The 230,686-nt window shown below is 36.8% G+C and carries 196 protein-coding genes, 16 tRNA genes, 3 rRNA genes and 2 riboswitches (2 of these 217 only partly in view); of the genes, 181 read left to right on the top strand and 34 right to left on the bottom strand.

Annotated features, from left to right (window positions below; all coding sequences use genetic code 11):
- From ACM26V_RS12920 to ACM26V_RS12810, 23 genes are all read left to right on the top strand, one after another.
- Positions 1-42, top strand: partial view of a DUF2553 family protein gene (locus ACM26V_RS12920; protein ID WP_416147119.1) — the 3' portion only. It extends 279 nt beyond the left edge of the window; only the last 42 of its 321 coding nucleotides appear in the window; its start codon lies off the left edge, out of view; it ends in the stop codon at positions 40-42.
- A 145-nt stretch (positions 43-187) separates the two neighbouring features.
- A complete protein-coding gene (locus tag ACM26V_RS12915) occupies positions 188-475 on the top strand; it encodes a hypothetical protein (RefSeq protein ID WP_416147118.1) in 288 nt (95 codons plus the stop codon).
- An 83-nt stretch (positions 476-558) separates the two neighbouring features.
- Entirely contained in the window at positions 559-825 is a 267-nt protein-coding gene (locus ACM26V_RS12910; RefSeq protein WP_416147117.1) for a hypothetical protein, read from the top strand.
- A gap of 62 nt (positions 826-887) precedes the next feature.
- Complete coding sequence (locus ACM26V_RS12905; protein ID WP_416147116.1) at positions 888-2,168, top strand: MFS transporter; 1,281 nt, start codon at positions 888-890, stop codon at positions 2,166-2,168.
- A gap of 97 nt (positions 2,169-2,265) precedes the next feature.
- Positions 2,266-2,601 (top strand): SCP2 sterol-binding domain-containing protein, encoded by a 336-nt coding sequence (locus ACM26V_RS12900; RefSeq protein ID WP_416147115.1) that lies wholly within the window; start codon positions 2,266-2,268, stop codon positions 2,599-2,601.
- Between the two features lie 81 nt (positions 2,602-2,682).
- Positions 2,683-2,796, top strand: a riboswitch (SAM riboswitch).
- Positions 2,797-3,043: 247 nt separating this feature from the next.
- Complete coding sequence (locus ACM26V_RS12895) at positions 3,044-4,069, top strand: methionine ABC transporter ATP-binding protein (RefSeq protein WP_416147114.1); 1,026 nt, start codon at positions 3,044-3,046, stop codon at positions 4,067-4,069.
- A gap of 52 nt (positions 4,070-4,121) precedes the next feature.
- The gene (locus ACM26V_RS12890) at positions 4,122-4,751 is read left to right on the top strand and encodes a methionine ABC transporter permease (protein WP_416151877.1); all 630 of its coding nucleotides are present in this window, start codon (positions 4,122-4,124) and stop codon (positions 4,749-4,751) included.
- A 33-nt stretch (positions 4,752-4,784) separates the two neighbouring features.
- Complete coding sequence (locus ACM26V_RS12885; RefSeq protein ID WP_416147113.1) at positions 4,785-5,714, top strand: MetQ/NlpA family ABC transporter substrate-binding protein; 930 nt, start codon at positions 4,785-4,787, stop codon at positions 5,712-5,714.
- A gap of 391 nt (positions 5,715-6,105) precedes the next feature.
- Entirely contained in the window at positions 6,106-6,483 is a 378-nt protein-coding gene (locus tag ACM26V_RS12880) for a carboxymuconolactone decarboxylase family protein (protein WP_416147112.1), read from the top strand.
- 326 nt (positions 6,484-6,809) lie between these two features.
- Positions 6,810-6,938, top strand: coding sequence for a hypothetical protein (locus ACM26V_RS12875; protein WP_416147111.1), 129 nt, complete (start codon positions 6,810-6,812; stop codon positions 6,936-6,938).
- A 628-nt stretch (positions 6,939-7,566) separates the two neighbouring features.
- Positions 7,567-8,349 carry a Fe-S cluster assembly ATPase SufC gene (gene sufC / locus ACM26V_RS12870; RefSeq protein WP_416147110.1) on the top strand — a complete coding sequence of 261 codons (783 nt, stop codon included), beginning with the start codon at positions 7,567-7,569 and terminating at the stop codon, positions 8,347-8,349.
- Between the two features lie 28 nt (positions 8,350-8,377).
- Entirely contained in the window at positions 8,378-9,685 is a 1,308-nt protein-coding gene (sufD, locus tag ACM26V_RS12865; RefSeq protein ID WP_416147109.1) for a Fe-S cluster assembly protein SufD, read from the top strand.
- Positions 9,685-10,908: a cysteine desulfurase gene (locus tag ACM26V_RS12860; protein WP_416147108.1), complete on the top strand. Its 1,224-nt coding sequence runs from the start codon at positions 9,685-9,687 to the stop codon at positions 10,906-10,908. Before sufD ends, ACM26V_RS12860 begins: the two co-directional genes overlap by 1 nt.
- Positions 10,895-11,347, top strand: coding sequence for a Fe-S cluster assembly sulfur transfer protein SufU (gene sufU, locus ACM26V_RS12855; RefSeq protein WP_416147107.1), 453 nt, complete (start codon positions 10,895-10,897; stop codon positions 11,345-11,347). Before ACM26V_RS12860 ends, sufU begins: the two co-directional genes overlap by 14 nt.
- Before the next feature lie 208 nt (positions 11,348-11,555).
- Complete coding sequence (sufB, locus tag ACM26V_RS12850) at positions 11,556-12,953, top strand: Fe-S cluster assembly protein SufB (protein WP_416147106.1); 1,398 nt, start codon at positions 11,556-11,558, stop codon at positions 12,951-12,953.
- A 335-nt stretch (positions 12,954-13,288) separates the two neighbouring features.
- Positions 13,289-14,113 carry a sulfite exporter TauE/SafE family protein gene (locus ACM26V_RS12845; protein WP_416147105.1) on the top strand — a complete coding sequence of 275 codons (825 nt, stop codon included), beginning with the start codon at positions 13,289-13,291 and terminating at the stop codon, positions 14,111-14,113.
- Between the two features lie 42 nt (positions 14,114-14,155).
- Complete coding sequence (locus ACM26V_RS12840) at positions 14,156-15,565, top strand: bifunctional metallophosphatase/5'-nucleotidase (protein ID WP_416147104.1); 1,410 nt, start codon at positions 14,156-14,158, stop codon at positions 15,563-15,565.
- A gap of 32 nt (positions 15,566-15,597) precedes the next feature.
- Positions 15,598-16,701: an HD-GYP domain-containing protein gene (locus ACM26V_RS12835; RefSeq protein WP_416147103.1), complete on the top strand. Its 1,104-nt coding sequence runs from the start codon at positions 15,598-15,600 to the stop codon at positions 16,699-16,701.
- Positions 16,702-16,735: 34 nt separating this feature from the next.
- Positions 16,736-17,530, top strand: coding sequence for a thymidylate synthase (locus tag ACM26V_RS12830; protein WP_416147102.1), 795 nt, complete (start codon positions 16,736-16,738; stop codon positions 17,528-17,530).
- On the top strand, positions 17,527-18,009 hold the full coding sequence (locus ACM26V_RS12825) for a dihydrofolate reductase (RefSeq protein WP_416147101.1): 483 nt from the start codon (positions 17,527-17,529) through the stop codon (positions 18,007-18,009). Before ACM26V_RS12830 ends, ACM26V_RS12825 begins: the two co-directional genes overlap by 4 nt.
- A 94-nt stretch (positions 18,010-18,103) precedes the next feature.
- Positions 18,104-18,934, top strand: coding sequence for a sporulation protein YunB (gene yunB / locus ACM26V_RS12820; protein ID WP_416147100.1), 831 nt, complete (start codon positions 18,104-18,106; stop codon positions 18,932-18,934).
- Positions 18,935-19,024: 90 nt separating this feature from the next.
- Positions 19,025-19,205, top strand: a riboswitch (Lysine riboswitch).
- Between the two features lie 263 nt (positions 19,206-19,468).
- A complete protein-coding gene (locus ACM26V_RS12815) occupies positions 19,469-21,037 on the top strand; it encodes a Na+/H+ antiporter NhaC family protein (RefSeq protein ID WP_416147099.1) in 1,569 nt (522 codons plus the stop codon).
- A gap of 124 nt (positions 21,038-21,161) precedes the next feature.
- Complete coding sequence (locus ACM26V_RS12810; RefSeq protein WP_416147098.1) at positions 21,162-22,511, top strand: sodium-dependent transporter; 1,350 nt, start codon at positions 21,162-21,164, stop codon at positions 22,509-22,511.
- A 70-nt stretch (positions 22,512-22,581) separates the two neighbouring features.
- On the opposite strand, the gene ACM26V_RS12805 is transcribed toward ACM26V_RS12810, so the two are convergent.
- Positions 22,582-23,598: a M23 family metallopeptidase gene (locus ACM26V_RS12805; protein ID WP_416151876.1), complete on the bottom strand. Its 1,017-nt coding sequence runs from the start codon at positions 23,596-23,598 to the stop codon at positions 22,582-22,584.
- Between the two features lie 170 nt (positions 23,599-23,768).
- Between ACM26V_RS12805 and lipA the strand changes: the two genes are divergently transcribed.
- A complete protein-coding gene (gene lipA / locus ACM26V_RS12800; protein WP_416147097.1) occupies positions 23,769-24,665 on the top strand; it encodes a lipoyl synthase in 897 nt (298 codons plus the stop codon).
- Positions 24,666-24,743: 78 nt separating this feature from the next.
- On the opposite strand, the gene ACM26V_RS12795 is transcribed toward lipA, so the two are convergent.
- A complete protein-coding gene (locus tag ACM26V_RS12795; protein ID WP_416147096.1) occupies positions 24,744-25,370 on the bottom strand; it encodes a YhcN/YlaJ family sporulation lipoprotein in 627 nt (208 codons plus the stop codon).
- Positions 25,371-25,511: 141 nt separating this feature from the next.
- On the opposite strand from ACM26V_RS12795, the gene ACM26V_RS12790 reads away from it, so the two are divergent.
- Complete coding sequence (locus ACM26V_RS12790; RefSeq protein WP_416147095.1) at positions 25,512-25,811, top strand: YutD family protein; 300 nt, start codon at positions 25,512-25,514, stop codon at positions 25,809-25,811.
- A 287-nt stretch (positions 25,812-26,098) separates the two neighbouring features.
- On the opposite strand, the gene ACM26V_RS12785 is transcribed toward ACM26V_RS12790, so the two are convergent.
- Positions 26,099-26,365, bottom strand: a complete 267-nt coding sequence (locus ACM26V_RS12785; RefSeq protein WP_416147094.1) for a DUF3055 domain-containing protein — start codon at positions 26,363-26,365, stop codon at positions 26,099-26,101.
- A gap of 23 nt (positions 26,366-26,388) precedes the next feature.
- Positions 26,389-27,366, bottom strand: coding sequence for a class II fructose-bisphosphatase (gene glpX, locus ACM26V_RS12780; protein WP_416147093.1), 978 nt, complete (start codon positions 27,364-27,366; stop codon positions 26,389-26,391).
- Between the two features lie 180 nt (positions 27,367-27,546).
- Here glpX and ACM26V_RS12775 point away from each other — a divergent pair, with 180 nt between their 5' ends.
- From ACM26V_RS12775 to ACM26V_RS12765, 3 genes are all read left to right on the top strand, one after another.
- A complete protein-coding gene (locus ACM26V_RS12775) occupies positions 27,547-27,993 on the top strand; it encodes a DUF86 domain-containing protein (protein WP_416147092.1) in 447 nt (148 codons plus the stop codon).
- A gap of 135 nt (positions 27,994-28,128) precedes the next feature.
- Positions 28,129-28,767, top strand: coding sequence for a helix-turn-helix transcriptional regulator (locus tag ACM26V_RS12770; RefSeq protein WP_416147091.1), 639 nt, complete (start codon positions 28,129-28,131; stop codon positions 28,765-28,767).
- Between the two features lie 79 nt (positions 28,768-28,846).
- The gene (locus tag ACM26V_RS12765) at positions 28,847-29,611 is read left to right on the top strand and encodes a TIGR01457 family HAD-type hydrolase (RefSeq protein WP_416151875.1); all 765 of its coding nucleotides are present in this window, start codon (positions 28,847-28,849) and stop codon (positions 29,609-29,611) included.
- A 43-nt stretch (positions 29,612-29,654) separates the two neighbouring features.
- On the opposite strand, the gene ACM26V_RS12760 is transcribed toward ACM26V_RS12765, so the two are convergent.
- Positions 29,655-30,143: a phosphatidylglycerophosphatase A gene (locus ACM26V_RS12760; RefSeq protein ID WP_416147090.1), complete on the bottom strand. Its 489-nt coding sequence runs from the start codon at positions 30,141-30,143 to the stop codon at positions 29,655-29,657.
- A 134-nt stretch (positions 30,144-30,277) separates the two neighbouring features.
- On the opposite strand from ACM26V_RS12760, the gene yutH reads away from it, so the two are divergent.
- On the top strand, positions 30,278-31,321 hold the full coding sequence (yutH, locus tag ACM26V_RS12755; protein ID WP_416147089.1) for a spore coat putative kinase YutH: 1,044 nt from the start codon (positions 30,278-30,280) through the stop codon (positions 31,319-31,321).
- Positions 31,322-31,401: 80 nt separating this feature from the next.
- Positions 31,402-32,382, top strand: coding sequence for a 2-hydroxyacid dehydrogenase (locus ACM26V_RS12750; RefSeq protein ID WP_416147088.1), 981 nt, complete (start codon positions 31,402-31,404; stop codon positions 32,380-32,382).
- A 58-nt stretch (positions 32,383-32,440) separates the two neighbouring features.
- Here the strand turns inward: ACM26V_RS12750 and ACM26V_RS12745 are convergent, their stop codons facing one another.
- The gene (locus ACM26V_RS12745) at positions 32,441-32,677 is read right to left on the bottom strand and encodes a NifU family protein (protein WP_416147087.1); all 237 of its coding nucleotides are present in this window, start codon (positions 32,675-32,677) and stop codon (positions 32,441-32,443) included.
- A gap of 270 nt (positions 32,678-32,947) precedes the next feature.
- Between ACM26V_RS12745 and ACM26V_RS12740 the strand changes: the two genes are divergently transcribed.
- Positions 32,948-33,265, top strand: coding sequence for a DUF1462 family protein (locus ACM26V_RS12740; protein ID WP_416147086.1), 318 nt, complete (start codon positions 32,948-32,950; stop codon positions 33,263-33,265).
- 141 nt (positions 33,266-33,406) lie between these two features.
- Here ACM26V_RS12740 and ACM26V_RS12735 read toward each other — a convergent pair whose 3' ends face one another.
- Positions 33,407-34,477 carry an NAD(P)/FAD-dependent oxidoreductase gene (locus ACM26V_RS12735; RefSeq protein WP_416147085.1) on the bottom strand — a complete coding sequence of 357 codons (1,071 nt, stop codon included), beginning with the start codon at positions 34,475-34,477 and terminating at the stop codon, positions 33,407-33,409.
- A 247-nt stretch (positions 34,478-34,724) separates the two neighbouring features.
- On the opposite strand from ACM26V_RS12735, the gene ACM26V_RS12730 reads away from it, so the two are divergent.
- Both ACM26V_RS12730 and ACM26V_RS12725 read left to right on the top strand, forming a co-directional pair.
- Positions 34,725-34,961, top strand: a complete 237-nt coding sequence (locus tag ACM26V_RS12730) for a YuzB family protein (RefSeq protein WP_416147084.1) — start codon at positions 34,725-34,727, stop codon at positions 34,959-34,961.
- A 129-nt stretch (positions 34,962-35,090) separates the two neighbouring features.
- Entirely contained in the window at positions 35,091-35,327 is a 237-nt protein-coding gene (locus ACM26V_RS12725) for a hypothetical protein (RefSeq protein WP_416147083.1), read from the top strand.
- Positions 35,328-35,385: 58 nt separating this feature from the next.
- On the opposite strand, the gene mqnE is transcribed toward ACM26V_RS12725, so the two are convergent.
- Complete coding sequence (gene mqnE, locus ACM26V_RS12720; RefSeq protein WP_416147082.1) at positions 35,386-36,480, bottom strand: aminofutalosine synthase MqnE; 1,095 nt, start codon at positions 36,478-36,480, stop codon at positions 35,386-35,388.
- A gap of 320 nt (positions 36,481-36,800) precedes the next feature.
- On the opposite strand from mqnE, the gene ACM26V_RS12715 reads away from it, so the two are divergent.
- On the top strand, positions 36,801-37,109 hold the full coding sequence (locus ACM26V_RS12715; RefSeq protein WP_416151874.1) for a HesB/IscA family protein: 309 nt from the start codon (positions 36,801-36,803) through the stop codon (positions 37,107-37,109).
- A gap of 510 nt (positions 37,110-37,619) precedes the next feature.
- Here the strand turns inward: ACM26V_RS12715 and ACM26V_RS12710 are convergent.
- Complete coding sequence (locus ACM26V_RS12710; RefSeq protein ID WP_416147081.1) at positions 37,620-38,615, bottom strand: NAD(P)/FAD-dependent oxidoreductase; 996 nt, start codon at positions 38,613-38,615, stop codon at positions 37,620-37,622.
- A 461-nt stretch (positions 38,616-39,076) separates the two neighbouring features.
- Between ACM26V_RS12710 and ACM26V_RS12705 the strand changes: the two genes are divergently transcribed.
- The 3 genes from ACM26V_RS12705 to ACM26V_RS12695 all read left to right on the top strand — a co-directional run bounded on the left by ACM26V_RS12705 (position 39,077) and on the right by ACM26V_RS12695 (position 41,686).
- A complete protein-coding gene (locus ACM26V_RS12705) occupies positions 39,077-40,285 on the top strand; it encodes an NAD(P)/FAD-dependent oxidoreductase (RefSeq protein ID WP_416147080.1) in 1,209 nt (402 codons plus the stop codon).
- Between the two features lie 285 nt (positions 40,286-40,570).
- Entirely contained in the window at positions 40,571-40,891 is a 321-nt protein-coding gene (locus ACM26V_RS12700; RefSeq protein ID WP_416147079.1) for a YuiB family protein, read from the top strand.
- A 108-nt stretch (positions 40,892-40,999) separates the two neighbouring features.
- Positions 41,000-41,686 carry a 3D domain-containing protein gene (locus tag ACM26V_RS12695; RefSeq protein ID WP_416147078.1) on the top strand — a complete coding sequence of 229 codons (687 nt, stop codon included), beginning with the start codon at positions 41,000-41,002 and terminating at the stop codon, positions 41,684-41,686.
- Positions 41,687-41,838: 152 nt separating this feature from the next.
- Here the strand turns inward: ACM26V_RS12695 and ACM26V_RS12690 are convergent, their stop codons facing one another.
- Positions 41,839-42,315, bottom strand: coding sequence for a divergent PAP2 family protein (locus ACM26V_RS12690; protein ID WP_416147077.1), 477 nt, complete (start codon positions 42,313-42,315; stop codon positions 41,839-41,841).
- 341 nt (positions 42,316-42,656) lie between these two features.
- On the opposite strand from ACM26V_RS12690, the gene ACM26V_RS12685 reads away from it, so the two are divergent.
- The 6 genes from ACM26V_RS12685 (at position 42,657) to ACM26V_RS12660 (ending at position 49,943) form a co-directional block, all read left to right on the top strand.
- Complete coding sequence (locus tag ACM26V_RS12685; RefSeq protein ID WP_416147076.1) at positions 42,657-43,898, top strand: hypothetical protein; 1,242 nt, start codon at positions 42,657-42,659, stop codon at positions 43,896-43,898.
- Positions 43,899-44,498: 600 nt separating this feature from the next.
- Positions 44,499-45,023 carry a TRAP transporter small permease gene (locus ACM26V_RS12680; protein ID WP_416147075.1) on the top strand — a complete coding sequence of 175 codons (525 nt, stop codon included), beginning with the start codon at positions 44,499-44,501 and terminating at the stop codon, positions 45,021-45,023.
- 24 nt (positions 45,024-45,047) lie between these two features.
- Complete coding sequence (locus ACM26V_RS12675) at positions 45,048-46,316, top strand: TRAP transporter large permease (protein WP_416147074.1); 1,269 nt, start codon at positions 45,048-45,050, stop codon at positions 46,314-46,316.
- Between the two features lie 60 nt (positions 46,317-46,376).
- Positions 46,377-47,531 (top strand): TRAP transporter substrate-binding protein DctP, encoded by a 1,155-nt coding sequence (dctP, locus tag ACM26V_RS12670; protein ID WP_416147073.1) that lies wholly within the window; start codon positions 46,377-46,379, stop codon positions 47,529-47,531.
- Positions 47,532-47,770: 239 nt separating this feature from the next.
- The gene (locus ACM26V_RS12665) at positions 47,771-49,114 is read left to right on the top strand and encodes a Na+/H+ antiporter family protein (RefSeq protein ID WP_416147072.1); all 1,344 of its coding nucleotides are present in this window, start codon (positions 47,771-47,773) and stop codon (positions 49,112-49,114) included.
- A 172-nt stretch (positions 49,115-49,286) separates the two neighbouring features.
- Positions 49,287-49,943 (top strand): hypothetical protein, encoded by a 657-nt coding sequence (locus ACM26V_RS12660; RefSeq protein ID WP_416147071.1) that lies wholly within the window; start codon positions 49,287-49,289, stop codon positions 49,941-49,943.
- Between the two features lie 359 nt (positions 49,944-50,302).
- Here ACM26V_RS12660 and ACM26V_RS12655 read toward each other — a convergent pair whose 3' ends face one another.
- A complete protein-coding gene (locus tag ACM26V_RS12655; protein WP_416147070.1) occupies positions 50,303-50,902 on the bottom strand; it encodes a biotin transporter BioY in 600 nt (199 codons plus the stop codon).
- Between the two features lie 296 nt (positions 50,903-51,198).
- Here ACM26V_RS12655 and ACM26V_RS12650 point away from each other — a divergent pair, with 296 nt between their 5' ends.
- The 20 genes from ACM26V_RS12650 (at position 51,199) to ACM26V_RS12555 (ending at position 61,098) form a co-directional block, all read left to right on the top strand.
- Complete coding sequence (locus ACM26V_RS12650) at positions 51,199-52,080, top strand: hypothetical protein (protein ID WP_416147069.1); 882 nt, start codon at positions 51,199-51,201, stop codon at positions 52,078-52,080.
- Positions 52,081-52,740: 660 nt separating this feature from the next.
- A 16S ribosomal RNA gene (locus ACM26V_RS12645) occupies positions 52,741-54,307 on the top strand.
- A gap of 283 nt (positions 54,308-54,590) precedes the next feature.
- Positions 54,591-57,547, top strand: a 23S ribosomal RNA gene (locus ACM26V_RS12640).
- An 81-nt stretch (positions 57,548-57,628) separates the two neighbouring features.
- Positions 57,629-57,745, top strand: a 5S ribosomal RNA gene (rrf, locus tag ACM26V_RS12635).
- Together the 16S, 23S and 5S rRNA genes with 15 tRNA genes alongside form the textbook arrangement of a ribosomal RNA operon.
- A 10-nt stretch (positions 57,746-57,755) precedes the next feature.
- Positions 57,756-57,831, top strand: a tRNA-Ala gene (locus ACM26V_RS12630).
- A 34-nt stretch (positions 57,832-57,865) separates the two neighbouring features.
- Positions 57,866-57,942: transfer RNA gene (locus ACM26V_RS12625), tRNA-Met, on the top strand.
- A gap of 10 nt (positions 57,943-57,952) precedes the next feature.
- Positions 57,953-58,045: transfer RNA gene (locus tag ACM26V_RS12620), tRNA-Ser, on the top strand.
- Positions 58,046-58,056: 11 nt separating this feature from the next.
- A tRNA-Asp gene (locus tag ACM26V_RS12615) sits at positions 58,057-58,132 on the top strand.
- A gap of 143 nt (positions 58,133-58,275) precedes the next feature.
- A tRNA-Tyr gene (locus tag ACM26V_RS12610) sits at positions 58,276-58,359 on the top strand.
- 5 nt (positions 58,360-58,364) lie between these two features.
- Positions 58,365-58,438 (top strand) — tRNA-Trp (locus ACM26V_RS12605).
- Positions 58,439-58,450: 12 nt separating this feature from the next.
- Positions 58,451-58,526, top strand: a tRNA-His gene (locus ACM26V_RS12600).
- Positions 58,527-58,540: 14 nt separating this feature from the next.
- A tRNA-Gln gene (locus ACM26V_RS12595) sits at positions 58,541-58,615 on the top strand.
- A gap of 6 nt (positions 58,616-58,621) precedes the next feature.
- A tRNA-Gly gene (locus tag ACM26V_RS12590) sits at positions 58,622-58,696 on the top strand.
- 61 nt (positions 58,697-58,757) lie between these two features.
- Positions 58,758-58,831: transfer RNA gene (locus ACM26V_RS12585), tRNA-Gly, on the top strand.
- Between the two features lie 18 nt (positions 58,832-58,849).
- Positions 58,850-58,926 (top strand) — tRNA-Ile (locus tag ACM26V_RS12580).
- Between the two features lie 3 nt (positions 58,927-58,929).
- Positions 58,930-59,004 (top strand) — tRNA-Asn (locus ACM26V_RS12575).
- A 4-nt stretch (positions 59,005-59,008) separates the two neighbouring features.
- Positions 59,009-59,099: transfer RNA gene (locus ACM26V_RS12570), tRNA-Ser, on the top strand.
- Positions 59,100-59,109: 10 nt separating this feature from the next.
- Positions 59,110-59,184, top strand: a tRNA-Glu gene (locus ACM26V_RS12565).
- A gap of 80 nt (positions 59,185-59,264) precedes the next feature.
- Positions 59,265-59,340 (top strand) — tRNA-Lys (locus ACM26V_RS12560).
- Positions 59,341-59,652: 312 nt separating this feature from the next.
- On the top strand, positions 59,653-61,098 hold the full coding sequence (locus ACM26V_RS12555; RefSeq protein ID WP_416151749.1) for an NADP-dependent glyceraldehyde-3-phosphate dehydrogenase: 1,446 nt from the start codon (positions 59,653-59,655) through the stop codon (positions 61,096-61,098).
- A 77-nt stretch (positions 61,099-61,175) separates the two neighbouring features.
- Here the strand turns inward: ACM26V_RS12555 and ACM26V_RS12550 are convergent, their stop codons facing one another.
- Entirely contained in the window at positions 61,176-62,033 is an 858-nt protein-coding gene (locus ACM26V_RS12550) for a DUF6612 family protein (RefSeq protein WP_416151748.1), read from the bottom strand.
- 256 nt (positions 62,034-62,289) lie between these two features.
- Between ACM26V_RS12550 and ACM26V_RS12545 the strand changes: the two genes are divergently transcribed.
- From ACM26V_RS12545 to ACM26V_RS12505, 9 genes are all read left to right on the top strand, one after another.
- Positions 62,290-62,853, top strand: a complete 564-nt coding sequence (locus tag ACM26V_RS12545; RefSeq protein ID WP_416151747.1) for a helix-turn-helix domain-containing protein — start codon at positions 62,290-62,292, stop codon at positions 62,851-62,853.
- Complete coding sequence (locus tag ACM26V_RS12540; RefSeq protein WP_416151746.1) at positions 62,846-63,058, top strand: PLD nuclease N-terminal domain-containing protein; 213 nt, start codon at positions 62,846-62,848, stop codon at positions 63,056-63,058. The genes ACM26V_RS12545 and ACM26V_RS12540 overlap by 8 nt, the downstream gene beginning before the upstream one ends.
- The gene (locus ACM26V_RS12535; RefSeq protein WP_416151745.1) at positions 63,055-63,957 is read left to right on the top strand and encodes an ATP-binding cassette domain-containing protein; all 903 of its coding nucleotides are present in this window, start codon (positions 63,055-63,057) and stop codon (positions 63,955-63,957) included. The genes ACM26V_RS12540 and ACM26V_RS12535 overlap by 4 nt, the downstream gene beginning before the upstream one ends.
- Entirely contained in the window at positions 63,954-64,745 is a 792-nt protein-coding gene (locus tag ACM26V_RS12530) for an ABC transporter permease (RefSeq protein ID WP_416151744.1), read from the top strand. The genes ACM26V_RS12535 and ACM26V_RS12530 overlap by 4 nt, the downstream gene beginning before the upstream one ends.
- A gap of 361 nt (positions 64,746-65,106) precedes the next feature.
- Positions 65,107-65,454 carry a hypothetical protein gene (locus ACM26V_RS12525; protein WP_416151743.1) on the top strand — a complete coding sequence of 116 codons (348 nt, stop codon included), beginning with the start codon at positions 65,107-65,109 and terminating at the stop codon, positions 65,452-65,454.
- A 929-nt stretch (positions 65,455-66,383) separates the two neighbouring features.
- The gene (locus ACM26V_RS12520) at positions 66,384-67,214 is read left to right on the top strand and encodes an electron transfer flavoprotein subunit beta/FixA family protein (RefSeq protein ID WP_416151742.1); all 831 of its coding nucleotides are present in this window, start codon (positions 66,384-66,386) and stop codon (positions 67,212-67,214) included.
- Positions 67,211-68,248 (top strand): electron transfer flavoprotein subunit alpha/FixB family protein, encoded by a 1,038-nt coding sequence (locus ACM26V_RS12515; protein WP_416151741.1) that lies wholly within the window; start codon positions 67,211-67,213, stop codon positions 68,246-68,248. Before ACM26V_RS12520 ends, ACM26V_RS12515 begins: the two co-directional genes overlap by 4 nt.
- Complete coding sequence (locus ACM26V_RS12510) at positions 68,241-69,536, top strand: FAD-dependent oxidoreductase (protein WP_416151740.1); 1,296 nt, start codon at positions 68,241-68,243, stop codon at positions 69,534-69,536. Before ACM26V_RS12515 ends, ACM26V_RS12510 begins: the two co-directional genes overlap by 8 nt.
- 1 nt (position 69,537) lies before the next feature.
- The gene (locus ACM26V_RS12505; RefSeq protein ID WP_416151739.1) at positions 69,538-69,819 is read left to right on the top strand and encodes a ferredoxin family protein; all 282 of its coding nucleotides are present in this window, start codon (positions 69,538-69,540) and stop codon (positions 69,817-69,819) included.
- Between the two features lie 426 nt (positions 69,820-70,245).
- Here the strand turns inward: ACM26V_RS12505 and ACM26V_RS12500 are convergent, their stop codons facing one another.
- A complete protein-coding gene (locus ACM26V_RS12500; protein ID WP_416151738.1) occupies positions 70,246-70,830 on the bottom strand; it encodes an isochorismatase family cysteine hydrolase in 585 nt (194 codons plus the stop codon).
- A gap of 200 nt (positions 70,831-71,030) precedes the next feature.
- Here ACM26V_RS12500 and ACM26V_RS12495 point away from each other — a divergent pair, with 200 nt between their 5' ends.
- The 3 genes from ACM26V_RS12495 to yugI all read left to right on the top strand — a co-directional run bounded on the left by ACM26V_RS12495 (position 71,031) and on the right by yugI (position 74,081).
- A complete protein-coding gene (locus tag ACM26V_RS12495; protein WP_416151737.1) occupies positions 71,031-71,528 on the top strand; it encodes an Lrp/AsnC family transcriptional regulator in 498 nt (165 codons plus the stop codon).
- Positions 71,525-72,703 carry an aminotransferase gene (locus ACM26V_RS12490; RefSeq protein ID WP_416151736.1) on the top strand — a complete coding sequence of 393 codons (1,179 nt, stop codon included), beginning with the start codon at positions 71,525-71,527 and terminating at the stop codon, positions 72,701-72,703. The genes ACM26V_RS12495 and ACM26V_RS12490 overlap by 4 nt, the downstream gene beginning before the upstream one ends.
- Before the next feature lie 940 nt (positions 72,704-73,643).
- Positions 73,644-74,081 (top strand): S1 domain-containing post-transcriptional regulator GSP13, encoded by a 438-nt coding sequence (gene yugI, locus ACM26V_RS12485; protein WP_416151735.1) that lies wholly within the window; start codon positions 73,644-73,646, stop codon positions 74,079-74,081.
- A 180-nt stretch (positions 74,082-74,261) separates the two neighbouring features.
- Here the strand turns inward: yugI and ACM26V_RS12480 are convergent, their stop codons facing one another.
- On the bottom strand, positions 74,262-74,489 hold the full coding sequence (locus ACM26V_RS12480) for a DUF378 domain-containing protein (RefSeq protein ID WP_416151734.1): 228 nt from the start codon (positions 74,487-74,489) through the stop codon (positions 74,262-74,264).
- 191 nt (positions 74,490-74,680) lie between these two features.
- Between ACM26V_RS12480 and ACM26V_RS12475 the strand changes: the two genes are divergently transcribed.
- The 3 genes from ACM26V_RS12475 (at position 74,681) to ACM26V_RS12465 (ending at position 78,111) form a co-directional block, all read left to right on the top strand.
- Positions 74,681-75,847: an iron-containing alcohol dehydrogenase gene (locus ACM26V_RS12475; RefSeq protein ID WP_416151733.1), complete on the top strand. Its 1,167-nt coding sequence runs from the start codon at positions 74,681-74,683 to the stop codon at positions 75,845-75,847.
- Between the two features lie 217 nt (positions 75,848-76,064).
- On the top strand, positions 76,065-77,423 hold the full coding sequence (locus ACM26V_RS12470; protein ID WP_416151732.1) for a glucose-6-phosphate isomerase: 1,359 nt from the start codon (positions 76,065-76,067) through the stop codon (positions 77,421-77,423).
- Between the two features lie 262 nt (positions 77,424-77,685).
- Positions 77,686-78,111, top strand: a complete 426-nt coding sequence (locus tag ACM26V_RS12465) for a YugN-like family protein (RefSeq protein ID WP_416151731.1) — start codon at positions 77,686-77,688, stop codon at positions 78,109-78,111.
- A 2-nt stretch (positions 78,112-78,113) separates the two neighbouring features.
- Here the strand turns inward: ACM26V_RS12465 and ACM26V_RS12460 are convergent, their stop codons facing one another.
- Positions 78,114-79,115, bottom strand: a complete 1,002-nt coding sequence (locus tag ACM26V_RS12460; RefSeq protein WP_416151730.1) for a potassium channel family protein — start codon at positions 79,113-79,115, stop codon at positions 78,114-78,116.
- A 139-nt stretch (positions 79,116-79,254) separates the two neighbouring features.
- Between ACM26V_RS12460 and ACM26V_RS12455 the strand changes: the two genes are divergently transcribed.
- The 4 genes from ACM26V_RS12455 (at position 79,255) to ACM26V_RS12440 (ending at position 82,213) form a co-directional block, all read left to right on the top strand.
- Positions 79,255-79,413: a hypothetical protein gene (locus ACM26V_RS12455; protein WP_416151729.1), complete on the top strand. Its 159-nt coding sequence runs from the start codon at positions 79,255-79,257 to the stop codon at positions 79,411-79,413.
- A gap of 97 nt (positions 79,414-79,510) precedes the next feature.
- Positions 79,511-79,586: transfer RNA gene (locus ACM26V_RS12450), tRNA-Ala, on the top strand.
- Positions 79,587-80,422: 836 nt separating this feature from the next.
- Positions 80,423-81,100 (top strand): hypothetical protein, encoded by a 678-nt coding sequence (locus ACM26V_RS12445; RefSeq protein ID WP_416151728.1) that lies wholly within the window; start codon positions 80,423-80,425, stop codon positions 81,098-81,100.
- Positions 81,101-81,382: 282 nt separating this feature from the next.
- Complete coding sequence (locus ACM26V_RS12440) at positions 81,383-82,213, top strand: protein-glutamine gamma-glutamyltransferase (protein WP_416151727.1); 831 nt, start codon at positions 81,383-81,385, stop codon at positions 82,211-82,213.
- A 215-nt stretch (positions 82,214-82,428) separates the two neighbouring features.
- Here the strand turns inward: ACM26V_RS12440 and ACM26V_RS12435 are convergent, their stop codons facing one another.
- Entirely contained in the window at positions 82,429-83,868 is a 1,440-nt protein-coding gene (locus ACM26V_RS12435; protein ID WP_416151726.1) for a L,D-transpeptidase family protein, read from the bottom strand.
- Between the two features lie 629 nt (positions 83,869-84,497).
- Positions 84,498-85,349, bottom strand: a complete 852-nt coding sequence (locus ACM26V_RS12430) for a hypothetical protein (protein WP_416151725.1) — start codon at positions 85,347-85,349, stop codon at positions 84,498-84,500.
- A 208-nt stretch (positions 85,350-85,557) separates the two neighbouring features.
- On the opposite strand from ACM26V_RS12430, the gene ACM26V_RS12425 reads away from it, so the two are divergent.
- The 8 genes from ACM26V_RS12425 (at position 85,558) to ACM26V_RS12390 (ending at position 96,248) form a co-directional block, all read left to right on the top strand.
- The gene (locus tag ACM26V_RS12425) at positions 85,558-86,172 is read left to right on the top strand and encodes a YesL family protein (protein WP_416151724.1); all 615 of its coding nucleotides are present in this window, start codon (positions 85,558-85,560) and stop codon (positions 86,170-86,172) included.
- A gap of 249 nt (positions 86,173-86,421) precedes the next feature.
- Positions 86,422-87,384 (top strand): LacI family DNA-binding transcriptional regulator, encoded by a 963-nt coding sequence (locus ACM26V_RS12420; RefSeq protein ID WP_416151723.1) that lies wholly within the window; start codon positions 86,422-86,424, stop codon positions 87,382-87,384.
- A gap of 511 nt (positions 87,385-87,895) precedes the next feature.
- Positions 87,896-88,864 carry an ABC transporter permease gene (locus ACM26V_RS12415; RefSeq protein WP_416151722.1) on the top strand — a complete coding sequence of 323 codons (969 nt, stop codon included), beginning with the start codon at positions 87,896-87,898 and terminating at the stop codon, positions 88,862-88,864.
- An 18-nt stretch (positions 88,865-88,882) separates the two neighbouring features.
- Entirely contained in the window at positions 88,883-89,794 is a 912-nt protein-coding gene (locus ACM26V_RS12410) for a carbohydrate ABC transporter permease (protein WP_416151721.1), read from the top strand.
- A 24-nt stretch (positions 89,795-89,818) separates the two neighbouring features.
- Positions 89,819-91,420, top strand: coding sequence for an extracellular solute-binding protein (locus ACM26V_RS12405; protein WP_416151720.1), 1,602 nt, complete (start codon positions 89,819-89,821; stop codon positions 91,418-91,420).
- Between the two features lie 15 nt (positions 91,421-91,435).
- Complete coding sequence (locus ACM26V_RS12400) at positions 91,436-92,893, top strand: glycoside hydrolase family 32 protein (RefSeq protein ID WP_416151719.1); 1,458 nt, start codon at positions 91,436-91,438, stop codon at positions 92,891-92,893.
- 152 nt (positions 92,894-93,045) lie between these two features.
- Positions 93,046-94,002, top strand: a complete 957-nt coding sequence (locus tag ACM26V_RS12395) for a carbohydrate kinase family protein (protein ID WP_416151718.1) — start codon at positions 93,046-93,048, stop codon at positions 94,000-94,002.
- Positions 93,999-96,248 carry a GH32 C-terminal domain-containing protein gene (locus ACM26V_RS12390; RefSeq protein WP_416151717.1) on the top strand — a complete coding sequence of 750 codons (2,250 nt, stop codon included), beginning with the start codon at positions 93,999-94,001 and terminating at the stop codon, positions 96,246-96,248. The genes ACM26V_RS12395 and ACM26V_RS12390 overlap by 4 nt, the downstream gene beginning before the upstream one ends.
- A gap of 434 nt (positions 96,249-96,682) precedes the next feature.
- On the opposite strand, the gene ACM26V_RS12385 is transcribed toward ACM26V_RS12390, so the two are convergent.
- Positions 96,683-97,318 carry a YesL family protein gene (locus tag ACM26V_RS12385; protein WP_416151716.1) on the bottom strand — a complete coding sequence of 212 codons (636 nt, stop codon included), beginning with the start codon at positions 97,316-97,318 and terminating at the stop codon, positions 96,683-96,685.
- A 499-nt stretch (positions 97,319-97,817) separates the two neighbouring features.
- Between ACM26V_RS12385 and ACM26V_RS12380 the strand changes: the two genes are divergently transcribed.
- From ACM26V_RS12380 to ACM26V_RS12330, 11 genes are all read left to right on the top strand, one after another.
- Entirely contained in the window at positions 97,818-98,774 is a 957-nt protein-coding gene (locus ACM26V_RS12380; protein ID WP_416151873.1) for a carbohydrate ABC transporter permease, read from the top strand.
- Positions 98,775-98,793: 19 nt separating this feature from the next.
- Positions 98,794-99,627, top strand: coding sequence for a carbohydrate ABC transporter permease (locus tag ACM26V_RS12375; RefSeq protein ID WP_416151715.1), 834 nt, complete (start codon positions 98,794-98,796; stop codon positions 99,625-99,627).
- Between the two features lie 73 nt (positions 99,628-99,700).
- On the top strand, positions 99,701-101,041 hold the full coding sequence (locus ACM26V_RS12370) for an ABC transporter substrate-binding protein (RefSeq protein WP_416151714.1): 1,341 nt from the start codon (positions 99,701-99,703) through the stop codon (positions 101,039-101,041).
- 107 nt (positions 101,042-101,148) lie between these two features.
- Positions 101,149-102,930, top strand: a complete 1,782-nt coding sequence (locus ACM26V_RS12365) for a sensor histidine kinase (RefSeq protein ID WP_416151872.1) — start codon at positions 101,149-101,151, stop codon at positions 102,928-102,930.
- Between the two features lie 6 nt (positions 102,931-102,936).
- Positions 102,937-104,556 (top strand): response regulator, encoded by a 1,620-nt coding sequence (locus ACM26V_RS12360; protein ID WP_416151713.1) that lies wholly within the window; start codon positions 102,937-102,939, stop codon positions 104,554-104,556.
- Positions 104,557-104,595: 39 nt separating this feature from the next.
- Positions 104,596-106,389: a beta-glucuronidase gene (uidA, locus tag ACM26V_RS12355; protein WP_416151712.1), complete on the top strand. Its 1,794-nt coding sequence runs from the start codon at positions 104,596-104,598 to the stop codon at positions 106,387-106,389.
- A 45-nt stretch (positions 106,390-106,434) separates the two neighbouring features.
- Positions 106,435-108,738: a glycoside hydrolase family 3 C-terminal domain-containing protein gene (locus ACM26V_RS12350; protein ID WP_416151711.1), complete on the top strand. Its 2,304-nt coding sequence runs from the start codon at positions 106,435-106,437 to the stop codon at positions 108,736-108,738.
- Positions 108,739-109,563: 825 nt separating this feature from the next.
- The gene (locus ACM26V_RS12345; RefSeq protein WP_416151710.1) at positions 109,564-110,931 is read left to right on the top strand and encodes a transposase; all 1,368 of its coding nucleotides are present in this window, start codon (positions 109,564-109,566) and stop codon (positions 110,929-110,931) included.
- Positions 110,932-111,888: 957 nt separating this feature from the next.
- The gene (locus ACM26V_RS12340; protein ID WP_416151709.1) at positions 111,889-112,467 is read left to right on the top strand and encodes a TetR/AcrR family transcriptional regulator; all 579 of its coding nucleotides are present in this window, start codon (positions 111,889-111,891) and stop codon (positions 112,465-112,467) included.
- Between the two features lie 111 nt (positions 112,468-112,578).
- A complete protein-coding gene (locus ACM26V_RS12335; protein WP_416151708.1) occupies positions 112,579-113,328 on the top strand; it encodes an SDR family NAD(P)-dependent oxidoreductase in 750 nt (249 codons plus the stop codon).
- A 146-nt stretch (positions 113,329-113,474) separates the two neighbouring features.
- Positions 113,475-114,665 (top strand): MFS transporter, encoded by a 1,191-nt coding sequence (locus ACM26V_RS12330; RefSeq protein ID WP_416151871.1) that lies wholly within the window; start codon positions 113,475-113,477, stop codon positions 114,663-114,665.
- A gap of 138 nt (positions 114,666-114,803) precedes the next feature.
- Here ACM26V_RS12330 and ACM26V_RS12325 read toward each other — a convergent pair whose 3' ends face one another.
- Both ACM26V_RS12325 and ACM26V_RS12320 read right to left on the bottom strand, forming a co-directional pair.
- Complete coding sequence (locus tag ACM26V_RS12325; protein ID WP_416151707.1) at positions 114,804-115,358, bottom strand: methylated-DNA--[protein]-cysteine S-methyltransferase; 555 nt, start codon at positions 115,356-115,358, stop codon at positions 114,804-114,806.
- A 1-nt stretch (position 115,359) separates the two neighbouring features.
- Positions 115,360-115,935 (bottom strand): bifunctional transcriptional activator/DNA repair enzyme AdaA, encoded by a 576-nt coding sequence (locus ACM26V_RS12320; protein WP_416151706.1) that lies wholly within the window; start codon positions 115,933-115,935, stop codon positions 115,360-115,362.
- A gap of 358 nt (positions 115,936-116,293) precedes the next feature.
- Here ACM26V_RS12320 and ACM26V_RS12315 point away from each other — a divergent pair, with 358 nt between their 5' ends.
- A complete protein-coding gene (locus ACM26V_RS12315) occupies positions 116,294-117,274 on the top strand; it encodes a M23 family metallopeptidase (RefSeq protein WP_416151705.1) in 981 nt (326 codons plus the stop codon).
- A gap of 393 nt (positions 117,275-117,667) precedes the next feature.
- On the opposite strand, the gene ACM26V_RS12310 is transcribed toward ACM26V_RS12315, so the two are convergent.
- On the bottom strand, positions 117,668-118,174 hold the full coding sequence (locus ACM26V_RS12310) for a CBO0543 family protein (protein ID WP_416151704.1): 507 nt from the start codon (positions 118,172-118,174) through the stop codon (positions 117,668-117,670).
- Positions 118,175-118,496: 322 nt separating this feature from the next.
- Between ACM26V_RS12310 and ACM26V_RS12305 the strand changes: the two genes are divergently transcribed.
- From ACM26V_RS12305 to ACM26V_RS12265, 9 genes are all read left to right on the top strand, one after another.
- Entirely contained in the window at positions 118,497-121,406 is a 2,910-nt protein-coding gene (locus tag ACM26V_RS12305; RefSeq protein WP_416151703.1) for a glycosyl hydrolase 115 family protein, read from the top strand.
- A gap of 178 nt (positions 121,407-121,584) precedes the next feature.
- Positions 121,585-121,833, top strand: a complete 249-nt coding sequence (locus tag ACM26V_RS12300; protein ID WP_416151870.1) for a hypothetical protein — start codon at positions 121,585-121,587, stop codon at positions 121,831-121,833.
- A 331-nt stretch (positions 121,834-122,164) separates the two neighbouring features.
- Complete coding sequence (locus ACM26V_RS12295; protein ID WP_416151702.1) at positions 122,165-124,150, top strand: beta-galactosidase; 1,986 nt, start codon at positions 122,165-122,167, stop codon at positions 124,148-124,150.
- A 15-nt stretch (positions 124,151-124,165) separates the two neighbouring features.
- Positions 124,166-125,248, top strand: a complete 1,083-nt coding sequence (locus ACM26V_RS12290) for a glycoside hydrolase family 88/105 protein (RefSeq protein WP_416151701.1) — start codon at positions 124,166-124,168, stop codon at positions 125,246-125,248.
- 163 nt (positions 125,249-125,411) lie between these two features.
- On the top strand, positions 125,412-126,800 hold the full coding sequence (uxaC, locus tag ACM26V_RS12285) for a glucuronate isomerase (RefSeq protein ID WP_416151700.1): 1,389 nt from the start codon (positions 125,412-125,414) through the stop codon (positions 126,798-126,800).
- 47 nt (positions 126,801-126,847) lie between these two features.
- Positions 126,848-127,879: a mannonate dehydratase gene (gene uxuA, locus ACM26V_RS12280; protein ID WP_416151699.1), complete on the top strand. Its 1,032-nt coding sequence runs from the start codon at positions 126,848-126,850 to the stop codon at positions 127,877-127,879.
- A gap of 15 nt (positions 127,880-127,894) precedes the next feature.
- Positions 127,895-128,746, top strand: coding sequence for an SDR family oxidoreductase (locus ACM26V_RS12275; RefSeq protein WP_416151698.1), 852 nt, complete (start codon positions 127,895-127,897; stop codon positions 128,744-128,746).
- A 13-nt stretch (positions 128,747-128,759) separates the two neighbouring features.
- Positions 128,760-129,386, top strand: a complete 627-nt coding sequence (locus ACM26V_RS12270) for a bifunctional 2-keto-4-hydroxyglutarate aldolase/2-keto-3-deoxy-6-phosphogluconate aldolase (RefSeq protein WP_416151697.1) — start codon at positions 128,760-128,762, stop codon at positions 129,384-129,386.
- 4 nt (positions 129,387-129,390) lie between these two features.
- Entirely contained in the window at positions 129,391-130,395 is a 1,005-nt protein-coding gene (locus ACM26V_RS12265) for a sugar kinase (RefSeq protein WP_416151696.1), read from the top strand.
- A 55-nt stretch (positions 130,396-130,450) separates the two neighbouring features.
- Here ACM26V_RS12265 and ACM26V_RS12260 read toward each other — a convergent pair whose 3' ends face one another.
- Positions 130,451-131,590 (bottom strand): ROK family protein, encoded by a 1,140-nt coding sequence (locus tag ACM26V_RS12260; protein WP_416151695.1) that lies wholly within the window; start codon positions 131,588-131,590, stop codon positions 130,451-130,453.
- Between the two features lie 237 nt (positions 131,591-131,827).
- Here ACM26V_RS12260 and ACM26V_RS12255 point away from each other — a divergent pair, with 237 nt between their 5' ends.
- The 5 genes from ACM26V_RS12255 (at position 131,828) to ACM26V_RS12235 (ending at position 137,192) form a co-directional block, all read left to right on the top strand.
- Complete coding sequence (locus tag ACM26V_RS12255) at positions 131,828-132,676, top strand: AraC family transcriptional regulator (protein ID WP_416151694.1); 849 nt, start codon at positions 131,828-131,830, stop codon at positions 132,674-132,676.
- Between the two features lie 305 nt (positions 132,677-132,981).
- Entirely contained in the window at positions 132,982-134,139 is a 1,158-nt protein-coding gene (locus ACM26V_RS12250; protein WP_416151693.1) for a Gfo/Idh/MocA family protein, read from the top strand.
- Positions 134,140-134,204: 65 nt separating this feature from the next.
- Complete coding sequence (locus ACM26V_RS12245) at positions 134,205-135,212, top strand: Gfo/Idh/MocA family protein (protein WP_416151692.1); 1,008 nt, start codon at positions 134,205-134,207, stop codon at positions 135,210-135,212.
- Entirely contained in the window at positions 135,212-136,072 is an 861-nt protein-coding gene (locus tag ACM26V_RS12240; protein WP_416151691.1) for a sugar phosphate isomerase/epimerase family protein, read from the top strand. The genes ACM26V_RS12245 and ACM26V_RS12240 overlap by 1 nt, the downstream gene beginning before the upstream one ends.
- Before the next feature lie 52 nt (positions 136,073-136,124).
- Positions 136,125-137,192 carry a Gfo/Idh/MocA family protein gene (locus ACM26V_RS12235; protein WP_416151690.1) on the top strand — a complete coding sequence of 356 codons (1,068 nt, stop codon included), beginning with the start codon at positions 136,125-136,127 and terminating at the stop codon, positions 137,190-137,192.
- 61 nt (positions 137,193-137,253) lie between these two features.
- Here ACM26V_RS12235 and ACM26V_RS12230 read toward each other — a convergent pair whose 3' ends face one another.
- The 4 genes from ACM26V_RS12230 to ACM26V_RS12215 all read right to left on the bottom strand — a co-directional run bounded on the left by ACM26V_RS12230 (position 137,254) and on the right by ACM26V_RS12215 (position 140,587).
- On the bottom strand, positions 137,254-137,940 hold the full coding sequence (locus ACM26V_RS12230; RefSeq protein WP_416151689.1) for an ABC transporter permease: 687 nt from the start codon (positions 137,938-137,940) through the stop codon (positions 137,254-137,256).
- Complete coding sequence (locus tag ACM26V_RS12225) at positions 137,933-138,859, bottom strand: ABC transporter ATP-binding protein (protein WP_416151688.1); 927 nt, start codon at positions 138,857-138,859, stop codon at positions 137,933-137,935. The genes ACM26V_RS12230 and ACM26V_RS12225 overlap by 8 nt, the downstream gene beginning before the upstream one ends.
- Positions 138,860-138,959: 100 nt before the next feature.
- On the bottom strand, positions 138,960-139,889 hold the full coding sequence (locus ACM26V_RS12220) for a sensor histidine kinase (RefSeq protein ID WP_416151687.1): 930 nt from the start codon (positions 139,887-139,889) through the stop codon (positions 138,960-138,962).
- A complete protein-coding gene (locus ACM26V_RS12215; RefSeq protein WP_416151686.1) occupies positions 139,886-140,587 on the bottom strand; it encodes a winged helix-turn-helix domain-containing protein in 702 nt (233 codons plus the stop codon). The genes ACM26V_RS12220 and ACM26V_RS12215 overlap by 4 nt, the downstream gene beginning before the upstream one ends.
- Positions 140,588-140,979: 392 nt before the next feature.
- Here ACM26V_RS12215 and licT point away from each other — a divergent pair, with 392 nt between their 5' ends.
- The 19 genes from licT (at position 140,980) to ric (ending at position 164,954) form a co-directional block, all read left to right on the top strand.
- Positions 140,980-141,834: a BglG family transcription antiterminator LicT gene (licT, locus tag ACM26V_RS12210; protein WP_416151685.1), complete on the top strand. Its 855-nt coding sequence runs from the start codon at positions 140,980-140,982 to the stop codon at positions 141,832-141,834.
- Between the two features lie 257 nt (positions 141,835-142,091).
- Positions 142,092-144,005: a beta-glucoside-specific PTS transporter subunit IIABC gene (locus ACM26V_RS12205; RefSeq protein ID WP_416151684.1), complete on the top strand. Its 1,914-nt coding sequence runs from the start codon at positions 142,092-142,094 to the stop codon at positions 144,003-144,005.
- 126 nt (positions 144,006-144,131) lie between these two features.
- Entirely contained in the window at positions 144,132-145,574 is a 1,443-nt protein-coding gene (locus ACM26V_RS12200) for a glycoside hydrolase family 1 protein (protein WP_416151683.1), read from the top strand.
- A gap of 345 nt (positions 145,575-145,919) precedes the next feature.
- Complete coding sequence (locus ACM26V_RS12195; protein ID WP_416151682.1) at positions 145,920-146,216, top strand: WXG100 family type VII secretion target; 297 nt, start codon at positions 145,920-145,922, stop codon at positions 146,214-146,216.
- 168 nt (positions 146,217-146,384) lie between these two features.
- Entirely contained in the window at positions 146,385-149,786 is a 3,402-nt protein-coding gene (gene esaA / locus ACM26V_RS12190) for a type VII secretion protein EsaA (RefSeq protein WP_416151681.1), read from the top strand.
- A 46-nt stretch (positions 149,787-149,832) separates the two neighbouring features.
- Positions 149,833-150,264 carry a type VII secretion protein EssA gene (gene essA, locus ACM26V_RS12185; RefSeq protein ID WP_416151680.1) on the top strand — a complete coding sequence of 144 codons (432 nt, stop codon included), beginning with the start codon at positions 149,833-149,835 and terminating at the stop codon, positions 150,262-150,264.
- A gap of 12 nt (positions 150,265-150,276) precedes the next feature.
- On the top strand, positions 150,277-150,534 hold the full coding sequence (locus ACM26V_RS12180) for an EsaB/YukD family protein (protein ID WP_416151679.1): 258 nt from the start codon (positions 150,277-150,279) through the stop codon (positions 150,532-150,534).
- 30 nt (positions 150,535-150,564) lie between these two features.
- Positions 150,565-151,857, top strand: coding sequence for a type VII secretion protein EssB (gene essB / locus ACM26V_RS12175; protein WP_416151678.1), 1,293 nt, complete (start codon positions 150,565-150,567; stop codon positions 151,855-151,857).
- Positions 151,858-151,982: 125 nt separating this feature from the next.
- On the top strand, positions 151,983-156,398 hold the full coding sequence (essC, locus tag ACM26V_RS12170) for a type VII secretion protein EssC (protein WP_416151677.1): 4,416 nt from the start codon (positions 151,983-151,985) through the stop codon (positions 156,396-156,398).
- 11 nt (positions 156,399-156,409) lie between these two features.
- Positions 156,410-156,829: a YwqH-like family protein gene (locus tag ACM26V_RS12165; RefSeq protein ID WP_416151676.1), complete on the top strand. Its 420-nt coding sequence runs from the start codon at positions 156,410-156,412 to the stop codon at positions 156,827-156,829.
- Positions 156,830-157,129 (top strand): TIGR04197 family type VII secretion effector, encoded by a 300-nt coding sequence (locus ACM26V_RS12160; RefSeq protein ID WP_416151675.1) that lies wholly within the window; start codon positions 156,830-156,832, stop codon positions 157,127-157,129.
- 47 nt (positions 157,130-157,176) lie between these two features.
- A complete protein-coding gene (locus ACM26V_RS12155) occupies positions 157,177-158,586 on the top strand; it encodes a T7SS effector LXG polymorphic toxin (protein WP_416151674.1) in 1,410 nt (469 codons plus the stop codon).
- A gap of 17 nt (positions 158,587-158,603) precedes the next feature.
- Complete coding sequence (locus ACM26V_RS12150) at positions 158,604-159,407, top strand: hypothetical protein (protein WP_416151673.1); 804 nt, start codon at positions 158,604-158,606, stop codon at positions 159,405-159,407.
- Positions 159,408-159,517: 110 nt separating this feature from the next.
- A complete protein-coding gene (locus tag ACM26V_RS12145; protein WP_416151672.1) occupies positions 159,518-160,315 on the top strand; it encodes a hypothetical protein in 798 nt (265 codons plus the stop codon).
- 33 nt (positions 160,316-160,348) lie between these two features.
- A complete protein-coding gene (locus ACM26V_RS12140) occupies positions 160,349-160,807 on the top strand; it encodes a hypothetical protein (protein WP_416151671.1) in 459 nt (152 codons plus the stop codon).
- Positions 160,804-161,244: a DUF5085 family protein gene (locus ACM26V_RS12135; protein WP_416151670.1), complete on the top strand. Its 441-nt coding sequence runs from the start codon at positions 160,804-160,806 to the stop codon at positions 161,242-161,244. The genes ACM26V_RS12140 and ACM26V_RS12135 overlap by 4 nt, the downstream gene beginning before the upstream one ends.
- A gap of 30 nt (positions 161,245-161,274) precedes the next feature.
- On the top strand, positions 161,275-161,940 hold the full coding sequence (locus ACM26V_RS12130; RefSeq protein WP_416151669.1) for a hypothetical protein: 666 nt from the start codon (positions 161,275-161,277) through the stop codon (positions 161,938-161,940).
- Between the two features lie 606 nt (positions 161,941-162,546).
- Positions 162,547-163,416: a collagen-like protein gene (locus tag ACM26V_RS12125; protein ID WP_416151668.1), complete on the top strand. Its 870-nt coding sequence runs from the start codon at positions 162,547-162,549 to the stop codon at positions 163,414-163,416.
- A gap of 830 nt (positions 163,417-164,246) precedes the next feature.
- Positions 164,247-164,954 (top strand): iron-sulfur cluster repair di-iron protein, encoded by a 708-nt coding sequence (ric, locus tag ACM26V_RS12120; RefSeq protein ID WP_416151667.1) that lies wholly within the window; start codon positions 164,247-164,249, stop codon positions 164,952-164,954.
- Between the two features lie 117 nt (positions 164,955-165,071).
- On the opposite strand, the gene ACM26V_RS12115 is transcribed toward ric, so the two are convergent.
- Positions 165,072-165,641 carry a TetR/AcrR family transcriptional regulator gene (locus tag ACM26V_RS12115; RefSeq protein WP_416151666.1) on the bottom strand — a complete coding sequence of 190 codons (570 nt, stop codon included), beginning with the start codon at positions 165,639-165,641 and terminating at the stop codon, positions 165,072-165,074.
- 351 nt (positions 165,642-165,992) lie between these two features.
- On the opposite strand from ACM26V_RS12115, the gene ACM26V_RS12110 reads away from it, so the two are divergent.
- The 3 genes from ACM26V_RS12110 to ACM26V_RS12100 all read left to right on the top strand — a co-directional run bounded on the left by ACM26V_RS12110 (position 165,993) and on the right by ACM26V_RS12100 (position 173,156).
- Complete coding sequence (locus ACM26V_RS12110) at positions 165,993-168,053, top strand: efflux RND transporter permease subunit (protein WP_416151665.1); 2,061 nt, start codon at positions 165,993-165,995, stop codon at positions 168,051-168,053.
- Positions 168,054-168,089: 36 nt separating this feature from the next.
- Positions 168,090-169,913 carry a YhgE/Pip domain-containing protein gene (locus tag ACM26V_RS12105; protein WP_416151664.1) on the top strand — a complete coding sequence of 608 codons (1,824 nt, stop codon included), beginning with the start codon at positions 168,090-168,092 and terminating at the stop codon, positions 169,911-169,913.
- Between the two features lie 435 nt (positions 169,914-170,348).
- The gene (locus ACM26V_RS12100; RefSeq protein WP_416151663.1) at positions 170,349-173,156 is read left to right on the top strand and encodes a glycoside hydrolase family 2 protein; all 2,808 of its coding nucleotides are present in this window, start codon (positions 170,349-170,351) and stop codon (positions 173,154-173,156) included.
- A gap of 152 nt (positions 173,157-173,308) precedes the next feature.
- Here ACM26V_RS12100 and ACM26V_RS12095 read toward each other — a convergent pair whose 3' ends face one another.
- The gene (locus tag ACM26V_RS12095; RefSeq protein WP_416151662.1) at positions 173,309-174,190 is read right to left on the bottom strand and encodes a helix-turn-helix domain-containing protein; all 882 of its coding nucleotides are present in this window, start codon (positions 174,188-174,190) and stop codon (positions 173,309-173,311) included.
- Positions 174,191-174,380: 190 nt separating this feature from the next.
- On the opposite strand from ACM26V_RS12095, the gene ACM26V_RS12090 reads away from it, so the two are divergent.
- The 10 genes from ACM26V_RS12090 (at position 174,381) to ACM26V_RS12045 (ending at position 185,869) form a co-directional block, all read left to right on the top strand.
- Complete coding sequence (locus ACM26V_RS12090; RefSeq protein ID WP_416151661.1) at positions 174,381-177,725, top strand: DUF5107 domain-containing protein; 3,345 nt, start codon at positions 174,381-174,383, stop codon at positions 177,723-177,725.
- A complete protein-coding gene (locus ACM26V_RS12085; protein ID WP_416151660.1) occupies positions 177,722-180,067 on the top strand; it encodes a beta-galactosidase in 2,346 nt (781 codons plus the stop codon). The genes ACM26V_RS12090 and ACM26V_RS12085 overlap by 4 nt, the downstream gene beginning before the upstream one ends.
- A 186-nt stretch (positions 180,068-180,253) precedes the next feature.
- The gene (locus tag ACM26V_RS12080; protein ID WP_416151869.1) at positions 180,254-181,942 is read left to right on the top strand and encodes a SulP family inorganic anion transporter; all 1,689 of its coding nucleotides are present in this window, start codon (positions 180,254-180,256) and stop codon (positions 181,940-181,942) included.
- A 15-nt stretch (positions 181,943-181,957) separates the two neighbouring features.
- Complete coding sequence (locus tag ACM26V_RS12075; RefSeq protein WP_416151659.1) at positions 181,958-182,515, top strand: carbonic anhydrase; 558 nt, start codon at positions 181,958-181,960, stop codon at positions 182,513-182,515.
- Positions 182,516-182,576: 61 nt separating this feature from the next.
- A complete protein-coding gene (locus tag ACM26V_RS12070; RefSeq protein ID WP_416151658.1) occupies positions 182,577-182,837 on the top strand; it encodes a metal-sensitive transcriptional regulator in 261 nt (86 codons plus the stop codon).
- A 162-nt stretch (positions 182,838-182,999) separates the two neighbouring features.
- Complete coding sequence (locus ACM26V_RS12065) at positions 183,000-183,227, top strand: sulfurtransferase TusA family protein (protein WP_416151657.1); 228 nt, start codon at positions 183,000-183,002, stop codon at positions 183,225-183,227.
- Between the two features lie 66 nt (positions 183,228-183,293).
- Complete coding sequence (locus tag ACM26V_RS12060) at positions 183,294-183,770, top strand: DsrE/DsrF/DrsH-like family protein (protein ID WP_416151656.1); 477 nt, start codon at positions 183,294-183,296, stop codon at positions 183,768-183,770.
- A 65-nt stretch (positions 183,771-183,835) separates the two neighbouring features.
- Positions 183,836-184,384 carry a sulfurtransferase TusA family protein gene (locus ACM26V_RS12055; RefSeq protein WP_416151655.1) on the top strand — a complete coding sequence of 183 codons (549 nt, stop codon included), beginning with the start codon at positions 183,836-183,838 and terminating at the stop codon, positions 184,382-184,384.
- Positions 184,385-184,478: 94 nt separating this feature from the next.
- Positions 184,479-185,606: an MBL fold metallo-hydrolase gene (locus ACM26V_RS12050; protein ID WP_416151654.1), complete on the top strand. Its 1,128-nt coding sequence runs from the start codon at positions 184,479-184,481 to the stop codon at positions 185,604-185,606.
- Between the two features lie 35 nt (positions 185,607-185,641).
- Entirely contained in the window at positions 185,642-185,869 is a 228-nt protein-coding gene (locus ACM26V_RS12045) for a sulfurtransferase TusA family protein (protein ID WP_416151653.1), read from the top strand.
- 616 nt (positions 185,870-186,485) lie between these two features.
- Here ACM26V_RS12045 and ACM26V_RS12040 read toward each other — a convergent pair.
- Positions 186,486-186,800 (bottom strand): hypothetical protein, encoded by a 315-nt coding sequence (locus ACM26V_RS12040; RefSeq protein WP_416151652.1) that lies wholly within the window; start codon positions 186,798-186,800, stop codon positions 186,486-186,488.
- A 49-nt stretch (positions 186,801-186,849) separates the two neighbouring features.
- A complete protein-coding gene (locus ACM26V_RS12035; protein WP_416151651.1) occupies positions 186,850-187,605 on the bottom strand; it encodes a DeoR/GlpR family DNA-binding transcription regulator in 756 nt (251 codons plus the stop codon).
- 243 nt (positions 187,606-187,848) lie between these two features.
- On the opposite strand from ACM26V_RS12035, the gene rhaD reads away from it, so the two are divergent.
- Complete coding sequence (gene rhaD, locus ACM26V_RS12030; protein WP_416151650.1) at positions 187,849-188,685, top strand: rhamnulose-1-phosphate aldolase; 837 nt, start codon at positions 187,849-187,851, stop codon at positions 188,683-188,685.
- A 172-nt stretch (positions 188,686-188,857) separates the two neighbouring features.
- Positions 188,858-189,997 (top strand): iron-containing alcohol dehydrogenase, encoded by a 1,140-nt coding sequence (locus tag ACM26V_RS12025; protein WP_416151868.1) that lies wholly within the window; start codon positions 188,858-188,860, stop codon positions 189,995-189,997.
- 90 nt (positions 189,998-190,087) lie between these two features.
- Here the strand turns inward: ACM26V_RS12025 and ACM26V_RS12020 are convergent, their stop codons facing one another.
- The gene (locus ACM26V_RS12020) at positions 190,088-191,728 is read right to left on the bottom strand and encodes an extracellular solute-binding protein (RefSeq protein ID WP_416151649.1); all 1,641 of its coding nucleotides are present in this window, start codon (positions 191,726-191,728) and stop codon (positions 190,088-190,090) included.
- Positions 191,729-192,090: 362 nt separating this feature from the next.
- Between ACM26V_RS12020 and ACM26V_RS12015 the strand changes: the two genes are divergently transcribed.
- From ACM26V_RS12015 to ACM26V_RS12005, 3 genes are all read left to right on the top strand, one after another.
- Complete coding sequence (locus tag ACM26V_RS12015) at positions 192,091-192,279, top strand: CPBP family intramembrane glutamic endopeptidase (RefSeq protein ID WP_416151648.1); 189 nt, start codon at positions 192,091-192,093, stop codon at positions 192,277-192,279.
- A 19-nt stretch (positions 192,280-192,298) separates the two neighbouring features.
- Positions 192,299-192,466 carry a hypothetical protein gene (locus ACM26V_RS12010; RefSeq protein ID WP_416151647.1) on the top strand — a complete coding sequence of 56 codons (168 nt, stop codon included), beginning with the start codon at positions 192,299-192,301 and terminating at the stop codon, positions 192,464-192,466.
- 344 nt (positions 192,467-192,810) lie between these two features.
- Positions 192,811-193,980, top strand: coding sequence for a TraB/GumN family protein (locus ACM26V_RS12005; RefSeq protein ID WP_416151646.1), 1,170 nt, complete (start codon positions 192,811-192,813; stop codon positions 193,978-193,980).
- 234 nt (positions 193,981-194,214) lie between these two features.
- Here ACM26V_RS12005 and ACM26V_RS12000 read toward each other — a convergent pair whose 3' ends face one another.
- Positions 194,215-194,508, bottom strand: a complete 294-nt coding sequence (locus ACM26V_RS12000; protein WP_416151645.1) for a hypothetical protein — start codon at positions 194,506-194,508, stop codon at positions 194,215-194,217.
- A 314-nt stretch (positions 194,509-194,822) separates the two neighbouring features.
- Between ACM26V_RS12000 and ACM26V_RS11995 the strand changes: the two genes are divergently transcribed.
- The 3 genes from ACM26V_RS11995 to ACM26V_RS11985 all read left to right on the top strand — a co-directional run bounded on the left by ACM26V_RS11995 (position 194,823) and on the right by ACM26V_RS11985 (position 196,113).
- On the top strand, positions 194,823-195,404 hold the full coding sequence (locus ACM26V_RS11995) for a class D sortase (RefSeq protein WP_416151644.1): 582 nt from the start codon (positions 194,823-194,825) through the stop codon (positions 195,402-195,404).
- Positions 195,405-195,588: 184 nt separating this feature from the next.
- Positions 195,589-195,792, top strand: a complete 204-nt coding sequence (locus tag ACM26V_RS11990; RefSeq protein ID WP_416151643.1) for a hypothetical protein — start codon at positions 195,589-195,591, stop codon at positions 195,790-195,792.
- A gap of 9 nt (positions 195,793-195,801) precedes the next feature.
- The gene (locus ACM26V_RS11985) at positions 195,802-196,113 is read left to right on the top strand and encodes a redoxin domain-containing protein (RefSeq protein WP_416151867.1); all 312 of its coding nucleotides are present in this window, start codon (positions 195,802-195,804) and stop codon (positions 196,111-196,113) included.
- Positions 196,114-196,233: 120 nt separating this feature from the next.
- Here ACM26V_RS11985 and ACM26V_RS11980 read toward each other — a convergent pair whose 3' ends face one another.
- The gene (locus tag ACM26V_RS11980; protein ID WP_416151642.1) at positions 196,234-197,145 is read right to left on the bottom strand and encodes a phosphatase PAP2 family protein; all 912 of its coding nucleotides are present in this window, start codon (positions 197,143-197,145) and stop codon (positions 196,234-196,236) included.
- Between the two features lie 237 nt (positions 197,146-197,382).
- On the opposite strand from ACM26V_RS11980, the gene ACM26V_RS11975 reads away from it, so the two are divergent.
- From ACM26V_RS11975 to ACM26V_RS11955, 5 genes are all read left to right on the top strand, one after another.
- On the top strand, positions 197,383-197,745 hold the full coding sequence (locus tag ACM26V_RS11975; RefSeq protein ID WP_416151641.1) for a hypothetical protein: 363 nt from the start codon (positions 197,383-197,385) through the stop codon (positions 197,743-197,745).
- Between the two features lie 215 nt (positions 197,746-197,960).
- Positions 197,961-198,332, top strand: coding sequence for a sensory rhodopsin transducer (locus tag ACM26V_RS11970; RefSeq protein WP_416151640.1), 372 nt, complete (start codon positions 197,961-197,963; stop codon positions 198,330-198,332).
- A 26-nt stretch (positions 198,333-198,358) separates the two neighbouring features.
- Positions 198,359-199,765: a rhamnulokinase gene (gene rhaB, locus ACM26V_RS11965; RefSeq protein ID WP_416151639.1), complete on the top strand. Its 1,407-nt coding sequence runs from the start codon at positions 198,359-198,361 to the stop codon at positions 199,763-199,765.
- Between the two features lie 5 nt (positions 199,766-199,770).
- Positions 199,771-201,033, top strand: a complete 1,263-nt coding sequence (gene rhaA / locus ACM26V_RS11960; protein WP_416151638.1) for an L-rhamnose isomerase — start codon at positions 199,771-199,773, stop codon at positions 201,031-201,033.
- Positions 201,034-201,134: 101 nt separating this feature from the next.
- Complete coding sequence (locus ACM26V_RS11955; RefSeq protein ID WP_416151637.1) at positions 201,135-202,148, top strand: alpha/beta hydrolase family protein; 1,014 nt, start codon at positions 201,135-201,137, stop codon at positions 202,146-202,148.
- Between the two features lie 88 nt (positions 202,149-202,236).
- On the opposite strand, the gene ACM26V_RS11950 is transcribed toward ACM26V_RS11955, so the two are convergent.
- Entirely contained in the window at positions 202,237-203,886 is a 1,650-nt protein-coding gene (locus ACM26V_RS11950; protein ID WP_416151636.1) for a hypothetical protein, read from the bottom strand.
- A gap of 370 nt (positions 203,887-204,256) precedes the next feature.
- Here ACM26V_RS11950 and ACM26V_RS11945 point away from each other — a divergent pair, with 370 nt between their 5' ends.
- From ACM26V_RS11945 to yjfF, 20 genes are all read left to right on the top strand, one after another.
- On the top strand, positions 204,257-206,347 hold the full coding sequence (locus ACM26V_RS11945) for a glycosyl hydrolase 115 family protein (protein WP_416151635.1): 2,091 nt from the start codon (positions 204,257-204,259) through the stop codon (positions 206,345-206,347).
- 221 nt (positions 206,348-206,568) lie between these two features.
- The gene (locus ACM26V_RS11940) at positions 206,569-207,390 is read left to right on the top strand and encodes a sugar phosphate isomerase/epimerase family protein (RefSeq protein WP_416151634.1); all 822 of its coding nucleotides are present in this window, start codon (positions 206,569-206,571) and stop codon (positions 207,388-207,390) included.
- A gap of 41 nt (positions 207,391-207,431) precedes the next feature.
- Entirely contained in the window at positions 207,432-207,971 is a 540-nt protein-coding gene (locus ACM26V_RS11935; RefSeq protein WP_416151633.1) for a hypothetical protein, read from the top strand.
- A 5-nt stretch (positions 207,972-207,976) separates the two neighbouring features.
- On the top strand, positions 207,977-209,002 hold the full coding sequence (locus ACM26V_RS11930) for a glycoside hydrolase family 88 protein (RefSeq protein WP_416151632.1): 1,026 nt from the start codon (positions 207,977-207,979) through the stop codon (positions 209,000-209,002).
- Positions 209,003-209,253: 251 nt separating this feature from the next.
- The gene (locus ACM26V_RS11925) at positions 209,254-210,426 is read left to right on the top strand and encodes an oligogalacturonate lyase family protein (protein WP_416151631.1); all 1,173 of its coding nucleotides are present in this window, start codon (positions 209,254-209,256) and stop codon (positions 210,424-210,426) included.
- 47 nt (positions 210,427-210,473) lie between these two features.
- Positions 210,474-211,121, top strand: a complete 648-nt coding sequence (locus ACM26V_RS11920; RefSeq protein WP_416151630.1) for a YesL family protein — start codon at positions 210,474-210,476, stop codon at positions 211,119-211,121.
- A 347-nt stretch (positions 211,122-211,468) separates the two neighbouring features.
- Positions 211,469-213,043, top strand: a complete 1,575-nt coding sequence (locus tag ACM26V_RS11915; RefSeq protein WP_416151629.1) for an extracellular solute-binding protein — start codon at positions 211,469-211,471, stop codon at positions 213,041-213,043.
- Positions 213,044-213,116: 73 nt separating this feature from the next.
- Positions 213,117-214,076, top strand: a complete 960-nt coding sequence (locus ACM26V_RS11910; RefSeq protein ID WP_416151628.1) for an ABC transporter permease — start codon at positions 213,117-213,119, stop codon at positions 214,074-214,076.
- Positions 214,077-214,102: 26 nt separating this feature from the next.
- The gene (locus ACM26V_RS11905) at positions 214,103-214,978 is read left to right on the top strand and encodes a carbohydrate ABC transporter permease (RefSeq protein ID WP_416151627.1); all 876 of its coding nucleotides are present in this window, start codon (positions 214,103-214,105) and stop codon (positions 214,976-214,978) included.
- A gap of 378 nt (positions 214,979-215,356) precedes the next feature.
- Positions 215,357-217,690 (top strand): helix-turn-helix domain-containing protein, encoded by a 2,334-nt coding sequence (locus tag ACM26V_RS11900; protein ID WP_416151626.1) that lies wholly within the window; start codon positions 215,357-215,359, stop codon positions 217,688-217,690.
- 8 nt (positions 217,691-217,698) lie between these two features.
- On the top strand, positions 217,699-220,119 hold the full coding sequence (locus tag ACM26V_RS11895) for a glycosylhydrolase-like jelly roll fold domain-containing protein (RefSeq protein WP_416151625.1): 2,421 nt from the start codon (positions 217,699-217,701) through the stop codon (positions 220,117-220,119).
- A gap of 115 nt (positions 220,120-220,234) precedes the next feature.
- A complete protein-coding gene (locus ACM26V_RS11890) occupies positions 220,235-220,777 on the top strand; it encodes a hypothetical protein (RefSeq protein WP_416151624.1) in 543 nt (180 codons plus the stop codon).
- Positions 220,778-220,953: 176 nt separating this feature from the next.
- Positions 220,954-221,886, top strand: coding sequence for a bile acid:sodium symporter family protein (locus ACM26V_RS11885; protein WP_416151623.1), 933 nt, complete (start codon positions 220,954-220,956; stop codon positions 221,884-221,886).
- A gap of 223 nt (positions 221,887-222,109) precedes the next feature.
- Positions 222,110-223,852 (top strand): sensor histidine kinase, encoded by a 1,743-nt coding sequence (locus ACM26V_RS11880; RefSeq protein WP_416151622.1) that lies wholly within the window; start codon positions 222,110-222,112, stop codon positions 223,850-223,852.
- 4 nt (positions 223,853-223,856) lie between these two features.
- Complete coding sequence (locus ACM26V_RS11875; protein ID WP_416151621.1) at positions 223,857-225,395, top strand: response regulator transcription factor; 1,539 nt, start codon at positions 223,857-223,859, stop codon at positions 225,393-225,395.
- 21 nt (positions 225,396-225,416) lie between these two features.
- Complete coding sequence (locus tag ACM26V_RS11870; protein ID WP_416151620.1) at positions 225,417-226,409, top strand: sugar ABC transporter substrate-binding protein; 993 nt, start codon at positions 225,417-225,419, stop codon at positions 226,407-226,409.
- 374 nt (positions 226,410-226,783) lie between these two features.
- Entirely contained in the window at positions 226,784-227,872 is a 1,089-nt protein-coding gene (locus ACM26V_RS11865; RefSeq protein ID WP_416151619.1) for an ABC transporter substrate-binding protein, read from the top strand.
- Positions 227,873-227,975: 103 nt separating this feature from the next.
- A complete protein-coding gene (locus ACM26V_RS11860; RefSeq protein ID WP_416151618.1) occupies positions 227,976-229,496 on the top strand; it encodes a sugar ABC transporter ATP-binding protein in 1,521 nt (506 codons plus the stop codon).
- Positions 229,493-230,530 carry an ABC transporter permease gene (locus ACM26V_RS11855; protein WP_416151617.1) on the top strand — a complete coding sequence of 346 codons (1,038 nt, stop codon included), beginning with the start codon at positions 229,493-229,495 and terminating at the stop codon, positions 230,528-230,530. The genes ACM26V_RS11860 and ACM26V_RS11855 overlap by 4 nt, the downstream gene beginning before the upstream one ends.
- Positions 230,517-230,686 carry the 5' portion of a galactofuranose ABC transporter, permease protein YjfF gene (yjfF, locus tag ACM26V_RS11850; protein WP_416151616.1) on the top strand. The gene runs 844 nt beyond the window's last position, so only the first 170 of its 1,014 coding nucleotides appear in the window; it begins with the start codon at positions 230,517-230,519; its stop codon lies off the right edge, out of view. Before ACM26V_RS11855 ends, yjfF begins: the two co-directional genes overlap by 14 nt.

The following is a 230,686-nucleotide window of genomic DNA, read 5'->3' as shown; positions in this document are numbered from 1 at the left end:
CCAAAATCCTATGTAGAAGAGACTGATATGGGTTGGAGCTAATCCACTATGGATAAAAAAGGTTGCTCATAAATTGAGTAGCCTTTTTTTGCATGGCTCGCCAAAGTGTCACAAGAAGAAGCGAGTTGTGCCCCATGGCGAGTGGAATTTGAAGGGAAGTGTCACAAGAGAGAGCGAGTTGTGCCCCATGGCGAGTGGAATTGGAAGAGAAGGGTCACAAGAAGGTGCGGCTTGTGCCCCATGGCGAGCAGAATTGGAAGGGAAGTGTCACAAGAGAGAGCGAGTTGTGCCCCATGCCGAGAAGAATTTGAAGGGAAGTGTCACAAGAGAGAGCGAGTTGTGCCCCATGGCGAGTGGAATTGGAAGAGAAGGGTCACAAGAAGGTGCGGCTTGTGCCCCATGGCGAGCAGAATTTGAAGTGAAGTGTCACAAGAGAGAGCGAGTTGTGCCCCATGGCGAGCAGAATTGGAAGTGAAGTGTCACAAGAGAGAGCGAGTTGTGCCCCATGCCGAGAAGAATTTGAAGGGAAGTGTCACAAGAGAGAGCGAGTTGTGCCCCATGGCGAGTGGAATTGGAAGAGAAGGGTCACAAGAAGGTGCGGCTTGTGCCCCATGGCGAGCAGAATTTGAAGGGAAGTGTCACAAGAGAGAGCGAGTTGTGCCCCATGCCGAGAAGAATTGGAAAGAAAGGGTCACAACAAGAAAAGCGGCTTTCTCTAATGCACCTCCCCGAAACTTAGCTGCTGAAATTCTCAATCAGATAAAATCAACTCTTTTCAAATGGTATTCAATGACTTATTATTTAGAGAGGCGAAATACTATTTAATTTTCAGAGCCGATTTGCTGTGAAATATTGTCTTGAATGAGAAAGAAGAATGGGGAGAGAAAATGGCAAGTATACTAGGCGATTGGAAAGAACAATTCCGCTATTATAATAGAAATGTTCGGTTATTTTTAATAAGTTCCATGCTCGTTCACATTGGCATGGGGATTTTTATGATTATTTATAACTATTATATACGTGAACTTGGTTATGATGATCAGATGAATGGGTCTGTGATTGCGATGCAATCAGCAGCAACAGCTTTATTACTTTTGCCGGCAGGGATTTTAAGTGATCGCATCGGTCGCAAAAAATTAATCGTCGTTGGGGCAGTTTTTACTGCAATCAGCTTGTTACTTAGGGCAACATTGTCGATAGATATTTTGCTTCTTTCGGGTGCTTTTATGACAGGAATGTTTATGGCACTTATCCAAGTTTGTTCGATTCCTTTGCTAGCTGAAAACTCTACGGAAAAACAACGCGTTCATTTGTTTAGTTTTAATTTTGCAATTATTATGCTTGCAAACGTGGTTGGGAATACACTTGGTGGAACACTGAGTGATTTTTTTAACGTTATTATAGGGCTGTCAAGTCTTTCGAGCATAAGAATCACTTTAATTATTGGTGTTGCTTTCTTCTTCGCATCTTTGATTCCAATGATAAAAATTCGCGAAGAAAAAAAACTAACTAGTAAAACAGTACAAGAACGTTCTTTCAAAAAACTGTTCAAGATACATCGAACAGGATTGAAAATTATCCTCTTATTTGCTGTTGCCCAAATTATTATTGGATTTGGTTCTGGACTAGTCATCCCTTATTTAAATTTATATTTTGTCGATAGATTTGAGGTGTCACATACACTTGTAGGACTTATTTTATCTTCTGGACAGGCGATGACCGCTGTTGCATTAATGATCGGGCCCGCTGTTGTCCGAAAAGTCGGCGAGGTAAGAGCTGTAGTGATACTTCAGTTATTATCGATTCCATTTTTATTAATTACTGCATTTACAGAAACACTTTGGATTGCTGTTATTGGGTTTTTATTTAGACAAGCCCTTATGAATGCCGGAAACCCAATCCAAATGTCATTAATGATGAAGAGTGTTGACGATTCGATGAAAGGCTTAGCAAACTCGGTTGGGCAAGCGGTTTTTCAGCTCGGTTGGGCAGTTATGGGGCCAATTTCTACGACGATCGTGATGGTACATGGCTCGTATTCTGGTTATGCAATTGTGTTTTCAATTACAGCTAGTTTATATGTGATTGCAACAGTATATTTCTACCTAGTTTTTAGCAAGCCAATCGCTCATAAACAAAAAAATAAGCAAGAATCTCGAATAATATAAAGGAAAAAGACCTAGTTGTGGAGAACTAATTTAGAATAGAGATTCACGTTTACGAACGTTAGTTTTTTAAATGACGAACCAACTAGGGGCGAAATGTATGCGAACATTACTTGATTCTGTGATGAAAGAAATGAAGCGATCAGAACATATGGAAACTTTATTATTAAAACACCATATTCAACTATGCATTACTTCTGGAAGTGAATCCTGGTATATTGTATTTGATGGGCAAGTACCGCACTTCATATCGGCAAATGAAGAAGCGTGTGATGTAGTGATTGAAGGAGATGACGAAGCATTAACACAATTACTGCGCGGAGAAGATTTTTTATTGGCAATGAAACGACGTGGCGACCTTAATGTAACAGGCTCATTGAAATATTTGCTCTGGATCGAATCACTCTTTTATTTATCAAATTCAAATCGAAGATAACTGAATTCATTCTTGTGTTGACAAGATGAGTGGACAGTGATAACATCCATATCAGACTTTAAAAATTCTATTATATGAATTCTCTTATCAAGAGAGGTGGAGGGATTGGCCCTATGAAACCCGGCAACCATCAATTTCTTAAAAATGGAAGGTGCTAAATCCAACAAAACAGGAAACTGTTTTGAAAGATGAGAAGAAAGATTTCAGCGATGAATGAACCTTTCTGCTTTTCTTTCGGGAGTAGATAGGTTTTTTTTCTGTGCTTAGATCGAAGCATAAAGTGATTACTTATTGATTTAACTATTGTTAAGTCTCTTACTCTGTGTATTAACTATACTAAACAGGTTGGTTTACTTGATTTATAGATGTGAATTGAATATGCTTTTTAATAGCATTGTAGTTTATTGCTATTTGTAGAGCGACAAGAAAGCGAGTGATAGCAGTGATTAAATTATCAAAACTCGCCAAAACATTTCAGTTAAAAGATGGAAATGTAACAGCGGTAGATAACGTTAATTTAACGATTGAAAAAGGTGAAATTTACGGAATCATCGGTTACAGTGGTGCTGGAAAAAGTACGTTGATTCGGTTATTAAATATGCTTGAGACGCCTACATCTGGTGAAGTGACAGTAGCGGGGAAAAATATGAATAACCTCTCTAAAAAAGAGTTACGCTACGCCCGGCAAGAAATTGGGATGATTTTCCAACACTTTAACTTACTATGGTCAAGAACGGTTGCAGAAAATATTGCTTTTCCGTTGGAAGTCAAAGGGGTTGCAAAAGCGAATAGAAAGAAGCGAGTAGAAGAATTAATTAAACTTGTTGGCTTAGAGGGGCGCGGAGGTTCTTATCCTTCACAGTTAAGTGGTGGCCAAAAGCAAAGAGTAGGGATAGCACGTGCGCTTGCTAATGATCCGAAAGTTCTCCTTTGTGATGAAGCGACATCTGCGCTTGATCCTAAAACGACTGATTCGATATTAGATTTACTTGTTGACATTAACCAAAAGTTAGATTTAACGATCGTATTAATAACGCACGAAATGCACGTCATCCGAAAAATTTGTCATCAAGTTGCGGTGATGGATGGTGGCCGAATTGTTGAGGCCGGGCTTGTATTGGATGTTTTTAAACAGCCGAAAGAAAATATGACGAAGGAATTTGTCAAACAAGTAACCGAACCGGAAGAAACAGAAGAAGCGGTTCGGCATTTGTTAGCAAATGAAGGCATTGGGCAAATTTTACAACTTACATTTGTTGGTGGGGAAACAAACAAGCCACTCATGACAGATGTTGTCCGTAAATTTGACGTCTCGATCAGTATTCTGCAAGGGAAAATTTCTCAAACGAGAACCGGTCCATATGGATCCTTGTTTATTAGTGTAACGGGAGACAATCACTTAATAGATGACGTGATTTCGTTTATCCGTGAGCAACAAGTGGAAGTCGAGGTGGTTCACGGTGGCTAATATTTTATTATTAACAAATAATTGGTTATTACCAAATGTTAATTGGGACAATATGAAAGTAGCAACAGAAGAAACGATTTATATGTCACTTATTGCATTACTTTTTACGTTTGTTATCGGTATTTTCCTTGGTTTAATATTATTTTTAACCGACCGAGGGCAACTGTGGCAAAATAAAGTGATTCATGGAATTACTGCTGCCTATGTTAATATTTTTCGTTCTATACCATTTATTATTTTAATTGTTCTTCTCATACCTTTTACACGATCATTAGTAGGAACGATGCTTGGTCCTACGGCAGCCTTACCAGCTTTGATCATTGGTGCTGCTCCATTTTATGCAAGGATGGTAGAAATTGCATTAAGAGAGATTGATAAAGGAGTCGTTGAGGCGGCCAAGTCGATGGGGGCAAATAATGGGCAAATTATTTTCAAAGTTTTATTACCAGAATCAATGCCTGCACTTGTATCAGGAATTACAGTAACAGCGATTGCTTTAGTTAGTTACACAGCGATGGCTGGTGTTATTGGTGCAGGTGGATTAGGTGATCTAGCCTTCCGCGATGGATTTCAGAGAGGCAATCCTGATATCACATTGGTAGCAACAATTGTTGTACTCATAATCGTTTTTATTTTACAGTATATTGGCGATTATTTGACAAATAAATTAGATAAGCGATAACCGCTTAAAAAAAATCAAGGGGGAAACATCATCATGAAGAAATACTTACAAAGTTTAAGTGTCGTAGCATTATCAGTAGGACTCCTCGCAGCATGTGGCGAAGGGGAAAGTAATAACGAAGAAAATTCAGCAGGTGCCAATAATAACAATGAAGAAGCATCTAATAATGCAGGTAATGAGAACGAAGAAGCATCAAATAACAACGAAGCTAACGAAAGTGTCGAGCTTGAAAGCTTAGTTGTAGGAGCTTCAAATGTTCCTCATGCGGAAATTCTTGAGTTCGCTTCACCGCTTTTAGAAGAAGAAGGAATTGCATTAGAAGTCGTACCTTTCAACGATTACGTACTACCTAACGAAGCTTTAGCAGAAGGTGAGTTGGACGCTAACTATTTCCAACACATCCCTTACTTAGAGTCGCAAATTGCAGAACATGATTATGATTTTGTTAATGCAGGTGGGATTCACATTGAACCGATTGGTGTTTACTCTCAAGACTATGCAACTTTAGATGAATTACCAGATGGTGCGGAAATTATCATGAGTAGTGCCGTATCAGATCACGGTCGGATCTTGATGATGCTTGAGGAAGAAGGCTTAATCACATTAGCTGAAGGTGTAGGCATTGAAGCTGAAATTAGTGACATTGTTGAAAATCCACGTGATCTTCAGTTTCAAGGAAATGTAGAAGCAGCGCTGCTTACACAAGCATATGATGTTGGTGAAGGTGATGCGGTATTGATTAACTCGAACTATGCGTTGGATGCTGGTTTAAATCCATTAGAGGATGCAATTGCAACAGAATCAGCAGATCTGGATAACCCTTATGTGAATGTAATTGCTGTAAACAGTGGTGACGAAGATGACGAAAGAATTCTAACACTACTTGATGTATTGCGTTCAGAAGAAGTCCTAGATTTCATTATTGAAGAGTATGACAATGCGGTTGTTCCAGTAACTGAATAATAGCAAATGGATTGAATTTGGCAGTACCTCTAAACAGAGGTGCTGCTTTTTCTTTTGGCTTTTTTAGATACTGATTGGAGTTGAACAAGTGGTGGATATGGAGAGTAGGGAGCAAAACCGCTTAATTACGAGCTGAAGAAGGATATGGGGAGAGAATTTGGGAGTGAAAAGGCGTAATTGGAACCGAACAATTGTGGAAGTGAGAAGATAGGAAGCAAAACAGCCGTAATTCGATCCGAACAATTCAAAATGCTAAAGAGTACGGATCACAAACGACAATTCCCCAGCAAAATATTCTTAAGAATCTTAAATGTTTTTAAACCTCTTTACATAGATATGGATTTTCTAGCCAAAATAACATTATTACATTGATTGAAGGAGTGGAACGAGAATGGAAGAGCAGCATTATGAAGAGTCATCATCAATTCAGGGAGCATTGCTTCATTATAAAGAAGGTATGGGAAGATTTGCCGAACAAATGCCTGACATAGCCCACAAGTATCATGAGTTTTCGGAGGCTTGTTTCCAAGAAGGGAGTCTTTCTAAAAAAGAAAAACAGTTGATTGCATTAGCAATTAGTTTGAATGCACAAGATGAATATTGCATGATTTATCATGTGAAAGGGTGCTTAGATCAAGGAGCATCCAAAGAAGAAATTTTAGAAGCGGTCGCCGTTACAGGTGCGTTTGGCGGCGGCGCGGCGCTTAGCCAAGCGGTCACATTAATTGAAGATAGTATTACAGAATTTACGGAAGGTTTTCTGTCATAATAAGGTTAATTGTGATGATTTCGCTTCGTATTATAAAAACAAGAGTAATTGCTAGTAATGCAGAAGGATTCTATTAAAAATAGTGGTGAGGTTTCTTGACACAATCACATGGGACTGTGTCAGATAATATCACAACAAATGAAGATTGGTTCAAAACATTCAGAATGCTACAATAAATCTTGTTAATAACGATTGCCCAAACAAAGTTGAATTGTAAAAAAAGTTTAATTAATGCTTTGGTCATGAGCAATCCAAAAAACGAGAAGGGAATGTGATTTATTATCAATCAGATTCATACGAAACACACAGGTGAGATGGAAAAAGCGATGTACCAATCATATGGAATCGGGTATGTAGAGTATAACCTTACATTAGACAATCGCCTTAAAGTAGAAGAAGAAAGAGAAAAAGATTACCGCAAGAGTTTAGCCATTGTGGAAGAACTGCAAAAGTAATCGTATCGAAAAAAATGGGAATACTCCCTACCAATATTTTTATAAAAAACGAGTTGGTATGATTTCATACTAGCTCGTTTTTTATACTTTAAAAATGTTTAACTTCGCTAAAGGGTTAAAGTATAAGAAAAACTAAGGCTTTCGCCGTGAAGGACTTGGCGATAAGTCTTAGTTTTTCTAGTGAGGTTGAGTCCTAGCTCATCACAATATATAATAGTTTTGATTAAGTAAACAAGAAGGCATATTCCTATTGTAATTAAGATTCATTCTCAATTAGATACCGGAAATTTACACCTATTGAGAAAATTATAGTTACTTAAGTGCCGATCAATGAAGTGACAGACATCTGATAAACTAGAAATAAAGTAGAATTTCTATAATATGAGAAGAGTAATCAGTTAGTTTTTTTATGATTTTCTTATGTGTTTGTTGGATTTGATGCATAGAATCAAGCTGTTTGGAGATTATTAGGGGAATGATAAAAAAGAATTATGTATATTCCTTGAACTGTTTTTGGATTTGATATAAGATTGTAATGAGAATAAATTGAGAATGTGGTGGATCTATGTATTCATTATATTGCCATGCTCTAAATCAAGTTTTGAAAAAATAAATGGAGGTATGTAACATGACGAAACCAAATTTAACAGTCAAAGATCTTCATGTATCAATTGAAGAGAAGGAAATCCTGAAAGGTTTTGGGATTGAAGTGAACGGTGGAGAAATCCACGCAATTATGGGACCAAACGGAACAGGTAAGTCCACGTTAGCGTCTGCGCTTATGGGACATCCTAAATATGAAGTAACGAAAGGTGAAGCGACGCTCGGGGGCAAGAACCTTTTTGATATGGAGGTAGATGAGCGAGCACTTGCAGGACTATTCCTTGCGATGCAATATCCAAGTGAGGTTTCTGGTGTAACAAACTCTGATTTCATCCGCTCAGCGATGAACGCTGGACGTGAAGAAGGAGACGAAGTTTCACTTATGAAATTTATTCGCCAAATAGATGAAAAAATGGGTACTTTAGAAATTGATGAGTCATTTCAACATCGTTATTTGAACGAAGGATTTTCTGGTGGGGAAAAGAAGCGCAATGAAATTCTCCAACTTCTTATGCTTAAGCCTAAAATCGCGATTCTTGATGAAATTGACTCTGGTTTAGATATTGATGCATTACAAGTTGTAGCTAAAGGGATAAATGAACTCCGCAGCGATGACTTTGGCTGTATGATCATTACTCACTATCAGCGTTTATTGAATTATGTGAAACCTGATTTCGTACATGTAATGATGCAAGGCCGGATTGTGAAATCTGGTGGACCTGAATTAGCTCAGAAACTTGAGGAAAATGGTTATGAGTGGATCAAAGACGAACTAGGCATCGAAGACGAAACTGTAGGTCAAGAATAGATTCGGTTTAAAGAGGAGGAATGAAGATATGACGACGGAAATTACGTTTCCAGTAAATCAGCAACAAGTAACAGACTTCTCTAAAGACCGACAAGAGCCACAATGGTTCACTGATCTACGTCTCTCGTCTTTAGAGAAAGCCTTTAATTTAGAATTGCCAAAAGCAGATAAAACAAAAATTAATAAATGGAACTTTACATCATTTGATTTTGATGCAAAAACAGATGAAGCAGGAAGTTACTCAGATCTTTCTGAAAGTGTGAAAACTCTCATTAGTGACGAAGAAAACATTCGAAACTTAATTGTGCAAAAAAATGGTGTAACTACATTTCAGTCAATGCAAACGACTTTGGTTGATAAAGGTATTATCTTTACTGATTTAAAAACAGCGTTAGTTGAGCATGAAGAATTGGTGAAAAAATACTTTATGCAAGATGCTATATCTGTAAATGAACACCGTTTGTCAGCATTGCATGCTGCATTGGTCAATGGTGGAACATTCCTATATGTTCCTAAAGACGTTGAAGTGGAAGTACCCCTTCAAGCTGTATATTCTCATGAAGGCAATTTTGGATTGTTTAATCACGTACTTATTGTCGCGGAAGACAACAGTTCAGTGACTTATGTGGAGAACAATCTTTCTGAAGGATCAAATGATGAATCTGTAGCAAATATTGTTGCTGAAGTTTATGTTGGAAACGGTGCGAAAGTAAGATTTGGTGCCGTTGATAACTTTGCAGATACAGTGACAACGTATGTGAATCGACGAGGGCAAGTGTACGGTCGAGATGCTACGATTAATTGGGCGCTTGGTCAAATGAACGATGGGAATACCGTTTCTGAAAACACAACGTACCTCGTTGGACAAGGCTCTTTCGGAGATACGAAAACTGTATCTGTCGGGCGTGGGAAACAAATACAAAACTTTACAACGAACCTTGTTCATATCGGGAAGCATACCGATGGAAATATTTTAAAGCATGGTGTGATGAAAGATTCTGCTACATCAATTTTTAATGGTATTTCAAAAATCGAGCATGGAGCAACAAAATCAAATAGTGAGCAAACAGAGCGTATTCTTATGCTTAGTGAAAAATCGCGTGGAGATGCTAACCCGGTTTTGCTTATTGATGAAGACGATGTGACAGCTGGGCACGCTGCTTCAGTTGGAAAAATTGATCCAGTGCAAATGTTTTATCTAATGAGTCGGGGGCTTGCTAGAAAAGAAGCAGAGCGTCTAATTATTCACGGATTCCTTGCTCCAGTTGTTAACGAACTGCCAATTGAGTCTGTAAAAGAACAATTGCATGACGTGATTGAAAGGAAAGTATACTAATGAATGTGGAAACTGTCCGAAAAATGTTCCCGATTTTAGATCAGGAAGTCAATGGGCATCCACTCGTTTACCTTGATAGTGCAGCAACTTCGCAAAAGCCAAATCAAGTCATTGAAGCAGTGGAAGACTATTATAAAAGATATAATTCCAATGTTCACCGGGGTGTTCATACACTAGGTTCGATGGCCACAGATGGTTATGAAGGTGCGAGGGAAAAGGTTCGTAAGTTCATTAATGCGAAGAGTATGCAAGAGATTGTGTTTACTCGTGGCACGACAACTTCAATTAACCTTGTCGCGTCGAGTTATGGCAAAGCGAATCTTGGTCCAGATGATGAAATTGTCATTACACCAATGGAGCATCATAGTAATATTATTCCATGGCAACAGGTTGCTAAGGAAACAGGAGCAACACTTAAATACATTCCACTGCAAAAAGATGGGACGATTGCTTTAAGTGATGTGGAAGAAACCGTCACGGATAATACGAAAATTGTCTCTGTGATGCAAGTTTCAAATGTGCTTGGAACAATTAACCCGATCAAGAAAATTACTGAAATTGCTCATAAGCATGATGCAGTGATGGTCGTAGATGGTGCACAAGCTGTTCCACATATGAAAGTAGATGTGCAAGATCTTGATGCAGATTTTTATGCTTTTTCTGGTCATAAAATGTGTGGTCCTACCGGAATTGGTGTTTTATACGGGAAGAAGAAACTATTGAAAAAGATGGAACCTGTTGAGTTTGGTGGCGAAATGATTGATTTTGTCGACCTTTACGACTCGACTTGGAAAGAACTTCCTTGGAAATTTGAGGGGGGCACACCGATCATTGCTGGGGCTATTGGTTTAGGCGCGGCGATTGATTTCTTGGAAGAGATTGGCTTAGAAAATATTGAAAAACATGAACAGAAACTTGTAGCTTATGCCATGTCTCAACTCAAGGACATTGATGGAGTTACCATGTTTGGCCCTAGTCCTGAGGAGAGAGCCGGCGTATTGACTTTTAATTGTGACGATGTTCATCCCCACGATGTGGCGACGGTGTTAGATGCAGAAGGTGTTGCTGTAAGGGCGGGGCACCATTGTGCACAACCTTTAATGAAATGGTTAGAAGTGAATGCGACTGCTAGGGCAAGTTTTTACCTCTATAATACAGAAGAAGATGTCGATGCTTTTGTTAAAGCATTAATAAAAACAAAGGAGTATTTTGGAGATGTCTAATTTAGACACATTGTACCGTCAAGTCATTATGGATCATTACAAAAACCCTCGTAATCGTGGTGAACTTGAGGGGGATACGTTGAAAATTAATATGAATAATCCTACATGTGGCGATCGCATCCAACTGCAAATGAATGTAGAAGATGGAAAAATTGCGGACGCAAAATTTGTTGGTGAAGGTTGTTCGATTAGTTTATCTTCCGCTTCCATGATGACCATGGCAGTGAAAGGCCTCTCTGTGGAAGAAGCATTAAAAATGTCAGGAATGTTTTCCGATATGATGCTCGGAAAAGATGTAGATACCGAGGAATTTGACCTTGAAGATATTGAAGCTCTAAAAGGAGTCGCTAAATTTCCGGCTAGGATAAAGTGTGCAACGCTTGCCTGGAAGGCGATGGAGCAAGGCCTAGGCAAAGAAGAGGACGAAGATTCTGAATAAATACTGACATATCCTTGGTTTTTACTACCGAAGTGTTGTAAACTAAAGGTGTATCCTTCTATATAAGTAGGATAGGGAATCATATCCCACAGGACGTTAATCGTTCTAAAAGCATTGTCACTTGTTGTTGTCAATCATTCGTAATCACTTACTATATGTTAATAGAAATAGCTATAGTGCTATTTAAGAATTAAAAGGAGGGTTTCACATGGCGAAAAAAATGCCAGAAATCAGTGAATATCAATATGGCTTTCATGATAAAGACGTATCGATTTTCCGTTCTGCAAAAGGACTAACTCGCGAAATTGTTGAGGAAATATCTCGTATGAAAGATGAGCCTCAATGGATGCTTGATTTTCGTTTGAAGTCGTTGGAGCAGTTTTATAAAATGCCAATGCCACAATGGGGAGGAAATTTGGCTGAGTTAAATTTCGATGAGATCACGTACTACGTGAAACCATCTGAAAACACAGAGCGTTCATGGGATGAAGTTCCAGAAGAAATTAAAAACACATTTGATAAATTAGGTATTCCAGAAGCAGAGCAAAAATATCTTGCTGGTGTTTCTGCGCAATATGAATCAGAAGTGGTTTACCATAATATGCAGGAAGACTTAGAAGATTTAGGTGTCATCTTCAAAGATACAGATACTGCATTAAAAGAAAATGAAGATATTTTCAGAAAAAACTTTGGAACAGTTATTCCTCCATCTGACAACAAATTTTCAGCGTTAAACTCAGCTGTTTGGTCTGGTGGATCATTCATCTACGTTCCTAAAGGAGTTAAAACGGAACAGCCATTACAAGCATACTTCCGAATCAACTCTGAAAATATGGGGCAATTTGAGCGCACGTTAATCATTGCAGATGAAGATAGTTCAGTACACTATGTAGAAGGTTGTACAGCTCCAGTGTATACAACGAATTCTTTACACAGTGCTGTTGTTGAAATCATTGTTAAGAAAAATGCATACTGTCGTTATACAACGATCCAAAACTGGGCGCCAAACGTGTTTAATCTTGTAACAAAGCGTGCTGTTGCTCAAGAAAATGCAGTGATGGAATGGGTAGATGGAAACATTGGTTCTAAACTTACGATGAAGTACCCTGCTGTTGTTATGACTGGAAGAGGAGCTCGAGGTAGCGTTCTTTCGATTGCTATTGCAGGAAAAGGACAACACCAAGATGCTGGAGCTAAAATGCACCACTTAGCACCTGACTGTTCGTCTTCAATCGTATCAAAATCTATTTCTAAGCAAGGTGGAAAAGTAACGTATCGCGGTATTTCCCACTTTGGACGTAAATCACAAGGTTCAAAAGCAAATATTGAATGTGATACGTTGATTATGGATAATGAATCCACGTCGGATACAATTCCATACAATGAAATATTAAACAATGATATTACATTAGAGCATGAAGCAACGGTTTCAAAAGTTTCGGAAGAGCAACTTTTCTACTTGATGAGTCGTGGTATTTCTGAACAAGAAGCAACAGAAATGATCGTCATGGGCTTTATCGAGCCATTTACAAAAGAACTTCCAATGGAGTACGCGGTAGAAATGAACCGTCTAATCTCGTTCGAAATGGAAGGTAGTATTGGTTAATAGGATTATTATTAAAGCGAATCCGGCAATGTCGGATTCGCTTTTCCTGTGTCACCTTAAATTCCCATACTTTGGTCATAATAACTATTTAATTAGTAACAAATGAGTTTGATTCTTAAGTTTCGTTGCTCCCTACTCGACAATTGTAATTATTTGATGAATAATAAAGAGAGTTATTTATGACTTCTGTGATAACTTGCAAAAGGATCACTTTAGTGGGAAATGTGTAGAGAGAATTAAGTGTTTTTTTACATGTGTTGAAATGTACGGATGAATTCCGTAAAATTAAAAAGTAGTAGTAAGTTAATTGAATGAATTGGAAAGCAGGCTTTAAAATGGAATGGATCGTATTAGCTATACTTGGTCTAATAGCAGCAATATTAGGGAGTATTATGGGTCTCGGCGGAGGCATTATTATTGTGCCTGCTTTAATGATTTTAAGTGAATATTCACCAATTTTAGGTGGAATTACACCACAAATAGCCGTAGGAACATCGCTATTGGTAATGATTTTTACTGGTTTATCATCAACATTAGCTTACATAAAGCAAAAAAAAGTCGATATACAAAGTGGATGGATTTTTTTCATTGGAAGTGGGCCGGGTGCCTTGTTCGGAGTATGGTTAAATAAAGATATGAATGTGGACGTATTTTTGGTTGCATTTGGTGTATTCATTGTAATTATTTCATTTATTTTAATGATTCGAAACCGTATTCCACCACTTAAACGAAGACCAAAAGGAATTGAACGGTCTCATACAAATGAGTTAGGAGAAACGATTCAATATGGTTATCAACCAATTGTAGCGGTGACAATTGCTTTTTTTGTAGGAATGTTTTCAGGGTTATTTGGCATTGGTGGAGGGTCTTTAATGGTCCCTGCAATGGTACTACTCTTCGCATTTCCGCCTCACTTAGCAGTAGCAACATCGATGTTTCTTGTTTTTCTCTCTGCAACGGTCAGCTCTATTTCGCACGTCAGTATAGGAAATGTTGATTGGTATTATGCTTTAGCGCTTATTCCAGGTGCTTGGTTAGGTGGTCAACTAGGTGCTGCAATAAATCGTCGTTTAACAAGCAATGCTGTTGTGTTTATGCTAAGAGTATTCTTGATTATTATTGGAATTAGACTAATTTATCAGGGAGTATCCACGTTATAAATCCGAACAAAGTTAATCAATTAAACGGAAGGATGTTTACCATTGGCTAAAGAAACACTGCGGATACTTCATACAAATGATTTACATAGTTCTCTCGAGCAATGGCCAGCAGTGACAGCCCTCCTGAAAAAGCAGCGTTTAGAAGCTGACTCTCTTAACCAGGAAGTATTGTTATTTGATATTGGCGACCACTGCGATAGAGTGCATCCAATGACTGAAGCGTTGTTAGGAAAAGGGAATGTTAAACTTTTAAATGAAATGAACTATGATGCTGTTACAATAGGGAACAATGAAGGAATCACATTCTCTAAAGACCAACTCAATGAATTATATAAAGAAGCGAGATTCTCTGTTTTGTTAAGTAATTTAAAACATAGAGATGGTAGTGATCCGTCATGGGCGACTTCTTCTAAGGTCTATACAATGTCATCAGGCTTAAAGGTTGGTGTTACAGGGGTTACGATTCCATATCATTTCTTTTATGAGCCGCTCGGATGGAATGTAACAGATCCTTTTATTGAGTTGGAAAAAACGATGAGTGAACTCCGGTCACAAGTAGACTTTATTATTTGTTTATCCCATTTAGGCATGAGCGAAGATGAAAAAATGGCCAAGATGATTCCGAGCATTGACTTGATCCTAGGTGCTCATACTCACCATGTTCTAGAAAATGGGGAAAAGATCAATAATACTTGGATTAATCAGTCTGGAAGATCAGGTGCTTTCATTGGTGATGTTAGCATAAGTTATCAACAAAAAGACGACAACTTTATTGTACAAGTAGATAAGATTTCATCCCGCAAAGTTGATTCAACTGTTCGAGATGAAGAGACAGAAAATAAGTTAAACGCGTTAATATTTGAAGGAAATAATAAACTAACTAATCAAGTTACTGTTTTAGACTCTGACCTAGTTGTCGATTGGTACAATCCAAGCCCATTTGCATCTCTCGTCTCAGAAGGGTTGCGTGAGTGGTGCGATGCGGATATTTCTATGGTGAATGCCGGAGTGCTGTTAAGAAGCTTAGAAAGAGGTCCAGTGACACTCAAAGACTTGCATGAGATTTGTCCACACCCGATTAATCCATGTACTGTGATGATTTCTGGTGAACGTCTATTAGAGACGATTCGTCAGTCAGAGCAAAAAAGGATGATCGATTTTGCTTTGAAGGGATTTGGGTTTCGAGGGAAAGTGTTAGGGAAAATGGTTTATGATCAAGTAGAAGTGATTGGAACGTCGCAATATATTAATGAAAAAAATGTATTGGTCAATGGAATTCCATTAAGAAGAGACAAGGAATATAAGTTAGCTACTCTCGATATGTTCACTCTGGGGCGTTTATACCCAACGATTAGTTCGATTCCCGATATTACGTATTATATGCCCGAGTTTTTAAGAGATATCATAGCTTGGAAATTAACCAAATTCCAAAGAAACGATGTAAATCTATGATAGATGGTTGTATAGAAAGGGAAGGGATTTGATTGAAGTTAAAGTCGATAGATTCAGTAGATAACCAGGACCGTTTAGCAAAAGCCATTTACAACGATTTAGGTCAACCACTATTAAACAGCGGTGTTGAGTTGTCAGATAACATGCGGGAAAGGTTAAAAAATAAAGGTATCTCTTACGTATATGTGGAGGATCCTTTAACGGATGATATTTATGTGGAGGACACGATAAATGCAAAGACTCGGGCAAAATCACTGAAAACGATACAAGAAAATTTCAATACGATTTCCGATCAAATGGCCCTAGGGAAATCTATTGATATAGATAAATTATCACCTGCTTTCTCACATGTAGTCAAAGATATTTTAACAGAAATTGAATCGAATAAAGAAGCGGTATCGATGCTTTCTGAAGTAATATCTTTTGACAGCTATGTGTTTCATCATTCCTTAAATGTGACTGTGTATTCTTTAGCGTTAGGCCAGAAAATGGGCTTAAACAATTCTGAACTTCATGATCTCGGATTAGGCGCAATGCTACATGATTTAGGCAAGATGGGCGTGCCATTAGAAGTACTCAATAAATCGGAAAAATTAACGGATGAAGAATTTGACCTCATTAAAAACCATGCTTCCGTTGGATTTGAGATGCTGCGAAAGTCTCATACACTGTCGCTTTTAACGGCTCATTGTGCTTTTCAACACCACGAGCGACTAGATGGTTCCGGATATCCTAGACAGTTAGCTGGTGCTGATATTCATTATTACGCGAAAATCATTGGTGTTGCTGATGTATTTGATGCAGTTACCTCGAATCGGATTTATCGTAAAGCGATGCTTCCGCATGAAGGGCTAGAGTTATTATACAGTGGTTCCGGTACTCTTTTTGAAAAAGAACTGGTTGATGCTTTTGCAAAAACAGTCGCTATTTATCCAATTGGTTTGCAAGTAAAGCTTAGTAACGGCAAAGAAGGAATTGTCGCAAAAGTTAATTCGGATTTACCATCAAGACCGATTATCCGTATAATAAATGATGAAGATAAACAAAGTATCCAAGAAGATTTGGATCTATCGGATGAATTGAATGTTACAATTGTTGGATGTGAAACGGTGATAGATCAGTACAAGAATTACTGATAAGTAGTCAGTAAACATTAAATGAGGTGTAGTAATGAAGGCGTATTTAGAATTATGTAACCATATTTTACAAAATGGAACAAAAAAGGAAGATCGCACGGGAACGGGGACGATCAGTACATTTGGTTACCAAATGAGATTTGATTTATCGAAAGGATTTCCTGTATTGACGACGAAGAAATTAGCACTTCGCGCGATCATCCATGAACTGTTGTGGTTTATTAAAGGTGAGACAAATATTGCTTATTTAAAAGAACATAACGTTAGAATCTGGAATGAATGGGCAGATGAAAATGGTGATTTAGGACCAATATATGGAGAACAATGGCGTTCATGGCCAACTCCAAATGGAGAAACGATTGATCAACTCGGATCGATCATTGAGCAAATAAAGACAAATCCGGATTCACGAAGATTGATTGTCAATGCTTGGAATGTAGCTGATTTGGACAAGATGGCACTCTCACCTTGTCACTGTTTGTTTCAGTTTTACGTAGCAGATGGAAAACTATCGTGTCAGCTTTATCAGCGTAGTGCAGATACATTTTTAGGTGTTCCGTTCAATATAGCATCTTACTCGTTGTTAACGATGATGATCGCGCAAGAGTGTGGATTAGAAGTAGGCGATTTTGTGCATACATTAGGAGATGCGCATATATACCTCAATCACGTAGACCAAGTGAATCTTCAGTTAACGAGAGAACCCCGATCGCTACCAAAAATGAAATTAAATCCTAATCGGAAAAAAATTGAAGACTTCACGATTGATGATTTTGAATTAATTGACTACAATCCTCATCCTCATATTAAAGGTGAGGTGTCGGTATGATTTCGATGATTGCTGCCTTTGCAGAGGGTAGAGTGATTGGGAAAAACGGTGATATGCCATGGCACTTACCGGCAGAATTACAATATTTCAAGAAAATCACGACGGGTCATCCAATCCTCATGGGGCGGAAAACGTTCGAGTCGATTGGGCGCCCGTTACCGAAACGACGAAATATTGTTTTGACAAGAGATCGAGATTTTTCAGTGGAAGGTGTAGAAATTATTCACGAGTTGTCTGATGTTGATCAATTGATGAAAGAGCGAGATGAATTTTTTGTCATCGGTGGGACGACACTTTATGAACAACTTCTTCCTAAAGCAGAAAGATTGTACATAACAAAAATTCATCAATTCTTTGAAGGAGATACTTTCTTTCCTGAAATTAGTGAAAAAGATTGGGAAATCGTATCTGAAGAACAAGGAATTGTTGATGAGAAAAATCAGTATTCGCATACGTTTCTTATCTATGAAAGAATATAAAAATAGAAAAAATTCTTCAGGAGACAATCTTGGAGAATTTTTTAGTACAATCTTTGTTTCTCCTTGCATATGAATGTGGGGAGGGGGAATCAAAATGAAAGTATTTCGCACCACGCGGCCTAGCCGTAAGAAAAAAGGACCTCTTCCTTTTCGTTATGTATTAATGATTTCGTTTATCATTTTCATTATCTTAACAGTCCAGGGGCTGATCATCGTAGAAAAAGGTATCAGACCGACATTGATGGCGATCGCAACTACTGAGACGCAAAGAATTGGTACATTAGCTATCAATGATGCGATATCTCGTCATATCCTTGAGGATACGGAATTGGAGAATCTTGTCGAATTTGATCGAGATGAAGACGGGAAGGTCATGTCTGTTCAATACAATCAAGTTATATATAATCGGGTGTTACAAGAGACTACGAAACGTGTGCAGAATTATTTAAATGATATTGAACATGGACGAGTGAAGGATCTTCGTATTCCGAATGAAGTCGATGTCCATAGCGAAGGAGCGACATTTTCTGAAGATGGAATTATTCATATGATTCCTTTAGGTCAAGCGACTAACAACGCACTACTCGCACACTTAGGACCTCGAGTTCCTGTTCGTTTATCAGCGATTGGAGATGTGCAGCCGCAACTGAAGGAGAACATTGTATCTGTTGGAATTAATAATACGTACATGAGTATCTCGATAGAAATTGAAGTCGATGTTAAGGTTGTTATTCCATTTGCGACAAATACGGAAGTGGTAAAAACATCGATTCCTGTAGCAATGGTATGGATACCTGGAGAAGTTCCAGATTTTTATAGTGGACCGGGTGGTGAAGGTGGAATGACGCCAGCTGTCATCCAAAGACCAGAAGAAGAAGTTAGTGAAGATTTCGATATGGAAACTGACAGAAATATAAGCAATTAGATCCAAAAATAAAACAGTTGAAAAGAAAAGAATCTTTTGATATGATAAGTTTCGGATTTGTAATTAAATAAAGAGTAAATACCTCATTTACGGTGAGGTAGAGGCGCAAAATGCAGAAGTAGGAAACGAGAGTTTGGACGACGATGACCGTTTCTGAAAGGGAGTTTTGCCGAAGTTATTATGTTCTGTCCGGGATATAATAGCTGGGGTTACATTAAATAAATGTAACACTGTCACTAAAGGGAAACCTTAGTGGAGTACTACTTCAGTTGATGGGGAATCGACATCTTGACTTCATTATGAAGCGGCAAGGGAAATTTCCTTTGTCGTTTTTTGATGGTTAGGAAACGAAAGATTTTTGAGTGGTGGATAAGTTTTGGGTATCATAGTCATAAAAGAGACTATGGACACGTTGCGAAATTTGTCGGAAATTGTTATGTGTCAGAAGGATTGAATTATATATCGAATTGGCTGTCTATTTGTAGCAATGTAACGATTATCTGTAGGAATTAATTTATTTTTAGGAGGATCCAAATGGAGGAACATGGTATTTTAACATTATTACCACCGGTTTTAGCGCTTGTAATGGTGATTATCACCAAACGAGTATTGTTATCTCTTGGGATAGGAATTGTTGTTGGAGCATTGATGATAAACCAATCAGAAGAGTTATTTCTTAATGAAACAATATCGCAAATTTTCACTATTGTTGCAGGTATTTTTATTTCTGAGGGTGGAGTAAATACTTGGGAATTTTACATTATTTTGTTTTTATTAATCCTTGGTATGATTGCAGCACTTATTACGGTGACAGGAGGTAGTAGAGCTTTTGGCGAATGGGCATTGACAAAAGTCAAATCGCGAATAGCTGCTCAGTTTGTTGCAGGGTTCCTAGGGATCATTATCTTCATTGATGATTACTTTAACAGTCTGACCGTTGGGAATGTTAGTCGTCCCTTCACAGATAGGCATAAAATCTCAAGAGCAAAGCTAGCATATGTTGTCGATTCAACAGCTGCACCAATTTGTGTTATTTCTCCAGTTTCAAGCTGGGGGGCATACATTATTACGATTATTGGTGGAATCTTAGTTACCCATGGGGTTACTCAATATGAAGCCCTTCAAGCCTTTTTGTTCATTGCGCCGATGAATTTTTATGCGATCTTTGCAATCTTGCTCGTTTTTGCAGTAGCATATTTTAAGTTGGATATAGGTCTGATGAGAACGCATGAGGAACGAGCTCAGAATACGGGTGAACTTGTAGATAAGGAAAAGGGGCCAGTTCCAGGTGATAGCGAAGATGCAATCCCTATGGCGGATGGTAAAGTGGCCGATTTAATTTGGCCGATCGTTACACTTATCATTGCAACAGTCCTGTTTATGGTGGTTACAGGTATTCAGGGAACAGAGGAAGGCCAACGATCATTACTAGCTACGTTTGAAAATACTGATGTTGCTGCAGCATTGTTGTATGGGGGATTAATCAGTTTAGTAATGACGATTGCCATTTCATTATTACGAAAACTTCCAATGAAACATCTAGGACTTGGATTATGGGCAGGTGTAAAATCGATGCTTCCTGCCATCTATATTTTATTATTCGCTTGGACAATCATTGAAATCATTGGTGATCTAGGAACGGGTGAATACTTGGCCTCATTGGTTGATGAGCATATACAATTAGGGTTCCTTCCTGCTTTACTGTTCCTTATTGCTGGTTTTATGGCATTTAGCACAGGTACGTCATGGGGGACGTTTGCAATCATGCTTCCGATTGCAGGGGAAATTGCAGCGATAACGGATATTACGCTTATTCTACCAGTATTGGCTGCTGTACTTGCCGGTGCGATATTTGGAGATCATTGCTCACCTATATCTGATACGACGATCTTATCCTCAGCAGGTGCAGGTAGTCATCATATAGATCATGTGCTGACACAACTACCCTATGCACTAATTGTTGGGGTGATAGCAACAATTTCGTTTTTAGCATTAGGTTTCTCTGGAAGTGTTTGGATTGGATTATTAGCTGGGGCTGTGACGTTTGCAATAACAATTCTTATCCTAAAAACAGTCATTGTGAGATTATATCAAGCAGCTTAGCAAATAAGAATAATTGGGACACTTATATAATATATACCGAAACTCTTTGACAATTGTCAGACAATTATAATAAGATGGCAAAGAGCGAATAAATATTAAAATATGAAAGAGAGGAGTTATGACTATGAATAATGGACGGGAACAATGGGCCACGAGAATGGGCTTTATTTTAGCCGCAGTTGGTTCAGCGGTAGGTTTAGGAAATATCTGGCGTTTTTCGTATGTAACAGGCGATAGCGGTGGAGCGGCCTTTTTATTAATTTATGTATTATGTATTTTTCTTGTTGGACTTCCGGTATTGCTAGCTGAATTCTCAATTGGTCGACGAGGGCAGTCGGATGTGGTAGGCTCGTTTAACAACATAGCCCCAGGAAAACCTTGGGTAATCGGTGGCGTACTAGGTGTTGTGACATCATTCTTGATTTTATCTTTCTATGGAGTTATTGCAGGTTGGGTCGGTTACTTCCTGTTTAGTTACTTAACCGGTGCCGCTGGAGCGGTGGGGCAAGGTGGATATGAAGATTTCTTCGTAGACTTTATCGGAGGAGCAGGAGGACCTGTTTTCTGGCAATTCCTTTTCATGGCAATCGTTATTGGCATCGTATTTTTCGGTGTTAAAAAAGGAATTGAGCTTTCTAACCGTATTTTTATGCCTTTATTAGCATTAATTTTAATTATATTGGCTGGTTATAGTTTAACACTTGACGGTGCTGGAGAAGGATTAAGATTCTTATTTACTCCAGATTGGAGTGCTTTTGGAGATCCAAATGTTTATTCGGCCGCGATTGGTCAAGCATTTTTCACTCTTTCATTAGGTATGGGTGCGATGATTACGTACGCAAGTTATTTACCGAAAGATACGAAACTTCCAACTGCTGCCGGTGGAGTTGTAGTACTTGATACGTTATTTGCGATTATTGCAGGTATTATGATTTTCCCAGCTGTGTTTACGTTTGGGCTAGACCCTGCGAGTGGGCCAGGTTTAATCTTTATCACGTTGCCTGAAGTATTTGCTCAAATGGGAGCTGGAGGAACATTTTTTGCAATACTATTCTTCTTCCTTGTAGCAATTGCCGCTTTATCTTCTGCGATCTCACTCTTGGAAGTAAGTGTTTCTTATGTGATGCGCAAGATGAATTGGAATCGTAAACTAACAACAATCGTAGCAGGTGTTGTCGTTACGTTGGTTGGTATTCCATCCGCATTAAGCCAAGGTGGACCTTTATCGATGACTTTTCTTGGGGAGCCATTCCTTGATTTCATTGATATGATCACGGATCAATACACGCTTCCCCTAGGTGGATTTATTGTTGCCTTATTCGTTGGATGGGGATGGAATAAAGTTGATGCACTAAAAGAAACTGGTTTAACTAATAGTGTTATCGGAGTCATCTGGTTATGGTTTATTCGAATTATTGCACCAATAGGAATTTTATGGATTTTGATTTTAAATATTTTATCAATTTTCGAGTAATTATAGCAAAACGTAACGCGGTTAAAATAAGCTCAGCGACTATTTTTTTGTCGCTGAGTTTTTCTTTGAACTAAGAATTATTTTGTTTTCTTTCTGCTCGCTCCCATACCTTTAAAGAAGGGTGTGGATCAAACGACCATTCGAAGAATCCATTATCTCGATACATACCGTAATGAAGGTGTGGTGGGAATTTTCCTTGTGTTCCTTCTTTTCCATAACCAGAGCTACCTACATATCCAATGACATCTCCTGGCTGAACGACGGTACCGCGGTCAACTCCTTTTTCAAAGCTATTTAAATGTGCGTAGTAATGATAAACATTATCTGTGTCTCTAATACCGATTCGCCATCCACCAAATTTATTCCAACCTTTTAATTCAACTATTCCAAATGTTGTTGCCTTTACCTGTAATCCATGACCAGCAAAAATGTCGGTTCCTTCATGAATTCGTTTACCGCCCCAACCTCTTGAATTCCCCCACGTACTGCGATAGCTATAATTGGCTGTGAGTGGCAGAGGAAAAGCCCGTTTCCTTAAGTCGAGTGAATCGATCGTGCGATATGTTTTTGCATGTCCAGACACCAATTCTACTGCTTTATCACGCTGATAATAATCCCATAGGGCAATTTGTACGTCTTTTTCAGTAAATCCGTAAGTGGCCAAAAAAGAAGCAAAAGAATAGAGTATATCCTCATCATTATTAAGCTCAGCAACACCGTCACCATTTCCATCTTTTCCGATCCCTTCAAAAAAAGCAATAGATCGAGGATTTTGGTCCTCGGGGTCAGGATTTGTCATTCCCACCCATTTTTCTTGGGGGATAAAAATGGCGATAAGTCCTTCTTCTTTTGGTAAATCGTTTCTTGCTTTGCGAAGTCCTCGTTCATAACTATCAACAGCTGCGAAGTAGTACCATGGGACAGACGACTCGGCTTCTGTTTTCACGTATAAGGCCATACGCTCCTGATCGAGTTCTTCAGATGTCATCTCATCAATATTAGAAGCGATAGCTGGATTTTGAAAAAATAACATAACAGAAATTATCACGATGAAATAAGTCAATTGTTTAAATGTCAAGATGTGCATCTCCTTTAACAAACATTTCTTTTATACTTTGACAAATAACTTGTTTTCATACGCTTAGATTTAGGAACTAAGTTCTTTGTTATCTTTACAATATCGTGTTAAAGTTAATATTGTGAAAAAAATCGTAGGAAGTCTCATGTTAGTAAAAAGAACAAAGGAGTGTGAGGACGATGGCTAAAAAAGAAGAGCATGTCCGTAAACCTGAATGGTTAAAAATCAAACTTAATACGAATGACTCATATAAAGGCTTGAAGAAGCTAATGAGAGAGAAAAATTTACATACAGTGTGTGAAGAAGCGAAATGTCCCAATATTCATGAGTGTTGGGCTGAAAGAAAAACTGCGACGTTCATGATTCTAGGTGATATTTGTACTCGTGCGTGTCGTTTTTGTGCCGTGAAGACAGGGCTGCCAACAGAATTGGACGAGCAAGAGCCTGAAAGAGTAGCGGAGTCAGTAAAGCTAATGGGTTTAAAACACGTGGTAATTACAGCAGTTGCTAGAGATGATCTAAAAGACGGTGGATCAAAAGTATTTGCGGAAACCGTGCGAGCGATTCGTCGACAAAGTCCGTTCACTTCCGTTGAAGTTCTTCCATCAGACATGGGTGGTAAAGAAGAGAACTTGAAAAATCTGATTGATGCTAATCCAAATATTTTTAACTATAACGTTGAAACGGTTCGTAGACTTACTCCAACAGTTCGAGCACGAGCAACGTACGAAAGGACATTAGAAGTACTGAGTAGAGCAAAAGCAATGAAACCTAAAATTCCGACTAAAACAAGTCTCATGCTCGGATTAGGTGAAACGAAAGAAGAAATCATTGAGACGATGGACGATTTACGTTCGGTAGACGTTGATATTTTGACATTAGGTCAATATCTTCAGCCGACAAAATCTCATTTGAAAATTCAAAAATATTGGACTCCAGAAGAATTTGCTGAGTTGAAAGAAATAGCAATGACAAAGGGATTCAAACATTGCGAATCCGGTCCTTTAGTAAGATCTTCCTATCATGCGGATGAACAAGTAGATGCAGCACAAAAAAATGCAGCAATTATGAATTAAACTATAAAAATCGTCACTACTTTAAAAGTTAGTGACGATTTTTCTTTATTATCATTTCTTGAGAAAATATACGTACCCTTAATTGTTCTGCATATTTGGTGACTGATTGTGTGTGTCGTTATCTGCTGAAGTCCCTTGAGGGTATTCTTTCATTATATCAATCGTTTGTTGCAATGCTTTTGCATGAGTTGTTTCTTTTGAAGACCTTCCTTTGAAGCGTTCAATCTCGTCCATGAGGGTTATGTCATCAGCTACATAAACATCGTAGTACATTGGAACAACAGACATCGCGGTTTGCTTTACTTGATCAGCTACAGCTTCACGGTCAGGTGAAGCACTGTCATATGCAATGAGTACGTGTTGATCAGTAACTAGAACCCCAACATCATTTACTTCACGCAAAACGGCAGCCATTTCACTAATGCTTTCAGCAAGAAGGCTACGGTCGTAGACAGAGTATCCCGGAATATCACCATCTTGTTTTGCAGAATTTTTCGTGTTACGTTGAAAGCCAAATTGCGTGTAGTGTCTCGAGTTTGCCACTTCTTCTTTGTTAATTGCCGGAGTGTTATCATCCCGTTTTAATCCGCGCATAAAGTCGAAAGCTTGTCCTCCACCTGTATCGTCGGTATTCCCGCAGGCTGGGAGAGAGAGTGAAAGAAGAAGAATCGGGACAAGAGCTAACTTTTTTGTTTTATTTTTCATACAATTACACCTCCTTACTTCTAGGATGTGCAATTGTAGATTAACTTGAAGTGGTAAATGATGGACAGGTAAATAGAAGTTAGCATTGAAATTTTAATCAAATTAAGGCAACATAGAAAGTAGCAAAGGTAGGTGTGTTAAATGGTGACTATTCAAGGTCATTCGTATGAATTAGTAAAAGAAGTTCGGGATGGTTGGTCCGAAGAAGCTTTTAAAGAGAGATACAGTGATGTACTGAATAAATACGATTATATTGTTGGCGATTGGGGTTATGAACAGCTCCGGTTAAAAGGTTTTTTTGAAGAAACAAACCGCAAGTCAGCTGCAGATGCAAAAATTAACTTTTTAACAGAGTATTTATATGAGTATTGTAATTTTGGTTGCGCGTATTTTGTTATTAAGAAAGTAAAAGAAGGCGCTGCAGAAGTTGAAGAGAAATAAATAGAAGACCACCTCCGTTCACTTTTGTGAGTTGGAGGTGTTTTTTGTTATAAGTGCCGATTTTAGCTGAAATAATGAAGTGATTTAGTAAGGATGGCTAACAAGCGATTGAGCTAGAGCATGATATGGGATCGAAATCAGCTCGCTATAGGTCACGAGCGGCATCGTCTTGTGCCCCAAGTTTCCAGAATCAGCTCTCTTTGGGTCACAAGCCAGCGTCAAAAAACCAAAAAACCTGACTTAAAAATTCAAGTCAGGTCCCCTAAGTTTCCAGCAGGCATTAAAAATTAGATGACTTCATATAAAAATTCACGAAGCTCCGTGCCATCTTCATCATTTAATTGAAAGACAGATTCTATATAACCTTCTTCTTCCAAATCATCGGAGCCAATTATTGCATAACGGCTTGATTGCATATTAAGAACAAGCTTCTTTCCATAATACCGATTTGTGGAAGTTATAGCCAAATCAAATCGTTGGTTTTCGCCCATGAAACTGACGAATCTCGTTTTCGTATCTTCTGCTTCATCGTATAGAAAAAAACGTTCACTCATCCTGAATCTCTCCCTTAGTTTGGTTACGTATTTTCAGGCATGACTAAATGTGGCTTCCTATTTAATCGATGATGAGCTTTGATGTATCGAACGGTCCCAGTTTTTGCACGCATGACAATGCTGTCTGTTTCAACTAGATCTCCACCTAAGAAGCGGACACCCTCCAGCAGTTCACCTGAGGTCACGCCAGTAGCTGCAAATATCGCATCATCGCTCTTAACGAGGTCGTTTAACGTTAAGAGCATAGAGGGGTCTTCAAGTCCCATTCCGATACACCGTTGAAACTCTTCATCGTTTGATGGAAGGAGGCGTGCTTGCATATCACCGCCAAGAGATTTGATTGCTGCAGCAGCAATCACTCCTTCTGGTGCTCCACCAGTTCCAACAAATAAGTCAATACCTGATCGTGGAATTGCAGCCGCAATGGATGCTCCCACATCGTTTTCTCCAAACAGTTTAACACGAGCACCCTTCTTTTGGATACGTCCAACTAATTCATTGTGACGTTCGCGCTCTTGAATAATGACTGTCAGATCCCTTACTCGCTTGTTATTCATTTTGGCGACAATGTCAATTGTTTTTTCAATCGGATCGGTTAAACGAACTAGCCCAGCGGATTCAACGCCAACAACCAGTTTTTCCATGTACATATCCGGAGCGTGAAGTAAGGTACCTTTGTCCGCAATTGCAATGACGGCCATGGCATTAGGATGACCTTTGGCAACGATATTAGTCCCTTCAAGTGGATCTACGGCAATGTCAACTTCCGGGCCGTTGCCTGAACCTAACTCTTCTCCAATATATAGCATTGGTGCTTCGTCCAACTCTCCTTCACCAATAACAACTTTTCCTCTCATATGAACGGAATCAAACATATTTCTCATTGCTGTCGTTGCCGCATCGTCTGCTTCATTTTTTAATCCTCTGCCCATCCATTGAGATGAAGCGAGTGAAGCGGCCTCAGTTACACGTACAATTTCCATCGCTAATTCTCTATCCACAATAATTCCTCCTATATTCATCTATTTCAGGTTATAATAAAGAAAGATTCGACTAAATCCTTCATCATAATAACAAATAATACATACTAAATAAACAGTTTTTTTGAAAATACTACACATATTTAGTGGAGAACGTTTTCAATATGTTATACTAATTACTTTTTTAAAGGAGATGGAAAGATGTATTTTGTAGACAGTAAATTAATTGATAAAAGATTGACGTATTTTGACAAGTTGATATCTGAGTTCTCTAAGACAGAAGTCCCGCGGAGTTTTGAAACAGAGAAAGCCGTTGAAAGAATGTGTCAAATGATGATCGAGGTTATGATGGATGTTGGAAATCAAATGATTGATGGATTTATTATGAGAGACCCAGGTAGTTATGAAGATATTGTACACATCCTTGTCGATGAGAAAGTAGTTTCTAAAGAAGATGGAAAAGCATTTGAAGCCTTACTTCCTTGGAGAAAAGAGCTTATGCAGAATTATATTGATGTGAATATTGCTGACTTATTCGATGCATTTAAAAGAGAATCGAACACTCTACATAACTTTTCGGGGAAAATTCGGCTGTACCTTGAAAATGAATTAGGACCGGTCTCTGCATTTCTCCCCAAAAACGAATAAACTAGTGAAACTCACTACATTGTGAATAAGTGAACAAATGATGAACGGATATAAGACAAATTTATAAACTTTCTATATATAAAATTTACTGTTGTGTAATCCTTCGATAGAATAGAAGAGAAGGAAGGTGAGGATATGGCGATAAAAACCACCTCAACAAGAGATCAAATTTTAAGCTTATTGAAAGTGAAAAAGCAGATGACAGTATCAACGATTGCTCGTGAGTTATTAATTACAGAAATGGCTGTCAGAAGACATTTGAACACGCTAGAAAGAGATCATGTTGTTGAGACGACACTGCAGAGGCAAGCGATGGGGCGACCGACAAATGTGTATCAGTTATCAGCAGGTGGACAGGAAATGTTTCCGAGAAATTACCGAGAATTGGTAATTGATTTGTTGACGTCGATTCAGGAAGATGAAGGTTTATTGAAAGTGAAAGTACTGTTTGAGCAACGAAAAGAAAGATTAAGACTTCGTTTTGAAAAAAGAATGTTATTAAAGGATTTTGATAGTCGAGTTTATGAAATGGAAAAAATTCAGAATGAACTTGGTTACATGGCAGAAGTGACTAAAGAGGCAGATGGTAGTTATATTTTTAAAGAATATAATTGTCCAATTGCGGAAGTAGCAAAAGAATTTCCAGTCGTATGTGAGGCAGAAATCCAACTTTTCAAAGACTTATTAGAAACGAACAATGTTAAGTGTCAAATGTGCATGTCAACTGGACAAGAGCAACATTGCTATTATAAAATTGAGAAATCTGAGCACTAACTTTCGTCACTCCTCGTGGGTGACTTCTTTTTTTAAATTTCATTGAAACGGACTAAACTTAAAAAGGATGCGGATAATGGTGAAACAGTATAAAGGTTATTTAATTGATTTAGACGGTACGATGTATCGTGGCGAAGAAAAAATTGATGCAGCGAGCAGGTTTGTGAAAAAGTTAGTAGAGAAAAATATCCCTTATTTATTTGTGACAAACAACTCATCTAGAACACCAAAAGAAGTAGCGGATAAACTCGTAGCAATGGATATTCCTGCTACCGAAGGCCATGTGTTCACAACGAGCATGGCAACAGCGCAGTATATTGATCAATCTTTTGGGAAAGCAAATGTATACATGATTGGGGAGCAAGGACTTGAACAATCGCTACAAAAGCAAGGTTTACATCTAACGGACCAATCTGTTGATGTCGTAGTAATGGGGATTGATCGTAGTATTAGTTATGAAAAATTATCGACAGCTTGTCTGGCAGTAAGAAATGGTGCGGCGTTTTTGTCAACGAATGGGGATGTTGCCATACCAACAGAGCGTGGGTTGCTGCCTGGTAATGGATCGCTGACATCGGTCGTTCATGTCTCTACAGGAGTTTCACCAACGTTTATTGGTAAACCTGAATCAGTTATTGTCGATCAAGCTTTGGAAGTATTGGGAACGAGCTTGGATGAGACAGTAATGGTTGGCGATAATTACCAAACCGATATCCTAGCAGGAATACGGGCGAATATGGATACGATTATTGTACATACAGGTGTAACATCAAAAGACCAGTTGGTGAACGAAGAAGTTCAACCAACGTGGTCGATCGGATCGTTGGACGATTGGGAAATATAGTGATGAAAACAAGAGGGCCTCTCAGAAGGCCCTCTTGTGCTTTTCAATAATCATCTTGTGTATGTGCCAAGCGGCTAGATGCAGCGGCTGCAATGGCGCCAACGATATCATCTAAAAATGTGTGACAACCGTTAGCCTTGTCGTTTAACTTCTTTAGAATCCCCGGTTTTAGTTTGTCGATATAGCCAAAATTCGTGAAACCGATTGACCCATAAACATTCACAATCGATAAAGCAATTATTTCGTCAATCCCATATAGACCTTCGTCGCGCTCTACCATTTGTTGGAGCGGGTAATCTAATTCACCCTTTTCACCTAATCGATCGAGTTGAATACCAGTCAAGATCGCGTTATGGACTTCTCTTTTTGTCAAAACTTGATTGACATTTTCTACACAGTCCTCTAATTTGAGTGAAGGATAATAGTCTAATTGAAGTTCTAGTACTAAGTGGGCAATGTCTTCGATTGTGACGCCACGGTCGAAAAGCCATTGTTTCGCAGTTGACTCAACGATTCCTCTGTTTCCTTTCATTTCATCACCTACAACCTCTTTGTATTTGTTTGATTAGTGTATTCAAGGTGAATAAAGATATTCTTAGAAGGAACAAAATGGGCATCTTAATCATACACTAAAGCAAAGTGTGCTGAGAAAGGGGCGAATAATCGGTGTTAGAGAGAGAATTATATGAGCATTATCAAATTGATTTGGAACAGGCACTGAATATTGGCGATGACATGATCATTAAAGGGAGCGGAAATCATTATTTATTACGCAATATCGCTTCACTAGATAAAAGAAGAATCTTAGAGCAGGAGAGAATGACACAATTTTTAATGACTCAGCAAGAACCCGATATTATTACTCCACTTAAATCTACTTCAGGGCATGAGAGGACAATTATTGATGGACAAGAGGCGATCATTTACCAATTTCAAGATGAGCAAATTAACCGAAATTCGAATGAAACGGAAAGGTCGATTGGGAAACGCTTAGCAAGATTTCACCTGCGTGGAGAACATTTTGAGCCGACATCTTCAGTCTGGCAAGGGACATGGCTGTCATGGAAAAATCGATGGATGAAAAGACTAGATCAACTTGAAAAATGGTATGTTCATAAACAGCAAGAACATTATAAAAGCGAGATGGATGAATCGTTTTTACTTACATTTCCATATTTTTTAACAGTTACTGAAAATGCGATTCAAATGATTGTCGATACCCAGTTAAATGACCCTTTTTCAATTCGAGAGGGAAGAGGAAATACAATTTGTCATCGTCGGTTTTACGAAGGAAGTTGGATAACACTTGACGAGAAAGCAGTAGCCCGTTATAAAGTACCAGCTGATTTTGTTTATGATCATTTTTCCCGCGACGTAGCTGAATATCTTCGTCATATTTGTACAGAAACAATCCCGTTTGCACAAAAAATAAAGCGGATTGAAAGATTTTTACATCGTTATCAAATGATTCGTCCATTGAAAAACCATGATGCTATTCTTGTTGTCACAAGAATCATGTTCCCTGTCCATTATTTTGACCTAATCGAAGCATATTATCGTTCGGTGGATGAACGAAGAAAGTCCGTAATGGAGGAGGATTTGATGTCCCTTTTTACACAGGCAGAGGAGTATGAGACATTGCTCCACCATATTTCAAAGTTCTTTTTAATACCAAACGAATTCTTTCCTCATTGGTTAGCGAAAAAATAACAATTTTTGACTTGAATATCTGCTGTATACTGTACATGTAGGGACGTACATTTAGTTGTGAAAGGGGCTCTAATTAAACGATGAGAAAACCATTTGTGTTCGTAACAAGACAAGTACCAGAAGAAAGTTTGGTTGCTTTAAAAGTTGTGGCCGAAGTAGAAGTATGGCCAGAAGAGGAAATTCCAGTACCTAGGGAATTATTATTGGAAAAAGCAAAAATAGCGAGCGGGCTTTACACAATGCTTTCCGATAAAATTGACGAAGAATTACTTAATCAAGCACCCCATTTAAAGGTTGTAGCAAATTTAGCAGTTGGTTTCGATAATATTGACGTGAAAACTGCTTCAGAAAGGGGAATCGCGGTTTGTAACACACCTGATGTATTATCAGATACGACCGCAGACTTAACATTCGCACTTCTTATGGCTACGGGAAGAAGAGTTGTTGAAGCTGTTGACTATGTCAAACAAGGAAATTGGAAAAATTGGGCGCCACTGCTTTTGGCGGGAACAGATATCCATCATAAAACAATTGGTGTTGTTGGTATGGGAAGAATCGGATCGGCCGTTGCCAAAAGAGCGACAGGGTTTGATATGGAAATTCTGTATCATAATCGCTCACGTAATATAGAGGCTGAAACGAAGTTAGGTGCAAGTTATGTTGGTTTTGATGAATTAATTGAACGTTCGGATTATATCGTCTGTTTAGCTCCTTTAACAGAAGAGACAGCAGATTTATTTACTTATGAAGTTTTCCAAAGCATGAAATCGTCCGCGATTTTTATCAATGCATCTAGAGGTGGCCTTGTCGTTGAGGAGGATTTGATTAAAGCACTATCGGAAGAAATCATTGCCGGAGCGGGACTGGATGTTTATCGCGAGGAACCTATTTCCGTGGATCATCCGTTACTTCGTTTTTCAAATGTTGTTGCTCTCCCGCACATCGGAAGTGCGAGTGATGAGACACGTCATGAAATGGCCTCGTTGGTTAGTAGGAATATTGCTCATGTTCTAAGAGGAGACAAGCCTGAAGCGATTGTAAATGAAGAAGTGTTTAAATAAAATAATAAAAAAAGGGAGATGCAACGATGCTGCATCTCCCTTTACATGTGTGATTAAATTAGAATACTTGTTCTAATTCTGTTACTCCTGGTACTTCTTCTAAGAGAGCGCGCTCAATCCCAGCTTTCAACGTAATTGTTGAACTTGGGCATGATCCGCAAGCACCCATGAGACGTACTTTCACTACTCCGTCCTCGATATCTACTAGTTCAACGTCCCCTCCATCTCGAAGTAAAAATGGACGTAATTTATCGAGCACCTCTTGAACTTGAGAATCCATTGTTTCTGTTGCCATAATTGAAACACTCCTTTCTTTACATTCATTATAATATCCTTCACAGAAAAAATCCATGATAAGCAATTATTTTTTGTCCTTTTGGATTATTTTTTTACGGTTAATAGCATGATAAAGTCTTGAAAACACTATGGTCTAGGCATTTTTGGCTGAAAGATAACCTGAGTTTTTCCAATAAAATAATGTGTATATGGTGTTAATAGTAAAATCATTCATTAGAAGTGAAACAATGATAAAATAGTGGTGAGGTAAGGTTAGGGAGGTGTGAGAGTGAAATTAATTGAAATAACTGTTTATGGGGCGAAAGAGAAATGTGTCAGTTGCATTCATTTACCAAGTGCGTTAGAAACCAAAGAATGGCTAGAGGCAGCTATTAATAGAAAATTTCCTGCATACTCGATTGAGTTCATTTATTGTGATATTGATTCTCCAATAACCGAGGAGCAGGAATCTTTTTCTAATAAGATTTTGGAAGATGAATACTTCTATCCACTTGTCGTCATCAATGGTGATGTTATTTCTGAGGGCAACCCTAGGCTGCCAATCATTTATAAAAAAATTGAAGAATTGATGGGAGATAGCACCTGATGGCGGTGCTATTTTAATTTTATACTTTAAGAATATTTAACTTCGCTAAAGGGTTAAAGTATAAGATAAACGAAGGCTTTCGCCATGAAGGACTTGGCGACAAGCCAAGTTTTTGTAAAAATGTTTGGGTAAGATGTTATATTAATGACCAGAATGATTCTTGTACATCCAAAGCACGCCAGATTTCAGTACACGAGGTACTCTTCCTGTCATTGCTTTCTCTCCCATAAAACCAAAGCCATGTTTTTTCCCTAAAGAACCTAGAACACCCTTTAATTTAATTTTAGGCATTTGTTCAGGATAAGGTTTTCCACTCCACTTTCTATTAAGCAACATTGCAACACGTTCGGATTGCGCTTCGGCTAATTGTGCACTAGGTGCATGAGCGGATGCTGCACAGTCACCGACAACAAACACGTTATCGTACCCAGGAAGGTGGTGGTGGATTGTTGTGATAAGTCTTCCCATATGATCGTGTTCTACATCGAGTTCTCGTACAATGTTATTAGCTTGAATACCGGCAGTCCAAATAATCGCATCAGTTTCGATACGCTCTTCATGATTATACAGGACGTTCCACTCTACTTTTGTGATGTTCGCACGGTTGACAATCGTGATGTCGTTTTCAATAAACCAGTCAGTTACGTAGTTATAAAGTCTTGCTGGAAACATCGACAAGATATTTTCACCACGATCAAATAAAAGAATTTCTAAGTCAGGTCTGCTCTCTCTTAACTCACTGGCTAATTCGACGCCACTCAAACCACCTCCGACAATAGCTACCTTCCCGTTTGGTTTTACACCTTGCAAGACGTGATATGTTTTTCTTGCTCTGCGCATACTTTGTATACTTAGCGTATTTTCTTTTGCCCCAGGGACACCGTGGTATTTGTCTTCACAACCTAAACCTATGATTAAATCGTCGTAAAAAATATCGTCGCCATTAGCTAACTCGACTTTATTCTCGTTTAAGTGGACGTGTTTTACTTGGTCAAATTTTAATTCTAAACGAATATCATTAGGAAATGACATTCTAAGCTGTTTATCAGCAACCGTTCCAGCTGCTAACGCGTAAAATTCCGTTTTAAGACTATGATAAGCTTCTTTCTCAATTAAAGTAATTGATACTTCTTTTACATCTTTTTCGTTTAAAAGTTTTTGAATGGCTCGAAGCCCTCCGTAACCTCCACCTAAAATAACCAGGTTTCGCACGGGATAATCCCCCTTTATTCGTTCAAAGCAGAGCAAACGATCTGCTAGATCAAACGTATACTATATTTTGCTACAATAATTTAGTGACATATTGATGACTTTTTTAATATATCAGCTTTTCGCTAATTCTACAATGGACAAACCACACCTTCATTGCAATAATTTAAAGTTAGAAGAGTTGACAGCTATAAAACCTGAAGGTAGCATATACGGAGTGAGTTTTCTTAAATATTGAGGTGAAAAATAAATGAAACCAATTATAGAGTTTTGTGTGAGTAACTTAGCAAGTGGTACGCAAAAAGTAATGGAAGAGCTTGAAAAAGATCCTGACCTTGATGTCATTGAATACGGATGTTTAAGTTTTTGTGGGCAATGTGCGAGAAACCGTTTTGCTCTAGTAAATGGTGAGGTTGTCACAGGCGATACAAACGATGATTTGTTAAAAAATATTTATACATTTTTAGATGAAAATCCAATGTTTTAACTTAGAGTCGCGCATGCATAATCATGCCGACTTTTTTTGATTTGAGTGATTTCGCTTGTTTAAACGAAACAACTACCTTAGCATAGAAGGAACAACGTAATCGAAATTAAGTGGAGGCTTTGAACTGACATGAGACCAATTCCTTTTGACCACACATGGCCGTATGAAAAACAAATGGGCGATATTTATTTATCAACATGCCCTTATTGCTCTGAAGATAACATACTCGTTCATCTTTCAAATGCAGCACTCGAAAAAGCAAAAGAAGGGTTCAAGGTCAGAGCAAATATGCCTTGTTGTCGAAAAACAATGATCATCCTTGAAGCAGACGATGATTATTTCTGGACAAATGAAAAACTTCGCTAGAATAAATCTAGTATAGATGCAAAAACGAAGTCCCGTGTTGGGACTTCGTTTTTTATGTTTAATATTTTTGGATAACGTTATAGAAAGTATCCCGTTCAACAGGATTTTTATCCGCACCTTTAATAAGGTAAATCAGCTCTTCTCTCGTTAAACCTTGAGAGGTAAGGGCACCAGCCGAGTGAGAAATTCGTTCTTCAATAAGAGTCCCGTGAATATCAGAACTACCAAATGATAAGGCCATTTGCGTTAGTTGTGGTCCAATGTTAATCCAATACGCTTTAATATGATCAAAATTATCAAGCATTAGACGACTAATCGCGATGGTACGCAAATCGTCATAAGCAGATGTTCTACGTTTAATTCCAGCGCCTGTACTTTTTGGCTGCATAGCTAATGGAATAAATACCATAAATCCATTTGTTTTATCTTGAAGTTGTCTGAGTCTGTCCATATGAATTAATCGTTCTTCTTTCGTTTCAATGGATCCGTAAAGCATGGTTGCGTGTGTTTTTAAACCGAGTCCATGGGCCAACTCATGAGCTTCGAGCCACTCGAACGTAGATGCTTTGTCAGGGCTCATTTTTGCCCTGTAACGCTCGGTTAAAATTTCAGCTCCACCGCCGGGCAGAGTATCTAGTCCAGCTTCAATCAATTGTTCAAGAACTTCTTTCATTGTAAGGCCTGCATGTCTTGCAAAAAACTCAATTTCAGCGCCTGTATATGCTTTGACAGTACATTGAGGATAATGTTTTTTCAGTATACGGATCGTATCTAAATAATAATCGAAAGGAACTTCTACGTTATGACCGCCAACGATATGAAACTCACGAATATTGTCATTCCAACGATCCTTAACATATTTTAATAATTCCTCTTCATCCATCGTATAAGCGCCTTCTTCTCCAGGTTTACGCTTAAAACCGCAAAAAGTACAACTTGCTTCACATACATTCGTAGGGTTAATGTACATATTCTGTATGAAATATACGTTTTTCCCATTCTTACGTTCATTCACTTGATTTGCAAGTTGTGCCACAGTTAAGAGATCAGTTGTTTCATAGAGCTTCAACCCATCTTCAATCGATAATCTTTCACCACGAGTTATTTTATCTTTGATTTCTTGTAAATCTTCGTCAAGTAAAATCGAACTCATTCCCATCCCCTACCTTTATTAAATATTTATCTTGGATTCAGCATGGCTGAATGTCTAAGTAATGCATCTTTATTATTGTAAAACTGCCTTTATCTTATCATTGTTTTGAGGACTATGCCAAACAGAACTAACTTATAACGAGAGTTTGGTCAAACAGTTTTACAAGCGTTTAAAGAGATCAACCAATGTAAATCGGTTCACGTGGTTTACCTTTCTTGAAGATATAGGATTTAATCGTTATAATGGAGATATAGTTAAGATAGATAGGAGGGATAAGCTTGCTAACAATTACAGAAGCTGCTTCAAAACAAGTGAAAGAAATGATGGCTGGTGAAGAAGATGCAAAGTACCTTCGAATTGGTGTTCAAGGTGGAGGTTGCAGCGGTTTATCTTACGGAATGGGTTTTGAAACCGAAATTGGTGAGGAAGATAAGCAGTTAGAAATAGAAGGTCTTTCCGTTTTAGTTGATAAAGAAAGTTTATCAATGCTTGATGGAGTGAAAGTCGATTATAAGCAAAACATGATGGGTGGAGGATTTACACTCGATAACCCGAACGCGATTGCATCATGCGGTTGTGGATCATCATTTCGAACAGCCACGAATGCAGGAACACCTGAAGATTGCTAAAACTAGACCGTTTAATGATTCAGTTTCTCTTTTTGAAGAGAGACTGTTTTTTTATATTTTAAGGATGTGTAACTTCGCTAACGAGGATTAAAGTATAAGATAAACTAAGGCTTTCGCCAGAATGACTTGGCGAAAGTTTTAGTTTTTCTAATGGAGAGGAAATGGTGAGTTGGAATTTTGGGATTGTCCTAAGGGAGCGGACTGCTTATTGAAGCGAGGAACGGGGCACAAGAAGGAGCGTCATGTGACCGAAAACGAACAGATTCAGGAAAGAAGGGTAAGAAGAAGGAGAGGCTTGTGCCCTAAAGCGAGCAGATTCAGAAAAGAAGGGGCACAAGAAGGAGCGGCTTGTGCCCTAAAGCGAGCAGATTCAGAAAAGAAGGGGCACAAGAGCAACCGGGATTCGAACTCCCCCTATTTAATTTGCCAAAAAGAAAAAACCGTTCCATATATTATATGGTTCGGTTTTAAATATATCGAAGGATTGAAATCCAAAGTGACATCACTAATTTAAAATAGACTTGAACTGTGTCCAGCTGTCGAACTTGCTGTAGGATCAATATAAACTTTTGCTTTGTTGATTGCAGTTGGCGCTTCGCCAAATCCTGAAGCGATTAACTTAGCTTTCCCTTCGTACGTAGCAATATCTCCACAAGCATAAATACCAGGAATATTTGTTTCTGTACTTGAATTAACCATAATAGAATTTTTTTCTAACTCTAATCCCCACTGTTTTATAGGGCCGAGGTTTGAAATAAATCCGTAATTAACTATTAATGTGTCAATATCAACCTTGTGCGTTTCGTCGCCATCTTTTTGTTTCAGTGTAACTGCAGTAATTTTTTTACCATCATCATGTAGTTCGCTCACAACATAAGGAGTACGAACAGTAATTTTATCTGAGCCCATGAGTTGCTCTACGCTGTGTTCATGAGCACGGAATTTATTTCGGCGATGAACGATCGTAATTTCTTCAGCAATATCTTCTAACATTAATGTCCAGTCAACAGCAGAATCTCCACCGCCTGCTAAAACAACCCGGTCTCCCGCAAATTTGTTTAAATCACTTACAAAATAATGAAGGTTTATTCCTTCAAATTCTTTGGCACCGTCGATATCTAACCGACGTGGTTTAAATGCGCCTACTCCTGCTGTAATGATAATTGTTTTTGTATAGTGCTTTCCTTTATCTGTTGATAATGTGAAAATGTTGTCGTCGCCTTTTTCGACATTTTCCACAGCCTCTTCCAAAACGATAGTAGGATCAAATTGCTTTGCTTGCTCTTCCAAATTATCGACTAATTCTTGCGCTCGTATTTTTGGAAAACCAGCGATATCGTATATGTACTTTTCAGGATAGAGCGCTGATAACTGTCCACCTAATTGAGGCATAGCTTCAATTAACTTTACTTTAGCCTGTCTTAAACCACCATAAAAAGCAGTAAATAATCCGACAGGGCCACCCCCAATGATCGTAATATCATAAATTTCTCTTTCTTCTGACAAACGTCACACCTCCAATATTAAAATATACAACGGTCTCATTATATATTATAAGCATTAACTTAAGGGAAGAAAAGACTTCATTATGAATTAACGAAGAAATCAAATAAATCACAAAATAATATCTTTAGCTTTATTATATATATTAAGTTTAAATTTTTCCAAAACAAGGAATCAGATTAATATATAACTAATCCTTAAAAGTATTTGTAAGAAAAGTTCACAAAATAGATAAAAAACAGTTGAAAAATGTCCACATAAGTCATATGATGAGATAGGAAATAAAACATATTCTCTGTGGCAATATTACTATTTATATAATTTGCAATTATCTGGATTTTTTATACCCTGATACGTGAAATAAATCACAAACTTTTATTCAAATGGAAAGAATATCAAGCGTGATTTTTAGATGTAATGGGAAAAATGGAGAATAATAATATCAAATTGGAGTGTGGGAAATAATGAACAAAAAACCAAGAATAGTCATTTTAGGTGCTGGTTACGGTGGAATGATGACGGCAACAAGATTGCAAAAGTCGACAGCCTACCGAGATGCGGAAATTACCTTAGTGAACAAACACAATTATCATTACCAAACGACATGGTTGCATGAACCGGCAGCAGGAACGATGCACCACGATCGAACAAGAATGAAAATTGACAGTGTCGTTGATACGAATAAAATTAATTTTGTAAAAGATTCTGTCGTGGAAATAAAAAGAGACGAAAAGAAAGTCATTCTTGAAGATGGTGAATTGGATTACGATTACCTCGTTATTGGACTTGGGTCCGAGCCGGAAACATTTGGCATACCAGGAGTAGAAGAACATTCTTTTGCGATTCGTAGTGTCAACTCTGTTCGACTTATTCGTGAACATATTGAATATATGTTTGCAAGTTATAACAAACAAGACGAGAAGAGTGATGATGTATTGACATTTGTTGTTGCTGGAGCTGGTTTTACCGGAATTGAATTTGTCGGTGAGCTATCAGAACGGATTCCAGAGCTTTGTAAAGAATATGACATTGATCGTGAACTAGTGAAAGTATACTCTGTAGAAGCGGCACCTACAGCATTGCCTGGGTTTGACGAAGAATTAGTTGAATATGCAATGAACCTATTGGAAAGTCGTGGCGTTGAGTTTAAAATCAATACGCCAATAAAAGAAGTCCAAGATGGTCGAGTCTTACTTGCAGATGGTGAAGAGATAAAAGCACAAACAGTTATTTGGACAACAGGAATTCGTGGGAATTCAATCATCGAAAACTCTGGTTACGAAACGATGCGAGGACGTGTGAAAGTTGAATCCGATCTTCGTGTTCCTGGAAGTGATGATACGTTTATTATTGGTGACTGTGCACTCATCATTAACGAAGAAATTAATCGTCCGTATCCACCAACAGCGCAAATTGCAATTCAACAATCATATACCTGTTCTAATAATCTAAAAGCATTGATTGCTGGTAAAACAGAAATGGAAGAATTTAAACCAGATATCAAAGGAACGGTTGCTTCCCTTGGTGGCAAAGAAGCGATTGGTATTGTGGGAGAAAGAAAATTATATGGTAACTCTGCCTCAGCAGTAAAGAAAATCATTGATAATCGTTACCTTTTCCTTCTAGGTGGAATGCCTTTAGTCTTGAAAAAAGGAAAGTTAAAGTTTTTTTAAAATTATAAGTAAAGGTGCTAACTAAGATTAGATCCGTCTTTTCTTAGTTAGCATTTTTTGTACTTTAAGAATATTTAACTTTACTAAAGGGTTGAAGTATAAGATAAACTAAGGCTTTCACCATGAAGGACTTTGCGACAAGGCAAGTCCTTATAATTTAAGTATTAAAATGTATACATATAAATGAGGGAATTAATTTTTTGGATTAGGGTTTAAACCGTTGTCGTTGACGTTTTCTCTTTAATTCAGTAAACTAAAGTTTGACCTTATGGGGGTGAAGAAAACGTGTTGAATATACCACAACTAATTATTGCTACATTGCTTTACTTCGTGTTATTTTTTGGAATTGGTTTTATTTTAAATATGCTGCTTCGTTCAACTTGGACTATGGCAGTAATATATCCAGTCGTCGTTATATTCATGGTTGACCAAGTTGGATTTATAAGTTATTTTACAAATACAGCCTCTTCGTTTTCAGAATTATGGAGTAGCGTCCTTTCGCTTGCGTTCGCAGATGTTATTATCCTTGTTGCTGGAATGGTTGGTGCTATTTTATCAGGAATTGCCAATAGGATGTTAAGAGAAAGAGGATATCAAATGTTTTAAACTCTCCTTAGGAGGGTTTTTTTCTTTGCGAATTTCAAAATATGACGATTTATATAAGTATAAAAACATTGCTCAGTGGTTATCCTTTGTGGATGAGGAGTGTTGCTAATGACTTTCTTTAAAAAACAAATACAGCGGTTTGTTATTTTCGGGTTGTTCATAGGTGCAATTTTTGCAACGTACATGACGATTACTAATTTAACACCAAATCAGTTAAAAGAATGGTGGAACGATTATCAATTTGAAAATACGATGCAAGCAATGTCTGATAGACCTTTTGATAAAGAAACGACATTGGAACCAGTTGAACCACAGCAGCTGACGTATACTCCTAAAAGGCAATCAGAAAAAATAGAGGACGCCATGGATTGGTCGCAATACCCATCACAAGAGGTAACCGCTACTGGCTATACAGCTGGCAAAGAATCAACTGGGAAAGTCGAGGGAGATCCACTATATGGCATAACGTATTCAGGTGTAGAAGTTAAACGTGATCTCTATTCCACGATTGCTGCCGATCCTGATATTTTTCCGATTGGAACAGTTTTATTTATACCTGGGTATGGATATGGTGTTGTGGCAGATATTGGTTCGGCAATTAAAGGAAATAAGATTGATTTATATTATGAAACTGTCGAAGATGTGTTTAATTTATGGGGGAAAAAATCGGTTGAGGTTTTTGTGATTGAAGAAGGTAACGGTCGAATTACAGAAGAAGATCTCATAAAATTAAATGAAGCAGAGGAAGTTCAAACGTATAGAAGTGAGTTTAGACCGACAGATCGAGCATCATAGTGTGGTCAATTAATTAACATGTCAGTATATCTGCTCTTTAAATAGAATGAAAATAGATTGTGCTTATAATAAAAGTTGCTGAACGGAAAAATCCGGCAGCAACTTTTTGTTTAGTACCGAGTGGAGATTGGTGCAAATTAAGAATGAAAAAATTAAAATATCATGGCGTGAAGAGTAAAAGCGAGAATGATTCCTAACAGTCCACCAAAAAATACCTCTATTGGTTGATGACCTAGTAGTTCCTTCAGTTCTTTTCTTTTTTCTTGTTCTTTTTTTTCTGGCCAATGTTTCATTTCATTTACAGCTTTATTGAAGTCTGTAACAAGGCGATTAATGACGGTAGCTTGTTCACCGGCATGACGTCTTACACCGGTTGCATCAAACATGACAATGATTCCAAACACAGCAGATATTGCAAAAAATGGTGAATCGACGCCATGTTCCAATCCTATACCTGTTGAGAGAGCTGTTACTGCACCTGAATGAGAACTGGGCATGCCGCCAGTACTTGTGAGAAGTGTCCAGTCAAATTTTCTAGAAGCTACGTATTGTAGCGGAACTTTAATAAATTGGGCAAAAGCAATTGAAAATAGTGCAGCCCATAATGGGAAATTGTTAATTAATTCCATTCGCGATATATATCCTTTCTTTGATGTACTTTGTTTTCATTTATTATATTTTGTAGTATTCTTCATTATAACATATCTTCCCTCTAGCTAATCAGAAACATAAACCAAGGCCTAGGAAGAATTAATTTCTCAAAGGAGGGGTCAAGATCATTGAATCTCGTGAGTTTTTTTCTGATAGTAACGACAGAAAAGCACTGGTAATAGGACGATTTCTTGGAGAAAAATCAAGTAGTGACATTTACCAGTGGATTGAAGATACATTTAATGTTCCCATTTCTAGATGGCTCCAAACCCATCAATATTGGGGTAACGAAGGGTCAGTTCATTGTCTTCCAATATATATGAAAGATACAAACGTTGAATATATCTATGTCATTGGTTTGGGCAGAAAAAACTCTAACGATGTATCGTTATATAACAACATTGGGCAGGAGCTTGCTGAACATGCATACCAAAATCGGTTGCAGAAATTAACCGTTTATTGGCCATCGATGATTACCAAATATAAAGAAATGCCTTATCAAGCATATGAAGAAATGTTAAATAGCTATTACACCTATATTTATTCCTCTTCCTTAGCTATGCAATTGACTTTTATTTTTGCTGAGGAAGATCAAAACAATAAATATGAACAGATTCACAAAGAAGTGCAGTATGTAGCAGAAAAGGTTTCAGAGAACCAAATGTTACTTGAGCGTCCCTACGAACTAATGAATGGTGAAGAAATCCTAACCGTTTTTCATCGATTAGCCAATTTGCAAGGTGTCAGTTCTGATATTTTTGATACTGATGACATCCATTCACTTGGAATGGGAGGTATTCTGTCTTCATCTGATCAAACTAAAATGACTCCGGTATTCGTGAAGTTGGACTACGTACCAACAGTAAAAACAGAAAATGAATTCAACTTTTTTTTAGTTGCGGCAGGAGGAATAAATACAAAAGTCGAACATATAACAAACAATCGTCAATACAATCAGTCGGTTTATCCGGACCGGGTAGGTGCGCTGCTTGCCTTTTCTGTATTCGAAGAAATATGGAGAAAAAAACTTCCGATTTCTATATCTGTTGTTTGTCCAATCACGATAGATGTGAGTGATAATAAAGGAAATGAGTTCATAAGACTATTAAATGGCGATGTACAAATTAACGATTCGGCAGTGGAAAGTCAGCACTCACGACTAATCGATTCAATTCGCTTTGCAAAGCAAGAAAATGCAAGTCTTATCGTGAGTTTAGCATCTTTATCGCCAAATTTATCAACTACAATAGGAGGAGGGTATACTTTTGTAATTACTAACGATAAGAATTTACAAAAAATGTGGAATGTTGAGACGAACGAAGGTTGTTGGATGCTCCCGTACGATAATCGGGATCTTACGTTATTTAAGGGAACTGATCTAGAGAAGTTAATGCAAGTAGGTGAATCAGCTTCTCCAACGCCCTGGTTTCATATTGAGACTCTTTATTCGACTTTAAATAAAGGTAAATACCAGACGCATTATATGTTACAACATGAAACACCTTTTATACTTAAAACATTAATGAGAATTCAACGTGAGTATAATGGAGGAATTGTGTGATAAAAACGACAGAATCTATAAAAGTGTTTAAAAATATCAAAGTTAGGGAATTGAATAATCATTACAAAATACCTAATTAAGCTCGTAATGAAAGTTGAGTAGAGGATAAAGCCATTGTGAAAAGGTTGTAGGACTTCACAACGATAAACAGGAGAATATTAACGTTTTTGTTCGACAATGAGTTTTGAGCTTAAAGTAGGTTTCCATTATGATATTTACTAGCAGAAAAGACGAGAAAAATGGAAATTTAATAGGAAATTTGATAGTTTATTCTAGAACAAGGGGCATAGTATAACTATACTAAGCTATTTGACAACAAAAATATCGAAGGAGGGACAATAAAAATTCATACTTAGAAGCTGATCGACTTTCTTAAATGAGTAAGGTGTTATATGAAATCGATTTGTGATACTTAGCAAGCTCTATCTATTTGGAAATAACGAAGCTAACAAAAGGACAGTTTTAATTACAGTAGGTCCTTAATATGGGGCTGACGAATCCGATAGCTTGCAATACTTAATCTTTATAATAACGGTAGACTATCAAAAAACCGGGAGCTCAGTTTTTTGAGTTAAATCGGAACAAGGGGGAGTATGTACGTTGAACGTACTCAAAAAGATTATTCGCTTTCTAGATAACTTGTTAATAAAATTTGAAGTAATCGTTCTTAGTTGGTCTATTATAATTATTTCGATTATGACATTTGGAAATGTTGTTAATCGCCAAATCACTGGGCGAAGTTGGTCATTTGCTGCAGAGATAAGTGAGATTTCGATTATAATGGCTACGTTTGTGGGTATTAGTTATGCTGCAAGAAAAGGAAGGCATATTAGTATGTCAGCATTTTTTGACATGGCTCCAAAAAAAATCAAAAAGTTTCTTTCGATTGTTAATCCTTTAGTAACCGCAATAATGCTATTTGTATTAAGTTATTATGCTTATGAATATACGGCAGGACAAACGAGAGTGACTTCTTCACTAGAAATACCTTATTGGATGATGGTGGGGATTATGCCAATTGGATTCTTTCTTGGTGGAGTTCAGTTTTTAAGAAATATGTGGGTAAACATTGTGAATGAAGAAGTTTACTTAGCCCAAGATAAAAAGGATTATGATGAACAATAATATGAATAAAGAGAGGATATCATAATGGAATGGACAATATTGGTAGTTATGGTACTGTTATTGGTCATGGGATTCCCTATGATGGTTCCCTTGACTGCAGGGGCAATGGTTTTAATCTTTTTTTTCCTAGATAATATCGATCCCTACATCCTGATTCAGCAAATGAGATCTGGGATTGTTGCGTATTCATTATTAGCTGTACCTTTGTTTATTTTTGCAGCTGATATCATGTCAACAGGCAAAACGTCGAATCGATTAGTCGACTTCGTAGGTGCATTTGTTGGTCATTTACGTGGTGGTTACGCAATAACAACCGCAGCGGCATGTACATTATTTGGTTCCATTTCAGGTTCGACACAGGCGACAGTAGTAGCTGTAGGAACTCCGATGCGTAAGAAACTTCTTCAATTAGGGTATAAAGATTCTAGTGCAATTGCTCTTATTATTAACGCAAGTGATATAGCATTATTAATTCCACCGAGTATCGGGATGATCATATATGCTTTAGTGGCAGATGCATCCGTCGGTGACTTGTTTATTGCAGGTATAGGACCAGGAATTTTAATATTTCTTTTCTTTGCCGCATATGCAGTAATTCACGCAAAGATTTTTAACATTCCACGTGTAGAAAAAACATTGTGGGCAGACCGTATAAAGCTTACTAAGAAAGCATTATTACCACTCGGTTTTCCTGTTATCATCGTCGGTGGTATTTATATGGGGTATTTTACTCCTACGGAAGCAGCTGGAATTTCAGTGCTCTATGCGCTTATTTTAGAACTATTAGTATTCCGATCAATAAAAATTCAAAATATACCGAATATAGCTTTATCTACGGGTCTAGTAACTTCAGCTGTATTTATATTAGTTGCGGCTGGTCAAGCATTTTCTGTCGCGATAAACCGCGCCAGAATTCCGCATACATTAACTGATGCTGTTTTAGGTCCTGATCCCACGGCATTAACTGTATTATTTATCGTTGCATTATTTTTCTTTATTGGTTGTATGTTTGTCGATCCAATTGTAGTTATCTTGATCTTGACACCGATATTTGCACCGGTTGCAGTAGCAGCAGGCGTAGATCCGATTCACTTAGGTGTCGTAATTGTATTCCAAGCTGCATTAGGGTCAGCGACACCACCATTTGGGGTGGATATATTTACCGCAAGTGCGGTCTTTAATAAATCATATTTAGATGTTATTAAAGGAACACCGCCATACATTGTCATGTTAGTTATTGTAGCAATTTTAGTCATATTGTTTGAGGATATCTCACTCTTCTTGATAAGATAAAAGAGGAGAGAATGAGAAATTCTTTCAAATATAAAAAATTTTATGGGGGTAATATAAGATATGCTTAAGAAAAAAGGTATTTTAGTAAGTACAGCAGTAAGTTTAAGCTTAGTTTTAGCAGCTTGTGGAGGAAATGATGATAATAACGAGAACGATGGTAACAATGGTGCTAATGAGAATAATGGAAACAATGCAAACGAAGAAGTAAATAACGAAAACAACGATGCGGATAATGAAAATAATACCGCTGATGCTGGTGACATTGATGAATACCACTGGGATTTCGTAACGGAAGAAATGCAAGGTGAAGTTCAATATGAATATGCAGCAGAGTTTGCAAACCGTTTGGAAGAAAAATCAGGCGGTAACATTACGATGGATGTATGGGAATACGGTGGACTTGGTGATGGTGTAGACCAAGCTGAACAGCTCATGATGGGCTCAACAGAGTTTGGAATCGTTTCTCCTGGTTTTACAGGAACAATGGTTGAAGAAGCGCAAGTTTTTGCCCTACACTTCTTGTTCCCTGATGACATTGCTTTGACTCAAGAAATTCTTAACGATAGTGAAGCATTAAATGTTGATCTTCGTGAGAAATATGAAGAACACGGCATGTCACCGTTAGCTTATTGGACAGAAGGTGCTATGCAGTGGACGGGTAATCAAGAACTGCGTACACCAGATGATTTTGATGGTTTCCAAATTCGAGTACAAAACTCACCATTAATTAACAACTCTTATGAAGCTTATGGTGCAGAGCCAACAGCAATGGATTGGGGCGAGTTATACACAGGTTTAGACCAAGGTGTTGTTAACGGACAAGAAAACCCGATTTTCTTTATTGAAAATGCTGGTTTCCATGAAGTACAAGAGCACATGACTGTTTCTAATCACAACAACTACGTTGCGATGACAGTTGTAAATACTGATTTTTATAATGGACTTCCAGAAAATGTTCAAGCGTTGATTGATGAAACAGTAGAAGAAATGCGTCAAGTTGGTTATGATCTTCAAGATGAATTAAATGAAGAATTTCTAACTGTTATCGACGAAGACACTGAAAACCCAACGGAAGTTTATCACCTTTCTGAAGAAGAACGTGAGGCATTCCGTGAGTTAGCTTTACCAGTTCGTGACTTCTTCCGTGACAATAACGGAGAAGATGCAGGACAAATTCTTGATAAGCTTTTAGAAGAAATTGAAGCAGCACAATAATATCAGAATTATGTGATCGATTTAAAAAGTCAGGAGCCTCGCGCTCCTGGCTTTTTTTGTATGTAATATTTCGAAAACTGAGCGCCCATCATTTGTGGCTAAATTGTATATGCCTGCCAAAATGCTTTTTTAATTTTATCTAAAAGGATTGACTGCGAATTTATAAAATGATAAATTAAGTAAGGTTTTCATACGTTATCAATTTAGCAGGATAAAGTAATGGAGGGGGATTTAAAAAAATGAATGCTGTTGTTATAGCTGTACTCGTTATGATCGTTCTTAGTTTAATGAGAATTCATGTAGTTATCGCATTAATTGCAGGTGCTATCGTCGGTGGATTAACGGCTGGTTTATCGATTGTTGAAACAATTGAAATATTTACAAGTGGATTAGGGGCAAATGCCAGTGTTGCTCTAAGTTATGGAATGTTAGGTGCATTTGCCGTAGGTATAAGCTTTACTGGGCTTCCTAATTTAATGGTAAAAGGAGCAATACTAATTGTCGGTAGAGAAGGCGACACTCGTTTAAAAACAATGACAAAAGTTCTTTTACTTTTTGTTATTACTACGATCGCATGTTTTTCACAAAATATAGTACCGGTTCATATTGCCTTCATACCAATTTTAATCCCGCCACTTTTAAAAGTGTTTAATGAGCTGGCACTTGATCGTAGAGCAGTAGCGATAGCTTTAACGTTCGGGTTAAAAGCACCCTACATTTTAATTCCAGCAGGTTTCGGACTTATTTTTCATGATATTGTTGTTACGAATATGCAAGAAAGTGGTATGGAAGTGACGATGGCAATGGTTCCTTCAGCCATGCTGTTACCAGTGTTAGGAATGGTAATAGGTCTGCTGTTTGCAATTTTCTTCACTTATCGTAAAAATCGAAACTATCAACAAAAAGAGTTAGCAACAAATCAAGAAACGCCATCATATAATTATTCATTTCCGGGAATTGCTGTTGCGCTTTTGGCAATTATAACTGTATTTGTTTTTCAGATTCAAACAGACTCGATGATTTTCGGAGCACTTACCGGATTAATTATTTTATATATTTATTTCGGATACCTTCATCTAACTAAGAAATTCAGTTTAAATCAATCAGATGAGTTAATGACGAGTGGAATGAAAATGCTTGCTTTTATCGGATTTGTTATGATTACAGCAGGTGGTTTTGCTGAAGTGATTAGAGAAACAGGGCATGTTGATCTTTTAGTTGATTCAACATCAGGTTGGATCGGTAATAATCAAGCATTAGCCGCGATAATCATGCTCATTATTGGGCTGTTTATCACAATGGGGATCGGCTCATCATTTGCAACAATCCCTATTATTGCTGCGATTTTTGTACCTTTAGCTGCAGCGATTGGCTTCTCGCCGATGGCAACGATTGCACTAATAGGTACTGCTGGAGCTTTAGGGGATGCTGGTTCACCTGCATCAGATAGCACTTTGGGTCCGACAGCTGGATTAAATGCTGATGGACAACATCATCATATTTGGGATACATGCATCCCGACATTTTTACACTTTAATATCCCGTTGTTGATATTTGGTTGGATTGCGGCGGTTATACTATAAGATCAAAAAGAGGCCGATTCATTGGTCTCTTTTTTTGTTCAAAATAATAGGGTTAGTAGAGGAGTAGAGCGTTTTAATCCCATTTGTTGTATCAAATTTATTAAATGATGAAACAGATCACTTTTTCTATCGTCTAATAATAATAGGATATCTATTTTTCGAAAGGGTGCAAATGAGACAAATGAGAAAAACTGCGATAAGTAGATTAGCTTTTATCACTTTTCTAATGATTCTTCTGACGTTTACAATAATACATAATACTTCATTTGATGAGAGGGCTGTAAAAAGCCAGTTTTATTTTTCAATCGATGCAGTTGAGAAATTATACGGTTTTCATGATGAGCTGGATGGTATGTATTACAATCAATATTTTTCAAATAAAGCAGATGTAGAAGAATTCCTGAAACCATACTTACTTGAATCAGCCTCCGAAAAAGTAATTGATGCTTTATATCAATCAACGGAAGAGGAATTGATATACGGAGAAGATATTCAACAATATATTAAAGCAGCAAGACAAAATAGGAAAGAAACCCAAAATTGTAAGAAGGTAAGTTATTACAGTTTTATCTCTGACTCTTTATTAAATCCAGGATTAAAACTTATTCCTAAAAACGAACTTAAACTAAGCGAAGTTGGAGATCAGTTGGTACTTCACGTTAATGATTATAGTGTGCAATTTTATGAAGGGGATCAGTATTATAGTAGTCAGCACTTTTCAGAAAGAGGTTATCCGCCATCTGAAAAGATTTCCTTCAAAATGACATTTATAGAGGAAGAAAATGAATGGAAGATGAAAGAATATCGAATTGAGACTAAGAATGGCTAGTAATAGCTTCAATAACTGATTGATAATATTGTCTCAGTTAATAGTTGTTTTTGCTCCGACTAAGTGTTTTGAAGAAATGTCTAGATAACCATGATGAGATTGTGGATTCTTTTGCGTGAACAGTAGACCGCTCTATTTGCTTGTTTTAGAATAGAAATAAAAAATACCAACAATGGGTAGAGTATCATTTTATATGATATCACTTATTATTGGTGTTTTTGCCGAAAATGAAGTTAAGTTAAATGGGGAGAGCTAACTCTGCATTTAGTTTATATTCTCTGAGATAGTGTTCTAATGGTAGCTAATCATTCTTCCATCGGTACACTTCATATGTAGAAGTTTCTTTCTCGAATGATGATTTAAGGTTTTTCTACGAAATTTTGTTGTGGATGTGGTGTTCGAAAAATAGCTCTTATAACTAAAGGTGCTAAGATAGCGGCTAACGTTGCAAGGACGAAATCTTTTAGGAAAAAGGGGCCCATCCCAAGTGTAATGGCTGAAAATGAGACACTGTTGAATCCGAGTAAAATTGAACTATGAAGATATAAATATGGAACTCCGATGAAATAATTAATTAAAAGACCAATATAACTAGCTTTGTAATAAGTGAATACATTTTCCTTTTTGCTTTTCTCAACGATTGCACCTACGACATAAGCGAGTATTATGAAAGATATCGAGAATCCAAAATTAGGTGATGCAATTCTGTGCAAGCCTCCAAGAAAGCCTGCAAACACAGGTACTCCAATTAGCCCAATTAATATATAACCAATCATTGAAAATGCTGCTAGCTTTCTACCTAATAATATACCAGCTAAAATGGCGATCACTGTCTGAAAAGTTAATGGGACGACACCGATCGTAATAAAAGCAGTCAGATTGGCACCAATAGCCATAAGTGCAATAAACATTGCACCTTTAGTAAGGTCTGTTATCTTAAAATGATTAGAGTTTTGCATAAATATAGCCCTTTCTAATAATGTTAACTTAAATTTAATAATAGTTAACAATATCATAAAAGCAAGAATAGGTATTGTCAACTTGATTAATGTAGATTGGGATAACTTTGTTTTCTTTGAGGGGTTAACACTCTAGTGTCATCATCTGATCATCGATAATAAGAATTCACAGACCGTTCATTAGTTTTGATAATAACTGAGCTAATCGCATGATACGATAGGTGATATGAATAGAGATTCATTTGGACGATATTTATGTGAATGTGTAAACAAAGTATAAATGAAAGGAGTTTGCGATGATTAGTGCAAAGAAAGAGAACTATTTAATTGAAAAAATGCTAAGTCAATCAATCATGATTGACAATACTAAAGAACAAAAGAACGACCCCTCATCAATATATATAGAAGAAATTATTCATTTTATTTATCCAGACCGAGTAAATGCTCTACCATTAGCCGAATCAGATGCCATTTTTATCTGGGTGAGTGATAGAAGTGCGATAACTTCAAAAATGAGAAACATTGCTGAGTGGAAGAATGATAAAAGGAATGTTCATATTATAAACAGCACTAGTGAAATAATTGGAATGAGCGGAGTGAATGAATATTGTATTAATGAAGAAACAGAAGGATGTTTGGCGTTAGGGTATTTGAATTCTATATTGAATGTAGAAAGATATATGCCTTTCTTTATTGAAAGTACGGATCAAACTTTTATTGCCTTCAAACAATCGTTAAGACATTATTCTGCAGATCGTGTATCTAGAGTATCTGGTTTGAATGAAGAGATGATAATAAAATTATATAAGAATATTAGGTGTTCAAGTCAAAGTTATCATTTGCTTGCATTAAACAGTAGACTAACTGAATGCGCGATTCAGACTGCGCGATCTATCTGTTTAATTCCATCTGTTGATGTTAACTTTGGGGAGGCTAGTTCGGTTCCAATTTTATTTTATTCAAGTGTTATTGAAAATGAATTTGGGATGAAGATTAATCAGCAGGATCAATGGGGCGTTATTTCAAAGAAAATCGATTATTCCTATGTTGGAAGTAAATCATCTTTATTATTTAATGAAGAAAAACAAAGACGGGTATTGTTTTATGATTGGGACTTTGCTGATTATTTTGATGTAGACCCTCTTCCTTCCATTAAAAACATGTGTGAAAGTATATAGGCTATGGTAATGCCGCAAACAATTTTGCGACATTCTTTTTTGGTTATAAGAAAATCTAAAATATTCATAAAACACTTTGATGTAATTCAGGGATGCTCTAATCCACTAAGCGGAAGCTCTCGTTAGAAGTTGAATAACAGCTAATCCTATCTTAGTGAAGTTTGTTATGGTTTTCAGTTGCTCTGATGCTACGTCGCTAGTGAAGAACTCCCTGTTGTTACTCGTAACATGATTAGCATAAAGAAATTTCGATAAAGGTATTGACTTGATCATAGCCCGCCGATATAATAGATCAGGTCGCAGTAAATAGCGACAAATAAATACGTATCATTAGAAACAAAAAAAGTATTGTAATCAGAATGCTATTTTGATATAATTAATTTTGTTGCCGATTAAGTAAGCAAATGTTAATAATAATAACATTAAAACATTGTTGACATTTCGTTTTTAAGGTGATATGATTAAAAAGTCGCTAAAAAACGACAGAATTTTTTAGTTAATTATTTTTTGAGTGTTTTTGACCTTTGAAAACTAAACAAAAAGCCAAGCGAAGTGGGATATATTAAAATATCCCGTCAAAGTAACACCAAGCAAGAAACGCCAGACGAAAGTTTGGTTTTGATGTCATGGACATCAAACTTGATGAAAAGTCATCATACTTTATCGGAGAGTTTGATCCTGGCTCAGGACGAACGCTGGCGGCGTGCCTAATACATGCAAGTCGAGCGCAGGAAGCAAGCAGATCCCTTCGGGGTGACGCTTGTGGAATGAGCGGCGGACGGGTGAGTAACACGTGGGCAACCTGCCTTGTAGACTGGGATAACTCCGGGAAACCGGAGCTAATACCGGATGACCATTTGAATCGCATGATTCGAATGTAAAAGTGGGGAGCAATCCTCATACTACGAGATGGGCCCGCGGCGCATTAGCTAGTTGGTAAGGTAATGGCTTACCAAGGCAACGATGCGTAGCCGACCTGAGAGGGTGATCGGCCACACTGGAACTGAGACACGGTCCAGACTCCTACGGGAGGCAGCAGTAGGGAATCATCCGCAATGGGCGAAAGCCTGACGGTGCAACGCCGCGTGAACGATGAAGGTTTTCGGATCGTAAAGTTCTGTTATGAGGGAAGAACAAGTGCCGTTCGAATAGGGCGGCACCTTGACGGTACCTCACGAGAAAGCCCCGGCTAACTACGTGCCAGCAGCCGCGGTAATACGTAGGGGGCAAGCGTTGTCCGGAATTATTGGGCGTAAAGCGCGCGCAGGCGGTCTCTTAAGTCTGATGTGAAAGCCCACGGCTCAACCGTGGAGGGTCATTGGAAACTGGGAGACTTGAGTGTAGGAGAGGAAAGTGGAATTCCACGTGTAGCGGTGAAATGCGTAGATATGTGGAGGAACACCAGTGGCGAAGGCGACTTTCTGGCCTACAACTGACGCTGAGGCGCGAAAGCGTGGGGAGCAAACAGGATTAGATACCCTGGTAGTCCACGCTGTAAACGATGAGTGCTAGGTGTTAGGGGTTTCGATGCCCTTAGTGCCGAAGTTAACACATTAAGCACTCCGCCTGGGGAGTACGGCCGCAAGGCTGAAACTCAAAGGAATTGACGGGGGCCCGCACAAGCAGTGGAGCATGTGGTTTAATTCGACGCAACGCGAAGAACCTTACCAGGTCTTGACATCCTCTGAACAGCTAGGAGACTAGCCTTTCCCCTTCGGGGGACAGAGTGACAGGTGGTGCATGGTTGTCGTCAGCTCGTGTCGTGAGATGTTGGGTTAAGTCCCGCAACGAGCGCAACCCTTGATCTTAGTTGCCAGCATTCAGTTGGGCACTCTAAGGTGACTGCCGGTGATAAACCGGAGGAAGGTGGGGATGACGTCAAATCATCATGCCCCTTATGACCTGGGCTACACACGTGCTACAATGGATGGTACAAAGGGTTGCAAGACCGCGAGGTCAAGCCAATCCCATAAAGCCATTCTCAGTTCGGATTGCAGGCTGCAACTCGCCTGCATGAAGCCGGAATTGCTAGTAATCGCGGATCAGCATGCCGCGGTGAATACGTTCCCGGGCCTTGTACACACCGCCCGTCACACCACGAGAGTTTGTAACACCCGAAGTCGGTGAGGTAACCTTTTGGAGCCAGCCGCCGAAGGTGGGACAGATGATTGGGGTGAAGTCGTAACAAGGTATCCGTACCGGAAGGTGCGGATGGATCACCTCCTTTCTAAGGAGCTCTAAGCTCAACTTATTGAATCGAACTTCGCTTTGGCCTTTTTGTTTAGTTTTGAGAGGTTATACTCTCAAGACTTCTTTTCTTCTAATGGAAGAAAGAAGAGAATGACTAGCACATGATTGCCGTGCTTTGACCTTTGAAAACTGGATAACGATAAATGAATGAATCACCGGTTTGACACAGAAATGAATCTTCGGATTCATGGAAGAGTGAACCGAGTGTCTTAGAATGTAAAGCCAAGAAAGACCGAGCAACACGTCCATTGATTTAAAATGGTTAAGCTAGAAAGGGCGCACGGTGAATACCTTGGCACTAGGAGCCGATGAAGGACGGGACGAACACCGAAATGCTTCGGGGAGCTGTAAGTAAGCTTTGATCCGGAGATATCCGAATGGGGGAACCCCTTATCCGTAATGGGATAAGATCCACATCTGAATCAATAGGGTGTGAGAAGGCAGACCTGGGGAACTGAAACATCTTAGTACCCAGAGGAAGAGAAAGCAAATGCGATTTCCTGAGTAGCGGCGAGCGAAACGGAAACAGCCCAAACCAAGAGGCTTGCCTCTTGGGGTTGTAGGACATTCCATACGGAGTTACAAAGAGTGAGCGTAGGCGAAGCGATCTGGAAAGGTCCGCGAGACAAGGTAAAAGCCCTGTAGTCGAAACGTTCACTCCTCCGGAGTGTATCCTGAGTACGGCGGGACACGTGAAACCCCGTCGGAATCTGGGAGGACCATCTCCCAAGGCTAAATACTCCCTAGTGACCGATAGTGAACCAGTACCGTGAGGGAAAGGTGAAAAGTACCCCGGAAGGGGAGTGAAAGAGATCTTGAAACCGTGTGCCTACAAGTAGTTGGAGCCCTATGATTTTCCTTCGGGAAAGTAACGGGTGACAGCGTGCCTTTTGTAGAATGAACCGGCGAGTTACGATTACGTGCAAGGTTAAGTTGAAGAGACGGAGCCGCAGCGAAAGCGAGTCTGAATAGGGCGAATGAGTACGTGGTTGTAGACCCGAAACCGGGTGATCTACCCATGTCCAGGGTGAAGTCCAGGTAACACTGGATGGAGGCCCGAACCCACGCACGTTGAAAAGTGCGGGGATGAGGTGTGGGTAGGGGTGAAATGCCAATCGAACTCGGAAATAGCTGGTTCTCCCCGAAATAGCTTTAGGGCTAGCCTCGAGGGTAGAGTCTTGGAGGTAGAGCACTGATTGGACTAGGGGTCCCTACAGGATTACCGAATTCAGTCAAACTCCGAATGCCAATGACTTACTCCTCGGGAGTCAGACTGCGAGTGCTAAGATCCGTAGTCAAGAGGGAAACAGCCCAGACCATCAGCTAAGGTCCCAAAGTATACGTTAAGTGGAAAAGGATGTGGAGTTGCTTAGACAACCAGGATGTTGGCTTAGAAGCAGCCATCATTGAAAGAGTGCGTAATAGCTCACTGGTCGAGTGACTCTGCGCCGAAAATGTACCGGGGCTAAACGTATCACCGAAGCTATGGATAGACACCTTCGGGTGTCTGTGGTAGGGGAGCGTTCCAAGGGCGCTGAAGCATGACCGGAAGGACATGTGGAGCGCTTGGAAGTGAGAATGCCGGTATGAGTAGCGAAAAGAGGGGTGAGAATCCCCTCCGTCGAAAGCCTAAGGGTTCCTGAGGAAGGCTCGTCCGCTCAGGGTAAGTCGGGACCTAAGCCGAGGCCGAAAGGCGTAGGCGATGGCAAACAGGTTGAAATTCCTGTACCACCACGTTTCCGTTTGAGTGAAGGGGGGACGCAGGAAGGTAGGGTAAGCGCACTGATGGATATGTGCGTCGAAGCAGTGAGGCTGACAAGTAGGAAAATCCGCTTGTCTTAAGGTTGAGCTGTGATCGCGAGGGAAATTTTAGTACCGAAGTTCCTGATCCTACACTGCCAAGAAAAGCCTCTAGCGAGGAAACTGGTGCCCGTACCGCAAACCGACACAGGTAGGCGGGAAGAGAATTCTAAGACGCGCGGGAGAACTCTCGTTAAGGAACTCGGCAAAATGACTCCGTAACTTCGGGAGAAGGAGTGCTCTATTAGGGTGAAAGCCCGAGAGAGCCGCAGTGAATAGGCCCAAACGACTGTTTATCAAAAACACAGGTCTCTGCGAAGCCGCAAGGCGAAGTATAGGGGCTGACACCTGCCCGGTGCTGGAAGGTTAAGAGGAGGGGTTATCCTTCGGGAGAAGCTCTCAATTGAAGCCCCAGTAAACGGCGGCCGTAACTATAACGGTCCTAAGGTAGCGAAATTCCTTGTCGGGTAAGTTCCGACCCGCACGAAAGGTGCAACGATTTGGGCACTGTCTCAACGAGAGACCCGGTGAAATTATATTACCAGTGAAGATGCTGGTTACCCGCGACAGGACGGAAAGACCCCATGGAGCTTTACTGTAGCTTGATATTGGATTTCGGTACAGCTTGTACAGGATAGGTAGGAGCCTTGGAAACCGGAGCGCTAGCTTCGGTGGAGGCATTGGTGGGATACTACCCTGGCTGTACTGGAATTCTAACCTCGAACCGTGATCCGGTTCAGGGACAGTGTCTGGTGGGCAGTTTGACTGGGGCGGTCGCCTCCTAAAGAGTAACGGAGGCGCCCAAAGGTTCCCTCAGAATGGTTGGAAATCATTCGTAGAGTGCAAAGGCATAAGGGAGCTTGACTGCGAGACATACAGGTCGAGCAGGGACGAAAGTCGGGCTTAGTGATCCGGCGGCACCGTATGGAAGGGCCGTCGCTCAACGGATAAAAGCTACCCTGGGGATAACAGGCTAATCTCTCCCAAGAGTCCACATCGACGGGGAGGTTTGGCACCTCGATGTCGGCTCGTCGCATCCTGGGGCTGAAGTAGGTCCCAAGGGTTGGGCTGTTCGCCCATTAAAGCGGCACGCGAGCTGGGTTCAGAACGTCGTGAGACAGTTCGGTCCCTATCCGTCGCGGGCGCAGGAAATTTGAGAGGAGCTGTCCTTAGTACGAGAGGACCGGGATGGACACACCGCTGGTGTACCAGTTGTTCCGCCAGGAGCATCGCTGGGTAGCTACGTGTGGAAGGGATAAATGCTGAAAGCATCTAAGCATGAAGCCCCCCTCGAGATGAGATTTCCCATCACGCAAGTGAGTAAGATCCCTCAGAGAAGATGAGGTTGATAGGTCTCGTGTGGAAGCATGGCGACATGCGCAGCTGAGAGATACTAATCGATCGAGGGCTTAACCAATGCTTTGATTCGAAGACGATTCATTCATATACCATCGTTATCCAGTTTTGAGAGGTCAATATGACCGATCAATTTCATATGTCCAGTGACGATCGCGGAGAGGTCACACCCGTTCCCATGCCGAACACGGAAGTTAAGCTCTCCAGCGCCGATGATAGTTGGGGGATCTCCCCCTGTGAAAGTAGGACGTCGCTGGGCATACACATATGGGGCCTTAGCTCAGATGGGAGAGCGCCTGCTTTGCACGCAGGAGGTCAGCGGTTCGATCCCGCTAGGCTCCACCAATTTATTTTTGCAATAATAAATATTTTTGATTGTGGCGGTGTAGCTCAGCTGGCTAGAGCGTACGGTTCATACCCGTGAGGTCGGGGGTTCGATCCCCTCCGCCGCTACCATAAATTACATGGAGGAATACCCAAGTCTGGCTGAAGGGATTGGTCTTGAAAACCAACAGGGGTGTCAAAGCCCGCGGGGGTTCGAATCCCTCTTCCTCCTCCATATTTTTATAAGGTCCCGTGGTGTAGCGGTTAACATGCCTGCCTGTCACGCAGGAGATCGCGGGTTCGAATCCCGTCGGGACCGCCATTTTTTTATTTGTGCTTTTTTAAAATTTTGATCTTAAAGAAGTCAAGGGTTTAAAAGAAAAGATGTTTGAGCATACCTATGTATGTAATAAAGATTTAAATGAAGCTGACGAAGAATTTCGTAGCTTATCTTCAAGAAAATATGGAGGGGTAGCGAAGTGGCTAAACGCGGCGGACTGTAAATCCGCTCCTTCGGGTTCGGCAGTTCGAATCTGCCCCCCTCCACCAGTTTTAGGGGTATAGTTTAACGGCAAAACGAAGGTCTCCAAAACCTTTGATGCGGGTTCGATTCCTGCTACCCCTGCCAAATTATTTTGTGGCGGTTGTGGCGAAGGGGTTAACGCACCGGATTGTGATTCCGGCATTCGTGGGTTCAATTCCCATCAGCCGCCCCATTTATACATAATATAGGGCTATAGCCAAGCGGTAAGGCATCGGATTTTGATTCCGTGACCCGCAGGTTCGAATCCTGCTAGCCCTGCCATTATATGCGGAAATAGCTCAGTGGTAGAGCACCACCTTGCCAAGGTGGGGGTCGCGGGTTCGAATCCCGTTTTCCGCTCCAGAGCAGCTATGGTATTTAGCTCACTTATATGTTAGCTTTAAACCATCTATTGTATTTGTATGCGGGTGTAGTTTAGTGGTAAAACCTCAGCCTTCCAAGCTGATGATGTGGGTTCGATTCCCATCACCCGCTCCATTTTTTGATATCCTTAATGGGCCTGTAGCTCAGCTGGTTAGAGCGCACGCCTGATAAGCGTGAGGTCGGTGGTTCGAGTCCACTCAGGCCCACCATATTCCACAGTAGCTCAGTGGTAGAGCTATCGGCTGTTAACCGATCGGTCGTAGGTTCGAATCCTACCTGTGGAGCCATTAAGGAGAAGTACCCAAGTGGCTGAAGGGGCGCCCCTGCTAAGGGTGTAGGTCGCGTGAGCGGCGCGAGGGTTCAAATCCCTCCTTCTCCGCCACTTTTTTTCTGGCCCGTTGGTCAAGTGGTTAAGACACCGCCCTTTCACGGCGGTATCACGGGTTCGAATCCCGTACGGGTCACCACTTATTTTACAAAAAAGATATAAACCAAAAAGCAATTTCATTATCGTAAGCATCGTGAATATTCATGAGTGTAAAGCTGCGAGTCATTAGCTCAGTTGGTAGAGCATCTGACTTTTAATCAGAGGGTCGAAGGTTCGAATCCTTCATGGCTCACCATTACATAATCAAAGCATTCCTATATAGGGATGCTTTTCTTTTTGTTTTCCCTGTCAAAAAAATTTTTAAGAGAGTTCGAACTACCTCCCTCCGTTTTGGAATTAAAATAAAGATTTGTTTTGCTTGATAATTATTCATCTAAGTGCATCATGTATAGCTTAGTTTGACCATATGAGATCAAGTAATTACGATAATTCAGATCGGATTTAAAGTATTTGAGCAAATTGCTTGTTTGAAAAGGTTTTCACATGTTTTAATAAGAAACAATGAAAGTTAATTTCTTTCATACTTTAAAGGAATGGAGTGATCGAGATGGATTTGCGTCAAGATATAAAATTGTATCCATATCTTTTTAATAATGAATGGAAAGTAAGTGAAGGTGGAAAAACTGTTCAAATTAAATCACCTGATGATGGACGAGTTGTAGGAGAAGTTCCTGCTATGACTCAGGAAGAAGTCGATCTAGCTGTTAATAGTACTGCTGACGTTCAGGCAAACTGGGAAGCAACTGAAGGTCATGAGCGCTCTCAGCTGCTTCACCGTTGGGCTGATGAATTAGAGAAAATGACTGATGAGATAGGTGAAACAATTCAAGCGGAAGTGGGAAAAACACTTGCTGCTTCGAAGAGTGAAGTGAAGCGAACGGCACAATTGATTAGACATACAGCTGAAGAAGGTTTACGTACACATGGTAGCTTTATTCAAGGGGATGCCTTTCCTGGTGCTTCAAAAGCAACAAAAGCGATGGTACAAAAAGTTCCTCACGGAGTTGTCTTAGCGATTTCACCGTTCAATTATCCAGTAAATCTGGCAGCTTCTAAAATTGCACCAGCACTAATTACAGGAAATACAGTTGTTTTTAAGCCCGCTACACAAGGAGCAATCAGTGGATTATTGATGGTAAAGGCGTTGGTGAAAGCAGGACTTCCGAGTGGGGTAGTAAATGTTGTTACTGGGCGTGGATCTGTCATCGGTGATTTTATTGTGACACATCGAAAAGTTGACATGATTACTTTCACTGGAGGTACCGCTACTGGACAGCACATCGCGAAGAAATCTTCAATGATTCCAGTTGTTCTTGAGCTAGGTGGTAAAGACCCAGCAATTATTTTAGATGATGCTGATCTTGATAAAGCTGCCAAGGAAATTGTCAGTGGAGCGTTAAGTTACTCTGGTCAGCGTTGCACAGCGATTAAACGAGTGATGGTTAATAATAGTGTAGCTGATGATCTTGTAGCGAAAATCAAGCACAACGTATCAAAATTAACTGTTGGTAAGTCAACGGAAGATGCTGACATTACACCGATGATTGATCAAAAATCAGCTGATTACGTGTTAGCTTTAATTGAGGATGCTAAGCAAAAAGGTGCAACTGTTGTTTCTCAAGGATCACAAGATAAAAATTTACTTGGTGCAACCATTTTAGATCATGTAACAGAAGAGATGGATATTGCGTGGGAAGAACAATTTGGACCAGTGCTACCAATTATGCGTGTTGAGAACGAATTAGAAGCAATTGATTTAGAGAGACGAAATGAGTATGGTCTTCAAGCTAGTATTTTCACGAAAAATCTTGAAAATGCCTTTGCTCTTTCAGATCGCTTGAATGTTGGAACTGTCCAAGTAAATGGAAAAACGTCTCGAGGACCGGATCATTTCCCATTCCTTGGCGTTAAAAATTCTGGACAAGGTGTTCAAGGTATCGGTCGAAGCATTGATTCGATGCTTCGTGATAAAGTATTAGTATTAAATTTATAAGAAGAAAAGCTGCTCTGGAAATATTAACCAGAGCAGCTTTATATTTTTTGAAATTTGAATTCAAAAATTCAAAAATTCTAAAATCCTCCACCCATCATATCTTCTTCAGATGCTTCTTCCGCATTATCCAAAATTTCTTGTGGTATTTCAATTGGATCAATTTCATTAAATTCAGAAAAGATAGTATGAATCGTTTGATCGATCGACATTGTTTGTCCCATCATATCAATATTCATTGTCATTTCAACTGTAGATTCCGTTTGGTAGAAAGTTTCCTTATCAATCGTGATGTCATAAGCAAATGCTTCGATATCAATATCTTCCATCATTTCACCCATCATCGGATCCATTCCTTCAAGTCCTAATCCCTCCATTTGTGCCAATAAATCTTCCATATCGAGGCCATCTCCCGATAGAGTGATTACATGTGAGTCATCAGAAGATTCAACGGACAATTCATTAACATAATCCATTAAAGGCTCTAGTTGCTCTTCAGGATTCACTTGCGCTTCCGACATCGCTAACATATCTTCCATTGCACTTTCAGGTAATTTCAACCATCCCTCCATCATTGGGTTTTCAGTAAAAAATCCATCTTCTTTTGTGAAGTAAGAAACGGTTTCCATCGCTTCATGCTCACCGCCCATTCCTAAATCTCCCATGTCTATTTTAGTCGTTTGCATCAACGTCATAGGATCAACTGTGAAAGATGCTTCGCTAGACATGTCGATAGCCATAGCCTCTTCTCCATCAGACATTTCCTGACTCATGTTCATGTTCATAGAATAAGAGTCTACAGATTGCATTGCTGAAATTGATTCGTTTAAAATTTCTTCTACGTTCATGCCGTCATCGGATGTAGCATTATCACTACCACATGCGGTCATGCCAATAAGTGTTGCTGCTGAAAATACTGTTATTAAACTTTTCTTCATAGTTATTAACCTCCAAAATTATTCTTCCGTTATGTATACGGTAGCTCTTACAAAAAAGTTTCATTTATCTTTCCGTAGGAACTTTCTATTATTTTACATGTCATTCTCATGTAAGTGAAGGGAATTTTTTCAAACTTTTGTAGATTACATAATTTTAATTATTGTGATAAAAATTAAAAATTGGCTAGACATATAATTTATTATCAATTATGATATTATTATCATAATTGATAATAATAAGAGGTGGTTACATTTTATGAGCGATTCAAAAGTAGATGCGGTTCTTCATCCGATCCGTATGAAGATAATACAGGCTTTAGCAAGGAATTCGATGACAGTGCAAGAAATAGGTGATCACCTTGGAGACGTTCCTCAGGCGACTTTATATAGACACTTAAATATCTTGAAAAAAAGTATAATTGTTTCCGTAGAAAAAGAAACGCAAGTGAGAGGTACTTTGGAGAAAAGGTACTCACTTAATATAAATAATGCAAGGGTATCTGCTGATGAAGCAAAAACAATCAGTAAAGAAGAACACAAAAGGTATTTTATGGCTTATTTTGCGTTGATATTAAAACAAATGGAGGAATATATGGAGGGAGAGGTAGATTATGAAAAAGATGGTTTTGGCTATAACCAAATCGACTTGTATTTGACTGACGAAGAGAACATAGAATTTCTAACTGATTACGGAGCGTTATTGCAAAAATATAGCCAGTCGAACCACAGTGAAGCTAGGAAACGAACCATTTCAACTGTGTTAATACCAGAGAAAAAGACATCTCAACAAACGAATAAAGGGAGTGAAGAAAATGACTGAATTAAGCGAATTTCTGCAAGCCAATTGGGCATTGATTGCGCCGTTTTTTGTTTTGCAATTAATCTTAATGGCTGTTGCACTTGTAGACTGTTTCAAACACGATAAAACAAATGGGCCACAGTGGATCTGGATACTAATTATTGTATTTATTAATATCTTGGGTCCAATTGCTTATTTTGTTTTTGGTAGGAGGAACAATGGATGAGTCTAATTGAAACGGTCAAATTAACGAAACAATTTAATGGCTCTGCTGCTGTGAAAGAAATCAGTTTATCAATTAAAGAAGGAGCTTGTACTGCTCTTCTCGGCCCGAATGGTGCAGGAAAGACAACGACATTAAATATGCTTACAGGCTTAATGAAACCGACTTCGGGAACGGTTCAATTTCATGAAGAATATCAAGGTGATCGAAGGAAATACCTTGGTTATCTACCACAATACCCAAAGTTTTATGGATGGATGTCAGGAAAGGAATACTTGATATTTGCAGCAAAGCTGGCAGGTTTATCTAAAGAGGAATCGGTAAAAAGAACTGTAGAAATGTTGGAGCTTGTTGGTTTGGCAGAGGATGGTAAGAAGAAAGTATCAGGATACTCTGGTGGTATGAAGCAAAGGTTGGGAATCGCACAGGCGCTTGTCCATGATCCGAAATTACTTATCTTAGATGAACCGGTGTCTGCTCTGGATCCAATTGGACGCAGAGAAGTGCTAGAGTTGATGAAGAAATTGAAAAAGACTACCTCAATCTTATTTTCTACCCACGTGCTTTACGATGCAGAGGAAGTATCTGATGAAATTTTCATTATGAAACGAGGAGAAGTAGTTGTAGAAGGTGGATTAGGAGAACTTCAAAAGACGTACCAACAGCCAACGATTTTTATTGAGACAGAAATGCCTTTACAAGACTGGCATGAATCGATAAAAAACATGGACTGGATTCGACATTCGAGTTTGGCTAAAAATAAGCTGACATTGACTGTAGATGATTTGGACCGAGCGAGAGCTGATCTTTGGAAAAATAAAAGTCTGCAGGATCTTAAAATAGTGAAATTTGAAGTGGCGAAAACGTCGTTAGAAGATTTGTTTATGAAGGTGATGACATGATGAGTCAATGGATTGTTCTATTTAAGAAGGAATGGACAGAGTCGTTGAGAAACTTCAAGTGGTTGTGGCTTCCAGTGACATTTGTTTTGTTAGGGATTATGCAACCAATCACTTCATACTATTTGGTTGATATTATCGAAAATTTCGGTGGGCTTCCAGAAGGAGCAGTTATGGAGATGCCATCTCCCTCTGGTGCTGAAGTATTAGCGGGGACCCTTGGGCAATTTAATCAAATTGGTTTTCTCGTGCTTGTCTTGGCTTTTATGGGTACAGTAGCATCAGAAAAGACAAACGGTACGCATGTGATGGTGTTAGTAAAACCAGTTTCATACATTAATTACTTAACTTCAAAGTGGATGCATCTTTTACTATTATCGTTGAGTTCGTTTGTGCTTGGTTTCGCTGCATCGGTGTATTATACATTTTTGATAATTGAAAGTGTTCCATTATCTCAAGTTATTAGTGGAGGATTGGTTTACGGCTTATGGATTGTGTTTGTGATGACGATTGTATTGTGTCTAAGTGCATTAATGAAAAGTACGGCATTCGTTGCATTTGCTTCATTAGGGACGGCTTTGCTGCTTAGCGTTTTGAGTATGTATACTCCTGTCTTAATGAAAGGAACGCCAGGAATGCTTTCTACTTATAGTCAACAACTTCTTTTCAATGGTGAGCCAAGTCATGGATTTTGGTGGAGCATTGTGGTAACAGGCGCTCTCATTTTAGCGATGATGGGATTGACGGTCTATTTGTTTAATAGAAAAGAAATTGCTATTGATGGAAATTGATTTGGGAAAGGTATTTGATAAAATGGTAAGCCGCTACAAAATTATAGAATTTACCTGAACTATTCATCAAGCACTAAAAAATACTATATGAATAGGTTATGTAGTTCAGTTTCTGTGGAGAAATACTTGAAAATAGCATACTAATTTTTAAGATCAAATAGCACACTGATTTGGTCTTTTTAATTGTTCGTTAATAAATCAATGTTTTTCCTTAAACTTAAATAAATAGGTAATTAAAGGAAAATTATGTTAATATATATTTATAGATTTTGCATGATCGTACTTAAACTAACTAGCCTACACTTGAATAAACATTGTACTGGCATTAAAATCTTTAAATGAATATTTCAGGGGTTTTTTGATGAATTATTTTATTAGTTTTATTGTAGCTATCTTATTAACAGCTTTTTCATATTTCTTTGGTAGTCGCGTAATTGCTAAAGGTATATTTTTTTGGCAAGCTATAATTATTGGTACTTCCGTAGTGTCATTAGGAGCTATTACAGAGGCGCTTGGCGCACCTATATGGATAATTATATTAATACCATTTCCAGTTGGAATGGTATTGCTCTTCTTTTATTTAAATGTGTCACTGCAAACTTGGTTTTTCACATACTTAATAACACTGTCTATATACACTGTAATACACATTATAGTGAGCTATTTTTTCTACTTTCACTCTTTGATTCCCGCTTGGAAATTATCTTGAACTCTTATTATAATAAACCAAACTAATTAGCTTCTTTGGGTGATCAGGTCAAAATCTGTTATAAGCTTGATCCTTTTGTACCCATACCTTTACTGAATGGCTATTTAAAGGGCATAAGAGTAAACAGGTTGTGCCCTTTGATTTTTTTGAATCAGCATGGTAAAGGGCACAACAAGAGGCAACAGGGATTTCTACAGCGTTTTCCTTTACTAGACTACCCTAAAAATCTACTAAAGCTGGATTTATAAATTAAGATATATTAAAAATAATTATTGATGGATAGATAATTCTATTCATCTTTTTTTGTAGTTAACAATATATACATGGTGTATAAAGTGAAAAGTCTAAAAATTATAACTATTCAGTTAAATTATTAAAATAAGGTTGTTAGCTTTGAGGATTTTTGGTATAAATAAACTACGGGAGCGCTTTCAAACTTTTGTGTGAGAAAAGTTAGTAAGGGAGGCTTGATTGGAGAGCGTTGTACTATTGTTCTACTGACGGAGACTTTTCGAAGGGAGGAAATTTTTCAAAATAAGATAGAACGTTAAAGTGAAGGTTTCGAGACATCTTCATAAACATCTATCATAGAGAGACATCCCCTTAACGTCATAAAGACGTGAATAATCTAAGCTTCAAAGCAATATAAATGAAAAGTTGGCTGTAGTTTAAAATCGCAGTGTTAATTTGTATGAAATCATTCGTGAATGATTGAACAAAAAGTTATTTTATATTGTTAAAGCTGCTTATTTTAGAAGCACTAAAAAGGGAAAACTATGAAACGGAGAAAAAGGGGAATTTTCTTAAGTTAATAGTTGAGCGTATGTGTTTGTCTTTGTTTTGGATATGAATCGAAATGTGCATCAATTATATCGCTTAAATAAAATATAAGCAAAGTTATAAGATGAATGGAAGAGGGTGGGGAGAAAGTGAATATACTTGTATGTATTAAACAAGTACCTGATACGAAAATCATTAAAGTTAACCCTAAAACAAACACATTGGATCGCTCTAGTGCTCCTGCTATTTTGAATCCTTATGACGCACATGCTGTGCAAGAAGCAGTTCGCCTTAGAAGCGAACACGGAGGAAAAGTGATACTACTTTCAATGGGACCGCCTACTGCGAGAATGGCGATTCGCAAATGTATCGAAATTGGTGCGGATGAAGGTTATTTGATTTCTGATCGCCGTTTTGCTGGAGCCGATACGTTGGCAACTAGTTATGCACTGTTTAAAGCGATTGAGAAATTACAAAAACAAGAAGGTATTGATTTGGTGCTATGTGGAAAGCACGCGATTGATGGAGATACGGGGCAGACTGGTCCAGGAATTGCCCGTAGAATGGGGATACCTCCATTGACGAGCGTGATTAAGGTGGAAGAAATAAACACGGAGTCTAGAGAATTGAAAGTTCGTAGAAAAATTGAGAATGGCTATGAAGTCATTAAATCATCATTACCAACTTTGTTAACGATTGAGAAAGAGATGAACACAGTGGCCTATTCACCACTGCCAAACATGATGAGAGCTGCTCGCTACGAACCAACTGTCTGGACGGTGGATGACCTAGACGATGTAGATATTAAGCAATTAGGTCTGAAAGGTTCACCAACAATTGTAGGAAAGATGTGGCCACCAGAAAAGAGCTCAGGAGCAGAGATGATTGAAGGAACTCCACAAGAACAAGTGGAAAAGTTACTTTCAGTTACTCTTGAAAACCGTGAATTGTTTGAGGTGAAAGGTGGGGGAAGAGGATGAATATAGAAGAATACAAGGACGTTTGGGTTTTTATCGAGCAACAAGAGGGGCAGATCATTGACGTGGGTCTGGAATTGTTGGGGGCAGGAAGAGAGCTAGCGGATAAATTAGAAGTAAACTTATGTGGTGTGTTATTAGGACACCAAGTGAAAGAATCAGCTAATTTCCTATATTCTTATGGTGCAGATATCGTCTATGTCATTGATGATCCAGTGCTAGAACAGTATCGCACAGAAACGTATATGACAGCTGTAGGAGACCTCGTAAGAAAATATAAGCCAGAAATATTTATATACGGAGCGACCGCGAATGGCAAAGACTTAGCGAGTGCAGTGGCAACGGAAGTAATGACTGGATTAACTGCTGATACAACATTGTTAGATATAGATCTTGAGAAGCGAATGTTTGAAGCTAGTCGTCCAGCGTTTGGTGGAAATATCATGGCGACGATTCTTTGTAAAAAACACCGACCGCAAATGGCAACAGTGAGACCAAAGGTGATAAAGAAGCCGGAACCGGTTCAAGGTCGTGAAGGAAAAACAATTGAAGAAACTATTTCTATTAAAGAAGAGGACCTTGTAACGAAAGTTTTAGAGATTGTGAGAGATACAGAAAAGGCTGTGAATCTTGAAGAAGCTACTGTCATAGTAGCGGCAGGAAAAGGAATCAAAGATGCAAAAGGGTTTGCGATGGTGAAAGAATTGGCAGAAGTTCTAAATGCCTCGGTTGGAGCAAGTCGAGATGTCGTCGAAGCAGGACTATGCGAACATGATCATCAAGTTGGTCAGACAGGCTTGACAGTTACCCCTAAAATTTATTTTGCGATTGGTATTTCTGGCGCGATCCAACATGTAGTCGGGATGCAAAATGCCGAGATGATTATTGCCATTAACAATGATCCGGAAGCAACGATATTCAACGTTTCTCATTATGGGGTTGTTGGGGATGCATTTGAAATTGTACCGATGCTAACAGAAGAATTCCGCAAAGTATTCAAAGGGGAAGAATCAGAAGGAGTGACTGCAGATGTCTGAAAAATTTGATGTAATCGTTGTCGGAGCAGGACCAGCTGGAACCGCCTGTGCTTACACAGCAGCCAAAAATGGTTTAAAGGTATTATTAATTGAAAGAGGAGAATACCCTGGATCTAAAAACGTCATGGGTGGAATTCTTTATCGTAAACAATTAGAAGAGATCATTCCTGAGTTTTGGAACGAGGCTCCGATTGAACGACCAATTGTCGAGCAACGATTTTGGTTTTTAGATAAAGAATCGATGGTCACTACTAGTTATAAAGGTTTGGAGTGGGGAAAGGAACCGTATAATAATTTCACTGTGCTACGAGCAAAATTTGATAAATGGTTCGCAAGTAAAGCAGTGGAACAAGGGGCGTTGTTGATAAACGAAACGGTCGTTCTAGAATGTATTGTTGAGGATGGAAAAGTGGTAGGTGTTAGGACAGATCGCCCTGATGGTGATGTTTATGCTGATGTTGTCGTATTGGCAGACGGAGTCAATTCACTTCTAGCTAAACAACTTGGGTTTCATAAGGAATGGAAACCAAATGAAGTAGCCCTAACGGTTATGGAAGTGTTGAAGTTACCACCTAAAACGATAAATGAACGTTTCAATGTTCAGAATAATCAAGGCGTGTCCGTTGAAATGTTTGGGGATGCAACTCACGGATTATTAGGAACGGGTTTCATATATACGAATAAAGATAGTATTAACGTCGGCGTAGGAACAACGCTCTCAAGTATGATTAAGAAAAAGCTTAAACCGCATGACCTTTTAGAACATGTGAAAAATCATCCGATGATACAACCGTATATTGAAGGTGGGGAATCGCAGGAATATCTTGCTCATTTAATTCCTGAAGGTGGATACAATACAGTACCGAAACTTGTCGGGAATGGTGTGATTGTAACAGGTGACGCGGCTCAATTTGTTAATGCGATTCATCGTGAAGGATCAAACATGGCGATGTCTTCGGGGAAAATTGCAGCGGAGACGATTGTAAAAGCAAAACAAAGGGGAGACTTTTCTGAGCAATCACTAGACTCTTATCGAACAGAAATTTATGACAGTTTTATCGGTAAAGATTTGAAGAAGTACAAAGATGCTGCCCATACGTTTGAAGAAAATCCACAATACTTCCAGGAGTATGTGCCGATGATGAATCAAGCATTGAATACGTTCTTTACTGTCGACGGAACGAGTAAGTGGGATAAGCAGAAGAAGATCATGAAGAAGATGACGGACAGTCGTGGAAAAATTGGGTTTGCCAAAGATATGTACAAAGCTTGGAAGGCGGTGAAGTAATATGACGAAAACATTAGAGGATAAGCAGTATTTGCTTCGTTTTAACTGTGATCAGAAGTCTCACCTTGAAGTTTTGGATCATCAAGTATGTGCAACATCCTGTCCTAATAAAGACTGTACGATCTTCTGTCCAGCAGACGTTTATAAATGGGAAGGCGATCGAATGTTTGTCGGGTATGAAGGATGCCACGAATGCGGTAGTTGCCGGATTGGTTGTCCACACCAAAACATTAAATGGGAATACCCTAAAGGCGGGCATGGGATTGTATTCAGATTAGCCTAAAATATGATTTCTAAAAAAACTGACCTCGAGAAATCTCTCTCGAGGTCTTTGCTTTATTAAAAGAAAGCATAATTATTGAGTGGAAGATATGGCAAAGATATATCTTAACACTGTTAAAGTAGTGTTATTATAACGTATTTAAAGTTGATGGTAAATACGATTAGAATAATTTCTGTTTAAAAAATGTGTGGGGAGATTATGAGTTAGGAAACAGTTCTTTAGTGACGTTTAGTGGAAGGGGAGAAGGTAGAAAGGAAGCAAAAGGAGAGTATAGTGATGTTCATCGGAAAGGGAGCAGATGAAAGATAGTAAAAGGAGAGAATAGCGATATTCGGCCGAAATGGAGAAATTGAACGGCACTAAACCCAAACGGCTATTTATGTTTAAAACCAAATGAAACTACTATTATACTTTCACCCACTCTTATTATATCTTCTTCAAGTCTAAATCTGTGCTCACGATTGTTTCAGCTTTCAACACCTGTTCCATTAAATGAAGCGCTTGTTCGTTTTCAAATTTTGAATTTGAGGCCGTGCAATCAGAAGGAATATAAAGATTGTAATGTCTCATATAGGCATCATTTGCTGTAAAGTGAACACACATATTACCGGCAATCCCAGCGATAATAAGCGATTTCACATTTAAATAATCAAGTAAAAGCTCTAACGGAGTCATGTAAAAAGCTGAATACTGAGGCTTAAGCACGAAATAATCATCGTCATCAGGTTCGATTAAGTCAATGATTTTGCTACCGCGTTCTGTTCGTCTCATTTCATTAACAATACCTGGAAAATCAGATTGCCAGCGACCATAATTGTCATTTACATAAAGTACAGGAATATCAAGCTTCTTCGCTCTTTTTTTTAGGTTCGCGATATTTTTTGCTACAGGCAACGTATGCTTATATAATTGATCGCCGTCTTTAAAACTAAAATCATTAATCATGTCTACTACTAAGAAAGCGACGTGTTGAAAATCATTCGTATGTGGATTAGAGTTTGTGGAGGCCATGATTGTAGCTCCTTTCTTATAAAAAATTACAAAAGCACCTTTGTTAAATTTTTTTACATCTAGTATCAACAGCCAAGGTGTTGTAGAATATAGTGAAATCAACAAATATTCAATTTTTTTCGTTGGATGAACATAACTATTACATTTCCCTAATAAGCTCATTTAAAACAGGGATGATATAAGCAGGAGGCGTAATTGACATGATAGACAAGGAGCAAGAACTTTTACTATTAATTGAAAAAGAAGGTAGAATGTCGGAAGAAACATTGGCGAAGATGCTCAATACTACACCAGAAGAGGTCTCAAACATGCTTCGTTTATTAGAGAAAAAAGGAGTCATTCTAGGTTACTCAGCCATTATTGATTGGACGAAGGTAAATATTACAGAAACCGTTACAGCCATGATAGATGTAAAAGTGACTCCTAAAAGAGGAGTTGGTTTTGACGAGGTTGCCGAGAGAATATATCGATTTAAAGAAGTCAAAGCTCTTTATTTAATGTCAGGAACGTATGATTTGTCCGTTGTCATTGAAGGAAGATCAATGTCTGAAATTGCCCATTTTGTTTCAGAAAAACTGTCGACTTTAGATTCGGTTATCTCAACGACAACTCATTTTCAATTAAAAAAATATAAGCATGATGGGCTCGTATTTGGCGGAGATGAAGAAGGAGACAAACGAATGGTGGTGTCTCCATGACAACGATAAAAACTGGGCATCAACCGCAATTATCTGATGCAGTGAATCGTATTCAACCTTCAGGAATCCGACGTTTTTTTGACTTGGCCTCGTCAATGGAGAATATTATTTCACTAGGTGTAGGGGAGCCAGATTATTCGACTCCTTGGAATGTTCGCGAGGCGAGTATCCATTCTCTTGAACGAGGAATAACGTCATATACAGCAAATGCAGGACTTCTCGAACTCCGAGAAGCAATTTCTCATTATTTACAAAAACGGTTTGAAATTATGTATGATCCCAAGGATGAAGTCGTCGTAACAGTAGGAGCAAGTGAAGGAATTGATTTAGCATTAAGGGCTATACTTAACCCAGGTGATGAGGTATTGATTGCAGAGCCTTGTTTTGTTTCATACGCTCCACTTGTCTCTTTAATTGGTGGCATTCCGGTTGCTGTACCTACCTCCATTGAAACGAATTTCGAAGTGGATGCTGCTGAAGTAGAAGCTAGAATCACGGATAAAACGAAAGCGATCATGCTATCTTTTCCTAACAACCCTACAGGAGCTGTAATGGGGAAGGAAGGCTTAAGTAAAATTGCTCGTGTTGTAATTAACCATAATTTAATTGTGATTTCTGATGAGATATATGCAGAATTAAGCTACGATGAGGACCATGTAAGTGTTCCATTTTTAGATGGGATGTGGGAAAGGACAATTTTGATCTCTGGTTTCTCTAAGGCATTTGCTATGACAGGCTGGAGAATTGGATATGTTGCTGCGCCAGAACCATATGCAAAAGCTATGCTGAAAATTCATCAATATGCAATGATGTGTGCATCAACAATGGCACAATATGCCGCACTCGAAGCGATTACAAATGGTCATGAAGGCATGGAAGAAATGATCATTAATTATCGCCAACGAAGAAATTATTTTGTGAAGTCATTAAGAGAAATAGGATTAACGTGTCACACACCAGGCGGAGCATTCTATGCTTTTCCATCAATTAAACAAACAAACCTAACATCTGAACAGTTTGCTGAAAGACTTTTGCTAGAGCAAAAAGTTGCAGTCGTTCCAGGTCAAGTATTTGGTGAAGGAGGCGAAGGACATATTCGCTGTTCTTACGCCGCCTCAATGAAACAACTGGAGGAAGCGGTTGACCGGATCGATTCTTTTCTAAAAAAGTTGTAATTAGGGCTTAATGCAGCGGGTTTCGAGCCGAACGGAGCGGAAAAAGATCGAGTAGAGCGCAAAGCACGGAGATTCGAGCCGAACGAAGCGGGAAAAGATCGAGTAGAGCGCAAAGCGCGGAGATTCGAGCCGAACGAAGCGGGAAAAGATCGAGTAGAGCGCAAAGCACGGAGATTCTAGCCAAACGGAGCGGAAAAAGATCGAGTAGAGCGCAATGCAGCGGGTTTCGAGCCGAACGGAGCGGAAAAAGATCGAGTAGAGCGCAAAGCCATGTAGATTCGAGCCGGACGGAGCGGGAAAAGATCGAGTAGAGCGCAATGCAGCGGGTTTCGAGCCGAACGAAGCGGAAAAAGATCGAGTAGAGCGCAATGCAGCGGGTTTCGAGCCGAACGGAGCGGAAAAAGATCGAGTAGAGCGCAAAGCCATGGAGATTCGAGCCGAACAAAGCGAAAAAACAGCACGTAGGGAGCAAAGCAGCGGATTTCGAGCCGAACGGAGAGAAAAGAAATCGAGTAGGTACGCAACCCCCACAGAACATCAAGCAACCTAAACCAACAGGTAAGCAAAAAAAAGAAGAGTCCTAAGTATACAAGGGACTCTTCACAAAAGGGGGAATACTAGGTTGTATACAATCATTAGTATAGCCATCTAATTAGGATGTATACATCAACGTAGTAATCACCTTTAAAACGAAGAGTGTGACATTTGTAAGATCTACTAGAGACTTGCTGGATATTTTCAGCAGCTTTTTTGGTTTGTTAAAATGAATGTACATAAAACCTCTATAAAAAATACCTTCAAAAGCCCATGTTTTAAACTAAATCTTAAGTGGAATCCTATAAGAGATGATCATTCTAAATTTTTCAGAAATAAACGTTTGCTCAAGTTGTAAAAGCTGTGTTATAATTACACAGTTAATAAATAATTAGGAGTTGTTTTCATGTCAGGTCAATATGAAGTAGGTAGTATCGTTGAAGGAAAAGTAACAGGAATCAAGCCATTTGGTGCCTTTGTTGCGTTAGATGAAAAGAAACAAGGACTTGTTCACATTTCCCATATTGCTCACGGATACGTGAAAGATATTAATGAGCAATTAACAGTTGGAGATGTAGTCAAAGTAAAAATTCTTTCTGTTGATGAAGAGTCAGGTAAGATTTCTCTTTCAATTAAAGAAACTCAACCTAAACCGGAGCGCACAGAGCGTCCACGCCCACAAAGCAGTGGTCCACGTGGTGGCGGCGGTGGCGGAAACAAACGTCAAGGTGGCGGTCAACAGAACCAAACGCAAGGTTTTAATACACTTGAAGATAAGTTGAAAGATTGGTTAAAACAATCTAACGAAATTCAAGCGGATTTAAACAAACGCATCAAAAAATAATTGGCTTTATTGCTTTTTCTGAAACGACAAAGAGGTAGCTCACTGGGCTACCTCTTTTCTTTGTTCATTCTTGGATTGATGTGATTTCAAACCATGAAGTCATGGAAGCATTCGAATGGTTTCATTGATAGATGTTGCCTTCTTTGACAAGGCAATCCTCTATAGAATAAATGGAACACATCATCTTTGTGGTTCTGGGCTTCTTTCCATTTCTTCTGACGGCTTAAATAACAAAGAAATACAATACAACCCTGCCAATCCTACGAGGGCATAAATGAAGCGGGAAAAACCGGCTGCTTGTCCGCCGAACATTGCTGCCACTAAGTCAAATCGAAAAAATCCGATTAATCCCCAGTTCACAGCACCAATAATAGTTAGCACAAGCGCTGTCTTTTGAATTCCGTTCATGCGCTCCTCACCTCCTTATAAGGGGTAAATTAGTCATGTTCTGAAGCAAATGTGCTTCTGTCTATAGAATGTTATTTGTGCATGTAAATTATTCATAAACAAACAAGATAAACGTATCTTTTGCATTTGCATTAAAAAATAAGAGATAATAAACATGAAAAGAATAAGTTTTCGAGAAGGGAAAGATGTAAATGGAATCATTTATTTACCAAAATCCAACACGATTAATTTTTGGACAAGATCAAGTCAATAAGCAACTTGTTGATCAACTTAAACCTTTTGGAAAAAAGGTACTTCTCGTTTATGGCGGAGGTAGTATTAAGCGTAATGGACTATATAATGAGGTAATAACGCTTCTATCTGAAAATGGTTTTGTTGTTTCTGAACTTGATGGTGTAGAACCGAATCCACGGTTATCCAGTGTACAACGTGGAGTTGAAATATGTAATAGTAATAAAATTGACGTCGTTTTAGCTGTCGGCGGAGGAAGTGTTATTGATTGTACGAAAGCAATTGTTGCAGGTGCGAAGTATGATGGAGATGTATGGGATTTAGTCATCAAAAAAGAAACGCCAAAAGATGCGTTACCGTTTGGAACAATCTTAACGCTTGCTGCAACAGGGTCAGAGATGAATGCAGGATCCGTTATAACAAACTGGGAAACACGTGAAAAACATGGGTGGGGAAGCCCACTAGTATTTCCGAAGTTCTCAATTTTAGATCCAAAAAATACCTTATCCGTACCGAAAGATCACACCATTTATGGGATTGTCGATATGATGACACACGTATTGGAACAATATTTTCACCAACAAGAGAATACACCGTTACAAGAAAGATTATGCGAAGCTGTCTTACATACGGTGATCGAAGCAGGACCAAAATTGGTTAACAACTTAGACGATGTAGAAAAGCGTGAGACGATTCTTTATTCAGGTACAGTTGCTTTGAATGGGACGTTACAAATGGGAACCCGTGGAGACTGGGCCTCTCATAATATTGAACATGCTGTTTCTGCTGTCTATGATATTCCTCATGCCGGTGGTTTGGCAATTCTATTTCCACAGTGGTTAAGATATCATGCGAAATTGGGAGAAAAGAAACTGGTTCAGTTAGCTACGAGAGTTTGGGGAGTCGATCCTGATGGAAAGACAAATGAACAGATAGCCAAAGAAGGCATCGAAAAACTTGAAGAATTTTGGAGGGGATTAGGAGCTCCGAGCAAATTGGCTGACTACAAGATAGATGATAGTCAACTTGAAGTAATTGCTGATAAAGCGATGATTAATGGATCATTTGGAAACTTTAACAAGTTGAACAAAGAAGATGTTTTAGCAATTTTACGAGCATCATTATAAAATAACTGACTCTGGAAGAACTTTCTTCCAGAGTTTTTTAAATATCGAGCTATGCCTCTTTCGGCTCTAATAACCAGATGCTTGCACGTTTCTTGTTAATATTCAGAGAAAGTTCAAAATTGCAATCGTTTACTTCGGATGTTTGCTTGATTCTTGTCTATGTATTTAATAAAGTAAAGAGTGGAAGAAGTTTTTTAAAACGGAGGAGATTAAACTTATGACAAAGACGCTTTCATTTGATTATTCAAAAGCTTCATCATTTTTAGCGCAACATGAAGTAGACTACATGACCGATACAGTGAAATCAGCGCATGACGCACTTCACCAAGGCACAGGAGCGGGTAGTGAATTTCTAGGCTGGATTGATTTACCTGTAAACTATGACAAAGAAGAATTTGCTCGAATTCAAAAATCTGCGGAAAAGATTAAATCTGATTCAGACGTGTTAATCGTGATTGGAATCGGTGGATCTTATTTAGGAGCACGTGCAGCAATTGACGCGCTAACACATACGTTCTATAACGAATTAGATAAGGGAGCACGTAAGACTCCACAAATTTTTTATGTAGGAAATAACATTAGCTCAACGTATGCTCGTCATTTACTAGAAGTGATTGAAGGGAAAGACGTCTCTCTAAATATCATTTCAAAGTCAGGGACGACGACGGAGCCAGCTATTGCATTTCGAATTCTTCGTGAATATGTCGAGAAGAAATATGGAGTAGAAGAAGCTCGCAAACGTATTTACGCAACAACAGATAAAGCAAGAGGGGCACTTAAGCAACTTGCTAACGATGAAGGTTATGAGTCGTTTATCATTCCTGATGATGTTGGGGGTCGATTCTCGATTTTTACTGCTGTAGGCCTTCTTCCGATTGCTTCAGCAGGCCTAGATATTGAAGCGATGATGAAAGGTGCAGCTGATGCTCGTAAAGCTTACAGTTCACCTGATCTGGCGAAAAATCAAGCGTACCAATACGCAGCAGTTAGAAATGCCCTTTACAATAAAGGAAATTCGATTGAATTAATGGTTAATTATGAGCCAGCACTTCATTTCGTAGGTGAATGGTGGAAGCAGCTTTATGGTGAAAGCGAAGGAAAAGACCAAAAAGGCATCTTCCCGGCAGCAGCAGATTTCTCAACAGATTTACACTCGCTTGGACAGTATGTTCAAGATGGACGACGTGATCTTTTCGAAACAGTTCTTCATGTTGGAACGGCTCAAGAAGAAATAACGATAGATAAGGCCGAAAGTGATATGGACGGCTTGAACTATCTAGCTGGGAAAACGATGAGCTTTGTGAATGAAAAAGCCTATGAAGGAACGTTATTAGCGCACCTTGATGGCGGAGTACCAAATCTAATTATTAACATTCCAGAGTTAAACGAATATCACTTTGGCGAATTGATTTATTTCTTTGAAAAAGCATGTGCTGTTAGTGGCTACTTGTTAGGAGTAAATCCATTTGATCAGCCAGGGGTGGAAGCATACAAAACGAACATGTTTGCTCTCCTAGGCAAACCAGGATTTGAAAAACAAAAAGCAGAATTAGAAAAGCGGTTAGAAGAAAAGTAAGACTAAAGGTGCGTCCTATATTTTCAATGGGACGTGCTTTTTTATTGTGGATAAGTTTTGGAGAGAGTAGATGCGTCGCAAATTTTGTTGAATTTTATTATGTGTCGAAAGGGCGTCGCTATGTGTAGGAACTAAATTTTTATGTGTTGGAAGGATTGATTTATATGTACGAATTGGCTGTCTATATGTAGCAATGTAACGTTTTATAATACGTTCAATCTGGGCAAACTAATCTCACTCGAATATTAGGAGGAGATAGTAGATGATTGAAGTTCCGTCGAAATTAGAAAATGAAACGTTTAAATTGATTGACATAGAAAAAAAATTAAAGCCAATTGGTTATGTCATTGGCGGTGGGTGGGAATATGACCACGGCTATTTTGACTATAGGCTAGAAGATGATGGTGCTTATTTATATGTAAGGCTTCCTTTTTCAGCAGTAGACGGGGAGGAGTTAGATGTGAAGGGGGTCCATGTGACACTCGGACGCCCCTTTCTATTGGCGCATCAATACCAAAAAGGGCTAGATGATCATGCTGAAGATCCTAACCCGCTATTAAATCAATTTTCAGAGCCAGAGGATGCCGATGCAGAATTTCCCGAAAAGTGGGTGCAAACAGGAAAAGAGTATGTCGAAGAGGTGGAACAAATTTTGTTGGAAAATATGGACATTTCTCCATTGGAATAACGTTATCTCCTGACATAAATGAGCTCATCACCTGGTTGTAAATAAAAGTGATTAGATGGATGGAGTTGAACGTGCCCTTCTCTACGGAGACCGAGAAGGAACTGTTCTGTAGTATTCTCTTGTTGAATAATATCCCCAAACGTTTTTCCGATGAATTCTGCAGAGATCGCATGGATACTGAGATGATCTTTTTGTTCATGTTCCAGCATTTGAGAAATGACATCTGTTAACCCATGATAGAGAGCGCTATTCATTAATAACAAACTCACGTGATAAGATGCTTCGATTACTTCGTCAGCACCTACTCTTTTAGCATTTTTAAGTTGATTGTTAGTAACCATTTCAACGATTGTGTATACGTTGGAGGAAAGACCCCGAACCGTAATTAACGTTAAGATCGTATTGGCATCTGCCATAGTCTCATCAATATGGAGGTTAGCAGAGATGACTACTGTCTCTGCTTCTTGAAGGTTTGCTCGTATCAATGTTTCGTCACTCTTAGGGCTTCCTTTAATAAAACGAACATATGAATAATCTTGACCCGATAGTTTTTGTAGTGTCTCGTCTACAAGGACAATCTTTTTCAAAGGATAAAGATGATGAGTTTGTTTAATAAGTAAACGACTACGTTCATTCCAACCGATGACGACTAGGTGACGATTTTTTTTAATAGTACCTAGCCCTTTTTCTTGTTGTTCTTTTAAAACAACGGTAGATGCAGCAAGGTTCGTTATAAAAAGAGAAAAGACTGCAATCCCTACCAAAATAAGAACAATTCCAAGCAGTCTTCCTACAACACTTTTAGGAACAAAATCACCATACCCAACAGTGGAGATGGTGACAATTGCCCACCATACCCCTTCGAATATATTTGGATACCCTTCAGGTTCAATAGTATGTATAAGTATACCGATCAAAAAGACAAATAAAAAAATTCCAGATGCAATTTTCAATAGTACAAGTTTTTTTGTGTAAAGCGTGGATAATAATCCCTCACGAAACATGGCTACTCTTCCCTTCAAGGATTGTTTTTTCATACGATTATGACGGTGGCTGTTTTGGTAGCATTTCTTAGTATTGTCATAAATGAATGCAATCCATTCTTAAGTTTGTTACGATAGGTTAGGTAAAGGGGGAAGTTACATGTTTCCAGCAGTGGTGTTCGCGATTACAATGTTTATTGGTTGGATTGTGTTTGATGCGATTAAGCATAAGAAAGTAATTAAAGAAAATGTCATATCAGGATTTGTTGCCTCAATAGTAGCAGGATTCGCTTGGTACATACTTTTTATTATTTTTTAAAAAATATTTACAAAAGCTATTGATAAACGACAACATTCTCTATATAATTACATCTTGTGAGTAACATTCTTAACATTCTTTACATTAACTCATTTAAGGGGCATTAGCTCAGCTGGGAGAGCGCTTGGCTGGCAGCCAAGAGGTCAGCGGTTCGAGCCCGCTATGCTCCACCATATTTATTGTTTGCGTAGCAACGTCGAGAAAGCTACGAAGAAAGCAAACATCAGTAGTGCACTTCGGGTGCACCATACATAATGTACCAACGACGCGGTTCTTCGTCTTTACGAGGAATTGTGTCGTTTTTTTATTTTGGGCTTTGTGCACAATTTGTGCATCTTTAGTCTGCTAAAGTATCATGATTTACTGAAGCAGGCTTCCTCAAATTTACTTGCAGCTTTGTCTTCCATGTCTGCATTGACATGAGAGTACACATCTAGTGTGATACCTACACGACTATGACCTAGCTGCTCTGCAACAATTTTAGGATTTTCACCTAAGTATCAATGTCGCATGTGTATGCCTTTTTTATGAAGTGGGATACGCTTAAGACTGCTTCTTTTGTTAGCTGATAAAATTAACGTATCTTGTTTCGGATGTTTTTAAAGCCGCCAAAGAAATAGGAAACACCAGGTTTAGGTACAACTGGTAGCAATCCCCTAACTTCAATTGCTTCCAACTTGTCTTTTTGCTATTTTATCCTATGAAGTTACTAGGAATCTAGCAACATTAACTTAACAAGATAATACAGCACTGTCATATAAATACGACTAGAATAATTGTTACGAATTGGAATGGAAGAACGGAGACCGTTGATTATGACTCCTGTGGTTTCAAAGAGCTGTTACCTTATCGGAAATGAATAAGGATGGAAAATAGTGATAGTTCTTCAAATGTTCCCCTACAAAATGAAAATTATATTAAATTAAGGGAAAATAAGGAATTTCTTTTTTTACTTATGTATAATTAATATACGTAGGTGTACTATTCAACGAAGGGAGAGACAAATATTATGTTAAAGAAACATTACAAACTAATATTTAGTGGGACAGTAATCATCATTTTACTCTTTGTAATTAACCAGCAACATCAAGAAAAGAAGCTGTATGAGCAATATATTTCACAGAACATGAATTATGAAATTAAGAAACTTGTTAAAGGTATTGTTGAGAGTTACAATATTTTTGATGAGATTTTAGATTCCGGAGATATAACAAATAGACAAGCGAAATTATTGATAAGTTTCAGTAAAGACATAGTTAACATGACAGAAGAATTAGAAAGAAAAGCTATAAGCCTAGAACGTCTTAACCACTCAGAATTTAATAATGTAACTTATGGCAATACGCTAAGAATTTTTTCGTTTTTTTCTAATTTAGATGCTGACAAATACTATGATATAGGTAAATTGGATGATATACATACTACTCTTGACTCCTCTCTTTACGAAAAAATAAAGTTTCTTAAAGAATTATATTTTCTTTGGATTTTAGTAGTTGAGGATAGTTTGATAGGTGTCATTATAACAGAAGAGGACATTCAATTAAGTGTTTCTGAATATAATAGCAACTTTGATTCAGATAGCGTTTCAAACAATTTTTGGATAGATTTACTTGTGGAGTTTGATGAAAAAACAAATGCTTTTCTGAATAAATATGAAATTGATAATATTAAAGAGAAACTGAATTAATATTTAGATTAAGACAAAATTTCTCACCTTACTTAATTCATTAGATATTTACTAATATGCACTTATTAAAGTGTTTTGTGTTCCCTCAGATGAACCATTATGTGGTATGAGGTGAGCTGGAGCTATTTTCATAAGAATAGCCCAACAAAATAATTATTTACCTATAAAACTAAGCTTACCTAATCATTATTAGATCGTAATTAGAATAAACTAGATGAGGTGGTATTTTACTGTTGTTGTTGTTGAGAGCGGAATAAATTTCAGTTTTGAATGGGGGAGAAAATGATACAAATAATGGGGGTGCCTTTTCAACTCAATAGTATGTGGAACTTAGGAAGTAGTGAAAAATCGATCATACAATATATGTATAAAGCTCCTGTCTTATATTCTTATCCTTCCAATGATGAATTTTTATTTGAAATTAATTTACGAACAAGGATCATAGAAAGTGCTGAAGACATGAATGAAAGTCAAATGGAGTTTACAATTTTCGAATATGCTCGTTGTAATTCTAAATACTGGAACTTGACGGAATTAGGCGGTTTCCTGTTAAGGCATGATGTTAGGCCATCTGATGCAATTGAAGATATTTATAAAAGCAGTTCACTATATGCATTTGAATGTGCAACAGCTTGTATCATCATCTTTTACCATGCCATTCTCAAAAGTATCGGTGATCATTTATTTAACCTTATATTTCAAAACCTCTATTTATACAGTTGGCATAGTGATCCAGATCTTGAGCTTGACACCTTTTATGCAGATCATTTTTTACCTGGAGATGTTGTTTATTTTAATAATCCTGATTTTAATCTAAATACCTCTTGGTTTAGAGGAGAAAATGCTGTTGTTCTGAGTGATGACAGTTTTTTTGGACATGGAATTGGAATAAGGACTGCTGAACAAATGATACAAAGTCTGAATGAATATAGACAACCACAAAGTAATCAATCTGCCTATTTAACAGATTCCATTACACGGCCTTCCTTTAGAAATTTATTCCAATTAACATTAGTACAAAGGCATCATCCAGCTTTCAAAAAGCAACAATTCGTCATACATCATAACAAATGTTCAATACCATTTATGGAACATCTATTTTATCGATATTAATGGCACCGGGGGAGAACCGTGGGGGAGAACCGTGGGGACGGTTCTTGTGGAAAAGATTCTGAAGAAAAATCGCACTCGTCAAACATTTAAGTTCGACGAGTGCGATTTTTGATTTGTGATAATAGTCTAATAGATGGTATCGATTTGATTGGAATTACCAATAGCTAACCGAAGGAACCGTCCCATTGGTTCCCATTGGTTCGCCATTGGTTCGATTAATAGATTACAACCGGATCATAAAAATTTAAATATTCGTATACTTTCTTCATAACATCCGGAGGGACGTTAACGCAGCCATTAGATCCTGTTGTATGGTAGGCGTTGCTTGACCAGTTTGTTCGCCAGTCTGCATCGTGGAATCCCTGCCCGCTGTTTGTAAAGGGGGCCCAGTATTCTACATCGGTTGCATATTCGGAGTTGTTTGCTGAAGTGCCTGTAAGTGTGTATGGGGAGCGTTTAAAAAGGATATACCACACTCCTGTCAATGTATCCTGCTGTGTGCTTTGGTTGCCCGTCACCACATGAGTATCCACAACTAATTCTCCGTCTCTGTATATCCACATATGCTGATCTTTGATGGATACTTCAGCATAAGTATCACCTATTCCGTTATTTGAAGTAGTTTCATAACCATAACCTTCGTCTTCCCATCCATTCCCGTAAATATTGGAAGCAGAAATTGATTTTTCACCAGCACTAAAAGCTTCCGCAATTAAAGCTGCTTCTTTCTCTGCATCGAGTGCCCAGCCGTAACCTTCACCCTTAACTGAGATGACTGATCCAGAATGTGTTTTAAAGCTAAAATCTTTTCCTAAGGTGGAGTGGGAATCATTAATTTCAACAATCTTATTGAAAATAGTATCAGAGTCTACCAGCACATCCATATTTACTGATAAAGAAGCATCCAGAATAAATTCGCTCGCCATTAATGAATAAACTTGTTCATTAATTTCATACTCAATATTGTGGTCAAGGAAATTCTGTAGTTTTTCCACTTGGTTCTGTACTAGTTCACTGTCTTCCTTCACTGGCTGCAAATAAACAGGGGTCAGATAAATTTCACTCGTATATTCATTGTTGCCGTATTCCTCTATTAAACTACTGATATCATATTGCTCTCCATCAGCGCTTTCCGAGATTACTATTTCACCATTTTCAATACTCACCTGGGCATCAGTAGGAGGATGTAACTCCTGATTCATGGTGATGAGCTTTTGTTCAAGTTCCTCTATCAAATCTTCACTGCGGTATTTGTCCTGTATAACTGGTGTTATTGAATATGTTTTTGGTTTTGAAGAAGGAAAGAATGTCCACTGGCTTTGCAGTAAACTTTTAATCTCTGGCAAGTCATTGTCTGAAAACATCATTTGTGTCTCTTTTCCTTTTGTAACCATTTCTTCTCCAACATAGACATTGTTAATTAATACTGAAGCCTGTAATGTTTCAAGTGCACGATCAGCTGTCAGCCCACTGACTTCAATGTTATTAATAGTAATATTCGAGTTAAAATGCGTCTTCTGATAAAAAAACAGTGCTGCAATAATAACTGCAATGACAATAATGGAAATCAAACTAATGATTTTCCAACTTTTAAACCAGCTGGTTCGTTTCTTCGATGAATTATTATTCTCTTGCTGTTTAGTGACCTGCTCCAATTACATTCCCCCAAAAGTTTCGTTCACTTTAAACTTTTCTTATTTTCATAGCTAAGGATACCACACATCACCTTGGAAGTAGTTCAAACCGTTCCCACACTTCTTAAGTATATGATTCGATGGCTTGTCGAATTACAAAATCCCACTATATGTTCTGAGTTTGATAAGAATAGAACGATTACTTTGGATAGAAGGGGGACAACCATTAGAGAACGAAGAAGTAACAATAGTCGTGTGCATTTACAAATCCCAGAAAGGTTGTTGTGTAAGTTAAAATAGTGATATTACACTTGTTCAGAAAAGCAAATTAAGACTTACAAAAATTGTATTTCAGGATCTCTATTAGATCAAGCAAGCCGATAATAAGTCATTATTAACACAAGTGAATGTAAAAGAACGTGTAACAACTTCTGGAGAACGGTAAAATATACGATATGAGTGGCATAATGTAATTTCATGCTTAATTTAATGAACGATAGTAGAAAAAAATTAAAATAAACGTGAGTAGAAACAAAAGATTGGAACGAAAGATAGCTGGCTATGATTATCCAGCTATCTTCTGTTTGGGATCAAGAAAGGGTTTAACCCTTTGAAAGAGTTATCCATTATTAGGGGTTCTATACTTTTATCTACTCTATCTCTTCTATTGCTTTTTTGATAAATGTTAATGCATTTTCATAATTATCAGTATCTGCTCTAATAGACACTATTTTCTCACCACCGACAATTTCAACTTCATTAAAAATTTTGCTTTTAATTAGATTGATACCATATAATTCTTCAGTTTCTTCTCCTTCTAATTGATTAAACTTCAGTGAATGAGCGTCAATTTGTTCTTCAAAATCGTCCAGGATATCTATTGGAAGATGAGCACTTAAATCGAGAAGTAAATCAAAATGAATTTGATCCGTAATGTATATGTCAGGTTCTTCAATCATTAGAGTAAGTGGTCTTTTTTGAACAGATGCAATGTCCATTTCAGATGTTGTTTCAGTTGGAGAGTATTCTAAATTAACCTCTATTTTCTCCCATTCAGGGAATGTTTTTTTTAGAGAATCTTCTAATACAGTGATATCTTCTGCATAATAGTCACCAAATAATAAGATCTCTAAATCAGGGGGAACGATATCAGGTTCTCTCGTTTGCTCGATTCTATGGTCAATAAAGTGAAAGATAATAGATCCAAACACAAAAGCGAGAAAGAGTATACCTAATGTATGGTACTTATAGTGTTCGACGAAATGGTCGATTTTTTCTCTTATTCTCTCTTTTGATTCCGGGGAAGAGAGTTGTATGTGCTTCTGGATATGACGATATGCCTCAGTAATTTTATCGATATCAATCATATCATGTGAATGAATATTAGCCTGGTTTTGCTGTGATTTTTCAATTCTTAGCCATAGCGCATATTGGTACTCTAACTTTTCTCTTGTCACGTCTTCTGATACGTTCATGATTTTATAAGCTGTTTTTAAATCCATTAGATACTCACATCCTTTATTTCCTAAAAGATATTTTGTTTTCTTTTACCAGAGGTGTCTTTTTCAATCTTGTTGATATAAAAGTATATTAGCTGTTGGGAAAATGCTATATTAAAAATTCATTTTACTATGCTAAATAATTAGTGTATTCTTTTCATAAAAGTTATAAAATAGTATATTCTTAAAAAATAAACGGAGGTGCATAAATATGATTGACTCATCACGATGGTATATACGATTAGGAAATTTGGGGTTTAATTTAGTGGTATTAAACCTTTTATGGATTTTATTTTCATTTTTAGGCCTATTTGTATTAGGTGTTTTTCCAGCTACTGCAGCATTATTTTCTGTTTTAAGGCAATTGATCATGGAGGATGATGATCTTCCTTTATTTAAACTATTTTTTGATAAATATAAATCTGAATTCATAATGTCAAACCTAATGGGTTATATTTTTCTGAGTGTTGGAATTATTTTATACATTGATTTTAGAGTGCTACAATTATTGGACAATAATTTTATTCAATTAACTTTGGCGAGTATAACTTTTGTCATTGCGTTTGTATATTTATTGATCTTACTATTTATTCTTCCTATCTTTGTTCATTTTGATTTGAAGTTTTGGCAATATCCGAAACATGCATTAATTCTTGCCATTGCCCGTCCGTTCCAAACATTGTATATGATCATTGCATTAGCTATTGTCTTATTTTTGTACATGAATTTTACAGTATTAATCTTTGTTTTCGGTATGAGCTTAATTTCGTTTGTTATGATGAAAGTAGCATCAATATCTTTTCCGAAAAAAGATGATTTACCTTAAATAAGCAAATAAATAAAGTGAACATACGGAGTTGATTATCTCTATCATGGGTTAACTACTCCGTAAATGTCAACCGGTTAACATTTATGATGTAAGAAAACACATCCTTATATTAGAAATAGGCAACGTCTGTTATCGCGCGTTAATCAAATTCTTTGTAAATATTATAAAGTAGTTATAAACTATAAAAGATATGGTTAATAGAAGGAGAATTTACAAATTGATGAAATAGTTACAGGAGGAAACGTGATGGCAAAAGTTAAATTGAATGATGTGGCTAAAGCTGCGGGTGTCTCACCAACAACCGTTTCTAGAGTCTTAAATAATCGTGGTTATATTGGTGAGAAGACTAGGGAAAAAGTGGAAAAAGCTATGAAACAATTAAATTATTACCCGAATGAAATTGCTAGGTCTTTGTTTATTAATAAATCGTTCTTAATTGGTCTTATTTTTCCAACTACAAGCAATCCATTTTATGGCCAGCTTATTTTTCATTTAGAAAATATTTGTGAGTCTTTAGGATACAAAGTTTTGTTGTGTAATAGTCAAGGGCGCGAAGATAAAGAGAAAACATATTTGGAAATGCTCCAAAGACATCAGGTAGATGGTATTATAGCTGGAGCTCATAATACTGGAATTAAGGAATATAATACACCTAATTTGCCACTAGTAGGGATCGACCGATATTTATCGGAAAATGTTCCAGTAGTTTCTAGTGACAATTATGACGGAGGAAAAATGGCAACACAATTGTTAATTAATAAAGGTTGCCAACAAATTTTGCATATAAATGGACCAAGCGCTTTAGAAACTCCTGCAAATTTAAGAAGAAAAGCATATGAGGATGTTATGGTTGCAAATAATCTAAATCCAATAGCATATGAAATAGGTGAAGATATCATAAAAAAAGTCTTCGATGAAAATCCTGGAGTGGATGGTATTTTTGCAAGTGATGATCTCATTGCTGCTAATGTTATAAGTGAAGCTAAGGCAAGAAATATAGACATACCTGTAGAGTTAAAAGTAATAGGATATGACGGGACAGATACAACCAAGATACTTCTGCCAGAGTTAAGCACAGTGCAGCAACCGATAAAAGAAATTGCAGAGACTGCGATAGAACTTTTAATGAAGCAAATAAATAGTACAGATAGTGATATTCAATTTGAAACAATATTGCCTGTAAAATTAATTGAAAGTAAAACGACATAGAAAGTAAGGAACTACCCCTTCAATAAGATGGCACTAAAAAAGGACAGATGTCTGTATAAATTTCCACACGTTTTCCGTGGGTAATGCTTCATTTCTTCGCGGAAGACTATCACTGAAAGATCCCGCAATTCTTACTTATGCTTGAGTCTCCGTATTTTTGATGGAAATACTTTGAAAATGACTTATACAGAGGCCGCTCCAATGAGTGGGGGTTTTAAACTTTTTTTTATGTTATCCGGTTGACATATGAAACCGGATGACATATACTCTGTTTAGAAGATTACTTCAACAAGAAATTCAAGCAAAGAGCAAAGCAGTTTGGATTTTTTAATAATTCATAAGAAAGCGCTAACAATATGAGAGTGCTAGCTTAAAGTTTAGTAATCTTGGGTCTAAGTATTAGCCTATTTTATTACAAGGAGGATAATTTGATTTCTACTAACTTAGGTGGGGCAAAGGGAAAAAATAGTGAATTTGAAATGATTACTTAAAATATTAAGGGGGGATATACATGGCAAATGGCTTGGGTTCAGGTAACGCAGATGCTTTAAGTCAGATTCCTAAAAAAAGTAAAAAGAAACAAAGCTCATTGAAATATATCAAAAAAAACTGGATCCTGTACTTATTCTTAACTCCTGCAGTACTCACTGTTTTGATATTTAATTATATTCCGATGTATGGAGTGGTTATTGCATTTAAGGATTTTAGTCCAGTTAGAGGAATTATGGCGAGTGAATGGGTTGGGTTCAGTCATTTTGTAAATTTCATGCAGTCACCTAACTTCTATCAAATTTTTATGAATACCGTTAAATTAAGTGCGTATGAGCTTCTCATTGGATTTCCTGTTCCGATAATACTTGCACTGATGTTAAATCAAGTAAGAAGAGCAAGTATAAAAAAGAATATTCAATTAATTATTTATGCACCACATTTCATCTCAGTAGTCGTTATCGGCGGAATGATATTTATGTTTTTGTCACCAGCAGGACCTCTTAATGCAATACTAACTATATTTTTGGATCGACCTGTTTCGTTTATGTCTGATCCAAACTATTTTAGAACTATTTTCGTAGCATCTGGTATATGGCAAGCGGCTGGTTTTGCCTCTATTATTTATGTTGCTGCGTTGTCTAATAGTGATCCACAGCTCCACGATGCGGCTATGATTGACGGGGCATCATTATTACAAAGAATTTGGCATATTGACGTTCAAGTGCTTAAACCAGTAATGGCTGTCCTCTTTATTCTAGCAGTTGGAGGAATCATGGCTGTTGGTTTTGAAAAAGCATATTTGCTTCAAACAGATATGAATTTACCTGCTTCAGAGGTCATTGAGACCTATGTATATAAAAGAGGGTTGCAAGCAGCAGATTGGTCATTTGGTGCAGCAGTTGGGTTATTTTTATCGGTTATTAATTTGATGTTACTAGTCACAGTAAATCAAGTAGTGAAAAAACTTAAAGGAGAGTCCCTTTTCTAGAATGGAGTGAAAAATTGGATGAGTAAAATAACACAATCCCAAAAAAATCGAGCAATAAACAACTCAAAATCAGATCGATTAATACTTTTAATAAATAAAATCTTGTTGAGTTTAATTGTACTGATTGTTACGGTTCCTCTTTTATATGTATTACTTGGCTCTTTTTTACAGCCAAATATTCTAATCTCACAAGGGATTTCACTTAACCCTGATCATTGGACAATTGACGGTTATGTAAGAATCTTTCAAGATGGATCAATCATGAGAGGATTCTTCAATTCTGTGCTTTATGCCGGGGGATTTACGATAGTTTCTATTATATTTTCTATACTTGCAGGGTACGCATTATCTATTGATGAGTTGGTTGGAAAAAAAACATTTATGATTTTCTTTCTCTTTACGATGTTTTTCAATGGTGGTTTAATTCCAACATATTTACTTATACGAGAACTAGGATTGATTAACACACCTTGGGCGATTATATTACCTGGTGCTGTCACTGTTTGGAATATAATTTTAGCAAGAACTTATTTTAAAGCTCTGCCAAATGAGTTGAAAGAAGCAGCAAGGATAGATGGAGCTTCTGATTTCATGATCTTCATTAAAATCGTATTGCCTTTGGCTAAACCGATCATTTTTGTACTTGCGCTATTTGCTTTTATAGGACAGTGGAACGCTTATTTTAATGCAATGATTTACCTTGAAGATCGATCACTTTATCCGTTGCAATTAGTTTTGCGTGAAATACTAATCCAAAACGAAGTACAGCCTGGAATGATTGCAGATCAACTTGCGAGGGCTGAGATGCAAAGAATATCAGAAATGATAAAATATTCATCCATTGTAGTTGCGAGTTTGCCTTTATTGATCATGTATCCATTCTTCCAAAAGTATTTTGAAAAGGGAGTTATGGTCGGATCATTAAAATAAAAACAGAAAAGTGAGGGGTTTATTATGAACAAAACGATTAAAACAATCTCAGTTTTATTAGTTGGAAGTTTAATTACAGTAGGGTGTGGTGGTAATGAAGACCAAACGTGGTCGGAAGATCATGAGTTATCAGATATATCCTTTCCGTTAGAAGAAGAAGTATCATTAAAGTTTTTGACTGAAAGTTCTTCATTGGCACCTGAAGATCCAAATGACAAGTTGATTTATGAACGATTAGAAGAGGAGACAGGCGTTGAAATAGAATGGAGAAGTTTTGTAGGAGAAGCGTTTGGTGATAGAAGGAATTTAGCGATGTCAAGTGGAGAAATGCCAGATGCGATTAAAAATGCAGGTTATAGTGATTATGAATTATTAGAATTAGCTAATGATGATGCTATTATTCCACTTAACGATTTAATTGATGATTATATGCCTAATTTACAAAGTGTACTTGAGAAAGCACCTGAGTATGAATCGATGATGACTGCGGAAGATGGAAATATATATGCATTTCCATGGATTGAAGAATTAGGTGAAGGCAAAGAAAGTATTCACTCTGTCGATAACTTTCCTTGGATCAATGTAGAGTGGTTAGAAGAACTTGGACTAGAAATGCCAACAACCACAGATGAATTAAAAGAAGTGTTAATTGCCTTTAGAGATAATGATCCAGCAGGGGATGGTCAAACAATTCCGATGTCCTTCATTATTAATGATGGCGGGCAGGATCCAAGTTTCTTATTTGCTTCTTTTGGTTTAGGTGATAACTGGGATCATACTGTTGTAACGAATGATGGAGAAGTGAAATTAACAACGGCGGAGGAAGGATATAAAGATGCAATAAGTTTCATGAACGAGTTATATGAAGAAGAATTACTAGACGTGGAAGCTTTTGAACAAGATTGGCCAGTATATGTTTCAAAAGGAGAAGAAGGTCGTTACGGAATGTATTTCACTTGGGATAAAGGAAATGTGACAGGAATGAATGACACATTTGACCTAATGCCACCTTTAGAAGGACCAGATGGACATAAAAATGTTGCAAGAACAAATGGGATGGGGTTTGATCGTTCAAGAATGGTTATTACAAGTGCAAATGAAAATCTTGAATTAACAGCCAAATGGATCGATCAACTTTATGACCCACATCAGTCGGTTCAAAACAACTGGGGAACTTACGGAGATGAAGAGCAGCAGAACATCTTCGCATTTGATGAAAGCGAAGATATGTTAAAGCACGAAGATTTACAGGGCACTGCGCCTGTTGAGTTAAGAGAAAGGACATCTGTTGGTGGCCCATTAGCAATCTTAGATAGTTACTATGATGAAGTAACAACAATGCCAGATGATGCTGCTTGGAGATTGGGGTTAATGGAAGAAGTAATGGTTCCGCACATGCAAGCAGATAATATTTATCCTAATGTATTTCACACTGTTGAGGAACTAGATAGACTTTCTTCTATTGAAGCAGATTTGATACCTTTTGTACAAAGAAAAAAGGCTGAATGGATTTCAAATGGAGAAGTGGAAGAAGAGTGGGAAGAGTACTTAGAAGAATTAGAACGTCTAAGTCTATCAGAGTGGTTAGAAATTAAACAAGCAGGGTATGACCGAGCTACAGAATAATGGAGGGCGAGTAAATTGACAACACAAGATTTGCAAAAAAAATACAGACCTCATTTACACTTTGCACCAAAAAAAAATTGGATGAATGACCCAAACGGAATGGTTTATTTTGAAGGGGAGTATCACTTATTTTTTCAATACAATCCAAATGACAGCGTCTGGGGTCCCATGCATTGGGGCCATGCTGTCAGTAAGGATATGATTACATGGGAAGAATTAGATATTGCATTATATCCAGATGAGAATGGCACGATTTTCTCTGGAAGCGCAGTCGTAGATTGGGAAAATACAACAGGATTCTTCCAGGAAAAGCCAGGTATCGTAGCAATATTTACTCATCATTTAGATGGCGCGGAAGGTGAACCACCTACTCAAAGTCAAAGTTTAGCTTACAGTTATGACAGAGGTAGAACTTGGACAAAGTATGAGGGGAATCCTGTCCTTTCTCATCAAACAAAGATTGATTTCAGAGATCCTAAGGTTTTTTGGAATAAGGAAACAAATAAATGGGTAATGGTACTTGCTACAGGTCAAACGATATCATTTTATACTTCGACTAATTTAATAGATTGGGAGTTTGAAAGCGAATTTGGAGATGGTCATGGTTCTCATGATGGTGTGTGGGAATGTCCTGATTTATTTAAACTAAATGTAGAAGACAGCAAGGAAGAAAAATGGGTTTTACTCGTCAGTATTGGGGATAACCCACAATTTGATAATGGATCACGTACACAATATTTTATTGGGAAATTTAATGGTTCAACGTTTACTCCAGATCATTCCTCTATTAAATGGTTGGATTTTGGTAAAGACAATTATGCAGGGGTTAGCTTTTCTGATGTACCAGAAGAGGACGGACGGCGTATTTACCTTGGCTGGATGAGTAATTGGCGATATGCGAATGAAGTTCCAACAGGTGATTGGAGAAGTCAAATGACTTTACCAAGGGAACTTTCACTTAGAAAAAGTGACGGGGATTGTAAAGTAATTCAGCACCCAGTAAAAGAATTGGCTGCTTACTTCTCGCAAATAGAAGAGATTCACAATGTATTTGTTAGTGATAATGAACCGAAAAAATATCATGTGAAAGATTCATATTTAGAAATCATCTTGAATTTGGAAAGAGTTAATGCATCACAATTTGGTATTACTCTGCACCATACTAAAGAACAGTCTACGAGCATTACTTTTGATTCAACAGAGAAGGTCATGAGCTTAGATAGACAAAAATCAGGAGAAATTGATTTTTCGACTAACTTTCCACATGAACAAAAGTTGAAAATGGAGAACATAAACAATATTCAACTGCGAATCGTTATTGATTCTTCATCCGTAGAACTGTTTGTGAATGACGGAGAGTATGCATTAACAAGTTTAATTTATCCAGATAAAGTGTGTGAGGAGCTATCTATTTTCGCTTTAGACGGCGAAATCGAAATTAAAAATAGCCAAATATTATCACCAACTAAATAATATAGCATTTTGATGGTTTTAGCAGCAATAAATGAAATAGGAGGAAACTTGTATAGGTTATTTTATTTGAAATCTAAATAAAATAACTACTCGTTTCTTCCTTTTTTTATAAGGCAATGAAAATAAATTGAAATTGAAGAGGGGAATAGGAAATGAAGGGAAACTCATCAGTTATTTGTATCGGAGAGCTGATTATTGATTTTTTCTGCACAGATATTGGAGTCGACTTAGTAAGAGGTAAGAATTTTGAGAAGCAGGCGGGTGGAGCACCAGCTAACGTATGTGCAACTATTGAGAAACTAGGTGGCACGTCCGTTTTCAGTGGTAAAGTGGGAGATGATCCTTTTGGTCATTTTTTAAAAAACACACTTGATGAAATAAACGTTGATACCTCCATGCTCGTCCTCGATGATCACCATCCAACAACATTGGCATTTGTATCTTTAAAGGAAAATGGGGAAAGGGATTTTGTTTTTAATCGAGGGGCGGATGCTCATTTATCAGAAGAAGAGTTGGATAAAGAGAAGCTGAAAGCTGCTGGTATTTTACATTTCGGCTCAGCGACAGCTCTCTTAGAAGGTTCGTTTCAATTGACTTACTTAAATACTATTAGATCTGCTCATAATGATGGTAAGTTTATTTCGTTTGATCCTAATTATAGGGGAAATCTTTGGGAAGGTAGAGAATCTGCTTTTGTTGACCTGTGTAAAGAAGTAATTGGTTTAGCTGATTTCGTGAAAGTTAGTGATGAGGAACTAAGAATGATTTCTGGTATGGAAAATACATCTAGAGGGGTTCAGGTTCTTCATCAATTAGGAGCAAAAACCGTTGCAGTAACTTTAGGTAAAAAAGGAACACTGATTTCTAATGGAAATGACCAAGAAACAATTTCTAGTATTGATGTAACGTCAATAGACTCAACTGGTGCAGGGGATGCATTTGTAGGTGCTATGCTTTTTCAGTTGTCAAAGGAAGAAGAACCAAAGAAAGTTTTAGAAGACTTCGAACAACTAAAGAAAATAACGATGTTTAGTAATAAGGTAGGGGCAATAGTTTGTACGAAAGTAGGAGCTATTTCTGCAATACCAACTATGGAGGAAGTTGTATGAAAAAATTGCAAAAAGATATAGTTTCAAAGTGGTCCTTTCCTGAGAATGAAGGAATAAGTACATTTGAAGAAATAAAACAAGTGAACGATTCAATAGAATATATTTTTCATCAAGCAGAATTCCAGCCGGATAAAGAAGTTAAACGCCGAAATGGGATTCATGGAAATGCTTTATGGTTCGATGGTTTTTCTACTTCAATTAGACGACAACAGGAATTGTTTACTCCTTTAACTGATGCTATCACAATTTCCTTATGGATTGCCCCACATGCATTTGGCGGTATAGAGGATGAACGTTTGACTGCTCTTATCAATCAACATGATTATCATAAGGGGACAGGTTTTATAGTTGGTTTTCATAAGCATGGGTCACTGTCATTTCAAGTTGGGTTAACATCTGGATGGGCAGAAGTTTGGGCAAACGACTATTATTTACCGAAAAATCAATGGTCGAATATTGTAGCCACATATAATCAGATAGATGGCTATCTAAAACTATACGTAAATGGTTCTCTCATTGGGGAGAAGAGAAACGAAGAGAGAGGATATATCGTCCCTGCAGAAGTAGATTTATTAATAGGAGAAAATAACGATCCTTTCATTGTCGCCGACACATTCACGTTAAATATGTTTAGTGGATTAATGGATGAAGTGAGTATATATAAACGTTCATTAAGTGAAGAGGAAATAGTAGATCTTTATCGTTCTTATTTAAAGGGTTTTGATGGTGAGCTTCCTGAGATTGATGTTGAGAATATATCTATTGATCGTAACGATTTTTCAATGGATTTACATAAACCACAATATCATATTACGGCCCCTGGTCATTGGATGAATGAGCCGCATGCACCACTATATTTCAAAGGGAAATATCATCTTTTTTACCAACACAATCCACAAGGCCCTTATTGGGGAAATATCCATTGGGGCCACTGGGTTAGTGATGATTTGATCCATTGGAAGGACATGCCGGTAGCTATTTCTCCTGAAAAAAATGCTGTCGATCCTGATGGATCATGGTCAGGGTGTGCTCATTATGATGAAAATGGCTTACCTGTATTATTTTTCACCGCAGGAAATCATAAATATCTTCCTAACCAAATGGTAGCTTTGGCTAGAAGCACGTTTCCAAAGGATGGAGATATAGAATTAAAACATTGGATGAAAGATAGTCAGCCGATCATCTTTCAACCAAAGGAACAAAACTTAGACGACGATGGCTTCCGAGATCCATTTGTGTGGAAAGAAGATGACACGTGGTTTCAGTTAGTTGCATCTGGAATAAATGGGAAAGGTGGTACAGCGTTATTATTTCAATCTGAAAATCTAGTCGACTGGGAGTACAAAGGTTTTCTCTATGTTAGTGATTATCATAAGTACCCATATTTAGGGAGGGTTTGGGAACTGCCAATTCTTCTTCCACTTGCGGAAGATAGTAAAGGAGATGTGAAACACCTTTTTATTATTAGTCCGGTCGGAGAAGGAGCTGATGTAGAAGTTTTCTATTGGGTAGGAACTTGGGATAAAACCAAAGGGAGTTTTATTCCAGATCATGAGGAACCTCAGCTTTTTGATTTAGGCGATTTTCACTTTACAGGACCAAGTGCTATGATTGATCCACAAACAGGTAAACTAATAGTATTTACTATTGCACAGGGAGAAAGACCACCCGAATACGAACTTAAAGCTGGTTGGGCTCACAATGGAGGTATGCCCGCTGAAGTTTATTTAGGAAAAGATGATCGAATGAGAATTAAAGCGATTGATCAAGTGAAGAAGTTACGTAACGAAAAGCTAGTCGAATTGAAAGATAAAACTTTAGGCGAGGTTAATAGAAACTTGCAAGATATTTCTGGAGATATGTTGGAAATCCATCTCAAGTTTGCCCCGACTAATCATGATAAGTACGGTATTTATGTAAGGCAATCGCCTGATCGTATAGAAGAAACGTTATTTTATTATGATAATGATCAAATGGGGTTCTATGTTAACCGAAATAAAACAACATTGGACTCGAAAGAGATAGTGTCTGGAATTCAAGGGGGAGAAGTAGTTTTAAAAGATGAGCCATTAGAGCTAAATATTTTATTAGATAAATCTATGGTAGAAGTATATATTAATGAATTAAAAAGTTTAACGACAAGAGTATATCCAACAAAAAGAAATTCAAAAGGGATTTCTTTATATGGAGAAGATGAACTGTTGATAGAGTCACTGCAAATTTGGTCTATGAATGGCGTTTATTAATTAGTTATATAAGAGTTTTTAACGCAGTCTCTTTGAATGAAAAAATTCCAAATAAAAATTTCTTTTGGATAATACAATAGAGTAAATTATAAGAGACAAAAAGCATTGGTGAAATGCTTTTTGTCTCTTAAATAACCTTGTTAATCCTTACTTGTGAAATGCACTAAATAATTAATTGGATGATAATGCTATCGACATTGTTAAAAAGACTAACTCTGTCTTTACGTTTGGACAAACTCCAAACGCTTATTAGAGATAATTGCTTCGTGTTTCATTAACCACAATAAGGTCCGGTTTTTGCTAAGCCTTCGCTTATAACCTCATTTCACCAAGTAGAACCTCAAACTTCTCCAATATATTCAGTTATCTAATATAGCTCTTTTTCTATAAAATAGTAATCCAAAAACCATCTCACCGAATTGGGTACTATTTATTCAGGTATTTGTTTGAAGTTTTTCTTGTTTTTGTTGAATCTTTCGGTAAGCGATATTTGCAGATGATAAGATAACTATCCCAAACATACTTGCACTGAAGAAGAAACCTAAACCAGAAATAAATGTAACAGCATAATATACAGTGACGAAGCCAAATATAATAAAAAGACTTGCTAATGGATTATATATAGCAATTAAAACCGAATTTTTGATATGAGTTTTTAAATCCAGATTAAATTCAACGTAAGATGCTAATAAATAACAAATAATTAATAAATACAAAAAACTCAGTGTGACAGATGAAAAGTAAAGAAATTCCGTTATACCTGTTTTATTTATTTGTAAGAAATTAAGGTTGATATATAGGATAAGTCCGATTGATGTAATTATACCCCCAAGCTTATTACTTTCTATAAATTCTTTTTTGTAATAACCCCAAAAATATGGGAATAAATTCACTTCATTTTTGTTAAGGTATTGCCTTAGTGTTGCTAGCATTGCAACTGTTGCAGGGAAGAATCCCAATACCACTAAACCTAGGAGGGTAAAAATTATCCAGAGTAGGTTGATAAATGCTAGTCGATAAAACCAAGTACATATTGAAAAAGCCATGCTTGAAAAAGCGCCAAGTTGCATATATAGTTCCCCCTTTACTAAATAATTCAAAAGTATCATAAATGTTTAACTCGTACTATATTTTAAAAAAATATAGTAAAGGAAATTTAAAATAAGTAAAAATAGTATATTTTATGAGGACTTAAAGTTCTCATCTACTCTTACTCCCAGTATCATTTTTTTCAAACCTCTTTCGCCCCACCTGCCAATCGATTTCTATATTCCAATTTATATAAACTACCTAGTTATCACTATTGTTTAATGAGATCCGTACAAGTAAAAGCTGTAATGAGCAGGATAAAAATGTTTGAAAAAGTAACAAATCTTTTGATGAAGTTGTTATTAACTATGATGGAAAGATTATGTGTAAACCTTCTCCAACCTTCTTTAACACACTTAACTTAGGAGGTAAAAATATTACTTATAAAGTAAAGATTGTGCATTGTTTGTCGAATTTTAAGAGCATACAATAAATTTATAAATATAAGAAAAAGAGGTGAATTAATAATTGCAGAATCAAATGAAAGCGGAAACAGAAGTGGTGCAGGGTGCAGATAAACAATTTAAAACAAAAAAGACAAAAAGAAATGATCGTTCTTCGAGTCATTTGCGAGAAACGTTAGCTGGTTTGGCATTTGTGGGTCCGATGTTAATTGGTACATCTATTTTAGTTTTGTTTCCAATGGTAGCGTCGTTTATTTTAAGTTTTACCGATTGGAATTTTGTATCGGGTTATACAAATGCAACCTTCGTTGGTTTTGAGAATTTTATCACACTATTTAATAACGATGTATTTTTAAAGTCACTAGGAAATAACTTTATTCTTATTATTGCAATTCCTATAGGTCTAGTTATATCTTTAGGGATTGCAGTAATTATTAACAAGTACATTTATTTTAAAGATGTATTTAAAGTTATCTTTTTTATGCCGTTTATTTCTAGTGTTGTAGCTGTAGCAGTTGTTTTTCGAGTTTTGTTTCATCCATCTCAAGGACCAGTTAATCAATTTTTAATGTCACTAGGATTTGAAAATCCTCCAGGGTGGATAGCAGATACAGCCTTTTCCCTACCATCGGTGATGATAATTATGATTTGGACTAGTATAGGTTTCAACTTAATTATCTACTTGGCAGGTTTACAAAACATACCAAAGGAATTGTATGAAGCTGCACAAATTGATGGAGCTTCAGCATGGTATCAGTTCACTAAAATAACAGTTCCATTAGTATCGACAACAACCTTTTTTCTTTTAGTTGCAGGTGTTATTTCAAGTTTTAAGATGTTTGATTTAATTTTAGTCTTAACAAATGGTGGGCCAGCAAATTCTACAATGATACCAGTTGTTTATTTATATGAACAAGCTTTCTTAGAACTGAAAACAGGATATGCGTCAGCAATTGCTTTAGTAATGTTTATTATTATTCTAATTATTACCTATATTCAGTTTGTAGGTCAGAAAAAATGGGTGAACTACTAATTAGAAAGGGGGAAAATAGATGAAAGCCGGCTTAGATGTTAGAAAAATAGTTATGACTATTATCATGGCATTAATAGGGATTATATTCTTAACACCATTTCTATGGATGATTTCAGCATCACTAAAAGTTGAAGAAGAAGTCCTGACATTCCCGATACAATGGATCCCGAAAACATGGAATGCGGTTGAGAATTTCAGTGAAGTATGGACAGGTTCGATGCCGTTTTTACTACTGTATTGGAACTCGATTAAAGTAACAGTTTTAACAACTTTAACATCAGTTATTGTATCCGCTTTAGCAGCTTATGGTTTTGCAAAGATAAACTTTAAGGGACGAGATACATTATTCTTTATTGTATTAGCTACCTTCATGGTTCCGCCTCAAACGCTTCTAGTAACACAGTTCTTGTTATATAGTTGGTTTGGTTTATATGATACTCATACTGGGTTGATATTATTAAATAGTTTTAGTGTATTTGGTACCTTTATGCTTCGACAATTTTATTTAGGCATCAGTAATGAAATTATTGAATCAGCAAAAATAGATGGTGCTGGACATTTCAGAATATTTAGATCAATAGCATTACCATTAGTTCGTCCGGCAATTGCTACGTATGCAATATTACGATTTATTTGGACATGGAATGACTTCCAAAATCCATTAATCTTTTTAAGAAGCCAGGAGTTGTATACAATTCAACTTGGTGTTCAGAGCTTTGCTGATGAACATGGTAGTATTTATTCCTTAATGATGGCTGCGTCAGTCTCAGCAATTATTCCATTATTAATTGTATTTGTGATTGGGCAAAAACAAGTAATAGAAGGAATTCAACTTGGTGGAGTTAAAGGGTAGCAATATGGTTGTAACTACTCAACAAATATAGGGTAGTTTTAATAAATATTTTAAAATACGAGGAGGAAAAAACATGAAACAAAAAACAGCGTTATTAGGATTCATATTATTTTTATCAAGTTCTTTAATTATAGCTTGCTCAAACGACAACAGCGAAACTACTAATAACGAGAATGAAAGCAACGGTAGTGGGAATGCTAGCGAAGAAGAAATCACTTTAAGCTTTGTCCATTGGATTAACGAGGAAACAGGTAATTGGGAAGAACTTATTGAAATGTACGAAGAGGAAAATGAAGGAGTTAAAATTGAATCAACCCCACTTGTTGAAAATATGAGTACTGAAGATTACTATCAACAGCTAGATCTTTTAGCGTCATCTGGTGAGTCATTAGACATAATAATGTTTTCAACATTACCAGAATTAGTTACAAGAGTGAATGCTGGGCTTGTTTCACCAATTGATGACCTATTAGATAATGAGGGAATTGATATTAATAGTGATTACAACCATACTTATTCAGAAATTGATGGGAACTATTATGCTATTCCGATGAAGAGTGTTTCTAATCTTGTTGTCCTAAATAAAGATCATTTAGATGAAGTAGGCTTGGAGGTACCAACAGAATGGACTTGGGATGATTATAGAGAATATGCAAATCAATTAACAACTGATAATCGATATGGGTCGTTCTTATCAAACTTTCACTCTCTTCATTCTACATTAAAAATGTTTGGGAAAAGTGATAACCCCTACCTTCTTAAAGAAGATGGAAGTTCTAATGCAGATGATCCATTTCTAAGAGAATCATTAGAATTAAGGTATCAAATGGAAATTGAAGATAATTCATCTGTACCGTATTCGGAAACTATTTCTCAACAACTTGATTTTCGGCAACAATTTTTCTCGGAGTCGGTATCTATGGTCCCAATTGGATCATTCTTAATTACTGAATGGGGACAATTTACACCTGAATTTGAGATTGCTTGGGCTCCGTGGCCAAAAAATAGCGAGGAAAGTGTTAATTACACTGAAATAGGCGGTGATGCATTGACTATCGCTCAAACATCTGAATATAAAGAAGAGGCTTATGACTTTATGCGTTGGTTATCTACTGAAGGAATACAAGAACAAGGGATTTCTATTCCTGCTTGGACAGAATCTGATTTAGATACTGTATTAGAAAATCTACTGGAAAATACATCCAATCCGGATGCTGTTAATATTGACTCAGTTATAAATGCACTTACTATTATTGAACCACAAGAAAGGTTTGCCCCACCTGCTCATAATAGAGAAGCAGATAGCGAATTTGAATCACAAGTAGAATTACTGTTACTTGGTGAGCAAGATCTCGATACAACAATGGAGGAAATTAAAGAGAGAATTGAGGCAATAGTGGAAGCAAATCAATAAGAATGTTAAGGATATGTTATATTGAGAGGATAATAATAAATCCTCTCAATATATATTAGTATAATTTTAGCAGGGGTAAACTTCGGTGGTGAATGGGCGTGCGTAATATGTTAAAAAGGTTGCAAAATTATTCTTTAAGGAAGCGATTAATTATTGCGGTCGTGGTTTGTATTCTATTACCTTGGATATGTACATACATTGTCTCTAATTATTTAACAAAAGATATATTAGAGGAACGTGCCGTAAAGCAATCTAATGATAATTTAAGTATGATTGAAATGAGCATAAAAAATGTTTTAAATGATATCATGTATACCTCTAACTATATACAATTTGATACTAATTTTAATAGGCTTATAAAAAATCACCAGTCTATTGACGCTACATCACTTGAAGCCGAACAGGAAATTGCCTTGAACTACATTGAGATATCAAGTAGATTAGCTGGAATTACAGATTTGTTATCTCCAACTTATATCACAATTATTTTTGAAAACGATCTCTATTATATGAATTATTCTATTAATGACTATCGCCCAACCGACTCTCACAAAGAATCATGGATGAGTGATCTAAAAGACTTAAATATTTATCAAACTAAATGGATCGGTGCACATCCAACATATATAACCTCAGATCAACAGCACAGTCCATATTTAATTAGTATAGCTCGTAACATAGAAAATAATAACTATCAAGATGCCTACATCATTATCAGTATAAAGGAAAAGGATATCCGTGCTTATTTAGAGAATTTTCAAAATTCCAACTCAGAATATTATTTAACAGATCAACAAGGAAATATATTTTCAAGCATTGAAGGGGAACGTATTGGTGAGAATCTAGGATTTAATGTTAGTAGTACTGGACATCAAATAGTTAATTTTAACAACGAAGCTCATCTTCTTAATAGTTATCCCGTTTCTTATTCTGATTGGCGACTCGTTAGTCTCGTTCCGTATAAAGAAACAATTGGTAATATTAATGTTATGACAAGAACAACGCTTGTAATTCAAGGAACTTTTCTATTTTTATTTCTAATAGGATTAATTATTCTTGTTAGAGAGATGACAAAGCCAGTCGTTGAACTGCATGCTGTTACTAAATCAGTGGAGAATGGTGATTTGAGTAGAAGGGCTGAGATATCAGGGAATAATGATATAGCAAATCTTGGGAGCGCTTTTAATAATATGCTTGATACTATTGAAGAGATGGTTAATGAAATTAAAATTCAAGAAAGAGGAAAGAGAACCGCCGAACTAGAAATGTTACAGGCTCAAATCAATCCACATTTCTTATTCAATGTACTAAATGCAATTCGATTACACATTAAAATGAATGGAGATAATGATAGTGCACAATTAATTAATGATTTATCGTCATTATTACGAATGACTATTAATAGAAATAATGCATTTATCTCATTGGAAGAGGAACTAAAGGTAGTAGAACACTACACAAGTTTGATGAGTTTTCGTCATGAGTATGAGGTGGATTTAGTCATATGTGTAGATACAAAATCGACAAAAATTGAAGTTCCACGTTTTTTCCTACAACCACTTATTGAGAACGCTATCATACATGGTTATAGTGGTAGAGATGGATCTATTGTAGTTACGGGTTCCGTGGAAGATAAGAAATATTTAAAATTACAAATATTAGATGACGGCGTTGGGATGACAGAAGAGAAGTTAGCACAGCTTAAAAGACAGATATATGGAGAAAAGAAAATAGTAAATGGGGAAAATTTCCACTCCTTTAATGGGATTGGAATTCAAAACGTTTATCAACGTATAAAAATGATTTATGGTGATAGAGCTTCTATGGATGTAGAGAGTGTTGAGGGAGAAGGTACTAGTTTTACATTTAATCTTCCATTAAAGGAGTGAAGTAAAATGTATCGAGTTGTGTTAGTTGACGATGATAAAGTTGTGACTCAGTATATGGAAAAATATATCCCGTGGGAAAAATGTGGTTTTAAAGTTGTTGCTACTTATCAAAATAGCATGAGAGCATACCATTACTTAACTGAAAATGATTATGATGTGTTAATAACGGATATAGGTATGCCACATATGAATGGTATTGAACTTATTTCAAAGATTAATAAGGAGCAAGAAAATAAAATCAACGTTATTCTGTCTTGTCATGATGATTTTCATTTTGCACAACAGGCTATTAAGTTAGATACCTTTGACTTTATCTTGAAAGAATCAATGGATGAAGAACAGATTGTCAAACTGTTAAAAAGACTCAAGAAAATCCTTGACGAAGCTAATCAAAAAAAGGAAACTCAAGGGAAATTAACAAAATTTTTAAGAGAAAATAATATGTCGCTCAAATCGAAGTTTATTGAAAAAGTAATTAAAGAACCTTACGTTGAAGACGATAAATGGTGGCAAGAACAAGAAAATTTATTAAATATGGACTTTTCAAGTGAAAGGTATACGGTTGTTTTATGTTTCATTGATCAATTTCAAGCAGCTATCGAACGTTATGAAAGTGAAACGTTGCTACAGTTTAGTATAAATAATGTACTCGAAGAAGTACTAGGAACGTATAATAATGAAATTCAAATATTCTATTTGCACAAAAAGTTTTTAATCTTATTTCCTGAAAAAAATATAAAGCAAATAGAAATAGATCATGGAATAGAAGAAGCTTTAAAATTGACGCAAAGTAATTTAAAAAATTATTTAAAACTTTCTTTAACTGCTGTTATTGATAATGGAAAGCATATAAGGAAGACTCTAGTTCACTCAATCAAAACTTTAGTTGTATATAAAGAACAACGGTTTTATTACCAAAACGAATCGATTCAATATCACGAAGAACTAAATTATAATAATATATCAATATTTAATGATTACGTGGAAGAAGTACAACTATTAAAAACGTACATCATGAATGGGGAAAGTGAGCAGTTAAAAGTATTTTTATGCAATAAAATAAATTGGTTTATACAACAAAGATTTTCCCCAAAAGTAATAAAAGACTGGTCTATGAAATTATTGCTTGATTTAAAATTAGGCCTGAATGCCTTTGTTTACTTTAAAGACCAAGATGTTAAAATACTGGAAATTGATCAAATACAAGAAGTAGAGAATTTTGAAGAAATGAAACAAGTATTGTTTGAGTTATGCCAACAATTTATAGAACATGTGATTGTTCTTGAATCCACATCAAAAAATGAAGATGCATTGAAGGCACAAAGATATGTTATTGCTAATATAGATAGAAAAATTTCATTAAAAGATGTTTCAACGTATTTGCACTTAAACCCAAGTTATTTTAGTCGATTATATAAAAGTGAAACAGGAGAAAGCTTTATTGAATTTGTGACTAGAATCAAGATGGAAAAAGCGATGGAATTATTAGATAGCACTGCCAAAACAGTGGATTTGATATCAATAGAACTTGGTTTCGACAGCAAAAGTTATTTTATCAAAAGATTTAGAAAACAAACTGGGATCTCGCCAACGGATTATAAGTATAAGCGTGTACCTCAAAAATAACTAAATAATGCTGAAAATAAATAAGGGGTTGAATATCTAATGTTATATCCAATTACGACTGAAACAAGAGGACAAATAGACTTAAATGGTATTTGGAATTTTAAGATGGATAACGGTGAAGGAATAGAGGAAAAGTGGTTCGATCAACAATTAAAAGATACGATGTCTATGGCTGTTCCCGCTTCTTATAATGATTTAGCAGTGACTCGTGAACTACGAAATCATGTTGGTTGGGTTTGGTATGAACGAGAATTTACTATACCACAATATATGTTTGAGGAACGCATCGTTCTTCGTTTTGGATCGGCAACACACTACGCTAAAGTTTATTTCAATGGTTTATTAGTAACAGAACATAAAGGTGGATTTACACCTTTTGAAGTGGAGCTTAATGAGCAGATTAAACCAGGGAAAAATCGTTTGACGGTAGCTGTAAATAATATCATTGATGAGTCTACGCTTCCCGTTGGACATTATAAAGAAGAAGTAGTAGAAGGAATAGGAAAAGTTGTTCGTAATTACCCTAATTTTGATTTCTTTAATTATGCAGGTTTACATCGACCAGTTAAAATTTACACCACACCAAAAAAATATATTACAGATGTAAATATTGTAACAAGTATTGATGGAAATAATGGTGTTGTAGACTTTCAAGTCGATGTCAAAGAGCAAGAGGGGAAAGTGAATGTAGCGGTAATCAACGAAAATGGTCAGGAAGTAGCTAATGCAAGTGGATCGAAGGGTTCTATAATAATTAAAGATGTAACACTATGGGAGCCATTAAATGCATATTTATATACATTACGTATTGATCTAGATAATGGAAATGATATTTATGAACAATCATTTGGTGTACGTACAGTGGAAGTCAAGGATGGTAAATTCCTTATCAATAATAAACCTTTTTATTTCAAAGGGTTTGGAAAACATGAAGATACACCATTACATGGTCGTGGATTTGATGAAGCTGCTAATGTATTAGATTTTAACTTATTAAAATGGATTGGAGCGAACTCTTTTCGTACAGCGCACTATCCGTATTCAGAAGAAATCATGCGACTTGCTGACCGAGAAGGAATTGTTGTCATAGATGAAACACCGGCAGTTGGAGTTAATTTAAACTTTATGGCAACTATAATGGGTGAAACGCCAAAACGAAATACTTATAAAGAAATCCAAACCTTTGAACATCACCAAGACGTGATAACTGAACTTGTAAATCGAGACAAAAATCACCCTTCAGTGGTGATGTGGTCGGTGGCAAATGAACCAGCATCAGAAGAAGATGGTGCATATGAATATTTTAAACCTTTGGTTGAACTTATGAAGGAAAACGATCCTGAGAAACGCCCAGTTACTTTAGCAACCTATAGTTATTCTACACCGGAAAAAGACAAAATTGCAGAACTGATCGATGTGTTAGCCTTAAACCGTTATTATGGTTGGTATATAGATGGAGGAGATTTGGAAAAGGCAAAAATTAAACTCCGCAAAGAACTAAAAGAGTGGACTAAACGTTGTCCTAGTAAGCCAATTATGTTTGCTGAATATGGTGCAGATACGGTTGCAGGTTTTCATGATATTGATGCAGTGATGTTTACAGAGGAATATCAAATTGAGTACTATCAAGCAAATCATGAAGTAGTAGATGAGTTTCAAAATTTTGTTGGAGAGCAGGTATGGAATTTTGCCGATTTTCAAACAAGTCAAGGGGTTGTAAGAGTTCAGGGGAATAAAAAAGGCATTTTTACACGAGATCGTAAACCAAAGTCGGCAGCATTTGAACTAAGAAAACGTTGGACTAATATCCCAAACTTTTGGTATAAAAATTAATTAGTACTGGTCGTTTTATTATTAGAAATACTATGGAGGTGTAATGTGAAAAGAAATATTCGTAATATAATTAAAGAAATGACAGTGGAAGAGAAAGTTGGAATGTGTTCTGGTTTAGATTTTTGGTATTTGAAAGGTGTAGAGCGTTTAGGAATCCCATCTATTATGGTCACGGATGGCCCTCATGGGCTTCGAAAGCAGGCTGAAGGCGCTGATCATTTGGGATTAAGTAATAGTGTCCCGGCAACTTGCTTTCCATCTGCAGTAGGTCTAGCTAGTTCTTGGAACCGAAAGTTAGTTGAACAAGTTGGAGTTGCGTTAGGTAAAGAATCACAAGCCGAGAATGTTGGAGTTATACTTGGGCCAGGAGCGAACATCAAACGCTCCCCATTATGTGGAAGAAACTTTGAGTATTTTTCAGAAGATCCTTATTTGTCATCAGAAATGGCAACTAGCCATATTATTGGAGTGCAGAGCCAAGGCGTTGGTACATCACTGAAGCACTTTGCAGCGAATAACCAAGAACACCGAAGGATGTCAACTAACGCAATTGTAGATGAGCGAACATTAAGGGAAATTTATTTAGCTAGTTTCGAAAATACAGTAAAAAAGGCAGAGCCTTGGACGGTGATGTGCTCGTATAATAAAGTAAATGGCTCATTTATGTCAGAGAACAAATTATTGTTAACAGACATACTAAGGGATGAATGGGGATTCGAAGGCTTTGTCGTTTCAGATTGGGGGGCTGTCAATGAACGTGGAGATGGTTTAGAAGCAGGATTAGAACTTGAAATGCCAGCTAGTTATGGTTTAGGGGATAATAAAATCTTAGAAGGTATAAAAACTGGAAAGCTGTCTGTTGAAAAACTTGATCGAGCAGTGGAACGTTTATTGAGAATTATCTTTTTGGCCGTTGATAATCATATAGAGAATGCTATTTATGACAAAGAAGAACATCATCAGCTTGCGAAACAGGTAGCTAGTGAAGGTATGGTACTTTTAAAGAATGAAGACAATATTCTTCCTCTTGCTAAAGGAAATAATGTAGCGATAATTGGTGAACTTGCTCAAAAACCTAGATACCAAGGTGGAGGAAGCTCACATATTAATCCCACAAAGCTAGATAATATTTATGAAGAACTAGAAAAGACTACTACTAGTAAATCAAATCTAATCTATTTACAGGGGTACCACTTGGACAGAGATGATGTAGATGAACAGTTAGTAGTAGAAGCAAAAGATAAAGCAATACAATCAGATGCAGCTGTTCTGTTCATTGGATTACCAGATCGATACGAATCTGAAGGATACGATAGAAATCATTTGGATATTCCAGAAAACCAACGCTATTTAATTGAAGAGATAGCAAAAGTGCAACCAAATGTGATTGTTGTTCTAAGTAATGGTGCTCCAATTGAAATGCCTTGGTTAACTAAAGTTAAAGCTGTTCTAGAAGGATATTTAGGAGGACAAGCACTAGGTGGAGCAATTGCAGATTTATTATATGGAAATGTTAGCCCGAGTGGTAAAATAGCTGAAACGTTCCCAGTAAAGTTAAGCGATAATCCGTCTTACTTAAACTTCCCTGGTGAAGGAGATGAGGTAGAATATAAAGAAGGTATTTTTGTTGGTTACCGTTATTATGATACAAAAGAAATTGAACCTCTATTTCCATTTGGATATGGATTAAGTTATTCAACTTTTGAATATAGGAATCTAACCTTAAGCAAAAAGGAAATTGAAGATACAGATTCTATTACTGTTAAGGTAACAGTTAAAAATACTGGTGATATGGCTGCGAAAGAAATTGTCCAGTTATATGTTAAAGATGTCTATAGTAGTGTATCGAGACCGGAAAAGGAACTAAGAGAATTTGACAAAGTAGATTTAAAACCGGATGAAGAAAAAGAAGTAATATTTACTTTAGATAAGCGTGCGTTTGCTTATTATAATGTAGACTTAAAGGATTGGCATGTGGAAACAGGCGAATTTGAGATATTAGTTGGAAAGTCATCAAAAGGTTTTCAACTAAAAGAGACAATTTACGTAACCTCAACGGTTACTATCGCACAACGAGTCCACAAAAATACTTTAATAGGAGATCTATTGGCTGATCCAACTTTAGCTCCGATAGCAACTAAACTGCTTAAGAAAGCAAATAAACACAATCCATTATTGAATGCTATGGGTGATAGCGAGGAATCATCTGCTATGATGGAAGCAATGATGAAATATATGCCATTACGTGCTTTAGCTAACTTTAGTTCAGGGAACTTTACCGAAGAAATGCTGACCGATATGATTACTCAATTGAATGAAGTACAAGAAAAAACTATTTTCAATAATTAATATTCAAATAAAATGTAAGGGGAAAATTATTTTCCCTTTACATTTATAAAATTAATTTCAGCCATGCTCTAAAAAAGTTTAAAAGAACAAGTAATTATTCCCAAATTATGAGGCTATCTATTTTTTTATCATCATAAGAATATTCGGGTGTTACCCTCGCTTTTAAAACTGGTTATTTTGCAATAGCTAATACATAAAATATCAAATAATCATCCCGAGGGTATTTTGATCATAAGCAGCATTGACAAAAACCTTTCTAATTATGCAGGACTTTTCATCAATTCACTGAATTGTAGAAGGGCCTTTTTCTAGTCCACTTGTTAAATGTTCGTAAACTTGATCAGTTGTTGAAACTCCAGGATATCCTATAATAAAGAACCGGTTATGCCGAAAGGAATGGGGGTGTACTTATTCAAATCAGGCTCCTGTTTCAATAGTCGTTGTTGCCGGATTAGACCTTCTAAGGGCTTTTGAAGCAAATTCAAAAATGTGGTTGAATTGAGATTACTCGTCTTGTTTTAAGCGGTTGAATCTCAATTTTTCGTTTATTATTTACTCGGATGGAGTAGGTCTTATTGATAGTAATCGAATTTACTAGGTATTAAACCCTCACAAAACAACCTTATAGTAAAAGATAAAACTACGAAATGAAGCGAACGTACATTCATGTAGCTGATAATTATAAATTAATTAATAACTGAGTCAATTTCATAATTCAGAGCCCTTGTGGCCCAAGAGATTTAAGAAACAAAAAAAGGAGTACCTCCCCAACTGTCGAATTTAGTAAGTAGCGAACAAACTAATTTGACTGGAGGGAAGACTCCTATGTCCATTTTACGACAAGAGAGCCTACTAAGTATAGATGTTTTATACGATTTAGAACCTACCCAACGTTACGATGAGTTATTTTCAACACTGACCACCGGTCCTATTGTACTCATGGTGTTCAAAAAATCACGTTTGGGTCGCCCTGTAAAGCTGAATTATCCAGCGATGATCCAATCGTTGATCATTCGTTATGTGGAAAGAATTAGTGAAGTAAAACTCTTAGTTAAACGCCTGAAAGATGACATTCAGTTTAAAAGAGATTGCGGATTTGGTGTGGCAGACGCAATTCCTTCGGAAGCTTCTTACTCCCGCATGGTAAGTGAGATTAAAGCTTCTTCTGTACTGAAAGATATCAACCATCAACTCGTCCATGAAGCTATAGATGATGGGTATATTTCGGACTTCAATGTGGCCATTGATGCGACACATATCGAAGCGAAAGATAAAGCCCCTTCCAAAGAAAAGAAAGATGATACACCGAAACCCGAGCCGAAAAAACGCGGCCGTAAAAACAAGGAAGAACAATCGGCATGGCTCAAAGAAAAAGAAGAATTTGAAGCTTCTCTTCCGGTTTATAAAAAGAAAATCGAAGATCAATTGGACATACCTTTTGACAACCTTGAAGATGAGATCCCTCTCGGTCCAGAATGGGGCATCAAAAAGAACAGTGACGGTAAAAATGTTTTTTGGTATGGCTTCAAGGGTCATATCGCCGTTGAAACAAAGAGTCAATTTATTCTCGAATCTCTCATGTCTAGCGGTAACTTAAATGATGGTAAAGCTGCGATTCCGTTATTAAAGGGCATTCAAACGCATTTTCCTCATTTTCAGATGAAACACGTGACGATGGATGCTGGCTATGATTATCCAGCTATCTATGAACAGGTTCATCGGATGAAAGGCTATTCGATTATAGCTTATAATAAGCGGAATGAACCGGAGCCACTTGGCTTTGATAAACACTTTGCCCCAACCTGTGTGAGAGAACATTCTTACCGATATGACAGCTTTGATAAGAAGTACCAAACATTAAAATTTACCCAACCAAAAGAATGTGGAGAGTGTCCACTCGCTCATGACTCGCTATGTCAAAAGGTCTTTAAGATAAAAATGGATACAGACTTGCGGAAATATAGTGCTCCAGCAAGAGGTACTGAATCATGGAAGACGATCTATAAAGAACGAAGTTCCTCTGAACGAGTGATTGCGTATCTAAAAGAACAATTTCAACTAAACAATATACGATACCGAACAGGAGAAAGAGCGAAAGTTCATTTTGACTTTACTACACTTGTTTACAATGCCATGAAACTCGCAGGATTACGACTGAAAACAAAGAGAAGCCAAGGACAGAAAGCTGCTTAAAGGTATACAAAATTTTTGATCGTTGATGTTGAAAATCTGTGAGACGCCTGCAGGAAAAGCAATAGCTGAAGATCCATCGGGGCGGTTTCCCCCGATTAGCTGAAGCATTGCCTGCGGCAAGCGAGCAAGTTTTCAACTATCAACACTAGCTTTTAAAGTGACGATTTTTTAAAAGAGTACTTTTGATATTCTGCGCTTCTGACTTTATTCAGAAAATGCATTATGAAATTGACTCAACTGATTTAATACATGAAAAAAATGCAGAAAACCCTAATCGATTATGGGTGGTATGATGTAGGCATTTATTATTAGAAATTTTTAAAACACATATTAATTATGTAATTATAGTACTGGAGCAGTTACAAATTAATGATGTAACAATTTGTTTGACCACACACCTACTCTCACTTGTGCAAATTTTTGCGCACAGACTTATATTTCTAAGTTAAATTTATTTAACTCATTTGTCTTTCGAACACTAAAAACGTAGAGTTGCCAGACTTCCTTTAACGTATTAAATTTGGTTGAACGCCGTTTATTTCACCGGTTTCATCTGACAGCCAAGAGGGCAGCGGTTCGATCCCGCTATGCTCCACCATACAAAAGCTTATCAACGACGCGGTTCTTCGTCTCTACGAGGAATTGTGTCGTTTTTTAATTTTGATCTTTGTGAACATTTTGTGCACCTTTAGTCTGCTAAAGTGTCACGATTTACTGAAAGCTTACTCAAATTTAGTTGCAGCTTTGTCTTGCATGTCTGCATTGACGCGGGAGTAATTTAAAAACACAATAATATTATAATTATGGCATAAATGTACTGGGTAGATGGTGTCACCCTTGGAATTCACCCGATTAATAACTTTAGAAATATGAAGGGAATATCTGAACTGTGGAAATAAAATTATTGACCATTCATTCCATAACTGATATAGTTCTCCTTAAGGGAGGTGAAATGAGATGGCAAGACCGAAGGAGTTTGATCCAACAAAGGTCCTCGACCGGGCAGTTGATATTTTTTGGGAATTTGGTTACGAAGGAACTTCCGTACATGATTTGATTAAACATTTGGGAATCGGCCGACAAAGTCTATATGACACTTACGGGGGGAAACGTGACCTATTTTTTTCCGCACTTAAACATTATGACCGTCAACATGATATCATTAGCATTCTTGAAAACACTGAATCTGGGAAAGAAGCCATTGTTCATGCTTTTGATCAATTGATACACACCGTTTCTGATGAAAAGCAATCAAAGGGGTGTTTTATGGTGAATACTGCCGTAGAACTGGCACCTCATGATCCGGAGGTCTCTAAATTTATTGAAGAAGGAGGGCAGAGAACGGAACTCGCATTTTATCAAGCATTGATTCGTGCTCAGGAACAAGGTGAGCTGAATACACGCCACCAAGACCTTAAGGCGCTTGCACGGTTTCTTAATAGTGCTAGGAATGGGCTGGTTGTGACTTCAAAAACAACGCCCGATCAGGTCGTTCTTCAAGATATTGTTAAAGTTATTTTATCGATTTTTGATTAAACCTTTAATAAACAAACTGAAGGCGCCTTCTATTTATTTGACTTTTCTGGACTGTTCAGTCCAAAATGATGAAAAGAAGCAGCAAATAACTAAGCTGAAAGGGTGATCTATATGGAAATTTCATTGAAAGGGAAAGTGGCGGTTGTAACTGGAGGGAGTCGAGGGATTGGATTGGCTATCGTTAAAGCAATGTCTTCATCAGGAGCCAAGGTTGTAGCATCTACTCGTAAACCGACGGATGAGATTATAGAGCTTTCAAAAACTACATCAGTTCTACCTGTTATTACGGATGCTGCTACGGAAGAGGGGGCAAAGAAGTTAGTTGAAGAAGCAACAGAAAAATACGGGAGTATAGACATACTAGTTAACAACATTGGGGCATTGGGCCGCCGTGATACGGGATTTTTAGAAATAAATGATAATGAATGGGAGAATATGATCAATGCCAATTTAATGAGCGTCGTGCGTACTACTCGCGCTGCTTTGCCAGTATTAACAAAACAAGGGGGATCGATTGTAAATATTTCTACAATGAATACGTCTATGCCGAATTCGTCCATTATTGCATACAGTGCAATTAAAGCTGCAGTAACAAACCTTTCTAAAAACCTTGCTGAGATATATGGTGCAAAAGGCGTTCGTGTCAATACCGTTGCGCCTGGTCCAACAAAGACGGCAATGTGGGATGATGTACCCGGTGACCTAGATGAATTGGCTAAAGATATTGGCATCACCCTTGAGCGATTTGCAGAACCGAGTGAAGTAGCAAATCTTGTTGTTTTTTTGGCTTCCAATCGTGCTGCGATGATCACTGGTGCTAATTACATTATCGATGGCGGTTTGGTTAAAACGATTCATTAAATATACAAATTACCTTTTTATCTTGATGAGTAGTCCCAATATAAAGGTGCATTTTATTTTTTGTCAATTATGGACTGATCGATCAAAAAATATATAAATTTAGGGATTTATATAAAGTAATGCAATACGGAACGGGGATGACTCTAATGCCATTCGCTATCTATGTGTTAGGTTTCACGATATTTTCCATGACTACTTCAGAATTTATGGTTGCCGGGATGATGCCTTCACTTTCTGAGGAATTTGGTGTATCAATTTCGGCAATCGGATATCTTATTTCTGCCTATGCTCTGGGTATGATTGTAGGTGGTCCGGTGCTGATGTTAGGTCTTCTAAAGGTTCGACGCAAGCAGGCTTTTCTGGCACTAATCATGGTTTTCCTCGTCGGACAGACTCTTGGTGCATTAGTCTCCAGCTATGAGTTAATGCTGGTAGCACGAGTGATGACAGGCATTGCTTCATCCGCTTGCTTTGGTGTTTCGCTTGCCATTTGCTTTAACCTTGTTGAACAACAATCCCGCGGGCGGGCGGCTTCCATCGTTCTTGGTGGTTTAATGGTCGCCACTGCTATAGGGCTGCCGGCGGCAATGCTGATTGATCAGTACTTCGGATGGCGTGCTAGTTTCTGGGCTGTTGTTGTTCTGGTTCTTCTGTCGGGGTTGGTAGGAATTTCGGCTATACCTTCTTCAGCTAGACCAGAATCGGTGCGCATATGGAACGAACTAGCAGTTTTCAGGAAACGCAACTTATGGGCAGCTTACACTACAAGTATGTTTATCATTGGCGCTACATTTGCTGCATTCAGTTACTTTTCACCAATTCTTACTAATCTTACGGGCTTAGCGTCTGGGACGGTGCCGATTCTTCTGGGTTTCTACGGTGCGGCAACCGTTATTGGCAATATTATCACCGGCAGGCTTGCCGATTGTCACACGATGCCTATTTTGGTGATAGGTCTAATCACGCTAACCGTGGCATTGGTTATTTTCGCACTGTTTAACACCAATCCGATAATTACAGTGATTGTAGTTATCGTGATCGGCTTAGTCGGGGTACCGATGAATCCTGCTATGGCAACTCGTGTGATGCGAGAAGGCAACACCGGTTCGTTGGTAAACACAATTCATACCTCTGTCATAAACTTCGGAATCGTCGTAGGATCCTCAATCGGTGGACTATTTATCGGAGCTGGATACGGACTTGTGTCACCTTTATGGATCGGAACTCTATTGGCGATTCTTGGCTTGCTTTCCTTGGTGCCTTTCTTGCGCGAAAAGGGTACAGAACAACATGAATCTCTACAAGAGTATACAGAACAGAGACGGATCCAAAAATAAGTAAAAATCGTTAGTAACCAATGGGTAAAGCTTTGATCGAAAACTAATGGCAACTGCCCTTATACGGATGAGGGAGTTGCCATTTTTATGAGGTTGCTAGGGATGCATGCCAGAATAATCATCCATTTGGCCAAAAACTTAGGCATGGGCGCTGCTCCTCTCTAAGATTGCAAATTCTTTCTCCAGCTGCAGTAGCTTTGCTTTCATATCCAAACCACCCCGGTAGCCGGTAAGAGAGCCGTTTTTACCAATGACTCTGTGGCAGGGCACAGTGATTAGAATTGGATTTGCACCTATTGCTGTCCCTACCGCCCTCACCGAGGAAGGCTTCTGGATTTCTATTGCGATATCCGAATAAGACTTAGTATGTCCAAATGGGATCCTACGAAGCGCATACCACACATCTTGCTGAAAAGGTGTACCACGTAAATCCAATGGCAGCGTAAAATCTGCACGCTTTCCCTCGAAAAATTCAATTATTTCGTTTAAATAACGCTGTAATTTATCATCATCTTGAATAAGCAAACTGTTGGGGAAATGTCTTTTCGTCCATCCTACTAACTCATCAATCTGCTTATTTTGGGGACTTAAATAACAAAGTCCCACAGATGATGCGGCCATATATAACTTCCATTCATCATAAACGAACATGGTCCAGTAGACAGGGGCATCTAGATTTGATTTTTTCTTCACTTTACAGCACATCCTTATAATTCCTATTGATTTGCCGGTAATCTTTCGGTGTAAATCCAGATATTTTTTTAAACAGTGTTACAAAATAGGTTGTACTCGGTATCCCTACTTTTATGGCAATATCCGCAATATTTCTGTCAGTGTGGATTAAAAATTCAGCCGCTTTATTTATTCTCAGTTGTTGGATGTATGATGCCGGCGTTATCCCCTTAATTCGTTTGAACGTGCGGTGCATATGATAAGGACTTCCATGACACATATACGCTATCGTCTGAAGGCGTAACGATTCATTGTAATTTGCTTCAATGTACTTTGTAATCTCGTCCACCCATTCATGATCAGGCAGACGTTCTTTTGTAGGATTGCATCTTTTACAAGGCCGGAAGTTAGCTGACAGTGCTTCTTTTACATTATTAAATATAGACACATTTACTTTATTCGGCATCCTAGATTTACAAGATGGTTTACAAAAGATACCTGTCGTTTTCAAGGCGTATATCATTTTATCGTCGTAAGTTGCATCATTCTTTACAATTGCCTGCCACATATCTTCTGTCAATTCCTTACCAACTTCCATTCACATCACCTCATCACCAGTATACCCTTGATCCTCATTAATGGAAGAAAATTAGAATATAAAAGCAAGATATTGAAATTTGGTAACCGGGGGGACGGTTCTTATGGAAAAGGAATTTTCTCTTGGTTTTTCTTCAAGAAAACATTCCGAAGAAAAATAGCACTCGTCAAACTTAATTGTTTGGCGAATGTGATTTTTGATTTGTGGTAATAGTTTATTAGAGAGGATCGAATTGATTTGAATTACCAATAGCTAACCGTAGGAATTATTCCATTGGTTCAAAACCCCATTTATGAAACTTTCCAGTTTAATTAACCGTATTAATTTATACGAAGAAATTTTTAGGGAGGAGTCATGAATGAACTATCTGAAGCTATTTTTTATACTGTCTGTTTTTTCAACTGGTTTCTTAACTGCTTGTAATATGGAAGAAGAAGCGGGTGAAGAAAGTGAGGAAGAAAACACAAATGAAGGAGAGGAAACGACAATGAAGCCTGAAGAATTTTCTGATGTTTTCCTGCATGGAGACTTCGAAAGGGTCTACAGCCAGATGAGCAAAGCGTTTCAAGATGAAGTATCCTTGGAGCAATTAAAGGAATTAGGTGAAGAATTTAACACAGGAGTTACTACATATATATTACAGTCTGAGCTCCCATATACTAATGCCGCAAAGCAATACGTTTGGGTAGATGACAGTGATTCTAAAGGAATGATGGCAGTTTTTGATGAGGATGATACTATTCAAGGATTACAGGTTATGCCACTCGCTAACTATCCGGAAACGGATGAAATATATACAAAACAAGCATTTGATTTACCTTTTCAGGGGGAGTGGTTCGTGTTTTGGGGAGGAACGAACAGTTTAATTAATTATCATTATGAGTATGAAAATCAGCGCTATGCTTACGACTTTGTGATCATGAACGAGGGCTCTTCCTATGAAGGAGATCCCACCTTAAATGAAAGCTATTATGCATTTGGAAAGGAATACTTGGCTCCTGGTGATGGGACGGTAGTTCGTGTGGAAAATGATTTGGAAGATAATGAGCCGGTTGGCGTAATGAATGAACAAGAGCCTTATGGTAATTATGTCATTCTTGATCATGGTAACGATGAATACAGTCATCTTGCTCACTTCAAATACCAGTCAATTGAAGTGAAGGAAGGGGATGAAGTCAAGCAAGGTGATTTACTTGGACTCGTTGGAAATTCTGGGAACTCCAGTGAACCGCATATTCATTTTCATGTTGCAGACTCAGCTAATCCTAATGAGTCAAAAAGTATACGAATTAACTTCGACCGGGATGAAGAATTTATTCAAGGTGATTTTGTCAAATGAGCTTAAACTCGGGATAACCGGTAGGTAACCGGGGGGACGGTTCTTATGGAAAAGGAAACGTCTCTTGGTTTTTCTTCAAGAAAAGATTCCGAAAAAATAGCACTAGCCAAACTTAATTGTTTGGCTAGTGCTATTTTTGATTTGTGGTAATAGTTTATTAGAGGGAATCGATATGATTGGAATTACCAATAGCTGACCGTAGGAACCGTCCCCTTGGTTATCCCCTTGGTTAAACCTGTCCCTGTGTCCCCCTTATTTTTTAGATTTTCTTGCTTCGAGTCTAAATAAATAGAACGCCATCGATAGATAGGTCATTAATAGTAGTACCAAAAAGACTGGTGTGGACAAAATATTTTGGACAAACATAAGAATATCACCTCTAGAATAGTTTAATCAATAGAGCGGAACCGGGAACAAGATATAGAAAAGCGCTGCTGCTGGTAAAGCAAGAATAAGTGCCCAAGCAGGTTTTCTATAATGGATGAGTAAAAACATAAACAATGTCGCATTTAACCAAATATTATGCCAGCTATTCCATCCATTTCCGTATACATACAATCCTTTATGAGCAAACAATGCCTCAATAATGGTGTAAAAAATGACCCAAACTACTATATAGATAATTTTTGCATTACGAGTTATAGGCATTCGCTGGAAAAAAATAATCAGCGTCACCGGACATATATAAAACGTGAAAAATAAATTGATCGTCATATGGTTTAACCATTCTGCAGTGATCCCCTGAAAAGCCCAAAGTAATTGATCGTGATAAAGAGTGTTATAAGTCATGTTTATGGCAATGAAAAATAGAATCGTAGGATATTGGTCTTTTACACGTGACCAATCAATAAATCTATAAGCAAATAAGGTCCAAACAATCAAAACTAATAATAAATACATAATACACCTCTTTATTTAGTAGACTATTAAGTGTATTGCCAAATTTAACCACTCTTATACATACAGTAAACATCTATTATCGAAGAAGAAATTTTTGGGGGACGGAACCTGGCCTTGTGCCCCAGTTGTGGTTATACGTTTCAGGGTTTAGAATAATACATATGTAAAGGTATTCATAGAGTTGGAAATTTAATTTATACATTTAAGAATGTTTAACTTCGTTAAAGGGCTAAGTATAAGATAAACTAAGTATTTCGCCATTAAGGACTTGGCGACAAGGCAAGTTTTTCTAATAAAAAAGTATATCAGTAGAAAGGACATTATGATGGAATTTGTAATTAATCAAGAAGTATTAAAAAATGAATCGTCATCTTCGCAAGGTTCACTATTTTACCAGGAAAAAGGTGCATTCAGCGGTGTGAATAAGATCGCCGAAAAGGTTATGCATGACCTGGAACTAGTATTCGGCTATGCACCACAATCAACAGGGGATAGAAAGAAGCTTGGAAAAAATGTTGTATTGTATGGAACGGTAGATCGCAGTCCAATGCTTGAGGAACTGAATGAGAAAAAGATGATTGACCTTACAGAAATTACAGGAAAGAGGGAAGTATTTTTATTTCAAGTAATTAATCACCCATTTGAAGGTGTTGAAAAGGCATTAGTAATAGCGGGAAGTGACAAACGAGGTACGATATACGGCCTATTTCATCTATCAGAGTTACTTGGTGTTTCTCCATTAGTAGATTGGTGTGATGTGAAGCCACACCAGAAAAAATCATTTTCTTTAAATGGAGACTTAAAATATATTTCCAAACAGCCATCTGTTCGTTTTCGTGGCTTTTTTATCAATGATGATTGGCCTGCTTTTGGTAATTGGACGATGAAAAACTTTGGTGGTCATAATGTAGAAATGTATGACCATGTTTTTGAATTGTTGCTAAGATTGAAAGGTAATTATCTCTGGCCTGCCATGTGGTCAGCTCGTTTCAGTGATGAAGGACCAGGTTTAGCGAATGCTGAACTGGCAGACGAATATGGAGTAGTAATGGGGGCATCTCATCATGAGCCTTGTTTGCGTTATGGAGAAGAGTATAAATATCTTCGCGGTAAGAACTCTATTTATGGAGATGCTTGGAATTTTATTAAGAATAGAGAAGGAATTACGAAATTCTGGGAAGACGGACTTAAGCGCAACGGAAAGTTTGAAAATGTTATAACTGTCGGTATGCGTGGTGAACAAGATACTTCGATTATGGGTAAAGGAGCTGTACTTGCAGACAATATTAATTTGCTAAAAGAAGTGCTACGAACACAAAACAAGCTGATACGGGAAAATGTCAATCGTAACCTTTCAGAAGTGCCGAGAATGTTGGCGTTGTATAAAGAGGTGGAACCTTTCTTTTATGGAGATGAAAATACACTAGGTTTAATGAACTCTGAGGAGATCGAGGATGTTATTCTGATGCTCTGCGATGATAATCACGGCAACTTACGTACTTTACCAACAGAAGAAATGCGTAACCATAAAGGTGGTTATGGCATGTATTATCATTTTGATTATCATGGCGGACCAATTTCATATGAATGGATTAACAGTTCCTACTTACCTAAAATATGGGAACAGATGAGTATGGCTTACGATTTTGGTGTTCGGGATCTATGGATTGTAAATGTAGGGGATATATTTACGCAGGAATTCCCGTTATCTTATTTCCTTGATTTGGCGTATGACTTTGAAAAATGGGGAACGAGTGCCGTTAATAATACGGATATTTACACGAAGCTATGGATTCAAAGACAGTTTGATGCCGTATTCGGTGAGGCTGAAATGAAGAAAGTATTTGAGCTACTCACTGGCTACACAAAGATTGCTCATAATCGCAGACCTGAACATATGAATGCAGATGTATATCATCCGGTGAATTACCAGGAAACAGATAACAAATTGCAGCAAATTGATGAGCTTTTGGATATTGCTGAGGAAATATATAAGAATGTAAATCCTGAGAACTTTTCCGCTTATTTTTCATTAGTTTATTATCCGGCTGTAGGTAATCTAAATTTGCAAAAAATGTGGTTACTAACTGGGAAAAATAATTATGATGCGAAGTTGGGTAAAATCGAAGCAAATAGACTAGCCGATCAGATAAGAAAATGCTACAAAAGAGATAGGGAACTAGTGGAGCAGCTTCATACGATTGATAATGGTAAGTGGTATGGAATGGGACTTTCTGAACATGTTGGTTTTACTAACTGGAATGAAGAGGGAAACAAGAATCCAATAATAATGAATGTATTGCCTGCTAATAAGCCAAGACTGGTAATCGGTGTTGATGGGACGGATCAAAACAATGAGGGTCCCGACTGGCATAATAATAAAGTATATTTAAATGACTTTTTACAGCTGGATATTGAGGAAGCTTCATTTATTATTTCCAGTATGAGTGATAGGAAAGCGGATTTTAATATAACTAGCAAAAATCAGTGGCTAACGTGTTCTATGACAAGCGGGAGTTTAGATGGTATAGAAAAAACAACGGAAGCCATTCAAGTAAGGATTGATCGTAATGCGATGAATGGTGAGACAGAAGGCAGTATAGTAGTGGAGATGCCAGTAGGCACGTGCACAATCATTGTAAAGGCATTAGAGAATAATTTCAGTGAACTACCTGATATGACCTTTGTGGAGTCCAATAACTATATTTCCATTGAAGCAGAACATTATGCTTTGAATAAGGAAGCAATGAACGAAAATGGTGACATGAACAGATTTAAAACGCTTCAAGGATACGGCAAAACTTTATCGGCAATGAAGGCTTTTCCAACTACAGAATATTTTACAGTTGGAAAGGATGCTCCTTATCTGGAATATTACTTTTTCGTACAGGAATCTATCCAGTATGAAGTGGAACTTTACATGCAACCGTCTAATCCTGTCACAAAAGATGGTTCGATATTCTGTGGAATTCAAGTAAATGACGGTGATATAAACATTGTTAACACGCTTCCGGAAGGATATCGAGTTGATGATGATACCTGGGCATCCGGAGTGTTGGATAATATCCGCAGGCAAAGCAGTAGAATAAATTGTAAGGAAGGCCTTAATATTTTGTGTATTTATGCAGTGAGTCCAGGGTTTGTCTTAGAAAAAATCGTAATCTATCCAGAAGGAAAGAAACCTGCAAATAGTTATCTAGGGCCAACTGAAACTTATTATAAAGGGAAATGAATAAATGACACTATATAGGTGTTTGCTTTGCAGTGTTTAGTAGCTACGAAGCAAACAAACAAAAGTAATACTTCCGATTCACCATCTATAACACAACGCTATCAACGACACTGTTCTTCGTCTTTACGAGGAAGGGTGTCGTTTGTATTATTTGGCAGTGTAAAAAAACGCCCATTCCATTAGTTTCAAAGTCAATTTTGAAGGTGGTAACCTCACCTCAGATTCTGGCTTAATTTTATACAAAGAGTTTGATAAGAAAATTGGTCTGAGTAAAACGATAAAAAAGAGTGTCTCTGTTAAAGATCATACACATTCAAATGAGGAAGTGATGATTCAAAAGGGCGAGGAGTTATCCAAAAGAACCTTTGTTAACAACTCTCTTAGACAAAGACAGATTAGTGTCTCAACCAACCCTTTCATGGCTTGATCAGAAATTTGATAAAGAGACGAAGAAAAAGTCCAAAACACAAATTAACGAATAGTTATAAAATTAGTAAGTGCTCAGATTCGTTGATTATCAAAGGTTTTTAGAACTTTCTTAATTGAACAGGATGTATTCTATATGATAAAATTTTAAATTAGAAGTGTTATTGAAAGCTTAAATAAAAACGTTGTTAAGTTCGATATGTTCGGAGGAATTCAAGAGTGGCGAATAATACTAGTACTCTATTATATTCGTTAAGATGCGATTGCATTGCACATTAAAAAGTAAGCGTATTCAATCTAAGGGATAAAACAAAGAAGTTGGAGTGATACAAATGGCAAACAAGTTATACCATGGTGCAGCGTATTATCCTGAGCTTTGGGATGAAAAGGTGATGGAAGAGGATATTAAGCTTATGAAAGAAGCCGGCATTAACGTAGCACGAATGGGAGAGTTCGCTTGGCATACGATGGAGCCGGAAGAAGGGAAAATAGACATTAGCTTTTTCGTCAATGTCATTAACAAGCTATATGAAAATGGTATTGAGACGGTAATGTGTACGCCAACGCCAACACCGCCAATTTGGTTCACACATAATCACCCAGAACGAATGTATGTCAACCATGAAGGGAAAGTGATGGGGCACGGATCTCGTCAGCATGCTTGTACGAATAATCGATATTTTCGAAAAAAAGCAAATGAGATTACAGAACATATGGCAAAAGCAGTTGGTTCACTGCCAGGAGTGATTGGCTGGCAAATTGATAACGAATTTAAATGTCATGTGAGTGAATGTATGTGTGAAACGTGCCTAGAATTATGGCATCAATGGTTAGAGGAGCGCTACGAAACAATTGAACAATTAAATGAAGCGTGGGGCACAAAAATTTGGAGTGAGTATTATCATTCATTTGAGCAAGTCCCGCAACCAGGGCCAGCTCCATTCCTGCATAATTCTTCATTAAGCACGATGTATCGTCAGTTCTCGATGGAGAAGATTGCCGAATTTTCTGATAGTCAAGCTGAAATTATTCGTCAATATTCAGACGCACCAATTACGCATAATAGTAATGTTCCGTTTTCGGTTGATAATGAACGTTTATTTGAAAAGTTAGATTTTGCTTCGTTTGATACATATGCGACACAAGAGAATAAAGCATCTTATTTAATGAACTGTGATTTATGGCGTAACTTTAAAAAAGGTCGAGACTTTTGGATTATGGAGACGAGTACATCAAATGCAGCTTCGCTAGAGAGCTATGCAAGTCCGCATGCAAATGGCTATTTACGAGCAGAGGCGATTGTTTCGTATGCGCTTGGAGGAGAAGCCTTTTGTTATTGGTTATGGAGACAGCAACGAGCAGGGTGTGAGCAACCTCATGGTTCGGTGATTAGTGCATGGGGAAAGCCTACGGTCGGTTTTCAAAGTGTCTTAGATGTGGAAGAAATGAGAAAGAAAGTTGAGCCATTTATGGTAGAAACCAAGCCCAAGAAAGCGGATATCGCGATAACATATTCGGACCAAGCCAAGGCCTTCTTTCAAACGGAACCTCATCAGCAAATGGATTTTAGGTCGTTAGTGACGAACTTTTATAACCATTTTGTATCATTGGGGATTCACCGTGATATGATTCCAGAAAAGGGAAGTTTACAAGACTATAAGCTATTATTTACACCATTCTTGCCGTATATTTCTGATGAATATCGAAAACAGGCTGTTGATTTTGTGAATAGTGGTGGAACATGGATCGTTGGGCCTTTAAGTGGCGGACGAACGAAGGAGCATACGGTTCATACGAATGCAGCACTAGGAAAACTTGAAGAAATTGCCGGAATCGAAGCGTTGTACACATATCCAATGGATGGAACCGGTTCAGTTGGTCATGCATTTGGAGAGCGGGCACCATTAGGGTTATGGAGTACGGTGTTTGAATATGATGAGAAAACAGTTGTCGGTACGATTGCAGGAGGGAATTCAGATGGAAAAGCCTTCATGACAGAATCGAAAGTTGGAAAAGGAAAAATCGTTCACGTCGGTTCTTTGCCTGTTGGAGAAGAAGGGGATTCCTTAATAAGAAAGATCATTGATCATTATGCAACGGAAACGGAAGTCAGTGTAAGGACGGATGTAACAAGTGGAACGATCGTGGCACCGCGCATCGATGACGACGGCAAGCAATCGTGGGTAATTGTCAATATGGATGGTCAAGGTGGAAGTGTGACTATTCCGAAAGACGCGATGGACGTATTAACGAAAGAGAAGGTTTCAGCAGAACGATTAGATATTGGACCTTACGAATATCGAATAATTTCTTTTTAGAAAGGATGATGAACGATGGAGCGAAATCAAGTTATACAGAAAATTGATTTACTAATGACAAATTTAACAACGATACAAGACGATACAGGTGAGTTCCTCTTGAACTTTGACGGATTAGTTGTCGATGATAAGAGCTGGAAAGTATGGAATTGGCCTCAAGGCGTTGGTCTATATGGCATTTATAAATATTGGCGATCAACACAGAATGAAAAGGCGTTAAGCATTGTGAAGGAATGGTTTAACCATCGTTTTGAAGAAGGTGTCCCGCCGAAGAATGTCAATACGATGGCGCCTTTACTCACACTAGCGCTCTTATATGAAGATACGAAAGATAAATCACTTGTTCCTCATTTAGAAGAATGGGCAGAATGGGTCATGAATGAGATGCCGCGAACGAAAGAAGACGGACTCCAACATATGACGTATGGTCCAGAGAATAAAAATCAACTTTGGGACGATACCTTAATGATGACAGTATTACCATTAGCGAAGATCGGGATGCTCTTTAACCGTCAAGATTACATTGAGGAGGCTAAGAAGCAATTTCTTATTCATATTAAATATTTGAGTGACCGCAAAACAGGCCTTTGGTTCCACGGATGGACATTTGAGGAAAATCATCACTATGCGGAAGCATTATGGGCAAGAGGGAATTGCTGGATTACAATAGCCATCCCGGAAATTATTGAAATATTAGAGCTTAAAGAAGGCGATGGCTTTAGAGATTTCTTAATTGATACATTAAATAGACAAGTCGAAACATTAGCTAATTATCAGCATGAAAGCGGCTTGTGGCATACACTTATTAACGATACAACGTCCTATTTAGAAGCTTCAGCGACTGCTGGATTTGCTTATGGAATCTTAAAATCTGTTCATAAGGGATATATCGAGGAAAAATATAAAGAAATCGGTTTAAAAGCAGTTAAAGGGATTGTGAACGAAATAAATGAAGACGGAGCCGTTCAAAAAGTCTCGGTCGGGACTGGAATGGGTGACACGCTTGATTTTTATAAAGAGATTAAGATCACTCCGATGCCTTATGGCCAATCATTGTCTGTCTTAGCTTTGGAAGAATATTTACAAGAATATATGTAACACGAAAAACCATCCATCCAAGTGGTAGGACACTTAGAGTGGGTGGTTTTTGTATGTCAAAATAAAGACTCTACAAACCAACTATTTAATCTTGCAATAAAACTAAAAAGATCGTAAACTGTAATTAGTTTACTAGTCAAACAAATTATAAGGAGGTATATTCATGATTCATGATAATTTCCTGTTAACAACTGAAACTGCGAAAAAGCTTTATCACTCTTACGCAAAAGATTTACCGATTGTCGATTACCACAATCATTTGAGTGCAAAGGATATTTACGAAGATCGTGATTATGAGTCGATCACCGATGTGTGGTTGGCAGGTGATCATTATAAATGGCGTGCAATGAGAGCGAATGGTGTAGAAGAACATTACATTACAGGGGATGCTACAAATGAAGAGAAGTTTTCAGCTTGGGCAGATACGGTTCCAAACTTACTAGGAAATCCTTTGTATCATTGGACACATCTTGAGTTAGCTCGTTTTTTTTCAGTTAATGATTTGTTGAATAAACAAACTAAAAAAAGTATTTATAAGAAAACAAACGAGGTTATCCAATCTGGACAATTGTCTGCTAGAAAGATCTTAGATATGCAAAAGGTGGTTTTTGTCGGTACGACAGATGATCCAACGGATAATCTTAATTATCACCGGAAGTTAAAAGAAGAAGGTTATAAAGTTACTGTCTCTCCTTCTTTTAGACCTGATAAAGCATTAGCGATTGATCAAGATGGATTCCTTAAGTGGTTGAAGAGCTTAGAAAAAGTGGTAGACAAAGAGTTAAAAGGTTATCAGAGTTTCCTCGAAGCAATGAGGGAGCGGGTAGATTTCTTTGCTGAAGTTGGATGCCGCAGTGCTGACCATGGTATCAATGAGATGTTTTATAGAGAAACATCAATAGAAGAGATCGAAAGTATTTATAAAAGTAAATTGAATGGACAAGTATTAAGTGATGAACAGGTAGAAAAATTTAAAACATTTACGCTACAACAGTTAGCTGAAAAATATGTTGAAAAACAGTGGGTGATGCAGCTGCACATTGGACCACTACGAAATAACAATACCCGCATGTTTGATCAAATTGGACCTGATAGTGGATTTGATCAAATGGGAGATGCTCCCGTTGCTAAACCGTTGAGTCTCTTTCTTGATTCATTGGATCAAAAGCAACACTTACCAAGGACTATTCTTTATACGTTGAATCCAAGAGATAACGTCATCATGGCTTCGATGGCTGGAAACTTCCAGGGGGCGGACGTTCCTGGGAAAATCCAGTTTGGGACAGCTTGGTGGTTTAATGATCACTATGATGGCATGTTGGACCAGATGAAAACACTAGCAAGCATTGGGTTACTCAAGCACTTTGTCGGAATGTTAACAGACTCAAGAAGTATGTTGTCATTCACTAGACACGAGCTTTTCCGACGAATTTTATGTGAATTACTTGGAACATGGGTGGAAGAAGGAAAAGTACCGAATGACGAAGATTTATTAGCTGAATACGTTAAAGATATTTGTTACTACAATGCGAAAAGATATTTTTCATTATAAGAAGATTAGGATACGTGCTTTGAACTTAATAAAAAGGAGTGATTTAAATGGAAATGAGTTTTCGTTGGTATGGTGATGAAGATCCTGTCACATTAGATAAAATTAGACAAATACCAGATATGATAGGAATTGTCTCAGCAATTTATGATATTCCAGCTGGGGAAATTTGGCCATATGAAGAAATTGTTAAATTAAAGGAAAAAGTTGAAAAGCATGGATTAAAGGTCAATGTTATTGAAAGTGTCCCAGTTCACGAAGAAATCAAGATGGGCCTTGATACGCGAGATAAGTGGATTGAAAATTATAAACAAACGATCCGTAATCTTTCAAATGCGGGTATTTACACAGTTTGTTATAACTTTATGCCGGTGTTCGACTGGACGCGTTCCGAATTAGATGCACCTCTTCCAGATGGTTCCAACTCACTGAAGTATGATGAAGCAACGGTGAAAAATTTAGATCCGTTAAGTGGTGAATTAACTCTTCCTGGTTGGGATTTATCCTTCCAAACAGATGAGCTAGAAAAGATTATGGAACGATATCAGACGATTTCTGAAGTTCAACTCATGGATAATTTAGTGTACTTCCTTGAAAAAGTGATTCCAATTGCGGAAGAGGAAGGTGTCTTGATGGCGATTCATCCGGATGATCCGCCATGGCCAATCTTTGGACTTCCACGCATCATCAAAAACAAAAATAGTGTGAAGCACATGCTTGAAGCGGTAGATAGCCCGAATAACGGCATCACTTTCTGTACAGGTTCCTATGGAGCGGATCCGAAAAATGACTTGTTAAAAATTATCGAGGCAGCAAAAGGTCGTATTCACTTTGTTCACGCACGGAATGTGAAGTGGACGGGAGAATTATCCTTTCAAGAAACATCACATTCAGTAAATGAGGGTTCTCTTGATATGATTGGAGTCATGAAGAAATTGATTGAAGTTGGATATGAAGGACCGATTCGACCAGACCATGGAAGAATGATTTGGGGAGAAACGGGTCGTCCAGGTTACGGATTATATGATCGAGCATTAGGTGCAACCTATTTAAACGGTATTATCGATACGATTAAAAAATAGGAGGAAATTAACATAATGAACCTACCTTTTGAAATTGATTTGAATGGCAAAGTAGCGGTCGTCACAGGCGGAAGTGGTGTATTAGGATCCTATATGAGTGAAGCACTCGCAACATCAGGAGCAAAGGTAGCGATTTTAGCGACTGGTCAAGAAAAGATAGATAAAGTCGTGAAAGAAATTAATGATAAGGGTGGAAACTGTGCAGGCTTTATTGTTGATGTCCTAAGTAAGGAAGCTCTTGAAAATGCTCGTGCTGAAATTACAGAAAAGTTCGGAACGTGTGATATTTTAATTAATGGAGCAGGAGGAAACCACCCAAAAGCGACAACATCAAACGAAAAATTTAGTATGGGAGATCTTGAAGATGATATTCAACAAACGTTCTTTGATCTTGATCCAGATTCGGTGGAGTGGTTATTTAAACTGAACTTTATTGGCACCTTATTGCCAACGCAAATTTTCGCTAAGGATATGGTTGGTAAAAAAGATGCTTCGATCATCAATATTTCTTCAATGAATGCATTCCGTCCATTAACAAAAATTCCAGCTTATAGTGGTGCGAAAGCGGCAGTTAGTAATTTCACTCAATGGCTGGCTGTGTATTTCGCTGAAGTGGGTATTCGTGTTAATGCGATTGCACCAGGATTTTTCGTTACAGCGCAAAATGAAGCGTTGCTTATGGATGAACAAGGGAAATTTACCGAGCGTGCTCATAAAATTTTGGGACAAACGCCACAAGGACGTTTTGGAGAGCCTGAAGAACTAATAGGAACACTACTATGGCTGATTGATTACAAGTCATCTAGTTTTGTTAACGGAATTGTTGTTCCGATTGATGGCGGATTCTCTGCCTATTCAGGAGTATAAGGGGGTTGAAACGATGCAAGGATATACTATTTTAAATAAAATGCTAGACCAAAAAATTGCTGTTGTTATCCGTGGAAAGGACGAGGTCGAAGCTGCGAAAACAGCGGTGGCCTGTTACCAAGGTGGAGTACGTGTACTTGAAGTGGCATTTACCGTGAGCGGTGCAGATAATGTCATGAAACAGCTCATTAAACAACATGACGATGCCATTGTAGGTGCTGGAACGGTTCTTGATAGTGAAACGGCCCGCATTGCGATTCTTGCAGGTGCAGAATTTATCGTTAGTCCGGCATTTGATCGTGAGACGGCAAAGTTATGTAATAGATATCATATTCCTTATTTACCTGGATGTATGACAATTGCAGAAATGATTGAGGCGAGTGAGTATGGCTCTGTTGTATTAAAATTGTTTCCAGGACAAATGTATTCCCCATCTTTCATTAGCAATGTGAAAGGTCCTCTTCCATACGTAAACATTATGCCGACGGGTGGCATAAATCTGGACAATGTCAACGACTGGTTTGCTGCTGGTGCCGTCATGGTCGGTGTCGGTGGTGAGATTACTAAAGGCGCAAAAACAGGAGATTTCAAGGCAGTCACAGAAGAAGCACGTCGATTTATTGAACGAATCGAGGAGTGATTAAATGGTAAAGATCGTTACAATAGGTGAGATTCTCATTCGCTTGCAAGCGCCGAATCTTTCTTGTTTGTCTCAAACCCCTCACTTTGACAAGTATTATGGTGGAGCAGAGGCGAATGTAGCTGTCGGCCTAAGTCATCTTGGTCATGAACTCTCTCTATTATCATCCCTTCCGAAAGATCATCCTTTAGGAGAGGGGGCTATTCAACATCTTAGGAAACACGGAGTCAGTGATCACTTGATCATGCGAGACGGTGAGAGAATGGGAATTTACTATGTCGAACAAGGTTTTTCAAATCGACCTGGAAAGGTCTACTATGACCGTGCCCACTCATCGGTTTTAAAACTTGCCAAGCATTCGATCGATTGGGATAAGGTCTACCGAGAGCAAGATTGGCTTCATCTATCAGGTGTCACGCCTGCAATTGATCCGAAAATGAGAGACTTCGTAGTGCATGCAGTAAAAGAAGCCAATGCTCGAGGTGTCAGAGTGAGCTTTGATTTTAATTTCCGTAGTAAACTATGGTCGAAAGAAGAAGCTGTGGAAACTTTTAAAACGCTTCTACCGTATGTCGATCACTGTTTTGCTGGTTGGAAAGATTTCGCGCTCCTATTTGATTGGGAGCCTATAGGCGTCACATTGTCGGAGCAATTGCAACATTTTTACAAGAGACTTCAAAAAGAATATGATATCCATTCTGCAAGCTGTACAAACCGACATGTGATCAATTCAAGTCGTCATGAACTCACGGCCTACCACTTTGATGGGAAAACTCTTCACGAAGGCAAAACGGTGAGTTTTGAAGTTCTTGATCGAATTGGTGGAGGCGATAGTTTTGCGGCAGGTGTTCTGCATGGGATATTCTCGAACATGAAGCCTAAAGAGCTATTGGACTTCGCAACAGCATTAAGTGTGTTGAACCATTTCGTTCATGGAGACAATAGCGGTTTTTCAGAAGCAGAAGTTTTTGATTATATGGTAAATCAATCCGGAGATGTGTCTAGGTAATTCTAGAAGACACATCTTCTTTTTTTTGTCTTTTAATGGGGACCACCATTAACGTTTAAATTTGATAGTGATAATTCGCATGAATTAATGTATTTACACCGAGAAATTTCTTTAACGCAAGAGCCGATGCACCAAGTGCGCAGGCTTTATTTCCTAAAGTAGATACTCTAATCTCCTGATAATTATTGAACTTGGATTGAAGTTTTTCTTCAACCTTTGCGATGAGTTCAGGGTGAGCATTCAAAAAAGGACTATTTAAAATGAGCTTCTCTGGATTAAATATGTTAATGATATTGTTTAAACCTACAGCTAGGTAAAGGAGATATTCGTTCATATACTGATTGTCTCCTTTGTGATCAAACATTTTTTGTAACCGTTCATTATCTGAATATAAAGGATAAACAGATGCAAGTTTTTTCTTTAAGGCTTTATCCGAAGCATATAGTTCCCAACACCCCAGATTTCCACAAGTGCATTGAATGCCGTTTGTTTCAATAATCATGTGACCAATTTCACCGGCAAACCCTTGAAATCCGCGATAAATTTCGTGGTTTTTGATAATACCTAGGCCGATGCCAGTATATAAAGTGACACAAAACAAATCTGAGATGTATTCAGAGTAGACTTGTTCGGCAAAGACAGATAAGTTGGCATTATTGTCTACATAAGTTTCTACGTTAAACGCTTCCTCAAAATACTGCGTAATATTTTCTTTTGTCCACTTTTCTTTTGGTGTGTAGACGATCTCATTTTTCCGATTTACGATCCCGTGAACACCAATTCCAATACCAACTAAGCCATGGGGCGAGTAAAGGTCATTGTATTTCTGAATTAATGGATGAAGAATATCGATAATTTCACTACTAACTAGACTTAACTGATTGTTATTTAATGGTTGTTCTTCGCGATAGAGGACTCTTCCTTTTAAGTCTGATAAAATGAAAAGGAATTTCCCCTCATCAATATCGATTCCAACGCTGTAACCTGCCTGTCCTTTTATCTCTAGGATAATCGGCTTTCTCCCACGAGACGTCGTATCACCGGCGTCGGCTTTTTCAATAAAGATATCTTCATCAAGGAGATCTTGAACTTGTGCAGATACCGTTGCTTTATTTAATCCGGTTTTTCTGGAGAGTTCGCTGCGTGACAGGGTCATGTGCTGAATTAGTTCTTCAATTAAAATGAGTCGATTCATCTTTTTGATATATGTAGCATCACCAGTGTTCATTTTTTCACCTCAATAAGTTTCACTACTAGACAATTTTTTTATATTGTATCATTTTTAAAAACAATAATTGTAATAATGTGAATGAATATCACCTGTAACTATATAAGTATAGCAAAGAATACCCTCTTTAAGTGTCACTAAGTTGGAACAATAATTATAATTAAGTTATGGTTAAGTGACAAACTAAATATGGGAGAGGATTAGATGAATGAAGTTCTCATGGCTGGTCATCGTATAGAAGGTAGTAGTGGATATTCCTTTGATTACCACTCTCATCAAGAATATGAAATTTATTTTTTCCATGCTGGATCATGCCGATATTTGATCCATAACCAAATTTATGATTTACGCCCAGGTGATATTCTATTGATGGATGGTATGACTTTACATAGGCCAAATGTTCTAAATCAAGAAGAGTATGTGAGAAGCGTTATTCACTTTTCTCCTAAATGGATTAGTGGAATTATAAATGAGTTAGGAAGTCATTATTTATTAGAAATATTTCAACACTTACAGCATTGTCTCATTCGTTCGAATGAAAGCAAGGAATTAATGGAATTAGAAAGTCTTATACAACGTATGGATGTTTTAGGTAATCATATTAACAATAAAGATATTAAATTTGAGACTGAGTTGAAGGTTTTGTTATTGCAAGTGTTAATTATTGTTCACCGCTTAAGTAAAAATAAATTACCGGAAATTCCTAATAAAAAGGATACAAAAGCAGAATACACAGAAAGTATTGCTGTTTATATCCAAGAAAACTTCGAAAAAAAAGTAACGTTAGATAATATCTCTAAAGATTTGAATATAAGTAAGTCGTATATATCTCACATCTTTAAAGAAGTGACAGGATTTACAGTAATGGAATATTTAATGGAGTGTAGGTTAACGCAGGTTAAATATTCTTTAGAAATGGAACCAAAGAAACCTTTAAAAGATATTGCTTTTGATTGTGGTTTTGAAAGTGTGGCCCACTTCAGCCGATATTTCCGAAAAAAAATAGGAATGACAGCAAAGGAATACCGGCGTTTACGACTAAAATCAGTTTAAAGATGTTAAGTAAATTCTATATAGAAATTAAGCGAGTTGTCTCATTGAAATAGTGAGACAGCTTTTTCTATTTTTCATTTAGTAGAAAAAGAATGGCAAAATCGACTACGATAAAGCGCGATCAGTCAATTTTATAGATATATTAAACAGGTTGGGATAATGAAATTTATTGTTGATTTATATATACTAATACTAGTATAACAGATGTATTTATTTAATCCGCGAAAAAATGATAAGGCTTACATTTAATCGAAAGAACTGTTGAAAATTGATTGAGTTTGCACAAAATTGAAAGGGGTATGATTATGAAAAAAGTTAGGTTAGGTATTATTGGTTTAGGCACGCAAGGTGGAGCATACGCAGGATTTATTCAAGAGGGCAGAGTTAAAAATATGGAAATTGGTGCGATTTGTGATACTGCCCCTGAAAAGAAGGCGTTGGCAAATGAAAAGTATCCAGATACCCCATTTTATGAAAATTATATTGACATGTTAGATAGTGGAGACATAGATGCTGTTGTTACTTGTGTGCCTCACTATTTACATCCTGAAATGGGGATTGAATCGTTAAAAAGAGATGTTCACGCATTAGTTGAAAAGCCAGCTGGTGTTTATACGAAGCAAGTAAAAGAACTAAATAAATTTGCTGAAACAAAACCAGAATTAACATTTGGAATTATGTTTAACCAACGGACAAATGAGCTGTACCAAAAAGTGAAAGAAGTCGTCGACAACGGGGATATCGGTGGTATTCGTCGAACAAATTGGATCATTACAACATGGTGGAGACCACAAGGTTATTATGACCAGAGTGCTTGGAGAGCGACATGGGATGGTGAAGGCGGTGGTGTTCTCGTCAATCAAGCGCCACACCAATTAGACTTACTTCAATGGATTTGTGGGGTTCCAAAAAAGGTTTATTCGAATGTGAAGTACGGCTACCAAAGAGATATTGCTGTTGAGGATGAAGTGACAACAATGCTTGATTATGGAAATGGTGCAACGGGTGTTTTTGTTACGTGTACACACGACATTTTAGGAACAGACCGTTTCGAAATTTTAGGTGATAAAGGAAAAATTATCGTAGATGACAGTAAGAAAGTGACGATTAAAAGACTGAAGAAGCCTGAGTCTGAGATGAGCGATTCGATGAGTATGGAAGATATGATGAAGCTTTCCATGGGTGGAGATATGGCAGAAATTTATGACGATGAAGTGATAGAGTTTGAAAGCGTTTGGGGAGCGCAACACACGGCGGTAATGGAGAACTTTGCTGGTAATATTTTAGATAATGAACCACTGTTAGCACCTGGAAGTGATGGGATTCATGGGGTAGCTTTAGCAAATGCTATTCACTTGTCAAGCTGGTTAGGTAAAGAAGTTGAACTTCCAGTTGATGAAGATGTATATCTTGCTGAACTAAATAAAAAAATTGAAGAAGAAAAACGATCTACTAACAAATAAGACAATTTGAACTAACTCATCGCCGATTATGTTGTGAGTTAGTTATAAAGAGAGGGGGGGGATCTATGTTGAAAGTTGCAGTAATTGGACTGGGAGACATTTCTAATATTCATATACCTGCTATCCAAGCAAATACGAACACGCATCTAGTGGCGGTTTGTGATATTGATGTAATGTTAAGAAATTCAGTGGAAGGCACCACTTTCTACACTGACTATCTTGAAATGTTAGAAAAAGAATCTTTGGATTGTGTTCATATTTGTTTACCGCACCATCTTCATTATAGTGCTACGAAGGCGTGTGCAGAGAAAGGGATTCATGTTTTTCTTGAAAAGCCTCTTGCAAGAAATGTGGAAGAGGGTATGGCATTAGTTGATTTAGAAGAGAAACATAAGGACGTGAAAATCTGCGTCAGTCTGCAAAATCGGCTTAATGAAACAGTCGAAAAAATACAAGAGATTATTAATAGCGGTGTGTATGGAAAAATAATTGGTTTAAAAGGGCTTGTTACTTGGTATCGTCCAAAATCATATTATGATGCCAAGCCTTGGCGAGGAATCATGAAATATGCTGGCGGTGGTGTGATGATCAATCAAGCTATCCACACGTTGGATTTCATGCAATTAATCGGCGGGCGCATAGAGAAAATTAGAGGGTCAGTGGATAACTTATCTGATTATGGGCACGAAGTAGAAGATACAGCTACTGCTAATATCACATTTACAAATGGTGCAACTGGGCTATTTTTTGCTACTATTACTAATGCAACGAACTCTTCGGTTGAACTTCAAGTTCTTTTGGAAAAAGGGAAATTAACGATTAAAGATAGTATTCTGACAAAGACTTTTGGAGATGAAAAAAAAGAAAATGTCATTGAAGATGAAAAGTTAAAAGGGAGTAAATTTTATTATGGAGCGAGTCACGCAAAATTAATAAATAGGTTCTATGATTGCATTGAAAATGATACAGACAATTATATTCACGTGAAAGATGCCCAAACATCAATGGAAATGATCAGTGCGATTCGCAGATCTTCAGAAATAAAAAAAGAGATTAAAATGGAGGTACACTAATGAAAAAAGGTAAAATTGGCGTACAAATGATGATGCTAAAAGGCAAGGTGGAAGAGATAGGCGTATACGAAACAATGAAAAAAATAAATGAATTAGGATATCATGCAGTGGAAGTGTCTCAAATTCCAATGACAGAAAAAAATGTATCAGAGTTAAAACGAGCAAGTGAAGATTTCGAAATCGAAATTGCTGCACTTTCAGCTCCTCTAGAGCCAATGTTACCAGGTATGGAAGGTGAAACGTTAACTGTAAACTTCGATAAAATAGTGAATGATTGTAAAACGTTAAATTGTCATTTCTTACGAATAGGTATGCTGCCGTTAAACAGAATGTCTGATAAAAATAAAATAATGGAGTTCATCAACGATGCTGAAGCAATGGCAGTAAGGTTAGCCAAACAGGGCATTGAATTGTATTATCATACTCATCATATTGAGTTCCAAAAATATGATGGAGAATATTTATTGGATATGATGAAAAATAACACAACTAAACTAGGTTTTGAATTGGACGTTCACTGGATTCAAAGAGCTGGTGAAGATCCAGTTAAAATCATTGAACAATATGCAGACCGAATTGCCCTTTTACACTTAAAAGATTACCGTATCGGCAAGTTAGATGTGAAGGAAGAAGATTTAAAAGATATGGGTCAATTCTTTGGGAAATTCACTAATTTGATAGAATTTGCAGAAGTGGGCGAAGGAAATCTTGATATAAATGCGGTCATTGATGCAGGATTAAAGAGTGGCGCGCAATACTTTTTGATTGAGCAAGATGACACTTATGGTAAAGATCCATTTGATTGTTTGAAAATATCAGGGGATAACTTAAGAAAGCTAGGCTATTCTGACTGGTTTTAATTTGGGGGACGAACCTTAATCGAAAAAACAATCTAGATAGGAGTGAAGATTCATGAGTAATGATGGTATGACATATGCACCGAAAGGCAAACCTAATCCAGTTGTAAAAGAAGGAGAATTTCAAGTTGCTGCTGTAGCACTTGATCATGGCCACATTTATGGGATGTGTAACGGATTACTGGAGGCAGGCGCGAGTTTAAAATGGGTTTATGACCCAGATCAGGAAAAAGTGAATGATTTTTTAACGGAATTTCCAGAAGTGAAAGTCGCTGAATCATTAGAACAAATTTTAAATGACGAAACAATACAGTTAGTAGCTGGTGCAGCGATACCATCTGATAGAAGTGCACTTGGTAATAAAGTGATGAAAGCAGGTAAAGATTATTTCACAGACAAAACACCTTTCACAACGAAAGCTCAGCTTGAAGAAACAAAACAAGTAGTGGAAGAAACAGGACAAAAGTATATGGTTTATTTCAGTGAACGTATACACGTTGAAGGAGCGGTGTTTGCTGGCGACCTTATTGAAGAAGGTGCGATTGGCCGTGTTATTCAAGTAACTGGTTTCGGTCCACACCGATTAAATGCTTCAAGTCGTCCGGATTGGTTTTTTAATAAAAAACAGTACGGTGGGATATTATGCGATATTGGTAGTCATCAGATTGAACAATTCTTATACTATGCTGGATGTGAGGATGCGGAAATATTACACAGTAAAGTTGGAAACTATAATAACGCTGATCATCCAGAATTAGAAGACTACGGTGATACAACGTTAGTAGGAGACAATGGAGCAACACAATACTTTAAAGTGGATTGGTTCACCCCTGATGGTTTAAGCACATGGGGGGATGGACGTACGTTTATTACGGGAACAGAAGGTACGATAGAGATTCGTAAATATGTTGATGTTGCTAGAGAAAAAACAGGGGACCACTTATTTCTAGTGAATAAAGATGGTGAGAAGCATTATAAATTATCTGGAGAAGTAGGCTATCCGTTCTTCGGAGAGTTAATTAAAGACTGCATTCATCGTACAGAAAAGGCTATGACGCAGGCACATGTGTTTAAAGCAGCAGAACTATGTTTAGAAGCACAAGAACAAGCTGTGGTGGTGTAGTGTCACTGCAGCTTAAGTGTAAAAAAATAGACAAGGGGAGATGCACGTCTCCCCTTGTTTGTTAAAAGTCTGCTTTTACTGCTTTCATAATAACGAGATAAGCAATTAAAAATCCAATGATTCCAAGTGAAATCGGAATAGCAATAAAGGAATAAAGGGTGCTGCTGTCTACGGAGGAAAAGATGACCGCAATAATCAGAATGGAGGAGGTAATCGTTGCTGGTACAGAATATTTTCTCATCCCAAAAAGTAACGGTATTAAAGCCATTCCAGAAGAACTAAACGCAATAAGAACAGTGTGAAGGGCTCTTTCAGTCAACATGTCTAGTGTGATGGGTTCGCTGATGTAGTGAAAGATCGTATTAAAAAAGGCGAAACTACTAAAGACAAAAATGTTCGAGAGAATGACAAAGAAGAAGGTTAACATACTTATGATATAAACCTTTGCAACCAGAAGTTTTCTCCGATTTATCGGATACATAAATAGTACTGAAATCGTTTTATCCCTGAATTCTTCTATAATCATATGAGAGAGTAGAACGGCGGCATAAATAACAAAAGCAGCTACAATAAATATTTCCATTAACATAAATACACTTTCATAGTTTACTAAAAATTCTGCAGTAGCCTCTTCGTCTAGTCCAAACAATAAAAATATACCGATAATTCCTACATTAATAGAAAGAAAAGTTAATAAAATATTTCTAATATTCATCTTTTTCATTTCCAGTTTTATCAGGCTAAGCATCTTTATTGCCTCCTTCGATTAACTGTAAAAAATAATCCTCCAGCGATTTGCTTTTTTTATTAATCGATCCGATCTCAATCTGATGTGTAACCATTGCATGAATAATATCATTTTGCGAAACGTTACTATCATAGATCTGAATCAAACCATCTCGTTCTTTTATTCTAAAATTATCTATATTTAATTCATTTTCCAGCACAAATGCAGCTTTTGCTTGCTCTTTCACACTTAATTCCATATGCTCTACATGTTTCCTACGTATGATATCCATCGAGGCCTCTTCCAATAATTTTCCTTCTCGTATCACACCTATCGTATCTGCGATCTGCTCGATTTCACCAAGGATGTGGCTGGAAATCAATAAAGTCATTCCATACTCTCTGCTAAGGTTTAAAAACAAATCACGTAATTCACGTATTCCTAAAGGGTCTAGCCCATTTACAGGTTCATCTAATATCAGGAGGTCTGGTTTAGTGATAATCGCTCTTGCAATGGCTAACCTTTGCTTCATTCCGAGAGAAAATTCCTTTACAGGTTTCTTTTCAATGTTCACTAAATTTACTAGCTTTAGCGCTTCAGAAATGGCACCTTTATTATAAAAACCCATGTATTCGCAATGGAGATTAAGATTCTTTCTGGCTGAGAGCTTTTCATAAAAAATAGGGTATTCAATGATACTTCCCATTCTTTTTAACACCTCAAAGGAAGAGGGGCTTAATATTTCACCTAACACTTCAATTTCTCCGCCAGTTGGCGTCACAAGGTTCGTTATCATCTTCATAACAGTCGTTTTCCCTGCGCCGTTTGGACCAAGGAATCCATAAATTTCACCTTTTTTTACATTCATATTTACTTCTGATACTACTTCCGCTCCTTTGTACGTTTTTGTTAAGTTGTGAGTTCGAACAATATAGGTCATCTTCTTGCCTCCTTTTCGATCTAACTTAACTATAGCAACGGAAAATGTCTTTTCTCTTACCAATTCCTTAAGTAAATCTTACGTTTTTAAAAAACATATCTTACGCATTTTTAAATGTAAGGATAAAGGCAGTCCGACTATATGGAACACTAGAAAATTCGATCTTCCCTTCCATTTGTTCTGTCAGGCGTTTGCTAATCGTTAAGCCTAAACCACTTCCTTCTGCAAACTCAGTCTTAGAATCTTTGACTGTATAGAGGCGTTCAAAAATACGGTCCTGTTTAGAATGTGGGATGCCTTTTCCTTTATCCAAGACTTCGATCGTTACGGTCTCGTTATCTGCGACTACTGTTAATCCAACGAATTTGCCATCTTTTCCATAGCAAATCGCATTTGATAATAAGTTATTTAAGATACGGATCAAGGCATCCTCATCACCATAAAGATAGAGGGCTTCTTTGGGGATATTTATCTCCACGTCAAAGCCTTTATTAATTAACGTGTCATAATAGCCCACTACAACTTTTCGACACACTTCATTGATGTGAATGCGCTTGGAGTCTAATTTCCAGTCACCTGACTCTAGCTTTGCCAAATCAAAGAATTTGTTGATTAAGCTTGCTACATCGATTACTTTTACAGAAACCTTTGCTAACAAAGCATTACGTTCTTCGGGAGTATAATCGTTATCGTATTGAATGTTTTCTAAATAACCTAAAACTACGGTTAAAGGCGTTTTTAGGTCATGAGATATATTGGTTAGCATGCGGTTCAGGGACATGCGCATCCGGGCATTGTCAGCTAAATATTCTTGATGATAATCAAGTAATTGATTGATTTTCATTAGCAATTCCCGTAACTGTTTGTCCTCTGTCATTAATAAAATTCTTTCTGACGATTTGTTGGAAATGAGAAGCTTTATCTTATTTGATATGTATCGTAAATTTTTCCCTAACCTTCTCTTGGAAAGGTATTGTTGAAAGAGTAATAGAAGCAAAAGAAGTATAATAGTAGTTAATATAACAATCATTTTTTTAGCTCCATTTTATAACCGATTCCCCATATAGTTTTTATATAAGTCGGGGTGGAAGGATCATCTTCAATTTTACTTCTGAGCCTTCTGATATGAACATTGATCACATTGTCATCGCCGTAATATGTATCTTTCCAAACTCTTTCAAAAAGTTGACCTTTTGTAAAAACATGATTCGGATGTGCGGCTAGTAAACTTAAAATTTGAAATTCTTTTGCTGTTAAGCTGATTTCTTTTCCATCTTTTAAGACCGTGAAGTTGTCCAAGTCAATGATAAGGTCAAGTACCGCTAGTTTGTTTTCTTGTTTTGCAGAGTCGGTCTTGGAGTACTGATTTGATCGTCGTAATGCCGCATTTACTCTTGCTGTCATTTCAATTAAGGAAAAAGGTTTACCTATATAGTCATCCGCGCCAAATCCAAGTCCTAGAGCCTTGTCGACATCACTATCTTTTGCGGACATGATTAAAATTGGGAGTAAACTTTCTTTGCGAATACTCTGAACAATATCGATCCCATTACTTGATGGGAGCATTAAGTCAAGCAAGATTAAATCAATTTTTTTCTGAGAAAAAAGCGCTATTGCTTCATGTCCATCAAATGCTGAGACAACTCTGTATCCCTCTTTCTTTAGATGAGTAGCAATCATTTCATGAATCTGTTCATCATCTTCCACTAATAAAATTAATTCGTTCAATTTGATTCACCCTTTCTTTTTAAAATATAGCTAGTAGCGAGAGCTATTATATCCCTATCACGAATTAATTCCTACATGAGTGGTTTTCTTTATTATAGTATAAAACATCTTCAGGCGTGGAATACTGTAGTAGGGTAATAGCTGTCAATATCAAGAGATTTGATCATTTGCTCTTGACAGCTAACTAACGTATATGATAAAAATAAGTAAGCCAGTAAAGAAAGTAAGCGATTGCAATTCCATACATGGATTGTTACTGTTCGGCAGGCAAAACCTAAGTTTGTACTGGAGTATCCGATGGGGTATTCTAGATACAAAGTTAGGTTTTTTTTATGGCTATGGAATTTAATTTACGCGAAAAAGGTAAGTCAAAAGAAAAGGTGAGGTGAATAATGGAAATAAAGAAGGTATTAAATAATAATGTTGTCATAGCGAATAATGAGTTGGATCAAGAGACTGTTGTAATGGGCAGAGGCTTAGCATTTCAACAAAAAGTAGGGGATACAATTGATACATCTAAAATAGAAAAGAAGTTTATTTTAGAAAAACATGGTGTTTCTGAAAAACTTGCTAAATTGTTAGACGATACTTCTGAATTGTATTTAAACATTTCATCGAAGATTTTAGACTATGCTAAATCGCAATTACCATACAAACTAGATGATTATTTATATGTTGCTTTAACAGACCACTTAAGTTTTGCAATAAGTAGGCATAAGCAAGGAATGAATTTAAAAAACCCATTATTATGGGAAATTAGAAAGTACTATAAGCAAGAATTTGAAGTAGCAGTAAAATCATTAGACATTATTGAAAGTGATGCAGGAGTGCGACTTGTGGAAGATGAAGCAGCTTCGATTGCGTTACATTTAGTCAATAGTCAAATTTCCGGTGGAAATATGGCAGAAGCTTTTCAAGTGACTGAAATGGTGAATAACATTTTAAACATCGTGAAGTATCACTTTGGTATGGAACTAGATGAAAGTTCGATAAATTATGAACGATTTTTAACACATTTACGGTTTTTTACGATGAGGTTTATCCGTAAGGAAAGAGTCGTCGATACAAACGATAATTTTTTATACGAACAGTTAATTCAAAAATATTCAGAGGCGTTTCAATGTAGTATAAAGATAAAAACGTATTTAGATAAGAGTTATAATTGGTCCATTTCAAAGGATGAGGAAATGTATTTAACTCTTCATATTCAACGTGTAACTAATCGTCATGAATGGCATCAAAATTAAGTTGAAATAAAAAACGAAGAGCGAGATCAAATTTGTCGATAATTGTTATATTTTGAAATTTTATGCGATGTAACCGTTGACAATTGGTTCGAAAAGAATTATAGTAAGATTATAAATTAAATATCCTTTTGAAGGAATGTTACCACTAGTGGGCATAACCTGATCTGATTTGAGGACACACAATCTGTGTGCGTTTCAAATTGGTTCAGGTTTTTTTGTGTAAAAAATATGAACATCATAAGAAAGTGGGGGTTAACATGAAAAACGAAAAATTAGCAAAAGAGATTTTGGATTTAGTTGGCGGGAAAGAAAATGTAAAAAGTGTTACTCACTGCATTACGAGACTTCGTTTCAAGTTGAAAGACGAAGGAAAAGCGAATACAGATGCACTGAATAATCACGATGGTGTTGTCACTGTTAGGCAAAGTGGTGGTCAGTATCAAGTGGTTATCGGAAATCATGTGTCAGATGTTTACAAAGCATTAGTTGACATTGGTGGTTTTGCTAATCAAGCACCGGAAGAAGAAGAAGAAGGCAGTAGTGGCAGTTTATTAAATCGATTTATCGAAATGATTTCAGGCATTTTTATGCCAATACTTGGAGTACTAGCAGCATCAGGTATGATTAAAGGTTTCACCGCACTGTTTGTTGCCTTAGACTGGATTGATAATACAGGTGGAACATATCACGTATTAAATGCAACTGGTGATGGGTTATTTTACTTTTTACCCATTCTATTAGGATATACCGCAATGAAAAAGTTCGGTGGAACGCCCTTCTTGGGCATGGTTATCGCTATGGCTTTAGTTTATCCGGCATTGGAAGGTATTCCTGACGCTGGAGACTCGTTGTATACCCTGTTTTCTGGAACTTTGTTTGAATCACCTGTCTTTATCGAATTCATGGGTATTCCGGTTATTTTAATGCCTTATTCGATGTCTGTTATACCAATTATTGTGTCAACGTTCTTCGCGGCAAAATTAGAAAGATTCTTTACAAAAGTCATCCCTTCTGTTGTGAGAATGTTCTTGGTTCCGATGTTTACGTTACTTATTATTGTTCCGTTAACATTTATCGTTATTGGTCCTATCGCAACATGGGCAAGTCAATTAATAGGTCAAGGAACGGTTTGGGCGTATGAGTTGAGCCCTATTATTGCAGGTGCGATACTCGGTGGTTTTTGGTTAGTGTTTGTCATGTTTGGTCTTCATTGGGGACTTGTTCCAGTTGCGATAAACAACATGCAAACGTTAGGGAGTGATCCCATATTAGCGATGATGTTCACACATTCATTTGCTTTAGCGGCAGCTATTATAGCAGTATGGATTAGAACAAAAAATCAAAAAACGAAAACACTTAGTGCACCAGCGTTTATTTCATCGATGTTTGGTGTGACGGAACCGGCTATGTACGGAATCGCTATACCACTAAAAAGACCGTTTATTTTCACAATCATCAGTTCAGCAATTGGTGGTGCGTTACTAGGGTTCTTTAGTACGAAAGCATATGTCATGGGCGGTTTAGGAGTATTTATGTTCCCTAGCCTCATTCATCCAGAAGAAGGAATGAATGCAGCATTCATGGGGTCAATTATTGCAGTTGTTGTAGCTTCTGTTCTCGCATTTGTATTCACTTACTTCTTCGGAGGATTCAATAAAGAAGAAGGTACGGAAGAAGCACCAAACAAAACGGAAACAGCTTCTTTAAATAAAGGCGAAACGGTAGAAATTGCTAGTCCTATAAAAGGACAAGTTGTTCCATTACAGAACGTTTCTGACCAAGTATTTTCTTCTGAAGCCATGGGTAAAGGTGTTGCTATTTTACCAACCGAAGGAAAAGTTTACGCACCTGTTAATGGTGTCGTAACGACCTTATTCAAAACAAAACATGCTATTGGTATTACTTCTGAAAATGGTGTAGAAATTTTAATCCATGTTGGCATTGATACGGTTCAATTAGATGGCGAACATTTCGCTGCTCATATTGAACAAGGAGCGACAATCAAATCCGGAGACTTATTATTAGAGTTTAACGTTGATAAAATTAAAGAAGCCGGGTACGACGTTATTACTCCTATTATCGTGACGAATCATGATGAATTAGGAGAGGTAAAAATCACTGAGAAAGAAACGGTCGAAGCAAACGAAAACATGATGACTATTTTAGGTTAAATGGACGTAGGTGCGTTGTTATCAGGTTCATCAACATCGCACCTACATTCTTTAAAATATTTAACGACATTAAGAGGTTATCGATTTTTAAAAACTTTATCTATTATCAATAGGAGGTCATTTATCATGAGTAAAAAAAATAATTTTCCAAAAGGTTTCTTATGGGGTGGTGCAACGGCTGCCAATCAATTCGAAGGCGGGTTTGATGAAGGTGGAAGAGGACTTAATTTGGCGGACGTCTTACCAGGGGGCAAAGAAAATAGATTAAAACTGTTATCATCTACAGGGTTTGATTTTGAAATGGATGAATCAAAATATACCTATCCAAATCATGAGGGTATTAATTTCTATCATCGTTATAAAGAAGACATCGCATTATTTGCAGAAATGGGTTTTAAAACGTTTCGCATGAGTATTGCTTGGTCTCGTATTTTTCCGAATGGTGATGAATTAGAGCCGAACGAAGAAGGGTTGGCATTTTACGATCGTGTGTTTGATGAACTTGCTAAACACAATATCGAACCGTTAGTAACGATAGCGCACTACGAAACACCACTGCATCTGATTAAAGAATATGGTGGATGGAGAAATCGAAAATTGGTTACTTTCTTTGAGCGTTATGTAACGGTTCTTTTCAATCGCTACAAAGATAAAGTGAAATATTGGTTAACATTTAATGAAATTAACGGTGCTACACATATGCCGATATTCGGTCTCGGTTTCTCACCTGAAAATGAAGAAACACGTCTTCAAGACAGTTTCCAAGGACTTCATCATCAATTTGTTGCAAGTGCCAAAGCTGTCCAACTAGCACATAATATTATTCCTGATTCACAAATTGGTTGTATGTTGATCTATGCACCTGTTTATTCTTTTGACAGTAACCCTGAAAATGTTTTGTATGCGCAGCAAGAGGCGCGTCTTTTCAATAATTTCTGTGGAGATGTACATGTTCGTGGGGAATATCCAAGCTTTATTGACCGTTACTTTAGAGAGAACAATATCAAGATTCAAATGGAAGATGGAGATGTTGAGTTAATTAAAGAGGGCACGGTTGATTTCATTTCATTAAGTTATTACATGTCTCGTACTGATAAAAAGAACAAAACGCCTGAAGAAATCGGTCAAGGTAACTTAATTGGTGGCGTGAAAAATCCATTCTTAGAAGCTAGTGATTGGGGATGGGAAATTGACCCAGTTGGTCTTCATATTGCGTTAAATGAATTACATGGCCGTTATCAAGTACCTTTATTCGTTGTTGAAAACGGACTAGGTGCCTACGATAAGGTTGAAGAAGATGGAACGATTAACGATGATTATCGAATTGCCTTTTTAAGTGAGCACATTCGAGCCATGGGTGAAGCTATTGACGATGGAGTTGAAATAATGGGTTATACTGCTTGGGGATGTATTGACTTAGTAAGTGCATCTTCTGGTGAAATGTCAAAGCGGTATGGTTTTATCTATGTAGATAAGCATGATGATGGCAGTGGTACATTTGAACGTAGCAGAAAAAAATCATTCTACTGGTACAAAAATGTCATCGCAACAAATGGGGAAGATTTATAAAGCATATAATAGATATGTGTGAGAAATAAATTGTCTAATAATACTGAGGGCCCAAGAGGGTTTTCAGTATTTTTTTGTGTAGGCACTGCGGTTGACATCCCATTAGGGTCTAAATGACTGCGACTTTAACTTTTCTGAAGTGATTGATTCCAAGTTCTTCACAGTTTTAAGTATATTATATCTATTAAATCGCAATGAAACACTTACAAATTTAGGTATAAAACACTGTTTTTTCTATAATTTGGATATATCAGTTGCAATAATTACCATAATATTCTATTGTAAAAAATAGGGATAGAAGGTACTTTAATCTATTTCATAGAATTATAGAAGGAGATGACAATAATGGCAGGACAAATTAGGATGTCACCTGAGGAATTAAAATCAAAAGCAAATACTTATGGTCAAGGATCAGAGCAAATTGCTGAAGTATTGGCTAGGTTGGAAAACTTACAAAATCAACTGCGAAATGAGTGGGAAGGTAGTGCATTCGCTAAATTTGATGAACAGTTTACAGATTTGAAACCGAAAGTACAAAACTTCTCTCAGCTATTGCAAGAAATTCAAAACCAATTAAAAAGTACAGCTCAAGCAGTACAAGATCAAGACGAGGCATTGGCTTCAAATTTTGGCCTAAAATAATTCATCTTTAGTTTTCGAACCAAGGAACACATCCCTTGTATATGATGAAAATGGAGAGCTACTCGATAATTATTATCGTGTAGCTCATGTTTTTTACTGCCTTTTAAAATCTATCCGTACTTATATCCTTTTAAAATAAAAAATTGTGAAGAGCAGGAGCTGGCAACAATGAAGAAACCTATCATTCAATTATCTTTATTTATAATATTGACATTATCATTAATTACAGGCTTAACTTATGTAACATTAGATCAAGGTACTTCACCAGAACAAGGTGTCAAGGAACCAAGAATGTCTATTGCATTAATCAATGAAGACGATGGTGCATCTTTTAATGATCAAGATTTGGACTTTGGTAATGCGTTTGTCAGAAGTATAGACCAAGATAAACACGACTGGTTTGTTGTTAGTCGAGGTGTAGCAGAGAGTGGCTTAGAGCGAAATACATACGACATGATGCTAATAATACCGAATGATTTTACACATAAAGCACTGTCAATTGATTCAGAATCTCCAGAACAAGTAGTGCTCAATTATAAGATTAATGCCTCTGATAGTGAAATGGTTCGAGCACAAGCAGAAGAAGTAGCTAGTAGCATATTAAGTGATTTTAATCGTCGTATTATCGATGTGTATTTTGCTAGTGTCATAGGTAATTTGCAAGATGCACAAGACAATGTCTCTGAAATTGTCTCAGAATACGAGGTGTTAACCAATTCGTATAGCAGTGAAGTTAATGCCCCTCTTTCTGATTACACAAATCAATTCTTAAACTTAAAAGATAATACAACATTATCTATAAATACCTTTGAAGGTTTCGAGAGTACGTTAGATAGTTATCAAGGAAGTTTATTAGAACAATTAGGGAGCTATGAGGACTATGAATCTACTATACAGGGGTTAGATGAAGAACAAGAATCTAACATTATTTTGGGAAATAATTTTTCCGATAAACTGAGTGGCTTTCAACAGGATTTTGTGAATCCAAATGTTGACAACAAGCTTCAAACTCTTCTCGATACAAATAATTACATAAATGTAGAATTTCAATCAGGTGAGCAAAACGCTCAAAATGAAAGAGAAAATCTAGCCTCTCATACGAGAATATTGCAAACTCTTCTAGATAATCAGTTGCAAGTTATTGAACAACAACAAGATAATTTTAATGTTGAAGAGATACATAGGAACACTAGAAATCGTTTATCAGAAATTATCGGAGATTCGTTTGGTGGAGATGATCAATTAACAAAGCTGTTGGCTTCACAACAAACTAACTTTCTTAAAGGGATGGAAGCGCAGATCGCTCAATTACCCTCATTAGATGGAGATATATTAGTTGATTCAGATCTTTCTCCAGAAATGATTAGAGAATTACAGAATGTTATTGCAGTCACCAAGAAATATAATAATCACTTTAATGATGTTGATTCGGTGAATCCAAATTTATTATTACCTGAACATATCCAAGCGCTAAAGGAAAACTTAAATAAAAATGGTGTGACACTGACAGATACTGTTATCCTCCCAGAATTAGAGGAAGCATTAAGAGAATTTAAGATCACACAAATTCCAGAAGGGTTTGCAATTAAAAAATTATCTATTCAGCTTCCTGATATGGAAGAAATTAATTATAAAGATTACCAAGTGAACGATGAAATTGAGTTACCTTCGTATCAACATGGTGAATTTAAGATATCTTTAACACTAAAATTGAATGATGAGTATCTAGATCAACCAATAGATGTGTATGAAATGAAAAAATGGAAATGGGAAATGTATCAATTGGAGGAAGAAGCAGCGGAGGAACCAAATAAACCAGACGAGACTAATAATGACAGTTCATCAACAGATGAAAATAACGAAGAGAATACGAAGAAAAATGAATCTGATAAGCCATCGGAGGATGAGCCAACCCAATCAGATACGACTAATAATGACAGCTCATCAACAGACGAGAATAGCGAAGAAACAGCAAATGAAAATGATAATACTGAGAACCAAGAAGATACTCAAGAAGAGAATGCGGACGATAATAATAGTGAGAATGAAGAGGATACTTCTGATAAACCTGTTTTTCAACTTGTAGAAGTGAATCATCATTACATCAAACATACTGTTCGAACTCCTATGGTTGATAATTTTACGGAAGATCTTATTTACGTCATTGAAAACACAATTGCCCCTTATCAAAAATTACTGTCTACTTATGAATCATACTTTGGTTTTACATTAACTTGTAATAATGTAGATGGTAATAACTGTTCAAACGTTGACAATGAAAAAAGTTTGGCGGAGATGGCTTCTGATGACTCGCTATATGCATTACTAAATAAAGATGTTGGAGAGCTATTAGCTGATTATCTTTCCGATCAAATAACAAGTGATGTAACAGAAGAGATGCGAGAACCGTTAACTGCTCATGAACAGGAGATAGAAGATCACTATCAATATATCGAAAGCACATCACTTCAAGCTGATAAATTAGCAGCTACTGTAGTAGATACAAGGACAACTGCTCGTATTTTAAATGAGAATTTAGAATTAATGTTAAACGATATCGCTGCATGGCGAGAACAAAGCTTGGAACTAATAAATGACCAGACTGAAGTTCAAAATGCTAATCAACAGGAGCAGACAATGGTCATGTCTCTTAGTCAAAGTTATCAACCGTTACTAAGCGAAAGTCAATCGCTAGCGGATCAAGCATCAAGCAATTTAAATGAATCGGAAACCGTATATCAAACATTTAATGATTTAGATGAAAAAGCAGATTATATTCACCAGAGTGGTAGAACACTCACGCAAGAGGCGGAGGATTTATCACAAAACATGACTGATAAATTATTACAAGATCAGTCGTTTGTAGGAAACTTTACGAATGTTATGGCAAATAGTCGTACTGGTGACAGACCAAATGAAGAATTATATGACTTTTTATCCAATCCTGTAGAAATAAGTAACCAAGGAGTTATTATTGAAACAGACACATTCACTTCGTATTTCCTTGTATTAATTTGTTTCCTTGTTGCATTGTTTACAGGGTATGGTTTATCTGTGATCAATCAAAAACGAATGTCAGAAAATCAATTTGACGAAGAAAAATCTCTTATGGGAAGAAATGGACTTACTTTTGGAATAACCACTGGAATTGGCGTATTAGAAGGATTAGTTTTAGGGGTGGTATCAGCTTATCTACTAAATATTACTGGTGGAAACATGTTCCAATGGACTGTTTTAATGGTTCTGATAATGGTAACGATGGTACTGGTATCGACGTATTTGTTAAAACAATTAAAAATGATGGGTATGTTTATTTTACTTTTTGTACTTAGTATGTACCTATTCTTAACAAACGCTTTAACATCCAGTTTATCTGGTGTTGGAGGTTGGAGAGACTATTCACCATTACAATACGTTGAACGACTATTAAACAGAGTGGTTCAAGGATCATCTGATTTAAGTGGTATTGTATTTAGTCTTATTGTCATTGCATTATTAGCAGGATTGGCTAATCTACTAATCGTGAATAGTACTTCTAGTGAAGTACCTAAGGAAGATGATCATGCATAAAGAGCTAGGTAAAGTTATAATTGGGATTTACTGTATATTCTTACTAATGCCTTTGTCTATATCAGCGGAGAATAGTACTGATACAGACAAAGGGAAAATCGATTGGAAAATTGAGCGAATTAGTGAAAAAGACAGGAACAGTGATCATAGTAATCAAGAGACTCAGTTAGAAAAAAGATTCCCAGATTTATTTAAAGGAGAAACTTTTGATGAGATTCAAAATGTTAAGGAGAACCAACAAGAGTCTCTCGAATATTTAGAACAAAATCTATTTGCTTTAGAGGTAGAAAGTAATTCAACAATAGAAGATATGAAACAAGCTTTGTTCACGACGGATTATGTTGCACCAACTGCTACTACTTCATCAGAAGAGGAACAGATTAACATGGGGTCTTCTTTCTTATTGATTGGATTTGTCAGTATTGCAAGCTTTATTAGTTGGGGAATTTATGTAATGTTTCAAAAGTTGACCGACTAGGAGTGGAGAGCTATGAAAAATAATCATATTGATGTAACGATTGACTTTAGTGAATGTGGTGTATTAACTAGCTACGATTTGCGTATCCCTACCCAGATATCAGTAAAACAACTCTTATTAGATATCATTCATATACTGAAGCTAAATGACGTAGACGTAAAGGAATCAAGGTCAGTTATTAAAATAAAGACAAAGTGCATTGTGTTGGCTGATGATGATATGTTAATAGATTATCCTGTCACAACTGGAGATGTTTTAACTGTTCTATGAGGATACTAGATAGAAAAAGGAGCAAGTAAAATGAGAACAAAAACAATTGAGTTTAATAGCTTGTCTCTCCCATTTTCTATAGTAGAGGATGAATGGGAATTACGTTTAGCTAAATCACAAACTCGTGTTAAAGATCCGCAGCAGACGCTCATGTTAACAGGAGCACCAGAAGAATCATTTGTACCATTGAAAGTACAAGAAGAAGGAGATGCATTCACTTTTTCGTTTCATATAGACCCAAACAAAAAACAATGGAAGGATTTAGAATCGTTGCATCGTAATGAAAAATTACGTTTATTATGTAACCTACTCACGTTAAAAAAGTATTTGAAGTCTCGTGTTACTTTTTTTATTCACCCTGATAACTTGTTGTTTAATGATAATTTACAACCTCAAATTATTTTTCGCGGCGTACGCAATTTAATTCCGCCCTTTGAAATAAGCGAGCAAGATTTTGTGAAACAGATAAAATGCTTTAGCATTGCGCTATTTTCTAAAAAATTTACATTTGATAAGTTATATAACGGTGCTTTAGAACATGCGACGGAAACGGAATTTCAAAAGCAAGTTAGACTTCAAGATAATCTCGAACAACTCACTGATTATTTGCAAGAAATTTATTTAAAAGAACAGAAAAAAACAGAAAAAGATATGAAACTGGTGCTAAAGAAACGATTTTATTTATTTAAACGACTTGCTATTGGTTTTATTATTGCAACTGTAATATTAGCAGTTCCAGTCACCTATTTTGGATTGGTAAGCTTGCCTAATCAACAACATTTACTTGATGCACATGAAGCGTATCTTTCATCTGATTATGATGGAGTAATTTCTACTTTGAATGGGAAAGATGGGGACAATCTCCCTAGAGCATCAAAGTATATTCTTGCTTATTCTTATCTCTCGACAGAACGACTACCTGATAGTGATAAGAGGGTGATAATGAATAATATTAGTTTAAATAGTCATGCGGATTATTTACTATATTGGATTTACAATGGGCGTGGAGATTTTGAAATGGCTATGGATAAAGCGAAATATCTTGATGATGTTCAATTGATTATTTATGGATTGATTAAGCAGGATGAACAAGCTAGAAATGATCCGGAATTAAGCGGTGAAGAACGAGATGAATTACTTAATAAACTTCAAGCTGAAATACAGCAGTATCGTGAAGAATACAATTTAATTGAAGATGAAGACGGATCGATGGAGAATCAATTCGATAATGGGACTGAATCTTCAGAAGATGACGTCCCTAATGTAGAGGATGAATCATCTAGTAATGAAGAAAGCGAAGTAGATGAAAATTCCGATGAATGAAATTTTTAAAGGAGGTTTATTTTAAACAAGCTTGAAAAACAAGACGCATTTTTTGAAATCTAAGGTAAAGTCAGCAGCACAATATGACAAGATCCATGTGGCTTAGAGCAGAGAGGAAGAAACAGATGGAACAGCAAACACTTGTGATAAACGATGAGAATATACTTAGAAAAATGTCATTACCTGCTGGCTCAACAAAACAGATGACAATAGGTAGTCAGTGGTCTGATCAAAGCTCGATCCAGGTGGTGTGGGACGGTGAATATTGTTGTATTGATGGGCAACGATTAAACGGTCAAAAGAAAATTACGCTTCAAAATGAAGAAATTATTTATTTCTACTTGTTGAATGAGGATAATCCAAAATTATTTGACACAACAGAAAGACAGTACATTACTATAAGCAAAAATGACTATGATGATATAGAGATTGAAGATGTCGATGCCACCCTACTACTGTTTCGGGAGAAAAATGGGTTCCGTTTGGAGGTTCATGAAGGAATTGTTCACAAAAACTTTTCTCTTGTAAAAAGTACCGACTATATAGAGCCGGGTGATCAGCTTTTTTTTGATGGAGTGAAAGTAGTAGTTGGAGAAGAAGAAATCGCTGTATTCTCAGCAGAGAAAAGTGTAAGGACAAATTTGATTCCACTTATTGAAAAAGAGATACGATTTAGTACTGATTATCACCGTTCACCGCGTATTATATATCGAGAGCCAGAGGAAGAAAAAACAATTGCAAAACCTTCTAATAAGCCATCAAAGCCAAGTGAACAATTAGCGAGAACGATCGTTCCACCACTTGTAATGATTGCTGCACTTGTGATTATCTCACTTATGCAGCCTAGAGGGATTTATATTATTGTAATGTTGGCGATGACGGTTACGACTATTATTTTTGCTGTTACTACTTACATCAAAAGTGTAAAACAATATAAAGCAGACATGAAAAAAAGAGATAAAACCTATCGTGAATATCTAGAACAGAAGACCAAAGAATTATATCATGCAACGGAAGAACATCGTCATGCTTTATCGTACCATTATCCGGGAGTAGAAGAAATTCGAGAATTAGTGCTGGAAGTCAATGCACGAATTTACGAAAAAACGATGTACCATCATGACTTTTTGCATTTCCGTGCGGGTTTGGGCTTTGTAGATACAAGCTTCAACATTGAATTTCGTGAAGAAGAATTTACACAAGATAAGGATGAATTAGTTGACCTAGCAAGAAATTTGCGATCACAATTTCAAGGCTTGTCTCATGTACCTATTGTGACATCACTGACGAAAGGACCACTTGGCTATATTGGACAGCGAGAACTTGTTCTTGAGCAATTGCAATTATTAGTTATTCAGCTTTCGTTATTTCATAGTTATCACGATGTCCAGTTCATAAATATTTTTCCTGAAGAAGAAAAGCCTCAGTGGGATTGGATGCGTTGGTTACCACATGCAAATTTAATAGATTTGCATGTTCGAGGATTTGTGTATCATGAGCGATCACGAGATCAAGTATTACATTCCATGTATCAGGTTTTGAAGGAGCGTAAGCATGTATTAGAGGAGAAAGGGAATTCCAATGAGCGAACCTTTTTCACTCCCCACTACGTCATTCTCATAACAGATGAGCGGTTAATACTTGATCACATTATTATGGAATTTTTTAATGAAGATCCAGGTGAGTTAGGTGTATCGCTTATTTTTGTACAAGATGTGATGCAATCTTTACCTGAGCATGTAAAAACAGTTATTGACATTCGTGATCTTAAAAATGGAAATATTATATTAGAACAAGCAGAGTTAGTTAATCGAAATTTTGTGCCAGATCATTTTCCTAAACAGTTTAATAAAGAAGACGTTTCACGTGGTTTATCACCGTTAAATCATCTGCGAAGCTTAAAGAATTCCATCCCTGAGAGTGTAACTTTTTTGGATATGTATGGTGTAGAGAAAGTAGAAGAATTAAATGTTTCTCATCGGTGGCGAACAAACGAAACCTATAAGACAATGGCAGTACCTTTAGGGTTACGTGGTATTGATGATATTGTACAGCTTAATTTACATGAGAAGGCGCATGGTCCTCACGGATTAGTAGCAGGTACGACAGGTTCAGGTAAATCAGAAATTATTCAATCCTATATATTGTCTCTAGCGGTTAATTTTCATCCTTATGAAGTAGCCTTTTTACTCATTGACTATAAAGGTGGAGGGATGGCGAATTTATTCAAAAAAATGCCGCATTTACTTGGAACCATTACGAATTTAGATCGTGCACAATCTATGAGAGCATTAGCTTCGATTAAAGCAGAATTACAAAAACGGCAGCGTTTGTTTGGTGAGCATAACGTAAATCATATTAATCAATATCAGAAATTATACAAGCAGGGAAATGCGAGTAAAGCGATGCCACACTTATTCTTGATTTCGGATGAGTTTGCTGAGTTGAAGTCAGAACAGCCTGATTTTATGAAACAGTTAGTTTCCACTGCTCGAATTGGACGTTCACTCGGAATCCATTTGATTTTGGCAACACAAAAACCTAGTGGTGTGGTAGATGATCAAATATGGTCTAACTCGAAGTTCAAGCTTGCATTAAAAGTACAGAATGCTAGTGATTCTAATGAAGTGCTAAAAACACCAGATGCAGCGGAAATCACAATACCGGGGCGTGCTTATTTGCAAGTTGGAAATAATGAAATCTATGAATTATTCCAGAGTGCATGGAGTGGTGCAGATTATGTTCCTGATAAAGAGGATCATGAGTATGTCGATACAACGATTTATGCGATTAATGATTTAGGACAATATGATATCTTGACAGAAGACTTAAGTGGTTTGGATAAAAAGGAAGAAATAGAAAGTGTTCCGACTGAGTTAGATGCAGTCATTGATTATCTTCATGACTATACAAGAACAAACCAGATAGACCGATTGCCTAGACCATGGTTGCCGCCTTTATCAGAACGTATTTATGCCAAAGACATTCATCCTGTTGACTTTAAAGAAGCTTGGCAAGAGCCTAAGAAACAATTAGAAGCAAAAATTGGATTGTTAGACCAACCTGAACTACAACAGCAAGAACCACTGACGATCAATGTTTCTAAAGATGGTCATATTGCTGTGTTTTCCAGTCCAGGTTACGGAAAGTCAACCTTTTTGCAAAGCTTGTTGTTGGACTTAGCTAAGCAAAATAATCCGGAGCATATGCATGTGTATTTACTAGATTTTGGAACAAATGGGTTATTACCACTTAAAAATTTGCCGCATGTCGCAGATACAATATTAGTAGATGAAACAGAAAAAGTCGAAAAATGGATTCGTCTACTTACTGATGTTATTTCCTCACGAAAGAAGAAACTAAGTGGTTACGGCGTTGCAGATATGGAAATGTACGAACGAGCAAGTGGAGAAATAATTCCTAATCTTTTCATTGTGATCGATAATTATGATTCGGTGAAAGATGCTGATTTTGTTGATGTATTTAACAAGATAATTACGCAAATTGCTCGGGAAGGGTCAAGTGTTGGTATTCATCTAGCTATTAGTGCTGGTGGACAAAGTTCGTTGCGAATGCCATTGATATCAAATATTAAACGACAAGTTGCACTCTATTTAATTGATAGTGTTGAAGTACGGACCATCGTAGGGAAAAATGATCTTGAAATTGAAGAGAAAGCAGGACGAGGGATCATAAAACTGGATGATCCAACGTTATTTCAAACAATGTTACCTGGAGAAGGGGAAGAAGCTCTAGATATTATTGATGACATCAAGCAGCTTGCGGAAGAAATGGGGTCATTCTGGAAAGGAGAACTTCCAGAGGGAATTCCGATGATGCCTGAAGGAGAAATTGATTTCGAAGCTTTCAAACAGAAAAGAAAGGTGAAGAAACTTATAGAGGAACACAAGTTGCCTCTCGGTTTGGATTTCGAAGATGTGGCTCCACTTGGTTTTGATCCAGCAAAAGATGGTTTTCTAATAGTTATCAGCGATAGAAGAGACGGTCTGGATAAAATGACACATGCGATCACAAAGTCTATGGCACTTCTTACAGAACCGATCCAGACAATGTTAATTGATACGGAGGAAAAGAAGTTTGCAGAGATTGGGGTGGCTATGAATGCATATATTTCTGATTCAGAAGGCCACATTATCGTTAAAAGAAATATTCTAACAGAAATTAGTAATCGATTAAAAGATGATCACAATGGGGTAAAATGGATGATTCTGATTAGAGATTTGAAAAATTTTGCTGAGAAAAGTGACCTGTTGGAAGAGGAAGTTTCTATCTTATTTGAACAAGGACCAAATGTTGATGTGCATTTTATTATTTGTGGAGACTCAAGTTATATTGCTTCCAGCTTTGAAAAACCTGCGAAGGTTGTTCGCAAGTTAGCTAATGTAGGTTTAATCAGTATGCGATTAGGTGATCAAGATATTTTTAATCAACCATTTATTCGCAAAGAAACGTATCCAGAGGCATTTGAAGCATATTATGCAAGAGACCATCAACATATCAAACTAAAAGTGCCGCGATAAGGAGGAAGTAAATGAATCAGTTAAGTACTCTCCGAAACAGGAAAAGTTCTATAACAAGTCATATACAATCGAATCGATCTTTTGTATCAAGTACAGAGGAGAAGATATCCCGTTTGCAGCTAGCATTGAGCGAGCTATCGTCTAGTTTATCAGATATACAATCTGTGAAAAGTTCCATTAATAGTCTCACTACTGATGTAAACAGATGGCGTGGAAACAAAGAAGATAAATTCCAAGATAAATACGATCAGTATAAGAACAGTGTGAAAACATACGTTGCAAAAGTAGATGACGCAAAAGAAATGATTAGTAATGACATTCAAAGGTATCAGGCAGAAAAAGCTTCCTACATGTCTAGTATAACTAATCTGCAACAATCGCTTAATACTTTGAATTGGCAAATTACTAGAGTAGAGAAGGAGTTGAGTTAGTTGTCTAAGGAAGTTTCTATTAATGTAAATGTATTTCGCTCTAATGTATCAAAATTTAAAACTTCCATATCTAGTATTGAAAGCAATAAGACATTTGAGACATTCAGTAAAACAAACATCGAACCATTTACAAAAGATTTGGAGAGTGTGAGTGAGGTAGTCGAGTTGTTAAAGCTGTATAAGAGTGTATTAAATAACGATATTGTAAGACTAGAAAATACTGGGGAAAGTCTAAAAGAAACAGATGAAGAATTGGCTCGAGTAAATCACAATCATACGGGTACTCAAATGATTAGATAAGAATAGGGGGTGATTAAGTGTCGCATCGAGTAGACCTTTCAGAAGTAATGGAATTTGCTGATGATTATGATGCTTATGTCAATCGTTTGATTCATCAACTTGCCGATGTAATGTCAAATATTTATTTAATAATTGAAATGGATTCTTTTAAAGGCGAATCAGCTGACAAAGCGAAAGAAAGCTTAAGTGCCTTCCACATAAAAATGTTGGGGAACTTTGAAAGTTTAATCATCGATCTTCTTGATAACGTAGATACTCATATTGATACATTTCTGTCGGAAGTGGACAGCGATCAGGCTACAATTATTGAGAGCAATTATTTAGATGAACATGACGAATTAATTCAAGATGATTTCATGAATATGGTAAGACTATCGTCTGCAGTTAAGCAGACAATTAACAGTGTGGCAGATATAAGTAGTGCAACAGCACCAAGTTTTTCATCACTAATGGAAGACAAAGCAGCCACCTCAAAAACGATTATTCATTTAAATGATAACCTATCAAGTTTTGTTTCTACTGGAAAAGGACGGATCAATAATATACAAGAAACAATGAATGATATGCGTTCATTATTAAACAAAGCGTCTCAACAATCGGATAAAGGAAAACTAGTAACAACAAATAAGATCATTGAGAAATCAGCGGGAATATCAAACGTTCTTCGTGGTTTAGCTCAGACTAGGACATTTTATACTAGTGGAAAAGTGATTAATGCTAGTAATAACGGAAATGTTATTAGCACAGTTGAACATACGGATTCCAAAACCGGTAAAATATCTTACAGAGTGAAGGTAAACAGAGGAGCTTTAGAGGCGCTTGGAGTAAATCCAGATATTGGAAACAATAGTGATTTTAATCATAGATTGCCTAAAAATAGGAAAAAATGGGGTGGGCCCGATGCATTTAGAGCTCAAAAAAATCAAACCATATTAAAAGGAGCTGATAGCAGAGGGCTATTCAAAAGCTCGTGGACTGATACAGGAAAAAACGTTCTTAAAATGGCTCCGGATTTAAAGTACTTTAGAGAGGATATTAATATTAAGCATGTAGCCTCATCTGCCTTAAAAGGAGCTGGTAAAGGAATTGTTACTAGTTTCACAGATACTTTTACATTTTTTAAAAAAAATCAAAGCAAACTATCGAGATTTTCAAAGGGTTTAGGAGTAGCCGGTATTGGATTAAGCTATTATACTAATTATAATGATGCAACGGAAGATGGTTTAAGTGGAGGAGAAGCTAGTTCCAGAGCAAGAAAGGATACTGCTATAGATACTGGGGTTGGAGGAGCTGTACAAATGGCTTTTACTGCAGCAGGAACAGCACTGATTCCTATTCCAGGTGTAGGTACAGCAGTAGGAGCTCTTGCAGGAATTGGGGCGAATTGGGCTTTAAATAAAGATTGGAATGGAAATGGAAAAACAATTATGGACTCTGTAAAAGGATGGTTTCGTTGATAAGGAGGAATAACATAATGTTAAATAAAATACCTGAAGAAAATTTCTTAGCTTTGAGGGGGCCTTTAGAGTCTAAAAGGCAGGGCCCTCATAGTTTAGCAGGAATATTTCTATTAGTTATACTGATTCAAGCTTTACTTTTAGGATTAGAACATTATATTAAAGAATATTCTAATTATCCTTTTAAAGAAGAAGTCTTCTATTTACATTTTTGGTTTTCGTGTATAACTATAGTTTTATATATTATATACATGATTCCTGGTATTTATATGAAATCACAAAAAATACAATATTTACTAAGTATTATTGCATCACAAAATATCTTTGGAATTTCATTTTATATTTTGTCTTTAATAATTATAGGGACAAGTATAATTTCCAATCCTGATAGGTTGGCTTATTTTACTTACTTGACAATTTCAGGTGCGATACTAATATTTATAGCGACATCTGTTAGACTTTATATATTATTGAAAAAAGGATATTATCGTAAAGGTTCGGAAAAAGATAAGCTTCGAAATAAATTTGAGAAAAAGTCGTTAATTCCTGTAGCCACAGTTACGGGAGTATTAGTTGTTTTTATGATGCAGTTTTTAATGAAAAATGTTGATATGCAAGATTTTGATGTGATTATATTCAGCACTATTTTTGTTCTTTTATTCTATACTATGATTTTTATTCTCCCTGAACAACTTGTCATACTCTATTGCAAATTTCGTTTTGACAGCTTTAACTATGAACAAAACGGAGATTTGAAACCTGTGAGAGATGAAGACGGAACTATCCTTACAGAAATGGAATTGTTTATTCGAAATCAATAAAATATCTTTCGAAATCGGGGATAGTTTTAGCACAAAATAAGTCTTTTATAGAACTAATCATGCAACAGGATCGCTGGATGTAGTTAAAGGATGCAAGGTGGGGTAACGGAATGTTACATAAATTGAAGGAAGAGGATTTTTTAGTTTTAAGAGGTCCCTTTGAATCGAAAAGACAGAGCCCAAATGCTTTAGGAGCCGCATTTATTTTGGCGATATTTGGTCAAGCGTTGTTTTTATTTTTAGAGTCTTTTATCGGTGGATACTCGATGTATCCATTTAAAGATGAGATTTTTAAAGTGCACTTGGTCCTATCATGTGTCTTAGGAGGCTTGTCACTCATCTATTCTATACCAGCAGTTTTTAGCCGTTCACAGAAAATGCAGTATTTTATTAATACATTAGTATCTCAAAATTTATTTGGAGTCTCTGCTTATTTAGTAGCGTTGATAGCGATTGGTACTGAAATATCCGACGAAGCGGTTCTTCTGCAATTCACAGCTATTACGTTAATTATCGGTGGCATTGTGTTTTTAATTACAATTGTGCGTTTCGGGATGTTGTTGAAAAAGGGAGAATATAAAAAAGGTTCTAAAAAAGATAAACTACGGAACAAATTTGAAACGAGTTCTTATATACCGCTAGTTATCATAGTAGGTATTGGTGTTTCTTTTATAATTCAGTTTTTAATTAGAAATTTTAATACGGGATCTTATGATTTAATATTTATTATAACTCTTGCAGTAGGACTTTTTTGGACAATGCTATTTGTTCTTCCTGAACAATTAGTATTACAATATTGCAAATCTCGGTTTGACAGCTTTAACTATGAACAAAACGGAGAATTAAAACCTGTGAAAGGTGACGATGTAAATAGCATGACAGATTCGGAATTGAAATTTCGAAATTAACACAATAGTTATCGAGAAATGGAGTGTTATTAAATGAAAATGGAGACAAGAGGCATACAGTTTGATCACCTTTTAGTATACAAAACAACGCAATTACGGGAAAATTGGCAAGATGGTGTTTTTTTAATAGAAGACTTGATTTTAGCAGAAGGGATTTATCAAAATGGACCGGTTTTTTTCTCCGTAGTTCCATCAAAAGGAGAAGAAAAATATGGCGATTTTACTTATTACCTGCCAATAAATGGAGCGGTACGCTTAGAAGATGAACCAGATTTTCACTTTGAGAGAAATTTTTATGTAGAAGAAGCTTTGGTTATGAGACAAGCCGATCAAGCATTAGATTTCTATGCTGCAATAGATCAACTAAAAGATTATGCAAACGAACAGAATATCACAATTGATGATATTTTTTATTGTGTTCTCCTAGAGGTGTATGGGGATATTATAATAGATTTATACATACCGATACGAAATAGAGGCGATTTAGCATGATGTTAGGTCATCAAATAGCGCATCGTAATGTCGTTTCGAAATACTATCATTTTAAACCAGAGGATTTAGAAATAGCTTTGGAAGATTTCGTTACCATATTGGAAACAAACAAGTATCATCCGACAGGAGACATGTTTTTTTCCATGTTAAGTGATCCAACAGCCGATGAAATGACGGTAGAAATTTATATGCCAATTGAAGAAGATATTTTCACTCCGGTTTTAGATGAGCAGATGTTTTTTCGGAGTTACTTTTCTATCACACCAATGGTGATGACTAGGGTAATCGACAACTTTAATGAACAGTCGCAACTAAAATATTGGGAGTTATTTGATTTTTTACATAGGGAGGGTTTAGAACAAAGAACACCGGTTTTTGTTGCATACAAGACTAGCCATTCTGGCAAAACCTATGTAGAAATGAGTGTAGGAGTGTAATAATTGATAAAAAATAGAGGAGCAATCAAAATGAAAAAATTCGTGTATATGTTAGTTTTTATAATGATACTAATTGTAACTGGATGTAGTAATTCGGACGAAGAGACAAGTGAAAATGTAAATACAGAAAATAACGAAGAGAAGACAGATGTCGCGGCTAATAATAATCAAGAAGATTTATCAACCGAACAAGAATCGCAGGGAAATGGTGATACATTAGAAGTAGAAGATGCTAGTCAAGACGCTTTCGAAGTACCAGATTTACAATTACAAGTATCAAAATTAGATGAAGAAAGTGGAGTGACAATAGAGAGTAGTGAAGTTTATAGTTATCTAGAAGAAGTCATTATGGCTGATCCTAAAGGCGGTATCCCGAATGACTTTAGTATTTACCCAGATGAGCTTGTTCTTAATGATGATGGAACTACGTCTCTTCTTTTTATTGTGATAAATAGATTGCATGCTCCGATTAGAAATATCTCTTTCGAACTTACATTAGGAAACCAGGATGGTGATTCTATTTTTGAAGGTTTAGAGGTGTCGTTAGAGGAAGAATCCTTCGGAATTATTGAAACAGACAGTGCTGTACCTTTCTTAATAGATATCAGTCCCGAAGATGAAGAAATTTACATGGAAATAACAGAGGAGAACATTGATTTAAGAATGGAAAACTATGATGTGGATCTGATTGAATAAATTATGGAGGCAAAGGGATTGTGACCCTTTGCCTTTTATACGATCATATTAATATTTAGGGTGCAGCTTAAGAGAAGAAGTTTTCTATTTTGATTTGTGTTTTTCTAAAAAATCAAACCAATTTCAAAATAATTGGTAATAAAAGGTGTTTTTCTAATAGAAGATTTGATTTTAATGAAAACAAGGTTTCGTCATATTTTTGGCGGGGGAGACAATTAACATCAGTAGTGGCACCATTTAAAGCTAGCAACGACACGGTTCTTCGTATTTACGAAGAACCGTGTCGTTTTATTTTTCGCTTTTGAATTTTTTATATTAAATCAATTAATGCCTACAGTGAAGTCGTCACGTGAATCCTTTTACAATCATATAAAGTATTAAATGACTATTACAAGGGCTTTAGCATGTGAAAGAACTGTATGAAGTCAATACAAATGTTCAGACGTATTCTTCGCTAATATAAACGAGGTACTCATGTTTGATTCCAGGGTTAACGACGGTTATTTATTCACAATAAGTATCGCCCGCATATTTTACTAATCAATTGAAATTTTTATTGATATTTTTGCGTAGATGGTTTTAATACAAGAAGAGGAGAGGATATACATGTTTGTTAATGGTAAAAGTTATAGGGGGTGCTGTCCACCTTATTCTAAATTGAAAATAAAAAAACGTAGATGCATCTGTCCGCCTGGACCACGTGGAAAAAGGGGTCCAGCGGGTCCACAAGGAGAACCTGGAGTAACAGGTCCAGCAGGTCCAGCGGGTCCACAAGGAGAACCTGGAGTAATAGGTCCAGCAGGTCCAGCGGGTCCACAAGGAGAAACAGGAGCGACAGGTCCAACGGGTCCGGCAGGCCCACAAGGAGAAACAGGAGCGACAGGTCCAACGGGTCCAGCGGGTCCACAAGGAGAAACAGGAGCGACAGGTCCAACGGGTCCAGCGGGTCCACAAGGAGAAACAGGAGCGACAGGTCCAACCGGTCCAACCGGTCCACAAGGTGAGACAGGCGCAACAGGAGCGACTGGTCCGGCAGGTGGAGTATTAGCCTTTGCTGATTTTTATGCGTTAATGCCGCCTGATAATGCTGCAACAGTCGCAACAGGCGGAGACGTAGATTTTCCGCAAGATGGACCTTCTAGTGGAGTGGAGATTTCTCGCACTGGTGCGGATACATTTAACTTGGCTGAAATTGGCTTTTATCAAGTCTTATTTCAAGTAAGTGTATCAGAAGCAGGTCAACTAGTTTTAACTCTCGACTCAGGAGGTGGAGCTGTTGAACTAGCATATACGGTCGTTGGTCGCGCAACTGGTACTTCTCAGATAGTAGGGATGGCAATTGTTGAAACGACAGTAATCAATTCAATACTGACTGTAAGAAATCCGGCAAACAATGCCACGGCACTAACCATTACACCTCTCGCTGGAGGAACAGAGCCTGTGTCAGCACACCTTGTTATCACAAGACTTCAATAAAATTAATTGTTATAGAAGTATATTCTTTACCAAACCTATCTGTAAGTCTCAGCGTGATGACATTTAACAAAAATGGATAAGGGAAAAATAGCTTGAGTTTCGCACCTTGAAGATACGTTTTTTCAAGGTGCAGAATTCTGAAAAACTTAGCGCGCAAAAGGGTTGTACATGATAACGCATGATTCCAAATTAATACTAATCAACTCTTTCCATAAAAATTCCTTGAATAAACGCTATTCATATTGGAGTATCATTAGAAATTATACATAGTTCATCAAAGTATGAAAAAATGAAATGCGATTACCGTTACGTTCAAACCGAGTCTCTCTGAGAAGGGAATGGAAGCGAGAATACCGTTACGTCCAAATCGAGTCTCTCTGAGAAGGGAACGGAAGCAAGAATACCGTTACGTTCAAACCGAGTTTCTCTGAGAAGGGAACGGAAGCGAGAATACCGTTACGTCCAAACCGAGTCTCTCTGAGAAGGGAACGGAAGCGAGAATACCGTTACGTTCAAACCGAGTTTCTCTGAGAAGGGAACGGAAGCGAGAATACCGTTACGTTCAAACCGAGTCTCTCTGAGAAGGGAACGGAAGCGAGAATACCGTTACGTTCAAACCGAGTTTCTCTGAGAAGGGAACGCAAATGTGATATCAAACATTAATTTTGTTTGAGCGAGGATTCTGAGCAAAAGGGGTACTTAAAAAATTGAATAATTAAACATATAATATTAGATAAATTGCCTGGTAGTGATGTATATCACTAGGTAGACAGTAATTACTTGGTATCCTTTATTTAAGAAAAAATTTATAATCATATGGAGGTAATACCATGGAGAGAACATTTACAGAGACTTCAAATGTTGGAGAAATAGTTAAAACATTCCCTAAAGCAGGTGATCTATTTAAGTCTTATAGAATTGATTTTTGTTGTGGAGGTAATCGACCACTTTTAGAGGCGATTAACGAAAAAAATCTATCAGCTGATGAAGTTATAGGAAACCTTAATACACTTTATCAAGAGACAAAGGCGTTACACAACACTACAATAGACTGGGACAATGCATCAAACGGTGAGCTGATTGATCATATTGTTAACAAGCACCACAGATATTTAAACGAAGAACTTCCGCAATTAAGTCCATATGTTACAAAAGTATTTCGTGTACATGGAGCGGAACATCCACATTTAGGTAGAGTGCATAAATTGTTCAATGAATTAAAGGTGGAACTTGAACAGCATCTAATGAAAGAAGAAACTTCAGATTTCCCCCTTATCTTGACCCTTGAAGAAAATCCAACCGATGAAAATTATGCAAAGTTACAAAAGGTAGTGGATGAGTTAGAAAATGAACATAGTCATGCTGGTGATATTCTTAAAGAATTACGAGAGATCACCAATGATTTTACGCCACCAGAAGGTGCATGTGGGTCTTATCGACTTGTTTACAGCCGCCTTGAAAACTTAGAATCAGATATGTTTGACCACATTCATTTAGAAAATAATGTGTTATTTCCGCGATCTGTTGTTCGAGCTTAATTCTTCACCTTATCTATACAATAAACGGTACAATTCGTCTTTATGATGAATTGTGCCGTTTAAATATGTGGAATGCTATAACAAAAAATTTACGACTAAAAAACTTTTACTGCGCTTTTACTCTTGTAAATATGAAAGTCCTTTGTTTGTAAGGTTAGAAATAAGTTCGGCCATTTCTTTTGGAGGTTTGTCCATCCCATTTTTCAGCCAATTTTCTAATAAATGAATGCTGCCGCTGATTGCAAATATACTGACGTACTCAGAGATTTCTGAATCGATAGGATAAATAGATAAGGCATTTTTGACTGTGTGCTCACTAGCAACCTTCATTATTCTCTTTTTAAAGCTAGAATCACCATGCTCATTAAAGAGGGTTGAACAAACATCACTGTTCTCGGCCACATACTCGACGATCTTTTCTATCATTTTTAACGTTTCTTCATCTTGATTAAAATTATAAGCTGTAAGTGTTTCATTCATATCCTCAATAATTTCTTCCTCTATTTGATTGAGAAGATCAAACTGGTCCTGATAATGAGAGTAGAAAGTTGATCTGTTGATATCAGCAAGGGCACATATCTCTTTTACTGTAACGGTTGAAATAGACTTTACTTTTAGTAGTTTCATTAAGCTTTCCTTCAAAACCATTCTCGTATATTTTTTTCTTCTGTCTAATTTCGAATTCAATGGAAATCATTCCTTTCTTATTGCTTAGGAAATTATCAATTTTTTAGTATTATAACTTAAACTAGGAAACGAGTGGACGCGCTGTGAATTTTATCGGAATTTGTTATGTGTCGGAAGGATGGATTTATATGTACGAATTTGCTGTCTATATGTAGCAAAGTAAAGTTTATCCGTAGGATGAAAAAACTAGCTGCGAAAATAATTTTAAAAAGGGTTTATGAGATTTTTCTCGATACATATTCAACACAAAAAACGTTTTTGTTGGGTAAATAACATATGATAATAAACTGTTTGTTGCTAAACCAACACAGTGTCATTATAATTATATGATGAAATGTATGCAAGAAGGAGATGTTTTCGATCGACATAGCAGCACGAATATTAAAACATAATAAATTAATTGTCATTACGTTTATTGTCATTGCAGTTATAAGCTCCATCGTGCAATTTTCTGTGTCTGTCAATTACAATATGGTTGATTATTTGCCGGATGATGCAAGGTCAACAATTTCCATGGAAATCATGGAAGAGGAATTTGAAGGCTCCGTGCCTAATACAAGAGTGATGATAAACGATGTATCAGTCCAAGAAGCACTTCAAGTAAAAGAAAAGTTAGCTGCTATCGATGGCGTGAATGATGTCACGTGGTTAGATGATGCGGTCGATATAAAAACACCACTAGAAATAGCTGATAAGGATACAGTGGAGACGTATTTTAAGGATGATAAAGCTATAATTTCCTTCAGCATTCGAGATGGTGATGAAGTAGCAATAACCAATGCTATTTACGAACTGATTGGTGAAGAAAACGCGATGGAAGGAGAAGCGCTCGATACTGCTATTGCACAAGAAATGGCTGGGGCAGAATCGATGTATGCCGCAGCGTTGTTAGTACCAATTATTATTTTGATTTTGATCGTATCTACAAGGTCTTGGTTGGAACCAGTTTTTTTCCTCACAGCAATTGGGGTTTCCGTTCTAATAAACTTAGGGACAAACATTTTTATTGGAGAAGTATCATTCATAACCCAATCAGTTGCTCCGATTCTGCAGCTTGCGGTATCCCTTGATTATGCTATTTTTTTACTGCATAGTTTTTCAGATTATCGACAGAAACATGAAGATCCCGTTGAAGCGATGCGCCTTGCAATGAAGAAATCATTCCCTGCCATTGCAGCTAGTGCAGCGACGACGTTTTTTGGTTTTATGGCACTAACATTTATGAACTTTGAGATTGGTTCTGATTTAGGTGTAAATCTTGTTAAAGGAATTGTGTTAAGTTTCATAAGTGTCATGGTATTTTTACCGGCTTTAACAGTTTTATTTTATAAATGGATTGATAAAACACAGCACAAACCTTTGCTACCAAGCTTCAAGAAAATTGGCAATAGTGTTGTTAAAATAAGAATACCTGTCATAATACTTGTATTAATAGCGATTATTCCTGCGTTCTTGGCACAGAGCAACACGAATTTCACTTATGGAAACGGGGATCAACCAGAAGAAACTCGTGCAGGTGGGGACAAAACTAAAGTTGAAGAGACGTTTGAGGAATTTACTCCGATGGTGTTACTCGTTCCAAAAGGAGATGTCGCAAAGGAAGAAGATCTTGTTTACGATTTAGAAAATCTTGAACCTGTCACAAGTGTTCTTTCTTATGTAAATTCAGTCAGCTCTGTCATTCCATCAGAATTTTTAGAGGAATCAATAACGGAGGAATTTTATTCTGATAAGTACAGTAGGATTATCCTTCATACAAATGCGGGAACAGAGGGGGATAAAGCTTTCTCCCTAGTCGAATCTGTGCAAGAGAAGGCTGCAGCCTATTATGGTGATGAGATTTATACACTTGGTGAGAGCGTGACTTTATATGATATGAGAGATATCGTGCAAAAAGATAACAGACTTGTCAATTGGCTGACAATCATTGCAATTGCGATTGTTTTGTTGGTCACATTTAAATCTATTTCTATTCCGCTGATACTACTATTAACGATTCAATCATCTGTTTGGCTGAATTTAGCTGTTCCATACTTTACTGATTCTCCATTGGTTTATGTAGGTTACTTGATTATTAGTACGGTACAGCTTGCCGCGACGGTTGATTATGCAATTCTGTTCATGGAAGCTTATAAAGAGAATCGTAAGGAAATGACAGCACTTGAGGCTGTTAAGAAAACAATAGATGAGAAAATTTTCTCGATTGCAATTTCCGCTTCGATTCTATCTAGTGTTGGCTTTATCTTATGGATTACTTCAACCAATCCAATTGTAGGTTCGATTGGGTTACTACTTGGAAGGGGAGCATTACTAGCGTTTATTATGGTTGTTTTTTTCCTCCCAGCCATGGTATTGGTATTTGATAAAGTTATTGATAAAACGACTTTTAAAGCAGATTTTTATAAAAAGTAAGAGTCTTACTGGAAGAATTTCAAAGGAGAAATGATAATGAGAATTAAACGGATAGTCCACGTTTTCATGGCCATAGCCCTTGTATTGCCGTCATTTCTATTAACTGCAACTGGAGGCGAACGAGTGGCAGCAGAAGAAGGACAGTCACAAAATGCCGGACAATATTCATCCAAAGATGAGGTAGTGTATGCAACGCTAACCTCTTCTGGCGAGCGGCAAGAAGTTTATGTGGTGAATATTTTTGATGTGGTGGAAGAAGGAAATATTGTCGATTATGGTACGTATTCTAACCTGAAAAATCTAACTGATCTATCGGAAATCGAGCAAAAAGAAGATACGGTCGAAGTTACTGCACCGGAGGGCAAATTTTATTATCAAGGCGATAAGAATGACGCAGACTTACCATGGGATATTACGATTTCTTATTTACTAGATGGGAAGCAAATAAACCCAAACGAACTTGTAGGTAAAGATGGCGAAGTAGAAATAAATATTCAAACATCTGCAAATGAGAGTGTTGATAGTGTATTTTTTGAAAACTACATGGTGCAAATTTCACTCAACCTAGAACCTGAAATTTTTGACAACATCGAGGCGGAAGATGGAGTAGTTGCAAATGCTGGTAAAAACAAGCAAGTAACTTTTTCTGTTATGCCTGAACAAGCTGGAGAGCTAAATATAAAAGCTGATGCAGTTGATTTTGAACTAGAGGGCATCGAAATAGCTGCAATTCCGCAATCGATGGCGATCGAAGGACCGGACATGGGCGAAATGACTGGTGAAATGCAGGAATTAACGGACGGAATTAAAGAGATAAGTAATGGTCTTGGGGAATTAAATTCTGGTGTTTCTGAGTTAAATCGTGGTGTATTAAATCTGCGTGATGGTTCTGAGCAATACAAAACGGGTATTTCGGAAATTGATGGTTCATCCAACGAACTAGTTGATGCATCGGTATCGATTGACGAAGGCCTAGCAACGATGAGTACTTCTCTTAGTGAAAGTTCAGGCGAGATGGATTTGACTGAACTGAAAGAACTTCCTGGAGGACTGTCTCAATTAGCGGAAGGACTTCATCAAGCAGCAGGTGGATTAACGGAATTAAGTGAGAACTACACCATGGCTTACAGCACGTTAAATGATGAAATGGTGGCAATTCCAGACTATGAGATAACAGAAGAAGAAATAGAAGGATTATATATGAGCGGTGCAGATAGTGATGTAGTGGACCAATTGGTTGAGACTTATGCGGCTGCCCGCACTGCAAAAGGAACGTATTCCGCGGTACAGGAAGCCTTTGAGGCAGTGGAACCAACGCTCAACGAAGTTAGTGGATCGCTTACGGAAATGGCGAACACCATGGGATCGATGGCAACAGAGATTGCATCTTCACTAGATGATATGGATGTGGCAGACTCTATAGGTGAATTGCAAGAAGGTTTGGAGTCATTGTCTAGTAATTATAAAGAGTTTCATGCTGGACTACTAAGTTATACAGATGGGGTTGGTCAATTATCTAATTCGTACAACGAAATCCATGATGGAATTGTGGAATTGTCAGGTGGAACCGGTGGACTAGAAACTGGAGCGGATGAGCTTGATGACGGTACAGATACATTATATGAATCTACAAAGGATATGCCTGAACAAATGCAAGAGGAAGTTGATCAGTTGCTTGCTGATTTTGATAATTCTGATTTCGAAGCTGTATCTTTTGTTTCGACTGAAAACGAGAAGATAAACTCGGTACAATTTATGATTAAAACAGATAGTATTGAAAAGGAAGAACAGGAATCAAATGAAGAAGTGGAAGAAGAAGAAAAGGGATTCTGGGGTCGGTTGATGGATCTGTTTAGATAAGGTATAGCAAGTAAGAGAGACTGTTGTCCAAATTATTTTGGGTGACAGTCTTTTTTTTTATTTATTAGGGAGTGGTTTTGAAGAGAATTGCGCAAGTTGAGGAGGTGTCTTGTGCATGATACGAAGGCTCCGACATGGCTACATACTTAACAACCTTTTTCAAATGCTCTTTTTGTCCAATTATTATCAGGGAGCGGTTTTGAAAAAAATTCAGCAAGTTGATGAATCTTGTTACCCCCTTCTATTCCAAATGAACTCGCTAAAGGTTAAACTAAGCCGACGATCGTATTAAAATAACCTCTTTAAATACTTTCCTGCTAAATAGGATCCGAATATCCTCCATTATATTCTTTTAATAGTGAATTGTAGGACGATTATTTAAGCGTTAAAATAAGCTTATACGAAGTTGTCTATTTTAAGGAGGACGTGTACTTGATGAATAATACAAGAGAATCACTTTCATTAGATGGTGAATGGAAATTTGTTTTAGATCCAACCGATGAAATAGAAGTTGAAGGTCATCGTTTCGAAGATTCTTTGGACGTCATTAATGTTCCGGGATCATGGGAAGAACAAGGCTTTGGAAAAACAAATGGTGACCACTTCCCTTTAGGGACGTGGAAAAAAGAAAGAGAATACATCGGCAAGGCGTGGTATTCTATCGAGTTAGATACTTCTTCACTTCCAGAAAATCAACATCATCGTTTAGTGATGTCGGGTGTTCACTGGTTTACTAGTGTATGGATAGATGGAGATTTTGTAGGTAATGGTGAGGGACTTGTAACGGACCACCAGTTTGATATCACTCCATTTCTCGAGCATGGCAAAACTCAGAAGTTAGTTATTTCTGTTGATAATCGTCTTCATATTCCCCTTATGGAAAGCCACATTCATTCTTATCACACGGCAACAAATTGGGGCGGAATTACTGGAGGAGTAAAAATAGAGTCGTTTCCTTCTTCTCATTTTAGCAAGGTAATGTTTTTGCAAGAAGAAAGTCCAAAGCAATTCAATATAAGAGCGGAAGTAGATCTTGGAGAAGGCCGCTCGAGCAATAAAACTTACAGTGTTAATGTAGTCATCAATAAAGGTGCAATGAAACCAGTAACTGTATCACACCAACTGAATGGCAATCAGCAATTGGAGTCAGTGGATCTACATATTGATATGGGCGAAAATGCTGAGGTATGGTCTGACAAAACTCCTTCATTATATGATGTATCTATTAAACTAATGGAAAATAACGAGACGATTGACTGTAAAAATCATCGAATAGGGTTGCGGGATTTTAAAGCGGTAGGAAAACAATTTCTATTGAATGAACAACCAGTATTTTTAAGTGGATATGTCGATTGCTGTGTTTTTCCGATGACTGGTTATCCATCATGGGATAAAGAGCATTACAAAAAACAGTTTAAAATAGTAAAAGAGCATGGCTATAATCATGTTCGTTTACATGGATGGTCTGCACCAAAGCCATTTTGGGAAGCTGCAGATGAAGAGGGAATGCTCGTACAAACGGAATTGCCACATTGGTCATTTCATTATTTGGAACGTGAAACAGCGCCTCCCGTTGAAGTACATGAATTTTTAACGAGAGAGCTTGTCCGGATAATTGAACATCTGAATGAACATCCTTCTTTTGTCATGATGGCACTTGGAAATGAATTAATAAGTGCAAGTGGGCATCCATTGTTAAATGAGTTAGTAGAATTAGCAAGGAAGAAAGACCCTACAAGATTGTTTACAGATAATACAGGGTTTGGTCAACTTCCCGTTCATGACCGTGAAGGAGACTTTTTCATTCAATCTTTAAATTGGCACCCTCCTTATGCACTTCCATATGCAGGGTCACCAGATACTACAGAAGATTACCGAGAACTCCCAAAGTTAGTAGACAAACCAGTAATCGGACACGAGCATGGACAATTTACAATGTATGTTGATCCAAATCTCTCTGATAAGTTTACCGGTCATTTGCAACCTTCATGGTTAGAAACCTTTAATGAATCTTTAGAAGGAAAAGGTTGGAATGACAGAGTAGAAGAGTTTAAAAAAGTTACAGGAAGTCACATGGTTCGTTCGTATAAAGAGATTATGGAAAGAGCAAGACGTACGAAAGATTTATCTGGTATCCAACTCCTAGATATTCGTGATTTTCCTGGACAAGGTCATGCGACAACAGGGATTCTTGATGTTTTTTGGGATAGCAAAAATGTCATAGAGCCAAAAGACTTTAAACAGTTTAATAATGATAGAGTGATGTTAATGCGCAGTGACAGACGCACCTTTTATGGCGGTGAAACCGCTGAAGTTGATATTGAACTTTCTAACTATGGGGCGAATGTCCAACAAGGTCGCCTAACATGGGAAGTGAGAGTTGATGAGCAAACTTTGGACCAAGGTGAATGGGATTTAAATAATTTAAAAGCCGGGGAAAATTGTAGGCTTGGGACAATCAACTTTGAAACATCGACTAAAGGTTCCTCACAGTATCGTTTGCATGTGGAGTTAAAGATAAATGATGAGCATGAAACAATCGAAAATAGTTGGGATTTTTGGTCCTTTGGTAGAACAGATTTACCTAAAGGAGTAAAGGATATTTGGACAGACATGAATTCTTTACAATCTTATCTATATGGTGCAAGATTTGAGGAATTGATTGGTATTGAAGAACGGAGCTATAAAAAAGAAGATGCCAAATTAGCAATTACGGATCAAATGTCCCGTGATGTAGTGCAATATTTACTAGATGGAGGAAATGTTTGGTTAATGGCTAAAGGCGGTAATCAGTACGATGAAGTTACCACAAAATACCTACCAATTTTTTGGAATTTCTTATGGTTCCCGACACAGGAAAGCACAACAATGGGAATGATCATTAACAAGCACCCATTATTTAATCAATTTCCTCATGATGGTTTATCAAATTGGCAATGGTATCATCTTGTTGATGGAGCGCCAAGTATTAGTTTAGATAGTTATCCACAAATTAAACCTATCGTTGAGGTTGTTGATAATTTTCATCGAATGAAGCGACTGACCTATGCATTCGAGGCAAAAGTTGGTAGAGGGAAATTGTTTGTTTCTTGTTTTAGAACCTATGATGCGAAGGATTTAAAAAGACCAGAAACGAGCAAGCTTTTCCAGGAAACTCTCGACTACATCGGTAGCGATAAGTTTCAACCTAAAGCAAAAATGACAATAACGGATATCGTTGGTATGTTTAAACTAAAGGCGTAAAGCGTCACATAAGTGATTAATCGTCAACTTTCTTATCCGTTAGGAGTGCAACTTGCTCCTGTCTCATCAACTATTTTTTTTACATTTGGTAATTTGATTACTGAAGCAATAGGAAATCAAAAGGCTAACTTTATCTATAGTAATAGAAAAAGTTAGCCTTTTTGTGTCTTGCGATATTCGGTAGGAGAATGACTAATAATTTTTTTGAACATGCGTGAAAAATAATAAGGATCGTTAAAGCCAACCATAAAAGCAATTTCTTTAATACTATCATTTGTTAAATCTAACAATTGACACGCTCGTTGTATTTTTAGTCTCAAAAAATAATCAATGGGAGGAAAACCGATCTCTTCTTTAAAAAGTTGTGTTAAATGTTGTTTTGATAAACGTGTGCTATTAGCCAGGTCTTCAAGTGAAATCGACGTGTGTATGTGGTTTTCCATATAATGAATAGCCTCATCAATATAAGCATTCTTTTTTCCTTTTCCATCATTTTTCTGTGCGCTAATACCAACCAAACTAACTAAATATTTAATCGTTTGAGATAAAAATAAATGATGAGGTATCGAATAGGACTTGGCTTGTATCAAATCATAACATTGGTTAAACGACTGAATAAGGACAGAAGTATCTTTAAATGTCATTTGGATTGGATGTAATGCTATATTAAACGAATGAATTAAATCGAAAACGTCAGTCCCTCTAACATGGAACCAATAAATGCTCCAAGGATTTTTGCTATCTGCAAAATAAGTATGAGGAGTATTTGCAGGTATAATAAAAAAGGTTTGCGATTTAATATGTATAAGTTGGTTTTTGTATAGGTCAACCCGCCCTTCGCCGGAAGAACAATATATCATAATATGCGAATCGCAACCAGTTTTTCTTTCTCGAAAATGATGGGTAGCTTCTGGGAAAAACCCAATATCAGTTAAATGTGATCTGTTTAGAATATGATGCTCGTTTAACTCTTCCTGAAGATAATCAGGTAATACATATATTTTTTCTGATTGAAACCCTTTCGATTTTTTCATTACATCCTCCTTTTAAATCTTATCGAAATCCGTACAAAATTAATTTAGTTAAATTAAGTATGATTATATCAAACTTCATATAAATATAAAAACAGAATATCCTCCATTAATATCAGTTTATCATGAATTGTTCTTGTCTGTTACTCAGTGTAATCTGAAAGTAGATTATGAAATCAAGGGAGTGAACGGAATGAATGAAAAGGAAAACATTGTTCGCATTTGGGAAGAAAAAAAAGAAATACCCACATATGAAGTTGGAGAAGCCGAAAAAAACCCAATGTTTTTAGAAAAACGTGTTTATCAAGGAAGTTCGGGTAAGGTTTATCCACATCCTGTTATTGATAAAATAGCAGACGAAAAAAAATTGAAAAGTTATCAGATTATCATTTTAGAAAATAAGTACATTCGGATCGAAATGATGCCTGAAATTGGTGGCAGGGTTTACAGAGCATTAGATAAAACAAATGATTATGACTTTGTTTATTATAACCGTGTAATCAAACCTGCCCTGGTAGGTTTGGCTGGACCATGGATATCTGGAGGAATCGAATTTAACTGGCCCCAGCATCATCGTCCAAACACATTCGGTCCTGTTGATTATCGTTTAAATGAAAATGAGGATGGCAGTGCAACTGTATGGCTGAGTGAAATTGATCGAATGTATGGAACTAAGATGACGGCTGGATTTACTTTAAAACCAAATACTGCTTATTTGAAAATTGATGTGCAGTTGTATAATCGGACGTCGACACCACAGACATTTCTTTGGTGGGCTAATCCAGCAGTAGCTGTAAATGACCATACGCAATCTGTTTTTCCTCCTGATGTGAATGCTGTGCTTGATCATGGGAAGCGAGATGTATCAACGTTTCCTATTGCAACCGGAACATATTATAAGATGGACTATTCAGCTGGAGTTGACATATCACGCTATAAAAATATTCCTGTACCAACTTCTTACATGGCTTACAAATCAGATTATAACTTTGTTGGTGGGTACGACCATCAAGCCAAAGGTGGACTCCTACATGTCGCAAATCATCATATTTCACCAGGGAAAAAACAGTGGACATGGGGAAATGGGGAGTTTGGTCAAGCTTGGGATCGTAACTTAACGGACGAAGATGGCCCATACATCGAGCTGATGACAGGAGTATATACTGATAATCAGCCTGATTTTACATGGCTACAGCCTTATGAAGTAAAATCCTTCAGTCAATATTTTATGCCTTACAAAGAAATTGGCGTTGTAAAAAATGCTACAATTGACGCAGCAGTTAATTTAAAATTCGATGGAAATAAAGCAACTATTATGGCTTACAGCACCTCATTATTTGAGAACGCTATTATTGAAGTAACTGGAAAGAAAAAAGTGTATTTGCAGGCAGAAACGACATTATCACCTAATGATATCTATCATCATTTCTTAGAATTAGAACAAGATGAAAAGGAACACGATATTTTGCTAGTTGTAAAAAATTCGTCTGGTCGGATTTTAGTTTCGTACCAACCGAGTGAAGCCAACGAGGAGGAAATTCCAAAGCCGGCGGATCCATTACAAGAGCCAAGTGAGTTGAAAACAAATGAACAATTATACCTTGCTGGACTTCATTTGGAGCAATATCGGCATGCAACTTTTGAGCCGGAGTCTTATTATTTAGAGGGTTTGAAACGCGATCCTGACGACATTCGCATAAATATTGCGTACGGTCTGTTGATCCTTCGTAGAGGGTTATTTTCTGAAAGTGAAAAGTACTTCAAGCGTGCGGTAAAAACTTTGACATGGCGTAATTCTAATCCATATGATAGTGAAGCTTATTATCAATTGGGACTTTCTTTAAAGCTTCAAGGAAAATTAGATGAAGCTTTTGCAGCTTTTTATAAGTGTGTATGGTCAGGTCAATGGCAAGATAGTGGGTATTTTTCTCTAGCTCAAATTGCTACCGAGAAATATTCTTATAACGAAGCACTTGAACTTGTGGAAAAGTCGCTTTCTAGAAACATTAACAATATGAAAGCTCGTCATCTAAAAATAACGTTATTACGAAAATTAGGGAGATTAAAAGAAGCACTCTCCTATTGTGAGGAAACTATTAAGGTGGATTATCTCGATTTCGGTGCTTATAACGAAAAATATCATATTTTTAATGACTTAGGTGAGAAAGACAACGCTAGTAAAGTACTAGCAGACTTAACTACTTTGATGCGATCGGATGATTACAGTCATCTTCACTTAGCAACTGACTATGCAGAAAGTGGCTTAAATTCAGAAGCGATTGATGTGTTAAAAAGAGTAGAAGGCGACTCAAGGAATGATCATCCGATGGTTCATTATACATTGGCCTACTTGTATAAAGCTGAAAATAAAGAAGAAGTAAAACAGTATATTACGTCTGGATATGAAGCATCGACTGATTATTGTTTCCCTAACACGCTTTTTGAATTAATAGTATTAGATACAGTGCTTGAAGAAAATCCAAACGATGATAAAGCTCATTATTATTTAGGAGATCTTCTTTATGATAAAAAACGGTATCGTGATGCCATCAATCATTGGGAGTCTTCTAAACAATTAAACCCTGATTTTGCTACTGTTCATCGCAATCTTGCCTTAGGTTATTTCAATAAAGTTAACAAACGTGAAGAGGCAGTTCAATCACTTGAACAAGCATTTAAGTGTAATAAAAAGGATGCGCGTGTGTTGTATGAATTGGATCAATTGTATAAGAAACTAGGAGAGTCACCAGATAAACGGTTAAGTGTACTTAACGAACATTTGTCTTTAGTTCAAACCAGAGATGATTTGTACCTAGAATATATAACGTTACTAGTTACATTAGGTGATTATGAGTATGCGATTAAAAAGCTTACTACTCGACAATTTCATCCTTGGGAAGGTGGAGAAGGGAAGGTTACAGGGCAATATGTTATCGCACATGTCGAGCTTGGAAAACGATTTATCAATGAAAATCAATTTCAGCGGGCAGTGGATGAATTTACAGCTGCATTAACTTACCCTTCTAATCTAGGTGAAGGCAAATTACACGGAGCCCAAGAGAACAATATTTATTATTTTCTTGGCTACGCATACGAAGGTCTTAATCATGGTGAAAAAGCGGAGAAGTGTTTTAAGATTGCATCAGAAGGTTTAGAAGAACCTGCTAGTGCAATGTATTATAACGACCAACCACCTGAAATGATTTTTTATCAAGGTTTAGCATGGAGAAAGCTTGGAAATGAGAAGGAAGCAAAACGACGATTTGATAAATTAATTGACTATGCGGACAGACATATTTTTGATAATGTAAAAATTGATTTTTTTGCTGTATCTCTTCCTGATTTTTTAATATTTGATGAAGACTTAAACAAACGTAACACGATTCATTGTCATTTCATGCGAGGTCTTGGTCTTATGGGCTTAAATGATGAGAAAAAAGCATTAGTAGATTTCGACAAAGCTTTAAAACTCGATGCAAATCATCAAGGAATTATTCTTCATAAAGAGTTATGTCGTGATAATTTAGGGAGGAAATGATGAGTAATTATTCAATTCAAGTGAAAAATGAAAAAAAGCATATTTATCCAGCATCATTGAGCATTAATGAGACAAGTCCTAGTGGAGATAAAATCACACTGACAAATTATTATTTAGAAATGAATGGTGAGCCGTATTTTGCGATAAGTGGTGAATTTCATTTTAGTCGGTATCATTGTCATCGTTGGGAAGATGAGATTATAAAAATGAAAATGGCCGGAATTAATATCATTCCGACGTATATTTTCTGGAATCATCATGAAGAAGAACAAGGAATATTTGACTGGTCTGGGAATAAGAATCTTCGTCGGTTTATTGAATTATGTAAAAAGCATAACATGTATGTGATTGTTAGAATTGGTCCTTTCGCTCACGGTGAGGCAAGAAATGGTGGAATGCCTGATTGGTTGTTTGGAAGACCGTTTGATTTACGATCAAATGATCAAGCTTATTTAAAGTATGTAAAGAAGTTGTATGATGAAATCGGTCAACAAATAAAAGGATTGTTGTTTGAAGACGATGGTCCAATCATAGCAACGCAGTTAGAAAATGAGTATGAGCATGCCGGAGCACCTTGGGAATTAACGACGGGCACGACGAATGAATGGCTTACAGCAGGTCGAGATGGCGATAATCATATTATTAAATTAAAAGAAATAGCAAAAGATGCTGGGATTAAAACACCCCTGTATACTTCTACCGGCTGGGGTGGAGCATCAGCTCCCAGTAGTGAAGTTCTTCCTTTGTGGGGGGGATACGCTTTTTGGCCGTGGATATTTTATGGAGATGCTAAAGAACACCCTGCAACTCCTGAGTATATTTTTAGGGACTTTCATCATAACAAAAAGAAAAATTACGGTTTTACTCCTCAGTATGAAGCGGAAAGTTTACCATTTGCTTGTTGTGAAATGGGTGGAGGAATGACGGTATTTTATAAGTACCGGTTTTCACTTCCTTTTGAAAGTGTGGATGCAATGGCAAGTATGAAAGTCGCAGGTGGTTGTAACTTTGTTGGGTATTATGTGTTTCATGGAGGTTCAAATCCTAAAGGGAAAAAAACGCCTTTCTTAAACGAAACGGCGACACCTAAAATATCTTATGACTATCAAGCTCCAATAGGTGAATTTGGACAAATAAGAGATTCATATAAACGTTTGAAACGGCAACATTATTTTTACAAAGAGGTTGAAAAGACTTTTAGTAAAACTAAGACAGTGTTACCAGAAAATGCAGGAGACATCGAACCAGATAATGTAGACACGTTACGTTTCGCAGTGAGGTCAAACGAAGACGCTGGATTTATCTTTATTAATAATTATCAAGACCATGTTGAAATGAAAGACCAAGAGGATTTTTCCATAACTGTTGAGTTAGAACAAGAGCAAATTCGAGTCCCGAAAACAGGAAGCATCTCTTTAGCGAAAAACGAATCTTGTATTTTACCATTTAATCTAGAGTTAGCTGACTGTACATTAACATATGCGACGACGCAATTTATCACTCGTCTAGAACATGATGGTGAATGGTATTATTACTTTTTCACTCCAAAAGGAATGGATGCCGAATATTGTTTCGCTGAGAAAGGGATATCATTGATAGATGTGAAAGATGACAAAATAGTATCTTCAGATAACTATTCCATTGTTACCTTACCTGGAAATGATTTAAATATGTTTCATGTCCAACTTACGAATGGTAAAAGGGTTCATATTTGCACGATCTCCCATGAAGAGTCTTTAAATTTCTGGAAGGTATCAATAAAGGGAAAAGACAGAGCGGTAATATCGGATGCTACTTTGCTTGTGGACGATAATCGAATAAGACTCGAAAGTATCGATTGCTCAGAAGTAAAAGTTAAAATCTTCCCTCAAATAGAGGAAAAAGCCACTTTTGATGGTTGTGAGGTATCAAATGTTATTCAAAGAGAACATTTTCAAGAATATAGGCTGAATGTAGATAACTTCAGAAATACTGATATGGTTGTTAATATGATTAAAGATGAGAAAGCGGAAATTCATCTTCCACCTGGAATGTTTCATGAATGTAAAGACTTACTACTAAATATTGATTATGTTGGTGATATTGGTTACGCGTTTATTGACGGTGAATTGATTCATGATAATTTTTGCAATAACGAAACTTGGCAAATTGGTTTGAAAGATTATCAACAAAAGCTAGTGGAGAAGGGTATGTATATTTATATATCTCCGCTAAAACAAGAGAGTTATATTAATAGTGATTCACCGATGGCAGCACGTAGCGAAGTAGTAAAGAAACAATTGGCAAAGATAGAATCTATTTATGTGACTTCTATAAAAGAGATTAGTATGCTACTTGATTGAATTTTACGAGTGAAGAGAACAGTTTACGACGGAGATAACGAAAAAAGCAGTTCCTAATGCATTAGTGAGGAGCTGCTTTTTTCGTTTGAGGTGAAGTGTTGGTTTATTGGGCATTCTAATAGAAAAGTGAAGGAATTGACAATATTACATAGAGGAGTTAGTATAGGGGTGCGGGTATTGGTATTTATGTTCAAAGAGGAAGTGGAAAAAGTGTTCAAAAAAATAATTCCAGCATTAGAATGGATTCCGAAATATAAAAGATCTGATTTAAGTGGGGATATGTCAGCTGGTCTCATTGTCGCAATTATGCTTATTCCACAAGGGATGGCCTATGCGATGTTGGCGGGACTTCCTCCAGTCATTGGGTTATACGCCTCCACAGTTCCTTTATTGATTTATGCACTGTTTGGAACGTCCCGACAATTGGCGGTTGGACCTGTTGCTATGGTTTCTTTGTTAGTACTAGCTGGGGTATCAACAATTGCTGTGCCGGGAACAGACGAATATATATCATTGGTCTTGCTCCTTATGTTAATGGTAGGACTGATTCAGTTTTTGATGGGGATATTTCGACTTGGTTTTGTTGTGAACTTTTTATCTCATGCCGTCATTAGTGCTTTTACGTCAGCGGCTGCGATTATTATTGGATTGAGCCAGCTTAAGCACTTAATTGGTGTAAGCTTGGAAGCTGATAAAGATGTTCTTATGATTCTACTTGAAGCAATTAGCAGAGTATCAGAGATCAATCCAGTGACCTTTGGGATAGGGTTGACAAGTATTGTCTTGTTAATTGTATTTAAAAAGTTTGTGAAGAAAATTCCTGGTCCTCTTGTCGTTGTCATACTAAGTATTTTATCGATTTATCATTTACAACTGCATAAGGTAGGTGTGAAAATTGTAGGAGAAGTTCCAGGTGGGCTTCCACCAATTTATCTACCAGCGTTTAGTATGGAAGCAATTGTTGCATTGTTACCTATTGCAATAACCATTTCCCTTATTGGATTTATGGAATCTATTGCGATGGCGAAGGCAATTGCAGCTAAGGAAAAATATAAAGTAGTTCCGAATAAAGAATTAATAGGTTTAGGACTGGCTAATATAGGGGGATCGTTTTTTGCGGGGTATCCGGTTACTGGTGGATTTTCTAGATCTGCTGTAAATTATCAATCTGGTGCGAGAACACCACTGGCTACTATTATCACTGCGGTCCTAATCTTATTAACCTTATTGTTTTTTACAGGACTCTTCTATTACTTACCTAATGCTGTCCTCGCAGCGATTATTATGGTTGCTGTATTCAGCTTAATTGATGTGAAGGAAGCCAAATATTTATTTAAAGTTAAAAAAATAGATGGTTGGACGTGGGTGATTACCTTTGTAGCAACTCTTCTGATAGGAATCGAACAAGGTATTTTGATTGGGGTTGGCTTTTCGATCTTAGTGTTTATTTGGAGAAGTGCGTATCCACATATGGCAGAATTAGGGTATTTACAAAGTGAGGGTGTCTACCGTAATATTAAACGTTATCCAGAGGCACAGGTAGATTCGGAAGTGATGATATTTCGTGTTGATGAGTCTCTCTATTTTGCAAATATGACATTCTTAGAAGATAAAATTTCTGAACGTATAACAGAGAAACCTCAAACAAACTGGATCATATTAGATTTCTCAGGTGTGAATTCGATTGATGCGGTTGCGATTCATTCGTTAGAAGAGTTGATGGATGCATTTAAAAATAGTGACATAGAGTTCTTGTTAGCTAGCATTAAAGGTCCAGTTAGAGATTTATTAAAGAAAGCTGACTGGAATACAAAATATAGTGACAAATTGGATCATTTATCAATCGATCAAGCGCTTAGAAGTATTGGAAAATGAGCGGAGGGTGATCTCATGCAAGAGTCAGAATTAAGAAAAAAGAATGAAGAGTTTATTTGGAAAATGGAAGAGGAAGATCCATCCTTTTTCAATGAGTTAAAAAAAGGCCAATCACCAGAATTTTTCGTTTTATCTTGTAGCGACTCTCGTGTTAGTCCTTCTGTGATTACACAAATGCCATTAGGGAGAATGTTTGTTCACCGAAATATCGCGAACCAAGTTACTACGGAGGATGAAAGTTTTTCTGCTAGCCTTTACTACGCATTAAAACATTTAAAGGTAAAAACGATTGTCATTAAAGGGCAGACAGATTGTGGAGGAATTAAAGCTGCATGGTCAGATAATGACGAAGAAGAGTTAAAGGGATGGTTAGCGAAAATTCGCAAAAATTTGCCAGATAGAAGCAATATAGAAGACGTCTCTATGGATGATTTAGCGAGAATCAATGTATTGAAACAAGTGGAGCATTTACAATACCATCCTGTTTATAAAGAGTTCGGGAAGAATGTCGATGTATTTGGATGTTTGTTTTATGTAGAGTCAGGTGAATTGGAAAGGGTTTATGAATTATAGAATGTAGCGACAATGATGTGTTGCTTCATGCTCAAAGTGAAAATCACAAGGAGGTAAAACGATGGAATATAATGATCAAATAAAAAATAGAGTAAAAAGAGTAGAAGGACAAGTCAAAGCGATTTTAAGGATGATGGAGGAGAACAAGGATTGTAAAGATCTCATTGGTCAAATGTCAGCAGCTAGAAATGCATTAGATCGAACAATTGGTTTAGTTGTAAGTACAAATTTAGAAGCATGTATTAGAGAACAAATTGTTGAAGGCGAAGATACAGAACCACTTATTCAAGAGGCTGTGAACCTATTAGTTAAAAGTAGATAATAAGTGTAATCCCTATCAAGTGGTAAAAAATAAAATGATGTGATTTAAAAACAATGATGGGTTGACTTGAAGAATGTTACCATGTAATATACCCTTATAGGTATTTGTTTAGTTATTTTTACTTGCATATATACCTCATCTTATAATTTTGGAGGATTTTAAATGAATGTCACAAAAATATTAGATGCAAAAAGCTTAGCTTGCCCTATGCCAATTGTAAAAACAAAGAAGAGTATTGCGGAGTTGGAAATAGGTCAAATTTTAGAAGTTCATGCAACCGATAAAGGTGCTAAAAATGATTTAGTTGCGTGGTCAAAATCAGGAGGTCATGAGTTAATAGCAGATGAAGAAGAAGATGGCATATTAAAATATTGGATAAAAAAAGGTTAGACTATATTTTTTTACACTTTTATATACCCATACGCGTATGGGTTAAAAATAGAAAGGGTGAACAACATGGAAAAGAAAAAGACAACAATTATATTATTTAGTGGGGATTACGATAAAGCAATCGCAGCATTTATTATTGCAAATGGGGCTGCAGCCTATGATCACGAGGTGACGATTTTCTCAACTTTTTGGGGCTTAAACGCTTTTAGAAAAGATCAACAAGTATCCGTAAAAAAAGGTTTACTAGAGAAGATGTTCGGAAAAATGATGCCGCGTGGAGCTAATAAAATGGGTCTTTCGAAAATGAACTTCGCTGGTATGGGACCAAAAATGATTAAACATGTGATGAAAAAGCACAATGCTATGCCGTTACCAGACTTAATTGATATGGCAAAAGAACAAGATGTAAAACTCGTAGCATGTACAATGACAATGGATTTATTAGGTCTGCAACAAGAAGAATTAATAGATGGTTTGGAATATGCAGGTGTGGCAGCTTACCTTGGAGATGCTGAACAAGGAAATGTAAACTTATTTATTTAACAATATAACAAGTGAATAGAATCGTAAAATTACTGACAGTATTATAAAAAGAGGAGGATTTACAAATGGAGAATATTAAAACAGATCAAGTAATAGATGCAAAAGGGTTAGCGTGCCCGATGCCAATTGTTCGGACAAAAAAGGTGATGAAAGATTTAGATCCGGGAAAAGTAGTGGAAGTTCAAGCAACGGATAAAGGTTCGACTGCTGATATTAAAGCATGGTCGCAAAGCACAGGACATCAATATTTAGGAACGGTGGAAGATGGCGAGGCGTTGAAACACTATCTTCGTAAGGTAAGTGGAGAAGAGAAAGAAGAAAAGAAGCATCCTGATGTCGTTACTAATGAACAGCTCCGAGCTAAATTAGATAGCAATGAAGATGTACTTGTTCTTGATGTACGTGAATCAGCTGAGTATGCTTTCAATCATATACCTGGCGCTGAATCAATTGCTTTGGGTGAGTTGGAAGAAAAGATAGCTGAATTAAACAAGGAAGCTGAAATTTATGTGGTATGTCGAACAGGTAACCGCAGTGATTTAGCAGCACAAAAGTTAACAGAAGCGGGATTTAAGCATGTGGTGAACGTCGTACCAGGCATGAGTGAATGGTAGAAATAGTTTAATACCAAACGACCATTAAGTAGGTATTAGTCTGGCATTATCGACGAAAAGTGTATATTTTAATTATATTATTGGAGGAGTAGACATGTCATTTAAAGCAATGAACGCAAAGGAAGTAGCAAGAAAAGTAATTGAAAAGCGAGAGCTGTTTATATTAGATGTTCGTAACGAGGATAATTTCGCAGATTGGAAAATTGAGGGTGAGAACTTTGATTATTTCAATATTCCATACTTTGAATTACTTGACGGAGTAAACGAAATCATCGATAAGATTCCAGCTGATAAAGAAATTATAGTGGTTTGTGCCAAAGAAGGGTCGTCGGTGATGGTAGCAGAAATGTTATCTGATGAAGGATTGACGGTTTCCTATCTTGAAGGTGGGATGAAGGCGTGGAGCGAATATTTAGAACCAATAAAACTAGGTGATCTAAAAGATGGTGGCGAGTTATACCAATTTGTACGGTTAGGTAAAGGATGCCTTTCTTATATGGTTGTTTCTAATGGCGAAGCTGCCATCATTGATGCGACTCGAATGTCAGGTGTTTATGTTGAATTCGCGAAAAGTGTTGGTGCAACAATTACACATGTATTTGATACACATTTACATGCGGATCATATTTCTGGCGGAAGAAAAATTTCAGAAGCAACTGGTGCGACTTATTGGTTACCACCAAAAGATGCTGATGAAGTAGTATTTGCTTATAAACCACTTGAAGGCGGGAATGATGTAGTGATCGGAAACTCGACAATTAACATACATGCGCTATATTCACCAGGTCATACAATTGGCTCGACTTCTTTTGTAGTAGATGAACAATATTTACTAACTGGAGATATCCTATTCATTGACTCGATTGGTAGACCTGATTTAGCAGGTATGGCTGAAGACTGGGTAGGAGATTTACGTGAGTCACTTTATAAGCGATATAGAGAACTATCTGAAGAATTAGTCGTTCTACCAGCTCATTTTATGATTATTGACGAATTAAATGAAGATGGTAGCGTTTCAGAAAAACTAGGTACATTATTTGCAGAAAATCATGGTTTGAATATTGAAGATGAAGACAAGTTTAGAAAGATAGTAACAGAAAACTTGCCACCACAGCCAAACGCATACCAAGAAATTCGTGAAACAAATATGGGTAAAATTACATTAGAAGAAGAAAAGCAACGTGAGATGGAAATTGGTCCAAATCGTTGTGCAGTAAGATAATTTTTAAATAAGAGTAATTGAGGAGGTAACATAATATGGAATCAACTAAAGTATTAGATGCAAAAGGTCTAGCTTGCCCGATGCCAATTGTTAAAACAAAGAAAGCGATGACGGACTTAGAAACTGGTCAAGTTTTAGAAGTTCATGCGACGGATAAAGGGGCTAAAAGCGATCTAGCTGCCTGGGCTAAATCTGGAGCACATGAATTAGTGAGAGATACGGAAGAAGATAATGTGTTAAAGTTTTGGATAAAAAAAGGTTAAGTTTGAAGTTTGTAATAGAACTGAAAAATTATTTATATGAGCGAATCGTTATGTAGGGGGAATGTAAAGTGGCAGAATGGTTACAAAGGTCCAGCCTGTAGTAACGGCGGGTGAGGTTCCTCCTCATCCTCAAGGAAAGAAGTTAAAAAACAGGTGAAATTGCCTGCTATATGACCTGGTACTTGGGTTTGGCTCCTGGTAGGAGTCTATTTAATAGTATCTCAGTTATTTTAAAGTGAGTTTAAGATACGTTAGAGAATTATTTGAAGAAAATATTGATATAGCCAAAACGGAGCAATTCTTTGATTTCACGAAGGATTTCTCCGTTTTTTGATAGTGTATAAGTAACCGCACAAAATACTAAAGAAAGAAGCTCTATAATGAAAAGTGTAGCGGAAAAAACTGAACTCCAATAAAAGTATCAAAGTCAATTTTGAAGGTGGCAACTTTACCTAAAAAAGACCAATCTAAACATGGTGTTACATTAATACGCTATCAGTCCGAATCCCACTCTAATTCGGACCGTTTTGCGAATTTCGGTTATCTATCAGTCTGAAACGCTCTTTGATTCGGAGCGTTTTCCAAATTCGAATGGTCAAACGGTCTGAATGCGTCGTTAATTCGGAGCGTTTTCCAAATTTGAATGGTCAAACGGTCTGAATGCGTCGGTGATTCGGACCGTTTTCCAAATTCGAATGGTCAAACGTTCTGAATGCGTCGTTAATTCGGAGCGTTTTCCAAAATAGAAAAGTGAAACGGTTTGAATGGCTTGTTGATTCGGAGCGTTTGCCAAAATAGAATAGTGAAACGTTCTGAATGCGTCGTTAATTCGGAGCGTTTTCCAAAATAGAATAGTGAAACGTTCTGAATGCGTCGTTAATTCGGAGCGTTTTCCAAAAATAGAATGGTGAAACGGTCTGAATGCACACAAGCTGAAGGTGGTCGCAAAAAAGTTAACCTTTGGCGACCACCTTCAGATTTTAGTTACTTTCAATAACTTCAATTTGATGTTCCTTCAGAAACACTCGCCATTCATCTGAGGGTAATTGATCTGTGATAAGGATATCGATGTCGGCAAATTCGATCATTTTTACAAAGGAATCGTGATTAAACTTTGTAGAATCTACTATCAATATGACTTTCTTTGATTGGTTGATCATGACCTTTTTTGTTGCAGATTCAACATCGTTTGCATCAGAAACGCCATCCATTGATATTGCTTTACAACTTACCAACGCAATGTCAGCGTTAAATCTTTGGATTGTTTCGGTCGTAATCGGTCCAATAAGTGCACTTGACCTCTCTCGAAGGGTACCACCAGTAGAGATAATATTTAATGAGGAATGAGCGAATTCATTTAAAGCACTAACCGAATTTGTAATAATATTTAACTCTATGTGTTGACTAGCGATCATTTTCAATGCTTCATGTACAGTGGAGCTAGAATCAGCCATTATTGCTCCTCCAGCTTCTATATAATGTAACAGACTTTTACCGATCGCTTTTTTTTGTGGTAAATTCCGACTGTGGCGAGTGATATATGGAATATCGTCTTTATCATTGAGCATGGCGCCCCCGTAACTTCTCGTAACAATATCTTTTTTTTCTAATTTCTCCAAATCACGACGGATCGTTTCTTCTGAGACATCAAACTCCTGTGAAAGGTCTTTTACACTTACTTTTTTCTCTGCGTAGAGTTTATTTAGAATAACATTTTTCCGTTCGTACCCTCTCATTATATTCACTCCTCTATTTTAGTTATTTTCAAACACGAAATATATCTATTAAAAGCGAAAGCCACAAAAAACAAATTTAAATGTGTATATATTGTTAACAATCCACTTTTTATGTTGATTTATCTTTGTTTCCATTTTATACTAAAATCAGTTAAAGATAAAGAGTTATTGTTTGGTGAATATATTGAATCCAGTCAGTGTGAAGAAAATATATGAGTATCATTATTAAAATTGGAGGGGATTTTGATGAGTCAAATTTTGAGAGCACCATTTGTAGAAGAAATGAAGGAAGTAACGACAAATTTATACGATTTCGGCTGGGATGAGCGTAACGGTGGAAATGTAAGTTATTTATTAGATGAAGCAGATGTTATGAAGTACATTGATGTGAATGTCGTGAAGCGTGAAATAGCGATGAACTTTGATGCGTCAGAGCTTGCAGGCAAATACTTTATCGTTACAGGGTCTGGAAAGTATTTCCGAAATGTTAAAAACCAGCTTTCAAATACACTAGGAATTATTCGAATTTCACAAGACGGTAAAGCTTATGAATTACTATGGGGATTTGACGATGGAGGTGTTGCAACAAGTGAATTGCCAACGCACTTAATGAACCATGCTGCTCGGTTAAAAGTTGATCCTGCTCACCGTGTCGTTATTCATACTCACGCGACTAATTTAATTGCTATGACATTTACACATAGCTTGGATGAGCGACTATTTTCCAGGACTCTTTGGCAGATGTGTACGGAGTGTGTTGTTGTTTTTCCAGAAGGCGTAGGAATTGTTCCTTGGATGGTTCCTGGTACGGACGAAATTGGTGAAGCGACATCAAAAAAATTAGCTGAAGATAATCGCATTGTGCTTTGGCCACATCATGGAGTATATGGAACAGGGCAGACGATGGATGAGACATTTGGATTAATTGAAACAGCAGAAAAAGCGGCAGAAGTTTTCACTGTTGTTCGTTCTCAAGGAGAGATTTTACAGACAATATCTGATCAGCAGCTTTTGGATCTAGCGGAGCGATTTAACGTAACACCGAAAAGTGGGTATCTAACGGCATTAAGTTTAAAATAGATAATAGTATCAGCGGAAATTTATAGATAGAATTAAACTAGGCTAATCTTTGTTAATAAAGAAATCAGGAAATCCTAATTTCATTTATTGATAGAGTTTGTTCCCTTCTAATGGAGAGCATTCCTTATTATAATACTATGTGAAATAATGAACAAAGGAGAGGGTAATCGTGATGTATCATTTACCAAGTAAAAACCTTTTAGGCAAGGGCTGTCTGAATGAATTAGGAACAGAGGTACAGAATTTTCAGTTTCAAAAAGCACTCATCGTAACAGATAAGGTGTTGAGTGATAATGGTATTGTGCAAAAGGTAATTGATCAATTACTGAAAGTGAAAGTAGATTATGTCATTTATGATGAAGTGAAACCGAACCCAACGACGAAGCAAGTTCATAAGGGTGTCGATATTTTAAAAGAAAATGATTGTGATTTTATTTTGTCCATTGGTGGTGGCTCTCCTCAGGATTGTGCAAGTGCTATGAGTATTATTGCGACAAATGGTGGAGACGTTCGAGAGTATGAAGGGGCTCATAAATCAAATGTTCTTGGATTTCCTACCATTGCTGTTAATACAACGGCAGGAACTTCAGCTGAAATTACAATTAATTATGTTATCACGGACGAGGATCGTAGTGTAAAAATGGTTTGTGTAGATAAAAATAGTTTGGCTATATTGTCTGTCAATGACCCAGAGTTAATGATCGATAAGCCAGCAAGTTTAACTGCTGCAACGGGTATGGATACTCTTACTCATGCTATAGAAGCAATTGTAACTCCAGGAGCGACGGTCGTAACTGATGCAACTGCGTTACAAGCAGTGAAGCTTGTTTTTGATCATTTACCTGAAGCTGTTGAAAATGGTACGAATATTGAAGCAAGGGAACAGATGGTCAATGCTTCATTTTTAGCTGGTATGGCTTTTTCAAATGCGGGATTAGGGTATGTTCATGCGATGGCTCACCAATTAGGCGGAGTATACGACTTACCACATGGTGTTTGTAATGCAATGTTACTTCCGATAGTAGAACGCGAAAACGCCAAACGTGTTCCGGAAAAATTTCGAAAAATCGCAAAAATGCTTCATATGAATATTGATGGACGGTCTGACACAGAGTGTGCAGAATTTGTAATAGAGTCGATTCGTCAATTATCTAAAAAAGTAATGATTCCAGAAAAACTATCAGAATTAGGAGTAACAGAAGTAGATTTAGAGATACTAGCAAAATATTCATTGGAAGATGCTTGTGCACCAGGTAATCCATTTATGCCAACAAAACAAGAAACAATAGACATGTTTAAAGAGATTTTGTAATTTTTCAATAATCGACATCAATTTCTCGTTAAAACGAAATTGATGTCGATTTTAATGTTATCTATACAAGAAAGTCATACTCCCAATAGATTATTCGACTGATCTCAAATAATCATCAAAATAATGTTGCATTAATTCAAGATTTTCTGGCAGACCTATTGTAATCAATTGATCAATGTACCAGTCCCACTCATCTTCAATGGTACCTTCAGTAATCCACTCAGCAAATTTTGCCATCGCTAAATTCATAAGATCTTTATTGCGAAGACTCATTTCAGTATTGTCTTCCTGACTATATTTGATAAAAATTCCTGGATAGACATCTCGCTGTATATCTATTCTTGAGTATGCATCTTGATATGCTTCTTGCTGAGAATTACGTGTTTGCATATCCGCTCCTAGCTCTAATTCTAAGGAATCTGCCAAATACATTGGTCCGTTTTCAGCCCAAGTTTTTGTCCATTTCCAAGTACCGGGATCGATTGATTCATTAGCAGGCGGTAAGACACTATATGTGCCATCTCCATGATCGTCAATACTCTCACCTATAGAACCAAATAACACTTGCATACTTGTTTCTGGATCGTAAAGTTCATTAATAAATCTCATCGCTGCTTCTTTTTCTTCTGTTTGCGCTGACATTTGGATCATGTTCTCACCATAGTTCAATACGTTATAATCATACGCCCATCTTACTTCATTAGTAGAGTCTTCAGATATTTTCATCGGTGGGAATGATTTATATTGGGATGCTAATTGATTACCAAATCTATCGGGAATTTCCCAACCGAAAGTATACCCTACTTTTGCTATGCGTCCATCGCCACGGGCCATTGATTGATAACTAGTGAACTCTTGAGTAAAGACTTCTTGATTAATTAAATCATCTTTCCAAAGTTTATTTAAGAAAATTACGACATCCTTATATCTTTCATCCATAAAGAAGTTTTTTAATTCTCCGTCTTCAGCAAAGTATCCAGTTCCGCTTTCTGAAGGTGTAATTCCTGTACTACCTAGAAGAACTGTTGGATGGAAAAAACCAAATCCACTTGTTCCAACTGGCGCCCAATCAAAGGGGATTTCATCATCAGGATCCCCATTACCATTTGCGTCTTCATTTTTAAATGCTAATAAAACTTGATGTAACTCATTCCAAGTGGTTGGCATATTTAAACCTAAATTATCTAACCAATCCTTGTTAATAAATTGCATTGTAGCTGATTTCGGAGAATATCTTTGGTATTTAGGCAACCCATAAATTTCGCCATCTTGTTGGGTAGCAATAATTTCAATTTCTGGCTTATCCTCAAACATTTTTTGTACATTTGGTGCATGGTCTATTAATTCATTCAAATCTTGAAATAAACCAGTAAATTGAGCAAAATCATCATCTGTAATGGCATTAGGACCTACGATCAAATGAGGAATGTCACCACCAGCTAGCATTGCGTTCTTTTTTTCATCCCAGTCCGCAGTTACCTCTTCCCAATGAATTTCTACACCTGCGCGTTCTTCAGCTTTTTGTAGCCACAGCATATTTTTTGAACTCATTGTTATTGGATGTTTAATTATCATAGCATTTAATTTTATTTCACCTTCTGATACATCATTAGAATTTACGTTCGAATCGTGATTTAAGTCTCTGGTTACTTCTTCATTATTGCTGCTAAAATCTGTTAATATAATGAAAACAAGACTAACAACTATAAAAATCATAAAAACTTTCTTCATGGCCCCTCCTCTCCTGATTTATATTTAATCACTGATAGAAAACTTTAAATAGTAATTACCTAATACCATTTTTGTAAGAAGTTATCCTAATAAAGTGCCTACCGTTTGTGACATTCTTACACCAAATATAATGCTAAATATTATCTACTTAAAGTTTTCCTGTATATTACCAATATACTATAATATGTAATCTAAATAACCAAGAATCTTTGAAACTTTTAAATTGTGCACCTTATACACCCGATAAGCGAAATTAAATGAATACCCCGATTACATGTATCTTATTAAATCCTTAACTTTAGTTGGGATTGTTACTAAGCCTTAAGTAATGATAGGTAGATTGTATTATAGGTGGTTTCTTTATGGAAGATTATGAACGGGAAATTCGTAGTTCAGCTTTACATCAATTTATGAAAGTATTAAAGGATGAGATTCAACGTTTATTGCCTGGGAAATCAAGTTGGATTATCGGAATTCTTATTACATCTCTAGTATTCGGTGTCCTTCATCTTCATTCTTCTTTTAATTTAGGGATTTACTGCACTTATTAGTAGCTGGTTATGGGGATGGATGTATGCACGCCGTGATTCGTTAATAGGAGTAAGCCTTTCTCATTTATTTGTTGGTTGGTGGGTCAACAGTGTAATGATAGTTATTGAATCTGAGAAAAAGTGGTTATCTATTTTAGTCGGTCAAACCTTTCATATTAATATACTGGGCATTGTGTTGTATTTATAGACACAAATACTTATAAAAGGGGTTATGGGAATGTTTCCCTATAACCTCTTTTTTTTAGGATAATAGATTTATAAAATGAGATTGTAACATCAATGCTTCTCCCGTCAAATCTTTTGCACTAAGATTATGTCCATAAAGAAATTAAAAATTGATTTATTGATATAAAAGCAATTTTTTCTTTCATAAATCTATTTTGTTCACCAGCTCTTAAATATAATACTTACACTATTAGCAAGTTAGAGATATAATTGACTTTGAATGAAAATAAAATTATCATTTTCATCAGAATGGTCAAAAAATCGTAAAAACTATGTAACAAAAGAATAGTAAAAGGACGGTAATGTATGGAAGAACAAAACATAACAAGGTTAAATCTAGAAGGTAAAGAACTGATCTTGATTGGAACGGCTCACGTTTCTAGGCAAAGTGCTGAGCAAGTGAAGCAAGTCATTGAAGCAGAAAAACCAGATGCTGTTTGTGTAGAATTGGATGAACAAAGGTATAACGCTGTAATAAAAGATAACCAATGGAAAGATATGGATATATTTAAAGTGATTAAAGAAAAGAAAGCCACATTACTTTTAATGAATTTACTCATTTCTTCTTTTCAAAAAAAAATGGCAAAGCAGTTTGGGATTAAACCGGGACAAGAAATGATTCAAGGAATTGAATCAGCAAATGAATATGGTGCCGAAATAGTTCTTGCTGACCGTAATATTCAAATTACATTTGCGAGAATTTGGCACCAGATCGGTTTTTGGGGAAAAGCAAAACTGATGACATCAATTGTAGCTAGTATTTTCAGTAAAGAGCAAGTGACAGAAGAGGATTTGGAAAGAATGAAGTCAGAGGATATGTTGAATTCTGTACTTGAGGAATTTACAAGAGCTTTTCCTAAATTAAAGGTTCCTTTAATAGATGAAAGGGATCAATATTTAGCTCAAATGATCAAAGATGCTCCGGGAAAAAAGATAGTTGCTGTCTTAGGGGCTGCACATATTCCAGGTATTAAAGAAGAAATTAAAAAAGATCAAAATTTAGATGCATTATGTGAAAAGCCTCCTAAATCAAAAATTCCAAAGATTCTAGGTTGGTCGATCCCTCTGTTGATTATTAGTATTATCGCTTTTACGTTATTTAGCAATCCTGCAGCAGGAATGCAACAAATTATTAGTTGGGTCCTTTGGAATGGCTCCTTTTCAGCCCTTGGAGCGCTAATTGCTTTTGGTCATCCAATAGCAATACTTACAGCTTTGGTAGTTGCACCATTGAGTTCCTTAAGTCCATTGTTGGCGGCAGGGTGGTTTGCTGGAATAGCTCAAACCTATTTTCGGCGGCCGAATGTGAGCGACTTTGAAAGTTTGTCAGAAGATGTATATAACTTTAAAGGATTTAGAGACAATAAAGTATCACGTATTTTGCTTGTCGTTGTTATGAGTAATATAGGAAGTACAATCGGTACTCTAATTGGTGGCGCAGACGTGATTCGATTGTTTCTACAGAATTTACTTTAATTGTTTGAAAATAATAAATTTATAATAGAAGGGAGCCTGTTGAAAAAGATAATAGGTGCCAACCAAAATAAATTATCTATGTTATGAAGTGTGAATATCGGACACTATTATGAGTAAAAACAACCTAAAAGACACTTTGCCCAAAATCTCGGGGAAAGGTGTCTTTTTGTATTTAATTATTAATAAAAAACACCTGTTTAAATTCAACAGGTGCCTAGTTTATTTTTTCTTACGTCATTGTTGATTTTGTTGATTTTGCTGTTGAGCAGACTGTTGTTGAGCTTGCTGCAACTGTTGAGTAGCTTGTTGTAATTCTTGTTGAACTTGCTGAAACTGCTGTTGCTGTTGAGGTTGAGCGCTGCTTTGCGCTTGTTTTAAATTTTGTGTTGCTTGTTGTAACTGTTGCTGAGCTTGTTGAATAGCTTGAGGGTTCGCTTGCTGTGTTGCTTGCTGAATAGTTTGTTGTGCTTGTTGAATAGCTTGTTGCGCTTGTTGTGCGGCTTGTTGCGGTTGCTGGTTTTGTGGCATGAATGTATTCCTCCTAGTTAAAGTTTGTAGATTTCCTTGCGTTTATTAGTTTCTCTATCTTTACAAAAGATATGCGATTTATTTCTACTGATTTAAATAAAATTTAGTGTTAAAACTAGGTGATAGTAAAGATTCAATTAAAATGAATCTAAATGAACAAATAATAATAGACACTAAATGAAATTTGGAGTAAAGTAAAATTATTAGCAAATATTAGATACTTGCTTAAGTACACCTTGGTATGCAAGTCTTGAAATGGTGAGTATTATTCACAGCATTTACTATATAAAAGTAACTAGATAGGAGAGATTCTCTTGTTAAAATGGTTGATGATCATCTTGATGACAGCAGGTGTGTTTATTATTTCAATAAGTGTGTATCAAATTTACAATGGTAATGTCGAAGTTGCTCATGCCCTAGAAGAAGCTCAATCGATCGTCAAACAAGAAGTTGATGAAAAAGATGATACAAATTCTATAGAAGCCAAGGAATTGTCTTCTGAAGACGGTGAAGTAATTGGTATCATTTCCATTCCTAGATTAGAAAAAGAGCTCCCAATTATTCAAGGGACGGAAGATGAGCAACTAGAAAGAGGCGTTGGTCATTTTACTGGATCAAAATATCCTGGTCAAGGAAGGCAAGTCGTATTGTCAGGACACCGTGATACTGTTTTCACAGGCTTAGGTGACTTGGAAGAAGATGACGAAATAATAATTAAAATGGATTATGGAACGTACACTTATTATCTTCAAGAGACTTATATTGTAGATAAAGATGATTTAACTGTCATTGATTCGACTATAGATGAAGAAATATTAACATTAACAACGTGTTACCCTTTTAGTTATTTTGGTGATGCACCTGATCGATATATTATAGAGGCTGTAAGAAAATAGCGAAATAGATTACGTAGTAACGACGAAAGTAATAATACAGCAGAGGATTCAGACAATTCTTGAATCGTTTGGAATCTTTTAATTTTTTTCGGATAGAAAAATCTACCTAAATCACGTTTCTTTTTATTTTATTGTTTTAATGATATTCTATTAGGTAGATTTCTTTGGTGAAGGAGGAACAAATTTGAAGAAAATAGGATCGATTACTTTTATAAGTTTGATGACATTGCTCATTTTTACTGCTTGTTCTTCAGATAACGGAGAAGATTCAGGGAGCTATGACCCTGATGATTACCAATTTAGTTTGATGAGTACGTCTGGAAATGACGTAGACTTGTTCGAAGATGATGAAAAAGCTCTATATCTCTATTTTACTGGAGTCGAATGAGGAGTTTGTATTTCTCAGCTAGTTGAGCTGAATGCACATGTAAGTGAAATAGAACAGTTAGGATACTCGGTTTACGGTATTAGCTCGAGTGATCCGGGGAGTCATGAAATTCTCGTAGAAGGCGAAGGCTTAAATTTTGAACTGTTAACAGATGAAGAGTTCGAATTTGGAACTGAATTAGGATTTGTTGATATTGAAGCACAAACGATTGTTCGAGGATATACAGCTGTTAATCCAGTTACAGGTGAAATAAGAACAGAAACTGATTATCTCGTTGGTGAAAACGCGGATGAAGTTTTACAAGTGTTAGAAGGTTTATAAGATTTCACCGTGTAAACCATACAATATTGCTTTAATCATGATGGGGTGCCAGAGCCGAATTCGGTTCTGTTACCTTCTTTTTAACTTCTGGTGTTTTGTTTCAAAGTAGCAAAATAAAAATTAGAAACGTATAGGATGGTTTAGTGGGAAATGGTGAATCGTATTATGATTGTATATACCTAACTTTTTAAATAGAAATGGTGCTATGAAAGTAATCCAAAGTCCGATTAAGCCATATCGAACAAAATCATAGATTGCCATTTCAGGAAAAATCATTTTTAACCCAATTTGTAACCCGAAAGTACCAAAGATCCCAATAACAAAAGCAGCAGCTTTTCGTGAAACTTTTCGACTAATTTCCATTCCTATAAATTTCTCTTGTGTGAAATATCCAATGCCAGCACCGACTAGAATTCCTGCGTACTGAATGCCTTCCTTCTCTGGGAAAATGATAACAAGGATGAGAGGAATAAGGAAGATTAAGATCCATTTGATTCCATCAGGAAGATTTGCGACTTTTTCTTGTAGATAAACGCCAATAAAAACAAATAGAGCGCCTAATAATAAACCAATGATTATATCATTTGGCCAATGTAGTCCACTGTATAATCGAGCTACAGATATGAGAAAAATGAGTATGATTGCAAATCCTGGAAATAGAGGATTTCTGATAACGGTTGCTAAGTATCCCCATAACGTTGCGGAACCTTGTGCGTGACCACTGGGAAATGAATCATAAGGATAATGACTACCTACTTCTGCTGACGACACAAAGATTGATTGAACACCATCTGAACCTATTGGCCTTTCAATAGCAAAGTAAATCTTTAAGTATGAATTGACATAAACCGACAACAAGAAAATGTAAAACAATCGAAATCCAATTTTTTTCGATACACACCAGTAAAAAAACGGAATAATTAGAAAGTAAAACTCCTCATTTCCTAAGAATGTAAGTAGAGAAGCGAACATATCAAGTAGAGGGTTTTGCAACTGAGTTAATTCAATTAATATCGTCGTTTCGTTCAACATAAGACCTCTCCCTATTCTGAAAAATAATCTGAAATCTTTACATATAAAAACATATTCGACATAATTATGGAAATTCCTCTAATCAATAAAAATAAATAAACCGCCATTTCCTTGCTTTAACAGTACCTCATTCAAAGGCGAGTCGGGTTATAACTCCACAATGTTTTATTGATTTGATGTTTACAACGAACTTTATGGGGGAAACGTTTTATAAATACTCAGAAAGGGTGTTTTAATATGAATCAAAAAATTCAAGCTTTTTTCAAATCTGAAAATGATGCAGAAAGTGCCAACATGAAGTTAGTTACAGCGAACGTTTCAAATCAATTTGTCGATGAACTCCCGCCAAATTATAATAGTGGTAAAGGAGTGATTCTTGTACCAGCGTTAAATTCGACAACGACTGGAAGTGGAGGAGCGCTTGGTACTGGAACTGCTGGAACATTTACTGGAGCACTGCACGATTTAAAGGATCCTGCTGAAAGAAATAATTTCACTCACATTCTTGAATTTGAAGTTGATGTAAAAGACGTAGGGAAAGCTCTTGATGTTTTAAAAGATACAGAAGCTTATGTGGATGAAAATATCCTCAAGGAATAAGTTAAATATACAGAAAAAAACTCCTGATTATCAGGAGTTTTTTTCTGCATGAAAGTCTTTTATACTGAACAATCTATCAAAAAAATAAAAAATTGTTGGAAAGAAAACATATTATTTTTGAAAAAAAGAAAAAAGAATTGAAAACAAATTTTTTTATCTCTATAATTGAACTATAGCATTTAGGTAGAACTTAAACTAATTATTGGAGGTTAGGTATGAACGATACTTATGGCAAAACACATTGGTTTGTTCCAGATTGTTTTATTCCAACGCAAAGTGAAGGGACTCAAGAAAGTCATGAAGCGATATGTATCTTAAATTGTAACGAAAAAACAGCACAATTAATGATAACGATTTACTTCGAGGATAGAGACCCAATTGAAGGCGTTACTTATGACGTTGCGGGAAGAAGGACAAAGCATATACGAACGGGATGGCTGAAAAAAGATGATATTGAGGTGATTCCAAAAGGTGTCCCTTATGCAATGGAAATAAAAAGCCAAGAACCTATCGTCATTCAGTATAGCAGGTTAGATTCTTCGCAAAAAGAATTAGCATTAATGACAACCATGGGTTATACCTCTTAAACTTAGTTTTATAAAGGATGATAAGAATGAAGAATGCAAGTTTAGCTGTTGACATTGGAGCTTCGAGTGGCCGTTTAACGATGGGATCTATTGTTGATGGAGAACTAGTATTAGAAGAAATCCATCGTTTTGAAAACGGACTCATAAAAAAGAAAGAGCACCTTTGTTGGGATATCGATCATCTTTTTAATGAGGTGAAAGTAGGCCTGAAGAAGTGTGCAGAAAACGGATTGGCCCCTACTAGTATAGGAATTGATACGTGGGCTGTCGATTTTGTTCTTCTTGATGAAAATGATCAATTATTGACAGATGCTGTTGCATATCGCGATCCTCGTACGGACGGGATGATGGAGGAAGTCGAACAAATTATCCCGAAAGAAATGTTATATGCACAAACAGGAATTCAGTTTCAGAAGTTCAATACAATATACCAGCTGCACTATTTAAAAAAGCATAAACCTGATTTATTAGAGAAAGCAACATCGTTTCTAATGATTCCAGACTATTTACATTATTTGCTGACGGGTGTTAAAACAAATGAGTATACGAATGCTACATCGACACAATTGGTTCATGCGAAATCGAAAAAATGGGATCGTCAACTTATTGAGCAATTAGACTTAAACTACGATATGTTTTTACCTATTCAAATGCCTAAAACAAAAATAGGGAAACTTAAGAAATCATTAGTTGAAGAAGTAGGATTAGATATGGAAGTCATTTTACCAGCTACCCACGATACGGGGTCTGCTGTTATCGCAACCCCTGAAAAGGGTGAAACAATTTATATCAGTTCAGGTACATGGTCGTTAATGGGAGTGGAAAGTTTTCACCCCGTAACGAACAATATTGCTATGAACTATAACTTTACAAATGAAGGTGGGATCGATGGAAGGTTCCGATTTTTAAAAAATATCATGGGTTTATGGATGATCCAAGAAGTAAAACGGATGTATGATGATATTTATTCATTCTCAGAGTTTGTCAAAATGGCTGAAGAAACTGAAGCATTCGATTCTATCGTTAATGTTGATGATGCGCGGTTCTTAAAACCTGATAATATGGTAGAAGAAATTAGAGGATATTGTCGGGAAACAAATCAAGTAATACCTCAATCGCCCGGTGAAGTGGCAAAATGTGTGTTTGATAGTTTAGTAGAAATATATAAACAAACGGTAGAACAACTAGAAGAAGTTTGTGGAAAGACTTTCAATAAAATTAATGTGATTGGCGGTGGCACACAAAATGCCATGCTTAATCAACTAATAGCAAGTGGTACGAAAAAAAATGTCCATGCGGGTCCAGTAGAAGCGACATCAATAGGTAACATCGTTGCACAGTTTATCGCTTTAGGAGAACTGAAGGACATTGACGAGGCAAGAACAATCATTAAAGATTCATTTGACATCACATTGTATAAAGGAAGCGAGTGAATAATATGACAGTAAACGAAAACTACCAAATGGCTAAAAAATCATATGAAAAATGGGGGATCGACGTCACGGATGTCTTAGCAAAACTAAAGAAAATTCCGATTTCAATACATTGTTGGCAAGGAGATGATGTTACGGGGTTTGAGGTGAATCAAAATGAACTGTCAGGTGGCATCGAAGTGACAGGAGATTATCCAGGAAAAGCAACAACCCCGGAAGAGTTACGACGGGATATTGAGATGGCGCTTAGCTTGATTCCTGGAAAACATCGGATTAACCTCCATGCGATTTATGCCGAAACAGATGGCGAATTTGTGGAACGTGATCAGTTAAAACCAGAACACTTTAAAAAGTGGGTTGATTGGGCGAAAGAGCACGGACTAGGATTAGATTTTAATCCAACGCTATTTTCACATGATAAAGCATCTGATGGACTGACGTTAGCTCATCCAGATCCGAGTATTAGGAAATTTTGGATTGATCACTGTATCGCCAGTCGTAAAATTGGCGAGTACTTCGGTAAAGAGCTAGGTACACCTTGTTTAACAAATATATGGATTCCAGATGGATACAAAGATACGCCGAGTGATCGATTGACACCGCGTCAAAGATTAAAAGATTCGTTAGATGAGATTTATGCTGTTGAAATCGATGAGAAGTACAATTTGGATGCGGTTGAGAGCAAGGTATTCGGGATTGGTTCTGAATCATATGTAGTTGGTTCTCATGAGTTTTATTATGGCTATGCCTTAAAAAACAATAAATTATGTTTAATGGATACAGGGCATTATCATCCAACGGAAACAGTATCAAATAAAATTTCTTCGATGTTGTTGTTTAGTGATCAATTAGCCTTACACGTTTCAAGGCCAGTAAGATGGGACAGTGACCATGTCGTCACATTGGACGATGAATTAAAAGAAATTGCTATCGAAATCGTTCGTAATGATGCCTTAAATAAAGTCATTATTGGTCTTGATTTCTTTGATGCGAGCATTAATCGCGTAGCAGCGTGGACAATTGGGACAAGGAATATGCTTAAAGCGCTTCTCTATGGGATGCTCATGCCACATGACCATTTGAAGCAGTTACAGGAAAGCGGGAACTTCACGGAACGATTGGCTTTACAAGAAGAACTTAAAACATATCCGTTTGGAGCAATATGGGATTACTATTGCGAACAAATGGACGTTCCAGAGCAAGAAAATTGGCTGAAAAATATCAAAAAATATGAAGAAGAAGTCTTAGTGAAAAGGGAAGCTGAATAAAAAGGAGTGCACATAAAAAGTCTTCCACCGTTATTTTTAAAGCGAATATCTACAGGTGCAAATTATTAGTATTAAAACTTAAATGGAAGGGACTTCTTTTCATGTGGAATCTTGATAATTTTTACGAAGAGATATATGAAAATACGGTTAGTAAGCAAAAGATATTCTCGAGTACTGAGAGGTACCGGTTCCATTTAAAACAGTCATTAACAGAGGCGCTAGGAAAATTTCCTGAGCGCCCTAATGACTTTAAATTGGAAAAACTAGAAATAAGAGAATTTGAGCAATATACTCGAGAAAAAATTAGTATTTCTTCAATTCTTGGATTATCGATACCGATATATATTCTTACGCCAAAGAATATGATGGAAAAACATTCGTCAGTACTTGCATTACATGGTCACGGGTATGGAAGTAAAGAAATAGTTGGCATGAAAGAGGATGGATCGGAAGATGAAGAGCCACCTGGAATTCATAAACACTTTGCAATAGAACTTGTAAAAAGAGGTGTAAAGGTTTTTGCTCCAGAAGTTGTTGGATTTGGAGACCGTATGTTATCGAGAGACATAGAAAATAAGCTGCCTAGCTCTTGTTACGCCCTAGCAACGCAACTACTCATGTGTGGTCAAACGCTTCCAGGTTTGCGGGTTAATGAGACGTTGAGAGTACTAGATTTGGTTATGTCATTGGAAGACGTTGATGAAAACCGTGTAGGAATTATGGGTTTTTCTGGAGGGGGTTTAATAGCTGCGTATTCTTCAGCGCTAGACGAAAGAATTAAAGCAACTGTATTAACGGGATTCACGAATACATTTAAAGGAAGTATATTAGCGATACGACATTGCCTTGATAATTATTTGCCTGGGATATTAGAATCTGCGGAATTACCTGATATTATTGGTCTTATTGCCCCGAGACCGTTGTTCGTTGAAGCAGCTATAGATGATCCGATCTTTCCGATACAATCTACTAGACAAGCAATCAAATGTCTAGAAGAAACGTATAGAAAACAACATGCGACAAATAATATTACAACAGATGTCTTTAGAGGGAATCATATGATAAATGGAAGATACTCTTATGATTGGTTAGTGGAAGAATTGTCTAGTAAATAAGTATTTAACTAAACAGAAAACCTGAATTAAATCTATAGGTTTCCTGTTTGATCATCTTAACTTTGTTAAAATAGATTACCTAATCAATCTAAATTGAATAACTTTCAAAAGTTACTTCTTTACCGTTTATAGCACGTATAGTTTTTTCTGAAGAATTAAAAGAACTTTCTAGGCGAATATCATCATTTCGAATCGTGTTGTGAGTTATTATTAATTTTTTGTTTTCTAGCACAAACTCAGTTTTTGAAGTTTCTAGTGTCGATTTAAATTGTTCTAGAGTCTGTATATTATACTGTGATGCTTCTTGTGTATTTAACACTTCTAATACAACACCATTCTCTTTTCCGACGCTTTTAACAAGTAACCGATCGTCTTTTTCGTCGATGGTATAGGAGTGCATGAGCTGAATTGCAAAAAAGCAGCGATCAACGAATCCAAATAAACTTCTGCTATTAGTAATCCAATCTCCTTTAGGTAGTAAACCAATAATATAATCGTGTTTCGAGTTAGTCGAGTCAAATGTTGCAGCCACGACATTTTTATTAAATATCACATCGCTTCTCTTGCTTTCATGCCTTTCATCACCCGCAATATAGTCTTCCCCCGGTTGAAAGAAGTAGGCTTGATTGATTCCATCCGGTTGTATTGAGAGTGTGACATCCCACCGGTGCTGCTCATTCATATGTTCTTCGGTTCTTTCCCACATTCCCCCAAGTGCATATTCAGATGTCATATAAAGATAATGATGAAGCGATTCGTGTTGCTCTTTGTCATGCTTAAAGTACGTGTTAATTTTCTTTTTAATTTCCAAGTTCTTGTTAGGTTGGAGGGCTCGTTCATGTAGATTTTTTGTTACATGATAATCTAGAAACCCAGCTCCTTCTAACCTAGGAAAAGCTTTGGGTACATCAAAATCTCCAAATTGAATGTAATCAATAACATTGTTTTGATCTTCAGGAATGTCATGAGGTAATCCACGAGAGTGAGCACCGACCCATGTTCCTTTGAAATAAAAATCAACGCGATTTGTCCATAAGAGGTTTAATAATTTTGTTAACAGATCAGCAGATTTGGCATTTGTGACAAATCGACGCGCGAACGTAACAGCTTGAGTCCAATGCCATAACCAGGGGAGAGCTCCATATTCTCTAAAGCCATTCTCATTCACATGTTCATATAGCTTTTCCATATTATTAAAGCCTTTGTCCATGAGTGCTTGATCATTAAAATACTGGCCAAACATTAATTGATTCGTATACAGTTTGCATTCATGATGACTGAATGATTCTGAAATTCGCTTCAAGAATGGACTATTATAAAGATGTTGGAAAGAAACTTCGAATTCGTTTTTTAATTCACTTGGAAACGTACCTTGATAAACATTGTAAAAGTTAAGAAAGAAACTACTAAGCAATTCTGCCGGAAGTGGATGTGAATCAGCAGATGATGGTTTAGGAGAGAGGTTAAGTGGCCAGTGTCCATAAGTATCGCTTTCAGTACTTCGATCTTGCAGACGCAGTCCATCCAGGATAATTTCAACTGCAAGTTTTTCTGCAATTCTATTGTCTACAGATAAACGGATGTTGTCTTCATGAACAGCAGCATAGAGGTGTGTAGCAAAATAAAAATTATCACGTAGATCTTCTAAAAACCAAAAGTTATCCTTTTGAAAAGGTAGTATTAATGCCTTCTCTGCAGCTAATGAAATAACTTCCATTCTTCTGTTTTCAAATGACATAAACTCACGACCTTTTAAATTTTTTAGACTGTTAAACATTCAAAATGAAAAGGGAACGTCCGAATTCCCTTCTCATTTTAAATGCTTACGACTGTATTTGTTTGTTTTTGTTCGATATAGTTTGATTTTAACAATAATTTTGGTAAATAACAATACTCTAGTTTTAACATGAGCGTTTAGTTACGTTTTTTCATCTCCTAATAAAAAACAATAAAAAGATTCGTTTATGAATAGACCATCTAAAATATTCTTGGATGAATGGATTCTATTTGTTAAATTAAACGAGAGGGAATTCCAAAAAGTTTAGAAACCCTAAATTCCAATTCCAATAAAATGAAAGCGTTAACTATATTTGTGGGAGGAAATGACATTGTATTTTAACTTAACAAGCAAAGTGAAAATCGAAGTGCCTGAAAACTTATCTCTTCCTGTCAAACATGGACTGAATATTTTTTCTCGAGATATGACTGCTGTATTTGGTACAAAGCCAACATTTGCTGGGAATCATCCAACTGGAACGGTACTTCGTCTCAGTTATTCCACAGAATCTAATTCACTGCAGAGGCCCGAAGCATTTAAGATCATTTTTCAAGAAGAAAATGACCAGATGGTTTTACTTATTCAAGGAGATGATGATTTAGGACTCATTTATGGCTTATTACACTTAAGTGAGAAATACTTGCAGATAGATCCTTTTTGGTATTGGGCGGATCTCCCAATTGAGAAGAAAAAAGAAATTCTTATAGAAATGAAAGAATATACATCTCCAAAGCGACAAGTAACATATCGAGGATGGTTTGTTAATGATGAAGTGTGCCTTATTGGTTGGGAGGAGAACTATCCTCCATCGGCTGATGTATGGTACCCAGTGTTTGAAGCGTTATTAAGGTGCGGAGGTAACATGATTATTCCAGGGACAGACTTGCCAAGAGATGGCATTCATCATCAATTAGCAACTGAAATGGGATTGTGGGTGACACACCACCATGCTGAGCCGTTAGGAGCGGAAATGTTCTTGAGAGCGTATCCAGATGAAAAGCCAAGTTACACGATCAATCCTCATTTGTTTGAGAAGCTGTGGGTGGATGCGATTGAAAAACAAAAAGATGAGAAGATAGTTTGGACATTATCATATAGAGGACAAGGCGATACACCTTTTTGGTCTTTCGATCCGACTTTTCAGACAAATGAAAAAAGAGGGCAACACATTTCAGAAGTAGTACAAAGACAATATGATTTGGTCAAAGAAAGAGTGAAGGAACCCGTTTTCTGTCTAGCTCTATACGGTGAAATTGCTGAGCTTTATAAGTCTGGCTGGATTCGAGTACCGGAAGATGTTATTAAAGTTTGGGCAGACAATGGATACGGAAAAATGGTATCGAGAAGACAAGAAAATCTCAATGAACGAGTCCCATGTTTACCAGATGGTGATGATCCTTCGCCTCAAGGCATTTATTATCATGTTACTTTTCATGATTTGCAAGCATCGAATCATTTAACGATGACAACACTTTCTGCTGAAGCGATTGCAAATGAACTTCATCAAGTAAATGAAGGTGGAGGTTCTGAATTATGGTTGATTAATAGTGGAAATATCCGCCAACACCTCTATCCACTTGATTTAATTCGAGTTATGTGGAGCGATGGTGAAATCAACATAATCGAACATAGGAACAATTTTTTACAAAGAATGTTTGCTGAAGATGCTAGGAAAATCGCTCCTCTTTATGAGGCGTATTCAGAATCATCGATTGCTTTCGGCAATCATGAGGACGAAAAATCTGGGGAACAATTCTACCATCATCCTGCGAGGAGAATCATAGGTCACTGGCTAGCGAGAAAAGAGCAATTGCCAATTAAAAAACTATATTGGTTAACCGATGAGGTGTCTTTTGACGAACAAATATTGATTATTCGAAACATGTTGACAAATGGATTAGAGAAATGGGTTTCGTTGAAAAGAAAAGCATTGGATATAAAGCAAGGGCTATCAAATGAAAATCAAGTTAAATTTCATGACCAATTACTCTGTTCAATTGTTCTTCATGAATCAGGATGCAGAGGTTTTCTCTTATTATTAGATGGTTATCAATTGAGTCGATCGGAAAAATTTCCTGAAGCTTTCGTTTATGTAACAGAAGCACATCGTGCTTATATGGAAGGATTGGAAGCATTAAAAGAATCTGAACATGGAAAATGGAGTCATTTTTATCGAGCCGATTGGCTGACAAACGTTGAAAGTACGATTAACAATGTTGATGTCCTGCGCAGTTACTTGCGGATGCATGGGGATAGTCCAAATTTTTTCCAATGGTATAAGGAGTTCATTATGTCTGATTCTGAAAAACACATATATTTAGAAAATACGCACCGGCGAGTTCGCTCAAATGATGAACTATCAGATCTATTGAAAACTGAATTTTATGGAGTATCCAAATTCAATCAGCTAGAGAGGTCCTAATTGAGTGGAACCGGTGTTGTTGCATACGTTTACTAGTTTAGTTGTTTATTGAGCCGATAATTGTTATAATCGAACTATTATGAACATAAATAAACATTTAGATACGTAATGTCTTTGGTTAAAAAACTGTAGTAGAAGATGAGTATTAAAAATTTCAATGTTATAACTATTTAACGAGAGATAAAAATTGTATTACAAAGTATTATGAGGGAGGAATATGTATGTCAGTAGGTGTTCTTGCACATTTGGTTGGTAAAATGCCATACAGAGATTTAGCAGCTAAGATAGGTGACTTTGGTTTTGATCATGTTCAGCTCGCGCTTTGGAAGGCTGTAGACGATCATGACTTTTCTAAACCAGGATTGTTAACGCCTGGATTTGCAAAACAAATTGGCGAAGAGTTTGATAAAAATGGAGTATCTATTTCGGTACTAGCTTGTTATTTACATTTATATGAAAGAGATGAAGTAGTTAGGAAAGAGAACTTAGACCGATTTAAAGAACTTATTCGGCACGCAAAATTTATGGGTGCTCCTATGGTTGCAGCAGAAGTAGGTAAACCTAATGTTCCAGTTGAAGATAAAGATTGGAAAACGTTGGTCCATTCCATTCAAGAGCTAGCTGAGGAAGCTGAAAAGTGGGGAGTTTATCTGGGACTGGAAGCAGCCAATGGGCATTTAGTTGGCACAGCAATAGAGTTGAAACTTCTTCTGGATGAGGTACCTTCTTCAAATATTGGGGTCGTACTTGACCCTGGGAACTTAATGGATGAGAAGAACTTTCAAAATCAAGATCAGGTAATAGAGGAAGCTTTCGAATTATTAGGAAGTCGCATTATCGCTGCACATGCAAAAGATAGAAAGTGGAACGGTAGTCAACTCGATGTGTTACCTGCTGGCCAAGGTACGATGAATTATATGAAGTACTTGGAATTACTAGAAAAGTATAAACCTTACGCACCTATTATTATGGAAGAATGTAAACAAGAAGAATTGTTGGGTTCGAAAACGTTTATTGAGAATATTCAACGGAAATTTCGCTAGTACATGGAATGAAAGTCAGACGGAATGATAGGGTGAAGATTATGGGAAAACGTATATGCTTTATCATCGTAAGTTTAGTTATCGGATTGACAGCTTGTGGTGCAGAGGATGATACACTTGAAATATTATTTTTTACTGAGGAATTAAGTGCTCTTACAACAGAGGAACAGGTTTCTGAAGCTGTTCAAAAGATGGTACCTGAGTTAACAAATGAAGACTTTTCTATTACGTTTCACGCGGCGATGATAGAAAAATTTTCATTAGAAATTGCTGCGCAACAGGGGGATATTATCTTTGCTGATGAACATTTTCTTGAAGCGACAATGGAATCAGCAGGAATTCATCCGCTAGATGAAATTCTTCAGGGTACGAGTGATATTCCAGAAGAACTCTATCAGCAACAAAACCCAAGTACAGGAGAACTAAAATATTATGCAATACCGATGACTGAAAATATGACAGTGGTGAAGAATCTTGATGTTGAGTTGGTAGAAACAATTTCAACATTTATACCAGCGTATACGAACCATAAAGAGTTATCAATGGAAGTACTAGAGAAATTAATAGAACAAAGGAGTTAATGATAATGGCAAAATTAGAATTTAATGAGCAAGAAATTAAAGACGTCATCGATAAAGTAGTAGAGCGGACTTTTAACATGGATTTTCCGTGGGATTGGCCAGGTGGGGTCGCATTTTATGGAGTCACAGAGGCCTATGAGGTCACAGGTAATAAAAAATATATGGAACAATTAAAAGGGTGGATCGATGAAGAACTAGAAGACGGATTGCCACCATTGACTGTCAACGCATCTTCCATTGGTCATATACTATTATCATTATACAAGTATACAGAAGATGAGAAATACCTTGATATTGCAACACAAATGGCGGAATTCTTACTGAATGATGCGGAACGATTTGATGATGATGTGCTTCAACATACTGTTAATGGAACAAAATATAACTTTCCTGAACAAGCATGGGTAGATACTATGTTTATGGCGGGGTATTTTCTCCTTAGAATTGGAAAGTTATTAGACAGAGAAGACTTTTTTGAATTCGGTCTGAAACAATATCATGGGCATGAAAAGTTCTTACAAGATGATGATACAGATCTTTATTATCACGGATGGGATAATATCGCAGGAAATAACATGTCTAGCGTATTTTGGGGAAGAGGAAATAGTTGGGCAACGATTACGATGGCTAGAGCACTAGAGCTAGTGGAGGTGCAACACCCATCTTATATGGCTATTGATGGTTCTTTGAGAGACCAGCAAAGCGCTCTTGTGAGATTGCAACTTGAATCTGGACTTTGGCCAACTGTCTTGACTGATCCAGAATCTTATGAAGAATTATCTGGATCATGTGGAATTGCAGCTTCTCTACTTGTGAGAGGAAAGTTATATAATAAGTATATTCAGAGCTCTATCACGGGGATCTTAAATAATATCAAAGAAGATGGGTCTGTGATGAATGTATCCGCTGGTACTGCCGTAATGAATGATACTCAAGGATATCGTGAAGTTCCCGCCAAGAGAGTTCAAGGATGGGGACAAGGACTAGCACTTGTGTTTCTTGCTTCATTATTAAAACATCGAAATATTTAATTTCTATATATAATAAGGATTTCCTAAAAAAACAGTAGGAAACTATATTGATCTGTAGAGCTGACGTAAATATTTGTCTGCTCTGCAGATTTTTTTTATTTGCTAGATTGTACAGTTATGATATTAGTTCCCCTTTTAACTCGCTACAAATCAAGGGGGTACCTGAACGAGCAAAAAAGTGATATTGATAGAAATAATTTTCGATTGTATGGTTATTTATAACGCTTACATGTTCATGGAGGGATATTACAATGGATAAAGGTTACGGATGGAAAAGTGAGATCTCAGAATATAAAGATTCAATTAGTGGAGTGACAGTAAAAAGATTAACAAATTATCATGCGCATCATTTCCATACATATTTCACAAATAATGGTTGGTATGATGGAGAAACTAAATTGTTAATCGGATCAGATCGCGGAAACGTAACAAATCTATATAGTTTGGAAATGGAATCAGGTGAAATGAAACAACTTACCAATTTTTCGAAAGAAGATGTAGCGTCAATTCAAGGTACTTATATTAACCCGCAAATAAATGAAGCTTATTTCACATGTAATGAAACGATCATTTGTTTAAATCTTGAAACATTAGAAGAACGTAAAATTTTTAGTTCACCTCGTGGGTACCATTTTAGCAATTTAAGCTGCACATCTGACGGGAAAAAATTGTTATTTGGGTTAAGTGAAGATTTATATGACCGAATTGATAGTAATTTGGCGGGTGGGTATGTAGGTTTTGAGGAAATAGAGGCAGCGAGACCGCATTCTAAAATATGTGTTCTGTTTCTTGAATCAAACAAAGTCGAAGTGATCCATGAAGAAAAAAGGTGGATAGGTCATGTGAATGCTTCTCCGACACAATCTCATTTGCTCACTTTTTGTCACGAAGGTCCTTGGGATAATGTAGATCATCGTATATGGGCAATGGATATACGCTCTAAAAAAGTATGGAAAATAAGAGGTGGCTATCCTCACCAATATGCCGGACATGAATATTGGCACGCAGATGGTATTCATATCGGTTACCATGGATACACTGATTCTTTGAAAAAGAAGGATGGGAAATTTTTAGGGTATATTAGGTACGATAATACTGATAAAAATGAATGCCATTTTCCATATCAAAATATGCACATTCATTCAAATGATTCTACTTTGATTGTCGGAGACGGTCAACAAGCAAGTGCTTATCATGGTGAAGCTTATCAAGACTGTATTTTTTTATGGAAGCAAATAGCAGGGAAGATGGAAGGTCCAAGAATTTTATGTAAGCACCGAGGGAGCTTCCATACCCAGAAGGTACATGTACACCCTCGGTTTAGTCCAGATGGATCAAAAGTATTGTTTACAAGTGATAGAAGTGGATATGGAGATGTATATTTAGTAGATATACCTTCATTTGAAGATTTACCTCTAGCGTAAAATTAACTGTTTGTTGAAAATTTAGTAATGTGGGAGGGATTATGCAAATGAAACAAAGTGCTTTAGCTAGTTTTTATTCAGGTTTTCATAGGTTTGGTGATTATTTTATCCTTCTTTTATACTTAAACTTTTTATGGATTTGTTTTACTCTTCTTGGTGGGATTTTATTTGGATGGGCGCCTAGTACAGCTGCTGTTCTTACGGTACTTCGTCAAAAAATAATGGGGAATGACAATCCGACATTCCCTATATTTTGGAAAGCGTACCGACAGGAGTTTCTAAGAACAAATGGATTAGGGCTCATACTTCTCTTAACTGGATATATTCTTTTTGTAAATATACAATTTTTCGAAGTAGAAGTCGCTTGGATTTTTGTAAGTATTAGATACTTGATGATAGCGATTATGATTCTTTTTGGAATCATGGTATTGTATATTTTTCCGCTGATTGTACACTATGAAACGAGTTTATTTCGTCAGATAAAAAATGCTCTTTTTATGACAATATATAAACCGATTCGAACGATATATACAGTTGGTTCTTGTGTGATAGTATCCCAGTTACTTTTTGCTTTTCCGATATTCATACCATTTTTAGGAGTAAGCTTGTTTGCTCTAGTAATTATGTGGACGACTTACTTTACTTTTAGAAACATCGAAGAAAAGCAAGAAGAATTTGAGAAAGCAGAAGCATGATTTAATATAAAAATCTCTTGGTGGATAACGGAGATTGTTACGGTAGATGGAATCTATGATCGTAATTATAATAGATAGAAACTTTAATAACTACGCAAAAAAGTCCTAACTTTCAAAAAAGTCCAAATAAGAATGTTGATACACCAACATTAAATTGTAAAATAAAGATTTTATGATTGGAAGGTAAAAAATGAATATTGTAGGAAAGTTGTAAGCGCTTTATATTTAAGTGGAACCGAGAGCCAGAAAGTGAAAAGGAAGATACAGAAAAAGGGGGAATGTTTTCTTTAGAAATATGGCTTAATATAATCCGGTTCAAAAGCTATTTTAGGGAGGAAACTAATATTATGAAAAAATTAACTCAACGTTATTTCGTACCGTTTTTCGGACTATTACTGATTGTTGGACTTATTGGCTGTAGTAATGATGCAAATGAAACAAATTCAAACGAGAGCAATGATAATAATTCAAATGAATCGAATTCTAATGAAGAATCGGCCGGAGATGCTGAAGAAAGAATGTCAGTAAGAATTATGGCACCGTCGTTTGCACCAGATCCTGTCGGAGATGACAGTCCAGCATTACAAGCGATAGAAGATTATACAAATATGGATATTAGTCTTGAGCTAGTAGCAAATGCCAATTATGAAGATCGCTTTAATGTCACGATGGCTTCTGGAGATCTTCCACATATTATGGTAGCTCCAAAGGATGCAAGTTTTATTAATGCAACAAGAGATGGAGCATTTTGGGATGTAACAGATTATTTAGATGATTATGATAACCTTAGTCAAGCTAATGAAATTATCTTAAACAATGCATCTATTGATGGTCGGATGTTTGGTATTCCCCGCACGAGAGACCTCGGAAGAAATGGTGCGACAATTAATACAGAGTGGTTAGATAATCTTGGCTTAGATATGCCAGAAACAATCGATGATTTTCACGAAGTATTAAGAGCTTTTACTTATGATGATCCGAACCAATCAGGCGAAGATGATACTTATGGAATGGTTGTGTCTGAGTGGGAAGGACCTTGGGATAACTTGCAAGTTTGGATGGGGACACCAAATGAGTGGGGCGAAGATGAAAATGGAGATCTGATGCCAGACTTTATGTTTGACGAGTACCGTGAATCATTGCACTTCTTCAAAGAACTATATGATGACGGTTTAGTGAATGAAGATTTTGCAGTAATGGATTCAGGAGAATGGTTTGATCCTGTTGTAAATGGTGAAGCAGGGGTTGTTGTAGATGTATCGGATGCTGCTAACCGCCTTCAAAATCAAATTACAGAAGACTACACAGATGAAGATCAAATTTTGGATATTTTTGGAACAGTTGAAGGGCCAGAAGGTTTAAGAGTGAAACCAACACCTGGTTTTCATAACTTGCTTGCAATTTCGACAACTTCTGTTGAGACAGAAGACGAACTCAAGCGTGTATTACAATTTTTGAATGATTTAAATGATGAAGAGCCACAGAACCTTTCTTACAATGGTGTAGAAGGTATTCATCATGAAATAAATGAAGACGGTGACCTTGTTATAACTTCCCAACAAGACGGTGGAGATTTATTTGATAGTGAAGTTCGCGATTTGAATCAATTTCAAATGGCTATACCTGAGGCAAACTTTCGAGAAGGACCTCAATCAGCACTACAAGAGAAGGAAGCAGAAGTTATTGAGGATAATATGAATCACGCTGTTGCTAATCCTGCAGAACCGTTGATTTCAGCAACATATACAGAAAGAGGTACGCAATTAGACAATATTATTGACGATGCACGAATACAATTTATTGTCGGTCAAATTGATGAGTCTGAATTAGATGATGCCGTTGAATTGTGGATGAATTCTGGTGGAGAAGAATATATTGCAGAAATTAATGAGGCTTATCAAATAGCACAGGATGCACAATAAGTACATCTGAAAATATAGCCTGATGAAGCAGGTGGATTATCCACCTGCTTTTCATCACAGAAAGGAGAAAGGTATGCCAAAGATAAATTCAGAACAATATACTCCTACTGAGACAATTGAGTTTCATAAAATTTCAAAATGGGATTTGATTAAAAGGGATAAATGGCTGTACTTTTTATTATTACCAGGATTGATTTGGTTTATTATTTTCAAGTATGTTCCGATGTGGGGAACGTTGATTGCCTTTCAAAATTATTCTCCCTTTTTAGGTTTTTGGGGGAGTGAATGGGTAGGTTTTACGCATTTTGAACGATTGTTTCAGAATCCTGATTTTTTCAGAGTACTAAGAAATACGTTAATTTTGGCATTTTATGAAACGATCTTTGTTTTTCCAGCCCCAATTGTGTTGGCGTTAATGTTAAATGAGATTCGAATCACTGCATATAAGAGAACCGTTCAAACCCTCGTTTATATGCCCAATTTTTTATCTTGGGTCATAGTTGCGAGTCTGACATTTGTTTTCTTCACAACCAACGGTGGTATAGTGAACGCGGTAATTGAGAGTTTTACTGGAGAAACGGTCAACTTTCTGGGTGATCCATCTTGGTTCCGGACAATGATAGTCGGACAGCAAATTTGGAAAGATGCTGGATTTGGAACAATTATCTTTTTAGCAGCTCTTACGGGTGTAAGTAAAGAGCAATATGAAGCAGCGATTGTTGACGGTGCTGGCAGATTTCGTAGAATGTGGCATGTGACATTACCTGCGATACGTCACGTTATTGTTATATTATTAATTTTACGGATGGGAAATTTCTTAGATCAAGGGTTCCAACAAATTTACTTAATGACTAACTCATTAAATCGTTCGGTAGCTGACGTCTTTGATGTATATATTTACTTTACTGGTATTACTCAGGGTGCTTTCAGTCACAGTACAGCAGTAGGTTTGTTTAAAGGAATTGTTGGCATAATCTTAATACTGTCAACAAGGTATATTGCTAAGAAATTAAATCAAGAAACGTTATTTTAAATCGTAACCAAAAGAATGGAGGGAAAATGGTTATGAAATCACATAATACCCCATTAGGAAGAGTATTTGATGTGTTTAATTACATTCTATTAGGTGTGATTGGACTTGCGATGGTATTACCATTTTTATATGTTATGGCTGGTTCGCTTTCAACAGAAGCGGAGTTAATTAGAAGAACATTTTATATCATACCAGAAGTATTTTCTCTTGATGCATACAAGTATATCTTTTCAACAACGACCTTTGTTCGAAGTATTGGCGTTTCGGTATTTGTTACAGTAGTAGGGACAGTAGTAAGTTTATCTTTAACATTAACGATGGGTTATGCGCTATCTAAAACTAGAATATTAGGGCATACTGTGTTCATTTACATTGTTATTTTTACAATTATTTTCCAAGGTGGAATGATTCCTACATACTTGTTAATAAGAGACTTAGGTTTGTTAGACTCTCTATGGGCGTTAATTTTACCAATTGCGATGAACCCAATGTGGTTAATTATCGTGATCTCCTTTTTTCGAACACTTCCAAAAGAGTTGGAAGAATCAGCGCGTATTGATGGTGCCACAGATGTAGGAGTATTTTGGAAAATTGCATTACCTTTATCGAAACCAATTATTGCAACGTTTACGTTATTTTACGCAGTCCAATATTGGGGAGACTACTTCAATGCACTTTTATATATAAGTGATAATGCAAAGTATCCAGTTATGTTGTTGTTGCAGAATATGATGACAATGGCTGATGTCAATTTTGGGGATGCGGATGCACTTGTTGTTCAACCAGATGAAACTCTTACCTTGGCCGTTATTGTCGTAGCTACGATTCCAATCATGTTTGTATACCCATTCTTACAAAAGCACTTTGCAAAAGGGATGTTATTAGGGTCTGTAAAAGGATAACGAGGATTGGTAATTGTGCATAAAGGAAGTGAAGCCTACTATGGCTTCTTTTTCCTTGTTTAGGAAACGATAGATTTTTGAGTTGAACATTTTGTGTTAATATTATTAGGATAGCGAATTTTGAAGATACCTTGAAAATAGAGAGTTTACCATTCTACCGTTTACTGTACCATGATGAGTCGGAAAATCTCGTTATAATCCGTAGAAACAAACTAAGAAATTTGATACTTTTCAAAAAGTAATGAATTACTAAAGAAATTAATGACATTTTGAAAACGTTTGAATGAATGATGACAAATTTAGTACTCTTAATATATAATAATGTATCTTAATATTTTTATGAGATTTATTTGTGGGGATGTAAGGGTGGTGAAGTAGGTGCGTGAATTCTTTAAAAAATACGTAAGTTCTATTAACAGTAATTGGGGTAGCCATTTTTATCGTAAAAGCTTTATTATCATTTTGTTTATTACTGCGATACCTGGGATTGTTGTTGGAACAGGTATCTACTTCATTGGTGTTAAAGAAGTAGAGAGGGAGTTACAGGAACTTCATACGACTCAGATTGATACTCGTGCAAAACACATCGATCAACAACTCAATTATTTGGAAGATGCTCTTTCTTATTGGGCATTTGAACCTCGTTTCAGCACAATGCTGCTTGATATTGATTTTTCATATGATTTTCTTGAAACACGTGATATAAAGCGAACTCTACTTACTTTACAAGGAAGTCATCCGCTTGTGGAGAGAGTGGAACTTTTTGTTGATCGTGACGATATCCCAATTTTATTTAGACCAAGTTATTCTGAAATCGAGGATAGTGAAAGACTGGACTATTATCAGACTTTTCTTAGAGAGGGACAGTATATTGATTGGACATTTATCCCTCCAGGCGAAGAGCAATTTGAAGAGTATGAACCTTTTTCATTACTATTAACACATAACATTCCTGGAGCGAGTCAACCTCCGTTCGGTTCATTAATTGTTAATATTAATTCACAGGCGCTCGTGCAGCAGATGGAAACGCTAACTCCTTACGAGAAAGGTGCTACTTTAATGTTGAATGAAGACGGAGAGGTACTATTTTCGTCGAATGATACAGAGTATGACAATTTTGTAAGCGTTTTACAAGATGGGGTAAATGCTTCAGAGTCAGGTAATTTATCTTTTCAGTTTGAGACGAAAGACGAAACTTTTACAGTTTCAACAGGTACGATGGATAGGATTAATCATGAATGGACATATGTGTCGGCAGCACCAATTTCGTCGATTACTTCCCCGATTGTTTTTATATCGCAAGTAATCATTGGATCGAGTTTATTATTGGTTGGTTTAGCTTTTATTTTGGCTTGGTTTGCCTCACGTAGAATTTATATGCCAATTAGAAAATTATCTGATCAATTATCTGAAAGTTCAACAGGTTGGGAAGACTCTTCGAAAGATGAATTAGAAATAATAGAAGAAAGGTGGCAGAAGTTAACGAATGAAAGAGTCACACTGCAAAAAAGGTTAACTGAACAAATACCGCAATTGAGACAGAACTTTCTTCATCAGTTGATGAACGGGTATCTGTATCATTACTCAGAGGATGAACTTAGGAAAAGGATGACGAATTATGGTTGGAATATGGAGAATAGAAAATTTATTGTGATTGATATTCAATTAACTGGATTACATGATTCTCCTATCGTTCTTGACAAGGATGAAAGTCTGGTCACGTTTACTTGTATGAATATTGTAGGGGAAGTGGCTGACGATTATTTTTCTCAGTTTACAATATTAAATCATTATGACTTATCTTTAAGTTTGTTTATTAACTATTCTTTTGAAGATAGTGAACGGGTTCATCGTTTTTCAGAAGAGGTAATGAGTAAGATTAATGAGCTAACAGAGATGAAAGTTACAGTTACGCAAAGCAATACAACAACAGAAACAAAAAAGATCCCTCATTTATTTGGAGAGGTTAGTCATGGCAAGCGTTACAGAGAATTTGAAAACAAAAACCAACTTATTGATTTAAGTGATACTAATGCTGTGAAAAATGAAAACAGAGTTTACTATCCTTTCGAAACTGAAAAGGAAATTATTCAATCTGTAAGAAGAGGTGAGTTAGAAGAGACCGAAAAACTGTTAAAGAAATTTATAGATGAGATTATTCAAAAAGGGGTACATGAAATCAATATACAACCTGGAATGATTCAGTTATACGGTAAAATCCAACATGAAATTTTGCATACTGGAATTCATCCTGGTCATCTTTTCACTGGGCGAAACTTACTTGAAGAGCTACAACAAATTAAGGAGCAACGGCATATGGTGGATTGGATGATGACAGAAGTTATTTGTCCGTTTATAAAAGTCTTAGAAGGACAGATGAATATTGAGACGAAACGAGATGTTGAACAAGTTGTTGCATATATGCAAAAGAACTATCATCACGATATTTCGTTGGAATCTTGTGCAGATGCAATTGGGACAAACTCTTATTCACTGAGCAAATCATTTAAGAAAATTAAAGGAGAAAATTTTATAGATTTCCTTACTCAACTAAGAATGGATGAAGCAAAAGAGTTGATTGTAAATACAGACTTAAAGATAAGTGATATTGCAGAAAAAGTTGGATATCGGCATAGTTATTTTAATCGGATTTTTAAAAAACAAACTGGGATTCCACCGAGCCAATTTCGTAAACTTCATAGAAAGGAGTAAATGCCAAAATGGATATAAGGGAGTTGCATGAACAAGCTTTTATGTATCCGGGAAAAGAGTATACTCCCATGCCTTTCTGGTTCTGGAACGATGATCTAAATGAAGATGAAATTCGCTTACAGATTAAAATGATGGATGAGAAGGGAGTTAATGGATTTGTTCTTCACCCACGAATCGGACTTCCCGATCATATTGAATACTTGTCAGACTTATTTTTTCACTATATTGTAATCGCTGTCGAAGAAGCGGAAAATCGAGATATGAGAGTGCTTCTTTATGATGAAGGCATGTATCCTTCAGGCGCCGCAAACGGACAAGTGGTTAAAGAAAATCAAACTTATCAGAGCAGAGGATTAAATATGGTGGTGGCATATTCTAATGAAGAACTAAGTGCAATCAGGAGTAGTTTAGCGGTAGAAGATCACTTAGTTTCTGTGCAAAAGGCTAAATATAATCGATCATTAAATTCTTTTGAAAAGGATTCTGTTGAATTGATGAATGATAGAGATAGTATAGATCTTCTCAATGAGGGAGAGAGCTTTTTCATATTCTATGAAACACCTACAGGTGGAACGATTAGAGGAATTCATCAAGATGAGGATGATGGAGAGGTAAATGCTCCGGCTTCAGCAGACTTATTAAATCCAGAAGCGGTTCTGACTTTTATTAGATTGACGCACGATACATATTATTCTTATTTAAAAAAATATTTTGGTAATACAGTGATTGGTTTTTTCACAGATGAACCCGATATTACAGGAAGAAATTCTAAAAAAAATGTCATACCTTGGAACGTTCATTTCACAGGTATGTTACATGATAATCAATGGATTAAGGAAAAAGATTTAGCTTTTTTATGGTTGAATAATGACAAGTATGGGCATTCGGTGAAACAGGACTACAGAAGACATGTAAAGGATCGTCTTAGTAATGTTTATTACAAACAGCTGTATGACTGGTGTGATAACAGAGGTATTTCTCTAACCGGCCATCCAGCTGACAGCGACGACATTGGTTTGATGAAATGGTTTCATATTCCTGGACAAGATGTCGTATGGCGATGGGTAGCCCCTGAAAAAAATTTATCTGTAGAGGGGATTCATTCTACAGCAGGTAAATGTTCGGCTGATGCAGCCAGACATAGGAAAAGGTGGAGGAATATCAATGAATTTTTGGGTGTATGTGGCAAGAAAAATGGTTGGGATCTGACTCCAGGTGATTATAAATGGTACATTGACTGGCTTGCTGTACGTGGAGTAAACATGTTTTGTCCTCATGCATTCTATTATTCTGTTAGAGGAAAGCTCCGCTCACATGAGAGGCCACCGGATGTAGGGTTTTACAACAGTTGGTGGCCTTACTATAAGCTTTTCACAAATTATATGAAACGTTTATCTTGGCTTATGACAGATAGTACGAATATGGCTAGGATAGCTATAGTATGTTCAGGTGATAACTTACCATGGAAAAAAGCTAAATTACTTTTTGAAAACCAAATTGAATTTAATTATTTAGAAGAATCGCTACTATTAAATGACTCGTTCGTACAAAATGATCACTTGTTTATAGGCGGACAAAAATATTCTACATTAATCGTCGAGGATCAAGAAATGCTCCTTCTAGAGACGATGATTAGACTGGAAAAGGTAAAGGGTGGAGGAGTTTCCGTTATTAACTGGGATACTGATACTATTACTGGTGATTTTGAAATAGTAGATTTACTAAGGGGGTGTGCTCAATTAGTATTAAAACCAGCATCATCGAGCATAAGGGTAAGTTCAGTAGTGAAAGATGGATACATTTATCATTTTTTAGTGAATGAAAATAATCGTAGCTATGATGGAAAAGCAGTATTCTCTGTAACTTCAGACGTTGAACTATGGGATCCATGGACAGAGTCGATGGAATGTGTACGTAAGGAATTGATAAAAAGAAAACAGGGAGTTCCTGTCTATTTAGAGCCAAACAGTTCAGTTATTTTAAAGGAAATGAAAAACTATTCTAATAAAGGTGAAGTGGTATCGATTAGTCACGATAATGAGGTGTCAATTTCCTCAACCGGATGGAAGATAATGAACATAGATCATCTTTTTGCCTATGATAAGCTAACTGACTGGAGTTCGTGGGAGAAAAGGGGCTTATTTTCAGGTACTCTTACTTATAAAAAGGTAATAACTTTGGACTCAGATAATGCTAATTATGCTCATACCATAGACGCAGGAGCGGTCTATGAAATTGCAGAACTTTATATTAATGATCAGTACATAGGTGTCAAAATGTGGGCTCCATATAAGTTTCATATACCTGAAATGGTGTTGAAACCTGGAATTAACTCGATTGAATTTAAAGTCACGAATAGCAAAGCGAATCAGATGGACCGAGTGAAACAAAAGTCAGGGCTCATCGGACCAATAAAATTAATCACATAGTTGTAAACTAGGGTGATTGTTGTTTGTTAAAGCCTCTTGCTTTTGTGTAGCAAATAGCGATAGATTTATTGTGTGTGATACAATAAAACCAAATAATGAGAACTAGGGTGAGTTAATGAATAAACAATTTTTTGTACTTAGCACTATTTGTATCATTTTCTTGCTTAGTGCTTGTGGTAATGATGATGATAATTTTAATGTACTATTTTTTACCGAAGAATTAAGCACATTAACGAATGTAAAAGAGATGGAAGAGTTGATAACTGATTCGGTACCAGCTATCGATGAAGAAAAATTTTCAGTTATATTTCACGTAGCATCTCCAGAAAAATTAATGGTTGAAATAGGTGGTCATCAAGGGGATCTTATCGTTGTTGATGAGCGTCTCTTAGCTTCAGCAATTAATCCTAATGGATTATACCCTTTAGATAATATTGCTCCTTTAGGGATAAAGGAGACGATGTCGGAACCTCATATTCAGAAAGACCCAGACACAGAAGAGTCACGTATTTATGCACTCCCAATAACAAACGAAGCAAAAGTCGTTCGTGAGCTTGGATTGGATCTAGAGGTTGAAATAGCTGGATTTGTACCAGTCTATGTTGATGATGAAGCGTTATCTATTGACTTGATGGAATATTTGACGAGACAAGAATAGTATTACTATTTTTGAGATGGGCAAAGGGAAGTGAAACCTTTTGCTCTTTTTATTGTGTGAGTTTAATCATTTGAGTAAACGAAATTGTTGACAAATTTATAACAACGTTGTTTAAGTCGTGATATAATTTGATAATTATAATACTCACCTTTGGAGTGATTTAAGTTTTGAAAAAAATGAATAAATTTTTAAATGGAAAAATGGCTTTTATAACACCAATCGTGTTATTTATTGGTATATACGCTTCAACTTGGATTGATGACTGGACAATGATTGTGCCGTGGTTGTTTATGATTATTACATTCGCTAGTAGTACAAAAATTGAAATACCTCAGTTAATCAAAACAATACGAAAGCCAATTCCAATACTTTTCTGCTTGGTAATTTTACAAGTAATTGTACCTGCTATAGCTTATATAATTGGAAGCGTTGTTTTTCCGAATGATCCTATGACGCTTGTTGGGATTGTCCTAGCATTTATTCTTCCCACTGCTATTGCAAGTTTAATATGGGTATCAATTTATGAGGGTGAAACGTCACTCGCTCTTACGATTGTATTTATTAACACGTTATTTGCACCGATTTTTATTCCATTAACGTTATACTTTCTCTTTCAAACTTCCGTCTCCTTTGATCTACCAGAATTAACGATTGGTCTTGTGCAAATGATTGTTATCCCATCTATATTAGGAATTGTCGTAAAGCATTTTACAAGTGGACAGTTTGTAAATCAACAAGTTCCGTTGGATTTGTTAGCAAAAATTTGCTTATTAACTGTTATTTTAATTAACGGCTCTGTCGTCGCCCCCTATTTTATCCCGTTACATTGGAATGTAATAATTATTACTTTAATTATTTTACTGATTTCAATGACAGCATATGTCATTGCTTTTACTGTATCGCAATTATTCCGGTTTTCAAATCTAGAGAGAATTTCTATCACTTTTTGTGCAGGGATGCGAAACATTGGTGTTGGGGCAGCATTAGCTATTGTTTATTTTCCCGCAGAAGTAGCATTACCAGTTGTGGTCGGTACTTTATTTCAGCAATTATTGGCTTCCGTTGTTGGCAAGTATATTATCTCTAGGGCTAAGAAAAGTGAAAATTAAGGCTTTTTTTTACTTCAAATAAAGACTCCAATACGCTTGAAACAATTAATATATAACATATATTCAGCTACCCTTACATACCTAACTAAATATTAAATATTTTATAATTTATAATTTCGACAAAAAAAGACAAAAAATGTTCTATATAACGATGCTGTATGTGCTCAAAAAAGTTTTTTGCATGTTATAATAAAGAAAATATTGTTTAGATAGGTGTAAATCTATGGAAGTTAAAAAATTATTGTTCTCTAGCTTACGGACTAAACTTCTTATCATGTTCATATTATTAACTGTCATACCGCTTATTTTTGTTGGCATGATTTCTTATGTTAAGTCAGTTGAAATTGTGTCTGAAAATGCAAAAGCTACAGCTGAAATCGAAGTTGCTCAGTTAAGTCAAGAGTTAGATGTCAAATTTCAAGATGCAATTAGATTTACTGAAATTACGAAGCAAGAAAGTACGATAAGTTTTTTGAATAACATAAACGAAGACACATATGAAGAAGCAAAATCTATCTTGAATATGTTTACTTTCTACCGCGAAATTATTCCATCTAGTGAAAATATCTTGGATGTGACTATTATAAGCCCAACAGGTCAAGCTATTAGTGAAAGTAGAGGAGTTTATGAGTTAGAAATTGTTCCATTACACGATCCTCAATATAACGAAGTATTGAAGCATCCTTCTTCGACGATTGTAACGAATACAATGGCAGGTGAAAAGAATGTTATTTCTATCACTAGACCTATTATTTGGGATATTACTTATGAAGTCATTGGATTCATTAATATTTTATTAGATGCTTCAGTTGTTGAAGATATTATTGAAGACTCTATGATCGGAGCTACAGGATCTCTTTTTATAACATCTGAACAAGAAGAACTTTTATTTTATTTAAAAAAAGATGAATCTATACCTCTTTCGGATTTTAATGATAGTCAAATAAATGAATTTAATATGTGGGAAAATGCATTAGATGATTCAGTATTCGTTATCAATCATACTTCGGATATGACAGGATGGAACCTTATAAGTTACCTCCCAGAGAGAGAAATCATGAATGATGCAAACGAGATTCGAAGTTTGATATTTGTAAGTGTGGTTAGTAGCATCTTTTTTACGATTACGCTATATTATTTTATTTCTTCTAAACTGATTCGTCCTGTACGTGATTTAAAAGAAAAGATGAAACTAGCTTCCTCAGGTAATCTAGATGCAAAAGTAGTGAATAAAAGTTCAGACGAAATAGCAGATTTGGGTCTCTCCTTTAATACGATGATCCTTAAAATTAAAATGCTCCTTCAAAAAAGCGTTGAAGAAGAGAAACAGCTAAAAAGAGCAGAATTAAGAGCATTACAGGCACAAATTAATCCCCATTTTCTTTATAATACGTTAGATACGATTATTTGGATGGCTGAAGACAAAAAAAGTAAAGATGTTATCAGTGTTACGAAAGCGCTATCACAATTTTTTCGAATTTCCTTAAGTAAGGGGAAAGATTTAATCACTATTGCCGAAGAGATTGAACACGTAGAAAATTACCTTATAATACAAAAATCAAGATATCGAGATATTTTGGATGTTACGATAAATATAAATGAAGAGATTCATCCCTTTATCATTTTGAAACTAACGCTTCAACCAATAGTAGAAAATGCAATTTATCATGGAATTAAAAATAAGCGTGGTAAAGGGTTATTATCTATTGAAGGTGGAATGAATTCTCAAGGAAATATTTATATCAACGTCGTGGATAACGGAATTGGTATGAATGACGAGCGTTTAAACGAAATTAGAAAGCAATTAACTCTTGAAATTCCTTTAAGTAATAATAAAGGTGGATTTGGAATGATAAACGTTCAACAAAGGATTCGCCTTTTTTATGGAGAACCTTTTGGTATAAACATTGAAAGCAATCATGGAATAGGAACTAAAGTTAGTCTTATCATTCCTGCAGAGAGGTGATCTTATGAAAAAGATCTTTTTAGTCGATGATGAAATCGTTGTTCGAGAAGGTATACGCAAATGTATTGATTGGAAAAAAGCTGGTTTTGAATATTGTGGTGATGCGTCTGATGGTGAAATGGCATTACCTTTAATTGATAAGTACCGCCCGGATATTATTATTACTGATATTAAAATGCCTTTTATGGATGGCTTAGAGCTAAGCCGAATACTCAAAGATAAGATGCCGTCTGTCAAAATTATTATACTTAGTGGTCATGACGAATTTGAATACGCAAGGAAAGCGATGCAAATCCAAATTAATGAATACTGCTTAAAGCCTCTTAGTTCAATAGATTTACTAGTAATTTTAGAAAAAGTCTCTTCACAAATTGATCAAGAAGAAATGGAGAGAAAACGTTTTAGCGATTTGGAAGACCAAGCTCTGCAAAGTATCTCGTATTCTAAAGATAAATATAAATTAGATTTATGCGAAGGGAAGTACTCAACTGCAGAAGCAATTAGTCAAGGTGAATACCTTGGAATTGATATTATTGCAAATGTTTATAGTACAATTCTTTTGGAGCATGATCGAAAAGAAATAGACTTTGTTGAATCGTTCATCAACCAATATCCTAATATTAATGTATCTAGAAATTCGAAAGAGAGAATTTTTATTATGAAGGGAGAATCAAGAGAAGAACTTGAATTGCAAGTATCAATGATTAGAAAGTATTTAGTTGACATAGCAAAGGAACATCCGGAATACGGTCTGTATTTTTTTATTGGAGAGGTGCATGAAAGGATTCAAGGTATTCAAATTTCTTTTGCTGAAGCTGAAAAAGAAAAAGTTAAACATATTTATTCTAGACACAATATAGAATTTGACGAAAAGGTTGAATTACAACAATTTGATCGAAAAGATTTAACTGATTTTCTAAAGGTAGGTAATAAAGGGAGTATACTTGATTTTTGCCTTTCTTATTCCACCTACCTTAAAGATTTAAAAGTACACAATCCTTTTTATTTCTATTATTTTTTAATGGACTTTACGACAACAATTAAACTATATATTAAAGAAGTGGATAAAGACTCAATCACTATACTTCATGAAATTAAGGTCTTAGAATCGAGAGTAAGAAGTATTAATGATTACGATCAAGTTGTCACATATATGAAAGAAATGTTAAATATTATATTCGAAGCTCGAGAACAATCTATTAGTAAATTTAGTCGCGTAATCGAAAAAACTAAGGATTATATCGTTAGACATCATAGTGATTCTCAGCTATCTCTTCAAAATGTTGCGAAACAAGTGAATATTAGCCCTTCTTATTTAAGTCACATATTTAGTCAGGAAACTGGTCAAACCATTATAGAATATTTAACGATGATTCGTATTGATAGAGCAAAAGAACTGCTAAAAACAACTAATGACAAAACTTATGAGATCGCTTACAAAGTTGGGTATAGTGACTCACATTACTTTTGTCACTTATTTAAAAAGATTACGGGAATGACGACGAAAAGTTTCAAAAATCAGGATCAAAAAGCTTCACTCTAAATATAGGTGGTGTAATATTTTATGAAGATGTTATTTCCGATGGCAGCTTGCCTTGTTTTATTAACAATTACAGTTTCGTGTAAATCTGTTGAAAACAATCAAGAAGACTTGAATACTCAATCGGTTAATGACATAGAAACTTCTACTACCAATGAAGAAAAACTTACTTTTGCTATCGTATATCCTGTAGCACATCCCTTCTTTGAACTAGTAACATTAGGCGCTAGGGAAATGGTAGAAAACATAGGGGAGGAAGTTGATATCGTCGTCCGTGCTCCTAACGTAGCTAGTGTTGAGGAACAACTCCAAATCATGGATAGTCTGATAAAGCAAAATGTGGATGGAATTGCGATAGGTCCTACAGATTCAGCTATATTGACACCGTTCATTAATAAAGCCATTGATGCCGGAATTAATGTCATTTGTTTTGATACTGATGCGCCAGAAAGTAACCGTGTTTCATATATTGGTACAGACAACTTGTCTGCTGGTGAGCACTTGGGGGAAGTTGTTGCTGAAGCGCTTGATTACGAAGGAGCTGTCATAGTTAGTTCAGGTTTATCAACTATGTTAAATCTCAATACTAGAATTGACGGAGTTATTGAAAAATTTAAAGAATATCCAGATATCGAGATAATGGATATTAGATATAGTGATGGAAATCCATCCAAAACATTAACAAATATTGAAGAAATGGTAGATGAATTTCCCGAATTCGATGCTTTAATAGGGATTGACTCATTGTCTGGGCCAGCAGCAGTTACAGTATGGAAAGCAAAAGGATTACAGGAAAAGAGTGTTATTACATTTGATGATTTACCTATGATACTTGATGGAATTGAAAATAATCATATAACAAGTACTATTTCCCAAAGTCAATATACGTGGGGAGAGTTAATTATAGAAAGTCTTTATGATTCCTATTTAGGTGAAGACATCGCACCTTATCAAATAACAGAAACAATAGAAGTTAATTCAACAAATATAGATGAGTATTTATTGACCGCAGATTAATCACATTAGTAAGTTTAATATTTACATTAAGATCGCGTATGTCTCAAAAGGATACGTGGTTTTTTGTATTTTAAGAATGTGTAACTTCGCTAAAGGATGAAAGTATAAGATAAACTAAGGCTTTCGCCATGGAGGACTTGGCGACAGGCCAAGTTTTTCTAATGTGAAAATTCACACTAATTGTAAAATATTATACTATCATCTAAAGAAATCGCACTATTCATTCTATATTGAAAAGAGACTGAAATATGTTGTATTTTTCTCGAAAATTATTCTATTACATATTTTGTGAAAGCGCTTTATAGTTAACTTAACGCTTATTAGATGGAGATATACTCTGTTAATTAGCGAACCATAAGGAGGGTTTAATTATTATGAAAAAATTATTTAAAGGAAGAGTCATTCTGTTTTTAGCATTGTTATTGCTACTCATGTTGTCAGCATGTGGTAATTCAAATGAAGAGGGTAGTGCAAATACAGACGATAATAACAATGCAGAAAATAACAACAATACTATGAACGAACCTGAAAACAATAATAATGAAGAAGAAGCAGCAGAAGAAGTGGAAGCGGATTCTGATGATCAACTAGTCATCGGTTTCTCACAAGTTGGGGCGGAAAGTGAATGGAGAACTGCGAATACGGCTTCCATTCAAGATGCTATTACTGACGCAGGTCATGAATTACAATTCTCAGATGGTCAGCAACAACAAGAAAATCAAATTTCTGCAATCCGTTCATTTATTTCTCAGGAAGTAGATGCGATTGTATTCTCTCCAGTAGTAGAAACAGGATTTGAAACTGTTATGCAAGAAGCAAAAGATGCAGGGATTCCAATCTTTTTAGCAGATCGAGCTGTTGATATTGAGGATGATTCCTTATGGGTAACATTTTTAGGGTCAGATTTTGTTGAAGAGGGACGTAAAGCAGCAAGATGGTTAGTTGAAGAAATGGCCGATCATGATGGTGAAATTAATATCGTTGAGTTACAAGGTACTGTTGGTTCTGCACCAGCAATTGATAGAAAGGCTGGTTTTGAAGAAGTACTAGAAGACCATCCTCAATTTGTGATAACTCAGTCTCAGACGGGTGATTTTACACGAACTGATGGGAAAGAAGTTATGGAGTCATTCTTAAGATCTGACGGAGACAATATCGATGTATTATATTCACACAATGATGACATGGCAATTGGTGCTATTCAAGCAATTGAAGAATATGGCCTTAAGCCAGCAGAAGATATTATTGTCATCGGTGTAGATGCCGTTAAAGGTGCATTTGAAGCGATGGTTGCTGGAAAAATGAACGTAACGATTGAATGTAATCCACAATTTGGTCCTCAATTAGTTGAATTAATTGAAGATCATATAGGTGGTGAGGAGTTACCTAAACGAATAGCTGTTGAGGAAGATATGTATACGATGGATCAAGCGGCCGATTTAATAGATTCTCGTCAGTACTAAACGAATTAATAAAAAATAAACTCTAATTGTCATGGGAGCCACTCTGTTCGTTTCTGAATAGAAGTGGCTCCATTTCAAAAAAAGAGAGTAAGGATGTCATAGAATGAGAGAAAAAACTCCTATACTTGTTATGGAAGGTATCACAAAAGTTTTTCCAGGAGTTAGAGCATTATCAAACGTATCATTTCAATTGTATTCAGGAGAAATTCATTCATTAATGGGGGAAAATGGAGCGGGAAAATCGACACTTATAAAAGTATTAACTGGTGTTTATCCACTTGATAAAGGAACTGTCACGTTAGAAGAAAAACCAATTATTGTGACTAATCCACTCCATGCCCAAGAATTAGGAATTAGCACAGTATATCAAGAAGTAAATTTATGCGCTAATTTATCGGTTGTTGAAAATATATTTATCGGCCGTGAAATCACAAAAAATGGTAGCATACAATGGAAAAAAATGAATACACGAGCGCGAGAACTTTTAGCTAAGTTAAGGTTGGATATTGATGTGACGAAAGAACTATCATCATACTCCGTTGCTATACAACAAATGATAGCAATAGCTAGATCCTTAAATGTATCATCAAAAGTCTTGATTCTTGACGAACCAACGTCCAGTCTTGATGTGAAGGAAGTGAAACAGCTTTTTGAAGTGATTAATCAGTTAAAAAAAGAAGGAATGGCGATTATTTTTATAAGTCATTTTCTTGATCAAGTGTATGAAATATCTGACCGAATTACCATTTTGCGAAATGGCGAATGTATTGGTGAATATAAAACGAAAGAACTTCCGAGGCTTGAATTAATTTCGAAGATGATTGGCAAAGAATTAGTACAGTTGGATTCAGAGATCACACAAGAAGATATCGAATTAAACTCAGATAATAATAATTTATTTTTAGAAGCGGTAGAATTGACCAAAAAAGGGAGCATCGAACCATTTAACTTGAGATTACATTCAGGTGAAATTTATGGTCTTGCAGGTCTGCTTGGTTCTGGGAGAACCGAATTAGCAAGATTACTATTCGGTGCAGATAAGGCGGATTCTGGAGTACTAAAAATAAAAGGAAAGACAACTCAGTTGAATACTCCAAAACAAGCGATACAAAATGGCGTGGCATTTTGCTCAGAAGACCGTAAAGCAGAAGGAATTATTCCTGACGTATCGATTAGAGGAAATATGATATTAGCTATCCAAGGAATGCAAGGTTGGTTTAACTATATTCCTTATAAGAGACAAGTTGAAATTGCAGATGAATACGTACGTTTATTGAATATTAATCCGCCGAATCCGGAACAGTTAATGAAGAATTTAAGTGGAGGGAATCAACAGAAAGTATTGTTAGCAAGATGGTTAATTACCAACCCAGATTTATTAATACTCGATGAACCAACGAGAGGTATTGATGTAGGTGCCAAAGCTGAAATACAAAAACTAATGATCTCATTAAAAGATAAAGGTAAATCGATCTTGTTCGTGTCATCAGAGTTAGAAGAAGTAGTGCGTACGTGTGGAAAAATTGCCGTTTTGAGAGATCGCAAAAAGATATCTGAAGAACGGAATGATGGGAAGATCGACCATCAGCATATTATGAAAAAGATTGCCGGAGGAAAACCATGATGAAATCTAGATTGTTTTGGCCGATAGTAGTTCTATTATTGTTACTTCTTATAAATTTTATATATAATCCTAGTTTTTTTGTTATTGAAGTAAGAAATGGAAATTTGACAGGAAGTCTAATTACTATTTTGAATCGGGGAGCTCCACTTATTTTAATTTCGATAGGAATGACACTAGTCATTGCAACTAAAGGAATTGATTTAGGTGTAGGTTCCGTTATTGCAATTTCGGGTGCTATGGCCGCGATGATAGTAGGAGGAAGTCTTGGAGATTCTGGGGGCTTGTTTCCGTTGTTTCTTGCCATTGCTCTAGCACTTGGACTTTCTGCAACTACGGGATTATGGAATGGCATGTTAATTTCTCGTCTCGGTGTTCAACCAATTGTAGCAACATTGATCTTAATGACAGCAGGACGAGGTGTTGCGCAACTTATTACAGGTGGACAAATAACTACAATTTATTATGCACCCTATTCTTTCATTGGTTCGGGCCATTTATTTATGCTGCCATTTTCTATTTATATCGTAGTGTTTGTTCTCTGTTTTGCACTATATATGACTCGAAAAACAGCTCTTGGTTTATTTATTGAATCAGTAGGAGGTAATCCGTTAGCAAGCCGTTTATCTGGAATTAGTTCAAAGAATATTATTTTAATGGTTTATATGTTCTCTGGTTTATGCGCTGGTATAGCTGGGTTAATTTTAAGTTCTAATGTCGCTAGTGCAGATGGAAATAATGCTGGTCTTTGGTATGAATTGGATGCCATATTAGCCGTAGTCATTGGTGGAACCTCGTTGATGGGGGGAAGGTTTTTCATAATGGGAACGGTGATAGGCGCTCTGATCATTCAAACGTTGACAACAACAATATATGCTCTTGGGATCAATGCTGAATCTATTCTTGTCGTAAAAGCGCTTGTTGTGTTAATTGTATGTCTATTACAATCTCCAGAATTTAGAAAAACAATTTCAGGTTTATTTCCTTCTCGAAAAAGACTTAAAGATAAGGGAGTGAATCATCATGAATCGCTTTAAAATAAATAATAGAATGATCCCTTTAGTAGTTACACTGATGTTATTTGCGCTCATGTATTCATTTGGATTGATAAGGTATTCTAATTTTACTTCTCCCCAAGTTTTTTTCAACCTATTTATTGATAATGCTTTTTTAATTATCGTTGCTGTCGGAAT

It is taken from the genome of Salipaludibacillus sp. HK11, assembly GCF_047795645.1.
Lineage (GTDB): Bacteria > Bacillota > Bacilli > Bacillales > Salisediminibacteriaceae > Salipaludibacillus.
The sequence above is the reverse complement of the archived record's forward strand: the minus strand, read 5'-3'. Positions and strand labels throughout refer to the sequence as shown.

Coding starts and splice junctions, on each gene's coding strand:
- ACM26V_RS12915 (WP_416147118.1), top strand. CDS start 188: ATGGCGAGTGGAATTGGAAGAGAAGGGTCACAAGAAGGTGCGGCTTGT.
- ACM26V_RS12910 (WP_416147117.1), top strand. CDS start 559: ATGGCGAGTGGAATTGGAAGAGAAGGGTCACAAGAAGGTGCGGCTTGT.
- ACM26V_RS12905 (WP_416147116.1), top strand. CDS start 888: ATGGCAAGTATACTAGGCGATTGGAAAGAACAATTCCGCTATTATAAT.
- ACM26V_RS12900 (WP_416147115.1), top strand. CDS start 2,266: ATGCGAACATTACTTGATTCTGTGATGAAAGAAATGAAGCGATCAGAA.
- ACM26V_RS12890 (WP_416151877.1), top strand. CDS start 4,122: ATGAAAGTAGCAACAGAAGAAACGATTTATATGTCACTTATTGCATTA.
- ACM26V_RS12885 (WP_416147113.1), top strand. CDS start 4,785: ATGAAGAAATACTTACAAAGTTTAAGTGTCGTAGCATTATCAGTAGGA.
- ACM26V_RS12880 (WP_416147112.1), top strand. CDS start 6,106: ATGGAAGAGCAGCATTATGAAGAGTCATCATCAATTCAGGGAGCATTG.
- ACM26V_RS12875 (WP_416147111.1), top strand. CDS start 6,810: ATGTACCAATCATATGGAATCGGGTATGTAGAGTATAACCTTACATTA.
- sufC (WP_416147110.1), top strand. CDS start 7,567: ATGACGAAACCAAATTTAACAGTCAAAGATCTTCATGTATCAATTGAA.
- sufD (WP_416147109.1), top strand. CDS start 8,378: ATGACGACGGAAATTACGTTTCCAGTAAATCAGCAACAAGTAACAGAC.
- ACM26V_RS12860 (WP_416147108.1), top strand. CDS start 9,685: ATGAATGTGGAAACTGTCCGAAAAATGTTCCCGATTTTAGATCAGGAA.
- sufB (WP_416147106.1), top strand. CDS start 11,556: ATGGCGAAAAAAATGCCAGAAATCAGTGAATATCAATATGGCTTTCAT.
- ACM26V_RS12845 (WP_416147105.1), top strand. CDS start 13,289: ATGGAATGGATCGTATTAGCTATACTTGGTCTAATAGCAGCAATATTA.
- ACM26V_RS12830 (WP_416147102.1), top strand. CDS start 16,736: ATGAAGGCGTATTTAGAATTATGTAACCATATTTTACAAAATGGAACA.
- ACM26V_RS12825 (WP_416147101.1), top strand. CDS start 17,527: ATGATTTCGATGATTGCTGCCTTTGCAGAGGGTAGAGTGATTGGGAAA.
- yunB (WP_416147100.1), top strand. CDS start 18,104: ATGAAAGTATTTCGCACCACGCGGCCTAGCCGTAAGAAAAAAGGACCT.
- ACM26V_RS12815 (WP_416147099.1), top strand. CDS start 19,469: ATGGAGGAACATGGTATTTTAACATTATTACCACCGGTTTTAGCGCTT.
- ACM26V_RS12810 (WP_416147098.1), top strand. CDS start 21,162: ATGAATAATGGACGGGAACAATGGGCCACGAGAATGGGCTTTATTTTA.
- ACM26V_RS12805 (WP_416151876.1), bottom strand. CDS start 23,598: ATGCACATCTTGACATTTAAACAATTGACTTATTTCATCGTGATAATT.
- lipA (WP_416147097.1), top strand. CDS start 23,769: ATGGCTAAAAAAGAAGAGCATGTCCGTAAACCTGAATGGTTAAAAATC.
- ACM26V_RS12795 (WP_416147096.1), bottom strand. CDS start 25,370: ATGAAAAATAAAACAAAAAAGTTAGCTCTTGTCCCGATTCTTCTTCTT.
- ACM26V_RS12790 (WP_416147095.1), top strand. CDS start 25,512: ATGGTGACTATTCAAGGTCATTCGTATGAATTAGTAAAAGAAGTTCGG.
- ACM26V_RS12785 (WP_416147094.1), bottom strand. CDS start 26,365: ATGAGTGAACGTTTTTTTCTATACGATGAAGCAGAAGATACGAAAACG.
- ACM26V_RS12775 (WP_416147092.1), top strand. CDS start 27,547: ATGTATTTTGTAGACAGTAAATTAATTGATAAAAGATTGACGTATTTT.
- ACM26V_RS12770 (WP_416147091.1), top strand. CDS start 28,129: ATGGCGATAAAAACCACCTCAACAAGAGATCAAATTTTAAGCTTATTG.
- ACM26V_RS12760 (WP_416147090.1), bottom strand. CDS start 30,143: ATGAAAGGAAACAGAGGAATCGTTGAGTCAACTGCGAAACAATGGCTT.
- ACM26V_RS12750 (WP_416147088.1), top strand. CDS start 31,402: ATGAGAAAACCATTTGTGTTCGTAACAAGACAAGTACCAGAAGAAAGT.
- ACM26V_RS12745 (WP_416147087.1), bottom strand. CDS start 32,677: ATGGCAACAGAAACAATGGATTCTCAAGTTCAAGAGGTGCTCGATAAA.
- ACM26V_RS12730 (WP_416147084.1), top strand. CDS start 34,725: ATGAAACCAATTATAGAGTTTTGTGTGAGTAACTTAGCAAGTGGTACG.
- ACM26V_RS12725 (WP_416147083.1), top strand. CDS start 35,091: ATGAGACCAATTCCTTTTGACCACACATGGCCGTATGAAAAACAAATG.
- mqnE (WP_416147082.1), bottom strand. CDS start 36,480: ATGAGTTCGATTTTACTTGACGAAGATTTACAAGAAATCAAAGATAAA.
- ACM26V_RS12715 (WP_416151874.1), top strand. CDS start 36,801: ATGATGGCTGGTGAAGAAGATGCAAAGTACCTTCGAATTGGTGTTCAA.
- ACM26V_RS12705 (WP_416147080.1), top strand. CDS start 39,077: ATGAACAAAAAACCAAGAATAGTCATTTTAGGTGCTGGTTACGGTGGA.
- ACM26V_RS12695 (WP_416147078.1), top strand. CDS start 41,000: ATGACTTTCTTTAAAAAACAAATACAGCGGTTTGTTATTTTCGGGTTG.
- ACM26V_RS12690 (WP_416147077.1), bottom strand. CDS start 42,315: ATGGAATTAATTAACAATTTCCCATTATGGGCTGCACTATTTTCAATT.
- ACM26V_RS12685 (WP_416147076.1), top strand. CDS start 42,657: ATGAAAGATACAAACGTTGAATATATCTATGTCATTGGTTTGGGCAGA.
- ACM26V_RS12675 (WP_416147074.1), top strand. CDS start 45,048: ATGGAATGGACAATATTGGTAGTTATGGTACTGTTATTGGTCATGGGA.
- dctP (WP_416147073.1), top strand. CDS start 46,377: ATGCTTAAGAAAAAAGGTATTTTAGTAAGTACAGCAGTAAGTTTAAGC.
- ACM26V_RS12665 (WP_416147072.1), top strand. CDS start 47,771: ATGAATGCTGTTGTTATAGCTGTACTCGTTATGATCGTTCTTAGTTTA.
- ACM26V_RS12660 (WP_416147071.1), top strand. CDS start 49,287: ATGAGACAAATGAGAAAAACTGCGATAAGTAGATTAGCTTTTATCACT.
- ACM26V_RS12655 (WP_416147070.1), bottom strand. CDS start 50,902: ATGCAAAACTCTAATCATTTTAAGATAACAGACCTTACTAAAGGTGCA.
- ACM26V_RS12650 (WP_416147069.1), top strand. CDS start 51,199: ATGATTAGTGCAAAGAAAGAGAACTATTTAATTGAAAAAATGCTAAGT.
- ACM26V_RS12555 (WP_416151749.1), top strand. CDS start 59,653: ATGGATTTGCGTCAAGATATAAAATTGTATCCATATCTTTTTAATAAT.
- ACM26V_RS12550 (WP_416151748.1), bottom strand. CDS start 62,033: ATGAAGAAAAGTTTAATAACAGTATTTTCAGCAGCAACACTTATTGGC.
- ACM26V_RS12545 (WP_416151747.1), top strand. CDS start 62,290: ATGAGCGATTCAAAAGTAGATGCGGTTCTTCATCCGATCCGTATGAAG.
- ACM26V_RS12540 (WP_416151746.1), top strand. CDS start 62,846: ATGACTGAATTAAGCGAATTTCTGCAAGCCAATTGGGCATTGATTGCG.
- ACM26V_RS12535 (WP_416151745.1), top strand. CDS start 63,055: ATGAGTCTAATTGAAACGGTCAAATTAACGAAACAATTTAATGGCTCT.
- ACM26V_RS12530 (WP_416151744.1), top strand. CDS start 63,954: ATGATGAGTCAATGGATTGTTCTATTTAAGAAGGAATGGACAGAGTCG.
- ACM26V_RS12525 (WP_416151743.1), top strand. CDS start 65,107: ATGAATTATTTTATTAGTTTTATTGTAGCTATCTTATTAACAGCTTTT.
- ACM26V_RS12515 (WP_416151741.1), top strand. CDS start 67,211: ATGAATATAGAAGAATACAAGGACGTTTGGGTTTTTATCGAGCAACAA.
- ACM26V_RS12510 (WP_416151740.1), top strand. CDS start 68,241: ATGTCTGAAAAATTTGATGTAATCGTTGTCGGAGCAGGACCAGCTGGA.
- ACM26V_RS12505 (WP_416151739.1), top strand. CDS start 69,538: ATGACGAAAACATTAGAGGATAAGCAGTATTTGCTTCGTTTTAACTGT.
- ACM26V_RS12500 (WP_416151738.1), bottom strand. CDS start 70,830: ATGGCCTCCACAAACTCTAATCCACATACGAATGATTTTCAACACGTC.
- ACM26V_RS12495 (WP_416151737.1), top strand. CDS start 71,031: ATGATAGACAAGGAGCAAGAACTTTTACTATTAATTGAAAAAGAAGGT.
- ACM26V_RS12490 (WP_416151736.1), top strand. CDS start 71,525: ATGACAACGATAAAAACTGGGCATCAACCGCAATTATCTGATGCAGTG.
- yugI (WP_416151735.1), top strand. CDS start 73,644: ATGTCAGGTCAATATGAAGTAGGTAGTATCGTTGAAGGAAAAGTAACA.
- ACM26V_RS12480 (WP_416151734.1), bottom strand. CDS start 74,489: ATGAACGGAATTCAAAAGACAGCGCTTGTGCTAACTATTATTGGTGCT.
- ACM26V_RS12475 (WP_416151733.1), top strand. CDS start 74,681: ATGGAATCATTTATTTACCAAAATCCAACACGATTAATTTTTGGACAA.
- ACM26V_RS12470 (WP_416151732.1), top strand. CDS start 76,065: ATGACAAAGACGCTTTCATTTGATTATTCAAAAGCTTCATCATTTTTA.
- ACM26V_RS12465 (WP_416151731.1), top strand. CDS start 77,686: ATGATTGAAGTTCCGTCGAAATTAGAAAATGAAACGTTTAAATTGATT.
- ACM26V_RS12460 (WP_416151730.1), bottom strand. CDS start 79,115: ATGTTTCGTGAGGGATTATTATCCACGCTTTACACAAAAAAACTTGTA.
- ACM26V_RS12455 (WP_416151729.1), top strand. CDS start 79,255: ATGTTTCCAGCAGTGGTGTTCGCGATTACAATGTTTATTGGTTGGATT.
- ACM26V_RS12445 (WP_416151728.1), top strand. CDS start 80,423: ATGTTAAAGAAACATTACAAACTAATATTTAGTGGGACAGTAATCATC.
- ACM26V_RS12440 (WP_416151727.1), top strand. CDS start 81,383: ATGATACAAATAATGGGGGTGCCTTTTCAACTCAATAGTATGTGGAAC.
- ACM26V_RS12430 (WP_416151725.1), bottom strand. CDS start 85,349: ATGGATTTAAAAACAGCTTATAAAATCATGAACGTATCAGAAGACGTG.
- ACM26V_RS12425 (WP_416151724.1), top strand. CDS start 85,558: ATGATTGACTCATCACGATGGTATATACGATTAGGAAATTTGGGGTTT.
- ACM26V_RS12420 (WP_416151723.1), top strand. CDS start 86,422: ATGGCAAAAGTTAAATTGAATGATGTGGCTAAAGCTGCGGGTGTCTCA.
- ACM26V_RS12415 (WP_416151722.1), top strand. CDS start 87,896: ATGGCAAATGGCTTGGGTTCAGGTAACGCAGATGCTTTAAGTCAGATT.
- ACM26V_RS12410 (WP_416151721.1), top strand. CDS start 88,883: ATGAGTAAAATAACACAATCCCAAAAAAATCGAGCAATAAACAACTCA.
- ACM26V_RS12405 (WP_416151720.1), top strand. CDS start 89,819: ATGAACAAAACGATTAAAACAATCTCAGTTTTATTAGTTGGAAGTTTA.
- ACM26V_RS12395 (WP_416151718.1), top strand. CDS start 93,046: ATGAAGGGAAACTCATCAGTTATTTGTATCGGAGAGCTGATTATTGAT.
- ACM26V_RS12390 (WP_416151717.1), top strand. CDS start 93,999: ATGAAAAAATTGCAAAAAGATATAGTTTCAAAGTGGTCCTTTCCTGAG.
- ACM26V_RS12385 (WP_416151716.1), bottom strand. CDS start 97,318: ATGCAACTTGGCGCTTTTTCAAGCATGGCTTTTTCAATATGTACTTGG.
- ACM26V_RS12380 (WP_416151873.1), top strand. CDS start 97,818: ATGAAAGCGGAAACAGAAGTGGTGCAGGGTGCAGATAAACAATTTAAA.
- ACM26V_RS12375 (WP_416151715.1), top strand. CDS start 98,794: ATGAAAGCCGGCTTAGATGTTAGAAAAATAGTTATGACTATTATCATG.
- ACM26V_RS12370 (WP_416151714.1), top strand. CDS start 99,701: ATGAAACAAAAAACAGCGTTATTAGGATTCATATTATTTTTATCAAGT.
- ACM26V_RS12365 (WP_416151872.1), top strand. CDS start 101,149: ATGTTAAAAAGGTTGCAAAATTATTCTTTAAGGAAGCGATTAATTATT.
- ACM26V_RS12360 (WP_416151713.1), top strand. CDS start 102,937: ATGTATCGAGTTGTGTTAGTTGACGATGATAAAGTTGTGACTCAGTAT.
- uidA (WP_416151712.1), top strand. CDS start 104,596: ATGTTATATCCAATTACGACTGAAACAAGAGGACAAATAGACTTAAAT.
- ACM26V_RS12345 (WP_416151710.1), top strand. CDS start 109,564: ATGTCCATTTTACGACAAGAGAGCCTACTAAGTATAGATGTTTTATAC.
- ACM26V_RS12340 (WP_416151709.1), top strand. CDS start 111,889: ATGGCAAGACCGAAGGAGTTTGATCCAACAAAGGTCCTCGACCGGGCA.
- ACM26V_RS12335 (WP_416151708.1), top strand. CDS start 112,579: ATGGAAATTTCATTGAAAGGGAAAGTGGCGGTTGTAACTGGAGGGAGT.
- ACM26V_RS12330 (WP_416151871.1), top strand. CDS start 113,475: ATGCCATTCGCTATCTATGTGTTAGGTTTCACGATATTTTCCATGACT.
- ACM26V_RS12320 (WP_416151706.1), bottom strand. CDS start 115,935: ATGGAAGTTGGTAAGGAATTGACAGAAGATATGTGGCAGGCAATTGTA.
- ACM26V_RS12315 (WP_416151705.1), top strand. CDS start 116,294: ATGAACTATCTGAAGCTATTTTTTATACTGTCTGTTTTTTCAACTGGT.
- ACM26V_RS12310 (WP_416151704.1), bottom strand. CDS start 118,174: ATGTATTTATTATTAGTTTTGATTGTTTGGACCTTATTTGCTTATAGA.
- ACM26V_RS12305 (WP_416151703.1), top strand. CDS start 118,497: ATGATGGAATTTGTAATTAATCAAGAAGTATTAAAAAATGAATCGTCA.
- ACM26V_RS12295 (WP_416151702.1), top strand. CDS start 122,165: ATGGCAAACAAGTTATACCATGGTGCAGCGTATTATCCTGAGCTTTGG.
- ACM26V_RS12290 (WP_416151701.1), top strand. CDS start 124,166: ATGGAGCGAAATCAAGTTATACAGAAAATTGATTTACTAATGACAAAT.
- uxaC (WP_416151700.1), top strand. CDS start 125,412: ATGATTCATGATAATTTCCTGTTAACAACTGAAACTGCGAAAAAGCTT.
- uxuA (WP_416151699.1), top strand. CDS start 126,848: ATGGAAATGAGTTTTCGTTGGTATGGTGATGAAGATCCTGTCACATTA.
- ACM26V_RS12275 (WP_416151698.1), top strand. CDS start 127,895: ATGAACCTACCTTTTGAAATTGATTTGAATGGCAAAGTAGCGGTCGTC.
- ACM26V_RS12270 (WP_416151697.1), top strand. CDS start 128,760: ATGCAAGGATATACTATTTTAAATAAAATGCTAGACCAAAAAATTGCT.
- ACM26V_RS12265 (WP_416151696.1), top strand. CDS start 129,391: ATGGTAAAGATCGTTACAATAGGTGAGATTCTCATTCGCTTGCAAGCG.
- ACM26V_RS12260 (WP_416151695.1), bottom strand. CDS start 131,590: ATGAATCGACTCATTTTAATTGAAGAACTAATTCAGCACATGACCCTG.
- ACM26V_RS12255 (WP_416151694.1), top strand. CDS start 131,828: ATGAATGAAGTTCTCATGGCTGGTCATCGTATAGAAGGTAGTAGTGGA.
- ACM26V_RS12250 (WP_416151693.1), top strand. CDS start 132,982: ATGAAAAAAGTTAGGTTAGGTATTATTGGTTTAGGCACGCAAGGTGGA.
- ACM26V_RS12245 (WP_416151692.1), top strand. CDS start 134,205: ATGTTGAAAGTTGCAGTAATTGGACTGGGAGACATTTCTAATATTCAT.
- ACM26V_RS12240 (WP_416151691.1), top strand. CDS start 135,212: ATGAAAAAAGGTAAAATTGGCGTACAAATGATGATGCTAAAAGGCAAG.
- ACM26V_RS12235 (WP_416151690.1), top strand. CDS start 136,125: ATGAGTAATGATGGTATGACATATGCACCGAAAGGCAAACCTAATCCA.
- ACM26V_RS12230 (WP_416151689.1), bottom strand. CDS start 137,940: ATGCTTAGCCTGATAAAACTGGAAATGAAAAAGATGAATATTAGAAAT.
- ACM26V_RS12225 (WP_416151688.1), bottom strand. CDS start 138,859: ATGACCTATATTGTTCGAACTCACAACTTAACAAAAACGTACAAAGGA.
- ACM26V_RS12220 (WP_416151687.1), bottom strand. CDS start 139,889: ATGATTGTTATATTAACTACTATTATACTTCTTTTGCTTCTATTACTC.
- licT (WP_416151685.1), top strand. CDS start 140,980: ATGGAAATAAAGAAGGTATTAAATAATAATGTTGTCATAGCGAATAAT.
- ACM26V_RS12205 (WP_416151684.1), top strand. CDS start 142,092: ATGAAAAACGAAAAATTAGCAAAAGAGATTTTGGATTTAGTTGGCGGG.
- ACM26V_RS12200 (WP_416151683.1), top strand. CDS start 144,132: ATGAGTAAAAAAAATAATTTTCCAAAAGGTTTCTTATGGGGTGGTGCA.
- ACM26V_RS12195 (WP_416151682.1), top strand. CDS start 145,920: ATGGCAGGACAAATTAGGATGTCACCTGAGGAATTAAAATCAAAAGCA.
- esaA (WP_416151681.1), top strand. CDS start 146,385: ATGAAGAAACCTATCATTCAATTATCTTTATTTATAATATTGACATTA.
- essA (WP_416151680.1), top strand. CDS start 149,833: ATGCCTTTGTCTATATCAGCGGAGAATAGTACTGATACAGACAAAGGG.
- ACM26V_RS12180 (WP_416151679.1), top strand. CDS start 150,277: ATGAAAAATAATCATATTGATGTAACGATTGACTTTAGTGAATGTGGT.
- essB (WP_416151678.1), top strand. CDS start 150,565: ATGAGAACAAAAACAATTGAGTTTAATAGCTTGTCTCTCCCATTTTCT.
- essC (WP_416151677.1), top strand. CDS start 151,983: ATGGAACAGCAAACACTTGTGATAAACGATGAGAATATACTTAGAAAA.
- ACM26V_RS12165 (WP_416151676.1), top strand. CDS start 156,410: ATGAATCAGTTAAGTACTCTCCGAAACAGGAAAAGTTCTATAACAAGT.
- ACM26V_RS12155 (WP_416151674.1), top strand. CDS start 157,177: ATGGAATTTGCTGATGATTATGATGCTTATGTCAATCGTTTGATTCAT.
- ACM26V_RS12150 (WP_416151673.1), top strand. CDS start 158,604: ATGTTAAATAAAATACCTGAAGAAAATTTCTTAGCTTTGAGGGGGCCT.
- ACM26V_RS12145 (WP_416151672.1), top strand. CDS start 159,518: ATGTTACATAAATTGAAGGAAGAGGATTTTTTAGTTTTAAGAGGTCCC.
- ACM26V_RS12140 (WP_416151671.1), top strand. CDS start 160,349: ATGAAAATGGAGACAAGAGGCATACAGTTTGATCACCTTTTAGTATAC.
- ACM26V_RS12135 (WP_416151670.1), top strand. CDS start 160,804: ATGATGTTAGGTCATCAAATAGCGCATCGTAATGTCGTTTCGAAATAC.
- ACM26V_RS12130 (WP_416151669.1), top strand. CDS start 161,275: ATGAAAAAATTCGTGTATATGTTAGTTTTTATAATGATACTAATTGTA.
- ACM26V_RS12125 (WP_416151668.1), top strand. CDS start 162,547: ATGTTTGTTAATGGTAAAAGTTATAGGGGGTGCTGTCCACCTTATTCT.
- ric (WP_416151667.1), top strand. CDS start 164,247: ATGGAGAGAACATTTACAGAGACTTCAAATGTTGGAGAAATAGTTAAA.
- ACM26V_RS12110 (WP_416151665.1), top strand. CDS start 165,993: ATGTTTTCGATCGACATAGCAGCACGAATATTAAAACATAATAAATTA.
- ACM26V_RS12105 (WP_416151664.1), top strand. CDS start 168,090: ATGAGAATTAAACGGATAGTCCACGTTTTCATGGCCATAGCCCTTGTA.
- ACM26V_RS12100 (WP_416151663.1), top strand. CDS start 170,349: ATGAATAATACAAGAGAATCACTTTCATTAGATGGTGAATGGAAATTT.
- ACM26V_RS12095 (WP_416151662.1), bottom strand. CDS start 174,190: ATGAAAAAATCGAAAGGGTTTCAATCAGAAAAAATATATGTATTACCT.
- ACM26V_RS12090 (WP_416151661.1), top strand. CDS start 174,381: ATGAATGAAAAGGAAAACATTGTTCGCATTTGGGAAGAAAAAAAAGAA.
- ACM26V_RS12085 (WP_416151660.1), top strand. CDS start 177,722: ATGATGAGTAATTATTCAATTCAAGTGAAAAATGAAAAAAAGCATATT.
- ACM26V_RS12080 (WP_416151869.1), top strand. CDS start 180,254: ATGTTCAAAGAGGAAGTGGAAAAAGTGTTCAAAAAAATAATTCCAGCA.
- ACM26V_RS12075 (WP_416151659.1), top strand. CDS start 181,958: ATGCAAGAGTCAGAATTAAGAAAAAAGAATGAAGAGTTTATTTGGAAA.
- ACM26V_RS12070 (WP_416151658.1), top strand. CDS start 182,577: ATGGAATATAATGATCAAATAAAAAATAGAGTAAAAAGAGTAGAAGGA.
- ACM26V_RS12065 (WP_416151657.1), top strand. CDS start 183,000: ATGAATGTCACAAAAATATTAGATGCAAAAAGCTTAGCTTGCCCTATG.
- ACM26V_RS12060 (WP_416151656.1), top strand. CDS start 183,294: ATGGAAAAGAAAAAGACAACAATTATATTATTTAGTGGGGATTACGAT.
- ACM26V_RS12055 (WP_416151655.1), top strand. CDS start 183,836: ATGGAGAATATTAAAACAGATCAAGTAATAGATGCAAAAGGGTTAGCG.
- ACM26V_RS12050 (WP_416151654.1), top strand. CDS start 184,479: ATGTCATTTAAAGCAATGAACGCAAAGGAAGTAGCAAGAAAAGTAATT.
- ACM26V_RS12045 (WP_416151653.1), top strand. CDS start 185,642: ATGGAATCAACTAAAGTATTAGATGCAAAAGGTCTAGCTTGCCCGATG.
- ACM26V_RS12035 (WP_416151651.1), bottom strand. CDS start 187,605: ATGAGAGGGTACGAACGGAAAAATGTTATTCTAAATAAACTCTACGCA.
- ACM26V_RS12025 (WP_416151868.1), top strand. CDS start 188,858: ATGTATCATTTACCAAGTAAAAACCTTTTAGGCAAGGGCTGTCTGAAT.
- ACM26V_RS12020 (WP_416151649.1), bottom strand. CDS start 191,728: ATGAAGAAAGTTTTTATGATTTTTATAGTTGTTAGTCTTGTTTTCATT.
- ACM26V_RS12015 (WP_416151648.1), top strand. CDS start 192,091: ATGGAAGATTATGAACGGGAAATTCGTAGTTCAGCTTTACATCAATTT.
- ACM26V_RS12010 (WP_416151647.1), top strand. CDS start 192,299: ATGTATGCACGCCGTGATTCGTTAATAGGAGTAAGCCTTTCTCATTTA.
- ACM26V_RS12005 (WP_416151646.1), top strand. CDS start 192,811: ATGGAAGAACAAAACATAACAAGGTTAAATCTAGAAGGTAAAGAACTG.
- ACM26V_RS12000 (WP_416151645.1), bottom strand. CDS start 194,508: ATGCCACAAAACCAGCAACCGCAACAAGCCGCACAACAAGCGCAACAA.
- ACM26V_RS11980 (WP_416151642.1), bottom strand. CDS start 197,145: ATGTTGAACGAAACGACGATATTAATTGAATTAACTCAGTTGCAAAAC.
- ACM26V_RS11975 (WP_416151641.1), top strand. CDS start 197,383: ATGAATCAAAAAATTCAAGCTTTTTTCAAATCTGAAAATGATGCAGAA.
- ACM26V_RS11970 (WP_416151640.1), top strand. CDS start 197,961: ATGAACGATACTTATGGCAAAACACATTGGTTTGTTCCAGATTGTTTT.
- rhaB (WP_416151639.1), top strand. CDS start 198,359: ATGAAGAATGCAAGTTTAGCTGTTGACATTGGAGCTTCGAGTGGCCGT.
- rhaA (WP_416151638.1), top strand. CDS start 199,771: ATGACAGTAAACGAAAACTACCAAATGGCTAAAAAATCATATGAAAAA.
- ACM26V_RS11955 (WP_416151637.1), top strand. CDS start 201,135: ATGTGGAATCTTGATAATTTTTACGAAGAGATATATGAAAATACGGTT.
- ACM26V_RS11950 (WP_416151636.1), bottom strand. CDS start 203,886: ATGTCATTTGAAAACAGAAGAATGGAAGTTATTTCATTAGCTGCAGAG.
- ACM26V_RS11940 (WP_416151634.1), top strand. CDS start 206,569: ATGTCAGTAGGTGTTCTTGCACATTTGGTTGGTAAAATGCCATACAGA.
- ACM26V_RS11935 (WP_416151633.1), top strand. CDS start 207,432: ATGGGAAAACGTATATGCTTTATCATCGTAAGTTTAGTTATCGGATTG.
- ACM26V_RS11930 (WP_416151632.1), top strand. CDS start 207,977: ATGGCAAAATTAGAATTTAATGAGCAAGAAATTAAAGACGTCATCGAT.
- ACM26V_RS11925 (WP_416151631.1), top strand. CDS start 209,254: ATGGATAAAGGTTACGGATGGAAAAGTGAGATCTCAGAATATAAAGAT.
- ACM26V_RS11920 (WP_416151630.1), top strand. CDS start 210,474: ATGAAACAAAGTGCTTTAGCTAGTTTTTATTCAGGTTTTCATAGGTTT.
- ACM26V_RS11915 (WP_416151629.1), top strand. CDS start 211,469: ATGAAAAAATTAACTCAACGTTATTTCGTACCGTTTTTCGGACTATTA.
- ACM26V_RS11910 (WP_416151628.1), top strand. CDS start 213,117: ATGCCAAAGATAAATTCAGAACAATATACTCCTACTGAGACAATTGAG.
- ACM26V_RS11905 (WP_416151627.1), top strand. CDS start 214,103: ATGGTTATGAAATCACATAATACCCCATTAGGAAGAGTATTTGATGTG.
- ACM26V_RS11895 (WP_416151625.1), top strand. CDS start 217,699: ATGGATATAAGGGAGTTGCATGAACAAGCTTTTATGTATCCGGGAAAA.
- ACM26V_RS11890 (WP_416151624.1), top strand. CDS start 220,235: ATGAATAAACAATTTTTTGTACTTAGCACTATTTGTATCATTTTCTTG.
- ACM26V_RS11885 (WP_416151623.1), top strand. CDS start 220,954: ATGAATAAATTTTTAAATGGAAAAATGGCTTTTATAACACCAATCGTG.
- ACM26V_RS11880 (WP_416151622.1), top strand. CDS start 222,110: ATGGAAGTTAAAAAATTATTGTTCTCTAGCTTACGGACTAAACTTCTT.
- ACM26V_RS11875 (WP_416151621.1), top strand. CDS start 223,857: ATGAAAAAGATCTTTTTAGTCGATGATGAAATCGTTGTTCGAGAAGGT.
- ACM26V_RS11870 (WP_416151620.1), top strand. CDS start 225,417: ATGAAGATGTTATTTCCGATGGCAGCTTGCCTTGTTTTATTAACAATT.
- ACM26V_RS11865 (WP_416151619.1), top strand. CDS start 226,784: ATGAAAAAATTATTTAAAGGAAGAGTCATTCTGTTTTTAGCATTGTTA.
- ACM26V_RS11860 (WP_416151618.1), top strand. CDS start 227,976: ATGAGAGAAAAAACTCCTATACTTGTTATGGAAGGTATCACAAAAGTT.
- ACM26V_RS11855 (WP_416151617.1), top strand. CDS start 229,493: ATGATGAAATCTAGATTGTTTTGGCCGATAGTAGTTCTATTATTGTTA.